Here is a 230,686-nt window from a genome sequence, read left to right as displayed (position 1 = left end):
AATCCACCCAATGCGATAGCAAGTGAGTGATCATTTTTGTCCATCGGAATGCCTACGCTCTCGGCAAATTGAACCCCTTTTTCCACACCGATTTGGTTCAGCAACCATACAGGCGGAATATTTTCAGACTTCGTAATGGCGTCGAGCATGCTGATGGTCGACGAGTAACCATGCAAGTTTTTCGGACTGTATCCGTTAAAACTCTGGCGTTCGTTACTCAAAGGGGTATCCATCGTAAACTTACCGGATTCAAGAGCTGGCGCATAGGCTACAATCGGCTTAAAGGCCGATCCTGGCTGTCTGCGGCTCTGTGTCGCACGATTGAAGGTTCCCTTTTTGTAATCCCGTCCGGGTGCCATCGCGGCAATTCCACCTGTCTGGTTGTTAATAATGACCATCGAGGCTTGAACAGGCTGATCGTCAGGACTTTTTTCGAACATGTCATCATCTGCCATCGCCTGATCCAGCGCATTTTGAGCCTGGGCATCCATTGTCGTATGAATCTTATAACCACCAATAATCAAATCATTGCCGCTAACTCCTGGCAGTGCATCCTCTGCCTCATCCATGACGTATTCCATAAAATTTTGATACTTTTGAACTTTTTCCGGTTGTTTATAATTGTAATTTACAGCCTTGGCCTCTTCCATCTCTTGCTTTCCAATCATTCCCTGCTCAAACATCAGCTGGAGTACCACTGCACGCCGTGCCTTCGAGTTCTCCGGATTACTTATTGGATTATACTTGGATGGCCCTTTCGGAATAGCTGCCAGTGTAGCGACCTGCCACAACTTTAAGTCATTTAAATTTGTCACTCCAAAATAGCCTTCCGACGCTGCCTTAATTCCAGAATACGAGCGTCCAAACCAAATCCGGTTCAGGTAGAGTGTAATAATTTCATCTTTAGTCAAATTCCGCTCCAGCGCCATTGCGATGGATACCTCTGTCGCTTTACGGAAAAAGGTTTTGTCACGTGTCAAAAACAAGTTTTTGGCCAGCTGCTGAGTCAGCGTACTGCCGCCCTCCACTGCCGAACGGGCCACGATATCCTTAACGGCTGCCCGGCCGATAGACCAAATATCAACCCCTTGATGCTCCATAAAACGCTTATCCTCGGTTGCGATAAATGCTTTTTTGAGCAGGTCTGGTATTTCTTCACTTTTAACAGGATCGCTTTTTTGCACAGACAACTCACCCATGAGCACACCGTTGCGGTCATAAACCTTCGATGTCTCGTTCACTGTAATTTTGTCTTTGTTGGCTTTGTAAATTTTTTCGCCATTGACCATGACAAATAAATATCCACTAAGTGCACAGAATATGGCTAAGGCCGCTGTAATAAATAGCGTCCACCCTACTCGCTTACCTGTTATTTTCTTTTTCTTGCCCTTCGGCTTCTCTTTAGATGTGTTTCTATTGCGATTGCCGGATCTGGACAATGAATCGTTTGGCATTCCCCTTACTCCCTTTCGCGAATAATCATATGATACCTAACATAAGCCTAAAGCTTGCTGTCGGCAGCATGAAAGTAAACGGAATGAAAAGAACAACCCTGATCAGGTTGCTCCCGGTCACATTCCTATACAGTTAGACGAGACGGACGCCTGAAAAGTTTCATGAACCCGGGCGACCGTCAAGCCGTAATCAGTTATCGCTAGCGTTATCCTGTTGCTGTACAAGCGATACATTGCGTTGCGGTGTAAAGGTGGAGATGGCATGCTTGTAAATCAGCTGTTGCTTTCCATCCGAGTCGATAACAATCGTAAAATTGTCAAATGCTTTAATCGTCCCTCGCACCTGAAATCCATTGATGAGGTATACCGTTACAGGTATAGAATCCTTGCGCAATTGATTCAGAAACGTATCTTGGATATTAATGGACTTGTTCATTTTAGCCGTACCCCCAATAATCATTTGGATTGTTTTGAAGTATATTCAAGGTCTGTCCGGAACTTTCCTGCTATAATTTCGTGTATTCGGGCTGCATGAGCAGAAAAATTTCCGAAATCAGTGACATCTACCCACTGGATATCCTTCATATGGCGAAACCACGAGAGCTGTCGCTTCGCAAAATGACGCGTATCCCGTTTTAGCCAAGTCACCGCCTCTTCCAAAGACACCTCTCCCCGCAGGTAGGAGGATATCTCTTTATAGCCTAGACCTTGCATGGAGATGGCATCGCTTCGCACTCCCCGTTCCATTAAGGAGGTTACCTCAGCAACAAGCCCTTGATCGAGCATCCCGTCAATTCGGTCTTCAATACGTTTATATAGCATTTGCCTATCCATTGTCAAACCTACGATGCAGAGTTGGTAGGGAGATTCCTTTTTTTGACTGGCAAGTTGAGAGCTAAGTGTCGTTCCGCTAACATGGTAAATTTCCAGTGCACGAACGACACGACGACGATCATTAGGATGCAGACGAAGTGCACTTTCAGGATCAACCGCCTGTAGACGCGCATGAAGCGCATCAGCTCCAAACTGTTCAGCATAGTCAAGCTGTTCCTGACGAAAAGCTTCGTCAGCCCCCACCTCGGAAAACTGGTATTCATAGCAGACTGATTCTACATATAAACCTGTTCCGCCTACGATAAACGGTAGCTTTCCTCTAGATTGAATATCAGGTATGAGACGACGACAGTCTTCCTGAAATCGGGCTACTGAATATGGGTATTCAGGCTCATGAATATCAATTAAATGGTGCTTGATTCCTTCCATTTCCTGTTCGGAAATTTTGGCAGTTCCAACGTCCATATGACGGTATACCTGCATGGAATCCCCGGAAATAATTTCCGCGTCAAATTGTCGTGCCATCTCGATGCTTAGTTTCGTCTTGCCAACCGCAGTCGGGCCAACAAGAACAAGTAGTTTAGGCTTAGCTGCCACTGTCAATATCAATCACTCCGTACACTGTTTTCGTTGTGCCCCGCTGCTCTACACGGAAGCCGAGGCGGGCAAATTCCCCGCTACCCCGTTTTTCTTTTAATACAATTGTTTTTCGTGCAATCCGTTTGGCATGAACAATACTTTCCTCATTCAACGCGTCTGGATTAGCCAACCCTCTCAATGGACCGATTGCGCTGGAATCGAGCAATGGATCACGGAACATAGGGTCAAAATAAATAATATCTATACTGCGATCAGGCAAACTACGCAAATAGTCCAAATGATGACCAAAACGAACGTCAATGTTGGAAAAGGCCTGATCTACTTCAGCGTTGCCGGAACGGTAATGCCTCATTCCATCCTTGATTAAAGCATAGACGGGAAAAGAACTCTCCACAGCCGTGACTTGTCCAGAGCTTCCCGTTCCAATTGAAAATAGAAGAGAATCCGTACCAAGTCCTGCGGTGCAATCCAGCACAGTATCACCCGGGACGAGCCGGGCAGCCGTCAACATTGGGTCAGGTTCACCCTTTAATACCCGTTTGGCGCGAATGAAGCCCATACTCGGGTGAAAAACCATCGGTGATTGTTCTGGACTAATCAGCCTCACTCCGCCCTGCACCAGAACCAACGCTTGACGGACTCTGTGAGCTGCGATTAGCTTAGCTACCGATATGCCACGACGAGGGGCATACAGCACCCCTAACTCGGCTGCGAGCAGCTTCGCTCGCTCCACAACCTCAGCCGAGGGGGAATCCCCTGTCGTGACCAGTAATTCGACTTGCTTCTCCCGTAGGACCGACTGCTCTTCTTCTTCACGTTTTTCCCGATCCTGCAACATATATATACTCCCTTACATTACTCTTTTAAACAGCTTCTCTAAATCATATGTGGAAAAGGAAACCACAATAGGTCGTCCATGAGGGCAAGTATATGGTTGTTTGCACGCTGCCAAACGCTCTAGCAGTACGATAGCCTGTTGGTCAGTCAGCTTCTGGTTTGCCTTAATCGAAGCCCGGCAGGAGCACATGATTGAGGCTGCTTCCCGCAGCTTAGCAAGATCAATGGCTCTTTCCTCCAGCACCCATCCGGCCATTTCCTCAATGACATCCGCTTCTTCCCCTTGGGGAAGCCAGTACGGGTAAGAGCTGACACGGAAGGTTTGACCGCCAAAATGCTCCAAATACACCCCCGCCTGCTCAAACCAGTGCAGCCTTGTTTTCAACTTTTCTGTCTCGGAAGGCGTAAAATCCAGTGTAATTGGCAGTAGCAACTCCTGCGATACTGACTCGGGATTACCGAATTTTTCATAATAAAATTCATAATTGACTCGTTCATGTGCGGCATGTTGATCAATTAAATACAAGCCCTGGTCGTTCTGTGCAATCAGATATGTCCCGTGGTGCTGACCGATTAAATTCAGTTCAGGAAAAGTGGGCAACTCTGGAACTTCTCCCGACACCGCTGCCAATTGCTCTGCATTTAGACGTTGCTGGCGAGGCTTCTGATCCGCGAAATGACGGGAATCCGTAGCTTGTTCTGCAATCGGTGGCACAGAAGATGGGTAAGCAGCAGAAGCAGCCGTTTCCTGTATCCCCCCGCTGTATAAAGAAGATGTGCCTATTGCGGCATTACCTCCTTCGGACGACTGTACAGGCGCCTCATCAAGGAGCGGAACGTCCCCTCTAACTTCACTCCCGTTGTTTTCTTCCACAAAATCTGCATCCAGTTCATCATCAGTAATACTTTTACCTGAAAGTTTGTTTGCCCGTCCAATGGCTGAGAGGCTATCCCTGCTCGGACGTTGCTCACGCTCCTGGCTACCTCTGTTATTCTCTTCGTTTCTGTTCAAGTAATTGGATTGGCCCGGTACCTGGTTCTCCGACGAGGTCACGGAAAGTGGCAGTGCTCCCCCCCGGTCTTTGCCGGAAGGAGCATCCCCTTCCGCACCATTTCCCTTCGAGAAGTGAAACTGCTCCTGCACAAACGAGCCACTGTCCTTGCCACCGATCTCGCGCTTGACTGCCTTCGGAATCAGCACTTGCTGCCCTAAAACAGCTTTTACCGAATCTTCAACCAGCTGAAACAGTTCAGCTTCTTTGCTGAACCTTACCTCCAGCTTGGCGGGATGAACGTTAACATCCACCAAAGAAGGATGCATTTCCAGTTGGATCACAGCCAGCGGAAAACGATTGATCGGCAACAAGGTATGATACGCCTTGAGCAACGCCTGATTAAGCCCGTAGCTTCGCACAAAACGTCCATTCACTACCGTCGAGATCGCATTTCGATTTGATCTCGTCCACTCTGGACGGCTGACATAGCCGCTAATTTGGTAATCGAGGCTCTCTCCTTCCAGCAGCAGCATGGATTTCGCCGCAGAAGTTCCGTAAATAGCGGCAATCACCTGCAGCAAATCACCATTACCCAGCGTTTGCAACAATGTATTGCCATTATGCCGCAATGTGAAGGCAACTTCCGGGTGCGAAAGCGCCATTCGGTACAATACATCCGAAATGTGTCCCAGCTCGGTCTGGATTGTTTTCATATATTTCAGCCGTGCAGGTGTATTATAAAACAGCTCCCGTACGGTAAAATCCGTCCCTTGTCTACTAGCGGCATCCTCGTGAAGCACCAGCTTACCGCCCTCAATCACCAATTTACGGGCACGCCCGTCATCTCCGGCTGCTGTAAGCAGCTCTACTTTCGATACAGCCGCTATACTTGGCAAGGCCTCTCCCCGGAAGCCGAGACTTGTGATCTGAAACAGGTCGCGACCATGTCCAATTTTGCTTGTCGCGTGCCGATAGAATGCCGTTTCCACGTCTTCAGGCTCAATGCCACTTCCATTATCCGTCACCCGAATACTTTGCAGACCGCCCTCTTCTACCCATACGTCCACCCGCGTACCGCCTGCATCAATCGCATTTTCCACCAGCTCCTTCACGACGGAGGCTGGACGTTCCACGACCTCACCGGCAGCAATCTGGTTCGCAATATGTTCATCCAGTACCCGAATTTTAGACATCCTTTTAACCTCCTCCTGACTTCAAAGTGTGATGAAAAATAAGAATAATGTCACCTATTTTAACTACAGGCCATTGGCCTTGTTTTTAAGATCATTTAATAGCTGCATTGCCTGTAAGGGAGTCATATTCATGACATCAGCGTTTTTCACCTTACGCAAAATTTGGCGCACAATCGGATTAGCCTCAACGGTCTCTGCATGTGGCTTGGAGGAGGCAAGCTCCTGCTCTCCGAAAATGGACAGCTGTACCACTTCAGTTGCTCCTTGCTCCAACGTGCTGGAAGCTTCCACAGTCTGAAGAGTATCTTCTTTTACCAAGGTGGCCTGCTGTGATAAAGACTGAGCTGATGATGCATTTTCTCTGCTTTCTCGCAATGTCTGGCCTGAATTATATTCGGTCAAAGAAGAAATATCTTCCGTCCCTGAAACTGTACGAAGATCAGTCCCTTCCTTCCCTCCTACTACTATCTCGGTACCTGCCGTTACTTGAGCCGCTGCCTGTTCAAAACCATTCAGCAGTCCATTCGCTCGCTCAATAATGTTATTGGGCAAGCCTGCAAGCCGAGCACAATAAATCCCATAGCTACTGCTAGCCGCTCCTGGTATGAGCTTACGCAGGAAATTCACCTTGTCGCCGCTTTCCTGCACGGCCATAGAGTAATTTCGCAGCGAAGACAGTCCTTGCTCCAAATGCGCCAGCTCATGGAAATGCGTGGATACCAGCGCCTTACAGCCGATCGTGTCATGGACAAATTCGATGACTGCCTGTGCAATTGCCATCCCTTCACTGGTGGACGTACCTCGTCCCAGTTCATCAATAATGATCAAGCTTCGCGGAGTTGCCTTGTCCGTCATTACTTGGATATCTGCCATTTCGACCATAAACGTACTCTGCCCGCCGATGAGATCATCCGCCGCGCCGATCCGTGTGAAAATGCGATCCAGCATCGGCACCTTGGCACGTGCAGCAGGGACAAAGCAGCCAATTTGAGCCATAATTGCAATAAGCGCGACCTGACGCATATACGTACTTTTCCCAGCCATATTCGGCCCGGTGATAAGTAGAATATGCGCATCCGCTTCCTCCAACACCGTGCTGTTGGCAATAAAACCGCCATCTTTCATTACAGCTTCCACCACGGGATGGCGCCCCTGCTCCACTACGAAATCATATCCTGTAGTCAGCTCAGGTTTCACGAATCCCCGTTCCGCACTAACCGATGCCAGCGACTGATACACGTCAATTTCAGCCACTTGCTCTGCCAGCTTTTGCAAACGGGGAATTTCAGCGTTCAGTTTACTGCGAAGCTCGGAGAAAAGCGTGTACTCCAGATCAACCATTTTATCCTCGGCTTCCAGAATTAGAGATTCCTTTTCCTTCAACTCCGGTGTAATATACCGTTCCGCATTTGCCAACGTCTGTTTGCGTTCATATCGACCTTCTGGTAATGAAGACAAATTGGATTTGGTCACCTCGATATAATAACCAAATACTTTGTTGTATCCAATTTTAAGTGACCGAATGCCGGTTGCTGCACGTTCCTTGGCCTCTAGCTCAGCGATCCAACGTTTACCGTTCACACTCGCCTCGCGCAGTTCGTCCAGACGCTGATGGTAGCCTTCCTTAATAAGGCCTCCATCCCTTACGGAAATTGGCGGTTCATCTGCCACCGCTTCCTCAATCAACGCACACAGGTCTGTACAGCTATCCAGCGTTTGTGCAATCCGTCTCAGCGTCTTCGAAGGAGATTCAGCGCACAGCTCGCGTAAAGAAGGAATTTGGGCCAGCGACAGCTTGAGAGCGATCAGATCACGTGCATTAGCACTACCAAAGGCGATCCGCCCAACTAGACGCTCCAGATCGTAAATCTCTTTAAGCTGAGCACGTACATCTTCTCGGAAAATAAACTGGTGGTATAGCTTGTCCACCGCCTCCAAGCGTTCCTCAATAAGACTGCTACTCAACAGTGGCTTGTCAATCCAACGACGCAACAGACGCGCTCCCATGGAAGTCTCTGTGCGATCCAACAGCCACAGCAGCGAGCCTTTCTTGGAGCGTTCCCGTACCGTCTCCACCAGTTCCAGATTCCTGCGGGTAAATGGATCCAGAATCATAAAATGGTTTGGCTCATATACCGAGATTTGGGTCAATTGGCCTAACGATCTTTTTTGCGTTTCATTCAAATAGGAAATCAGGCGCGATACGCACCGTCTGCGTTCCTCCGTAAGCCTTGCCCACGTGGCTTCCCCAAATTGATCCCGAACCAAATCATCCTTGGATTTGTCCCAGGCCGTATACACAACACGCCGTCCAACGGGGGACATACGGGATGTCACAAAATCCAGCAGATGACCATCTCCCAACATTTCGGAAGGCTCATAAATGTTAATTTCATCTAGTAGCCATTCTTTCGAATCAGGCACAGAGGTCACATACAATTCACCTGTTGACAAGTCGCACGCCGCAAGCGCCAGCATCCCGTCCGTCTCTGTGACACATACCATGTAGTTGTTGGATTTGTCACCCAGCACCTTGCCTTCCATTACCGTTCCCGGGGTCACAACGCGGACAATATCCCGCCGCACCATCCCCTTCGTAGCTGAGGCTTCCTCCATTTGCTCACAGATGGCCACCTTATAACCCTTCTCAATGAGGCGCTGTATGTAATTTTCAGCTGAATGATAAGGCACGCCGCACATCGGAATTTTTTCCGTGGCGCCACCCTCACGACCCGTAAGTGTAATTTCCAGCTCCTTGGATGCAAGAATTGCATCATCGAAAAACATCTCGTAAAAATCTCCCAGACGGAAAAACAAAAATGCATCTTTAGCCTGCTCTTTTATGGATAAATACTGCTCAATCATCGGTGTATATTTGGACATACCGTTTACTAACCCCCACACTTTGTTCCGATTAAACTTATAATTATCTCTCATTATATCAAAAATGACAGTCGATAACATGAAACCATTCCGGGTGTCGACACTTGATTTTACGTAAGCTTCCAATACGGGCGCAAATCCCGTGATTCATCCCAATGCTTCCCCTTGCGGAGGCTGTCCAGCAATGGCGCTATATAAGCCTCATATTGCGAGTATATTTCCAGTGAAACCATATCCAAAATAAGAGGTTCCATATACCCCTTAAGCACAGATTGATTTCCTTCATAAAAAGCTCTGTGAGCCTCCTCCTCACCCAGCGGTCTACGTTGCAAACGCGGATATTGAGAAGCAATGAGAAACGCCATTCCAATCACACCTTTCGCCAGCTGTGGCGAGATAAGAAAACTGGGCAGTGTACGATATTCAAAGCCTCCATACGACTGACGGCGAAAATCACCCAAATTGCCATAATACGGTCTGCGCCGGGCCGCACGCTTGTCTTCTAATAGCGCCAAAGGCAGTGCCATATAGTTATCCAGTGCCCGGAGCAAGGCACCGTTTAGCGAAACCCCGCTAAAATGCAGATGTCCGCCCAGCGGAAAACCTGGTTGCGGCATCCCCCCTGCCTGCCAGATGAGTGTGCGGTCGGCAATGCGCCGGGCTGCTGTTGCAAAAGCTTGACGCAGATGCTTCAGCAGACGGGCCGGATCTCCACTCGGCGCAGGACGAAGCTCAGCGACTGGATACAGTGTTCGTCCTCGACGAGTAACAGCATCGCAGCCGGCTATGCCGAGACGACCCAAATATCTTGAGGCCGGAACGACCCGTCCCTCTGGCATACGAACCAGCACAAATTCAGGGTCCATTCCGATGAGTAGTCGATCTCTCCCCCGTTGCGCTGAAAGATTCTCCCCCTCAATATCCCCTTCGCGCGCAGCAATTTCATATAGCGTGGCCAAACGTCTATCGTTCAGCCATGGCTGTGCCGAGACTTCGCGCACCTGACAGCTGCGCTCCCCCAACGGCGTCAGTACCACCTCACCACTGTCCAAACCCAGTGTGTACAACGCACGTACAGCCAGCCGCTCCATCCGGACATAGAGCGGTGAATGTTGATCCAGTTCAGACAGATCGTATGCGCGGACTTTGGAAGGGCCTTCGATGGCACGTCTACGAATTTCCAACACTCGCAGTTGATGGATTTGCACCGCGTAGCCTATCGCAAAATCTGCTATACTGCTACCCATCCACTGCACCGCTATGCCTGAACGCTCCAGTCTACGCTTTTTTTCATCATTTGGCATCTGTCTGAAGCGTATGAGCGCCTGTCCCGGCTGCTGCATCATATTCCCCCCTACGGACTACGTACGGATTTCAACCCAATTTCAACCCACAACAAAAAAGGAGGGCCTTTGCCCCCTGCGCAGAATCAGCCGGCGCAAAGAGTAAAGCGGCCCTCTTTTTGGTTACTTCTGTCAGAGCTCGTCGTCAATGAGGTCGGGGTCGAGCTCCTCATAGTCCCCCTCTTCCGCTCCAAAATCAAAGTCTTTTTCAAAATCATCGCTGCTACCATTCGGGAATACTTCTACAACAATCTTCGTTTCCGCCACCAGCTCCACCGCAAATTCCCGCTCGACCCGGATCATTACGCTGCCACCTCCAGAAGACACACTGGCCTCGACGCAACTCGGCTCCTGTGTAGCTTCGGCGGATACTTCCACTGTAGACGCCCGGTGCTTCGGATCAAGATACGAGAGCGGCACATTTTCTACGTACGACACCGTTTCCTTGGCCACATCGGTCTGCGAGTTTTTATCGTATGAGTACCAAATATTGATATCATACGTCCCGACGACCTCAATGCCGTCCCCCGCCGCCACAGCTTCATACTGGTGGTTAATAATCCATGCCCCTAAAATGCTCGTTGGATTATTCGGCGGAGTTACGGTATGGGTTACGGTAGAGAATCTGCGACCTTTACCACAGATCGCTTTGGTAATAATCTCTCTACGATTTTTATGACTTAATGCCATTCTTGAACCTCCTCCATACAATCAATCATTCCATACATATGTATGCAGGTTGTGGGCGAATGTTGAGTGAATAGGCGAAAAGGAAAAAATATTATTTGTATAAGCATATGCCGCGATGGCTTGAACTCATGCACGCCAATGTGTTACATGCTGCTCAACGATCTGTAAAAATTCGCTAAGAGCCGGGGATTTCCACTTTTTCGTGTGATAAGCGACCTGTGTAGCCACCTGCTGTTCACTGTCATCCCAGGCTAAACGCGCCATTTTACCTTCTCTCAGCTCATTTTGTACCGTTACCAGCGGAAGCAGCGCAATACCCAATCCAGCCATGACACACTGCTTGATGGCTTCAATACTCCAAAATTCCAGGCTAGGGTCTGAAAAAATTCCGTGTTTATTCAAATACTGCTCAAAAAGGATACGGTACGTACATCCTGCCTCCGTATGCAAAATGGTTTCATCCTTCAAGTCGGCAGGCTCTACCCGGGTATAGGTAACCAGCGAATGCTTAAGTGGAGCAACCAAGGCCATCGGCTCATGAATAAGCGTGGTGACATTCAGTTCTCTATCCTCCGTCTCAGGCTGAAGCAAAAAAGCCAAATCCAGCTCACCGGAACGGATCAAATCGCGTAATTCCCAGCATTCGCCGGGTTTAAGGACAATTTTAACCTTCGGATACCGTTCTCTGTACTCACGGATCAGACTTGGTAGACGAAAAGCGGCCAGAGACTCTGGTGCTCCTATTTTCAGCGTGCCTGCCAATTCCGTTTCTGAACGAAGCGCATCCTTAGCCATAGCATGCATCTTGGAAATTTCCTGCGCATAGGGCAGCAGACGTCGTCCGGCATCCGTCAGCATGATTTTTTTGCCAATGCGATCAAAAAGCGGCGTACCCAACTCCGTCTCTAGCGCTTGAATTTGAGCAGTGATACTCGACTGTGCATAATCCAGTATACGCGCTGCTCGCGTAAAACTGCCTGCCTCAACTACATTTAAAAAGGTAAACAAATGCCGCGATTCCATATTCCACTCCTTCAATCGGTTTTTTCGATGCAAGCAATCGTTATATTCCGTTTTTCCGATAGATTGATTATCTGATAAGCTGGAGAAAATAACAAGAGAAAGAAGGCTTTTCTGCATGACAAATGAAAGTAAACTTCAATCCACCATTGGTCTTCCACAGGCCATTGCTCTCTATATCGGAGCTGTACTGGGTTCGGGGATATTGATTGTGCCTGGTCTTGCAGCCCAAATGGCGGGGCCGGCATCGCTGCTGGCATGGGGTTTTATGACCCTGCTCATCTTGCCAATGGCACTTTCCATGGGTCTTCTATCCGCCAAATTTCCGAATGCGGGAGGGGTATCGCATTTTGTCACGTTGGCCTTTTCACCACGTGCCGGTGCTTATATCGGGTGGTTTTTTCTCATGTCGGTTCCAATTGGGGCACCTGTTGCCGCACTCACCGGAGCCGGCTATATGACCGCAGCCATGGGCTGGGGAGAGGAAAGCCGCATGATGTTAGCCGCTGCTATGCTGGCGGTGGGCCTGATCATCAACTGGATCGGCATGAAGGTCGCGGGACGTATTCAGATCGCAGTCGTCATTGCTATCGTTGCCGTCCTTATATTCGCCATTGCCGCAGCACTTCCTCAGATGAAAACAGTCCACTTCACCCCGTTTGTTCCACATGGCTGGCTCTCTGTCGGTCAAGCGGCCGCGATTTTGTTTTGGTGCTTTATCGGTTGGGAGGCCGTGTCCCATATGTCAGAGGAATTCACCAATCCCCAGCGGGCGGCCGTTAGAGGTGTGACCATTGCAGCCGTCATTGTCGGTTTACTTTATTTCTTAACTGCGCTGGCTACTGTGGGCACACAAAGTTACCTTGCAGGGGATTCGGATGCTTCGCTCGTATGGGTGATTAGTCGAGCTATCGGGCCATGGGGCGCGATAATTGCAGGCTTGACGGGTATCTTTATTTGTACCGCTACTATTATTGCTTATGTTGGTGCCGCTTCACGTGTCGCTTATGCTTTATCCCGGCAAGGACAGGCCTTTCGCTGGATGGGCATGTTATCGCAACGTTTCCATACCCCTATCGGAGGCATTGCTTTTCTTAGCGTCTGCTTCGTGATCATTATGGTGTTGTACGGTAGTGGCGCTGTTTCACTCACTAACCTGATCCAGTTCCCGAACGCAACCTTTATTCTGACTTATCTAGGAGGTTGTGCAGCAGGAATTAAGCTTCTGCGTGGTAGTCGCTGGGGCGTTTCCATTAGTTGGATATCGTTCATCTCTACGGCGATCGTTTTCCCCTTTGTCGGATGGGCTATGCTGTACCCTTGCCTGATCACCGCTGTCTTATGGATCACAGACCGAATTCGGCACAAACGGACTTTGAATCATTCGGCTTCTACCATTACTGAACAAGAAAAGGCTACTGTCCGTCATGGATAGTAGCCGCTCAAGGCCTTTACTCTAATTTTTCACTGGAGTAGGGGCCTTGTCCTTTTTCGCAATTTTCAAATACTGATGAAGCTCATGTGTAAGCTGCAATAATGCCGAGCGAATCTCAAATTCCTCCCGAGTTGCGGGAAGCTCCATTGCTTTAAATTCTTCACGAACCTGCTCTAGCAGCTTCTCGGTCTGTCCCGTATAATGTCCAGCCAAAACGTCATTGCTAAGCTGGTCGAACAGCTCGGCCAGAAGCTTAGCCTGCGGCATATGCTGATACATTTGTGCGATCAACTGCATCATGTTTTGGATCGAATCCAGCTGTTCTTTTCGCATATAAAAATACACATTCCAGCCCTCTTGGGGACGAAGCATCTGATTTTCCAAGGAACGCCCCGCCTCAGTAACCCCTTTGGCTATCACGCTGTTCGCTTCAATAACTTCCTTGCCATCCCATATGTATGCTGGACTACGCAGCGTATTGGCCATATTTCTGAATATAACAGAAAATGTCCGATCCACCTCCTGCCGAATTTGTTGCATTGTATTATCAGAACCCGGCATATAGGCTAAATTGACAATCATCGCGGAACCCAGTCCAATCACTAGCAGAGCTAGCTGGGTCAGCAGTACCTCCATATCAATCACGCCGCCGCTAAATACGCGAAAAACCACGACCGAACCAGTGACGATCCCTTCTTTAAAGCCCACCCGTACAATGACTGGAAACGCCGTTAAAATATATAATGCCAGTACCCAATCATGGAATCCGAATACCACAAACAAAACACAAGCAAAAAGAAGCCCCACGACGGATGCAAAAAATCTCGCCGAAATGGTACGGAGACTTCTCTTGCGTGTGACATCCACCCCCAAAATCGCTAAAAGCCCTGCTGAGGTGGCTCCATGAATGCCAAAACCCTCCGCAATAAGTACGGCCATTAATGCGGCAATAGCCGTTTTAATCGTACGAAAGCCCATGAAAAAATTCTGTCCTCTCTAGATGAAATCTGTTTCAGCATTTTGCATAATTCGAAATTTATGCATAATGCTCATTTTCATAAATTTTAAGTATTTTCATTTTTCATGGTACTTTATTTTCACGTTTTACACAAATGTTCAGAAATTTTATTATTACCGATGAGGACGACCCGAAAGCAGGCGATGCTCCACATACACGACCGCCTGATACATCAGTGTAGCTACGACAGCAATGATCAACAAACTGGACATAACCAGCGTGAAATTGAATACCTGAAAACCATAGATAATCAAATAGCCTAAGCCGTTTTTAGCCACCAGAAATTCACCAACAATCACGCCAACCCATGCCATACCGACATTCACTTTCAGCGTAGAGACGATTGCAGGAAAGGATGCAGGTAAAATCACCTTTTGAAACGTATCACGGCGTGATCCGCCAAACGTGCGAACCACTTTGATCAGATTCGAATCGACTTCCTGAAAGCTGTTGTATACGACTAGTGTCGTAATGATGACCGTAATGGAGAGGGTTGTCATTAGGATAGCAGTAAATCCCGCCCCAAACATGACGATAAAAATTGGACCTAGCGCCACCTTAGGCATACTGTTGAACACGACCATATAGGGATCAAGCACCCTCGACAAAAATGGTGACCACCAAATAAGTACAGCCAGCAACGTACCTAACAGTGTACCGAGTAAAAACCCCGCCATCGTCTCTCCCACGGTGACACCTACATGTCCCCATAATTCACCACTGACCGCATCCTTACCGATCTGGATGAAAATTTTGCTCGGATAGCTGAACAGTAGTACATCAATCCACTTCAAACGGCCTGCAATTTCCCATAACACAAACATAAGCAGTAAAATAGCTGTCTGTACACCTGTCACTAACCAACGTTGCGAACGCCTGCTGCGTAAATACGCCTGATGTAGTCCTTGAATCCAACGTTGATCAAGCTGATCCGCTTCGTCCTTCATACGTTAACTCACTCCTTTGCTCCCGAAGCCTCCAGTTCACCCCATATTTCATGAAAAAGCTCATTAAAACCCGGCTGCTCGCGTGCATAAAAAGGCTGAGCTTCTCGGATGCAATCCGGAATCTCGAAGGTACGTCGGATATGACCCGGATTTCGACCCATCACTATAATCCGGTCACTGACCGCAATAGCCTCGGCCAAATCATGTGTGACTAAAATAGCCGTCTTCCTCCGCTCGCGCAAGGTTTCCGCAATCAGATCTTCCAGCTGTAGCTTGGTTTGATAATCCAGCGCGGAGAACGGCTCATCCAGCAGCAGCAGTCCCGGATTGGTCGCCAGCGTCCGTACCAGCGCCACGCGCTGGCGCATTCCCCCAGACAACTGGGATGGATGCAGATGCTCCTTCCCTCCCAGACCCATGCCTTCCAGTAACAGCCGTGTCCGCTCACGCGCAGCTTCATCTACTCTGTTGCCTAGTTCCAGACCCAACAATGCGTTATCCATTATCGTCCGCCACGGGAACAGATAATCCTGCTGCAACATGTAACCGACCTCTGGACTCGGACCACTTACCGGCTGACCTTGCAACATAACTTGGCCTGCCGCTGGACGCAATAGCCCCGCGATCATGGACAGGATCGTCGTTTTGCCGCAGCCGCTTGGACCAACCAAGCTGACAAACTCCCCTGTCTCTACGGAAAAATCAATATTCTCAACCGCCAGCGAAGCTTCACGATCCGTTACATAGACATGCGTCACTTGCTCCAGTCTCACCATCGGGATGATCGCGTCCGAAGTTAGGCCACTCCGTTCTTCCATCATGACGAACCTCCAGCGTCAATACCTGCATCCGTAGCTTCAGTTGGGCTCTTTTTCACAGGCGGCTCTGTATTCCCGGTAGAGTTTGACGAAATCGCTTGTTGTGCAAAGCTTGAGTTCACTAGCTTATCTAGTGCAACCGGACTTTTAAGCTCGCCTGCCGAGGTCATGACATCCTGTAAGTTCTTCCATTCCCTTTCCTCAATCACCGGGTTCAAAGCATAGGTACTCTGTTCCTTGTAACGCTTGATACTACTCGTCAAAACAGCTAAATCTGTATCTTTAAAAAAGGGCGTGATTGCTTCGGCAATCTGTTCAGGTGAATGCGTAGCAATCCACTGTTGTGCCCGATATACAGCATTTGTAAATTTTTGTGCAGCCTCGCTATTTGTGTTCAGGTAGCTTTGCTTAGCCATATATACCGTATACGGCAACTCGCCGCTCTCCACACCGATAGAGGCAACAACCCGCCCACGACCTTCCTTTTCAAAAATAGATGCCTGTGGCTCAAACAGCTGCACATAATCCCCTGTACCAGAGCCGAAAGCAGAGGCAACATTAGCAAAATCAATATTTTGAATCAGCTTCAGATCCTTATCAGGATCAATGCCATGTTTGCGAAGCGTAAATTCAAGTGACATTTGCGGCATTCCACCCTTGCGTTGCCCCAAAAAAATTTGTCCTTTCAGCTTTTCCCATTCAAAGCTATCCTGCGTTTGACGGGCAAACAAAAAGGTTCCATCCTTCTGTGTCAGTTGGGCAAAATTAATGATAGGGTCCTCTGCTCCTTGCTGATACACATAAATAGATGTTTCCGCGCCGATCAGCGCGATATCCGCCTGATTGGACAACAACGCCGTCATCGCCTTGTCACCCCCGGGAATCGTTGCCAATTGGACATCTAGTCCCTCCTGAGCAAACATTCCCTGGCTCAAGGCTACATACTGCGGCGCATAAAAGACCGTACGGGCTACCTCGCCCAGTCTGATCTCAATCGTCTGCTCCCCTCCTTTGGGGGCGCATCCACTGAGCAACAGTAATCCGAGTAGTGCCGCAGCCACCACAGCTTTGAAACGAGCGCCGTATTTCATCCTTGTTCCCTCCCCCACCTTTTTACATCGGTTGACTTCATATATTGTTATGCGGCTGTCGATATAATCGTTAATCTCATACAAAAACCCCGCGTTCGCCCAAGGAACGCGGGGTAGATGCATATATGATTACTTTAGAGTTTCTAAATCACAGCTTGTATATGGAGGTATACTTCTCTTCCAGATAGTCGGCGAGATAATCCGGGTTCAGCTCCTCGCCCGAAATGGCTACAATTAACTCGGACGGCGTCCGGCTCTTGCCGTAACGATAAATCCGTTCGGTCAGCCATTGCTTGATCGGCTCAAGCTCTCCAGCAGCAATTAATTCATCCAGATTTGGCAGCTCTTTGCGTAATGTTGCCAAAATTTGCGCTGCATACATATTGCCAAGCGAGTAGGAGGCAAAATAACCAAAATCACCACCGGACCAGTGAACGTCTTGAAGTACGCCCAGTCCGTCATTCGGTGGAACAAGCCCCAAGTATTCCTTATATTTCGCATTCCACACCTCGGGGAGACGCTTCACATCCAGCTTTTCATTAAACAGCATTTTTTCAATTTCATAACGGATAATGATATGTAAATTATATGTTAGCTCATCCGCTTCAATACGAATCAGTGAATTTTCCACACGGTTGACTGCCGGGTAGAATTGCTCTGCCGTAACCTTCGCCAAACGATCAGGAAAATGCTTTTGCAAATCATTGTAATACCGATCCCAGAAAGCACGACTGCGTCCGATTTTATTTTCCCACAAGCGGGACTGGGATTCATGAATCCCCATAGAAGTTCCTCCGGACAGTAGTGATCCTGCCAACTCAGGAGCAATATTTTGTTCGTACAGCGCATGACCTCCTTCATGCAACGAACTGAAAATAGCACTGGTTACATCATCTTGCAGATAATGAGTTGTTATACGCACATCACCTGGATTTAATCCTGTTGCGAAAGGATGTACACTCTCATCCAAACGACCTGCGTCAAAGTCATACCCCATCTGTCCTAAAATGAACAGGCTGAACTTCTCCTGCTGCTTCACATCAAACACACCATCTAAAAAGCTCTTATCCGGCTGGTTCGATGAAGCCTGAATTTTAGACAATAGTGGCACAAGGCGCTTTTTGAGACGATCAAACACAGCATCCAGCTTTTCAACCGTCATCCCCGGCTCATATTGATCCAAAAGCGTGTCATACTCTGTATCCTTAACGCCCCAGTAGCCGATAAATTCACGCTTCATATCTACGATTTTAGACAAGTAGGGTTCAAATCCGGCAAAATCGCTATGTTCCTTTGCGTCCTCCCACTTGCTCTCTGCCTGCGCTGCAAGAATGCTATACTCCCGGTATCGGTCTGCCGGAACCGAACGATTCAGGTCATAATTTTTACGGCATTCCTCCACCAATCTGCGATCATTGTCCTCCAGTTGCTCCAGCTTGTCTTTTGCGGCAAAAAATTGCAGCAATTGTCCCATTTCATCCGAGATCATCAGCTTGAACATTTCAGTGGACAGCATACCCAACGTCTCCGACCGAATATCAACGCCCTTGCGCGGAGCGCCCGTCCGTAAATCCCAGTGCAGCAGACCTACTGCTTCGCCATAACTACTGATTTTGTGTGCAAGTTCCTTTAAAGCATTCAATTGATCCAACGTCTGTTGCGCCATAATTAAGGTCACCTCTTTAACTTAAAATGGTTAAAAATTTACAATACCTATACTTGATGATACTTATATTAAAAAGTATAATCAACACACAACATGTACGACCAGCTCCTAAGACCTAAAACAAACGTTGGACTGTACATATCAAACTTTATTAGAATCTGGAGGGAACAATCGTGGATCACATCAAAGAAATTTTAGAGTACAATCGTGTTTTCGTAGAAAACAAAGAATACGAGGCCTATAGAACGGGCAAGTTCCCCAATAAAAAAATGGTCATTATCACCTGTATGGATACACGGCTAACGGAATTACTCCCAAAAGCTATGAACCTGCGTAACGGTGATGTGAAAATCATCAAAAATGCGGGTGCGATTATTTCACAGCCCTTTGGAAGCGTAATGCGCAGTGTGCTAGTCGCCCTGTATGAGCTGGGAGCAGACGAAGTCGTCGTCGTAGGCCATTATGAATGCGGCATGGCTGCATTAAATGCAGACCACATGGTCAATGAAATGCTCGATCGCGGAATTTCTCAGGAAGTGCTGAACACATTAGAAAATTCAGGCATTAAGCTAAATAAATGGTTAAAAGGATTTGACAACATTGAAGAAGGGGTAAGAACTACCGTGAAGCTTATTAAAAATCACCCGCTTCTCCCCCCTAATGCCCCCGTTCACGGCATGGTTATTCATCCAGATACAGGAGCGTTAACACTTGTCGTTGACGGGAATGAACAGTAAATAGGATACGCTTTGGCAGAAGGTTACCAGGGTAGTTTAAGCTCGTAAGTGCGAGCTTAAACTACCCTTTCTTATGAAAAAAAGCGCATATACGTGGAGAATGACAGGAGCCAATTTTGGCTAACCTGTGAACGACCTGTCTGAAAGTTGTCAAACCATACAGTTTCAGTGTACACTTTTCATGAAGCTGCAGAATACCTGCCGCAGTGCTGTTACAACCGTTACTATGATGGATGAAGGAGATAAGATCTATGAATTTACTATCGTATGGTCTGTTGGGGCTTCTCGCAAGAGAGGAATCCTCCGGCTATGATCTGATGTTGCGTATCCAGCCTTTTTGGCAGGCCAAGCACAGTCAGATCTATCCACTACTGGCCCGTATGGAGAGCAAAGAACTGCTAGCCTCCCGATGGATTCAGCAGTCCGACAAGCCTGATAAGAAAATGTATACTATTACCGACAAGGGAATCCATATGCTTCAGCAATGGTCCCAGGAAGCGTTAGCTGCTCCGGTTACACGGGATGAATTAAGTCTTCGACTGTTCTGTCTTTGGTTGACGGACAAAAGTAGTGCCAATCGTATGCTGGAGGAACGCAAACGTCATTTTATTCAGAAAATCCAGCATCTTGAGGATATTCTGAACGACATTCCCGCAGAGAATTTACATTTTGGCAGTAAGAACTTTGGTGACTATATTTTAGTACAAAAAGGACTTTTGAATGCTAAAGCAGGTCTGGAATGGTGCCAAATGGTTTTGCGCATGCTGCTTGCCGGTGATGTCAGTACGGATACTAATCCGTTTTTACTTAAGCCGCAAAGCTGAATGCTTTTACCAATCCATGCATAGAATTTATAGGACGTTATTATTTAATTTTTAAAAATTAAAATTCTTTGAAACCCTTTTCCATGCCATTCGTATTACTGGTAAGCGGTTGTTTGACCTATAAAAAAATTTACTAAGGGGGATATATTTACATGAAAAAAACATTCACTTTGAAAAATATGATGATGCTGATGATGGCTTTTACCCTACTCATTGCTATGATCGCACCATCTACAGCTGATGCAAGGCGAGGCGGCGGGTTTAAATCCGGGCCTAAATCATACCAATCTACACCAAGCAAGGCAAATGACAGCAGTGGCGTCAATAAGTCAGATAGCGGAACCAAGTCAGGAGCAACTGCTGGGAATACAAACAGAACTGGTGGATTCCTTGGCGGTGGCGGCGGATTCCTGAAAGGTATGATGCTGGGCGGTTTGGCAGGTATGCTCTTCGGCGGATTGTTCGGCAACATGGGCGCATTGGGTAGCTTGCTTGGTCTGGCCGTTAACGTTCTCGCCATTTACGTCCTGATCATGGCCGGAGTAGGTATCTACCGTGCTATTAAAAATCGTCGCAGACCAGATGATTCCCGCGGAGGACGTTACTAAGCTATGATTTTGAGTATGGATGAGATTGTCAACGCTATTTGCTTGCATATGGCTGAACGCAAAGGTGTCCAGCCCACTGATGTAACAGTAGAATTAAGCTGGGAAGAGGATACAGGTTATTCAGCAGAAGTCCATGTACAGGGCCGTAGTCAATATCTGGTGGAAGCCAATATGATTGAAGCAATTCTGAGATACCTGTATTCCGAATACAATATTCGTGCCTATCGCGAACAAATCAGATTGGATCTGGATGAAGAAATTACTGCAATTGTCCAAACTTGATTATTTCGCATAAGAAGAACCGACCTTTGCTTGATGGCAAGGGTCGGTTTTTTTGCTCGTTTTTCTAATAGATCATTAGGGTTGCTATAGCATTACATTTAGACGCGGACGTACCTTGTTATATGGATTCATTTGCTCTATGAATAGCCTGTCTGCTAAATGATGGAGCCGGAGATAGCTGTACCTGCGGCACCCTTTCGAGTAAGCCACTACCGTACATTTCCCGAAACGGCTGCTCCTCCATATGAATATAGCCGATATAGCAGCCGCATTCTTTCATACGGCACGGACGTTTGCCACTCAGACCCTCAAGACCATCCCTGTATAAGTGTCCTAGCACCCTTCGATCCTGATAGCAGTGTTTTACTCTTCCGTCACCCTGGACATAAAATACATCTTCACCAGCGCGACATGCCCGCCCCTTACTGCTATAATCCTTTAAATTCCATTGAAAATAGGGGTCTATCGCAGTTAAATCAGTAACCTCAGCATCTGTATAATAATGTGGACGATCCTTGTAGGCGTTGATCCACAAATAAACATCCCTTGGAAGTTGCGATCGCAAGGAACGAATAGCCGGAAATGCCTGTCTTAACCCGACGGTACCGACACTATAGGAAATGCCAAGTTCATATAGCTTCATAGCCTGCGATATAAAAAATTGCTCTTTCGTCTCTCCAGGGTGATATGTAGCCCACAGCGCAGCAGTCTCCGGGTTCAGTTCTTGCGTCCAATCCAGCTTAGTCGATAGATTCGTCTGTACCGCCACTTTTTCCACATGCGCCATGTGGGAAAACTCAATCATGGTCTTGCGATACCAGGAATGAATCAAGGCTTCTCCATACGGATTAAAAAAAATAGAGAGACGATGCCCCAGAGCGCCCTGTTCTCGTACCCAATCGGCAAAACGTTCCAACTGGGCCCGATCCTTGTTCAACGTTTCCCGACTATCAACGTTTTTACTGAACGGACAGTATGGGCAGGCATAGTTGCACGAGGTCAACGAACCACGATAATATAAGGTCGCTCTCATGCGCCTACATATCCTTCCATGCGCTCACGTACTGATGTGGAGATCATCCAGTCCCCAATCGCATCGGAATAGGCCATCCCTTCCTCTGTAAGTCGCAGCCTACCCTCCTCGACGACAGCCATACCGGATTCCAGCAGCAATGACATTCCCGTAAAATCGTCCGACAGGGATACATCGAAGCGCTCTGCATAGGCTGATAGCTCCAAACCTTCCCGATGAAGAAGCGCCTTTAAGATAAAGCGTCGCTTACTCTCATCCACATTTAAAATAAAGCCGTAGTCAGCCAGATCATGACGTTCCGCAGCAACATAATCTTCGATAATACTACGCGTAGCTGCTGCACTAACACCGTACCGGCTGGCATAGTGAACATTACGTGTATAGGATCGCGCACCACACCCCAGACCAGCCATACCTTCCTCCTGACAACTGTAGGGCAAAAGCTCTTTGCTGGATAAACCATCATTTTTTGCAAAACGGCGCATGGAATATTGTACATATCCTGCCTGTTTGAGCCGTTCGCGCGCCACTTCATACAAGCTAAGACGAATATCATGATCCAGCCCGGTATAGCCTGGCTTTAAAATCGTATTTTCTCGAATATATAGCGGATAAAGAAAAATCTCTCCTGGCGAGTAAGACAGTGCTTCCTCTAAAGAATACAGCCAGGTTTCCACCGTTTGACCAGGCAGGCCATAGATCAGATCCACGTTCAGCAAAGGAAAGTTGTATTCCACCAGCCGCTCAAGTGCTTCTCTAACAAGTTTGGGCTTCTGAGGTCGGTAAATGGCGGCACTTTCTGATTCCACAAAGCTCTGAATTCCCATGCTGACACGATCTGTCCCGCGGCGCTTGAGCACCTCCAACCTGTCCTCAGTCACAGTATCGGGAGAGGTTTCCACCGAAATAGAAGCTCGTTTAGGGTCCAGTCCCATTATATTTTCCGCAATGTCAAACAAACGCTCCACCAAAGGAGCCTCCAGTAAGGTCGGTGTACCGCCGCCGATCGCAAAACGCGAAAAAGGCCGACGGCCCATAATGGGTGCCCATTGCTTGGCTTGTCTTTCTAGCGCATCCACATACTCCTTATGTACATCCAGACGCTTGTCCGGCAAAGTGAAGAGGTTACAAAATCCACAGCGAGCCGCGCAAAATGGAATATGCATATACAAAAAATAGCTTTCTAACTCCTCCTTCTCCCACAGCTCCTGCAAAGAGAGCGGTGTATCAAACGAACGATAGGCCGTTTTATGCGGGTAAGAGTACAGATAGGAGCGGTAGGGAGCTTCACGGATCGTGCGTGCCCATTCAGCAGGAGTTTCAGGCCACTGAAACCTAGACGGTGCTAAGTTTGTGTCTATCTCCGGGGCTGCCGCACCCGTTGGATGTGAGTGATTCAGATTCATGGCTTTCATTTCTGCTCCTTCCTCGGGCTGGATTGATTTGTTGATATTTTACCAGTGCAATCTATATTTCTATTTGCTCTATAATATAAATTCGCGGTAAGGCACATTCCAGACTACCTCATGCGCCAGACGATGTCCTTCATAGCCGTCTTCCCCATAAGCTGTACCATGATCGGAAAAAACCATGCAAAACGTCTTGCCTCGACGTCGTAAAGCATCAAACAAACGTCCAAGCTCACCATCCACATACCGCAAGGCTGCCCGTTGAGACTCCACTGAATCTTTAGCAGAGCCTTGCACAAAATAATGATTAGGCCCATGGATCGCTGATACATTCAGAAACAAAAACAAGCGCTGCGACGGGTATGTATTCCCCAACAGTTTCAGAGCATGATTCACCTGATGCTCCGTCGAACGGGGGTTGGTAACGCCAAAGTTCATACGCCAGTAGCTTTCTTGGAAATACCCTGGCAGCACCTTAGCAAGCTTATTTTTCTTCGTGAAAAAAATAACGCCGCCGATACAGATGGTCCGATAACCTTCACCCTCTAGCCCGGACACAATATCCGGGGCATCGAACAGCCAGGTATGTGGATGCGTACGTAGTCCCGTATCCTTTGTGTGAAACAGACGGATATGTGAAGTCTTATCCGTATTCGCTGGAGTCGGCAAAAATCCGCCAAAAAAAGCATGATGTGCAGCATAGGTAAAGCTACCCGGTGTATGGCGCTTTTCCCACGATCCGGAGCCGCACAAATTCGGACAGTTCTCTTCCTCCAGCTTTGCTACATCATAACGCAGAGTATCAAGCGTAATCATGACAATATCATGAGAGCCGACAATTTGGTTCATATCAGTCATATCTGTCTTTCCTTTCTGTACTCACGCTCCTATTAGCGAGGTGCTGCATTTCCCATTCATACGGATTCCAACCCTGATGCTCAACCCGGTACAGCAAATCACCGAACGGATTAACATCCAACACATAGGGATGACCGCCATGAGCCGGAACCAGCACATCCAGTCCAGCAACCATGGAGGCTGGAAAAACACTCATAGCGGCTTTCGCCGTAAGCTGGACCGATTCCACCGTATTCTGTGGTAATCCGGCTTCCTTCAGCGAGAGCCGCTCATTACGCAAATGCAAATTCGTAATGGGGCTGTGGCTCAAACGTAAAACCGCATGGCAAGCTTCTGATCCGCACACGAGTTGGCGCACATCATAAACCCGCCCGTTCAGAGTCGCTTTGGGAATCCAGCGTTCCACATGTACCCCTTCCAGGCATAGCCAGTTAAGGATAGCATGAATGTCCTGCTTATCCGTATAACGACGCAATCGTCCGGCATTATAATACACGCGCTGTCCGTGTATGATTTCCGTTCCAATCGTGGTCACCGCCAGTTCCGCGTGTGTATGGGGATGTACCTGATAGGCCATGACACCAGAAGCACCAGACCCACAAAATATTTTCACAAATACGCGGTGAAACCCGCTCTCCTTCATTGCCGTGTGCAGATCGACAACATCACGAAATGCACCACCTGAAGATGCAAGTACTGGCGGGACCCTTATGTCTGCCTTGCCTAAATCGGCGCTACAACGCCGTTTATCGAACATCACGGCCACTTCCGCCGGATCGTTCATCCAGTGCGACGAGGGCCAGAGCATAGCCACTTCATCCCGCAGCCAGGCCAGCAGACGGCAATAACCCCGGAACCATTGTGCCGGGTGCCAAATACGACCGTGCTGCTCCTGCAGACGTCGCCCTTCTGCCGCCGATATACCTGTGCCTTGTGTCCATTCGGGCCATGGCAACAGAGAATCGTCTCCCTCACCATCCAAGGCGCCCAGAGCAATCAACTCACGCTCTACCTCAAAGCTTTCGCCCGGTGCATCCAGCCGAAGCAGTGGACCACTGTCCATCTGCCCCGCCAGTAACTGATCAATGCTCTCTTGCACAAAGGAACTGCCATTCACGCTATCATGCGTAGCTCGCGCAGCTATTCGAGCCATCAGCTCGCTCAGACCTTGTTTCTGCCGAATAGCTTCCAGCACATTCTTATAAGAAACCTCCAGAGCGGGTGGAAGCATTAATCTGCTTCGCGCCTCCTGCAGCCCGGTAGTTCGACGATTCCCCGGATTACCGAACAAAATAAACGGCTCGCTGACATTACAGTCTGACATCCTAACCATAGAGCCGCCTCACTTTAGATCATTTTAATTTTGAAAACAGTCCGTTTTAGAAGTCCATTTGTACAAATTACTCAGTCAGTGATGGATAACGCCAATCATCTTCCTTATCCGCTTCTTGTTGATCTGCCACGTTCACAGATAGACCCGAGCTTTTCCAACGCTGCATCATTTCACTAGACATATAATGATAGCTCAAATCCAGATGCTTCAGCCCTTTTATACTTTCACTAGCCAGCAGCGCTTCGGCACCTTTATCAGACAACGTACCTTGTGAGAGATCCAGCACTTCCAGTTGTCCAATCACAGGAGCATTAGCTGCTGCAATTGCAATTTCATCCTGTATTTCACTATCTTTCAGTCCCAAGTATGTAAGTTTGGGAAAAGGATTGCTATTCAAAAACGGCAAAACATCTTTCAGGTTACCGTCAAAACCATAGTTATCGACACCCAAATACAGTTCCAGCTTGCGCAGTTCAGGCAGTTCTGCATTGTGTATTTGCTGAAGAACGCTCACAGGCAGGCCGCCACAAATAATAACCAATTCCTGAAGGTGGTTATGACGAAGTGGTTCCAGACTCAGGTCCTGGCTTCCTTTGATATGAAAGGACTCCAACGCTGGAAACGCTTCTAATAACGGGGATAGATTCGTCTGGTTAATCCATGAAACCTCACACTCATCATATTCCATATCACCAATAAACAGCTTGCGTAACTTAGGGAAATGATCTTTAAGCTTCACTAACACTGGGATGAAATCATCTGGTGAGCTCTCATAGGCTCCGCCCCAATCTCCAATGATCAGATCCGTAACTTCCGCGCTCTCCGGCTTGGCTGCCAGTTCCTCAAGCAATTTAGCCATCGTTTGGCCATTCTCATAAGCTTCAAAATCCACTACCAATTTTACTTCCATCTTACAATTCCTCCGATCACTTATCTGAGAATGTAATAAATCTTGAAAACTATCTATTTCCAATTTAGTCTATCCTATTCTACCAATGTTCGTCAAAAATAGTCCTATATCGACATCAATCCTATGTAAAATGTGCTCAATGAAATCAAAACAAGACAGACCGCTAAGCGGACTGTCTTGCGCATATGTCTGTAATAAACTTCTACTATTATATAGTAGTAATTCTAGAACCAAATTATTGGCTAATTGTAATCGGTGAGTTATCGGACAGCAATGCCAGATTATTCACGATCACATTCTCCTCATTGCTCAAGCCACTGGTAACGAGTGTTTGTGAACCTGCCGTCTGAACAGTCTTCACTTCCTTACGTTTCGCATGGTCTCCGTTTACAACATATACATATTCTTTACCTTGATCCTTTTGCACTGCCGCAGTAGGAACCACAATGCCTTCTTGCGCATTGGCAGCGACAAAGCTGATATCAGCCAACATGCCGGATTTCAGTTTCGTGTCTGGATTCGCAACTGAGATTTTTACAGGATAGCCTTTTCCACTTGCATCCAACGGGCTTACATTTTTAACTGTACCTGTTGTTACAATGTTGGAAGCTGCAACACGAACCTGTACCTTGTCACCTACTTTTACATTGTTGATCTGTTCCGCTGGAACATAGATTAATGTATTGACCGTACTCAGATTCGCAATGACCAGCGCAGGGGACTGAGTGGATACCATTTCGCCCACTTCTGCATTTTTCGTACCCACAATACCATTGATCGGTGATGTAACAACGGTGTCATCCAATGCATCCTGAGCAATGTTCACATTCAGCTGAGCCTGCTTAAGAGATTGTTGGCTGGACTCGATAACCGCAGTATTTTGAGATACTTTGAGCTGATTTTGCGCATTACTGTAACCGCTATTGGCATTACTGTAGCTATTTTTTGCTGAATCATAGCTGTTGCGAGCTGTAGTTAGGGCCTTCTGCGCAGCAACCAACTGATCTTGCGCATTAGCCTGCGCATTTTGTGCATTATTGTAAGCCGCTTCCGCATTCACGACTGCTGTTTTGGCTTGTTCTAATTGTGCTTGGGTGCTCGCACCTGCATCAAATAGACTTTGTGTACGTGTCACATTTTTCTGTGCATCTGCCAAAGCTTGCTGCGTTTGTTTCACCGTATTGGCTGCTGAGGAGACACCATGTGTTGCTTGCTCTACGGCTGTAGTGGCTTGATTAATAGCCCCCTGTGCCTGATTGATTGCGCTTTGGGATTGAATCACGCCGCTCTTGGACTGCACTAAGCCCGAGTTTGCTTGAACCATCGTAGATTCGTGGGATGCTTGAGCGGTGCTTACTCCAGCTGCTGCCGCAGCTGCTGCGGCGCGGGCTTTCGCAACATTATTCCGCATGTCCTTATCATCAAGCTTGAACAGTACTTGACCCTTTTTAACCTCGGAGCCAATATCCACAGGCAGTTCAACCACTTTACCGCCCACTTTAGGCACGATGTTCACCGTCTCCGAAGGTGTTACCGTTCCTGTATAAATATTTCCCTGTCCGATAATTCCCTGCTGTGCTTGGCTGATTTTAACCGGAACGACCATATCCTGAGCCGCCCCGCTATTACTGGAGCAGCCTGCCAGCACTGCGCCGCCGAGCACTAAAGCCGCTAATGTACTTTCTACTCTCAATATTTTCATGATAATTCCCTTTCTTTCTGTCCGTGGAAATAATGTAAGCCATCCAGTCGTATTTTATAGTTCTTTGGTTATGCTTCCGGCTGTGTCTTTGCTTTCTTCCTCTGAATAAACAAAAAGATTAGTGGAATCGTGCAAAACAGCGGTATGGATGAAATGAGGAACGTATCCCCAATCCCTCTTGATGTTGCATCTAGTGTGATTAAACTACTTACGGATGACACCCATGAGCTGCCGAGCGTCGCTTGAAGCGCATGAGCCGAGTCTGGTGTAATGGACTCCGAAATTTGCTGGGCATGAGCAGCCGAACGGCTTTGCATAATGGCGGTTAACACCGCAATCGCCATAGATGCGGCAACGGTACGTACCAGATTGGACGCTGTAGACGCATTGGCTACCTTGCTTGGATGAACGGCATTCATGCCGACCGTGGACAATGGCATCATACAAATACCAATTCCCAGACCCCGTAATGCCATTACGGTTTCCAACCAGGCATGCGAAGTATCTGGCGTAAGCTGGTGAAGATGATAGGTCATAAAGCTGGTTAGCGTCAGGCCCACAAGTCCCAAAGGAACAATGCCGAACTTATCGAATAGCTTCCCGGCAATAGGCATCATAGCCGCCATGGCAATGGCCTGTGGAATGAGGATAATACCGGTATCAATCGGTGACACACGCTGGATATTTTGCAAAAACAACGGTGTTAGGAACGTTCCTCCGTACATCCCCATCATGACCAGACTGGAAGCAATAACACTAATCGTATATTTTGAATTCTTGAATAATGAGATTTCAATTACCGCATTATCCTTGCCGCTTTCTACATAGATCAGAAAAACAAGTGCCCAGAAAGCAACAAACAGCAAGGATACAATTCCAAAAGAAGTCCAGCCATCACGCTGTCCGTTTGTCAGTGCGTACAAAAGTGTTCCGGCACAAGTTGCCGCCAGCAAAAAGCCCGGTAGATCAAACGGCTTCGGCTCTACTTTAGGTGGTTCTTTGATTAGAAGAATAACCATTAAAATTGCAAATAAAGCAACTGGCACACTGACAATAAACAAGAACCGCCAGTTAAACCACTCAATTAAATATCCGCTGAGCGTAGGCCCTACAGCCGGCGCTGCCATTGCGGCGATCCCCCATATACCAAGGGACATACCGATTTGTTCACGCGGCATAATTTTGTAAATAATCGTCATACTCAGCGGCATAATAACACCACCGCCCAGACCAGCCAGCACCCGTGCTGCGATCAGGGAAGAATCACTCCATGCAAAAATACATATTCCCGTTCCCAGCGAAAATACGCTGAGCGCAAGAATCAAAAACTTTTTGTATCCGAGGCGCTGCTCCATATATCCGGTAATCGGTACGATTACACCAGATGCAAGCGTGTAACCTGTAATAACCCACTGAATACGTGTCGTCGTAGATCCTAAATCTGTCGTCAATCTAGGAATGGCGACATTGATCAGACTGTTGTTCAGAATGGCGACAAAGGCGCCTAAAACGATAGCGAAAAAGGCAAGCCAGCGTTCTTTGGAAGAATCTGTCGAAGGAGCAGCAGCAATATCATTGGCAGCCACATGGACCCCTCCTTTTTAAGGTGTATGAATTTTTACTTCCACGTTCGTTCCAGGAATAAGCTTCAGATCCTTCGGCTTGTTCACAGCAATCTCTACAGGCACACGCTGAGTCACCTTGTTAAAGTTACCACTTGTGTTCACTGCAGGAACGAGTGAGAACACGGCGTTGGAGGCTTCGCCCACTTTACGAACTTTACCCTGAATCACCTGATCACCTGCTGCATCAAGCGTAATATCCACAAGCTGTCCTGGTTTAATACGGTTAATATCAGTTTCTTCAATATTCGTAGATACGTACAAGCTGTTCATATCCACCATAGTTGCAACAGCACTACCCGGCGATCCGATTTCATGCTCTTTCGAATAAATCTTAATGACGGTTCCGTTGATCGGCGCGCGCAGTACGGACTTGCTGATCATGCTCGCATCTAACCCCGATACATCCTGCTCGGCAATCGGTTCATTACGCTGAACAACATCTCCTTCTTCCACATCAATGTGGCTTATTTCTCCGGAGATTTGCGGCATTACCTTATATTGATCGGCTTGAATGCGCGCATCGTCACTTTTAACAAAGTGTGTTGCTTGATACCAATAATAGTAGCCAATAGCTCCACCGCTCAGAACGAGCAGTACAATGAGGATTGGCAATACAGTTTTCTTACTCACTTCTTCCACCCCTGTTGTCCAAAAAATTTTTATTATTCAACGCTAATATTTTAAAATTGAAATATTAGGCCATTAAACCAAATGTAGAACGTAAATAAACGCATAGCAACATGCCATGCAAAAGACAGGGCTTATTTTATGTACATAGGATAAGTAGATCCATGGTCCACAAACCGTCTTCTTTATATTTAAATATTTTCATATAATTATTGTACATTGAAATATTATAGATATATTTATCTATTCAGGCAACATAAATTTTCAGTTTTTTCATAATTTTTTTCACAAAAAAGAACCTTGTTTCCAAGGCTCTTTCACGAAAAGGAATAGTTTACATTTAAAGGGTTACATAATAATACTAAGAGAAAGGCGTAGACCCAACTGACCGTTCTTTGCAGTTTTTCGCCTCCTGCCCTTCCTTCTTGTTCTTATTCGTTCTGTTCCCCTGAGAACCTTGCTGTCCCATGCAACCCCCACAACGGCAGTGTTCTGTCGTCCCGTGTACATCCTCTCTGGAATCTCGCAATAGCCGCACGTAATCCAGAGATTGCTGTAAAGAAGCAGGCCCCGGAATGAAGCGGACCTTCTTGCCTTCTAGCAGACAGTATACCTCAATAAGCTGAGGAAGAGCTCCAAATGCATAATAACAAAATACATTCGTCAAATGTTGAAATGTACTAATAACGTTAGGGTTATAGTCCACGATATACTTTTGAATCAGCAAGGAATCCGCTTCTGCTGATAGTTGCCAAGCAGCCTGAATAATAAGCGAAATATTGACCTCTAATTCAGGCACAGACGTACAAAATTGTTCATACAGCATCACCGGCAGCAACAAATCATTATTTAAGGCACAAATTTTTGACAACTCACCGGAAACTTTATTTTTGACATCCCAGTAATGGAACAACGATTCAAAACTGTTTGACTGCTTGGGCCACCATTTCTCCAGCACATACTGGACAGGGACTTCCCGCCGCACCTCTACTTCCATTCCAAAGTATTCGTTCAGCGCATGCCCTATTGCATATTGAACCCGTTGCCGCCAATTCCAACCCTCACGCCCTCGTTTTCCCTGTGATTGACGGATTGGCTGTGGAGTTCTCCACATCTCCTCAAGCTGATAGTCGTGCAGAAGAGGAAAACCGCTTAAGCTATCGCTATTGCGCATACCTATCCCTCTCTCTCATCTCAGGACACTCCAATACCAGCCTGTGCAAATTGTCTTCCGTAAGCTCGACAATTCTCCTTCTCATCATCCAATGGATTAAATTCAATCTTCAGACTCTCCTGAATGACAGATGCGCCGCGTTCTTTGACTTTTTCCTCTACCAAGTCAACTGCGCCACAGAATTGCGTATAAGATGTATCTCCACTGCCAAATACAGCAGTCTTTTTACCGGACAGATCAAGCTCGTCTAGTTCCTCGTAAAAATCCAAAAATTCATCAGGAAGCTCACCATCTCCCCATGTATATACACCCAACAGGAACCCGTCATATGCGAGCAGTTCTTGCGCGCTGCAATCATACGAAGCCTTCAACTCCGCCTCATGTCCTGCCTGACGGACTCCCTCGGCGATCAATTCCGCGATTTCCTCTGTATTACCGGTCAAACTGGCATAAGCAATCATGATTTTACCCAAGTTCATCCCTCACCTTTATTTGAAATATGGGATGCTTTCACTCCCTGTTACTCAAATAATATTTGATAATGATTCTCATTGTCAAATATTAATTTCAAAAACTAGCTTTAATCTTGGGGAAATATACGCAAAACAGCCGCATTACATGCGGCTGTTGGCTGATAAAATCTATGGATAAACAATTTATTAGTTACAACATAGGACAATACTGTATGATGCCCTTCGCCGACATGATTCCACGCTTAGACAGATGCTTCGAACGAAGGCTCCGACTACCACGAAACGCTGGCTACGGCAGTTTAGGCATTTTGTGTTTAATTAAGTAGACTTCAGCTGTGTTGATAGAAAAAATATTATGTACGTACAATCCAATCCGTTTTTCATTATTATGACAAAAAACGGATGGTTGTACGTACAAGTGGGATTGATTTCATTTTAATATGGAAGCGCTATAATTACAAGTACATCCTAGAAAAAATATTTTGGGCCATTTGGCTACTTACTTATTTATGTAATCATTCGATTGTTGCTGAGGTTTGTTGTACAATAGACTCCATATGGGGATTTCTGTGCAGCTTGCTGCCTGAATCCTGAATTGACTGCTGAAGGATGGATTGTACATGTATGTAGCACAAGAATGGAAAGACTATGAAGTAATGGATACAGGCGATGGTGAAAAACTGGAACGTTGGGGTGATATTGTCCTGCGTCGTCCCGATCCGCAAATCATATGGCCTTTGGCCCAGGAAACAGCCGAATGGCGTAATGTTCATGGACATTACCACCGTAGTTCCTCCGGTGGCGGCAACTGGGATATGAAAAAAACTATCCCCGAGCGCTGGACAATTAGCTATGGACCGCTTAAATTCCACATTAAACCCACCAGCTTCAAGCATACCGGTCTTTTTCCGGAGCAAGCAGCGAACTGGAGCTGGATGATGGATAAAATCAAAGGCGCAGGCAGACCGATTTCCGTACTGAACCTGTTTGCATACACGGGAGGAGCCACTACTGCCGCAGCGTATGCCGGAGCCAGTGTAGTTCACGTGGATGCCGCCAAAGGCATGGTACAGTGGGCAAAGGAAAACGTTCAATTGTCCGGTCTGGCTGACCGTCCCGTACGCTTCATTACGGACGACGTATTCAAGTTCGTGCAACGAGAACAACGTCGGGGCAACCGTTATGATGCCATTATTATGGACCCTCCTTCTTACGGACGCGGACCTAACGGAGAAACCTGGAAACTCGAAGAAAGCTTGTATCCGTTTCTCGAATCCTGCATGAGCATCATTTCGGATCAACCGTTGTTCATGCTGATCAACTCCTATACTACAGGTATTTCGCCTACTGTATTACGCAACATGCTGAGCATGACAATGCAACAAAAGTACGGCGGCCAAATTAGCGCTGGCGAAATCGGATTGCCGATCACACGCTCGGGATTGAATTTGCCTTGTGGTATTCTGGGACGCTGGGAGGCTTAATTCCTCTTATGACTCAAGATAAACTTACCCGGCATGGGCATGTACAGCCGAACATTCCTGTCCTATATGAGGACAATCATGTTTTGGCGGTTGTAAAGCCTGTCAATGTTCCGACGCAAGAGGATGCCAGCGGTGATCCTGATCTGTTGTCTTTACTCAAGGAAGATCTAAAAATCAGACACAATAAGCCTGGTAACGTCTTTTTGGGTTTAGTTCACAGACTGGATCGACCTGTAGGTGGAGCCATGATTTTTGCTAAGACGTCCAAAGCTGCTTCTCGCTTATCAGAATCGGTGCGAAGTCGCCATTTTCACAAACTGTATACAGCAGTTCTGAATGGCATTCCTACGGCTCCACAAGGCCGTCTAACCCATCACCTGCTAAAGGATAGCCGTACCAACACTGTTCAAACTGTTCGGCCTGGCACAGCTGGTGCCAAGGAAGCCATTTTGGAGTACCGCGTGATCGGACAAGCAGATGGACTCAGTCTTGTGCAGATTAAGTTGCACACCGGACGCTCACACCAGATTCGTGTGCAGATGCAGGCGATCGGCTGCCCTCTCTACGGGGACCAAAAATATGGCGGTAATCTAAGCCGTCCCGGTCAACAGCTGGCGCTCTGGTCCTTACTCGCTAGAGCACCGCATCCGATCAGCAAGGAGGATATGAGCTTCCACTCGTTACCTCCCGTCCAATTTCCATGGAATGAGTGGCCCATGTCGCTTTATGAGAACATGATAACGTCTGAAAATTGAGCAGGCAAGCTCTGCTCTATTTGGATTTCGACATCTTCAACTCCATTTGCACAAAGAACCCGCATCGCATGTAAACAAACATGCATTGCGGGTTCTTTTTTGCAGAAAATTAAATTAATGCGTTATCCCATCCTTATGACGAGGAAGCCACGGACTGTCCCTTCTTGCTGTTTACCAGCTGTTGACGGGGGAGAACGTTTTGTGCATTCGTATTTTTGATAAAAAACGCTAAAATCAGAGCGGCCACACTCAACACTGTTGCAATGATAAAAGCCGAGTTAATCCCATAAATCGTAGCTTGGTTGCCTGCAGCCAGCATCCCCGCTTTATCCGTCACGGTTAGTCCTTCAGATGTAACAATCGTTGTCAAACGGTTGCTGCTTTGTGTTGACATCACTGTCACCAGAATTGCCGTTCCAATCGAGCCGGAAATCATACGCAGCGTGTTACTCATTGCTGTACCATGTGCATTCAATCGTTGCGGAAGCTGATTCAACCCGGCTGTTTGGATCGGCATCATCAGCAACGACATCCCGAACATCCGCACCGTATAATTAATTAACAGTGTCATATAGGTGGTTGTTTCGGTCAACCGCGTAAATTCCCAAGTCGTTATAACCATAATCAGCAAGCCAATTACAGACAACCAGCGTGCTCCAATTCGGTCAAAAATAGCCCCCGTTACAGGAGACATGAGCCCCATTAGAATCGCTCCTGGTAACATTAGCATACCGGACTGGAGCGGTGTAAAACCCCGAATATTTTGCAAATAAATCGGAAGCAATATCATACCGGCGTACAAAGCCATCGTCACAATCACATTAATGATTGTCGTCAAGCTGTACACATCGTATTTAAAGATACGGAACTCCAGCATAGGCTCATCTGCCTTCAGTTGGCGAACAATAAACAAAATAAGCGCAATTGTCCCAACGATAAGCGTAGACAGGACCGGAATACTTCCCCAACCTGATGTTCCTGCATCACTAAAGCCGTATAACAGTCCACCGAAACCGAGCGTAGACAAAATGATGCCGGGAATGTCCAGCTTTGGCTTGGATTGCTCCGTTACATTTTTCAGAAAAATAAATCCGATCACAATCGAAATTACTGAAATCGGCAGGATGATCCAGAACAATACCCGCCAGTCATAATGCTGTACTATATAACCGGATAAGGTTGGCCCAATGGCTGGAGCAAAACCCATCGCAATCCCTAGGGTTCCCATCGCCCGGCCACGACGTTCTATTGGGTAGATGTTCAAGATAACAACCATCATTAAGGGCATCATGATACCTGCTCCCGCGGCCTGAATAAGCCGACCGATCAGCAATGTGCTGAAGCTTGGCGCTATAGCACATAACAGCGTGCCTATTGAAAAAATAGTCATCGCGCTAATAAACAATTTACGAGTGGAAAAACGGGCAATCAAGAACGCGGTCACCGGGATCAATACCCCATTCACGAGCATAAAGCCCGTGCTGAGCCACTGAGCTATATTGGCATCTATATTCAGATCACTCATCATTTTCGGTAAAGCCACACTGATCAACGTCTGATTTAATATCGCTACAATCGCGCCAATCAACAGAGCGGCCACAATGGGTGCTCTGCGTACATTACCTGGTAGTGTCATTTGAGGACTGCTCAAGTTGATTCATTCCCTTCGGTGTTAATTTCATGATCATTTGTTTATGGATATCCAGGACCATCTCTAGCTGCTCCTTCGGGATGTCCAGAATGGGCAAGACGCGCTCCATCCACATGGCGTCTACTTTTTGCATGATATCTTTTCCTTCCGACGTAAGCGTCAGCACTAAGGATCTACGGTCATGTTCATGCCGTCCGCGAGCAATATATCCCGCCTTGGTCAAGCGGTCAACCACCCCACTCATAGAGCTGCTTCCCACATGTGCTATGTCTGCCAGCTCAGATAGCCCGATGTTGGGGCGTTTATTCAGAATTGCCAAAGCCATATGCTGAATGGCCGTCAGATCCAAATGCTGCTCCTCATTCCAGAAGGCATAAAATATCGTTTTGTTAACCTCTCTTACCGATTGTATAATCCGGTACACCTCAAGTCTGTCTTCCTCTCTGTCACTCACTGAAACCATCCTTTAATCCCCAATTCACAATCCATATACATAAACAAGCAACTATTTATACGCGAATTGTTATTTATTTATAACTATTATTTTATCATCTCTTATGTAAATGTCAACATTCACCCAAATATCACCTATACTTCAACACAAAAAAGGCGCGGTATGAATACCACGATAGGTATTTACATCCGCGCACTCCTATTTGCCTTAAAATGATAATCTGCTGCGTACAGCTACTTTCATGTAGCCACCATTCTAGTTATTCTGCTAGCTCTATTGGTTCCTTTACTCCCTCAGTCTCACTTGCCGATACTGAAGTCTTCGCCTTCGTTGTAATTTTCCCCAACAAATAAACCAGCAAATTTTGATTGTGCTGAGAAATTCGGTTTAGTGCAGAACCCAGAAAATCATCCCGTATTCGTAATCCACGCTCTACTTCTTCTCTCCCTTGATCCGAAATGACAATCCATACAATTCTACGGTCTTTTACGTCTCTGAAACGGGTGACCAGTCGATTCCGTTCCATCCGATCCAGCAGCATCGTAACCGCGGCTGGTGTGGTGGCGAGATATGGAATTAGTTGAGACGGCTTCATACGGCCGTATTCGTTCAAAACCTCCAGCACCGTAAGTTGAGCTTCGGTTAGTGATGGAGCCAGTTGCTGCTCCATATGAACCTTATAATCCTTAGCCATTCTGGACCAGATTTTCGCAAATTCGGTCGTTTGCATTTTGCCTCACTCCTTTAAATAACAGGGTCAGTAAAAGCATCAAAGTTACCGTATGGGCCACCGTCCGGATTGTATTTCATCACATTAAATTTTCGCCATTTAGCCCCGGTTTCCTGCCGTTTTTGGAGCATCAAATGAAAAGGGGAAGGAAGTCTCATCTGGGTTTTGAAGGCTGGTCAGGGTTCGACACCATGACGGCAAAAAGGTCCTCATTCGTGCCGGAATGGCACGAGAGGACCTCTCTTTTTCGAGCTAATAAGCGCTTGACTTTCCTATTATTCTATGGACTGAGAAGCTTGTAGCTCACTACGCAGCAGCACATTCACAATTTCGTCCTTCTTCTCCGCTGGAGCCAGCAGCTTGCCTGTATCCTTTCGGTCGGTCAAAGGAGCCTTTTCCGAAAGGAAGGACATCGTTTGTCCTTCTGCTGTGATTGCAAATAATTGAACAGCTTCACGGCAATAGAAGGCAGCCACGATTCGAGTTCCATTCGAACGTACTCGTTTGCCTTCCTTGAACTCAAAGGTGGTGATACCTTTGCCGCCTCTTCCCTGTGTAGGATAGTCCAACAGAAGCGTACGCTTACCATAACCAGACTCGGTCAGCACCAACACTTCTCCTTCATCCTCTTCTACCCATAACGCCGCGATAATTTCATCGCCTTCCGCTAGCTGTATACCTTTGACACCAGCCGAGACGCGGCCCATCGCATTAACCTCTTGCTCCTTGAAGCGTATACTCATACCCGCGCGGGTAATCAGCATAATATCCCGGGTACCTTCGCTTAACGTTACCGATAACACCTCATCGTCCCCTGCTACTTTGCAAGCGGCTACGGCACTAGAACGTTTTGTAGCATATTCTTTCAATTCTGTACGCTTTACTTGGCCCTTCTTTGTTACAAATACCAGGCTTTTGCCGATTTCCTCGATGTTTTTAAGCGGAATAACACTTACGATACGATCTTCCTTCGATAACGGAATGACGTTGACAATTGGTGTGCCCGGCTCTTTCCACTTATACTCTGGCACCTGATGTACAGGCAGTAAAAAATATTGTCCGCGCTGGGTGAAGACGAGCAATACATCCAGCGTATTCACATCAAGCAATTGGGTAACGTAATCCCCTTCTTTAACACCGGAACTTGAACGTTCCCCGCCTGAACGAGTAAATGACAACATACTTGTACGTTTCACATAGCCATCTTTCGAGAGTGTCAGCAGCACATCCTCTGCTCCCACCATGACCTCCAGGTTCACCTTAATCTCTTCTACCTCGCCCTGAATATCAGAACGACGGTCAATGCCGTACTTTTCGCGAATTTCCAAAAGTTCCTTGCGAATCAGGCTGATCAGCTTGCGATCACTTTCCAGAATAGAACGATATTGCGCGATTTTTTTCTGGATGTCACCCAGTTCTTTTTCAAGCGTGGTGATTTCCAGATTAGTGAGACGGTACAACTGCAAGGTCAAAATAGAATCTGCCTGCCGTTCGCTAAAACCAAACATCCATTGCAAATTATTTTGCGCGTCCTGGCGATTTTTGGAAGCTTTAATGGCTGCGATGACTTCATCCAGAATGTTCAGCGCCTTGACCAAACCTTCCAGCACATGGGCACGATCCTCTGCCTTTTCCAGTTCATACTGGATACGGTGAGTGACAACTTCGCGTTGATGGGCGATATACGCTTCCAAAATGGACTTTAGTCCAAGCTGATGTGGCGCTTTGTTCACAATGGCTACCATGTTGAAGTTATATGCCACCTGTAGGTCGGTTTTTTTCAGCAAATAAGCTAAAATCCCTTCCGCATCGGCTTCCTTCTTCAGCTCCACAACAATGCGCAAACCATTTCGTCCGCTTTCGTCACGAACCTCGGCAATCCCTTCCACCTTTTTCTCCAGACGGATATTTTCCATGGCCGTTACGAGCCTTGATTTGACGATCTGATACGGAATCTCGGTAATGACCAGCTGCTGCTTGCCTCCGCGCAAAGACTGAATTTCCGTTTTGGAACGAATATAAATACGTCCTTTTCCCGTGCGATAAGCGTCCTTGATGCCTTCGCCACCCATAATGAGTCCGCCCGTCGGGAAATCAGGGCCTTTAATAAAGGTCATAATCTCTTCCAGCTCAATCTCGGGCTTTTCCATCACTGCAATGCTGGCATCAATAACTTCGCGTAAACTATGTGTAGGAATCTCTGTCGCAAATCCCGCCGAGATCCCACTGGAACCGTTCACCAACAAATTTGGATAACGAGACGGCAACACAACGGGCTCTTTGGCCGAGTTATCAAAATTGTCCTTGAACAAAACCGTACGCTTTTCAATATCGCGCAGCATTTCCATTGCGATTGGAGACAAGCGAGCCTCCGTATAACGCATAGCTGCCGCTGGATCATCATCCTGGGAGCCCCAGTTACCGTGACCATCCACAAGCACGTGACTCATTTTCCAAGGCTGCGCCATCCGTACCATGCCGTCGTAAATCGACGAGTCACCGTGGGGATGGTAATTACCCATAACGTCCCCAACGGTTTTGGCCGATTTACGATATGCTTTATCCGGCGTATTGCCCGAATCGTACATTGCATAAAGAATACGACGTTGTACGGGTTTTAATCCGTCCCGTACATCGGGTATCGCCCGATCCTGAATAATATATTTGGAATATCGGCCAAAGCGGTCACCGACCACTTCCTCCAGAAAAGCTGGCAAAAACTGCTCCGATAAGCTCATGTATACACCTCTTTTGATAGCACTACTCTACGTATTCCGTGAAATCTACGTTTTCCACGATCCAGCGCTTGCGCGGATCCACCTTATCACCCATCAAAGTGGACACCCTGCGTTCAGCCTTGGCTGCATCCTCTATCTGAACGCGTAACAAGGTGCGTGAATCGGGATTCATCGTTGTTTCCCATAACTGATCAGGGTTCATTTCCCCAAGTCCTTTATAGCGCTGAAGCTCAAAATTTCGTCCAAATTCTTTTAAATAATTATCGAGCTGCTCGTCAGTCCAAGCATAACGCACCGTTTCGAGCTTACCCGACTTTCGAGTTATTTTATACAATGGCGGTTGAGCAATAAATATGCGTCCTGCATCAATAAGCTCTTTCATGTAACGATAAAAGAAAGTCAACAACAGCACTTGAATGTGTGCACCATCTGTATCTGCATCGGTCATAATGATGATTTTGGAATAATTGCTGTCTTCCAGCGAAAACTCTGTTCCTACCCCCGCACCAATAGCTGCTGTAATAGCACGGTACTCATCATTCTTCATAATATCCGCCAGTTTGGATTTTTCTGGATTCATCGGCTTGCCCTTTAGCGGCAATATGGCCTGAATTTTGGAATCCCGTCCCTGCTTGGCTGATCCTCCAGCCGAATCGCCTTCCACAATAAACAACTCATTACGTGTAAAATCCTTGGACTGCGCAGGCGACAGTTTACCATTCAAATTGGAACTTTCACTGCGCTTTTTACCAGAACGCATCTCATCCCGAGCTTTACGTGCAGCTTCACGCGCTCTGGATGCTTGAACTGCCTTCTTGATCAAAGTTTGTGCTATCTGCGGATTTTCTTCCAAAAAACGCTGCATCTGCTCAGATACGATGGCATCCACTGTACTCCGTGCCGAAGCGCTACCCAGCTGATCCTTTGTCTGGCCGACAAATTCAACTTCAGCCATCTTGACACTGATTACAGCCATCATGCCCTCACGTAGATCGTTGCCCTCCAAGTTTTTATCCTTTTCTTTCAACATCACCGTTTTGCGCGCATAGTCGTTCATGACACGAGTGTAAGCGGTTTTGAATCCCGTTTCATGCGTACCTCCGCCACGTGTCGGAATGGAGTTAACGAACGAAGCAATCGTCTCTGTATAACCCGCATTGTACTGGATGGCAATCTCTACTTCAATGTCTTCTTTCTCGGCATTAAAGTGAATAACATCATGCAGCACATCCTTGCCCTCATTCAGAAAAGCAACAAACTGACTTGCGCCACCTTCATAAAAATACTCATCTGACTTTCCGCTGCGTTCGTCTTTAAGTTGAATACGAAGGCCCGAATTTAGAAAAGCAATTTCCTGAAGGCGCTCAGCCAACGTATCGTAGTTAAAATGAATGCCTGCTTGAAAAACACGAATATCCGGTTTAAATGTAATTTTCGAGCCCGTCTTGTTAGTATTGCCCAGCACTTCAAGGCCTGTGGTCGGTTCCCCGACATGCTCCACGCCCTTCTTGTCCTGCCAATATTCAAACCGCTGACGGTGAATCTTGCCGTCCCGGTAAATTTCTACTTCAAGCCATTCCGAAAGAGCGTTCGTTACAGATGCACCTACACCGTGCAGACCCCCGGACTTTTTATATCCCGAACCGCCAAACTTGCCTCCGGCGTGCAAAATGGTGAATACAACCTGAGGCGTAGGAATTCCCGTTTTGTGCATTCCTGTAGGAATACCGCGCCCGTTGTCTGATACCGTAATGGAACCGTCCTTATGCATTGTAATATCAATGCGAGAGCAAAACTTGGCGAGATGTTCATCCACCGCGTTGTCTACAATTTCCCATACCAAATGATGCAGTCCCGAAGAACTGGTGCTCCCGATGTACATGCCCGGCCGTTTGCGAACTGCCACAAGCCCTTCGAGCACTTGAATGTCGTCCGCGCCATATTCTGAAGCTCCGCTTTGTGTGCCGGACACTCCCGCAGACAAGTCGATTTTGTCGACCATTCATGCTCCCCCTTTGTCTAATCGTAACCGTGTTTTGCCTTATTCTTGATGATTTTCACCAAAAATGCAAACAGATGTTTTCTTTTACCTTGTCCATTTTAATTCAATATATCCCGTTTCGTAAAGACGGCGAATGAAACAATCAATGCCGCAGCCCCCCAAATGCCCAGTACAGCTAAAGAAAAGGGTAAGGTCATTCCCTCAATCGGGGCGGGGCTTCCAGATAAATAATCGGTTAATTCGAGGTTAACCATAAATAAATATTTAGCACTCTGCCAAGATGAAGCCATGTTTGTCAAAATAGTGCCCGAAATAAGCGCAGCCATCATGACCACGATACTTGCCGCCGTACTTCGTACCAGGACAGATACCATAAAGGCTAACGAAGCTACCACAAGACTGACAAACCAGATCAATCCGGCTTGCAGCATCAGATAATGCCATTGTGGAATCGCATGTACAGCAGACAAATCCACCGTCGATCCAACAATTTGAAATCCGGTAAATACCGGAACATTAAAACCGCGAAAACCAAAAAACAAGCCTGATATGAGATAGCTAATTATAAATACAGCCAAAATGATGAGCGAGACGAACATGTACAATGTCAACAGCTTGCTCAGCAGTATTTTCCACCGCCTGACTGGGCGAGTTAGCAACATTTTTATCGTGCCTGTCGTCCGTTCTCCAGAAACCAAGTCGGAGGCAATGGCCATAATCAACAGCGGAACGAACAGATTTATGGAATTATCCATAAACTCTCTGGTAAAGGTGACGCCACTCGGCTCATTGGGATTCACATCATTTTCCAAATAATATTGCATCTGCTGCACAAAGACCCGACGATAGGTCTTCCATTCCTCGGGAACCCGGTCACTTCCCAGCGAGTTTTGATTATCGGTAATTGCCTGACGCAGTTCAAGCCGCCAATCATTGCCGAATTTTTCGCGATTGTTTTCTGCCACTTTCATCTGAGCGTACGTAAAAATCGGCACAAGCACAAGTAAAACAAGTAAAATGACATAAAATCGTTTCTTCTTGATAATTTTGAGCGTTTCATTTTGTACGAGCGGTAAAATGTTATTCAAGTATCTCACCTTCCGTCATTTTCAGGAATAGCTGCTCCAGTGTAGGATTGATTTTGGTTACACCTTTAACGGAAATACCGGAAGCCGTCATTTGTGTCACCAGCTCCGCAATATGCTCTTCATCCATTTCTGTAAAAATTGCATCGGCTCCGCTGCCTGCAACAATGCTGTCATCAATTAATTCATCGGCATTCGTAATCATTTGCACATGCGGAGAATTTTGCAATATCGCAAGACCCTTATCACGAGGCTCCAGTTGCCATACGGCCATGTGCGAGTGCGTCTCAACCAGTTCCCGTACTCCACCTACAGCTAGCACCTTTCCTCGACTTATAATTGCCACCCGATCACATAGCAGCTGGATTTCGCTGAGCAAATGGCTGGAAACAAATACAGCCATGCCTTCTGCCGCTAGCAAACGGATAAAAGCTCTCATTTCCTTGATCCCCTTGGGGTCTAACCCGTTCGTCGGTTCATCCAAAATGAGTAATTTCGGTCTACCTAGCAAGGCTTGGGCTATACCAAGGCGCTGGCGCATTCCGAGAGAATACGTACTTACTTTATCATGGATACGGCGATCGAGCCGAACCAGCTCAACGACTTCGCGGATACGCTGCTCGTCTACACCAGGCTGCATACGGGCAAAATGCTCTAAATTCTCCCACCCTGTCAGGTAGCTGTACACCTCTGGATTTTCCACAATAGAACCAATATGCCGTAAAGCCTGCTCAGGGTCACGATTTACATTATGACCACAGACGGTAATCGTCCCTTCCGTAGGCTTAATTAAATCGACCAGCATACGAATAGTCGTCGTTTTTCCAGCCCCATTAGGACCAAGAAATCCGAAAATTTCACCCGCACGAACGTCGAATGTGACATCATGAATGATCATTTTGCGTTTGATACGTTTCTTAACGTGCTGAACAGAGAGAACTGTTTCGGTATTGCTTCTGTCTCTGCCTCCGCTGCCAACCTGATTGGCGGAATGGAAACTGGACAATGCATCCCTTGATGTCGATTTTTCGGTTATTCCAGCCCCGGTCTTGTCAGCAGATTGGATGCTCATTGCTTGTTTCCTCCCTTTTTCACTTCAGCGGGTTGGCTACTTGTAGACTGTTGTTCATTATCCACTTTATCGGCATCCTTCGTGTTTGCAACTGCAAACCCTTGCGCGATACGTTCAGCGATTGCTTGATAGCCCTGTCCGTTTGGATGAAAATGATCGGATGATAAATAGACGGGCAAATTTTGCTGGAATAAATCGAAAGTTGGAACCAGAGTCATATTGCTGTTTTGGTTGGTAATTGCCATGGCAGCCAGATTCCATTCTGTTACTACAAGATTACCGGGAATTTTCATTTCCTGCAGATCACTGAATGGATTATATAATCCGACATAGATAATTTTAGCATTCGGATTGATTTTCCCTACCTTTGTCAGCACTTTTTGCAGACGTTTGGCGGCATCAGGCACAGCTTTACTCAAACCACTAAGTGTAGGCGGCTCTTTACCAGTTTGGGCAGCCTGAGCTCCCTGAAATAAATCATTTCCGCCAATCGAGACAATAATGACGTTAGCCTTTTTCAACACATAAGAAACACCAGGCTCATCCAGCTTGGTCAATAGTCCTTGAGTCGTCAGTCCATTAATCCCCAGATTATTTATGAGCTGAGCCTTATGGCCTTCCTGATTATTTAACAAGCTCACCGACCGACGCACAAAACCACTTCCGGAGTCATCCCCCGTGCCTTTGGCTAGCGAATCTCCAATGGCAGCTACCCGAAACTCTCCCGCCTGATTAGTAGCGGATGGCGCAGTTTGTGTCTGCGATGAACCGGAATGTACAGGTTGAGTGCTAACCATTGGCTCTGGAGCCGTGATACTTTGTACTGCTGTAATAAATCCGTACAATAATAGCAATGTGGCGGCAATGGAAACGGAACCGACAGACCGCCAAATCCATTTTGATGAATTCACTCGTGTTCCCTCCTGATAGCTTAGTGAAATAAACATAAAGCTTCTCATATCATTTTGCAAATAAACCTTTCTGAATAAAAGCGCAATAAATGCTTAGAGTCACATATAATTTCCCATGAACATGCAAAAAAAGGATGGCAAATGACCATCCTTATATTATACTTTCTTGTGCGAACAGTTTATCCTCTCATCTCTAATCAAACGAATCAAACTATTTGCTATCAGGGATAAAACTTTTGATCCATTGTCCAAAACTGCCCGGATTTCGACTTTGAATCAGTACCGTTCCTTCACCGCGAAAGCGGCATACAAGTGCTTCTCCACTCGTTACGCTGGACAACCAGCCTTTAGATGCTTTTTCAATTTTATAATCCATATAATCCGGCCATGCCACCAGATGAGCATTATCAATAATACGCTCCTCTCCTGGCGCGATATAAATGGGATGAATGGCTCCATAAGAGGACAGGAATACCGTACCTCGACCACTGATTTCTACGATAAAAAACCCTTCACCGGAGAATAAACCTTTCATCAGGTTTTGCATTTTGGTACTAACCTCAATGCCTTCCGTACAAGCCAGAAAACCGTCCTTTTGGACCAACAGCCTATACGTGCCATCCAGTTCCACCGCTTGTACATCACCTATACTTGCAGGGGCTAACAACACCTCAGCCGGTCCCCGGGCTGCCCTCAGTTCTTGAAAAAAGAATTTTTCTCCGCTCAGCATTCTGCCTAAACCACGTAACAGTCCACCGTCTACCGTCCCCTTTATATCTACACTGGAAGACATGGAGACCATCGCTCCCATTTCTGCTTTAATCATTTCCCCGGGGTTCAACTGCACCTTGAGCATAGCAAAGGCACCTTCATGCACGATTTCGTAGCTCATTTGTTCACCTGGCTTTCCATAAGTAGTCTGCTACCCATTCAACTTGCTGCTATCATACTATAAATACGTCCCTTATGTCTTTTCTGGTATAAAGCAATGGTTATGCCACTGGAGGATGAAGAGACACCAAAAGACCCGCTGAGCGTGTCAGCGGGTCTCTAGATTAACGTCACGTCACTATCTTTTCGTAGCAGCGACATAACGTTGGGAACGTATTTACTATCATCTTAGTTACGTGTGAACTCTTGTACCCAATATCCATTGTAGTAAGCCACACCGATTTGTGTAAATTCTGCCTTCAAAATATTCTCACGATGTCCCTGGCTGTTCATCCAGGCTTTCATCACTTCTTGTGGTGTTTGTTGTCCCATAGCAATATTCTCACCCGCATACGTATAAGTTACACCGAATTTTTTCATCATATCAAATGGTGAACCATAGGTCGGAGATGTATGGGAAAAGTAATTGTTCGTACTCATATCCTTCGCCTTGACTAAGGCTACTTCTGTAAGCTTCGCATTCGATACGAGGGGCTTAAGACCTTTTTGGCTGCGCTCGTTATTTACAAGCTTTACAACCTCAGCTGCAAATTGGGACTTGCTGAGTTGTGCATCCGTACCTGCAGACTGACCCGCGCCTGAGTTTGTGTTTTGTTTTTGGGTCTGTTGCTTGGTACCCGACTGCGAAGCCTTTTGGCCATCCTGTTTGGTTGTTGTTTGTTTGCCGGATGAAGGATTTGCTGTTTTGTTTTTAGCCTTGTCTTTTTCAGAAACATCCTTAATTACGGTCTTTGTTATCGTAGTCGTCCCGTTAGACATATTGACGGTATATCCGTTATTTTGAAACCATTGTTGCAGTTGGGCAGTCAAATCGTCAGCTGGTGAAGCTGATGCCGGAACGATGAATCCTGCGGATAAAATGGCGCTAAGACTTCCCATCACCAGTGTTTTTTTCAACATATTCTTCATTTCGTCATCTCCTTGTTGTATAAATGCCTTGGTGTGAACGCGTCTGGTTACAACTTTGTAATCTTTACTCTAGCAGTATATCATGTTTTATAGCAGGATCAATGGTATAAAAGTTGGAAAAAAAATAGCCCCGCTCGGAATTGACCCATGCGGAACTAAGTTAAAAGTAGTGAGGCTTTAAGTATTAGATTGTCTTGTTATAGGCTGATTATCTAAGCTTTTTGCTGAAACGGTAGCCTTGCTTTTCAAAGCCGATTCGGTTGTAGAAAGCTCGGGCCTCTACTTGTTTGATGCGGTTATTCGCTCCGGTAATGAATAAATGATAGCATCCTTGCGCACGTCCCCACTCCTCACCACAAGCCACCAAGCGCTTGCCAATGCCCTCGCCGCGATACTCCCCGCTCACGACCAGCATGGTGATTTGTACGGCAGGATCAGGATAAGCCAAGCTTTGAGCCGTATGCATGCCGATTACTCCGACAACACGACCATCCATTTCTGCAACCATCATATTCGCTTGACTGTCCTCCCGCGCTGTTCCCATAACTTCTTTCATTACACCACAAGTCATCGGGTATCCGACTTCTCTTAGTAGTCCAGTTACGGCTTCGCAATCGCCAAGCTCTACGGAACGAATTGTCAGTACTGGAATCATCACATTGTTAGACATGATTTACCTCCACTTTCAGCATATTAGCAGCTTCTTTGGCCGTCTTCCGTGCTGTTTCCACATCTTCTGCAGCGCTAAGCGCTACAGCCATCCGGCGTCCCGGCTTGGTTTCAGGCTTCCCGAACACTCGCACCTGTGTCCGGGGTAGCAATAATGCATCATGCAGACCGCTTATTACAAAATCCCGCGTAGTCACTTCTGCCTTCAAAGTAGCTGAAGCTCCTGGTGTAAGCAGCGTGACGGATGGCACCGGGAATCCGAGAATGGCCCGCACGTGAAGCGCAAATTCCGACAAATCCTGCGTAATCATGGTCACCATTCCTGTATCATGCGGACGGGGGGATACTTCACTGAATATGACGCCATCAGCTGTTAAAAATAGCTCTACGCCAAACAATCCGTAACCACCCAGTTCATCCGTAATCGTACGGGCAATGTCCTCCGCCTCCGAAAGCTGCTTGTCCGTCATGCCATGAGGCTGCCAGGATTCGACATAATCCCCATCTTTCTGAATGTGGCCAATCGGTGGGCAAAAAGTCGTACCCAAAACCGATCTGACGGTCAATAAGGTAATTTCGCTCTCAAACGGGACAAAAGCTTCAACAATGACACGTGTTGTTTTGGCACGCGCGCCTTCCAGCGCCGTATTCCAGCAGGATTCTGCATCTGCAATTGCCCGGCATACAGACTGCCCTTTACCCGACGAACTCATCAAGGGCTTGACCACGCATGGCGTGCCCAGCTCATGAACCGCCGACCGCAACTGCTCAAAGTTATCTGCAAAACGATAGGCAGCAGTCGGAAGCTGTAATTTCTCGGCAGCCAGCCTGCGGATACCTTCCCGGTCCATCGTAAGACGGGCGGCACGGGCCGTTGGTACTACGTGAAATCCTTCTTGCTCTAATTCTTCCAAAGCACCCGTAGCAATAGCTTCGATTTCAGGTACAATTATGTCGGGCTTTTCCTTACGAATTAGTGCCTTCAACGCCTCAGCATCCTGCATATCCAGACAGTGAGAGCGATGGGCCACCTGCATTGCTGGAGCCCGTTCATAGCGATCTACAGCAATACATTCCACGCCAAGCCGCTGAGCTTCAATAATGACTTCTTTTCCCAATTCGCCGCTACCCAGCAGCAGCATCTTCTTAGCCTTGGCAGAAAAAGGAGCACCCCACATCTTGAACTCTTCCCCCTCTGACGAAATTGCTCTGATCTCTTTTCATCTTTATTTTCAGGGTTTAGCTCCAAGAATGCAATAGTGCTCGGCATTAAAATTTACAAAAAACGCGATTTTTTGATCTTTTTTTTACAAAAATCTGAACTGTGCTTCCACCAGCCCCCGATATATTCCATGTTTTTTCATCAATTGTTCATGATTACCACTTTCTTGGATTTCCCCATGATCCAGTACAACGATATGATCAGCATTACGGATGGTGGACAAACGGTGAGCGACCATAAAAGAAGTTCTGCCTTCTAGTAAAACCTGAAGAGCCTCCTGAATTTTCAACTCCGTTTCTGTATCAATACTAGCTGTGGCCTCATCTAGGATAAGAATTCGCGGATTAGCCAGCAAGGCACGAGCAAAGGATAAGAGCTGTCGCTGGCCCATGGACAGCATTCCCCCCCGCTCCTCTACCTCTGTTTCATAGCCAGCTGGCAAGTGAACAATGAATTCATGAGCATTGACCGCCTTCGCAGCCGCTTCAATTTCCTCATCCGTTGCATCCAAACGGCCAAATCGAATATTATCACGGATCGTCCCCGAAAAAATAAATGTATCCTGAAGTACGATGCTAATCTGGCTTCGCAAGCTCTCCACCGTGACATCACGCACATCATGACCGTCAATCGTAAGCCGCCCTGACGTAATGTCATAAAAACGGCTTAGCAGATTAATAATTGTACTTTTACCTGATCCGGTATGACCCACAAGCGCTATAGATTGACCCGCCTCGACAGAAAGATTAATACCTTTAAGCGCCTGACGTCCCTTTTCATACTCAAAAATGACCTTTTCAAATTGGATGTCTCCCCGAATGGGCGGCAAGGCTATTGCTCCCGGTTTGTTTGCAATATTCGGCTGTTCATCCATAAACTCAAAAATTCGTTCTGACGAAGCCATCGCAACCAGTAACTGATTATACATTTGGCCCAGCCGATTAATCGGCTCCCAAAAGTTCCCAACATAGTTAGCAAACGCAACCAGTAGTCCCACCGTAAGTTGGTCTGTCTGAATTAAATGCGCTCCAAACCAAAACAGCACAAGCGTACCAAATCCCCCGGTAATATCAATAAGTGGGCCAAAAACCTGATTCATGGCAGAAGCCTTATCCCACGATTTTTTGCTAGAGCTGTTCATGTCGTCGAAATAAGCCATGTTTTCCTGCTCCTGCGTATACGCTTGTGTCACACGAATGCCCTGAATAGACTCATTCAAATGAGAGTTGATACGCGAGTTCTTCATACGCACTTCTTGCCAAGCGCGACGGATGCGAACGCGCAGCTTGGTCGAGATCAAAAACATGATCGGAACAGTGACAATTACCGCTAAACCGAGCTTCCAGTTAATAAGCAGCAAAATGACAATAATTCCGATAAGCTGTACGCAGTCAATCAGGACATTCACTGCACCGTTCGTAAATAGATCCTGTAGCGAGTTAATGTCGTTCGTCACGCGCACTAATACAGAACCTGCCGGTCTCTTATCAAAAAAGTTAAAAGATAGCTTTTGAATATGCTTGAACAAATCTTCACGCAAATCGTAAATAACCCGTTGACCGATAATATTGGTGAATTTAATGCGGTACGTGCTGGCTGCCCATTGAATTAAATATAACAAGAGCACGGCACCCGTGATGAGCAACAGCAACTTTACGCTGGGCAGTGCAGGCCATGCGGGAGCAATTGCTTTATCAATGGCCAGACTGATCAAATAAGGAACGGTCAGCTTGGTAATGGTGCCGAGAATCATCATGACGAGAAGGATCGGCAAAATCTGACGGGCATAAGGCTTCATGTATGCCAACAAACGTTTGAATTCTGACCAGTTAAACGGTTTGTCAATGACATCATCATCTTGATAGACAAAGCGCTCATTCGTTGGTTTTTTTAACGGTTTGACTTTTTCTGCGGGTATATTCATGGTCTCACCTGCCCTTCGGATACACCGTCTGGAGCCTGAGCTATGTAATCGGCGTATTGAATATGATACACATCCTGATATGGACCTGGAGTAGCAATGAGCTGTTCATGTGTTCCACGCTGAACGATTCGTCCTTCCTCAAGCACCACAATTTCATTAGCATGACGAAGCGAAGAGATTCGATGAGCGATTATGAATGTTGTTCGACCACGCATAACCTCTTGAAAACCGGTCTGTATTTCATGCTCTGTTTCCATATCGACCGCACTGGTAGCATCATCCAGAACCAGAATCTTCGGATTTTTGAGTAGTGCGCGCGCGATAGCGATCCGTTGTTTCTGTCCTCCGGACAGTCCCAATCCACGTTCTCCGACGACAGTGTCATATCCCAGCGGTAGTTCAGTTATGAATTCATGCGCCTGAGCCAGTTTGGAAACACGTATGATGTCATCCATACTGACATGACTTAAACCATATGAAATATTGTTGCGTATAGAGGACGAAAACAAAAACGTCTCCTGAAACACGGAAGAAATTTGAGCACGCAAATCGCGAATCTTTAAGTGACGTATATCCTTGCCATCCAACTTGATACTTCCTGCATTCACATTATAAGCACGCATGAGTAATTGAATAATGGTAGACTTCCCTGACCCCGTTCCTCCTAAAATTCCAATGACTGATCCTGGCGGTGCGTCTAAATTGATGTCAACAACAGCAGGAAGCTTATTTCCGTAAGCAAAGGTAACATGTTCAAACGTAACATGTCCTTCCACCTGATCGGCATCGAGTGTAAGTGCTCCGGCTTCATCGGTTACATCTATGGACTGATTTAGCAGTTCCAAGACCCTTTCACCAGAAGCTTTGGACTGCGTATAGTTATTGATATGAAAGCCAATGCTCCAGATGGGGCCGATAATATACCAAATTAAGCTAAAGAAAGCGACGAGCTGCCCCAAGGTCATTGACTTCTGAATAACCAGATACCCCCCCATACCCAACAGAAGGACCACACTGACAGAAGCAATCAGTTCCATAGCGGGGAAAAACCGACTCCATAAGGAAGCAGCCTGAATTTGATTACTCTTGTACTGCTCATTACGTACTGAAAATTTCTCAACTTCATAGGATTCGCGGGCAAAAGATTTGACGGTTCGCACACCTGTTATATTTTCTTGGACCGCTGTCGTCAAGGCGCTAAGGGCAATCCGCATTTCCTGAAAGGTGGGATGAATCCGGGATTCAAACTTGAATGTGACGAAGAGCAGCAATGGCATGCTGATCATCGTAATGAGGGTGAGCTGCCAGTTAATATACAGCATCATCATAGAGCCGAATACGACCATCAGTAGCACATTGAGGAGTTGGGCAAAACCAAACCCAATAAAGTTACGAATTGCCTCCAAATCACCAGTCAGTCGGGACATGAGATCACCCGTTTTGGCAGTGTCATAATATCTGAAGGACAGAAATTGCAGCTTTTCGTAACAAGCATTGCGGAGTCGGTACGCCAGATAGTTACCTAGCCGTCCACCAAAAAAACCATGTAAAAATTGCATGAACCCTTTGATGATGACTACTCCCAGCACAGTCAGAGCCAGCGCCGGTACTTTCCCGAAGTCACCGGGGATGATAGCGTTATCAATTAGTCTTTGGAGCAGGTTCGGATACACCAGTCCCAGAGCCGTCGCTATCGCAAGGCATAAAATAGAAAGAAACAGATAGTGTCTCCTCTCGCGAAAAAAAACTTGCAGTTGCCTGAGCACTTCCATGTCAATGTCCCTCCATTAGTTGCACGACGTTGTTATATGGCTTAGTGAAGTTTACCATTCGCGTTCCAAGGCGGCAAAGAGGATAACGAGCCGTATTCAGGCAGGTTATCAATTGGTGGGTGATTAGACAAATTAAATCGCTTTCTTATTATTGAATATGGCTATTTACTCAGTATTGCTTTCTTTTTGGAGCATGCATAAAACACCGGGTTGTCCCACAACCCGGTGTCCTGAACTTAAATAAATGGTGTACTTATTTATCTTTACTCCAAAGCCGCAATCTTGCCAGCAAGCTCTTCCCAAACCTGTGGCTGCTCACCGCCCATAAGCGCATGTTCCATGCCACGAGTCGTCTCCAGCATTTGCTCTCGAAGCTGAGCTTTCTGCCACATTTGCTCCTCCTGCATCAGCGTAACGTAAAAAGAAGACATTCGTTCTCGTTGCTGCTCCACAGCTTCCCCGATTCGCTCGCGTAATATCGGCTCCAGTTTGGTTTGTAGATTCGCTCGACCAGTTCCTTCAAAGAATAGCTTTGGATTTTTAAAGCTATTCCAATAATCTTTCCAATGAATAGACTCCTGCAGGGAAATTTCATTCAGCTCGGGAACAGCCCATTTTCTGGATTCAGGAATTGTGCAATCTAGTCCTTGCAAATGATGGTTCATGTGTTCTACGCATTGTTGTATAGCCTTGTGCACCAAAATTTTTCCCGTTTTTTCCAGCCGGAGTGTGGTTGCCAGTAATTCCTGAGACAGCTCCAGTTCGATTAAACGCATCAGCTCACGACCACAAGATGCAAAAGCCGAACGAAGATCACCTACTCCTTCACGCAGAACAGATGGATGAAACGCCTCTGCCATAAATTCTCCAGTCCGATAGGACAGCCTTTGACGTACATGATACAGCAATTCATCGGTTTCGCCCGATAACACAGATGCGCCATTGCTGTCAGTCAGGTCTAGGAGCGTATGCTCCAATTCCCCACGGACGCGAGTTAATCGCTCTAATCGAATCTCACGTTCTTCCACGCTATACCGTGCATCAGCTACATGTTGCTCTATGCGGTTCCGCAGCCGGCCCAGTTCCTGCATAGCAGAAGCAATGGACAAACCTGCCAGCTCTTCGGCTGCGAATGCCGAGAAGTCATCTTCAAATGCATCAAAACGTGAAGCTGAACGCAGCGAAGCCTCTCCCTGTTCGGCAGCTTCCAACGCCAGCATACTGGAAAGCGGATAAATACGTGGTTTTCGGATTCCATTCGCCTGTAGTTGTTCCTGTACATGCCGGGTAACAGAATGAAGTTCTTCTTCAGAAGAAGCTAGATCTGATGCATTCACAATAAAAAACGTCTGATCGAGCGCCAAGGTCTCTTTAACTCGACCTAGTTGGTTCAGGAACTGCCGGTCGCCTTGCGCAAAAGCATGGTTATAATAGGTGACAAATACAAGAGCGTCCGCATGCTTCATATAGTTGAAGGTCACGCCTGTGTGCCGTGCATTCACAGAATCCGCTCCAGGCGTATCCACTAGCACGATGCCCTGACGGGTCAGAGCGCAATCATAATAAAGGTCGATATGCTCCACAAAGCATGATTTGTGCTCAGACGCAACAAAATCCCGATACTGCTCTAAATCCACCTGAAGCTGTTGTCCCAGCAAGCTTTCAGCTTCTTCCCATCCGGCTGCGGCAGCCTTTAAAAAACTATAATGAGGCCTACCCGCAGGATGGATGCCTTTCGGAGATAAAGCATGAACGACTTCTTGCCAGCCCGCTGCCGCTGGTTCCCCCAATCCTAATAACCGAAATGAGTATTTAAGATCTTCCCGCAACGCGTCCACTGATTTCATATGGACGTCAGCCGTGGCATGGCGCTCAGCACTTGCAGGCGCCATTATGCGGTTAATCGCCGCTGTCGTCGGATGCGGCGATACGGGTAACACAGCTTCACCCAGCAAAGCGTTGGCGAAGCTAGATTTCCCAGCGCTGAACGCTCCGAACAGCGCCAGCGTAAACTGCCCACCCTCCAGCGCAGCGGCACGGGCATGTAAATCCCGTACCGCCGCTTGCATGGCAGGGTACGGGCTTACCAGGGCAGCGGCGGCCTTCAATCGGGCCGCTGCTGCATCCAGCCGCGTGCGGCGGCCTCCGGCGGCAGGCTGCGCCGATGCGTTCCGCGAGCCAGCAATGGCGGGCCGTGCAACGCCCGTTGGTGCCGCAGCTGGCGAGGCAGCGTCGGTATCGGACGCAGGTGCAGGCGCGTCCGCACGGGGCAACCCGCTTGGCGCGGAAGCCTGAGGCAGCAAGCTGCGCAGCAGGCTGGCGTGCGAAGCCGAGGCTTGCACGCGGGTGCTGTAGCGGCTCGCCGCGTCCGCCTGCGCCAACAGCGCAGTGCGTGCATCCGCGAGAGCCGCGCGGCGGGTTTCGGCTCGCACTGCAAGCTGGGCCAGCAGCTGGTCTACCAGCGTTAGCGCCTTACGGCGGCAATCGGTGGTCACAGCAGCGCGTAGATCCTTGCAATAGTTCAACGTATACTCCGGCGACAACGCATTTTCCTTCACCGTCTGCTCTACCAGTTGCCGGTCCGTCACAGGACGGATGTCATCCAGCTCCTGCTCCATTGCAGGGGACCACAAACCCTGACCGTCACCCCAAGACCTCAGTAGCTCCCGCACATGAGGAAGCAATTGTCCCTCTACCTGATCAGTCAGCATTCCTGTCAGCCGTTCCAAACGGCGTTCCTTTTCTCGCTCTGTTTTTCCTCCAGCAAACCATAGCCCTGTTTTGAAGCCCGGCTTGCGGCTCTCTAAGTATTCGCCTGCGGCTTCACGTAGCTCCGCTGGCGTCAAATGTGCGTGTTCCAGTAGATGATCCAGCTCTTGACGCAGTCGTTTACGCTCCTGCTCCGGAAGCATCTTCCAGTGTTCATCTTCTTGCTGCAAGGTTTTCTGCTCTATATCCAGGCGCAAAATGGCTTCTTCTCCACCTGCTTCTTTTAGCAGTGTGTTCAGTTCCTCTTCTTCAGCTGCCTGCACAGTCTCCACATGTTGCTCTACCAAATGGTGCATAGAGGACACTAAACTGTATGCCAAAAGCTCTGTTTTTCGCTCCAGCAATTTCGGAATCAGGTGCGTCAACTGTTTCCACTGGTTCCATGGATGATTCTGCTCCTTCAAGGAAGTAAAAAGGATATCCGTATAATGAACCTGCCAGGCATGGAAGCTCGTCTCCACCTCTTTACGATAACGTGTAAATGAAAGCTCTCGCTCCCGGTGTTTATCGATTTGATTGATGATCAAATATAACGGCTTGCCCCAATCCGACAAACTTTTGGCAAAGGACAAATTATTTTCAGATTGGACATGGTTGTAATCCATCACATAAAAAACAATATCTGCCCAATGTAAAGCAGAATGTGTCGCCAGCGCGTGTCCGTGGTCTGTGGAATCTACGCCTGGTGTATCCAGCAACACTCCTCCGCTTGATAATATCGGAACATCTTCCCACACTTGAACCGATTCATAGGCTCCACCATTTTTACAATACTCAGCAAGCTCGGAGAGGGATGCTTCCATGATTTCCGACTCTGGATTTTCCGCTGATTTGGCTGTATGAATGAGCGCTCTCGGACGCCCATAACGGATGGACACTACATTAGCGCTCGTAGGCACAGGTCCAGATGGCAGCACGGTTTTACCACACAGGCTGTTAATCAAGCTCGATTTACCCGCTGAAAAATGTCCACAAAAGGCAATGGTCAGCTCCTGCGCATATGCTTTTTCCAGCAGATCACCTATCGCCTTTGCTCCCGCTTCGTCCCCGGCTTTACGCAATGTATTCTGTATCTGTTCTATCGTATCCAACCACTTTCCCGCATCGCCTGTAATCGTTTGCATCATAAGCTACGGTTCCACTCCTTATCACTTGTCTGCACCAAATAGCTATATTGTAGCATTCCTAAGCCGTTGTGAGAATCATCACATCAAAAAAACTAAACAGCGCTCCCCGCCAGTACCTGGCTTTAGGGAACGCTGTTTTCGTACATATTAATAACAATAAGTTCATTTTATTCTGTCCAAAACGGATCATTAGGAATAAGTAATTAGGCAACCGAATGCATTTCATCAAAGCCCTTAAAAAGCACCGACGAAGCAAGATATGTATACAACGGGTGAGCCTGCTCATCACGTACATTCACCTTTTGGAACATGGGGAACGCGATACCATAATTCAGGGTACAAAATGTATGCACACTTTTTTGGAATAGGCTCTAGCCATATCAGTATGGTCTGCAAGGTTCGTGTATATATGCGCCTTCGGGCTGGTTAAACCAGCCGAGCCGCCTACACCGGAACATGCAACGCATGTCGTCCGCTAATTGAACTTAATTGGCTGCAGTCTCAAGCACTGGCAGCAAAATTTCAAATACTTGACCATGCTGTAAAATCGTAATCCCACGGGATTTGTCCTTCATTACGACTACTTCTGGCTTTTGTGACATACGCTCCAGATAATGTTCAGGTACATCACCGGAATGACTAACCGTGATTCCCTCAAGCTCGCGCTCTTCGTTTTCAGCAAATTCTGTTGTTACAATTTGCTCGAAAATATCAGAGAACGCTTCAAAATTGTCTGTATATACCGAAATGCACTTCATACTCTTCATCCTTTTCTACACATAAATGGTTAAACCCTTTGTTACCTCTGTGGGTCTTTAAGCTCTACGTTCCTTATCTTTTCTGATAAGAGACGTTTTCATACGTTTCTTGCCTTCCCTGCACACATCAAGCAACGGACATACCTGACATTGAGGATTTTGAGCTTTGCAATGGTAGCGTCCGAAAAAAATAAGCCTGTGGTGGGTCAAAGACCATTCATCCCTAGGTACCCTCTTCATCAGCTTTTTTTCCACCTCAAGCACTGAATCATCCCACCCTGCAAAGCCGAGCCGTTTGGAAATACGCTCTACATGCGTATCTACCGCAATAGCTGGTACATTAAAAGCAGTAGATACTACGACGTTAGCCGTCTTGCGGCCGACACCGGGTAGCTTGACCAGTTGATCGTGCTCCGATGGGATCTCTCCTCCGTACTGGTCTATTAAAATACGACAGAGGTTATGAATATGCTTGGCCTTGTTTCGGTACAAGCCGATTCTGCGAATATCCTGCTCTAGTTCCTCAAGAGGAACAGCCAAATAATCCTCAGGTGACTTGTATTTTTGAAACAGGTCTGCCGTTACTTTATTGACCATTTGATCGGAGCATTGAGCAGACAATAACACGGCGATCGTTAATTCAAAAGCATTGTCATGGTTCAACTCACAATGGGCATCCGGAAACATCGTACCGATGGTGTCCAATATATGACGTGCGGTTGCTGCATTCACGGAAATCCTACCTCCTACCAAAAAAAACGTCTTGATACGGGATAGCCCGCATCAAGACGGTCACTCTAAATAATCATCCGGAAAGAAACGAATACTATTTGTGCATGACTGCCTGCATAGGCGAGAAATACACTCCTATATTATCATTATCTGTCACAGATTGCACGTGAAAAGTGTGTAAATCCTCAAGAAATTTTCATACCGTCTGATCGGTTAGCGACTCATGGGATGATCCAAATCTACATGTCCCATTAAGGACTCCAGAGATTGCCCATCTACGAGCAAATCCAGCGTTTTGACTTCCTTGAATTGGAACATCGTTTTCTTCAAGGCATCGATAGCCAATTCCTCGCCGCCAGCTCCCAATCGAGCCTCGTCCGGCAGGGAAATATCAAAAGTCAATGCACCGTTATCCAATTTGATCTTATGCACAGAAATTTTCTCGGACCACAACGGGATTAGAGCAGAATCCCCACTCTTTTGCAGAGCTTCAAACGCTTTTTGCAATTTTTCCAGCTCGCTTGGATAGGTAATTTCCTTTTGCTGTTCTTTCAAGCCGTTCTCTTGAGTATCCGTATAGTACACCGTAATCTGCTGTGTTTGTCGATCTCCTGAATTTTCCGTGTCCGTCTTGGTCTTTGTAGGCTCTGTTGACGGAGATGCAGGTGTTTGACTCGCCCCGTTATTTTCAGCAGATTGAGCCGATGGATCAGGGGCAGTCTGTTCAGGTGTACTATTTTGTGCATTAGAAGTTTGTGTTTCCTGAGATGGAGTCGCAGGAGCCGATGTTTGCTTAGAGGCACACCCTGCACCTGCAATGGCAAACAGTGTCAGCAGACCTGCAATTACGATTTTCTTGTTCATATGTCCCCCTCCTTGCTTGACGTTGACAAGCGATTTGTTGAAGATTTATTTTACGCCGAGATACTCTGTGATTCCATCTGCAATCCCTTGAGCTACCCGATTTTGAAAATCTTCATCAAACAGTGTGGCTTCCTCTTTTGCATTACTCAGATATCCTACTTCAAGCAATACGGCTGGCATAGTCGTTTCCCGAATTACATGGAAATTGCCATAACGAATGCCTCGGTCTGTCAGACCCGTCGCAGGAGCAAAGTACTTATGCATAACGTTAGCGAACGCTTTGCTTGCACTACGCTGGTAATACGTCTCTGTACCGTTAGAAGCTGAGCTACCGCTGCTGTTAGCATGAATGGACACGAACACGTTAGCATTAAGGTTTTCAGCTACTTTTACGCGCTGTTTAAGCTCCAAGAATGTATCATCACTGCGTGTCAGCACAACCTCAAGATTGGGGTTCTGCTTTAATATGCTTTCTACTTTCAGAGCCATAGCCAGGTTGAAGGTCTTTTCATAATTTTTTCTCGAAACACCAACTGCACCTGAATCTTTTGCTCCATGACCAGCATCAATAACAACGACCTTTTTACCATTGCTGTTAGTTGGTGATGTCTGCGTGTCATCCGGCTGTGAGCCATCTGGTAACGTTGCGTCTGGCGTGGTATTCACTGAATCCTTGGAAGCCAAATCGACGATAACACGATTCGATCCATCATTATATGCGGTATAATTCATGGCATGTTTTAAATCAATAACAACGCGCACCGTTGAAGGTTCCTTTTGAAACAAAGCATACCGGATACCGGACACATCCGCTTCATTCTCAATGTCCAACGAACCATTTAAGTTGCTATCCAGCTTTTGCTGGTCTCCAAAATTGTCAGCAAACGCAGTCGCTGGCAAATCCACCACTACCCGATCAGGGCCTGTCATCGTAAACGCTTTCGGCTTGACGGCACTGGCTGTTGTGATAGTTAAACGATTTTGGCTGAAACTGACTCCCTGCACCTGTGTAACACCTGAGTTCGCATTATTGGTTGGTGCAGTAACACTTCCAGTACCTGTACTGTTATTTCCAGACTTGGGAGGTGTAAATTCCCCGTTTCCAGACCCGCTACTGCGGGTATATAATTTTACGGACTTGGAGCTGCTGTCCCATTTTACGTCCAGTCCCATTTGCTCGCCGATAAAACGAAGCGGTACAAGGGCATAATTGGAACGCAGCAGAGGCGAAGCATCCAGACTAATGTCGCTTCCGTTGACAGTCGCCCTCTTACTTCCGATTATCATTCGGATCGAGGTACTGTCTTTCTCAATCGTTATGGTTCGCGCCTGCTGCTTCCATGTCACGTCATATCCCAAATTTTCAGAAATTACGCGTAGCGGGACCATTGTACTTCCGCCAATTACTTGTGCCTTAGCACCACTAGGGACACTTAACTGTTGATCGTCGAGATAGATTTGTGTTCCACTCGAAGCCGCATGTCCATAACCCGGAACCGCCCACATGAAGACAAATAATAACAATAAAAAACCAAATTTCTTCATTCGTCACCCTTCCATTCATAATTTTTTTGCCACATGCTCCGGTGCGGCGACCTGATATACGCGCTTATGTAATATCAGACAACCTTTTAGACGTTATCTCACACCAAAAGTTGCGAATATATTCCATCATAACAGAAATATACGTGCCAAAGAACTATTTTTGTCGAATTCTGACTAAAAATATAGATCATTCGCTTTCCGTCAAAAGTCACAGCCAAAAAAACTAAAAAAGCTACTTTTCACCCCCATGAATTTTCATTAAAAGGTGGAAAGTAGCTTTTATTGTAAACATCCTTAGTTAAGTGATTCAGTTGCTCCTGAGCCTGTTCCGAGATACTCCTTCAACCCATCGACAATACCTTCAGCGATCTTCTCCTGTGTTTCTTCTGTGAACATGGCTGCTTCATTTGATAGATTACTAAGGTAGCCACATTCCAGCAATACAGCGGGCATTTGTGATTTTCTCGTCACCACATGGTTTGCCACCTTAATGCCGTTATCCTTGAACTCGGTTGCCGCTACAAGATGCTTGTGCATGATCGTGGCCAGGCTCAAACTTTCCTGACGTGCATAATAGGTTTCAGAGCCATTGGCTTTTCCGTTATTAGAAGCTAGCATACTATTACCATGAATGGATACAAACACGCTTGCCTGTTGACTATTAGCGAGTTGTGGTCGTTCATCCAGCGTGGGATACGTATCTCCATTGCGAGTCAATACGATTTGAATGTCAGGATCATTTTGCAGAAGCTGCTCGATCTTTAAGGCTACCGCCAATGTAAATTCCTTTTCATGTCGCCCAGTCACACTACCTGCTCCAGGGTCCTTGCCACCATGTCCGGGATCAATGACGACGATTCGTCGTCCTTCGACATTCGTTGGTGTTACCGCTACTGGATTCACACTATGCTCACGCAATTGAAGGGTGATATCGCCTAGGCCATTGGTTGAAAGATCGTAATCACGTGCTTGATTTAAAGCAATGACAATGCGTACGCCCCCATTTTGTCCATCTGTGGGAGCAAATCTAATTTCCTGCACATCCTCACTGTCACTATTCGTCAACGCCCGCGTGCCATCGGTGCGAATCGGGAACGGTTGAAGAAAATCAGTCGCCAGTGAAGCCCGGGGTAAATCTACAACAATACGATCATTCCCCGTCATTTTGGATACTTTAGGGGTAACATCTTTGTTCAGAGAAATCTTTAACATTTCATTCTCAAAAGTAATATTTTGTACAAGCAACGCATTTGCTGTGGTCTGTTCTGTATTTTGCTGCTTGGTTGGTGAAGATGGGGCTTCAGTATGCTTGTCTGCTTCAACTGGATTTATTGTCGTCGCGCTTGCTGAAGACGTTTTATTGGTGCTTGTTGTACTCTGTGTTGACGTTTGCGATGATGGTTGGGATTGAGACTGTTTATTCGCTTGTTGAGTTACAGTCTTTTGAATGAGATTTACGGATTTACTTTTATTATTCCAATCCACTTTTAGCCCCATTTGCTCCCCAACAAAACGCAATGGAACCATGGTCGAGCTCCCCCGAAGCACAGGAGGTGCATCCAGACTAACTATTTTTCCATTCACATCAGCCGATGTACGGCCTACATACATAGACATATCGGTACTATTTTTTTGAATTGAGATTTTATAGGATTGTGGTTCCCACTTGAATTGATATCCAAGCTGCTCCCCAACCACCCTTAGCGGTACCATGATTTTTCCATTGACCATTTCAGGCTTGGCATCTGCAGGCGCTTCCACCCTTTTGCCATCTAAAAACAAATCTGCTCCAGCCGCATTCACATGAGGGGAGGACGGCCACAACCAAATCAAGATAGCCGCTAGTATCACCCAACCATATTTCTTCATCCTCATTCCCCTAACTTAGATATGTATTTTTTGGTATGTCTCACAGACACAGTCCTTCAAACCAATTTACATTTACAATACCATGCTGAGTCGAACCGTCAACCCCTTATTTTCCAATTTATTTTTTGAGCATAATAAAAGCCCGCAGGCAAAAGAATTGCCAGTACGGGCTTTCTGTCTAACAAATGAGCTAGCTATATGACTACGTATCGAAACTGAACTGGGGATTAACCTTATGCACCTTGTTTCGCAGCACGTTTTTGTTCATACGCCAGAATTTCAGATTCATGCTGGAGTGTCAGGCCAATATCGTCCAAGCCTTGTAGCAAGAATTGACGGCGATGTTCATCCAGATCGAATTCAATTTTCAGACCATAGTCGTCAATGATTGTTTTTTCATTCAGGTCGATGTTTAATTGGTAGTTATCATGCTTGGCCGTGCGCTGAAACAATTCCTCTACTTGCTCTTCAGACAGCTTGATCGGCAATATACCGTTTTTGAAACAGTTATTATAGAAGATATCCGCATAAGACGGCGCAATTACGCAACGAAACCCATAGTCCATAATCGCCCACGGCGCATGCTCACGTGAGGAGCCGCAGCCAAAGTTAGCGCGAGAGATCAGCACAGACGCTCCTGCATAACGAGGCTTGTTGGGTTCAAATTCAGGATTGATATTGCCCGCTTCATCAAACCGCCACTCGTAGAACAGAAACTGTCCAAAGCCCGTACGTTCAATTCGTTTCAGAAACTGCTTAGGAATGATAGCATCTGTGTCCACGTTCACCCGATCCACAGGGGCTACAATTCCTTTTAATGTTGTGAAAGCTTCCATCGTAATTCCTCCTCTGTATCCTAGCGGACTACTTCTTCCTGCTTGAATTTCCAATCCCGTACATCAACAAAATGTCCATGAATCGCCGCAGCGGCTGCCATTGCTGGAGATACCAGATGAGTACGTCCTCCGCGTCCCTGACGACCTTCAAAGTTACGATTAGAAGTGGAAGCACAACGCTGTCCCGGTTGCAGTACGTCTGGATTCATCGCAAGACACATACTGCATCCCGCTTCACGCCACTCAAATCCTGCTTCTTTAAAAATGACGTCCAGTCCTTCTTCTTCAGCCTGAATTTTCACACGACCCGAACCTGGTACGACGATGGCCGTTACTTTTTCAGAAACCTTGTAACCTTTGGCAACCTCAGCGGCTGCACGCAAATCTTCAATTCGCCCGTTGGTGCAGGAGCCGATAAACACATAATCAATCGCAATATCCGTGATCGGAGTACCTGGCTTCAAATCCATATATTCAAGCGCTTTTTCAGCCGCTTTACGTTCGTTTTCGGTTGGCAGTTCTGCCGGAATCGGTACGGTTGAGGAAATATCTGTACCCATGCCCGGGCTGGTGCCCCAGGTTACTTGCGGAATCAAAGCATCTACGTCAAACTCCAGCACGACATCAAACTCAGCACCTTCATCTGTAACAAGCTCTTTCCACTCAGCAACCGCTTGCTCAAAAGCAGCTCCTTGTGCTACATGTTGACGTCCACGCAAGTAATTGAAGGTGGTTTCGTCCGGTGCAATCATTCCTGCTCTGGCTCCGCCTTCAATGGACATGTTACACACAGTCATGCGCTCTTCCATGCTCAATTCGCGGATAGATTCACCTGTGTACTCAATAACATAGCCTGTAGCGAAATCTGTACCGTATTTGGCGATGACACCCAAAATCATGTCTTTTGCTGTCACACCAGGTTTGCGGCGGCCTACAAAGCGAACTTCCATCGTTTTGGCTTTGGCTTGCTGGAGACATTGTGTTGCCATTACGTGCTCTACCTCACTGGTTCCGATACCAAAAGCGAGCGCTCCGAACGCCCCGTGTGTGGAGGTATGGCTATCACCACAAACAATCGTTTTGCCCGGATGAGTCAGACCAAGTTCAGGCCCCATAACGTGAACGACACCTTGATCCACCGTATCCAGATCATACAGTGTGACACCGAAATCACGGCAATTTTGAGTTAATGTATCAATCTGCTGCTTGGAAATCGGGTCCGTAATGTTGTAACGGTCCTTAGTCGGTACGTTATGATCCATCGTTGCAAACGTAAGCTCTGGACGACGCACCTGACGTCCGCTAAGACGTAATCCCTCAAACGCCTGCGGCGATGTTACCTCATGTACGAGGTGAAGATCAATGTACAAAATACTCGGCTTTCCCGCTTCCTGATAGATGACATGGTTATCCCAAATTTTCTCGAACATGGTCTTTTTACTCATCATTATTCACCCCTGTGTTTTTCGAACCTAGTGGAGAGAAGCTAACGGCTCTCTCTTGAATGTCAACAATATACCACGGGATGTTTGATTGGTCTAAGATATGATATCTATAGAAGTGATAGGTTAAGGCTATAAGGATGGATAAGGTAGATATAGCCGGTTCTTTGCACTGATTTCTCTATCAGCTCTTAATTAGTAAAAACACTCGACTAAAATTCGAAGATTAAAAAAAGGGGTATACAAACGGATGAATACAATGAACTCTGTCGCCTTTTCTAAGGTACTGCCAGTTATTACATTAAGGATTTGTTTGAATATTCATACTGCGAAAGCTGAGTCAATTATATATCCTCAGATAACGTTGACAATATAAGGAATAAACTTGTACAATTAGGAAAATATTTCATTTAGATTCCATTCTTCGTTCAGGGCTTACTGCTGCTTATTATTTGTCAAAGAACAATATCAAGTACACGATTGTAACAAAAAAGGGTGCACCCGAACAAAGACTCCTTTCTTTCAGCAGCAAATACACGTGTTCCCTCAGAGAATGAAATTAATCATATTATTAATCTTACTATTAATAAATGTGGAGCAGATCGATCCGTAATTGAAGCGCTATATAGGAATTCCAACATAATTATAAATTTCTTCGAAGAATTGGGTATTTCTTATGAGAAAACATCCTTTGGTATCATGCCTGAATGTTTGATTAAATCACATGGGGGAAAGAAATTAATCAATTGTTTGTTACAACATATTGAACAACCGATGTGTAATAAAATTTTGATTCATTTGGAAAAGTACGATCAAGGAATTATCGCAATATTTTATGACACACAGTCAGATCAATTTATCAGAATATATACTAATTATTTGGTATTAGCTACGGGAGGATATGCAGGACAATTCTGTTTCAATGATAATTCGCCGGGTTCAACTGGTGAAACGCTAATCTTAGCTAAAAAAATAGATGCAAGATTAAAGGGAATGTCTACAGTAATGTGTCATCCTTGGTCTATATATAACGGAAGGCAAATTTTATTGGGCGGGGTTGTGTCTTTGAGTCAAGGGAAAATAATAGATGAGGATGGAGTTCAATTATTAAAAGATAAGTATATTTGTGATGCAATTGCTCAAGATGATTACCACGAAATGATTGATGAGATTTTAAAATTCCAACTAGAATGCATCAAACAAAAAAAGGATATGTACTTAGATATGAGCCATGCTGATGAAAATGTATTAAATGAAAAATTCAAAAAATATGGATTTAGTCCTAAGGTAGTTAAAAATAAAAGAATCAAAATTACACCAACGATGCACTATTCTTCAGGAGGAATCGAAATCAATGCTACTGCTGAGGCTATAAACTTAAATCGTGTTTTTGCTACTGGAGAAGCTCAATTTAATGGTGATCTTGGTATAGGAAGAATCCCTGGGCAAGCATTCGCATCGGGGATCGTTTTTGGCAAATTAATTGCTGACAAAATAGCTAATGAAGGTGTTTTCAATACTCAATATCAAACTTCATTTAAAGATCCAACTGAAACGATGCAGCTGTATTCGAAAGAAAATAATGACTTTCCGATCGAAGAGTTTCAAAAAAAGTTGTCAACTCTAATGATGGATTTGATCGCTCCCAATTCACCCGTGTTTTCTCTATCATTCCATAAAAAAAATACAAGAAAGTCAAAATATAATATTAAGTAGAGCAAGAGGATCAGGAAAACGATACGAGGATATTTTAACATTGTTTTTTGGATATTTTGTTGCAATGGAAATTATAGAAGATCTTGAAGCAAAGTCAGGTTTGTTGATTAACCAAAAATAGGATAAAAAGAGTCGCCTTTTCGGCTAATGGTAAGCACAAACCAACCATTCCAAAAGAGGCGACCCTGCCCTTATTTCAGCCGCTTCAACGTGGATTAGGCGTTGTTAAGGGGTTATTACTTTACCTTCGCCTGGAAAGCTGCTGAGGTTCCTTTTGTGTGTCTAAAACGTTGTTTCACTAACTTCTTTAAGGTCGGGAACGGGCCGAACGGCGAACCTTATAGGTTATAGGTTCCTCAGGAACTAATGTGGCTATGCTTAAGAAATTAAATCCCCCGGTGGAGCTTAAGAATCTTTATAAATGAATTAATTTCAAGATGATTACCAGCAAAATGAACAGTGCCAAGACAGCAGCTATCGATGTCCAAACTCTTCCGGTGATTCCCTCGTAGTCTCTTTTCATTTCCCCCACACGTAACGCCTCCTTTGTTTTAGGTACTCCTACTCCATAGGCTATGCGAGGTCTTGATTAAAGGAAGGGCTTCTTAACAAAAAAAGCTCAGCCGACCCATTAAGGTCAGCTGAGCTTTTTGATTTATTTAGTGTATTCACTTATTTCAAACGTAAGGATACGATCAAACAGCATATAATCTTTACGGCTGCTGAATGGACCTTTATTGTTATCGTGCTTGTTAATGGCGTATGAAGCCGATCCAGAACCAGCCTGCTTGCTCTCATACCATGAGATAAAGTCATTGACCTCTTGCATGCTCAAATCAAATTCCTTCTCTAAGCCAGTTGTCATGGTGACTACCAGAATTGCACGATCCCCGTTTGGAGTTGGTTCCTCTGTTCCTGGATTAGGAGTGGAGCTCGATAGCTTAGACATCATCTCTAATTCGCTAAGAGCTAGATACTGACTTCCATTATTGGCTGTAATATTAATTCTATAATCCTTGTATGAATTAGAATTAGAGAAAGTGAATTTTTTGGGAGTGCTATTTACCCATCCAGTGATATTTGACTGAGTGTCTAGCACGTTCCAAGTAATCCCATCATTTGAGCCTTCGAAAGTCCAATTTTTAGGGGCACGGTCAGTTGCCGTTGTCTGTGGATATATAACATATTGCTCAATAACTTCGGGTTTAGGAAAGTCATATCTTAGCCAAGCAGCAGTTGTACTTGATGTCCACGCACTAGCAATAGTAGCAAATTCCTTGTTAAATGCCTCATATGCGTATGAATATTCATTACTTGCGCTTGCTACTCCAGATGGCAAAATGTTAGTTGTCATATGTGGAACTAGATTTTCTGAATACTCTGCTTCGGCTGCAAAAACATTGGATAAGGGAAGAGATAAAAGAACTAAAAATAAAATTGTTATACATGCTTTCTTCATTAAATAATCCTCCAATAGGTTTAATAGAACTAAGAATAATTTAATTGAGGAATTGTGTCTAAACATAAACTTGCTTATCTATAAATATAATCTAAATATTTGCATATTTATTTTTTTAATGGGTATAAAAAAAGACTCTATCGGCTGATAACCAGTAGCGTCTCTCATCCTTATTTCACAATAAAACTCACCTTTGTACCATCATTATACTTATTTAATTAATGACTTACCCAAGATCCTGCTCCCCTGTTGTCACTAAGGGTTATGTATCGGATATCAGCACCTGCGCCACCTTCAGCGCACATCGCCATCGGTCACTCGTCGCGGTCAAATCACTTTTTTGTAGGAACATCTTTTAAAGACTCTTGCGAGTTTCTTCAGCTCCGTCCTGGTCAATAGTACATACGTCAGAATGGCCGACTGCTATAGCATCTTTGATGTGTGCTCCCATTTCTAGATAGCACGAACTCGGAAACTCCAGTGTATACTCAGCTACTGCTTATTGGCTTGCTACCGATGGTCTATTAATATGTGGAATAATTATAAGTTTGAATTTTGTAACGGATGCATCCTGCTAATAATTCGCATGTGGAGTCGGTATAACTAATAGAGATAGAATCGAGCCTATACCCATTTAGGAAGTTCAAGTCCTTATAACCTACTTCTGTAGCTGCATAGTCTTCCCAATCATTTGCCCAAGTTTTAAATTGATTGTTTCTTACATAATTAATGACATGCTCTGTGTAAGCTTGTGCAGTTACAACACCTTTTGGAATTAGCTAGGTCACTACTTGCATTTGCAAGCCTGTTCCTGTGAAAAAAAGAACAAAAAAAATCAGAACACCTACTGCACACAATAACTTTCTCATGACTTTCATAGCAGCAACTCCTCCTGTATTGTATCAAAGAAAGTTAAGCACTAATACACGCTTATTATATTCTTCATTACATGAAAAAGCTGTCGCATTAAGGTGCCGCATTTTATGTATTACGTACATCTATAATCCAGCCGAGCCCATCTTTACATCTACTCTAAATTCAAACTGCTCGATAATAAAGAAATTCCCACAAACCAATTAAGAGACTAATTCCCTTGCTATCTTGAACGACGCATCATCCCCCCCACCCAATAACGTCGTTTATCTAGGACAAGTTAGATGTCTCCTGGCTGTGAACCAGCTACTCCCCATGTTTCCCCATTAACTTTATAATCGCTGCCTCTCCACTGAAGTATGTAGTCTCCAGAACGCAAACCGTCACTGAAACCTTGGTCAGTAGATTTCCAAGTCACTGTGTCGTGAGGAGCAATTACTACACCTTCAATATATAGTTTGTTTGAACCGCTGTGAGTTAAACTTACCTTTACAGGATGATCAGAATGATTCTTCATACGAAGTTTAACATGACCCATCCTTTAGGGACATTAAAGGATTCTCCTACAGTTGCGCTTCCACCCGATCTATGAGAAATTATGGTGTTTTCGCTAGTTGTACTTGCTGAAGCTGAAGCAACCCCTACCGTAGTTGCTATAGCTAAAGATAAAATCGAGAAAAGAAATATTCTTTTCTTCATAATTTCCCCTCCTATTTTTTGATTTGGTCTACCTGAAAGAGACTTCCGACTACAATCTGGTATTTCCTTTCATATCTACTTTAAATTCAAACTACTTACGAAAGAAATAAGATCCGTTAATCTTGATGGCTTCCGGGGTAATCTTCTCCACTGCGCCACCGTAGTCCACAATATCTATCTAATCCTCACCCAACGACTGAACGACATATACTCTTACCTGGCTTAATGCAGCTACAAACAGTCCTATATCCGACTTTTACACTGTATATGTATAGTTTATGCTGATCACATCAAGATAGTTATTCGGTGAATTCTGTGGTAATTCCTGCACTGAAAAAAGCTCTGCTAACCTCATGGTCAGCAGAGCTTTTCTTTTGCTTTAGAATCCCCCTATTTGTACAAGGGTCTGAATAAGCTGTTCATGATTGTGAGCGGGTACAGTTATAAAAAACAAAAAGCTACTCGCAACGATTAACAATGCCATTTTTTTCAACATTACTTAACCACACCTTTTCAATTAGATTGGAGAACTCTGTTTTGATTTCAGGAGTCGCATGGACTTGAAAACGCATAAACAGACCAATACAATTTATAAAATTTGTTTCATTAGTTATTATATGTGACTTTGCCATTGCATACATCAAGTATTTAAAGCCATCACTGTATTTCACCCGATGTAAATAATAATGAGCCATTTCGTAAGCAAACCATGCGAAATAGTCTGGTATTACTTGTTGGGTATATATATCAGATGATGTTGGGAGTTGAGCAAAAGAATTAATATTCGTTTCAAAACGTGAAAGGACATCATCCACATCTATTTCATATCGGTTAGCCGCTATCATAACGTTCAACAGCTTTGAGAGTTTCTCATTTTCGTTAGCGGTTGATGTTGCCGCTATATATTCAACATAGTCTGGCAGCACGCTAACATCTCCAGACAGGAGTTTATTGACGTACGTGTTACCTTCTGCCCACTGACTGAACAAGTTTACCCAGTGTTGAGTATCTTCATCAGTCTCTTTGACCCAATCTAAATTCGCATAGGCGTATGTATATAGTAGAGCTTGTTGATAATCGCCTTGGGCTTCACAAACACTAGCACACAACAAATCGGCGTAAGCAATGTATCCAAATAACGGATTTCTGGTTTCCTTTTCATGCTCCCTGTTCTTTCGATTCTTCTGCTGATGCTTTATGGAATATTGTACTTTAGCTTTCCCTCTCATTTGCCTTGCCATTTCCTCAACCTTGTCCCACTTACGCAAAGACCTGTACACGTTCGCCAAATCCTTCAATGCGTCAAGTTGGTCCATTTCATCCAGACGTTCAATGTAAGGCTCAAACAACGTAGCTGCCTTGAGATTGCGGCTTTGATCGTCACCAACCTGAATCGTGAACATTCGATACTGACAGATCGCCAATCGTTCAGAATGTTGGTACTTCTCCGTTTCAGCTACCCCCTCATAGAACAGCAACGCAGCATCATGTCGTCCCTGTGCTAATAGCACTTCTGCCATATCAAATAGTTTAGGCGAATAGAGTAGGTTGTCCATAATGGTTCCTACCACTCGACGGATCGCATCCAGCTTGTCCAATTCCGCACAACGATACAAAAATGGCTCTATTCGTCTCATATTCGGGGGGGTGTCGATGATGTAGTTTTCTATAAATAGGTCGTAAAAGTAGCCTTCTGGTAAACCCATAGCCTCGGTAATGCGATCTATCTGGTTAACAGACATAGATTTATTGCCTGACACTATGCTACTTACTATCCCCCTATTCATGCCCGCTATATGCCCAAACTCCATCATGCTCAAACCTTCTTGTTTTAGATATTGTTCCAATTCTGCTCTAATCGTGGGTGTAACTTTCATAGATAAACCACCCTCCATACAGAAGTACCAATATTTATATATTATTGCATTCTATTGTTGTCCATAATTTAACAGTTGTCAATAATTTTTATTTATTTGCATCGAATGTCGAAGTATATAAAATAAGCAGTTCCAAAGAGTCACTCTGCATTGAAGTCAAATAACCCCGCCACTGTTACCGGTGAGACTTATGTTAATGGAAATATAATCCTTCAAAAAGCAGACACTTACATTGATCTGACTGTACAAAAGTACGGAGGGTTACTTGCTGAGTGGGACTACAAAAATCCGCTGAATTATCAGAGGCTTTTCATACTTGTATCTTAAATTCATTTGCTGCTATAACGCTACGAGTTTTAAAGGGAAATATTGTTCGGTGAATATAAAGTTGTAGACGGACAATACGTCATTAAGCTAACGGGCAGTTTAACTTGATTGGTGATATTATGCTACTCTATAAATAAGCAAATAATTTAATCAAGAGGTGTAATAATGCGGTTTCATGAATTTTATATCGGACAAGTATTTAAAACCAAGTCTTTAAAATTAACTAAAGAGGATATTACCAGATTTGCAAGGGAGTTTGACCCGCAATATATGCATTTAGATGAAGAGAAAGCATTACAAGGCAGGTTTAATGGAATTATCGCTTCAGGAATTCAAACATTAGCTGTTTCTTTTAAGCTTTGGGTTGAAACAGGCAGTTACGGTGATGAGGTTATTGCTGGAACTGCTATGAATAATATTAAATTTATTAAACCAGTATATTCAGGCGACGAATTGTACACCATTGTTGAAGTGATTGGAGTAAAAGAGAAAAGGAATGGGACAGGACTCGTTACTGTATTGCTGTCGACTTTCAACAACAAAGAGGAGCAAGTTTTTGAAGGCGATTTATCCGTTCTGGTTAAACAGTAAAGTTTCATAAAAAATCAATTACAGATTTGAAGAGGTCCATGCATTTTAGCACGGACCTCTTCTCTTTATTCTAACGTGGCTTGACTTGCGGCTTCATGTTCAGCCACACGTTGCAGTAATTCCTTCTAAGCCTTCATTTGGCGACCTTGACGTTGCCCTTCTCCAACTGAATTTCGCATAGATTCTACATCTTGAACCCGTACTTTACCACCATTTTAAATAACATATCCATGCCTTCTGGTGTTCGACTAGCATTTCCGTCCAATGTAATAATAAATTGATATTGCAAATCATATAAATGAATAATTTACTATAAATCTCTGAGATTCGCACTGTGCTATTTCAGTATAGAGGGCTTTGAGAATGCCATTTACTAATCTCAGCCCATAGTATGTCATTCAATTGCTTTTGTATTGGAGCTGTACAAACAACACGACGGAATGAGAAGCATCATACAAACCATAGAGGTATAGCTACTTCAAGAGCGGTCTAATCCATGTAAATTTTTGGTTCAGTGTAATGAATTTCACATCTTTCCGGGTCAACCTGTTCTACCATAGAAGGGTGATACGCCGTGCTGGGCAGACCACTTTGGTCGGGACGGTTACGTCTTATTCTAAAACCAGCTACACAGGCTGCCTGGCATGCGCGGCAAGTACGCCTTTATTTTGATTCGAAGCGGAGTGTCCAGATGTTGAATACCGAATTGGAATACCGTGAGCGCATCAGGAAGTTGGCCGTATGTATTGTCAAGCACTACCGTGGAAAAGGACCGGACAACGTCAAGGTTTCACTGGATTCGCCGCTCCGGATTACGGTAGAAATTCGAGGTACATTGTCTAATTTGTCCGAAATTCTCGTTCATGAAGGGGCCGAGGACAAGGTCAGGGAATATTGGAACGTCCTTCGTCCCTATCTGGAAAAGGAGTTTATGAACGAAGCCGAAAAAACACTCGGCAGTCCCTTCACTTATACTTGGGAGGTCTGCCCCTCCGTCCATGGAGACGGACACATTATCATTACTCTAGAACTACAACACATACACCGGTTGGATTAGCGGGAAGGAGCTTGTCTCCTCGCTCGCGGATAAGCCAGTACAGGATGCAGCGTAAAGCGGCATTTTTGTATTGGCTTTTTTTATGTTACGAGTTTCATCTATTTCATATAAAAGAGGTGCTGCACTTATGGCAGACAAGGTATTGACCGTATGTCCCTACTGTGGGAGCGGTTGTCAGCTTCATTTGCTGGTGGAAAAAGGACAGGTAATTGGCGCAGAGCCGGCTGGTGGTCGTACGAATGAAGGAACGTTGTGTCTGAAAGGACACTATGGATGGGATTTTTTGAATGACCCGCAAATTCTGACTGCACGCTTGCGCAAGCCCATGATTCGCAAAAATGGAGTTATGGAGGAAGTGGAGTGGAAGGAAGCCATTCAATATACTGCCGAACGGCTGTCAGCAATTAAGGAAAAATACGGACCCGACTCCATTATGGGAACGGGCTCCGCACGCGGTCCGGGAAATGAAGCCAATTATGTCATGCAAAAGTTCATGCGGGCGGTCATTGGCACGAACAATATTGACCATTGCGCTCGTGTATGCCACGGCCCTTCTGTGGCAGGTTTGACTTACTCGCTCGGTGATGGAGCTATGTCCAACTCTATTCCTGAAATTGAACACTCTGATCTCATTTTCGTGTTTGGATATAATGCACCCGAAACACATCCGATCGTCGCAAGACGCATTGTAGCTGCCAAGCAAAGAGGCGCCAAAATTATTGTATGCGATCCGCGAATGACCGAAACAGCTCGTATTTCGAATATGTGGCTACCCTTAAAGGGCGGTTCAAACATGGCTTTGGTGAACGCTTTTGGTCATGTACTTGTGCATGAAGGACTGTACGACAAACGATATGTGGAAGCAAACACAGAAGGCTTTGCCGAATACGTAGACAGCATTAAAAAATATACTCCCGAATATGCGGAAGGCATTACGGGGGTCAAGGCGGCCGATATCCGGGCGGCTATGAGGGAATATGCAAAGGCCCCTACCGCTACAATTTTGTACGGAATGGGCGTATGTCAATTTTCACAGGCCGTTGATGTGGTAAAGGGGCTCGCTTCCCTTGCATTGTTGACCGGAAATCTGGGCAAGCCGAATGTGGGTATCGGACCAGTACGGGGACAAAACAATGTACAGGGTTCCTGCGACATGGGTGCTTTGCCGAATGTGTATCCCGGCTATCAGGATGTAACAGACAACACAGTCCGCAAAAAGTTTGAAAAAGCATGGGGTGTTGAGCTGCCGCGTAAAAAAGGCTATCCACTTACAGAGGTACCGCACCTCATCCTGAAGGAGAACAAGCTGAAAGCTTATTACATTTTCGGAGAGGACCCTGTACAAAGTGATCCGAACGCCGCCGAGTTGCGTGAAGCCCTAGACCAATTGGAATTTGTCGTGGTTCAGGATATTTTCATGAACAAAACAGCGCTGCACGCCGATGTCATCCTCCCTTCTACTGCCTGGGGCGAGCATGACGGTGTATATTCTTCGGCAGATCGGGGCTTTCAGCGCATCCGTAAAGCCGTTGAGCCACAGGGTGATGTTAAGCCAGACTGGGCCATTATTAGCGAGGTTGCTACCGCCATGGGCTATCCTATGTCTTATGCAAACACAGAGGAAATTTGGGATGAAATGCGCAGCCTCAGCCCATTATTCGCGGGTGCCAGCTACCAAAAGATGGAGCAGCAAGGCGGAGTTCAATGGCCTTGCCCTACCGAGGATCATCCAGGTACACCGTATTTGTATAAAGGAAATCAATTTTCGACACCTAGTGGCAAAGGCAGATTATTCGCCTGCGAATGGCGTCCGCCACAAGAACAACCGGATGCAAAATACCCGCTTGTCTTGTCCACAGTCCGTGAGGTAGGTCACTATTCCGTGCGTACCATGACTGGCAATTGCCGCGCGCTGCGCCAGTTGTCTGATGAGCCTGGCTTTATTCAGATTAGCCCGGAAGACGGAGCAGATCTGAATATTCTGGATGGCGAAATTGTTGCCATATCCTCTCGCCGGGGACGCATCATGGCACGGGCACAAATCAGTGACCGTGTGCAACAAGGTGCGACCTACATGACCTATCACTGGTGGGTTGGAGCATGCAACGAGCTGACCGCTGATTTTCTCGATCCGGTATCCAAAACCCCGGAATTAAAATACTGTGCCATCCGTCTGGAACGGATCGCCGACCAAGCGCAGGCCGAACGTGATGTACATGAATCGTACCAACGGATTCGCAGACAGATGAACGTCCAGGAAGCTGTTTTGGCTGATAAGGTGACGAGATGAGCGGCACAGGGAATATGATGCACCGCCTGACAGATAACCGGTCAGCTTCGACGAGTAGAATGGGAGCAGCCAGTAGAACAAGCGCTGTTGCTTCTTCTTTTGTAGTCGCAGACGCCGGACAGTGCATCGGTTGCAAAGCCTGTGAACTGGCGTGCTTCGCCGTTCACAGTCAGGCTAACGGCATAGGAGCTTCGGTCGGAACCGTCAGCGTACCTGTTGTACCCAAGGTGTATGTTGTACGTACAGGGGATATGTATGTGCCGGTGCAATGCCGGCATTGCGAAAATGCCCCCTGCGCGCATGCCTGTCCGGTGCAAGCCATTCGTCAGGAGGACGGCGTCGTCATGATTGATGAGGAACGATGTATCGGCTGTACCTCCTGTGTTTTGGCCTGCCCCTTCGGGGCAATTGAGGTGTCTCCGGTCTACCGGGCAGGACACGTTGTAACGCAGTCCGGCCTGACTCACCGTGCAAATCGAGTCGCCCTTCCCCGCACCGCGGCAAGCAAATGCGATCTGTGCGCGGAAACAGAGAACGGACAGCCTGCATGTGTAGAGGCCTGCCCGAATCATGTCCTACGGCTGGCCAAAGGTATATCCGACTCACCTCCAGAGCCTCGGCGGGAAGTCTTTTTCCCACGCCTATAAGGTCAAAATCAGCCGCAGAAAGGTAGAAAAACATGTCAACCACAATAGACAAGATCTCTTCACCTCCTTGTATGAAGACGACTGATTGCACAGACCCTGTCATTCATATTGACCCTACGCTCTGCACGGGATGCAGACGTTGTGCTGGGGTTTGTCCAGTAGATGCCATAGAGGGACTGCCCGGAGAACCGCAAACCGTAAATGCAGACCGATGTGTTATTTGCGGTCAATGTGTACAAATATGTAGCGTATACGCATCTGACTGGGCAGGTTCATCTCCACAGGAAGGCGCCGCTAGACGGCTGGAACGTATACATGAACGCGATATGCCTGCCGACATCAGAGAGCCGCTATTCGCTGCCTATTATAGCTACAACTTGAATAAGGTAACCGATATGATGACCAAACCTGGACAGTTTCGGATCGTCCAATGTGCTCCAGCCATTCGTGTTTCACTCGCGGAGGAATTCGGAATGCCGTTCGGCACTTTGACGCCTGGGAAAATGGCTGCTGCTTTGCGCCGCCTTGGCTTCGACCGGGTATACGACACCAACTTTGGAGCTGACGTGACCATCATGGAGGAAGGCACTGAATTAATTCGTCGCGTGACCGAAGGCGGTCCCTTACCCATGTTCACATCCTGCTGTCCAGCATGGGTCCGATTTGCAGAAATAGAATATCCCGATCTGCTAGACCATCTATCCAGCTGCAAATCTCCGATGCAAATGTTAGGAGCGCTAATCAAATCTTATGGCGCACAACTGGACGAGGTGGAACCTGCGAATATATACAGCGTTGCCATCATGCCTTGTACCTGTAAACAATTTGAGTGCGATCGTCCCGAAATGGAATCTGACGGTTTCCGTGATGTGGATGAGGTACTGACCACGCGTGAACTTGCATACTGGATCAAGCAGCGCGGAATTGATTTTGCGAACCTGCCTGATGAAGAATTCGATTCACCGTTAGGACAATATTCAGGTGCAGGCTCCATTTTTGGAGTCACCGGAGGAGTCATGGAAGCTGCCATCCGTACAGGTTACGAGCTGCTGACGAATGAAAAACTGCCGAAACTCCAGCTCGATTTTGTACGTGGTGAGGAAGGCATTCGAGTAGCTGAGGTTCAGGTAGGCAAGCTGCAGCTCAAGGTAGCGGTCGTCGCCGGGCTACAACATGCCTATCAGCTACTGGATCGTGTCCAGGCGGGCGAATGTGATTATCATTTTATTGAGGTGATGGGCTGCCCTGCTGGATGTATCAGCGGAGGGGGACAACCCAAGCTCATGTTAGAAAAGCAACGAATTGAAGCTTATCGGGCACGTAAATCTTCCATCTATGGACATGATGCTGCACACCAGGTACGAAAATCGCATGAGAACCCTCACATCATCAAACTTTATGATGAATTTCTAGGTGAGCCGCTGGGTCATGTGTCGCATCATCTGCTGCACACGACCTTCCAACAACGGGGGCCTGGCAAGCAAAGCCGCAGTAGCACTATTTCCACCAAAGGGGATACGGGTTACTCCATTCATTAATACGTTAAGTTATTTTTATGCTATATACATTATATTTGTCGTTAGTTAGAGAGGAGTCGAATTGTATGAACCGTTTTGTTTTAGCTGATCCCGATCAGTGTATCGGCTGTCGTACCTGTGAAATCGCATGTGTCATCGCACATTCAGCGGAGAACCCTTTTATCTCGCCGGATGATGAGTTTCATTTTCACCCTCGTCTGAAGGTTATCAAATCATTTGGAGTCACTGCACCCGTTCAGTGTCGTCACTGTGAGGATGCCCCATGCGCCAACGCTTGTCCGAACGGCTCCATTACGAATGCAGATGGCTGCATTCTCATTAATAGTGAAAGCTGCATTGGCTGTAAAACCTGCATGATCGCCTGCCCTTACGGCGCGATTACCATGGTACCCGAGTATCGAAACGGGCAGCCTGTGGTTCAGGACGGATTGTATACCAATATGTCAGGACGTTTGCAACCCAAAGAACGCATGATTGCCAGCAAATGTGATTTGTGCGAAGGTGTGGACGGTGGCCCGGCCTGCATTGGTAAATGTCCAACACAAGCCCTCAAGCTGGTCGAACCAGATCTGGTTCACGCCCGTGTTGAGGAAAAACGCGCTGCAAGTGCACGTCAGCTACTGCATATGACACGCATTCCGGCAACGGGTCTATGACCGAAGGTTTCCCTCTGCCTACAAATACGCGAACCGAGCGGGATGCGCTAGGAGAGATGGAAATTCCCGCAGATGCCTTTTACGGTATTCACACTGCACGCGCGATGAACAATTTTGCGGTTAGTGGCAGGCCCGTGAACCAAAACTTGATCCACGCTCTTGTGTTGGTAAAAAAAGTAGCCGCTCAAGTAAATGGTGAGCAGAAACGAATTCCTGCCCAACGGGCCTCTGCCATTGTAAATGCCTGCAACGAAATACTCGCCGGGAGGCATCAACATATGTTTACCGTGGATGCCATGCAAGGCGGCGCAGGCACCAGTACCCATATGAATGTAAATGAGGTCATTGCTAATTTGGCCATCGTACAGCTAGGAGGCAGACCAGGGCAGTATGTGATTTTACATCCGCTGGATGATGTGAACTGCTGCCAGTCTACGAATGATGTCTATCCGACAGCGCTACGAATTGCAGCGATACGGCTGCTTCGGCCTTTATGTGACACGATGTCTTCATTACAGGATGCTTTACAGCACAAAGAAACAGAATATGCCGACTTGCTCAAGCTAGGCCGCACTCAGCTAATGGATGCCCTGCCCATGATGGCCGGGCAGGGCTTTGGTGCCTACGCAAAGGCTATAGCGCGCGACCGCTGGCGTCTCTATAAAGCTGAAGAGCGGCTGCGGGAAATCCCTATTGGGGGCACGGCGATTGGCACAGGTATGAACGCGCCCCGCGCATACAGCTATCGGATGGTCGAAAAGCTGGCGGATGAGACTGGCTTTGGACTGAGTCGCAGCGACCACCCGATGGACCCGATTCAAAATATGGATGTCTTTGTGGAGGTGTCCGGTCTACTCAAATCAGCCGCCGTGAATCTGTACAAAATATCTGGCGATTTTCGCCTACTGGCCTCTGGTCCTTTCGGTGGTATTGGCGAATACACGCTGCCTCCAGTTCAGGCGGGATCCTCTATTATGCCTGGTAAGGTCAATCCGGTAATAGCTGAAATGGCAGGACTCACAGCCATGCGTGTGATAGCCGAAGATGCGGCTATCACTATGGCCGCTGCCTCCGGTCAGTTGGAGCTAAACGCATTCCTGCCGCTGATTGCCGAATCGCTGCTGGAATCGCTACATATTCTGAACAACGCGGTTCGACTATTCGAGGAGCGATGTGTGCGCGGCCTGATCGTGCGTGAGGAACGCTGTACTACAAATCTGCGTAACTCAGCCGTGATGGCTTCTGCGCTGGTCGCGGAGCTTGGCTATGATGAAGCTGCCTCTATTGCATCTGCAGCCATTGTGCAAGGTCGCGCACCAGAGGATATTGTAGAAGATCGCGGCCTACTGACCCGTTCGCGGATTGACCAATTATGCCATCCCTATACAGTAACCAAGCCCGGAATTCCGGGACAGGAAGAAGGAACTCACCATGGGAATGAATGATACCCCTCGTAGCAATCGACCACATATCGTCCTGCTCGGTCGCCGCAACGCAGGCAAATCCAGCATTCTGAACACCCTGACTGGTCAGCCCGTCGCTGTGGTATCTCCTGTAGGAGGAACGACCACGGACCCCGTTTTCAAACCAATGGAGCTGCTCCCAGCGGGTCCCATTGTTCTGGTGGATACCGCCGGACTGGACGATGAGGGTGAGATCGGGGAGCTGCGCCGCAACAAAACGCTCGAAATACTTAATAGTACAGACTTGGCCTTGCTCGTTATCGACGCCACCGTTGGTGTCGGACCATTCGAGCATGAGCTACTCGAAAAGCTCCGCACCAAAATTATTCCTGTTATTGGGGTATTGAATAAGATAGATACCCTGACTGAATCAGATAATACCGCTACAAAGCTGGCAACTGAACTGGATCTCACCCTGATTCCTTTCAGTGCATCTTTGCTTTGGGGAGACACGGAACTGAAAAAAGCTATTACTAATACGCTCCCTCAAAACGAGGATCGTTTCCGTATCGTCGGTGACCTGTTGTCACCCGGCGATGTTGTTGTGCTGGTCGTTCCCATCGACAAAGCTGCACCAAAAGGCCGATTGATCCTGCCACAGCAGCAAACAATCCGCGATACACTAGAGAGTGATGCCATCGCTGTAGTGACCAAAGAACATGAACTACGATTGACGCTGGAGAGATTGGGACGCAAGCCTCGCTTGGTCATTACCGATTCACAGGTTTTTATGAAAGTAGCGGCCGACACGCCTAAGGATGTGCCTCTTACCTCTTTTTCCATCCTGTTTGCCCGTCATAAAGGCGATCTGGACGAACTGGTACGAGGTGCAAGAGCCATTGATCGCCTCAAGGATGGAGACCGTGTACTCATTGCCGAAGCCTGCACTCACCAATGCCAATCTGACGATATTGGTCGAGTGAAAATTCCCCGCTGGCTCCGCCAAACGATAGGCAAACGTCTCATCATCGAGCATGCATCCGGCTCCAGCTTCCCTGATGATTTGAGCGAATATGCACTGGTTATTCATTGCGGTGCATGCATGCTCAATCGGCGTACGATGCTTCATCGAATGTCGGAAACCAAAGCTGCCGGAGTGCCGATTGTGAACTATGGTATTTTCATCGCTTATGTACAGGGGGTCTTTCCCCGTGCTATTGAATGCTTCCCATCTGCTATGCTGGCATGGGAGCAAGCTGTAGAAGCCGGCAGTTATTCCTAAAAGGCCTCATCTCATCATTAATATTTTTTTCCAGACACACAAAAGCAGCCGCGCTGATTTCAACGCGGCTGCTTTTTATTTTCAAGTTCTATTATAAATCATGAGAATTTTCATAGCGTGAAATGATATTACGAATAATATAAATTGCTAAAAATACAAATCGCGCTCGCCTGCTTCCAGTCGTTCCAGTCTGTCAAGCGTCAAACGGCGTGTCGATTCACGTGGTATACGCTCCAGATTTTCTCGCAGAGCGGCAGCTCCCAGTTCACGTGCCTCCTCATCCCCATAATCCAGCAGATATTCTTGAAAGGTAAGCAGCGAATTCGGCTGGCACACATTATGAATTTGTCCTGATTTGGCAAGCTCCATGAAACGATCTCCTGTTCGCCCCTCACGGTAGCAAGCTGTGCAGTAGCTCGGCATATATCCGCCACGGCACAAACTTTTAATAATTTCCGATGGTGAGCGATGATCCCCCACCTCAAATTGAGGCTTATCATCAGTTTCCTGTTTTGCATATGCCCCTACGCCTGTAGCTGAACCTGCACTAATCTGCGACACGCCTAGACCAATGACGCGGTCTCTATATTCCGGCTCCTCGCGAGTGGACAGGATCATACCAGCATAAGGGACAGCCAGTCGAAGAACGGATACAATTTTCATAAAATCCTCATCGTTGACCAGGTACGGATATCGCTCCAGATCTACATTTTCAGCCGGACGTAATCGTGGAACTGAAACCGTATGAGGGCCACAGCCAAAGGCTTCTTCCAAGTGTTCGGCATGTTTCAGCATCGCTACGGTCTCATAGCGGAAATCATACAAGCCGTACAACACACCGATCCCCACATCATCTATACCCGCACGCATGGCTCTGTCCATTGCGGTGGTGTGCCAATCAAAGTCCCGCTTTGGTCCCTGCAGGTGGAATTTACGATAGCTTTCCCGATGATACGTTTCCTGAAATAAAATATACGTACCAATGCCCACCTCTGCCAGCTTCCGATAGTCCTCCTCGGTTGTGGATGCAATATTCACATTGATCCGCCGAATGCTGCCGTTATCTACCTTGACCTCATAGATCTGGCGCAGACAATCGACGATATAGTCAATGGGACAATGGACTGGGTCTTCCCCCGCTTCCAGCACGAGCCGCTTGTGTCCCAGTTCTTGAAGCACTCTAACCTCCTCCACCAATTCCTCCGGTGTCAGACGGCTACGAGTAAAGCTGTCATTGGTATGTTTATAACCACAATATTCGCAGTTATTCACGCAGTGGTTGCTTACATATAAAGGGGCGAACAGCACAATCCGGTTGCCATAAATTTGTTCTTTGACTGCTCTCGAAGATTTGAACATCTCTTCCAATAATTCAGGATCATCCACATGCAAAAGAGCCGCCGCTTCACTCGCACTCAATCCCCGGCAGGCTCTCCCCTTTTCTAAAATTTCTAAAATACGGTGTCGATCTGTTGCCTCTTGTTTCCCCTGCTCCACTGCTGCCATAATCTCTGCTTCATTAATAAAATCCGCCGACACTTTCTCCCGTACTCCACTCACGTATACCCATCTCCTTATTTATGGTTACTGCAATGTTTCCGTTATGGCCTCACAAAGTTTCCTGTCTCATAAGCTGTCGTTGCACCCTCAAACTATCGCCGCGCCCCATATCGACTTCAAATCCCGCTCCGCGAATCCGCAGCTCCAGGCAATGTCGACATTGGGCAGACTCATCGCCCAAACATATTTTATTCTCATAAATCGCATACTTAGGTCTCACCGCCAGTGGCGACAAATTGGGCATCACCACATTTGCTCCCGCCTGAAGCGCCTTCTCCCTGCCTTGGGGATGAATCGTTCCCATTGCCGTGGACGCCGGAATAAGTGCATCTGGAACGACCAATCGGGATAACGAAATAATATCGAGTGCCTTTTCCATGCTCCCCTGACTGGCATCCCGAAGCGGCGTGTTGCTATGCGGTAAAAAGGGACCAATCCCGATCATATCTGGTGACAGGCTGTGTAGATAGACCAAATCGTCTGCTAATTCACTATTCGTTTGTCCTGGTAACCCCACCATACATCCGGCCCCGATCTGAAAACCGATTCGTTGCAAAGCCAGCAGACGGCTTCGCCTGCTTTCCATCGTCATCGTCGGATGCAGCTTGGCGTACAAATGGGGGGAAGCTGTCTCATGCCGCAGTAAAAAACGGTCCGCGCCCGCCTCGTATAATTGCTCATAAGTTTCATCATCCCGCTCACCGATGGACAGTGTAACCGCCACATCCGCAAAACGGCTTTTAATTTCCCGAATCAATTTCGTCAGCCGGGCTGCTGTAAACCAGTAATCTTCCCCACTTTGCAGCACAAAGGTCCGATAACCGAGTTCATACCCCTCCGCACAACAGGCCAGAATTTCTTCTGGCTGCAAACGGTAACGATCTGCCTGTTTATTCGAAGCGCGCAGCCCACAGTACATGCAGTCCTGACGACATATACTGGAGAATTCAATTAATCCCCGTAAAAAAACACCTTTGCCATAGCGCTCCAATTTGGTGCGAGCTGCCAGGTGTCTCAGTTGAGCCCGCAGCGTCGGCTCATCATCCAGACGTGTCAGCAGCTCCATCATTTCCGTATGCGTCCATTCCTTGCCGTCAGCTAGACGCAGTAATAATTCGTCCGTGACTCATCCCTTCTTCCCTCGTCCATCCGGACTTCACATCATCAGCGGCTTGTACCGTACATGTATTATTCTAGCAATATCGGAGAGGTTGTAACGTGATTAGTTTCACAGAAAATCCCATTTTATAAAAACCTCCTCCAACTTTTGCCCCAAAAAATACACATTTATATCAACACACAAAAAAGCTGTCTCTTCCTCTAATGGAAGAAACAGCCCTTGTCGATGGTTCTGCTTACTACTGAATCAAATCAATCGCCTGCTGGGGTACAAAATAATCAACGCCGTTAAATACAACTACACCGTTGAGCGTGGTATTTTTACCATTCAGCGTAGCGACATTTTTGTATACCGGAAGCTCCAGCTTGTTACTGCCTTTGGTCACTGTAATAACTTTCGTGTCCGCAGTAAACTTGGCTCCTTTAGCTTCAAAAGCGGCTTTTGCAGGAACAAAAAGCTGCTTGCTGACCGTATCCAAATCCAGTCCGAGTACACGTGTCATATATTTATTCACATCTGTATTGTCGATTACTCCGGATGGACGGTCTCCATTCGGCGCGTACGTGTACAACACGACATCGCCTCCTGTATGTCCACCTGTAGTCCAGCCAATATTCGCACGTTTGCTAATGATCGGTCCAACAGCATAGTTCATGCTGCCTTCTTTGGCATCTTTAATGGTTTTTACTTCTTCGTCTGTCAAATCAGTGATGCCAAAATATGTGGAAAGCACCTCTTTAATATTGCTGCGATCTGCATTCAGCTTGGCTTCCAAGCCTTCACCCGTCAGCTTCGCTTTTTTCAGTGGGTCTATAAAAGAAGCTAAAGGCGTTTTGTCATAATTGCTTGTTGTATCGCTGCTACCAATCGTCAATCCACCGTTTCCGTGGTCTGTCACTGCTACGACGACTGTATTTTGGTTTTGTTTGGCGTAATCCACAGCAACTTTCACTGCATCGTCAAATGAAAGCACGTCACTGATAATTCCGGTTGGATCATTTGCATGGGCGGCCCAATCCACTTTACTGCCTTCTACCATTAAGAAGAAGCCTTTATCGTTTTTGGACAACACATCAATTGCTTTCGATGTCATTTCCGCCAGACTAGGTTCCTTGGATGCATCGCGATCCAGGTTATACGCAAGGGCTTCGGGAGAAAAGCTGCCCCAGAGCTTGCTGGAGGTCGAATTTTTCAACCCTTCAGGTGTCGTGACAAAGTTATAACCCTGGTCTTTAATTTGGGCTACCAAATCCTGGCCATCTTTACGCCCTGCTGCCTCCAAAAACTTGCCGCCTCCACCTAACACTACGTCAACCCCGTTGTAGGCTTGCTGCATGCTGAGTGCATCATAATTTTTACGATCAGGATAATGTGCGGTAAAATCAGCTGGTGTCGCATGCATAATCTCGGAAGTCGCAATAATTCCGGTCGATTTCCCTGCCAGCTTGGAAGCCTCAAGAATGGAAGCTACAGGCTTTTTGGCGTCACCCGCTGCAATGGGTTGTTGTCCAGGCATTGTCGCTTCATCAGGAAGGACACCTACATACCCAGTATGTGATTTATGTCCTGTGGCAAAAGCAGTACCCGCTGGAGCAGAATCGGCAATTGGAGCATCCGCAGAATGCGTACGCACCATGCCGCTTGCCATGCTGTCTAACGTTAAGGAGGATCCTTTGTACCATCTAGCCAGTGCAGTGGCGTCATTAGCCATACCGTCTGGAATCAAAATAATTACGTTTTTAATCGACGTGTCTTTTTCGACTGCCATCGCCGTCCCACTGCTTACTGCTAGCATCATAGTCGCTACGAGTGCGGCCACCGATTTTTTCGTATGTATCCCCCAACATTTTAGCATTCATTTTCCTCCCAGACACTTTTTTGTACAACCAGAACTAAGATTAATCACGTTTTATCAGGAGAATGTTAAATGAATTGCTTATCTGTATTAAAAGACTCCATTTGTGAAAAAACGCTTCATCTATATAAAACTTGTGACACATGAGAATCGTTAAGATTGGGAATTTCATTATATTATTGTATAATCAATCTATGATGTAATAGGTAAAGCTTATAAGATAAGGGGCGCAAAATTCGATGGAATTCAGACAGCTTCAGTACACCCTGCAAATTGCAGCGGAAAAAAACTTCTCACGCGCAGCAGAAAAACTGCATATTGCTCAGCCCTCGTTGAGCCAACAATTGTCCAAACTGGAAAAAGAACTTGGGGTACTTTTATTTCAACGCAACACCAGCACGGTGGAATTAACACATGCAGGAGCAAGTTTTGTAGAAAAGGCAAAAAAAATAGTTGATGCAGTCGAGCAACTCCGGCAGGAAATGGACGATATTTCTCAACTGCGAAAAGGGAAGGTTGTGGTTGGCAGTATGCCTATCACAGGTTCTCATTTGCTGCCGCATGTGCTGCCTGTATTCAAGAAGGCTCATCCGGACATTGAAATCGTGTTAGTCGAGGATTCATCCATGAATCTGGAGAAAAAAACTGCCAGTGGGGATACAGATCTCAGCCTGCTATCTCTTCCATTAGTTGAACCTACACTTTCCTATGTGCCCATCGGTGAAGAGTGGATTGATCTTGCCGTTCCACCGGGTCACCCCCTAGCCCTGCGTAAAAATGGTGACCATCCGCAGCCTGTGCATATGGAAGAACTGAAAGATGAGCCTTTTGTCGTGCTGAAAAAAGGGCAAGGCTTTCGCAAGCTGACGATGGATTTGTGTCATCAAGCAGGCTTTGAACCCAATGTGGTATTTGAAAGCACTAATATGGAGACGCTCCAATCGCTCGTAGCGACAGGTATGGGAGTGACACTCGTCCCCCGTTTTATCGCCCGGGCCGCCAGCAGCGAGTTTGTTCCAGCATTATTGCCACTCGCCGAACCTACCCCTAGCCGTACCCTAGCCATTGCCTACCGAAACGGACGTTATTTGTCTAAAGCTGCCGAAGCCTTTATTGATACCTTCCGAGAAACGGTCGAGCAACTTTCTCAAAAGTAGCTTCGAATGTGAAAAGGACCGTCTTCCTCCCTAGCCAAAGCCAGAGAAGAAGGCGGTCCCGGGGCTTCGCCCCTATACTTTCAATACTTCATTTACTTTACGGGTTCGATTACACTGTTGCGATGTTGCTTCCATCTGTCTTTAACGAACCACATTTCATGTTCATTTGAATTTCATGTCAGCCTCGCCTGATTACTTTACGCTTGCTCGGAAACTCCACTTTATCCATCCCGCATCACTTCTTTCCTTAAGGTCTCTAGCCTTGGTCTCCCAAGAGTGTCCTACCTCAGTTCCAATGTGCTGTGTGATCCCAAAGTGCCTGTCCTCGCCTTTTTGTGATCAGGGTCTCCCTAAATCTGGTGGACTTTTATCCTGATCATAGCCCATTTCATAATTGTTTCCGACAACCTGTCTATTTAAGCCTCTCGGCCGTGACAGGCCATCCCTATTCGCCAGTTCGGATCTACTTTGGTTATCCATCGTTATCAACCTCCTGGTGTCGGGATACTATTATAATACACCTATGGACTGTATCTGAAACAGGTATCGGAAAACTTTTTTATTATCGAGAAGAACCAAATGCTTGCTGTAATTCGGCTTCACTCACTTGTGTTTTAAAGACCCATTTCGAAGGATCTTGACGTGAATAAATGACCTCTATAATACTTCCCTGCTGCAGTTTGGATAGTTGGGAAGAAAAAACATCCTTTTGCGTGGTTACATTAAATGTATCGCCGTTGTTTTTCGTTACACTCAGCCTAAACTGAAGCTTAATTTTATTAGGTCCTGCTTCCCCCATGGGTGTGACATCCAGCACCTTCGCATATGCCTGCTCACCGGTTTTGGCAATTTCCATTAGCTCAGGCGATACGCCCTGCTTGACCATTTGCTCATTCATTAACGCTTGTAAATCCGTCTGCGACACCTGCCCTTTCAGGTCAAGTCCTACTTTCATTTTGTCTTTCTCCGATACGACCAACGGAATGATTGAGCCTGGCTGAAATTGAGCCATGGAAGTCAACGGAATAATCGTCGTCAAAGCAGTATCATATTTGTCTTCTCCATGTTTGGTTACGGTCAACCCGAGCTTTACCTGCGGCTGATTGTTTACATAAGTCCCTGTTAGCTGAACACTTGTAATAATCCCAACCCCAGGAACACCCTTCTTGACCTTACCGCCTCCAAAAAACACACCTAAAATGCCAGGTAGAAAAATAAGCGCAAAGCCTATATAAATTAACGGCCTATACCACGGGGCATCCATAATCACAAATGGATCATTCCATAAATAGTTAGCCAAAAATGGTGAGAAGCCTACACCAAACACCAAAAGCACCCCGATCATACTCAAAAATCCTTTCATCCTCCAAAACCCCTTTTTCAATCATCTGTTCAAACGATCTACTCATTTACGCTGTCACCAGACCCATATAAATCAGTTCCGATGAATTTACCGGATTGCTCCCCAGACCCACCGTATCTCCAGATCTGTTCCCGATGCTCTTCGGGTACTAAACCTTTCATAAATAATCCGGACAAACCTTTATTCATCAGTTGATCTGCTTGTTCTATCGCATCCTGCTGTTTTTTCTTCTTACCGAAAAAGTTCATCATGTGGTGCACCTCGTATTTTGTATTGTCGTACCTTATGAATTCAGTATAGAAGACGGTATCTGACATCACAATACGTTTTGGCGCATACAAAAAAACCGGAAAAACAGGAGCTTTAACCTGTATTTTGTCGGTTTATTTTTGAACTTTGGCACGGTTTGCACAAAATTTTGCACTCTTCCGAGCATTTTTTTCGAACGATCCATGCGATAGTTTTGTGAAAAGCGAATGATTTCAAGTTATTTTTTTCGTAAAAGATAGACCAATTTGCGATAATAAGCCGATGATTCTTTATAACAACGACTGTCCTCAGACACAACAGCCAGCGTTTCATATAAATGTTCAAGCCGCGCTGGATGCTGGAGAGCTTCAAAATAAGGCAAGCATTGCAATGCATGCGTCCAAAACCCGTCCTGATTCCCTTGCGCAAGCGCAAGCTGGCTTTCATAAAAATCAAGCCCCATTTGCTGATCTGTTGTCAGATTGGTTTGGCGAAGCTGATCCAAATGCTGTGACAGCAGCCCCCAGTTTTTCCGGGTAAATGCGATTTCACAACGATATATCAGCGTAACGGGCAGCATCATCTGCTGCATTTCCTCCCGCTCCCGGCTCACCAGCGCTTCAAAACGTGCTACTTCCTCCAAAGCCTTATCCAGCTCGCCAATCGATGTTAGCATAATAATCCGGTTGTTCAGGATGGTTGTGAGCATATCTGGTGCATTTTCCAAATAGACCAAATTGGCCTCAGCCATAGATAACGTTAACAGTGCTTCCTGTACAGAACCCATGGCAAAACAATATCCGCTGTAAGCCACATACAGGCCCGTCAAACGGTGAAAAAGCCGATCATCATATACCCTGCGCATCGTCTGCTCGAATACCTGCTTCGCCTGATCAAATTGCTTGACCTGAATACAGGCCTCCATCATAATGTTTTGCGCATTCAGCCAGTTTTCCGTCCCCTCTTCCACCAGACGGCTTAGCTGCGTAACGTTATTCAGCACCTCATAATAATGATTTTTAGAGCGGAAATACTGGATTTTATAAAACAAAATTGCTTTTTTTAGCGGTACGGGCAGCTCCACCTCATCCGAACGGCCAAACTTCTCCAAATAAAAATTCAAGTAGGTCTGATGTAAATATTCATAGGCCGTTGGGTCATTTAATTGCTGGTAATATACGGCCTTCATCAAATAAGTCGTCATTTCCACCACAAGCGAATCATTGCGATCCTCCAGCTGATCCACATAGCTTTCCGTAGCAGGATTAGCCAGCTTGGACAGCTCTGTGAAAATCTTATCCGCTGTAGCCAGCGTCTCGTCATCCTCTGCCGCTGCACGCAACAGGTAGGATGGGTTTACACCTAAACGCCCAGCAATTTGCTCTGCCAAATCCTCTGCCAACGGGTAACGGTCAGCCAATATATTCGCAAAATGTGCAGGTGTCACCAGCCCGTCTACCAGCTCTTTACGGGACATTTTTTTCTTTTTACACAAAAATTCAATGCGTTCCTTAAGCATGAGTATTCCTTTCTACACTGATTATCGGTCATACAGTGAGGGACGCCGATCTTCAAACACCGGAATACGACCGCGCACGTCCTGCACCAAGACAGACTCAATCGTTCCTGTGAGAATCTCCTCCTGCTCTCCGCCCTCGGCAATGATTTCTCCCCATGGATCAATTATGAGCGAATGCCCGAAGAAATCAGTTTCTCCGCTACGACCTACCCGGTTACAAGCAATGACATACATCTGATTTTCTATAGCACGTGCGGTCAGCAAGGTACGCCAGTGATGAAGCCGGGGATGAGGCCATTCTGCGGGTACGATCAGCAAATTTGCGCCCGACAGGGCCAAACTGCGGGCTAGTTCAGGAAACCGGATATCATAGCAGATCGACGCACCTGCCTGAATCCCGCCATCCAGTGCGAATAAAACCTTTTCTTCGCCAGGCTGCAAATATTTTTCTTCATCCATAAGTCGGAATAGATGAATTTTGGAATACGAAGCAACCTCTCTGCCTGTTCGGTCAAAAACGAGCATCGTATTATACACATGACCGTCGCTTTTTTTCTCTGCGATCGACCCAGCTACTACGTTCACTTCATGGGTGGCAGCGAATGCTGCTATCCATGCCCGAGTCTCCATCCCTTCCTTGTCCGCCAGCTCATGAATGCGATCTAAGGCATAGCCTGTGTTCCACATTTCCGGCAGGACAATCAGATCCGGCTTCAGTTCGACTTTCATCGCTTGTTCCATTAAAGCTCGGATATGACTGCGGTTTTCCGGGGGATTTCCTATCTCTATATGAGCTTGTATGAGTGCAACACTGAACGGCTGAGCTTCCTGATACGTCAAAATCCTTCATCCTCCTTGTGAGCCAGAGCTTCCCGTGACCCATTGTCCGGTATTTTCTCCCATCATAGCCCGATCAGTCTGGATTACGCAACCATTCAAGCTTAATTCCCTCTATACAACTCGGTAAAATCGTGATAGATTATTTCTTAAACTATTCCAAAAGGTCGTGTGAATTGATGACTCATTTTTCTATTCCCTCCGCTGACGTCATGAAACAGTTACCCACTCAATTTTTTGCCACACTTGTACAAAATGTAAACCGTGAAATCGCGGCGGGGCATGATGTCATTAATCTCGGACAGGGGAACCCCGACACTCCCACTCCTTCTCATATTGTAAAAGCTTTGCAGGAATCAGCGGATAATCCGCTGTATCATAAATATTCGCCATTTCGCGGTTACAGCTTTCTCAAGGAAGCCGTTGCCCAGCGCTATCAGGAGGATTACGGTGTGACGCTCAACCCTGAAACCGAGGTCGCCATCCTGTTTGGCGGAAAAACGGGTTTGGTTCAGCTGCCGCAAGTCTTACTCAATCCCGGCGATGTGTGTCTCGTCCCTGATCCCGGCTACCCGGACTACTGGTCTGGTGTAGCCTTGGCTAAAGCGGAAATGTCTTTTCTCCCATTAAAAGAAGAGAACCGTTTTCTGCCCGATTATGAAGCCATTTCCGAGGAAGACCGCCGACGCGCCAAGTTAATGTTCCTTAACTATCCGAATAATCCAACCTCGGCAACGGCTCCACTTTCCTTTTACGAGGATACGGTTGAATTCGCGCAACGTAACGGTATTGTAGTTGCCAGTGATTTCGCCTATGGCGCTATTGGATTTGATGGCGAACGTCCGGTAAGCTTCCTCCAGGCTGAGGGTGCTAAAGACGTGGGGATTGAGTTCTATACCTTATCCAAAACGTACAATATGGCGGGCTGGCGTGTTGGTTTCGCGCTCGGTAATGCCGAAATCATCTCGATGATTAATCTGCTGCAGGATCATATTTATGTAAGCTTGTTTGGCGGCATTCAGGCAGCGGCGGCGACAGCCTTGACGGCCTCGCAGAACTGCGTAGGCGAGCTGGTAGCCCGCTATGAATCACGCCGTAACGCTTTTTATGATGCACTTGGGCAAATTGGCTGGAAGGCGACGCGCCCAAGCGGCTCCTTTTTCAGTTGGCTGCCTGTGCCGCAGGGCTATACTTCGGCTTCTTTTGCCGATCTGCTGTTGCGGGAAGCCAAGGTGGCTGTCGCTCCAGGGATCGGCTTCGGGAGCGGCGGCGAAGGATATGTGCGAGCGGGACTGCTGAGCTCAGAAGCTCGACTGACCGAGGCGGCTGATCGAATTGGCAAGCTAAACCTGTTTGGTTAAGCCGTATTTTCCAGCTACAACTTCTTTGCCAAACCTGGTCTTTTCGTGGTATTCTGTATCCAATATCATTTAGCGCGTTGAAGGGACTATTAAGAGAGACTCGGTCCTGTTCAGAGAGTAAATTCCGATAGGCTGCAAGAATTTACCTGGACTCTCTCCCAACTCCTATCCCCGAGCGCCCTGCGCAATCAGGCGGTCCCTGCCGTTAACAGGTTTCAAGTGGGATGATCATGAATCATCAATGAAGGTGGTACCGCGGAAGCACAAACTTTCGTCCTTTGCATACAAAGGATGGAAGTTTTTTTGCATTAAAAAGAGTAAAATTAAGGAAGTGGACGTCTTGTCAACACGAATCGTCATTAAAATCGGAAGCAGCTCTCTAACTGGAGTGGAAGGTGGCTTGAATCGGGAAGCCATCGCATATTTTGCCCGGGAAATCAGCTTGCTTCGTGAAAAAGGTCATGAAGTGCTGCTGGTTACATCAGGTGCAGTAGCCGCCGGATTCAGAGAGATTGGGTACCCGTTTCGCCCTAAGCTACTGCATGAAAAGCAGGCGGCAGCGGCTGTTGGCCAAGCACTTCTCATGCAGGCCTATGAGCAGGCTTTTAAAGATTTTGACCTAGTGATCGCGCAGGTTCTACTGACCCGTAGTGACTTTTTGAGCCGCAAACGGATGAATAATGCCGGAATGACCGTAGAAGAATTGCTGCGCCAGCAGGTTATCCCGATCTTTAACGAAAATGATACTGTATCGATTGACGAATTGAAATTCGGCGATAACGATATGCTGTCCGCGCTGGTTGCCAATCTGGCCAAAGCTCAGCATCTGATTATCATTACGGACACCGATGGCGTATATACGGCAGATCCGCGCAAGCATCCGAATGCCGTACGTTTTGAACGTATCGAAGAAATCACAGAGGAGATTTATGCATTAGCTGGAGGTTCTGGATCGTCTGTAGGTACTGGCGGCATGCGATCCAAGATCGAAGCTGCCAAAGTCGCTACACGCGGCGGTGTACCTGTATATGTGGGACGCGTAAGCGCGAATGGTGATCTAGACGCAGCCGTCGAAGGACACGGACCGGGAACTTATTTTGACACCCACCTCTCTTCACTTCCGATGAAAAAACAGTGGCTTGGATTTATGTCCACCCCTCTGGGCGCGGTGCATGTAGACGAAGGGGCTGAGGAAGCGTTGGTTCACGGAGGACACAGTCTACTTCCGGTTGGCGTACGACGTGTCGAGGGCAGCTTTCATGCCGGAGATGTCGTTGAGGTGCTCGGACCGGAAAATAAAGTGTTAGGACGCGGCATCGTCAATTATGACGATGAACAGCTCCGAATTGTACAAGGATTACCTAGCGGCGAGGTTGTGGGCAAAATTGGTCCCATTCACCGGCTTGAGGTGATCCACAGGGATGAATGGATTACATTATGTATGTAGGGAGGCCGTAACATGAGTGATTTAACGACTAACACAGCTGCAACCGAGGAGAATCAGTTTAGCGAAGTACGAACCAAAGCGAATCTTGCCAAAAAAAGTGCCGGGGTCATGAACCGACTGACTACAGCACAAAAAAACGAAGCATTGCTTGCTATGGCTGAAGCTCTAGTAAACCATACTGAAGAGCTGATTGCAGCAAACCATAATGACCTGAAACGTGGACGGGAACAGGGAACATCGGAATCGCTGCTCGACCGCCTCAAGCTGACCGAGGACCGAATCGGAGCTATTGCCGAAGGATTACGCCAAATTGTGGCACTGCCTGACCCGGTCGGCGACACCCTTGAGCAAATTGAACGTCCAAACGGTCTGCGAATTGAGAAGATACGTGTGCCGCTGGGTGTCATCGGCATCATATATGAAGCGCGTCCAAATGTAACCGTGGATGCCGCGGGCCTGTGCTTGAAAACAGGCAATCCGGTTGTGCTACGCGGTGGTTCGGCCGCCCTCTTCTCCAACCGCAAGATTATCGAAGTACTCCAGCAGGCACTAGACGCAACAGCTGTGCCACGCGAGGCGCTTCAACTTATTGAAGATTCAGACCGTGCCTCGGTCAACGAAATGCTCACCTTGAACGGCTTGCTGGATGTAATTATTCCACGCGGCGGACGTTCACTCATTCAAAATGTTGTTCAGAACGCTACCGTACCTGTCATCGAAACTGGGGCTGGCGTATGCCATACCTTCTTGGACGCTACAGCAAATGCAGCAATGGCCGAAGCGATTACACTGAATGCCAAGGTACAAAGACCGTCCGTGTGTAACTCAATGGAAACATTGCTCGTACACTCGGATTATGCAAAAGCACACTTAAAAGGATTGGCAGAACGCTTTCGTGATGCGGGGGTTGAGCTACGCGGCTGTGCACGCACACGAGAATTGGCTCCTTGGGCTGTTCCTGCTACAGAAGAGGATTATGGCACCGAGTATAATGATTACATTATGAACGTAAAGGTCGTGGACAATCTGGACGAAGTACTGGAGCATATTACCCGTTACGGTACGAAGCATTCAGAGTGTATTGTCACCGAGGACAAAGCCCATGTCGAGCGTTTTCTGCAAGAAGTGGACGCGGCAGCCGTGTACCACAATGCATCCACTCGCTTCACGGATGGCTTCGAGTTTGGGTTTGGTGCCGAGATCGGAATCAGTACACAAAAATTACATGCCCGCGGCCCAATGGGATTGCCTGCCTTGACTTCAACCAAATATCGCGTGTACGGTACTGGACAAATCAGGGAATAATAACTTAAATCAATCTGTATCCTTGGAGGTTATGAATCTATGTGTGAATCACAAACAAAGGTTTTAATTAATGAGCAAATTACATTTTTCGGGGCAGGATCAATGGCAGAGGCTATTATTCGCGGAATGACGGCTCGTTCTGTCGTCAAACCTAGTGGTATTACCGTCATCAACCGCAGTAATCAGGCTCGCCTTGAGGAACTTCAAAAGCAATATGGAGTCTTGTTCCAAACCGAGGATGCCGCCAAAACCGAGCTTCTGCGTCGTTCTCCGGTCATTGTGCTTGCCATGAAGCCCAAGGATGCTGCACAAGCACTTGGACAGCTCGGCCCACTTCTGTCTGATGAGCAGCTGATCATTTCGGTAATCGCCGGATTGTCTATTCGTACGATGCAAACGTTGCTGGGTCGCAAGCAGCCGATCGCACGGACGATGCCCAATACATCCAGCTCAATTGGGCTGGGAGCCACAGGTATTAGCTTTTCCAAGGAGATCAGCGAGATCCAGCGTAAAAACGTGCTTACAATGTTCGAATCTGTAGGTACGGTAACGGTTATAGAAGAAGAGAAAATGGATGTTTTGACCGGGATATCTGGAAGCGGCCCTGCGTATGTCTACTACCTGATGGAAGCCATGATTGCCGGGGGAATCCGTGGTGGCTTGACCCCTGAGCAAGCGCACGAATTAACGGTGCAAACCGCGCTTGGAGCGGCACGCATGGTGCAGCAAACCGGAGAGGAGCCTTCTGCCCTTCGCCACAAAATCATGTCTCCTAATGGCTCTACGGTAGCTGCATTGGAAACGCTGGACAAAGGTGACTTCTACGAAACGGTGATTGCGGCGGTGCAACGTTGTGCCGAACGATCCCGCGAGATGGGAGCTGTACTCAAGGAGGGAATTGAATGAGCTATTGCTTGGCGACCTACCGGATATACGATGACAAAGCCGATTTTAACCAAAAGGCCCAATCTATTGCCATCGGCATGACGGTGGGCAGCTGGACTGAGCTCCCGCAAGCCAAACGGGACGCGATGCAAAAGCATCTTGGCTCGGTTCATTCTGTGGATATTCACGATGGAGGTCCCGGTGAACGGTACGCCGACCTGACCATCGCTTACCCGGATGTCAACTTCAGCCGGGATATTCCCGCACTGCTGGTCACGGTCTTCGGCAAAATTTCGATGGACGGCCGAATTAAGCTAACGAAGCTGGGTTTCTCGGAAGCATTTCGCTCTGCTTTTCCAGGACCGAAATTCGGTATCAGCGGCTTGCGCGAGCAGCTCGGCGTGCATGATCGCCCCCTGCTCATGAGCATTTTCAAATCTGTAATTGGCCTCAATTTGGACGAACTTCGTGAACAGTTTACCCGGCAGGCTCTCGGTGGTGTTGATCTGATCAAGGACGACGAGATCTTGTTTGAAAACGCGCTGACGCCGATTGAAAAACGTGTCGAAGCCTGCATCAAAGCCGCCGAAGCGGCTGAGCGTGAAACCGGTAAAAAGCTGCTGTATGCCGCTAATTTAACGGGGTCGACCTCGCAGCTTAAGACGCAAGCTCTCAAGGCCATTGATGCAGGTACCAACGCGTTACTGTTTAACGTGTTGGCCTACGGTTACGATGTGCTGCATGAACTTAGCAGCGATCCCGCCGTCTCGGTGCCGATTGCAGCCCATCCTTCGTTGGCGGGTGCTGCTTATCCATCGCCTCATTATGGTATATCGGCGTCCGTCCTGCTCGGTCAGCTTATGCGGCTGGCTGGCGCTGACCTCGTGCTCTTCCCTTCTCCCTACGGCTCAGTGACGATGCCGCGTGAGGAAAACATGGCGATCCGCGATGAGCTGATCACCCCTGATCTACCGCTGAAGGCCAGCATGCCTGTCCCTTCCGCAGGGATTCACCCGGGCCTCGTGCCGCTCATTGTACGTGACTTTGGTACCGACGTCGTGGTCAACGCTGGGGGCGGGGTTCACGGTCATCCGCTGGGTACAGAAGCTGGTGGGCGCGCCTTTGTGCAGGCGATTGAAGCGGTACAGCAAAATGTCCCGCTGGCAGAATACGCCCGTACTCACCCCGAGCTGCAATCTGCGCTCGACACATGGGGAGGCGAACGATGAGCACAGCAAAGAAGCCCGTCATTTTTTGCGATTTTGACGGGACAATTACGAACAGCGACAATATTGTCGCCATTATGAAGCACTTTCAGCCTACAGGCTGTGAGCCCATCATGCATCAAATCGTAAATGGGCATACATCCATTCGTGAAGGCGTAGGTGCGATGTTCGCCTTGATGCCTTCGGAGCAAAAGGACGAAATTATCTCATATGTACTTGGACAAGCTGGTATACGCGAGGGCTTTGCACGCTTTTTGGACTATGTACGAGAGCAGCAGATTCAATTTTTCGTCACCAGTGGCGGCATTGATTTTTTTATTGATCCATTGCTAAAACCCTTCGATATTCCACACGACCACGTCTATTGCAACGGAGCGGATTTTTCCGGGGATCGCATCCAGATTACGTGGCCGCATCCATGTGAGGAACCGTGTACAAATGATTGTGGCATGTGTAAAACGACTGTGATTCGTCAATATCCTTCCGAACAATACGAACGGATTTTGATCGGCGACAGCCTGACCGATTTTGAAGGAGCTAAAATTGCCGATCTTGTGTACTCCCGTTCGCATCTGACTTTAAAGTGTCAAGAGCTTGGCGTACCACATGTACCCTTTGAAACATTTGATGACATTATCGAGGATTTAAAGCAAAAACAGGAGCAAGGAGTGCTGTAAATGAGTTTTAACTTGGCAGACATTTCATTGGAAGAAAAACGCCGCGCACTGGAAGAACTCGCTGATGTCAAAGAACTATTCGCATCTCGCAACTGGTTCCCAGGCACGAGCGGCAATTTGTCGATCCGAATCGGTGACTTTCATCCCGAACAATTTTATTTTGCAGTCACCGCCAGCGGCAAGGATAAAACCAAGCGTACTCCGGAAGATTTTCTGTTCGTAGACCAGTACGGAAAAGCGGCAGAAGCGACAAACCTCAAGCCAAGCGCAGAGACGCTTATACATTGCGAAATTTACCGCCTGACAGGCTGCGGAGCCGTTTTTCATGTGCATACCGTGTTTAACAATCTGATTTCCGAATATTACGGTGAGCAAGGCGCTGTACCTATCCAAGGTATTGAGCTGATCAAGGCTTTTAACATTTGGGAAGAAAATGCTGCGATTGATATTCCTGTGCTGCCTAATTACGCAGATATTGCCTCGATTGCCAAGCTGGTGCCCGGTGTGCTGAATGATCAGGTGCCTGGAATTTTATTGCGTAACCACGGCATTTATGCGTGGGGCCGTGATGTATTTGAGGCCAAAAAGCATTTGGAGGCGTTTGAATTTTTGTTTGAAACGACGTATCGCTCCCTGCTGCTGAAAACTTTGAAGTAAATAAACTCATAAATATCAAAGATGCGTATCCTTATTTGTAAAAGTGGTTATTGAATAATCGAGAACGGAGCCTAAGCGATAGCACAGGAGCGTTCTCTTTTTTATAATTAGGGTATTCTATTCTACTAGCCACATAAAATCTTAGGCATGCTGTAAAAAAACGCCCCCTATTGGGGACGCTCCAGCGTGAATTGCTCTCCTAGCTTCGCATAGTTGTTCCCAGCCAACCGACTTACTGGACGCAACTCCTTAGCAATCACATACGTATTTTGATACGCTTCCTCGGACAAATGATACTCCACTACGCGTCCGATTAACAGATCACAGGCAGGTGAGTCCTCCTTGCCTCCCAGCGGTATAACTTGTTCCAGAATACATTCCATGCGTATTTTCGCTTCTGCCACACCGGGAACTTCGATTTTTGTACTTTTGACCGGGGTAAGGCCTGCCAGTGCAACCTCACTCTCCTGCGGCAACAGACGGGAAGCCGTCACATTCACTGCTCCCACATTGTCCTCGTCTGTGATATGTACGACAAATGCCTTGTGCTCCATCGCATTACGTGCTGTATCTTTGGGTACTCCATCAACACGTTGTACGGATACAGACAGCAGTGGCGGTTCAGAGGCTACGATGGAAAAATAACTGAACGGCGCACCATTCAGCACCCCTTCGCTGCTCAAAGTCGTTACAAAGGCTACCGGCCTTGGGATAATACTTCCAGTCAACAGCTTATAATTTTCACGCCCTGTAAGCGTATCAGGATTCAACGAAATCATTTTTCTCCCTCATTTCCGATCACAATCGCTATTCGACTGCACATCATCAAGTTTCGCCTGATAAGCAAATACACCATTAGCTAGCGACATGGATGACATCTCAGGCTTCCCTTTCAGTATCGCGTGAATGATACGAAATGTAAAGTTGGAGCCGGAAGATCTCCCTATTTTTCAATTATATTTCCTCGGCTATCGCGCACAGTAACCGTAATTCCCTCAGGTACAGCAATCGTAACATCAAGCTGCTGCTGAGTCTGCATAAACCGTGTCGGAATTTGGCCCAGTAATACATACAAGGTATCGCCGATTTGCTTGGTCTGATATAAATCTTGTCCTTTTATTTCGTCCTCTTTACCTGTGTATACATAACTTCCAAACACATGCACCTCCGGTGAGGTGGTTGCGTCAATTTTGACCGCATAAGGATCTTCTCCCTGTACAATCACCTTGGTCACTCCGGCAGGCAGTTTTTCATGCCAGTCTGGGAGAACCCTTGTTTCCTGAACCGAACTCATTATTTCTCTGACTTGCGGGGTGATCCCCAATGAACTGACCAAGGCAAATCCGATACAGCAAAAAACCAATACCGCCGTAATAAACATACTGAATAAATCATAACGAATGCGCTCACGCGTCCCTTTCCAAGCAGTATACATTAAAATTTCCAATCCCAGTAAAATAAAAACGATTGGCCACCAGGTCAACGCCTGATCTAGTATGCCAGCTCCCCAAAACTTGGAGGCAAACGTTACGCCCCCCAGCAGGACAAGGAAAAGTCCCATTGACAGTCTTCCAACTTTCCACACCCCTGCCGGAGCGTTTGACGCTTTAAAGGAACTATTTTTGTTAGATGATGTACCCAATATACCTGTGGGGCCTCCTCCATCGCTATGAGGATGATGGGCTCCCTTTAAGGGAGCCTCACTCTTTGAAAACTCAGTATCCATTCTATTGCTTCTCCTTTACTCGTTTAGATTTGGAATTCCCGATCATCATCCAAATACCACCGCCAATCAACAATAAGGATACGATAATCGTCCGTAGATACATATCAACCAAATTATAAATCTCTCCATTCGGAAACAGACGATCCAGAGTAGGAACTAGTACGTTGATTAAGATGTAATAGGCACCCAGCAGCAGTAGCCCCAAGCCTACCCAGCGGTGATATTGAGCAAACATACCGATCACAGGCTTGTCAATCAGCGGCTCCCGTCCATAACGGCTTACTTGCTGCAATGCATCAAAAAAACTGTAAAACCAGACCACCGGAATCAGGAACAAAAAGAGTGAAAGATGCAGTACGTCCAGTACATAGATGCCTCCTAAAAACAGAAGCATGAGCTGGAGACCACGCTTTTGCAAACCTATATACATATGTCCGGCACCGGGAAATACCGATAAAATGGTAGCCAGCATTTTACTTCGGCGTCCCTCGACTCTTCCATGCTCCAGTTCCTCAAACAAAGTCCGGTCCTGAAGAATTTCTCCAGCTTGTTTGCGATGTACATGCTGCACCGCATCAAACATGCAATACAGCCAAATGATCGGCAACACGCCCCCAAAGGCCAAAAATCCGGATTCGTTAGTGATGCTAGTAATAAAGATAAGAATCGCACCAAAGCCAAAGAAGGACAGTAAAAAAGACAAACCACGCTGCATCATCCCTAGATGAAGGTGTCCCAGTCCCGGGATAAATGACAGCAAAATCGTAAAAAAGCGTTCATTGTCCGATCCTTTTTGAAAAGCAGGCGCCCCTGCCATACCATAGTGTCCTTGTTGGTAATGGTTATAGCCCGGGCCATATCCCATTCCTGCTCCCGGTACATCCGTATCTGCGTGTGTTGCCCCCTCCGGTACCTCCCCTGTTAAACTAGCCTGTCCATAAGGTCCATTTTGCGAGTAAAAATCATATGGATTGGGCCCTGCATGAGGGGGGTATGGAGCAGCGACTGCACGAGGATCATAACGCAACAAGCTAATAATGATATGCAACGTGCTGAGTCCCCAAAAAAGGGCGGCAACAAACATACTGGCCAATAAAGGCATTTCGTCACTTGATACCACTGAAAAAAATAATCCTCCCGCCAGACATCCGAAAAACAAAATGGTGTACACAAACGCATTGGCTTTTCTGGTCCAGTAATAGTGTCCCACACCGGGAATGATGTTCAATAGAAATGCCAAAAGCTTGCTTCTTTCTGTATAAGGCATCGCTACACTTCCTTTCTATTTATGGGATTTTGATAAAGTTCCCATTTGAAGGTTGTTATTTTTGAGTTTTTTCGTCTCACCCTTTATCCGATGATTTAGGGCTTTAATTTATCGAGCCAGGTTGTGGTAGCTCGCATGACCTCTTCACTGTAAGAAACGCGTTCTTTTGGAGGAATTGGCTTCCCGTCTGTTTGCGGCATCATTTTGTCAAAGGCTCCACTGGACAACAAGATCAACGTTAGGCTTGCGGCGACAACATAGTGAAACACAGGTTTTTCAAACCAGCCGCGTTTTTTAAACATAACTTGACTCGGTTCAGCTTCTATCTCGGGAAGAACGGCCATTACCTGATCTGTGAAGCGCTCCGTATCCATCCAGGCAGAATAATCCTTTAAAGTTGACTCCAGTTGCTCCAGTGCAACAAGATATAACATCAGCGCCTGTTCGTCTTCCAGCAGGAGCTTTTCCAGCCGGGCAGATTCTTCTATCGTGCAAGTTCCTGCAATGTAAGCATGCCAGTCATTCGATTTCCCTTCAATCCACGGTTTATCCTGTTGGTCAGTCATTGCCATTCCTCCTCCTTCCAGTGATTTCGAATCCATAGCCGCGCCCGATAGAGTCTGGACTCTACTGTTTTTAAAGCTACCTGCGTCTCTTCTGCAATTTGATCGTAAGTTTTGCCCTGCATATAATAGGCTTGAATAATATCCCGATGTTGCTGAGGCAACTGGGCAATTTTTTGCGATAGTTCTACAGTTTGCTCCTCGCGGATGAGACGGGCCAGCACATCCTCATCCCGGGAAGGGAGCTGTACAAGGGATTGTGCCACGTCTATAAGCTCTGCGGGTCGTCTGTCCTGTTTGCGCTTAATATCCAGCGCTTTGTGGAGCGCAATTCGGCTCAGCCACGTTTTAAATCCTTCGTTCCGGTACTGGGGGAGAGACTTGTACACCTGAACGAACGCCTCCTGCGCGGCATCTTCGGCTTCCTTGCTGTCATGCAGTACCGAATAGGCGATATGAAATACATGCTTGCTGTACAGCTCTACGATCTCACGGAACGCCTGCCGGTCACCGGACCGTATTCGTTCAATGATTCTCTCTATATCAATGACGCTCTCCCCCTTCCCAATACTATAGACGCTAGGAAATTTCCTTCCCCTGCATATTTCGAAAAAAATATTTAAAAAAGGACACACCCTCCTGACGGAATGGTGTGTCCTCTATCATTAAAGCCTATTTAGACCGATATATCAATTGCGTCCGCCACCACGGAATCGCTGGGCATATTCTTTGGCATCCTGTGCATTACGAACACGGTTTCGGCTCCACTCCAGCAAAATACGGTCTATATACCGGAAATGTACCTTCCCTGCAAATACCGCTTCCTTCAAAGCCAGCAAAATCAGTTCCTCGGGATACCGATCCTGATCCACCCAGCTGGTGATCGTCTCGTATTCCATCGGTGACAATGGTCGCCCGAATTCTTTCTCAAAAATCGTGAACAAATTCCGTTCTTCTGTAAGTGGGGATTCTGATATTCCATTCAGTAAATCCGGCTTTCCGGCAAACAAAATGTCATCTTCATCGTGCTGCTCATTACGCTCGGCGATCATACATTCTGCCAACTTACGATACAGCCCCGTCAAATTGTAACGTTCGAATTGTACGGATGAGCTGCGGTCTTCTACGGAATCGATTCTCAAAAATCCTTCTTTCATGAGCTTACTGAAATAGAGTGCGATTTCGTTCGCAGTGCATCCGATACGTGCCTGCAATTGTTCCCATGTCGGAAATTCATTACGCTCCGCTTGTTTAAAGGCAAGCAACTGCATCAGTAACAGCATTTCACCATCTGTCAGCCGAAGTGTCCGATAATGCTTGAGCAGGGCGTAGGGAATCTGGACCATTCCGGCTTCCATAGCAAAGGCTACTCCCTCCGCCCATTCTGCCGCTGATGTCTTGTCGAATGATCCGGTCATCGGTTACGGATACAAACGATACAGCATACGTGGGAACGGAATCGTTTCACGTACATGATCGAGTCCACAAATCCATGCTACTGTACGCTCTAGGCCCAGTCCAAAGCCGGAATGCGGAACGGTACCATAGGTACGCAGATCCATATACCATTGGTAGGCTTCACGAGCCAAGTTATGCTCGTTAAAACGTTCTTCCATCAATGCTGGATCATCAATCCGTTGGGAACCCCCGATAATTTCGCCATAGCCTTCAGGAGCGATCATATCGGCACACAGAACAACCTCTGGACGGGTCGGGTCTGGTTTCATATAGAATGCCTTAATGTGAGTCGGCCAATGTGTAATGAACACAGGCTTGTTATATCTTTCAGCAATCGCCGTTTCATGAGGAGCACCAAAGTCTTCCCCCCATGGGATATCGAAACCTTCACCTTGAAGGAAGGCAATCGCCTCATCATACGTAATACGTGGGAATTCGCCTTGAATTTGCTCCAGCTTCGAAACATCGCGTCCGATTGTTTCAAGCTCCTTCGCACAATTTTTCAGAACAGATTGCACGATATGACTTACAAACTGCTCCTGAACGCGCAAAGATTCTTCATGATCCACAAAAGCCATCTCAGGCTCGATCATCCAGAACTCAATCAGGTGACGACGTGTTTTGGACTTTTCCGCACGGAAAGTTGGACCAAAGGAATATACTTTGCCCAGCGCCATTGCCGCGGCTTCCATATACAACTGTCCGCTTTGTGTCAAATACGCATCTTCGTCAAAATATTTAATGTGGAACAATTCTGTTGTGCCTTCTGCAGAGGAAGGAGTCAAAATTGGTGGGTCCACCTTCGTAAAGCCGTTGCCATTAAAGAATTCCTGTACAGCACGGATAATTTCCGCCCGTACGATCAGAACAGCACGTTGCTTGGCGGAACGCAGCCACAAATGACGATGATCCATCAAGAAATCTACACCGTGTTCTTTCGGTGTAATCGGGTAGTTTTCGGTCAAATGAATAATTTCAATGCCTGTAACCGTTAATTCAAAGCCCGATTGGCTACGCGGTTCTTCACGTACTACTCCAGTAACGTAAAGGGAGCTCTCTTGAGTCAAGGATTTGGCGTCATTCCAAATTTCCTCGGACACTTCGCTTTTCACGATAACCCCTTGAATATACCCGCTACCATCGCGCAGTTGCAGGAACTGAATTTTACCACTAGATCGTTTATTGTTTACCCAAGCGCCGATTGTAACCGTTTCCCCTACATGGCGGCCCACTTGGGCAATCGTACTTTTATTCGTCATGACCGTCTCTCTCCTCTTAACCGAAAATCAAACAGCCCTTCCCCCTGGGTCAGGCTGTTTGCTCTCGCTGTTTAGTGCATGCGGAACTCAAACAATAGTCCGCATGCATAAAGTTTACACTTTCGAATCGAACTACTGAACCAGACGGAACGTGTCGCGGGCAATAACCAGTTCTTCGTTCGTCGGAATGATCAGTACTTCTACCTTTGAATTTGCAGTTGTAATCCGGCGAGGCTCGCCAGAACGAATAGCATTCAACGATTCATCCAGCTCGATACCGAGGAATGTCAATTGCTCCAACACTCTCTTACGCAGAACGATGGAGTTCTCGCCTACACCTGCTGTAAATGCAATTACGTCTACCCCGTTCATTGCGGCAGCATACGATCCAATGTATTTGCGCAGACGGTATTCATACATTTCGAATGCCAATGTAGAATTAGCTTCGCCTTTTTCCATACCTTCTGTGATTTCACGCATGTCACTGCTGATACCGGAGATAGCCAAAAGTCCACTATGCTTGTTCAACATGGAATTGACTTCATTGACAGTCAATTCTTCTTTGTTCATGACATAAGGTACGATTGCTGGGTCCAAATCACCACTACGAGTACCCATCATAAGGCCTTCCAGTGGAGTCATACCCATGGAAGTATCAACAGACAAACCGCCTTGAACTGCTGTTACACTACCACCATTACCGATATGACAAGTGATAATCTTCAGGTCTTCCAATGGACGATCAAGGAATTTGGCGGCTTCCTTACTTACAAAATCATGGGAAGTGCCATGGGCACCGTAACGACGAACCTTATACTTATTGTACAACACTCTTGGAATGGCGTACATATAAGCTTTTTCAGGCATGGTTTGATGGAACGAGGTATCAAATACCACAACCTGCGGTACATCTGGCATATTCAATTCAGCCGCTTTAATCCCCATCATGGAAGCAGGGTTATGCAGTGGCGCCAAGTCAAACAAGCGACGGATTTCACTCTTCGCTTCAGGCGTTACAACTGCTGACTGTTTGAAGATTTCGCCTCCATGAACCACACGGTGGCCCACAGCCTGAATTTCACTAGTACTGGAGATTACACCATGTTCAGCATCTGTGAGTGCGTTCAGCACTTTACGGATGGCTGTAGTATGTTCCAAAATTTCGCTAACTTCGGTGTATTCTTCTTTATTGGTTGGCTTATGCGTAAGAATGGAAGAATCCATACCGATGCGCTCTACCAATCCTTTTGCCAGAACGGACTCGTCCGTCATATCATACAATTGGTATTTCAGGGAAGAACTCCCTGCATTGATTACGAGAATTTTCATATCCGGTCACCATCCTTGTCGTACTTAAAGAAGCCTTCGCCCGATTTTACGCCCAGATTACCTGCACGCACCATTTTCTTCAGTACGATGGACGGACGATATTTCAATTCGCCGAATTCACGGAACATACGCTCCAGAGCAGCCAAAACGGAATCCAGACCAAAGCGGTCAGCCATTTCCAAAGGACCGCTTTGGAAGTTATAGCCGATTCGCATAGCGTCGTCGATATCATCAGCGGAAGCTACGCCCTCTTGAAGTACATGAGCCGCTTCGTTAATCAACAGACAGATTATCCGGCTTGTTACGAATCCAGGAGATTCATAAATCATGACTCCTTTTTTCTCCACTATTTCTTCCACGAACATTTTAGTGTGTTCAAATGTATCGTCCGAAGTTTTCAAACCACGAATAATTTCTACAAGATCAATACGGGATACTGGATAAATAAAGTGCATACCAATAACACGCTCAGGATACTTGGTCGAGCTGGCAAGCTCGGTCAGGCTCAGCGTGGATGTATTACTTGCAAGAATAATATTGCTTGGACATACATGGTCTAACTCTTGGAACACTGCTTTCTTCTCGTCCAGATTCTCTGTAATCGTCTCAATGACCATATCGCAGCTGCCGAGCTCCGCCAAATGGATTACTTTTTGAATACGGGATAAGATCAATTTTTTCTCAGCTTGAGTAATTGCCCACTTTTCCAGTTGTTTGTCCAGACTCGTTTCAATCATATTGTAGGCGTAGTCTAGTTTCTCTGGTGTCTGCTCTACCAGCAGCACATCGATTCCTTTGGACGCGAGCATTTCAGAAATCCCCTGTCCCATGGTGCCGCCGCCGATGACGCCGATTTTTTTAAATTGCATGATTCTTTACTCCACCCTTTCCTGGTCACTCTCATATATTGTATCCTTCTTTGTCGAAAAATACATGTTTATGTCCCAATAGATAATAATATCTTAGCACGGACTAAAAGTAAAAAAAAATAACCAGCATAAAAAATTATGCTGGTAATAAAGCATTTTCACTAAATTGACATCTAAATTGGTCTCCAGACAGAGTTTCTTCCTTCATCAGGATGTCAAGTGAGTTGTCGAACACAGGACGATGCTTTTCCAGCAGCTCCAAAGTTCGGGTATGCAGGTCAGCCATAATCTCGCCATTTTCCCGCATGAGTTCTTCTTTGGTTACCATTTCCATGTTAATAATGCCAAGTGAAGTCAAACCGGAAGTCATCATTGTATGGACGATGTTCAGCGCCTGCTCAAAATCATTACTTGAACCGGTACTGCGACCGCCGTAGTACATTTCTTCCGCCGTAGCCCCTGCGAGCGAGATCATAATTTGCTCCTCCAGGAACTGCTTGGTGTATAAATAATGCTCTTGCTGCGGATTGTGGCGCACATAGCCAAGCGCTTTTCCGCGTGGGCTAAGTGCTACCTGGCTTACGCTACCGGGACGAACAATTTCGGCCATAATAGCATGTCCTAGTTCATGAATCGCTACACGTTTTTTCTCTTCCAACGTCGATTCCCGGTCTGTCTTTTCACCCATCATCACTTTATCAATTGCCATCGACAGATGCTTCTGCGCAATCATTTTCTGATCCTGTCTCATCGCATAGATTGCCGCTTCATTCATCACGCTCTCCAGCTGTGCGCCGGAAAACCCGTAAGATTCCTCAGCAATTTTGTCCAGATTCGCATCTTCCTGAATCGGTTTGTTTTTGGCATGAATTTTAAGAATATGAAGACGGCCCTTCTTATCAGGCAAATCCACTTGAATATGACGGTCAAAACGCCCTGGACGTGTTAAGGCACTGTCCAGCATTTCTTTACGGTTTGTTGCTGCAATGATCAAAATCCGCGGTGTATCTGCGGAATAAATACCATCCATTTCTGTCAGTAACTGATTCAAAGTCTGATCATATTCTCGTTGCTGTCCACCCTCACGTTTACCACCAATTACATCGATTTCGTCAATAAAAATAATTGCATTTTCCTTCTTTTCCTTGGCTGCACGAGTACGCGCCTCCCGAAACAACTCACGGACACGACCTGCTCCAACACCAACGTACATTTCAACAAATTCACTACCTGAGGCTGCAACAAATACAGAATTAGTGTAGTGTGCCGCTGCCTTCGCCATCAGCGTTTTTCCTGTTCCCGGAGGACCTGTGAGCAAAACGCCTTTTAATGGACGGATACCAAACTTGGAAATTTCATCATGTCGATTCAAAAAATCCAGGGCCTCGCGCAACTCCTGCTTAGCGCTTTCCTGCCCGCCGATTTCCTCAAAAGTCAGCTTGTCCGGACCATTTTTTTTACGTTTACGCTCTTGCCCAGCACCTACGGCCAAGCCACCACGCGCATGCATAAGCATTAACAAGCCGCTGAGCATCACGCCAGCAACTAGAAGAGGGATAATATTCACCCCAATAAAAACGAGAAATATAATGGTCACCGGCACAATGCCGATTAATGTTTCCTTGATCCATCTAGGCATTAGGCCATACCCCCATTTGCTGAGATTGACGTGGCAAAACGATAAACTTGGTCGCTTTACCTTCGCTGAGTCGGATATAGACATTGTTCGAATCCATGTCGGTATCAGCTTTGATACCTGTCTTTTTCTTTTTCATCTGCTCAACTGTAGATGAAATTTGAGTATACTTTTTATTTTCCATCGCTTCGGCTACAGGAAACATAGCCTCAGACCACCATTGATTCAGTGCTGAATTGGAACGATCTGCAATATCCAGCTTAATGGTACGGCTGCCAATGATGGATTGTCCTTTTTGCTTAACCACATCGACTAATCCGGCCACATCCGCCTGCGGTTTGAGATCTAGTTTCAATACAACCTGATCCTGTTTAATATCTATTTGAGCGCTTGTCACGCCTGGATATTGAGAAACCAGTTTTTCCAGAGGACTTTGCATTGTAACCTGACGGTAAATGAACCATCCCCCAAATAGCAGCAAAGCTGCCAAAACTGCCGCCACAACGATAGGAACTGCACGCAATTTCAAACAACATCCTCCTCTCAAAATGTAAAACCCAGAAGAAACGGGACGAATGTCAACAAACAACCAAATTGCATGATCTTACAGCGATCAGCAATTCTTTTTTCTATCATTTTTGTCTATCACTTATAAAATATAGTATATCATAACGTATATCTAATATCGAAGGCAATGTGTGGAGGAGTTGTGATGAGGCAAAATCTTGGTTATGGTGGAGGCGAGACGCTGCGTGTAGGATTTGATCTTACGATCGCTGTTGCCACCAGATTTTTCTCGATTATATTCTTACGGAGAAAATCCGGCGGCAAAGGAGAACGCTCCGCTTCTCCAGATTCAAATCCTCCACTCCGTACTGCCCGCCATAAAGATGAATTCGCCCTAGGAGAGAAGATGGATAGGTAAAGATGCTTCACTGGCTTTCAGTCCATTTTACGGCATAGCAAGACTAAAAGACGTAAATACGAATTTCATCGCATTTACGTCTTTTTCTTGAGCTTTCAATTATTTACTAGTCATTCATTCCACATCTGCTAATCCTCAACCAGCTCAGTTATTGGGCAAAGTATATTTCACACCCGTCGCTACCCCATCTGAGAAACGATAAAAGGTGTAGTAATGATGACTTCCATCATCGTAAAACAACTGCCACACATATTCGCCATTGAACACACTCGGCTGAAGCCTTACAATTTTTGCACCTGGAAGTTGCTGCTGAATTATTGCCGTCATTTTTTGCTCATCGACTCCGTTCTTCAGCAACTCGGTGTGAACACCGCTATTATCTGCGGCAGGTACGTTAGGTTGTCCCTCCACTTTTTGAAAAGGAACCCACACCATTATATTTTCATTCTGTGCATTTTTCCCTTGAACCACCCAATATACCTGATCCCACACAGACTTCCATGTTTGAGTCGTGCTAACCAGACCACCTGATTGCTTGGCCTTAATGATAGCGGCATTTTCCTCAGCCACCTGGTCTTGAGTAACATAGGAATAATACCAGAAAATGCTGACCAGGATCAGTATCACGGCCAAAATGGCGACCGCTATCCACTTTTTTTTATTTTTCAAACCCGTGCTTCCTCTCTAAGGGGATGTGACACCTGAATTAGCGCGACAGCAGCCCTTCAAAGGCGGCTTGTGCCTCATGTTTGATACGTTCCTCGTCCATAGTCAGGCATTCGCCGTTTTTCACAACCTGACGACCGTCTACCCATACGTGAACCACGTCTTTGGCGCTTGCTGAGTATACCGCATGGGAAATAAGATCTGTACGGGGCAAGAAATGTGCCTGATTCAGATCCAGCGCGATAAAGTCAGCCTTGTTGCCTGCTGCCAACGCTCCTACTTCTTTTAAACCAATTGACTTTGCACCGTATTCTGTTGCCAGACGCAGCGCTTCACTCGCAGGAACTGCCGTAGGGTCACCAGATACACCCTTGTGAATAAGTGCTGCCAGACGCATTTCCTCGAACATATCCAGGTTATTATTACTGGCAGGACCATCCGTTCCGAGAGAAACGGTAACCCCTGCACGCAGCAATTCAGGCACTCTTGCCACACCACTTGCCAGCTTCAAGTTGCTACCTGGGTTGTGCGAAACCGCTACACCACGTTCAGCCAGTAAAGCTATTTCTTCGTCGTTCAAATGAACGCCATGGGCAACGAGCGAAGGACGGGAGAAAAAGCCAAGCTTATCCAAGTGTGCAACTGGACGCAAACCGTAGTCGCGTACGTTTTGCTCCACTTCGGCGATCGTCTCAGACATGTGCGTATGCAGCGGCAAATCCAGATCATGCGCAGCTTGTACAAATTTTTCAATAAACGCAGGTGGACAGGTGTATGGCGCATGCGGTGACATCATCGTTGTAATACGCCCGTCTGCTTTACCATGCCAGTTACGCGCAAAGGTCACGGCCTCAGCCAGCTTGATTCGCTGTTCTTCCTCCGAACATAGTCCAATTGCTCCACGCATCAGACTTGCACGAATACCTGACTCTTCAGCTACACGAGCCACCTCATCCATATGATCGTACATGTCCAGGAAGGTCGTTGTTCCACCTTTCAGCATTTCCAGCACTGACAACGACGTACCCCAGTACACGTCCGTAGATGTAAACTTGGCTTCCATAGGCCACATTTTTTCCTGAAGCCATACTTGAAGTGCCAAGTCATCTCCATGCCCACGCAGCAGAGACATCGCCGCATGACCATGAGTATTAATCAGACCAGGTAAAAACAATAGCCCCTTACCATCGATCGCTTTCGTCTCTTCCTCACCCGAAGGCAAAGTCTCGCCAATGTAAGTAATGCGGCTATCTTCCACAATCATAAAGCCATGGATTACCCCAGCTTCTGATCCATTTACGGCAAAAGAGCCGTTTTTAATCATCCATTTATTCACTGTCATATTGTGTTTCTTCCTTTCCGTCCTCCAAATAATAAGCGAGGCTAAGCAAATCAGTTGTAAAGTCTGTGGCATGAATCCGAATGTTGGCCGGTGCCTTGAGAGTAGTCGGTGCAAAGTTCAGGATCGCTCCAATTCCGCTCTCAATAAGCCTGTCAGCCACGTGCTGTGCTTCAAAATCAGGTACGGTAATAATCCCGATTCGAATGTTTTTTTCTTTCACAGTCGCTTCCAGTTCATCCATCGGTTGCACGACCAATGTATTGATCTTGGTCCCTACCTTATCCGGAAACGCATCAAATACCGCTACAATCTTCATATTGTCTTTTAAATAAGCGTTATAATTCGAAAGGGCTTGACCCAGATTACCCGCTCCGACCAATACTACATTAATTTGCTGATCGATTTTCAGGATATGGCGTATTTTCTCAATTAGATAAGAAACATCATAACCTATACCCTTCCGACCAAAATCTCCAAAATAGGCGAGATCTTTACGGATTTGGGCCGGGTTCAAATCTAGCCTCTGTCCCAACTCTTGAGAAGAGACCGTAGCCACCTCCCGTTTGTGAAGTGCATTCAGATAACGTAAATATACGGGTAACCTCCGTACGACAGCCTCTGAAATTTTATCTGATTTCATACTTGCTCCCCCTAATTGTAACGAACATACTTAGTGTCCGTCCGTTATGCCTCGGTCTCCGGGGCAGATTGGAGCCATTCGGCGATGCGGGGCACCATTTGCTCCGATGGCATATGCTCCATTTTTGGTCCCGGTAACGAGTACAAAAAGTGCTTTCCGTAATAGGATTCGATCACACGCGTATCGTAAACGATAACGACCCCGTGGTCGCTCGCTGTACGAACCAACCGACCAAATCCCTGTTTGAAGCGAATGACCGCTTGTGGTACAGACAGCTTCATAAATGGATTCTTCTTCTGCTGCTGGAGCAGCTCGCTTTTTGCCTCCAGCAACGGGTGATTCGGCGGTTGAAACGGCAAGCGAACAATGGCCAGACAAGTCAGAGCCTTCCCCGGAATATCGACGCCTTCCCAGAAGCTGCTGGTTCCCAGCAATACAGAAGCTTTGGCTTCCTGAAAACGGCGGGTTAGCTTGCTGCGACTCCCACTGTCCACACCTTGTCCCAGCACAGTAATTTCGCTGGATGCTAAGGCCTCTTTGAGCGGCTCATACACTTGCCGGAGCATCCGATAGGAAGTAAACAGAACGAGCATTCTCCCCCGCGTCGCCTGAGCAGTCGCTCCTAGAGAGCTAACGAGCATATCTACAAAGTGTGCATCTCCTACACTGCCCTTCACGCTTGGGAAATCCCGTGGAATGACCAGCAACACCTGATCCCTGTAATTAAAGGGTGACGGGAGCTGCGAAGTCATCAGCCGCTCTTGATCTGCGGCCTCCTGCAAGCCGAGCTGATCGATCATGTACTGAAACGACTTATCTACCGATAAGGTAGCAGACGTCAGAATAATGCTTCTTTTTTTGTCAAAAAACATTTCTTTCAACTGGCGGCTCACATCGACGGGCACCGCATAAAATTGTAATGATTTACTGCGGAATTGCCCACTCGCTTCGAGCCAGTATACGGTTGTTTCATCATCGAGTCGCATAAAAAAGCGCAAATTTTCTCGAATCCCCGCCAGATCCTTGAGCAGACCCGTGATATCTGTAATAAGGCTATCCGCCGCATAATCGTCATGTTCTTCCTTGACGTCCAGCATCAGCTTGTCGCCCTTGCGCAAAATTTCACTCATCGTTACATACAGCTGATTTTCCAAAGCCCCCGCCTGATCCCACTTTGCAGGCTTGGCTGAAGGTTTGAGACGGGAAGAAAACTGTCCTGTTTCACCCGGTGTCGCATCGCTTCGCTCTGGCAACATGCCAAACAGCTTGTCGCTTAGCAGGTCCCAAGTTTCCTTAACCTCTAACACGAGCGGATACATCTGATCGATGGTTGAGGCCCAATCCGTCGACTTCTCGTGCCCCGATTTCGCCAACTGTTGACGAAGTGAAGGCAGTTGTCCATTCTTGCTGTCTTTGAACAGTCGCGTCAGTGTATGCACGAGTGTGAAATATTTCATATGCATACCTAGGTGCTTACCAGCTACTTCCTCCAGATGATGGGCTTCATCAATCACCAGATGTTCATAGCTCGGCAACAACTGGTGGCTAGCTTTGACGTCAGTGAACAACTTAGAGTGATTCGTAATAACAACATCCGCTATCCCTGCTTCATGGCGTGCACGATGATAATAGCATTTGCGGAACCATGGGCAAGAACGACCAAGACAGGACTCTGAATCACTCGCCACCGTTTCCCAGAAATCTCCACCACGGTTGCTCAGATTCAGTTCTTCATCATCACCGGTTTCTGTTAGCGTCAACCAGACGATCATCTGAGCAGCTGTAATTAAATCTTCCTTCGGTGTCGCGAAGTCTCTTCTGTTTATTTTATGTTCAAACTTACGCAGACACAAATAATGTCCCCGACCCTTGAAAATAGCAGCCCGGAACGGAAACGGAATCACCTTGGTCAGCATCGGAATGTCGCGCTCGCGTAATTGCTCCTGCAGGTTGATCGTATGTGTACTTACCATAACTCGCTGTCCTTTTTTCACACTGTGATACAGCGATGGGAGCAAATAACCGAGGGACTTCCCTGTTCCTGTACCTGCTTCGATCAGTAGATGCTTGTCTTCACTCAGTGCCTGATTTACACCCTCAATCATCTGTATCTGCGCCTCGCGCTCCTCATATTGGCTCAAGGATGAACGCAAATTGTCCCGCACATCATCCATGTACTCCTCAAAGGAAACACCTGACAGTGGATTCGGGTCATCTTCTCTACGCGGAGCAGCTAGCTCCGTCCAATCTTCCACTTTTAGCGCAAGCTGACGAAAAAACTGATGTCCCTCCAAATCCTGAATAGGATCAAGCTCTTTCTCTTCACGCACCCCATCAAGAAACCATCCAAGGTCACTGTCTTCCTCTGCAAACAAATCGCTAAGCCGCTGTATCGTTATCAGAGGTAATGCTTGAAGCTCACCCAGACACTTTAAAAACACCTCAGCCGTAGCCAACGCGTCGCTGTCTGCTTGGTGAGGGCGATCATGCGCCAGCCCGAACTCAGAAGACACAAAACCCAACTGATACGAAGATAGCGATGGAAACATAATTTTCAGAAAATCCATTGTATCCAAGATTCTTCCGCTAAACGGCAAATATCCGCACCGATCCAGAGCGTTTTGCAAAAAATTAAAATCAAACGCCACATTATGACCGACCAGTACAACATCGTCCAGCATAGGCACGAGCTCCATCATCATTTCTTCAAGTGCAGGAGCATCCTTGACGTCATCGTCTGTAATTCCGGTCAATCCGGTGATAAAAGGGGGAATAGATCTGCCAGGGTTTACATAAGAGCCATAAACACGGGAAATGCTGTTATCATGATCTATAATTGCAAGTCCGACTTGAATGATGTCATCCGCGGACTGGGTGCCTGTCGTTTCAAAATCCAATACCGCAAATTTCATTCGGGCTAATCCTTTCTTATGACACTTACAAAAATAATAACTCTGTATATTAGCATAGCAGAAGATCGCCTGTTTGGAAATTAAGACAGCCAAAAAAGACGATGCACACGCCGCCTGAGAGGTGGGCATGCATCGTCTTGCTCGGTGTCTGACAACTACATCCAGGTCATCATGGAGCTGTCGTATCGAAGCTTTTCGGTACCGGACAGACAGGCTTCCATATTGTGCAGCGGCTCGGGTAACGCAGGATCGAACTGATGTGCGAGAGCAAAACATTTTTGCGCCTCCTCTACGTCAGCCTGCTTTGCCAACAGACAGCCTAGCGCATTATAGATGACCGCCTTCAGTCCTGCCTGTTCAGTCAGGTCCAGCACCTTCTGAAAATGGCATACAGCCTCTGCTGGATCATCTAGTTGAAAATAGGCCATTCCCATATACATGCGACTCTGCCAGCTGTTCGGAAAATGCTGTAGTACCTGCTCAAATTGTTGGATCGCCTCAGGGTACATGAGTAATCGATAATACCCTTGCCCCCGATTAAAAGCTGGCAGCTCTTTTTCAGGCAGCTCCGTGTCAGACATATCGGTCTCCGCGGAAAACCCGGCCGCACGCAGGCAAACCATTTTTTCCTCAAAGGCCAGCCACTCATCCATAATTCCGTCACTCATTCTCCGCAGCAGACTCCAGTGCTGTAGCAGCTCCTGCCTGCGGGAGCCCTGGGCTGATGGGTAATGCTTCACGATATCATCTAACATGCTGTTCATTTCTGCGAATACATGCTGGAACATGTGCATCCCGCCCTTATGAAAGATGGATTATACACTCACATTTTTCGCTTAAAAGACGGGTTTCATCCGCACTCCCATTCATTACATGATCGTCGCGTGTACTTCTTTGTTCATCGTTTGGGCTGGTTTATTATGTTCATCAACAAATACCACTGTTGGTTTGTATGTTTTGGCCTCTTCATTCGACATGGAAGCATAGGAAATAATAATGACTGTATCACCAGGCTGCACCAAACGGGCTGCCGCACCATTGAGACAAATCACGCCGCTCCCACGCGGTCCGGGGATAACATAGGTTTCCAGTCGAGCTCCATTGTTATTGTTTACAATTTGAACCTTTTCATTCTCCAACAAATCCGATGTCTCCATGAGATCTTCATCTATAGTGATACTCCCCACATAGTTCAGGTTAGCCTCCGTAACCGTAGCACGGTGAATTTTGGATTTCATCATGGTTCTAAACATGGGAAAGCACCTCCGCCTTCTGTATTCTTATATTGTCAATCAGTCTGGTATTGCCAAATTTCACAGCCAGCGCTACGATGACGTCTTCCTGAACATCACATAGCCGCTGCTCGGGAAGAAGGGGCTCCAGACCGGGAAAAGTTAATATTTCAATGTAATCAATGTCTGCTAAAGGAGAGGAAGTAATGGTGGACTCCACCAATTGATGTAGCTGACGAATCGTAATTGTGTTTGTTACTATATCTTCGCTCACTTCTTGCACCTTACGCAGTGACTGAGACAGCACCAACGCCTGCTGGCGCTGTTCTGCACTTAAATACACATTACGAGAGCTGAGAGCCAAACCATCCGCCTCTCTGACGATGGGACAAGGTACGATAGTCACGTTCATATTGAGATCAGTCACCATCTGCTGGAGCACAGCAACCTGCTGCGCGTCCTTCATTCCAAAGAAAGCCAAATCAGGACCTATCATGTTAAAAAGCTTGGCTACCACCGTAGTCACACCATCAAAATGGCCGGGACGGGAAGCACCGCACAAACGATCTGTCAAAGCGGATACACGAATTTTGGTTTGGGTTGGTTGTGGATACATTTCTGCTACAGTTGGCAAAAAAACAATATCCACGCCTTCGCGCCGCGCTACCTCCAAATCACGAGCTTCATCGCGAGGATAGCTGTCTAGATCTTCATTCGGTCCAAATTGAATCGGATTTACGAAAATGCTAAGCACCACCGTATCCGCCATTTCACGCGCCTTGTGCATTAAGCTCGCATGCCCTTCATGCAGGTATCCCATTGTTGGTACAAAGCCGACTTTATGTTGCTGTAAAGAGGTAGAACCGTGTACCTTTTTTGTTCCGCTTGTCCCAAGCTGCCGACGTTCAGCAATAATCTTGCGCAGCTGAGCCACTTCTCTTACGATGATCATGATCGTGATTCCACCTTTTCCTTAGCTTGTTCCTGTGTCTGTCCTTTTGCTTTACCATACAGGGATTCCACAACGCGGTCATCCGCGCTAAACACATGCTCCGCGGCCGGAAATGCCCGCCCTTTCACATCACTCACATACTGCTCAATGCTGCTGCGGATCAAGCCGCCTACATCGGCATAGGTTTTAACAAAGCGTTTGCTGAAATAAGGCGATGCGTACTGAATCAGATCGTGATAAACAAGTACCTGACCGTCACATCCACGTCCAGCACCAATTCCAATGGTTGGAATGGAAAGCTCTTTAGAAATCGCTGTTGCCACTTCCTCAGTTACCAATTCCAGTACAACACCAAAAGCACCAGCCTGCTCCAGCGCCTTGGCGTCCGCCATTAACCGGCGTGCGTCCGCTTCGTCCTTACCTTGAATGCGATAGCCGCCAATTTGATTAACCGATTGCGGAGTAAGCCCGATATGTCCCAATACAGGCACACCTGCCTGAACAGTTGCTTTTACAACATCGGCAATTTCAGCTCCGCCCTCCAATTTAACAGCATGCACATGCCCTTCCTGCATCAGACGGCGGATGCCCTGAAGACTTTCTGATACGCTGCTGTGATATGTCATAAAAGGCATGTCCGCTACGATAAATGTATGTTCCGCGCCTCTTGCGACTGCCCGGGAATGGTACACGATATCATCCAAGGTTACAGGGATGGTTGAATCGTAACCAAGAACTACGTTACCCAGCGAGTCACCTACGAGAATCATGTCAATTCCCGCCTCCTCGGCTATTTTAGCCGATGGATAATCATAGGCGGTCAGCATACTGAGCGGAATGCCCTCTTGCTTCATTTTTTTCATTTTCACAATATTCAGTGCTTGTTTTCCTGCCATTACGAATGGCTCCCTTCCATCTTTTTTTTGGCACAAAAAATAACCTTTTATGAACGCCTGTACATCTGCGTCATCAAAAGGTCCGAACAGCCAAAAAAGACACTCATTTTGAGATCGTCCCTTCTGTCTCGGTCCTGTTCGGCTCAGAGCAGAATCCAACGTAACCTTCAAATGAAGTTATGATGGTCTTACAAACTTGCTAAAGTAGAGCATGTGCCCCTGGAGTGCAGCTCGGACCGTCCGATGCCGCCTCCTGCACAGTATAACAAAAAACATCAGCTTTTTCACGTGAAGTTTTGCACAGGGAATAGAACGATTTCGATCGTTTTCATAGCTAGGGTCGCTTCTACAATTGTATATCCCCTGAAATGACCTGAATTCGCTCTCCCTGATCCGTTTCTACCACGAGTGCCCCGGAAGGGTCCAAGCCAACAGCTGTACCTTCTACAGTTATCCCTTGTCCGGTATGTGCCCGTACGCTACGGTTCATAGTCACGGACAAAGCCTCCCACAGCATGGCTATAGGCTGGAACCCCTGCTCAGCATACAACTTACTTAGCTGTTCCATCTCTTCCAGAACTGAGGCGATCAGCACAGTACGGTCAATTTCACGCCCTGCTTCTATTTTCAAGGACGTTCCCACCTGCGATAACTCTTCCGGGTAATCTTCTTTATTCAAATTCACATCAATGCCAATCCCTGCAATACAGTAGCGAACCCGTTGATCCTCTGTTGCAGATTCCAGCAGAATACCGGATAATTTGCGACCATGAATCAGCAGATCGTTTGGCCATTTGATACCAGCCTTCACACCCGTCAGCCGACGAATGGCCCTACACACTGCTACACCTGTCAGAAGCGTTAGCTGAGGGGTAAAAGCCAAGGGCTGGGTAGGACGCAACACAATGCTCATCCAGACTCCTTTGCCACGAGGGGAATACCACTTCCGTCCCAAACGTCCCCGACCTGCCGTTTGTTCCTCGGCAATCACTACTGTCCCCTCTGGCGCTCCCTCTTCTGCCAAACGCATGGCATCCTGCTGAGTAGATACCGTCGAATTCAGTACAACGATACGCTGCCCAAACGATTGAGTATTTAACATATTGGCCAATTTGGAGACTTCCAGCCGATCCGGTCGGGATATCAACCGATAACCCCGACGCGAGGAGGCATCAATGTTGTAGCCTAACTCACGCAGTTTGTTGATCTGCTTCCATACTGCTGTTCGGCTAACCGACAGGCGTCGGCTGATTTCCTCCCCTGATAGGTAATCGGATGTACCTTCCTCCAGTATGCCTAACAATCTTTCATGATTATTCACTACTCATCACCCGTTTCGCTTCCTGAAGCAATGTTTCTGTTTCATTCGGAATATCTCCGCAGGCAACAGCTTGTAAAAGCTGTTCCATCATCTGACCCAGCCAAGGTCCGCCTGGTCGATTCATCGCTTGAACCAGTTCATTTCCTGTAATATTTAAATCTTTGATACGAACGACTACAGCCTGCTTTGTCCACGAGCTTGCCAGTTCGGCTGTTCTCGCCACATGCTTTTCTACCCACGGCGGTAATCCGCGGAATGAAGCAGGCAGTGTCTTGTAAAGATCAAGCCAGTCTGAAGCTGTATCCTTTCCCAGTCTAATTAGCAGTCGAATCCAGCTACGATGCAGCACCTCATCGTTGATAATGTCAGACTCCTCCGGAACGAAGTCGCCAGCTATGACACTAGTACTGTAGATTAATTCGGTCTCCCATTCCAGCAGATGAACCAGCCGAAGTCGTACCGCGTTGGAAAAGGTCCAAGCTCTTAGTAGCTCGTCCGCTGCCTCTGAGGTAAGTCTACAAGACATTAAGAGCAGGCCCCACCGCAGTTCTTCTTGCAGTTGAACGATCCCCTTGAGCGCCCATGCTTCACATTGTTCCCAAGGAACCGGAACCTTCGTACAACCGAGCAATCCGCTACGGCTCAGCATCTCCAACCCACGTAAAGGGTCAGGGCCCGCTAGCATCTTTTCCAGCTCGACCCGCACACGTTCCATGGCTATGTAACGAAGTCTCTCTTTGCGCCGAATCATGCCTTTCCAGGTGTTGTAAGCAACACGGAACCGAAACACAGAGGCAAAACGGATGCAACGCAGCATTCGTAACCCGTCCTCTTCAAAACGTTCCTCGGCTCGGCCTACACAACGAACGAGAGCGGCTCGTAAATCGGCTTCTCCCCCAAACGGGTCCACCCGCTCTCCGTGTTCTGCCATCGCAATCGCATTCATAGTAAAATCCCGTCGCATCAGATCCTCACGGATATCCTTCACGAAGGCAACTTCCGTTGGACGGCGGTGATCGGCATAACCACTTTCCGTTCGAAAAGTGGTTACCTCGAACGCATGGCCACCCTGCATGACTGTAACCGTCCCATGCTGAATTCCTGTCGGAATGACGTGAGGGAATAGCGCTATGACCTGTTCAGGCTCAGCCGAAGTAGTCAAATCCATATCATGAATGGCTCTTCCTAATAGCTCATCCCGCACACAGCCACCGACCCAGTAGGCTTCGTGGCCTGCTGCTGTTAGTGTATGTATGACCTCTCTGCCATGAAATGCCATCTCTTGGTCAGCATATTGCCAAGTATTTGTATTCATAGGGTTTCCCCCTTTGCAAGTATTCAATATAAAAAACGGACGCGAGTCCGCCCTCTTAAACGCTGATCGGTTTAAGATCCGGCACCTCGCGTCCCAACACACGGTAATATATCTCTTCATATTGACGGGTAATCAGCTCATCACAAAAAACGGTACGGGCGCGGGTCAGACACGCTTCACGGAAACGTTCCGCCATCGCTTCATCGGACAACAGCTCTACTGCATAATCAGCCATTGCCTCAGTATTACCGATTTCAGCAAGATACCCCGTACTTCCATGCACAACGAGTTCAGGTACTCCCCCTGCCTGAGAACCGATTGTCGGCACTCCACAGGCCATTGCTTCCAGTGCAACCAGACCAAAACTTTCTTTTTCCGAGGGAAGCAGCAGCACATCCGCCATAGAAATCACTTCTGCGATCTGATCCTGCTTACCTAAAAAGAAGACCTTATCTTGCAGACCTAAATTCTCGATTTTGCAACGGATTTTTGGAAGATCCGGTCCTTCTCCCACCAGCAGCAGCTTCGCAGGTACTTTACGTTGCACTTTTTCAAATATATCCAGCACATCTCCCACTCTTTTGACAGGACGGAAATTGGAAATATGCATCATTATTTTTTCATGCGGTTGGGCAAAATCTCTTCTAAGCGCCGCGGCATCTCGTGGATAATATACCCGTTTATCTACAAAATTGTAGGTTAAATCAATAGGTCGTGTAATTTCCAACGCATCTATCGTCTCCCGAATCAAATCCTTGGAAACCGCCGTCACAGCGTCACTTTTGTTAATAGCCAGCCGAATCAGGTCCTTCAACGACTCATCCTGTGCCAACACTGTAATGTCCGTACCGTGCAAGGTGGTTACCACCTTCAGATGATCACCCACCATTTCCTTCGCCAAGTATGCGCATACTGCATGTGGTACCGCATAATGAACATGGAGTACATCCAAATTCTTCATTTGTGCGACTTGGGCCATTTTGGTCGCCAGTGACAAATCATAGGGGGGATATCTAAACACGTAATAATCGTTAACTTCAACCTCATGATAAAAAATATTTTTCTGAAACGCCCCGCCTAATCTGAACGGAATGCTATTGGCAATAAAATGGACCTCATGCCCTTTTTCTGCCAGCAACTTACCTAACTCAGTAGCCACTACGCCGGAGCCACCCAACGACGGGTAACAGGTAATTCCAATTTTCAATTTGTCATTCAAGCTAAGCTGCCTCCTTCCGCTCATCAGTGATAACTTTCCTGCCGATTTATTTTAACATTCTGCAAAATGCTCAAGTATAGAATTCTTATGTGAATAGCTTAACCAGATATGGCGTTTTGGACGCAAAGCCTTCTGCATACGAAATCAGTTTGCGCTGACCCAACAACGAGTCGCGAGCTTTTACGCGCTCCACATATCCCTGATTTAATGGTGTGGATACTGTATCCTTTCCAGGCGCTGCCTGAAATTGCGAAGCATAACTCAACAAAGACCGTTCTTTGGCTTCATAATACTCGGTGATATCCACAATCAAATCCGTTCTGCCAATATCATTAATAAAATAAAAATATAATTGCTCTACCTGTACCGCAGGATTTTCTGGCATAAAACGTCGCAACTTGGCGTTAAATACCGCTTCCTCCACTAACTTGCTGCACATGACATGGTCTGGATGCCGATCCTCCCAATAAGGAGCAAATACGACTTTCGGTGCATGGCGCCGTATTTCTGCTGTAACTGCAGCTACATGTTCTGGAGTTACATATAATCCACGATCCGGCAGACCTAGATTCGTCCGCACGGCAAGTCCGAGTACTTTTGCGGCGTGTTCTGCCTCTGCCATACGAGTATCCACATCACCATTGGATGACATTTCAGCCCGCGTCAAATCGCACACACCCACCTTTAAACCAGCGGCTGTATGCTTGGCAATCGTGCCTCCCATTCCTATTTCTGCATCGTCGGCATGGGCTCCGAAAATCAAGATGTCCAGTGTCATTTTATATCACCCTGCTGGTCAATCCCCGGTTTATATTTATGTACCAGCTCACGCCAAGCAAAATCGCCACGGTCTAGCGCCTTAACCAGTATTTCAGCAGTTGCAACGTTGGTTGCCAGAGGAATCCCTTGTACATCACATAGACGTAACAGGGCGCTAATATCCGGCTCATGTGGTTGTGCCATAAGCGGATCACGCAAGAATATAATCAAGTCCATGTCATTTTGTGCAACCATAGCCCCGATTTGCTGATCTCCTCCAAGCGGCCCGGACATGAAACGGTGAATTTGAAGCTTGGTTTGCTCCATAATGCGCAGACCTGTTGTACCTGTTGAAAATAACTGGTGATCTGTAAAAACATGCTCATAGGCCGTTATGAAATTTACCATTTCATCCTTTTTTCGGTCATGCGCTATAAATGCAATCTTTAACATTCAAAGTTCCTCCTGCCTCATTCTATAATTTCATTCGTCAAATCATTCGCGTATTCTTAATCGATGTAATGCTCAAATCCATATACAAGCCCTGGCTGCTCCATGACCTTCTGAATACCGATTTTAACACCCGGCATATAGCCCGCCCGTTCATAAGAATCCTGACGAATCTTCAGAGATTGTCCAAACCCTCCGAATATCACTTCTTGCTGTGCGAACACACCGGGAAGACGGACACTGTGGACACGGAACCCTTGATAGTAACCCCCCCGTGATCCTTCTAACGTTTCTTCCTCTTCCGGGTTACCCTGTCGTAGCTCTTCACGCTGTTCGGCGATCAGCTCCGCGGTCTTAATGGCTGTGCCCGATGGCGCGTCCAATTTTTGGTCACCATGATATTCGATGATTTCCAGATGTGGGAAGTATTTCGCTGCCTGAGCCGCAAACCGCATCATCAAAATGACTCCAATCGAAAAATTTGGCGCGATCAAACCGCCAATCTGCTGCTCACGACACTGCTTGTCCAGTTCATCAATCTGTTCGGGGGTAAACCCTGTCGTTCCGATAACCGGACGAACTCCATGCTTAATAGCAAGCGCTGTATGTGCGTACGCAAAACGCGGCCCCGTAAAATCGACCATGACATCCGCTCGACTATCCAGTAATGCCTGCTCCACATCCTCCACAATAGCGATACCCGCTTCCGGTAGTCCGACGAGAAGGCCGGCATCACTGCCGGCATGTGTTCTGTTCACTGCGGCCACAAGCTGTAGTTCCTCATCCTGAAGAACCAATTTGACAACTTCACGGCCCATACGCCCTGCTGCTCCTACAACAGCCACTTTTATTGGTTCTGACATATCCCTACAACTCCTTATGCATCCATTTGTGCTAGATCTGTTCATTCATCTGCTGGCATAACTTCTTCATGAGGTTGGCAAGCTGCACATTGTGAGGAAACAGTGCAGCCGCCTCACGAGCAGCCTGCACAGCCAGCTTATACTCATTCAATTCGTCATAAATCAATGCGAGCAGCAAAAAAGCATCCCCACATAACGGATCGAGGGCTATTGCTCGTTCCAGTAGCAAAATCGCATCCTGACGCACCTGTGGCGTAACTCTGTCGACATCCAGCATTTTTCTGGCCTTCTCCGTATGCTGCCTGGCTTCCTGTGCATGCAGATGGAGAACATATTCATCCTGCTGTGGAGCGAGACGAACCGCATGCTCTGCATAGGCGAGAGCCTGCTCCAAACGACCACTGCGAGCATAGGTAACCGAGCACCGGAAATAATGCTCCGCATGATCAGGCTGGGCTGAAATTGCTTTTTCAAACCATTCCACGGCCTGCTCAAAATCGTTCTGCAAAATGCACTGATAAGCTTTCTGAACGTATTCCTCCGCCTTCATGACACTGCACCTCCGGGTAACCGGTTTGGTACAGCATATGTACAAAACGCCTAATCGGTGTCCTTTTTGGTCCAGCGATTCGCGTCACGCGTGTTAAATTTTTGCATGACCTTATCATGAGCCTCGGTCAAATTTATACCTAGTGAGTTCGCAAAGCAAACTGTGATGAACAAAATGTCCCCGAGCTCCAGCTCAATGGAATTGTCCGCCTCATCCGTTTTTTTCGGTTTCTCGCCAAAGGAGTGATTGACTTCCCTCGCCAGTTCTCCGACTTCCTCAGACATCCGGGCCAACATCGCCAAAGGGCTAAAATACCCTTCCTTAAATTGAGATATATACTGGTCTACCTCACGTTGAATTACATCTAATGATTTTTCCATGAAACACGCAATCCCCCCATGTGCAGGTTTATTCATATGTTATCGTAAAGCACATTTTAAAACAAATTTTTTTAATTCAGGATTTTGCAAAATCCTCAATTGTGTACTTATGATCCCAACTTACAGTCATCAGTCTTTTAAAGATAGCGTAAAAAGGTATACTACATATAAGGAGCTGCGATTTAGCAAAATCAGCATGAAGTCGTTCTTCCTTAAACTGCTACTGCGAGGGATCATATGAAGATATCCAAGTCCATGGAACAGCTTAAACTGATTTTACCCATTGTGCTCGGGACCGCCATCTATGCATTCGGTCTGCTTTATTTTATAATACCCAGTAAACTGATGGAAGGTGGTATTACAGGTATCACCCTGCTGCTCAATTATGCTTTTTCGATTTCACCCTCTCTCTCCACATTGCTGCTGAACATTCCTTTATTTTTAATTGGGTGGAAAATGCTTGGGGGCAAGCAAATTCTATATACAGGGGTAGGTATCGGGTCGCTCACTTTTTTTCTGTGGTTGTATGAAAAAATGATTCATTTCGGATGGATGGGAACATTTCAAACTGAACACGATTTTATACTTTCTTCATTATATGCGGGGGTTACGCTTGGGGCCGGATTAGGTATTGTGTTCCGCTTTGGCGGCACCACGGGCGGCTCGGATATAATCGCTCGTATTCTAAACCGGAAGTTTGGCTGGAGTATGGGAAGGATTTTGCTGGTCATTGATATCGTCATTATCGGTGCTTCACTACTTTACATACCAAAAGAAAAAATTCTATATACATTAGTCGCCGTGTTCATCGCGTCCAAAATTATTGATTTTATACAAGAAGGGGCCTATTCTGCCAAAGCCTTTATGATTATCAGCGACCACACGATGGACATTGCGGATATTATTATTAGGGACATGGATCGTGGAGTTACTATTATTCCGGCTGTAGGTGCATTTTCCAAGCAGGCCAAGCATGTTGCCTATTGTGTCGTGCCTCGTCAGGAAATACGACGTTTGCACCAAATTGTTAAATCGGTTGATCCACGGGCGTTTATTATCATACAGGATGTGCATGATGTACATGGAGAGGGGTTCAAAGAGGAATAGCCCGGAAAACCGGGCGATGGGCTAACCTATATGGATGGCTCAGAAGCCAACGACGCGAATATTCGAATTTTGCATCGTTATCCAGAGAAACCAGCTCGATATTTACGATAACCTGCATAGGCCAGCGCCAGCAGAACAATCATGCCGATTGCCAATTCTGCCCGGCGCTCACTTTCACGCGGGATAAATGGCGCAAGGGCAGTGGCGTCTTTTTCACGTCCAAACAAGGCATTAAACGTCGGATTTCCCTGATCCAACGCCCCTCTAATCGCTGAGGCATCTGCATTTTGCTGATCCCCCAATCCTTTGACGTAGGAAATCCATGAATCAGCCCGGACAACTTCACTTGTTCTGCCATGAATCAATGCTGCTGTACGGATCGTCTCATAGTGGTCCTCCAGCACCGCGGCTCCAACTTTGAAACCCTTCATGTTGCCTTTAGCAAACTGGCTGTTCAAGCCACTAACATCTTCTTTTAAAATCTTATAATACTGCTGCCATAAGGGCTGACGCGGATGTGCAAGCGCATCTGTCGCAAGTCGTAAATTGGCCGCAGCCTTCACCCATTCATCCGGTGATGCTTGGACGGACTGTGTAGCTTGCTGCACCTCAAGGATGCTGCCGGACAAAGCATGAATGGCCTCTACAGATAACGCTGCCTGCACCTGTCCAGTGCCAAACCATCGACTCACTTCGGCTACATCCGCGCGCGCTTTTTCAATGTTCCCGTCCATCACATCTCGGTACAGTATCGCAGCTGCATGATCCAGTTCCTCAATCTCTTTTGTATTTCCTACGGGTTTTGACTGATCACGCGCTTCTGCCACACCTGGAGGGACGCAGACGGACAGCAGCAGGACCATAGATAAAACAACACTCGAAACAATACGTATCATAATTTGAAACGCCTGACCCCTAATCATGGGACATCCCTCCTCACCTTACTGTATGGCAAGGTTACCGAGACTAGAACTTGCTTTAGGACAAATGGTATCCCCCTCAAAATCTGCAACCACAATCGTGTCATATTGAGGTATATACATAAATTTATCTTTAAAAAACGAGATGCCATAGAATAAGACCAGCCATTCACTACTTTCCGCAGCAAAAAGTGAATACGGATTTAATCTAGCACTTTTATTTTTCAGTAACTTTAAATCCGACTGCTCTTCCAGGTTCAATTTCTCAACTTTAATGTCCAAGTTGTTTATGATTACTTCCCGGTTCAATTGATATTCTTGTGCTGAAACAAACCCGAATTTAGGGTAAAAATTCTTCACACTATCATTGCGAACAAATACATAGCATCACAGTTGCCCTGCCGTACGTAAGGGATATATTTATCATTCCAAAAGCCCAATTGATACCAAGCTTCAAAATCAAAACCAAAACTTTGTTTAGCTAAATGATTAAAGCTCTTTCTTATTTTATGATCATCACGGTTCCTTTTTTAAATATATATTCTTTTTGGTTTATAACAATGTTCATCTCTATTTCTCCACTTCTACTCCCATTCGATTGCGCGCAAACATGGCAAGCCATGCCGCTATAATACTGACAAGGGTCAGCATATAGGTAAAAGCACGCACTTGTGGTACATCATCCGTTAGCGTCTTCGGAAGATACGGATATATACCAAATGTATAATCCATCGTATCATTTAACAATGTCCAGAGTACGGCTAGGCATAAAGCAGTCCATTTGCAGGTAAAAAAACGCACGAACAGCAGTGCTTCGACCGCCATTGCCGTGTGAGATGCCACCAGCATCCAATCCTGCCATATCATATGCCCCCCCTGCGCAACTCCCCAAAAAATAATAGCTGAAGCCCAGATGCCATATTTTACACTCGTGACAACAGCCAATGCCTCGATGATCTGGCGAATGGCCTTCAAGCTCTTGAGACGCGGAGAATAGAGCAAAAATGCTATAGAGATCGTAAAAAACAGACTCGCCGTCGGACTATCAGGCACAAATACAATCTGCCACATTGGGTGATAATTTAGTGTATATTCCAACTGCCCCCCATACCATATGTACCCATACACCGTTCCCACCAGATTACACCAGAATAGCAGCCACAAAAAAGGCCGGCACGTCAAGAACGACCGGCTCCACAAATAAGATAACGACACGTCCTTCATCCTCCGTTCATACGACAGTTGCCTTGTACAGGTCCCATCCTACAAAGACTATATCATATCCAAGCGTATCAAAAAAACCTGACCGCCGCTACAGTCAGGTTTGATGATTATAATCTTGAACTAAAGATTCGCCTGAAATCCAACTCAGAATTCCTAAGATTGTTCTAACTCATTGCTTTCAGCTCATCCGTAAGATGACGAAAAGCTACTTCATCTCCGGAGGCTAGCGCCTCATCAATATCCTTGTAGAGTTTTTCACTCCGGTGTTTACGTAATGCCTCGTCCAAAACCATTTCAGCAGACAGGCCCAACATTACTTCATAAGTAACCTTCATTTTATCCATAGGATGCACCTCCAACATGAGTTTAAGAGATCCTATATTCTTTTCCTTTCGCCACATAGCTGAGTGCCGTTCGTGACATCCGCTGCAAATCTGCATCTGTCAATTCGCGCACCACTTTGGCAGGTGTACCGAGAGAAAGAGTATAGGGTGGTATTTTGGTATTTTCCGTAACGACCGACCCTGCTCCTATTAAAGCATATTCACCAAGCTCCGCTCCGTTGAGTACAATGGCCCCCATACCGATTAAAGTGCCTTTGCCTACCGTACAACCGTGGATTATTGCAGCATGACCTACCGAAATATCATCCGCCAGCAACAGGGGCTGATCCGTGTTCACATGTCCCACGACACCGTCCTGAATATTGCAGCGTTCACCGATGATGATAGGCGCCATATCTCCGCGCAGTACGGCATTAAACCATACAGAGGAATCTTGACCGATCGTTACTTTTCCGACAATTTTTGCTCCTTCTGCCATATAGACAGATGAATGGAGCTGTGGCATGTTTCCGTTATAGTGAATCAGCATCAACTTCACCCTCTCATTTGGGTGAAATTCTATCAACATGTGTGCTGCTTGTCAATGGAGCCGTATACCCGAGTCGTTCCGCCCAATGCGGCACTCTCCCGCCAACTTCAGCCCCCAGGCCGTCATCTGTACAGATGGTCCCGTCAAATGTTCACCCTGACGAAGCATACCCAAGTGAAGCATCATTCGTATAATCCTCTGATCAAAGACCGAACGGGGAGTATCATAGTAAAACGGTCGAATCAGTGGGCCGATATGTACAAAAAGCGACTCTGAGGACGTCCAGGGCCTGGCACATTCTCCAATCCAGTAGACTAGAGACAGCAAATTAGGAACGGCTCCTTTATACAATCTTAACCAAAACCTGAATAGCTGTATCATTTCTTCCTCAATTGTATGCTCCTGATGCGCTTCTCCCTTGGCCGTCAGCACAACTTGGTCCCCTTTCTCCTCAATGTACTTGGAGTGACGGGCATAATCATAAAGTAGTGCCATTCGGTCTGGATAAAACTTAAAAGAGGAGCCATACCCGAAACGCCATCCTCCCTTACCCAAAAGCGGCTCCGCAATGTGCAAATGTTCCATCAGCTGCTGCTGATTGCGACGATACCAAGCTCCCTCGGGATTTAGCGGAACCTCATGCTGCCCCATGTATTGAAGGAAAAGCCGTAAATCCTCTGCCAGCAGATGCCCTTCATCCCGGTACGACGACGGTTCGCTTACCCGGGTCATTCCGTTTTGGAAGTCATGTACCATAACACGTCGAAAGCGCTCCTTCATATCCAACGGAATTTGGAACAAATACCTCGTATTGTGCGTCGAACCGTTGAACAACCAGCCACTAGAACGCAGACGGGTCACAATATCCCTTGGCCGCTCACCAGGATTCTCGTCCTCCTCAACAGACTGTTTGGCTATTGCAATCAATTCCTCCATGCTGAAATACGGTCGGTCATCGAACAGCAGCGCGTTCAAAAACCTTACCTCTGACAACCTCAGCTCCTTGACCTGCGTCTCAAAAAAACTACTGCTTCCGAGCTTCGTCAAAATCCCCTGGATCAACTCATGTTTGGAATTAGGTTTACAGTCACAATCGTAATACACCGCGATTCTGTTCAAATGCACAATATCCGCAAATGTCAGCATATCCGCCAGATTCATTGTTCCATCGCCTCGTCACTGGACTGTCATCCGGAATTGATTCTTACCTGTTGTACCCACAGCTTTGACGGATTGTTCAGACTCTAAACCTCTTTTTTTGCAAAGCTATAATTAAAAAATAAAAAAAGACCACGACTCCTACAATGAGTAGAAGCCTTGGTCTTTCACTAACTTTTGGAGTTACAGTCACTTTTCTCTTGCAAATGCTTCGTGCAATTATACAAAAGTGGTGCCCAATCCCTATCCTCACGCTGGAGTACACTAAGTGACAAATTGCCGATTCGTTCCGTGAATTTTTCCTGATACAGAGCCTTATACAAATTAGCCAAAAAACCGCCGTGGGAAACGACCAGCAGATTCTTGTCCCGATTTTCCGTCCAAATGGCCTCCATAAAAGCTAGCCCACGAAGCTGAAGATCCGCATCGCTTTCCTGCCCTAGATCCAGCAGATGCCAGTCGACTCCCCACTTCTCTTCACGCTCGGCCTGTGTCATGCCCTCGACCTGACCATAAGCACGTTCTCTTAGTCGATCATCAGGCTCTAAAAACGGGAGATGCAGAGCAGAAGCAATAATCTCCCCGGTCTCTTTCGCTCTGGAGAGACTACTTGTAATAAGCCCGTCCCAATGATAAGGATCTTCCTTTAATCGTTCTGCCAGCAAGCGTGCCTGTCGGCGCCCTTCCTCATTCAACGGAATATCACTGTGGCCCTGGATTTTCCCTACCGCATTCCAATCTGTCAATCCATGTCTGATCAAGCCAATAAGCATCGTGTCGTTTCCTCCGCTGTTTTGTTATTCAGTCATTGTTATGAATTCATATTGGACCAGCTGTCCTGCTAATTTCTGACCCTTCTCGCCCGATGGATCCAGCCCAGAGAAAATAAAGCAAGCGCAAGTGCCAATACAGACAACAGCATCCAGTATTGCGGATAAGTAGGAACAATGCTAGCAACCAGCGGGTCCATAATGCCACTATTCACATCTTTAATGTGGTAATGATATTGTGGAGATGTACTTGTAGTTTCCAACAGGCCTGTCGGTAAAATGCCAGTGTCCATGACAGGAGCTGCTTGAGGGGGATTTTCCTGAGAGGAGCTTCCATTCCAGTTCAAAAACAAAAAGCTGCACAAAAATACGGCCAAGAAGCCGGCGATCCATACAGACATATACTTACGGGCTGCTGGGTTCACACGTGCACGACGATGCTCGCCCGGAACAAGCCACGGTGATTCTTCATAAATTCGATCCATGACCCTGCGATTCATCGCCTCTAGCTTATCATCTGTTATTTCAAAAGAGATGTCACGAATAGCGGATCGATTTTCTTTTGACAAATTCCAATCATTTTCTTCCGAACCATGCTCCCACCCGGCAGACGAGCTTTTGGCCCGTCTGCGCTCCGAGTCTTGTTTCGATACATTTTTGCCTGTAGCGAACAAATCCTCAGTGTCCCTGGATTTCATTGGCTGCTCATCCCTTCGTTTTCCTCATAGAGAGGCTCAAAAAAATAAGGCTCCAACTGCGTCTTCACACTGGATCTTGCCCGGAAAAGCAATGACTTCACTGCACTGACCGTCTGTCCTAAAATAGTCGCAATCTCCTGATAATCCAATTGCTCATATTCACGCAATATCAGTGCAGATCGCTGCTTCTCAGGCAATCTATTGATCGCTTCACGAACCATTTCTACCTTCTCGCCGCGAAGGACAGCCTGCTCCGGAATTACATCCGATGGAGCTACCGGTACATAACCGCTCTCTTCCAATGGAACCTGACCGCTACGGTGCTTGCGAAGCTCACTTAGCACCGTATTGCGTGCAATCGTATATAACCAAGTGGAGAACGATGCGTCTACCTCGCGAAAGGAGTGCAGGCTCCGATACGCTTTATAAAACGTCTCTGAGCACAAGTCCTCAGCAATCATTTCCAGGTTCGAACTTTTCAGCATATGATAAACAAAAGCTAAAATTTTACGTTGGTGCCGCCTCATTAATTCTGAATAAACCTCAACATTACCTTGTTTGATTTCCTGAATCATCTGGGAATCTGTCATCATCCGAGTGAGACCCTCCTCGCCCATACATGTGCTGTTTTCCCGTTCGATTCTGTCTATATATACCGAACAGGTCAAAAAAAGTTGCGCCCTCTGCGCAAATGGATGAAACAGCATCATGGAACATTTGTTATTTTCTTACCCTATGTAGTGCCAACATTAACGGTGCTATCCCCAACAATATTCAACATCCAAAATGGACTTACCCATTGTACCACAAAATGTCCGTCAGTAAAAAAGTCCAAAATCCCAACGATTTCTATCAATGCCTCCCTAACGCTGGCACCTGATTCATTTATACAGCTTTTCAGGGGATTTTAGATTTTTTCAAGATTAAATGACAAACCCATTGAAAGTGTTCTATTCAAATGCATCAATAAGGATAAATACACAAAAAGAAAACGTTTTAAAAAAATATTGACAAAATGAAAACGTATACATATAATAAAAGTACAGTATGGTTTCTCTCCACTCCTATCCTACTCAGCTACTTCACTAAAAGTAGCTACCACCCGGGGCTTTACCCGGGTGGTCTTTTTTTGTTCAAAAACAGGAGCTTTAAAAAAAGCGGACGAAGAAACCTTCGTCCGCTCTAAATCTTTTCTACTACTTCACTCCCAGAAAGTGTGTGTTGCTTTATAGGCGGAGCGGTCTCCTTACACAACACACACTTTCCTTTCTAAACCACCACTTTGTATCCCATCGAATCCAGCAGAGTCTTGGCACGCTCCCAATCCTGCTCTTGACGGAAGGAAAGCCGCATGATGCCTGGGACATCCTCCCGGCTTTCAATGATTTGCATATTGCTCAGATTAATGCTGTGATTACCGAGTTCCATAGCAATTCGCCCGATAATCCCTGGGGTATCCGGTACATCAATATACAGATCAAACGTGGAGACGATGACTCCTTTGCGACGCTCTGGCAGTTCACTGCGGAAGTGCCCAGCTGTCAAAAACTCGTCAGCGATTCCCTCACCGTCTTGTATTCTCAGTAAATGGGTAAAACGCTCAATCTGTCCGTTCCATTCTTCCAACAGACCTAGTAAAACTTCACGATTGCTCAGTAAGATATCCCGCCACACAATCGGATCACTAGAGGCTATCCGTGTAATATCACGGAACCCACCGGCAGCCAATGTACGGTACAACGGATTTTCATCATTGTGCTTTCGCACCTGATTCACCAGCGCCGCTGCAATAATATGCGGAAGATGGCTAATCGCACCGACAATGTCATCGTGCATATCAGGTTGGACACGCACAACATGAGCACTAGTATATTTTAACAAACGTTCCAGTGAACTGTATGCTTCTTCAGGCACACCCTCTGCCGGGGAAAGCACATAATATGCGTTTTCAAACAGCAACGCGGAAGCAGCCTTTACACCGGAACGCTCTGAGCCGGCCATCGGATGACCACCGATAAAGTAAGCGTTGCGCAAAGAAATTTCTGATGCTTTTTTGGCAATTGCCGATTTCGTGCTGCCTACATCAGTGATAATACAACCCGCTTTAAGCGGTAGCTTGCTTAACAGTTCGAGATAATGCTCCAGTAAGCCCACAGGTACGCATAAAAAAATAAAATCGGCATCCGCTGCCGCTTCTTCAACCGAGAGAGTCGCGGTGTCCACGACACCACGGCTTAACATCGGTTCCATCAGTTCAGGGAGATGAGCATGGCCGACAACAGTAATATCCGGCTTCCCTTTAAAACAAAGTGCGAGGGACCCACCAATCAGTCCCACGCCGAAAATGGCAATCTTCATCAATTATCAAATCCCATCTGCGGAAATTATAGGCGTACTTTCGCCGCTTCCGCCCCCAGGACCTGTTCCAGCGCACGAATAAACAACTCATTTTGCGGCTGTGATCCAACCGACACCCTAATATATGTCGGATATTTGTGATGACCTGCGCGAATAATCACACCTTTACGAAGCAACTCCTGGAATACCTCACCAGATGGACGACGTACATCCAGCATAATAAAATTACCATGTGCCGGGAAAGACTCCAGTCCCAGACGCTTCAGCTCATTTTGCAAATAAACTCTGCCCTCTGCATTACGATCCCGGCATTCTTGAACAAATTCCTGATCTTCCAAGGCAGCAATGGCCGCAGCCTGTGCTACCCGTGATGTATTAAACGGTTCACGAACCTGATTTATCAAGCGAATGATTGACTCGGCTCCCATACCATAACCAATGCGCAGCGAAGCAAGCCCATAGATTTTGGAGAAGGTGCGTAATACAACCAGGTTTTCATACGCTGGCAACAAACCAATGCCGTCGGGATACGAGCGATCCGTCACAAACTCGGCGTAGGCTTCATCCAGTACAACCATTATATGCTTTGGTACTTGGTCCAAAAAAGCAATCAGCTCTGCTTCGGGTACAATCGTGCCCGTCGGGTTATTTGGATTACAGATCCAAATAATTTTTGTACGGTCATTGATGTGGGACAGCATAGCATCCAGATCATGTACACCGTCACGCAAAGGCACCTCAACTGCAACCGCTCCCTCAATTTCCACGTTACTTTTGTATACGGAAAATGTCTGATCGGCCATAATGCTTTCTTCCCCGGGAAGGAGGAAAGCACGCGTAATCAACGCAATAATTTCGTCAGATCCGCAGCCATAGATAAACTGTTCCTCTTTTAAACCCGTCCGTTTAGCTAGTGCCTGTGTCAAAGCTACTGCACTTCCGTCAGGATACACACTAATGTTAGCAAACTCCTGCTGAATGGCCTGCAACACTTTGGGAGAGCTACCATACGGATTCTCGTTCGAGGCGAGCTTGATGACTTCATCGAGTCCCAGCTCACGTTTTACGTCTTCAATCGGTTTACCGGGCTGATATACTGGCAAATGTACAATATGCGGTTTAGGTTGCATGCCCCTACCTCCTCTATCCAATCAGAACATATTTATTACTTTCTATTTTGACAGCCATTACTGCTTTAATTGTGCCACAAAATTATGAATTTGCAAAAGACCTTCTTGCCTGCGCGCAGAATCATTCAGCAATGGAATGGCCTCTTCCACCTGACGTACAATAGCACTGCCGACCACAACTCCATCGCAAATGTTTGAAAACCGGGCTACCTGCTCTTGAGTAGAGATCCCAAAGCCGACCGCTACCGGAATATCCGTATGCCGTTTGACCTGCGCGATAAAGCCCTCTATACCTTCAAAAAAGGAGGCTCTTTCCCCGGTTACACCCAGCGAGGATACACAGTATACAAATCCTCGGGCCTGACGGACAATTCGCTCGATCCGCTGTTCAGAAGTTGGAGCCACCAGAGGAATCAGATGCACACCCACCTCTGCTGCCCGTCCTCCCAGCTCCTCCGCTTCCTCAAGCGGAAGGTCTGGAATAATCAGACCGCTGATACCGTGCTCCTGCAAGCCTGCGAAGAAAGTATCCATACCCATCTGTAATACAGGGTTATAATACGTGAACAGAATAAAAGGCAGGCTTGAACCTGCCGCCCTAGCCAGAGAAGCTGTCTCCATGCACGTGCGGATGGAAATTTGCCGTTTCAGTGCACGCTCAGACGCGCGCTGAATTACAGGACCGTCAGCCAGCGGGTCGGAATAGGGTACACCCAGTTCCAATATGTCAGCTCCGGCCGACTCTAACTGCCGAATGATCTCTATTGTAGTATCCACATCCGGGTCGCCTACCGTCAGAAAAGGAATTAATGCCGTTTTGCCTTCATTTTTAAGGCGACCAAACGCCTGATCAATTAAATTCATGACGGATTTCCTCCCAAATACTTGATAATGGAGTCCACATCTTTATCCCCGCGTCCAGACAAACAAATAACGATAATATCATCTGCCGTCAACGTAGGTGCCAGCTTGACGACCTGTGCAACTGCATGTGCCGACTCTAATGCAGGAAGTATTCCTTCGGTACGGCAGAGAAGCTGAAGCGCATCCAGCGCTTCCTGATCGGTAATCGGAACATACTTGGCCCGCTCAATATCTTTCAGGTATGAATGCTCCGGTCCAACACCTGGATAATCCAGTCCAGCCGAGATGGAATGCGCAGGCTGCACTTGTCCGTACTCATCCTGAAGCAGATAGCTCATAGAGCCTTGGAAGACCCCTTGTGTTCCCTTGGTCATCGTAGCTGCATGGAATTCCGTTTCGACACCTTTTCCAGCGGCCTCCACGCCAATCAAAGCGACACCCTGATCCTCAATAAAAGGATAAAACATGCCGATGGCATTGCTTCCGCCACCGATCGCTGCCACGATGACATCCGGAAGTCTGCCTTCCTTCTCTAGGATCTGGCGACGTGTTTCATCACCAATCACACGTTGGAAGTCCCGCACCATCATCGGATAAGGATGCGGGCCGACAGCTGAACCCAAAATATAGAACGTATCATGGACATGGCTGACCCAGTAACGCAAAGCTTCATTCCCGGCATCCTTAAGTGTACGTGTACCCGATGTCACCGGAATGACCTCTGCACCCAAAAGCTGCATCCGAAAGACGTTCAGCTGCTGGCGCACAGTATCCTCTTCGCCCATAAACACCTTGCATTCCAATCCGAGCAACGCAGCCACAGTCGCTGTCGCGACACCATGCTGTCCTGCGCCTGTCTCAGCAATGACCTTCTGTTTACCCATACGCTTCGCCAACAATCCCTGAGCTAATGCATTATTGATTTTGTGGGCACCGGTATGATTTAAATCTTCGCGCTTCAAGTAAATTTTAGCCCCACCCAAATGCTGGCTCAGACGCTCCGCATGATAAAGCGGCGTTTCCCGACCAGAATAGTCCTTTAGGAGCCCGTTCAACTCTGCTTTAAACTCGGGATCATCCGCGTACTTACGGTAGGATTCCTCCAATTCAATCAGTGCGTTCATCAACGTTTCCGGTACAAAACGTCCTCCAAATGTTCCGAAACGTCCGTTGTTATCAGGTAATTGTGTCATGCCTGCTTCACCCTTTCTACGAATGCTGTGATTTTTGCAATGTCCTTGACTCCGTTCGTCTCTACACCGCTGGATACATCCAGCCCATCGGGATGATACTCATGAACTAGCTTTTCCGCATTATCGGCAGTCAGCCCGCCGGCTACAAACAAAGGTATTCCATGTTGATGGGTCCAAGCCTGATAGGCAGGAATTCGATCCCACGCAAACGTTTTTCCGGAGCCGCCACCATACAGGGGATCGTATGTATCCAGCAGTAAAGCGTCAATTGTCCCGACATAGGCATCCAATTCGTCCGCCGAGCGTTCTATCTGTCCTTGACTGTCCACAGACCATGCCTTGAATACCTGTATACCAAAATGCTCCCTGATCTCCCGACAGCGCTGCGGACTCTCCTGTCCATGCAGCTGCATGACATCCAAGGGTGCTTTCTCCATCACATCATTTAACAGTGCATCACCAGGGTTCACAAATACACCCACGCTGCGCGGTCTGCTGCCTGAGGTCCATTCATCCAATACGCGAAGCAGCTCTCCAGCCTGTACGCCGTCAATCCGGCGCTTGCTGTCGGCAAACACAAAACCTATATAATCGACCGGTAAGTTTACCATAGATTTTAGCACTTCAACGCTTTGAAGTCCACAAATTTTTACGCCCGTTTTGTTCATGCTTTAACCCCGTCCATCAATTCGGCTACAGCCTGTCCTACATCTTCCTTGCGCATCAGATGCTCCCCCACCAGGATACCGTGTGCACCTACCGAATGCAGATACTTAACATCTTCCGGTCCCGCAATTCCGCTCTCACTGATGAACGTAATCCCTTTAGGAATTAGTGAGATCAGCTCCTCTGTCGTCTGGAGACGAGTCTCGAATGTCCGCAGATTTCGGTTATTTACACCAATCAAGGTTGCTGTCCCCAGCTCCAGCACCGCTTTAAGCTCCTCACTGTCATGCACCTCTACCAATGCGTCCAGCCCGAGGTCCTTGGCGATCTGTAAAAAGGACCCTAATACACGCGGTTCCAGGATAGCGGCAATCAACAGCACCGCATCCGCTCCCAGCAGACGAGCTTCATATATTTGCCGTTCATCAATGATAAAATCCTTTCGCAGCAACGGAATCTTCACTTGATCGCGAATTTGCTGTAAATATTCAGGGCTCCCCTGAAAATACGTCACATCTGTCAGTACAGAAATGCAATCCGCTCCTGCTCTCTCATATGCACGTGCAATGTCCACAGGATGGAAATCCGGTCGAATCAACCCTTTGGATGGGGAAGCCTTCTTCACCTCAGCAATCAGTCCGAGCGGACGGTTGCGTCCGCTCGCGATCGCATTTTCGAATCCTCTCGTCGCAGGTAAATCAGCAATTAATCGTTCAGCTTCACTTATTTGAAAATGCTTCTTAAGCTGCTCCACTTCTTGTCGCTTCGTCACCACGATTTTATCAAGATACATATTGATATTCCCCCGTTGCCTGTATTAATTGATCCAGCTTGGAAAGTGCCAGTCCCGAGTCAATGGCTTCTGCCGCTCGTGCTACTCCGTCCGTCAAGGTGCCTGCTGCCCCTGATACATAAATGCACGCTCCTGCATTCGCTAGCACAACATCCCGATAAGCTCCATGCTCTCCGTTCAAAATTCGTCGTATGATATCTGCGTTAACCTGTGCGTCGCCACCCAACACCTGATCGAGAGAATGCGTCTGCAAGCCCAGATCCGACGGATGAAGCTCGAACGTGTGAACCTTGCCGTCCTTCAGCTCGGATACTCGTGTCGCAGCTGAAATACTAATTTCATCTAGCCCATCCAGACTACTGACAACCATGGCCCGTTTGGAGCCGAGCTGGTTCAATACCTCGGCAATGACTTCCGTTTTGCTGGCGTCATAAATGCCCAACAGCTGCCGATCCGCACCAGCCGGATTCGTCAAAGGACCAAGCATATTGAATACCGTCCGCACACCCAGCTCGCGGCGCGGCGCGGCGGCATGCTTCATAGACGGATGATACAGCTGTGCGAATAAAAAGCAGATGCCGATTCGGTCCAGACATGACCTAGCCTGATCACTCGTCAAATGAATGTTGACTCCCAATGCCTCCAGGACATCAGCGCTCCCGGCACGGCCACTTGCAGAACGATTGCCATGCTTTGCTACCCGTACTGACACCGAAGCTGCGATGATCGCGGATATCGTGGAAATATTAAACTTGTGAATACCCGAACCTCCAGTGCCACATGTGTCCAGCAAACGACCACTGCCTTCTTCAGCTTGCACTGGACTAGCGTAGCTACGCATAGCCTCGGCAAAACCAGTGATTTCATCTACCGTTTCCCCTTTGAGGCGAAGAGCCGTCAGCAGCCCGCCAATTTGCGCCTGTGTAGCACTTCCACTCATAATCTGTTCCATTACGCTACGGGCCTCCGTACGCGAAAGATGCTGTCCCTCCATGATCCGGCTTAACCCCACTTGCATCATGTCATGTCGTTCCATTGTCGTCTCCTCCTCAAAATCAGATTTTTGTGTGTTACGGAGTGTACAAATAATCTTGGTTGATGACGCTGTTATAGGGCTGTGTAGTTGCCGGGAACATCACTTCTGCCGTGCGGATTGCCTTCAGCAATGCCTTTGCTTTGTTTACCGTCTCCTGATACTCGCTTTCCGGAACCGAGTCCCACACAATTCCAGCGCCTGCCTGGACATAGGCCCGGTTCTTTTTAAACACAATCGTGCGAATCGTAATGCAAGCGTCCATATTGCCCGAGAAGCCCAAATATCCAATCGCCCCTGCATAGGGTCCGCGTGCTTCCCGCTCCAGCTCGGCAATAATCTCCATGGCCCGTAGCTTCGGAGCCCCCGATACAGTGCCAGCTGGCAGACAAGACAGGAAGGCATCGAAGAAATCTTTGTCCTCACGTAGCTCACCCGACACATTGGAAACAATGTGCATGACATGGGAATAGCGTTCAATCTCCATAAACGTATCGCATTTGACTGTGCCAAACTGTGATACACGGCCCAGATCATTTCTTCCCAAATCGACCAGCATCAGATGTTCTGCACGCTCTTTTTCATCGTTTAGCAGTTCTTCAGCAAGTGCCGAATCTTCTGTCTCCGTTACGCCACGCGGTCTCGTGCCTGCAATAGGACGGGTTTCTACCCGGCCGTTTTCCACCTTGACGAGTGCCTCAGGCGAAGTGCCTACGATGATCTCGTCATCCATTTTCAAATAATACATATATGGCGACGGGTTCATCGTGCGCAGCACGCGGTATACCTGTAATGGTGAGGCCTCTGTATCAATGTGAAAACGCTGGGATAGTACAACCTGAAAAATATCACCGGAGCGGATATACTCCTTCGCCTGCTCTACGTTTGATATAAACTGTTCCTTCGTCACATTGGATTGGATCTCACCTAGTTCCACGTCATCAGGAATGGAAGCCGATCCTAATCGCTCAGGCGGGGTCTGCTTGCGCAGATACTGCGCCGTTTCCTCCAACCTGCGTTCCACATCAGCATAAGCAGCACGAATGTCCTCATCGCGGAACCCTTCACCTACATGAACATTGCCGACCAGCAAAATTTGCTGTTTCACATGATCAAAGACAATTACTTGATCGCAGAACATAAAACGAATATCATCCATATTCAAATCATCTACCGAATGCTCTGGCAGCTTTTCATAGTATTGAAGCAAGTCATATCCGAAAAATCCGATAGCCCCGCCTGTAAATGGAGGCATTTCTTTCAGTTTCGGACTACGGTATTTACGAAGCAATGCTTTGAGCGCTTCAATCGGCTTGTCGTTTAATATTTGCCGTTTACCGTGTTGTTCCAATATTAAACGTCCTTTTTTACCCGAGACCATTAGGAACGGGTCTGTACCGATGAATGAATGTCGCGCCCACTGTTCGCCTCCCTCTACACTCTCTAGCAGAAAGGCACGGTCCCGCTCGGCATACCGACGGAAAATCCGAATCGGCGTCTCCATATCAGCCAGCACTTTTTTGTACACAGGAATCAGGTTAAATTCACTCGCCATCGTTATCACTTGCTCCACATGCGGCGTTAACATGAGATCACTTCCTTTCCAAATTGGCGCAGAACCAAAGGAGAGAATATAAAAAAGCCTCTACCGGTAAGGTAGAGGCTGTCAGTTATTGAAATTATAAGAATGCTCCATATGTAAAATGACTACAGCAAATAGATAAGTATACACTCATCCCTTTTGTCTAACCGCGCAGGTTGCCTCAAATAAGCTTCTCTGTAGAAGAATATCTCTTCATAGACAAAAGCTTACCCGCTACCGCCGATCTCTGTAATAATCTCATATGGAATTGGCTAAGGCTGCACTCTTCTCATCTCAACTCTGTCTCTGGCTAACTCTACTCTACTTAACTCTGCTACACACACTATATCTCATGGGATGTTACTTTGGCAACCATCAACTTTAAAAACGGGCACTTATTTCCCTTGGGAAGCCAGATCCGGTCTTAATGCCTGTGCTCCGTTCAAATATACATGTTTAATTTCCCGCTGGGATTTATCGGTGTTCACCTGTACCATCAAACGGATGCACTTGGGTAAACTGCCTGCCACAGGAATTTCTAATGCACACATGAGCGGAACCATATCCCAGCCATCAAGCTGACGAATGGCCTTGGCTGGAAAGGCAGTATCCAGGTCATGGGTCACCGTAATCCATACGTTACTAATATCCTCCGGCTGAATTTCATTGTAGGATACAATTTCCTCCAGTAGTTGGCATGTTGCTTCCAAAATTTCGTTTTCTTCATTATTCACTACGGTCGTCGCGCCACGAATTCCCCGATTGTACATCGTTACGCCCCCTCTTTTAACTGTTCAATAACTTGTCGGATGTAAGAGACGGAAATATCCTTCACAACCTCCACGTGCCCGATGCTACGTGGGACGACAAAAGTAATGCTGCCTTCTTTGAACTTTTTGTCATGCATCATTGCGTCCAGCAGCCGATCTGTATCGAGATGTGACGGAAGGGAGGTCGGTAGCCGTAGCGAAGACAACATATCCTTCGTTTCATCTACCAAAGAAGAATCTGCACCCAGCTTCACACCCAGAAGTGCGGAGCCGACCATACCAATAGAAATGGCTTCCCCGTGTAAAAATTCACCATATCCCGCAATGGCTTCAATCGCATGACCAATCGTATGACCTAGGTTTAGAATAGCGCGTAAATCATTTTCTCGTTCATCGCGTGACACCACTTCGGCTTTTACGGAACATCCCTTTTCCAGACCGTACTCCAGAGCTGTCGCATCCAGCGCAAGTAAATCAGTCGCATGGTCACGGCACCACTGGGCGAAATCAGCATCCCAGATCAAGCCATGCTTGATCATTTCAGCAAGCCCCGCAGATACCTCACGAGGAGGTAATGTTGACAACGTATCTACGTCATACAGCACGAGTTCCGGTTGATGAAACGCTCCTATCATATTTTTCGCCAAAGGATGATTGATGCCAACCTTACCGCCCACGCTACTGTCATGGGCAAGGATCGTAGTGGGGATCTGTACAAACTTGACACCTCTCATATAAGAAGCCGCCACAAATCCAGCCAAATCGCCCACCACACCACCACCAAGTGCAATAACGGCTGAATTGCGATCCAAGCCGCCCTCAATGGCTGCTGTTATGACCTGCTCAAATACAGCAAGCGACTTGGAGGTTTCACCTGGCTTAACGACAAAGGACACCGTCTTGTAGCCAGATGCCTGAAGATTGCTCTCCAATGTTGCCAAGTAGAATCCCGCTACATTTTCGTCAGAAACAATCAACAACGGGCTTTTTTGCGCAATTCCTCGTTCCTTCAACAACTCTCCGGCTCGATGTAACAGCCCTCGTCCGATATGAATAGGATAAGAACGTTCGCCAAGCTGTACCGTCAGCGTACTCATCTTAGTACCGCCCCAGTTGTTCTTCGTAGGATGCAATATTCGCGCGAATCTCTTCAATCGAATCCCCACCGAATTTTTCTAGCAAAGCTTTCGCAATCTCCCAAGCTACGACATGCTCCATGACTACGCTTGCCGCTGGCACTGCACATGCATCCGAACGCTCAACCTGTGCAGTGAACGCTTCCTTTGTATCAATGTCGACGCTTTGCAGAGGCTTGTAGAGTGTAGGGATCGGCTTCATTACGCCACGAACCACAACTGGCATTCCATTCGTCATGCCACCCTCAAAACCACCCAAACGATTGGTACGACGGTGATATCCACGTTCCTCATCATATAGGATCTCGTCATGCACCTGTGAACCGCGCAATTCACCTGCTTCAAAGCCAATGCCGATTTCCACGCCTTTAAATGCATTAATCGACATGACGCCTTGTGCGATACGTGCATCCAGCTTCCGATCATACTGTACATGGCTGCCCAGACCAATCGGAACACCTTCTACAATACATTCCACTACCCCACCGACTGAATCACCTTCTTGCTTGATCAGATCAATGTATGCTTCCATTTTCTTTTCGGTTTCTGGATCGGTAACTCTAACCGAAGAGGCTTCTGTCACGGCAATCAGCTCATCAATCGGCAAATCACAGTAAGGAGCTTCGATCTCCCCAATGCGGATGACCTGACCTGCCACCTTGATTCCGAACTCAGCCAGCAATTGACGGGCCAAACCGCCGCATGCCACACGAATTGCTGTTTCGCGTGCACTGGAGCGTTCCAGCACGTTACGAAGATCCTTCAGGTTATATTTCATTCCGCCATTCAAATCCGCATGACCCGGACGTGGTCGGTGAACCCGACGCTTTTCTTCATCACTGCCTTCAATAGGCTCAATATTCATAATGTTCTGCCAGTGCTTCCAATCGTTATTTTCCACAACCAGCGCAATCGGTGCACCTGTGGTATAGCCGTGACGTACGCCTCCGGCAATCTTCGCCGTATCTTTTTCAATCTGCATACGCCGACCCCGTCCATACCCTTTCTGACGACGGTGCAGCTGAAAATTCAATTCCTCAAAATCCAATTTTAAATTGCTTGGCATACCCTCTACAATGGCAGTTAGCTGGGGACCATGCGTTTCCCCCGCGGTTAAATAACGTAAACTCATGACGCGTTCCCCCTTTAAACTGTTAAACTGTGCATCGCTAAAATCTTTAACTGTGCTTCATTATAGTATACGCACCTTTCTTTGACAAGAAAAGCCACGTGTATGCAGATAAACAAAAACACGCCTCTTAGCCAAAGGGGCTAAAGGACGTGCTTTGCTGATAAGCCAACCATCAATTACTCAAAGATATAAATAAGTTCCTACAAAACTTTGGATGATATATGCAGGCTATGCTTTTTTGCGATAAAAAAAGGTTTCCGTCGATTCCAGACCATATTGGTTAGGAGAAAAGATTTGCTCTGTGCTACCGACAAATAACACACCGCCGGGACGAAGACTGGCTGCAAACTTTTGATACAACGTATGTTTGGCCTCTTCTGTAAAATAAATCATTACATTTCGGCAGATAATGAGATCATAGCCATCCTCAAACCGATCCAGCAGCAAGTTTTGCTTTTGAAATTTCACAGCTTGTTTCAAACGGTCATCAATTCGATACATCGCACCATCTGGCTTGAAATATTTGCTAGCTACCTGCTCAGGTACATCCTTGAGCGAACGCTCCAAATATTTACCTTCCTTGGCTTTTGCCAATGCACCATCATCAATGTCGGAAGCTGTAATGGAGCAATTCCCCAAAATACCTTTACCGTCGAGAACCATAGCCAAGCTATAAGGCTCTTCACCAGTCGAGCAGGCCGCACTCCACAGCTTAAGCTTCTGCTTCCCCACAAGCAGTTGTGGCAAGATTGTATCCCGCAGTACTTCCCACCGATTGGGATTTCGCCAAAATTCCGAAACATTGATCGTCATCCGATCCAGAAATTCATAGAATAGAGGTTTTTCCTTCATCATGGCATCATAAAAAGAAACAAAACTGGGAAACCCGTTTTTGTTGCGAAGCGTAGTTAACCGCCTTTTCATCTGTGCTTCTTTGTATTGTGCAAGATCAATACCTGTGCTGTCCTTGATTTTGCGGATAAACGCTGTGTAATCGGGGTCCGTCTGACCCAGTTCCATATCCGTCATGCTACCATCCTTCTTCATACGTAATTAAACTTACACCCAGGTCGCCACACTTTTTTCATACCGAACGGATTCTTCCGGCAGGAAAAAATTTGCAATCTCGCGCTCTGCGCTCTCCGGTGAATCTGAACCATGAATGAGGTTAAACGGTGTATGTGCTGCAAAATCTCCACGAATTGTGCCCGGAAGTGCTTCGGTTACTTGCGTTTTACCAATCAACAAGCGGGAAAGCGTAACGATGTTATCCCCTTCCCATACCATAGCAAACACAGGGCCTGATGTAATAAAACCTACAAGCTCTTCAAAAAAAGGCTTGCCCACATGCTCTGCATAATGCCGTTCTGCCTGTTCTCTTGATACTTGCACAAGCTTGCCAGCCGCCATTTTGAAGCCTTTGTCTTCCAGACGACTGATGATACGTCCAATCAGTCCACGTTGTACACCATCCGGTTTAACCATCAAAAAAGTACGATCCATCAGCTCACTCCCAATCCAATCTAATGTATTTATACAGTACTAAACTGTATTGTAACAGAAAGCTTGGAAACGGTTAAAGTATTTTGTCACAGCAAACCCAAAACACAACTTTAGTAGGAGCGGCGTGTTACAAAATGAGCAATATCGCGTAGCGTCTTTTTTGTTTTGACATCTGGTAGTAAGTCCAGCGCGTTTAGCGCTTTATTAATATATCGGTCGGCGAGAATTTCAGCTTTAGCGATTCCTTCACTTTTTTTGATCATATCCACCGCTTTGCGTGCATCTCCTTGCCCATCTCCATCCTGAATGCGGCGGATTTCAGCCAGTAGATCGGCACGCAACTCAGGCTGTTCGAGCGCATAAATCACCGGAAGCGTAATATTCCCCTGTCTCATATCGCTGCCCGGCGGCTTGCCAATCTTTTTTTCCGTGCCACACAGATCGAGCAGATCATCCTGAATTTGAAAAGCCATACCTACGTTATAGCCGTAGCTGTACAGCAGGGAATTGATACTTTCCCGTGCCCCTGCAGCCATAGCTCCCAACTGGCAACTAACCGCAATCAATAATGCCGTTTTGCGCCGTATGCGAAGCAAATAATTACGCACACTCTGATCCACATTAAAAAAATCACGAATTTGTTCCATTTCACCAATGGACATCTGCACTAGCGCTTTAGACAGTACCCGGTGAATGTCGGGATTCGGCAGTCCAGCAGCAATAGACAGCGCACGTGCATATATGTAGTCTCCGGTGTACATAGCCACCCGATTGTCCCATTTGGACTTCACGGTGGGTTGACCGCGTCTCATTTCCGCATCGTCAATCACATCGTCGTGAACGAGAGAGGCAGAATGAATCAGTTCCAGAGGTACCGCTATACGCTTGAGCTTGTCCAGATCATATTCTCCAAACTTGCCTCCCAGCAATACAAATACGGGACGCAAACGCTTGCCCCCTGCTTTAAGCAGATGAAGCGACGTATCATTAATCAACGGCTCCGTACTGTCGATACTGCGATACAACTCTTCTTCTATAAAGTTCATATCCTTCTTTAATAAACCGAACAAATCCAATCGTTTCATTCTTTCACCCGTGTCAGCGTATTGTCACTCCAGAGAAGCGGCTTTACTCGTCGGTCAAGCAGCCCCAGTTCATGCGCATACTGAAAATAAAGCTCTAAACCTTGTTGTTGCTTCTCTCCAAAATCATAACACAGATTAGTAAAGTAGCGCTCCCAATAATCTCTCAGACCTCCAATTTCCTCGCATGCTTCAGAAATAACAGGCGTCAGGTCCGACAGACTACGCTGCTTGCTTGCGCGGAACGCACTTGCAATTTCAGCCACCGCCGCGGGATTTTGAGCAGCAACAGCACGTCGTACTGCCCATACAGCAAAAGTCATACTATAGCCCGTCCAGCGCTTCCACTCTTCTCCGAGGTCCGTAACATACAGACCTTCGCTTCGCCAAGATGCCTTAATCGCGTGATCTCCAATCAGTAGCCCTGCATCTGCCTGTTCCAGCATCAAGTCAAGATCCGGTTCACAGTCAAAATAGGAAGGCTGACCTTCCCATGCCTTTTGCATCAAAATTTTCAACAAATTCACGGATGTAGCAGACGTATTCGTTAGTGCGATGGTTCCGTTTTTGATTTCGTCCAGCGGCTTGCGTGAAAATAGTAGAATGGATTGCACAGGACCATCTGCACTGACGGATAAATCCGGCAACAATAGCATTTCCTCAGCACCCGATGCATACGCAAAGGAGGACATCGCACTGATATCCAAACTCCCATTCAGCATACCTCGATTCAATTCAGCCGGAACTTTAGAAACCATCTCCGCCGAATGGAGAAGCTTAGAAGGATTAAAAAAATGAAAAATAGGCCAAGCGTTTGTATATTTAATTTTTCCGATTGTGATTGTCTTGGTGTCCGGTGTCGGCATCGGAATCCCCCCATCTCGTAAACAGTTGATGTTCTATACGCAAGCTGTCCAATACTTTGCCTACGAGGAACAGCACAATATCATCCAGCGTTTTCGGATGAAAGTAAAAAGCCGGCATAGCCGGAATCATTTTGACGCCGAGTCTCGCAAGCTTAAGCATGTTTTCCAAATGAATGGCATGTAGAGGCGTCTCACGAGGCACAAGGATCAGCGGACGACCTTCCTTCATCATCACGTCCGCTGCCCTTGCCATGAGATTATCGGACGAACCGTGTGCTACTGCTGACAACGTCCCCATCGAGCATGGCATGATAATCATCGCATCCACCAAATAAGAGCCGCTTGCGATCGAAGCTCCAATATCTGTGAACGGATGGTATACAAGAGAACCGGGACGGCCTCCGAATTGTTCATTCAAAGCCCCTTCCCGGTCAGTCACATTCCAGCCCAACTCCTCTTTCAATACCCGCCAGCCAGCATTGGAAACGATCAGGTGAACTGTGTATTGCAAGTCCAGCAGAGTCTCTACCAGTCGCACACCATAAATGCTTCCGCTCGCGCCTGTAATGCCAATAACGATTCGTTTGCCTTGATGTCCGCTCACCTGATTATTCATTAGTATTGACGCACCACCAAATCAATCAGTGTAAAGGCAAATACGACAGTGCTAAGTACACCGTTCATAGTAAAGAATGCCGTCTGCAAACGACTCAAATCTTTTGGAGATACAATATAGTGTTCATAAAATAAAATGATATACGAAATAATCATGCCCGCCAGATACCACCAGCTTAAATCTGCAATAAAGAACAGTACAATAAATCCGATCGCCGTAATGACGTGGAATGCCCGAGCGATGTTCAACGCACCTGCTACGCCAAAACGGGCAGGAATAGAATAAACTCCTTCGTTTTGGTCAAAATCTATATCCTGACAAGCATAAATTACATCAAATCCCGCCGTCCAAAATGCAATCGTGAGATATAGTACGATAGCGGTCAAATCTATTTGTCCCGTTACTGCAACCCACGCGCCTAGTGGCGCCAAACCAATGGTCAGACCAAGTACAATATGGCAAAGCCAAGTGAAACGCTTGGTGTAAGAGTAAAAAACAAGCATAAAAAAGGCCAGCGGAAACAGCTTGAACGCCAGCGGACTTAACTTGAATGATGCCCAGAATAACAACACCAAACTGACGATAATAAAAATCACCACTTCGCTCGATTTGAGCAACCCCGCCGGGATAGCGCGTCCTGCTGTGCGCGGATTTTTCCCGTCAATCACCCGGTCAATCATACGATTGAAGCCAAAAGCCGCGCTACGTGCGCCAACCATAGCTAGCAGGATCCAGCCGATCTGCGGCCAGGAGGGAAGGTTGCCTGTCACGATAACAGACCCCAATACAGCCCCCATGAATGCAAATGGGAGCGCAAATAACGTATGTTCAATTTTAATCATTTCCAAAAAAATAGCGATTTTCTTAAACATGCTGACTCTCCTTGATTCCAATGTGCAATGCCGCAATGCCTCCGGTGAGTGAATGAGCCTGAACATCCTTCAATCCGACTTCACGGAAGATGTCAGCCAACTCATCCCTTCCTGGAAAAAGCGCCAACGAATCAGGGAGCCATTTATACTGCTCATAACGTTTGGCGAACAATTTGCCGAGCATGGGCAAGATGTGTTGAAAATATGTGTAGTAAATTCCCTTGAACGGCTGCCAAGTAGGTTTGGACAATTCCAGACATACGACCTGCCCGCCAGGTTTGACGACTCGTTGCATCTCCTGTAACACATGGCGCAGATCAGGCACGTTGCGCAGACCGAAACCAATCGTCGCATAATCAAATGAATTATCTTCAAAAGGTAGTTCCATCGCGTTGCCCTGAACAAGCTTAATTTGCTTTTCACGGGATTCTGATGTAATCTTACGCTCGCCAACATTGAGCATGTTCTGACTAAAATCCAGTCCTACGATGTGACCACTTTCACTTGCACGCGCCATCGCAAGCGTCCAGTCACATGTGCCACAGCAAAGATCGATTGCCGTATCGCCGCGCTGCATGTTCATTTTTTTCATCGTAAATTTCCGCCAAGCCTTGTGTCTGCGAAAGCTCAGTATATCGTTCATCAAATCGTATTTACCTGCTATGCTTTCAAACACGCCATGAACGAATTGCTCTTTCGGCTTGGTGTCGCTTGATCCCATCACGTTCACCTAACCTTCCCTCACAACTGGGTGCGGACTATTTAGCAGCTTCAGGAAAGGCTCAAGCATGCGTTCAAATTCCTCGATCCCCGTATTTTGATCATCTGACAGAATCTGCCGGATGTGTGTAACAGCCGTGCGAAGCTTGTCCAGTATCGCATCCTCGGCTTTGTATTTCAGAACCAGCTTACGCCATGCTTCAGTGTCAGTACCACTCTCTGAAAGCAATGCCTGCTCGCTCCGGTCCCCGTTACCATAAATATGCCAGAACATATATCCAAAACGGGACTTGTCCGGTTCTGTCCGCTTGCCCCATTCCTCCACCAAGGTATCACAGAGGGCAAATTTGTTGAGAAGCTGCTTCCAAATTTCCTGATCCTGTTCTGCTACAAGTGAAGTGAATGATAAAAAAAGCTCCTTTTTAAAACGAACCATCTGAGTTAAATACTGAGTTGCATCCAATCGGAATTGCTTCATTCCCCAGTACAGACTCATTTTCCCTGCGTTCACTTCACATACAGCATCACTCAGCTTCGAAATGGCCGTGATGCGGCCTGCCAGTGCAAGCAGCTGATAAAAACGACTGCTAAAATAGTCCCCAGCTAACACTTTCAGCTGTCTGGAACGCATCTCCTCCGGGCTCCGTATACCGGATAGAGTATCAATCATATCATGCGTATCCAGCCCCATCTGCACAAGTGAGGTTACCAATGCGTACAGTTCGTCCTCACTGGCATGCAGCTCCTGCGCATTCCGGTTCAAAAACACAAACATCAAACGGGTACGGCTGTCAGGAAAAGCCGGCATTTCCGTATGTTGTTGAATCATGTCGTATTCCACATATTTCCTTGCTAATTGGGGTACGCGATACGGTTTCATCCTAAGCCTCCGAGACATGACTTTCTGCTATACTCAAATAATTGCAATGCCTTATATTATATCACAATTTAAAATGATTCGCGACTAAAGTACTGTAGGTCCACCGGCAGAAACATCTAATCTGTATATACACCGTTAAACCTGTTTTGCCACATGGGCGTTACTGTAATGCGGAAACGGGATTTCAATTCCTCTGGCAATTCCGCGCCTTCCCGGCTTCTCAGCTGTTCCAATGCCTCGTTCGTCCACTCGTTCCGGCGTATATCGGATGCAAGCAGCAAATGACGTTCTCCTGACCATTCGTCCTGCGTCACCACCCGAAGCAGCAATTGCCGTACATTCGTCGTTCCGTAAAAGCTAAAAGCGGCAAGCTCCGCCATGTTTTGATAAATCTCTAGTGGGGCAGTTTCTTCCTTGGACAGCTTGACATCCAGGGTCAGGACTGAATGTTCCCAGCTTGCGCTTGCAATCGGTGTGGTCAACGGTAGCTCATTCAGCGTATCCACCAGATTGTCATCCGACAGCAGCACCCGTTGCTGAGGCGAAATCGTCGCCTGTGTCTCACGAACTGCTGCGGTTCCTGAGTCCAGCACCTGTAAGGACGGCAGCAACACAGCTGCTGCGATGGTTATAAGAATGGAGCCACCGAATACAATCCAAGGTTTCATCAGAGCCTCCCCTGACCTCTACCTCATAATGTGGGTTTGCTACAGTAAAGGTCCTCACTCTCATTCTACAACAAAAAAAAGCAGGCTATGCCTGCATTTTAATCCTCCGTATCTACTACCCCGTGCTTGGTCATCACAACGGCTTTGCCGCGAATTTTAATAGCAGAAGTATGATCCGTAAATTGGACGATCAGTACCTCGCCCTTGTCCAATTTTTCTGAATGATGCAAGCGTGTATCCTGACCTCTGGTCAGACCAAAAACCTGACATCCGTTGCTTTTTGCTTTAATTACGACGTACTCACTGCTACCCGTCACGTTATCTTCCATGTCCTTTTCCTCCCTGAGAGCCAAAGCTATACTTTTTATGATGGAGATTCAAGCTTGTTTTGTCAACTACATGCTTCCCACGCTACCTGCAACAATTAGCGTGTCCCGAGCCATACTATCCGTGCAGTCCCATCCATTAAAGAAAGGAACGGATCTGATGAAAAACTATCTTCCCGCCAATCTCAGTCCTGCCCAAATCGAACGGCTTCAACAGCTAGAGCATGAATTTGCCGAGCTAACGGGTAAACCCCTGGTGCTGATCGCTTATGCCTCGCGAAACGCCAGAACAGCTTCCTCTACTTCAGTCCATAGCACCTCTACCACGAAGTAAACAGGACAAAAAGAAAAGGCCGTGAATCAAATTCACGGTCTTTTCAGCGCATTGGGAATATGTAAGAAATCTTATTTAATTCCGTCTTTGAGCGCTTTACCCGGTTTAAATGCCGGAATTTTGCTCGCAGGGATTTCGATTTCTTCTCCTGTTTGCGGGTTACGTCCTTTACGTGCGGAACGTTCACGAACCTCAAAGTTCCCGAAACCTACCAGTTGCACTTTATCTCCGCTTTGCAGCGCTCCAGAGATCGCCTCAAATACTGCATCGATTGCTTTGGTTACGTCCTTTTTGGACAATTCAGTGCTTTCAGAAACCTGATTGATCAAATCCGTTTTATTCATAATATTCACCTCCCAATTCAAGTGTAGTCCAGCATTAAGGTTATCGGTGTTATGACCGATATGAAGTCGCCTGTATAAAATAACCCGGGCGGCATACTGCCTTCCATAATGTTATCATCTGTTTCCGTTTCGTCGTTAAATATACATAGAATATACCTAACCTCCGCAATATAGGCCGAAACTGGCGTTTTATGGCACCCTTCTTGCGTGGAACAAGGTTTATAGTAATACAGTCCACAGACAATTTCAAGTACGACGACGGTTTAACACGTAAAAAGTAACGGCCAGCGCAAGCACCAGCACTACTCCCTTGACAATATCATGGGCAAAATATTGCACATTCATCATCGTTAGTCCATTAACCAACACGCCGATCAATACCGCACCAATAAATGTACCAATGACATTGGGTTTACCAGCACCAAAGACCGAAAAACCGACGAATACTGCAGCTACCGCCTCCATGAGTAAAGGGGAACCCGCGTCAATTTGGCCTGAGCCTACTCGCGAGGCATACAAAATACCGGCAATCGCCGCAAATACGCCTGAAGCAACATAGGCCAGAGTACGGACTTTTTTTACCCGTATGCCCGACAGACGAGCAGCTTCCATATTCCCACCCGTTACATACATTTGACGCCCATGCTTTGTATAGGTCAAGAAAACATGCACCGCTGCCACTGCCAGCAACAGTAAAATAACCGAAATCGGGATACCCAACCATTTACCTTGCCCCAGCAAAAGAAATGTAGGGGATATCTCCCCGGGCGCCTTGCTGCCATCGGGAAACTGCATATGATTGTATATGGTGTAGCCCTGGGCGTACGTTTTGTGAATCCCGCTTACAATATACATGATTGCAAGGGTTGCGAGCAAATCAGGAATACGCAGTTTAATGATCAATAATGAATTTAACAGTCCTACCAAAGCGCCGACAACCAGAGACACAATAATGACCACCGCAACAGGCTGCTCATACCAGACCATCAAAGAAGCTGAAACGACCGTTGTCAAAGATACTGTAGCTCCCACCGACAGGTCAAAACCGTCCACAATAAGTGACAACGTCACACCAATGGCAACGAAAGTCACAATGGTAATTGATCCAAGAATGTCCATTAAATTATCATACGTCCAGAAATAAGGTAATGTAGATGAAAAAAACGCCAACACACCTATAATGACAACTACGGCACCGTAACGAAATGAGACGTTTAACCATTTTTCCTTCATGAATGCACCTCTTCACCGCCGCTAGCATACAACAGAAGCTGTTCCTGTTCCACTTCGCCCCGCGCAAATTCCTTTATAATTTTGCCATCATACATCACTGCAATACGATCACCAATGCCAATCCCTTCAGCAAATTCACAGGTTAGATAAATGATCGCTTTTCCTTGCTCCGCCAACTCGCCAATGATACGGAAAATATCACTTTTTGCCCCTATATCCACACCCTTGGTTGGCTCGTCAAAAACAAATACATCCGCTCCGGAATGCAGCCATTTCCCAATCGCAACCTTTTGCTGATTCCCGCCACTTAAATATTTAACATTCTGACGGAGCGATGGCGTCTTAATACCGAGAGAGGCGACAATCCCATTACCGTTATTTCGTTCTTTACGCCGACTGATGAAACCAAGGACACTCAGCTTCCCCAATAGCGGAAGGCTAAGGTTTCTTTCCACACTCTCCTCAATTAGCACCCCCTGCTTACGTCGCTCCTCGGGTATGGACACAATTCCTCGAGCTACCGCATCCGCCGGCTCTCTCAATCGAATGGAGCGACCTTTAAAGGTCAGCTCTCCCTTATCCGGCTTGTCTGCTCCTGTAAGAAGTCGTGACAGCTCCGTCTTGCCTGCACCAACCAAACCCACAATAGAGAGAATTTCACCACGTCGGGCCTGTAAATCAACGCCGTGCACTCGTAATCCTTTGTGTAGCCCTTTTGCTTCCAATATCGTTTCACCAATCGGTACCTCTGTTTTTGGGAATTCCTCTTCAAATGTTTTTCCAAGCATATGCGTAACGATTTCGCCTACACTTAAATCAGAAGCAGGTCCCGTGAACACGCGCTCGCCATCACGCATCACCGTAACACGGTCACTGTGTTCGATAACCTCTGGCAATCGGTGTGTGATGAGGATACATGCAACTCCCTCATCCTTGAGTGTATGGATTGTGCGGAACAAACGTCGCGTTTCTTCCTCGCTGAGCGGCGCCGTAGGCTCATCAAAAATGATGGTATTTGCTTGCTGTGTCAAAATGCGTGCGATAAGCACAAGCTGTTTTTCTGCCAACGTCAATTCAGACACATATCGTCGTACGTCAATATCTACCTCCAGACGTGCTAATGCCTCACGCGCTCGTCTTCGCATAGACCCCGGTGCAGCCCACCATCGACCATCAAGTGCAGACAAATCGTCCATTACAATATTTTCAGCGACAGTTAACTGAGGTACAAGCGCTGAATCGACCTCTTGATACACACAGTGAATTCCCGCTCTTTTAGCCTCCCACGGTGAACTAATGTTCAGTTCCTTGCCATCAACTACGATAACTCCCTGATCGGATAGATATGCACCGGACAAAATCTTCATCAATGTGCTTTTCCCTGCCCCGTTGGCGCCCAGCAGAGCGTGAATTTCGCCACCCTGCACCTTAAAATCCACGGCTCGCAGCGCATCTACACCAGCAAACTGTTTGCTGATTTTTTTCATTTCCAATGTATATACTTGTGAACTCATGGTGCCCCCTCACGCCTGCTTATGATAAAAGCGCGCCGAAGCGCGCCTTTTGCATGATGCAAACATTTTATTTGGACGTTTCATATTCCTTCATCCAATCCTTATAGCCCTGCTCGCTTTGGCCCCATCCCTTCACATATTGGGACAGTTCGGATGTGGAAATTTGCTTATCTGGTAGCGCTTCGCGTTGCACATATACAGCCTTCAGTACGACTTTCTCCTCCGGATTATCCCCATGCAGCTTCTGATATGCATAGCGCACTTGTACGCGCCCGATATCTGTTGGATCTACAGCTGCCGAGGCCACCCAAGGATTTTTCGGGTCCTGGATCATTTGCAAGTCCTCGTCGCTCATGTCAATGCCGTAGACTTTAATTTCCGTACGTCCCGCTTGTTGGATGGCACGGGCTGCACCTTTGGCAAATTCATCCCAAGCCGCCCAGACAGCTGTAATTTCGCCCTTAGGATATTGCTTTAATACAGCTTCCATTTTGGCTTGCGTATCCAATGCAGGATTCTGAGCCGAACCAAAAGTCGCAATTTCTTTAATATCCGGATTGGATTTCAAAAATGCACCATAAGCAACCTGACGACGTTCCATCGGTGCAAATCCGGCAACCCATACTTTCACAATGTTGCCTTTGCCACCGATATCCTTTTTCATTTGCTCCAGCGTCAGCTCAGCCATGCTTTGATCATCCTGTGAGAGCACTACCGCACCCGGGACATTGACCGCAGCATCGAACACGATAACCGGAATATTGCGGGAAATTGCTTTTTTCAGCCCTGTCTCCAGCAATGCATCACCGTGATCAGTCAAAATGACATCAAACTGCTGGTTAATCGCACTATCAAGCAGAGAAGCCATTTTAGCCTTATCGTTATCTGCCACAAACTTAGTCAGCGTACCGCCAAATTTCTTAACTTCCTCTTCCACGCCTTGAACATACTGTTGCGAAAATGTGCCCGTGTTAAACTCCATGATCAACGCAACCCGTTTACCCTTTAGATTTAAATTGTCCGTTTTTCCGTTTGTTGTATTCGATCCCGCAGTGCTTGTCCCTTGAGTGCCGCTCTCTGTTTTCGGCACGCCACATGCAGTGACCAGCAAAACCAGCACCAGTAGCATGATAGCCCCTAGCCCTAGCTTTTTGTTTCTTTGGAGCTCTTTTTGGATATCCATGATTTCATTTCCCCCTCGTTCAATCCACAAAATGATTCAAATTTGATACTTAATATATCGTTTTAAACCAAGTATGTAAATAGGTTTTATGAAATATAGAAAAATTTCCGGTTTTATAGGCCAAAACACAACAAACAACCGTCCCCCGATTGAATACCGGAAAACGGTTGCTGCTTAAATTTGAAATCAAGGCGGAGCCTAGTCCGAAGATACAATTCTGTTTGTTTATTTTAAATATGAGGACCTTACATCTAACTTATTTGGAGCACTGCTTTACCGGAGAACTTCCGCTCTATCAGTTGTTGGGCAATGGTTCCAATTTCCTTCCACGATGCCTTCACTTGTGAAACTCATTAATCGGATTGTTACATTTGAACCTAAATCCCGCTAGGAGAAACGAAAAGCTCAATAAAAACAGAGGTAGTCTAGGACTTTATTTTCTCGTCCATGACTACCCCTGTCTGGTTTTAGAAGTCAGTCTAATATTTTGTTTTTGCGAACCATAGAGAGCCAATTGCTCTCCACGGTATTTCTCTTAAAGATTTTTTGGTATGGCTTAGCCTTAAAGAATAATAGCAATGAGACCGCCGGAGCCTTCGTTAATGATACGACCCAGCGTTTCCTGCAGCTTATAGCGTGCATTGTCCGGCATCATGGCGATTTTACCCTGAATGCCTTCCCGTACAATGGAATGCAGCGAACGTCCGAAAATGTCTGACTCCCAAATTTTGATTGGGTCATTCTCAAAATCCTGCATCAGGTAGCGCATAAGCTCCTCACTTTGCTTCTCTGTTCCGATAATCGGAGCAAATTCCGATTCCACATCGACACGGATCATGTGTATGGAAGGTGCTGTTGCCTTGAGCCGCACACCAAATCTTGTACCCTGACGAATCAACTGCGGATCGTCTAGTGCCATCTCGGACAATGACGGCGCGGCAATGCCATATCCCGTTGTCTTGACCATTTCCAGCGCCTCGGCGAAGCGGTCGTACTCCCGTTTGGCATGGGCAAAATCCTGCATCATTTGTAGCAAATGATCCTTGCCGCGAATCTCTACCCCGACGACTTCGACCAAAATCTGGTCATACAGCTCATCGGGAGCATACAGATCAATTTCAGCTACGCCCTGCCCCATATTCATCCCGCTCAACCCGGCCCTGTCGATGAATTCATATTCCATAAACTGGCCAACCACTCGATCTACATCACGCAGGCGTCGAATATCTTTAACCGTATCGCGAACGGAATTTTCATAATTGCTACGCAGCCAGTGCTCTTCGTTCAGTACCATGACCCAGCTCGGCAGGTTCACATTCACCTCGTGCACCGGAAATTCATACAATACTTCACGAAGTACGCCTGTAACATCATCTTCCGTCATAGTCGCCGCGCTAAGTGTCATGACTGGTATATCGTACTTGGCAGCCAGCTCACTGCGAAGCTGGAGTGTTTCATCACTGCGCGGATGCGTGGAGTTGATAACCAAAACAAATGGTTTGCCAACTTCCTTCAACTCCTCAATGACGCGTTCCTCCGACTCTACATAAGAGCTGCGCGGGATTTCCGCAATCGTGCCGTCTGTAGTGACTACCACACCGAGCGTCGAATGCTCCTGAATAACCTTGCGCGTACCAATTTCTGCCGCTTCCTGAAAAGGAATGGGTTCTTCGAACCATGGTGTGGAGATCATTCTCGGACCATTTTCATCCTCGTAACCTTTTGCTCCTTCTACTGCATATCCTACACAGTCAACCAGACGTACATTCACGTCCAGTCCTTCCGTTACTTTGATCTGGACGGCATTATTCGGTACGAATTTAGGCTCCGTCGTCATGATCGTCTTTCCTGCCGCACTTTGCGGCAACTCGTCTACGGCGCGGGCACGGTCCGCCTCACTTGTAATGTTTGGCAGAACAATCGTCTCCATAAACCGCTTGATAAACGTTGATTTTCCTGTTCGGACTGCGCCGACGACCCCAAGATAAATGTCTCCTCCGGTGCGTTCGGCAATGTCTTTAAAAATGTCCACTTTCTCCAATGAAATCCCCTCCTCAAAAGTCTCCGAAGGAAAAATGCTTAAAGAGCATCCGCTTCGTGTTCAACCAACTGCTTGATCCCAGATGCGGCAGAACAGCCTTTAAAATGCCCGGAAGTCGTCCGCCGCCGAGATTCAGGAGACTGATGGAATCGGCGAAACGGCGTAAACTCGTACATGCATTTGGACTGATACCATCATATGTATCCCCTCCGTAAAATATGTTTAGTTTTTTGAAAAATAGATTACGACAGAGCGATCATTGCAGAAACGATATTTTACGTTTGGGTCCACTCATCTAATATATGCGGGGCAAGGCTCTCCCATGACTTTGTCGCTAGACTAAATAAAAAAAGGATGTTTCTCCTGACTGTTTCGAGTCGTCGGAAACCATCCTTTTTTTATTCTCCTGATATAATCGGCATTACCACAGTTCATCATCCATCGCCTGACGCTCCAGTTGCCGCCTGATAGCCGCCTTGAGCTTATCCTCCGGTATGGTTACCTCCATATCGCCTTGGACACGGACCTGGCAGGATAAGCGTATTCCTTCATCCAGTAAAGGTCCCAGCTTCCGCTGCTCTGCATCGCTGGGTTGACCTGCGAATTCAGCCCATTCCGGTGATATTTGTACCTTACACATCAGACAGGCTGCTTTTCCGTCACAACGAGTGGGAATATATACACCCGCTTTACGAGCAGCCTGAAGCAATGACGTACCCTGACCGACCTGTACGCGCCTGCCTGACGGCTTGAACGTAATCTGCACATTCATGAACGGTCCTCCAGTCGTCTTTCTCCTAACACACACAGCTTATACTTCATTGCCCATCTGGATGACAGAGTGTAACTCTGGCCAAGGCAGAAGTTCCGCAAGCTTGTCCAATTGCTCCTCATTCCAAATATTACTGACTAGTAGCTGCTTCAGTACAATTATATGACGTCGCGGGTCGCGCTGCATAACATCTGCAATCGCTTTATATCGGTCGGGTCGATTTCGCAATATATTGAATAAAAGTTCATGACTGAGCGGCATCAGACGCAGTGAAGCTCTCCCCAGCTCAAGCTGAACCCCAGCCGACCAAAGTAGTCGCTCAATCTCTAAGCGGTATAACGCTCCGCCACATAATACCTCAAATCCTCCCACCAACTCGACTGGAAATCCCTCCAGATCATAGTGGCTCAGCAATGAAACGTAAGAGCCGCTACGGTCAACCTGCTGTCGATCTATACTCATACCCAGGGGGTGCGCATGAAGCTGCTTTGCGGCATGAATATCCGCATAAATATCAATGTCCCGAGGCAGGCGATCCAATTCAACTTCTTGCACAAGTAGTGAACAGCTTCCGCCCAGCATCCACGGAACCGACACTGTTGACCAGCTCTCAGCCAAGCTACTCAGCGCAACTGCCAGATTGTGAGGAAGCCTGTCTACTAACACTGATGATATTGCCTCCTTCAACATCGTTTCCTCCTTTGCTGTCTTTCCTTCCGTTTCCTGATGGGCATCATTATAACATGTTCGACAGGGCAGTTCGATATTTTGTGCACTGAAAAAGAGGTTAGCTGCTCCAAAATATAAAAAAAACCGCGAACCTTCCCGGTTCACGGTGAATAATACTAACCGACGTGCGGCCAGCGGTCTATTTTTTCATCATCATTTTCATCAACGCTTCCATATTGGAAGGATTCATTCCGCTCTTTTTGACGGCACCAACGATATCCCTTACTGTATCTTCCGACACCGGAATGTTGGCCATCGCAGACACCTGCTTGATAAGCTGACGCAGTTGCGCTTCGCTTTGAAGCGTGTCCGCCTTTACCGTACCTGCCAGCTTTTTCACTGCATTTTCGGATATGTTTTTGCCGCCTTTTTTGTTAATGGCCTTCAATGCATCTTTCGGAAAGTTTTTATTCACAATCTCCCCTCCTCCGCCATTGCTCAACTCAGTCTATGAGTGGCGGAGACAAAAGGTGATTAAGCGTACATAAGACATGCCTAACGCCTAACTAAAAAAGGCTATCTCATTATAGAAAAAATCTACCATGAGACAGCCTTTATATTAATAAAGCTCATCCTAGCCCTTAAGAATGCCATTGCTCCCAAGTTTGAAGCGGCATGACTTCCATCTCGGTCTTAGGATCGCGCCCCATCAGCGCCTCAACGGCCTTACGGACGTCACGTCCTTCAAACAGTACTCCATACAGTACCTCTGTAATAGGCATCTGAACACCTAATTTTTGAGAGATGGCGTATGCCGCTTTTGTCGTTCGAATACCTTCTACGACCATGCCCATAGATTCCAGCACAGCATCAAGCTGTTGGCCCTGTCCCAATAGTGACCCTGCACGCCAGTTGCGACTGTGACGACTCGTTGCAGTGACCACTAGATCGCCAATACCAGCCAGGCCGGCAAAGGTTAATGGGTTAGCGCCCATCTCAACTCCGGCACGGGTAATTTCAGCCAATCCACGGGTCAATAAAGCCGCTTTGGCATTATCACCGAAACCAAGTCCGTCTGACATTCCCGCACCCAATGCGATAATGTTTTTTAGCGCCCCGGACAGTTCCACACCGAGCAAATCGCGGTTTGTATAGACACGGAAATAGGAGTTCATGAACAGCCCCTGTGCGGCCTGTGCAGCCTTCTCATTGGAGGAAGCTACAACGACCGTTGTAGGACACTTCCTCACCACTTCTTCCGCATGACTCGGACCAGACAGCACGACAATATCGCCCTCCGCGACTTCCAGTTCTTCCGAGATCACCGTGGACATACGTTTAAGCGTTTCTGTTTCAAAACCTTTAATGGCATGCACTACCAGCATATCCTTGCTAAAATGAGCTTTCAGACTACGTGCTACCTGACGAGCAGCAGCAGAAGGAGATACGATTATCACTGCTTTAGCACCAGATACCGCAGTCTGCATGTCAGTTGTAGCTGAAATGCGATCAGACAAAATGGAGCCCGGTAAATAATGCTCATTCGTATGCTTCTCATTGATTTCAGCTGCTTGCTGCTCGTTTCTCGTCCAGACAGAGACATCGTTGTTATTGGCCGCAAGAACGGAAGCCAGGGCTGTTCCCCAACTTCCCGCGACCAGCACAGCTATTTTCTCAGACAAGACGATCTCCTCCTTTGGAGCCAAGCTTATTCTCATTCCCCCGTACCAGCTTGACTATGTTGGTACGGTGTCTCCACACAGCGAACAGACAAATGATTAGAGCCGTCCAAAATAGCGGCCATTCATAACCAAGCACGAGTAATATCCAGGGGGTCAAAATGACAAAAATAAGCGATCCCAAGGATACGTAACGCGTCATTACGATTGCAAGTATCGCAATGATTCCGGCATATAGTGCGGGCAGTAAGGCAAGCGATGCCAATACACCAATAGCAGTCGCAATACCTTTTCCTCCACGGAAGTGAAAATATATCGGCCAGTTATGGCCCGCAATCGCTGCAATGCCGCACAAACCCGAAACCCAGGATGATTCTCCACCTAACCAGTGCCCTATTAGCACTGCAATAACCCCTTTAAGTACGTCCAGCAGCAGTACCAGAATAGCTGGGCCTTTTCCTAGCACACGCAGCGTATTCGTCGCACCGGCATTGCCGCTTCCATGCTGGCGAATGTCGATTCCTTTTAATTTTCCATACAGCAAACTAAAGCTGACAGAGCCAAGCAAGTAACTGAGTACGATGGCAACGATTTGTAAAATCAACCTATTCGCTCCTAACTTTCGTCAGACTTGCGCCGTGTAAAGATACGAATTGGAGTTCCTTCAAAATTGAAGGCGGCGCGAATTTTGTTCTCCAGATAACGCTCATACGAGAAGTGCATTATTTCTGGATCGTTTACGAATACAACCATCGTAGGCGGCTTAACAGCAACCTGGGTCACATAGTTAATGCGCAGACGACGTCCCTTGTCTGTTGGTGGAGGATTGATGGCAACCGCATCGGAAATTACATCATTCAGCAAATGTGTCTGAATACGCAACACATGCTGTTGTGCCACATGCTGTACAACAGGAAGCAGCTTTTGCAGGCGTTGCTTCGTTTTTGCAGACAAGAACACAATCGGAGCATATGTCATAAACAGAAAGTGATCGCGAATTTTCGTTTCAAACTGGTGCATCGTTTTATCGTCCTTGTCCACGACATCCCATTTGTTAACGACAAACAGCGATGCTTTACCCGCTTCATAGGCATAGCCAGCAATGTGCTTATCCTGCTCAATAATGCCTTCCTCGCCGTTAATAACGACCAGTACAACATCTGCACGCTCAATGGCACGCATGGCACGCATTACACTATATTTTTCGGTCGTTTCATATACCTTGCCACGTTTACGCATACCCGCCGTATCAATCAGCACATACTTTTGACCGTCTTTTTCAAAAGGTGTATCAATTGCATCACGCGTCGTACCTGCAATGTCACTCACGATAACCCGTTCTTCTCCCAAAATGGCGTTAACCAGTGAAGATTTACCTACATTCGGGCGGCCGATCAAGGCAACACGAATAACGTCTTCATCATAGTGATCTTCTTCCAGCTCAGGCAAATTGGACGTAATGGCATCTAGCAGGTCACCTATCCCTGTGCCATGACTGCCAGAAACAGGGATTGGATCACCAAATCCATAAGAATAAAACTCATAAATCAGATCGGCGCGACTGAGGTTGTCCACCTTGTTGACAGCTACGATGATCGGTTTACCCGAACGATATAACATTTGAGCTACCTCTTCATCTGACTGTGTAATTCCTGCTTTCGCATCACTCATGAATACAATTACATCTGCTTCTTCTATTGCAAGTTCGGCCTGCATACGGATGGATTTTAAAATGACATCCTCACCATCAATCTCAATGCCGCCGGTATCAATAATACTGAAGGATTTACCATTCCACTCCGATATACCGTATATACGGTCACGAGTGATTCCGGGTTTATCTTCCACGATGGACAAACGATCCCCGATAATCCGATTAAAAATAGTGGACTTACCCACATTCGGACGACCAACGATAGCCACAACGGGTCTTGCCATAAATTCACTCCTCCTGTCAATTCTTCCGCTATCATCATAGCAAAAAACATACCTATTAGCGATATGGTCACGTAACAACAATCGGCGAACCCTCTGGGTCCGCCGATGGTGTACGTTATGCTTATTATAAAATGTATTGATTTAAACTCATTTGAATTTGTTCAGCTTATCGCCAAAACGCTCGCCGAGCGTAATGCTCAGACCGGAATTATTAAGGGAAACGTTAGGATTATTCAGTTCCTCACGTGGTGCACGAGATGCACGTGGTGCTCTTTCTGCTTTAGGAGCAGCTTCAGGAGCTTCCTCAGTTTCTTTAATGCTCAGGCTAACACGTTTTTCGGAAGGATTCATTTCAAGAATTTTAACTTTCACTTCTTGTCCTTCTTCCAGAACTTCTTGTGGAGTTCCAATGTGTTTGTGGGAAATTTGGGAAATATGAACCAAACCTTCCACGCCAGGAGCGATTTCGACGAATGCACCGAAGTTAACCAGACGTTTTACAACACCTGTTACGATGTCATTGTTGTTGAATTGTCCAGCAGCCGATTCCCAAGGACCAGGCTGTGCAGCTTTCATACTCAGGCTGATTTTTCCTTTTTCAGGATCTACTTTCAAGACTTTCACTTTCACTTGATCTCCTTCAGAAACTGCATCAGAAGGCTTATCGACATGAGTCCAAGCAATTTCAGATACGTGAACCAGACCGTCCACGCCGCCAACATCTACGAAAGCACCGAACTGAGTAAGACGTTGAACCGTACCTACGATTTCTTGGCCTTCTTTCAGCTCAGCCATTACTTTAAGCTTATTGGCTTCGAATTCTGCTTCCAGAACGTCTTTTTGAGAAAGGATCACTTTGTTATTTTCACGATCCAGTTCTTTTACAACAACACGCAATGTGCGGCCTTTGTAATCACTGAAATCTTCAACGAAGTGGCGTTCTACCATGGATGCAGGGATGAATCCGCGCAGACCCACGTCTACCACGATGCCGCCTTTAACGACATCATTCACAACAACTTCAAATACTTCTTTGCTTTCGAACAGTTGCTCCAACTTTTCCCAAGCATTTTCACTGTCGATTGCACGTTTGGACAGAACAAGTTTTTCCTTGCCATCGTCAATGCTGATAATTCTAGCTTCAACCTCTTGGCCTACTTGTACTGCTTCTTCTGCGTTATCCAAACCAGAAGACAACTCGCGAATTGGAATAACTCCATCGTATTTATATCCAATGCTTACTACCGCTTGGTTATCTTCCAATTTCACGATTGTACCCTTAACGGTGTCACCTTTTTTCAGGGAGACGATTTGATCGAGCTCGTCTTGATTTGCCGCTTCAGCAGCTTCTTGATTTTTAATTTCTTCCGACATGTCAATACCCTCCTCAATTCAAAAAAAACCATTTATTTAAACCTGCGCATGGCAGAGTTCAAAACATACATAAACTTTTGTTCTAGTTTTCCGAGCTTAGACACAATTCATGCAAGCCTTTCAGTTATTCGTAGGCTTACCCGTTTCCTTCATCGTGCGAATACGAGACATAATTGCTTCTGTTGCAAGTTCAAGCGGATCTCCTTCGATATCGGCACCCTTTTGGTAAGCGTCCAAATTGACAGGTTTACCGTATAACACTTTCGTTTTACGGAAAAGCTTGTAATCACCAATAATGGCGACCGGAACGGCAGCCGCTCCACTGCGTAGCGCAAAGCTTGCAGCACCCTTTTTACCGATTCCCCCAGCTCCTCTGGAACCTTCGGGAAAGATTCCCATAACCTTACCATCACGCAAAATGTTCAATGCCAGCTTAATGGATTCCTTACTTACACCACCACGTTTGACTGGAAAAGCTCCCAGTTTCCCAATTAGTGGACCCAGTACAGGAACATTAAACAGCTCGGCTTTTGCCATAAAGTGAACCTTTCGCTTCAGCAAAATACCGACTGTAGGAGGGTCAAGATTACTAATATGATTAGAACACAACAGCACTCCGCCCTCGGCAGGAACATTTTCCCTGCCTACCGCCTCAAGTCTAAACAGAACGCGGTAAATAAGACGCAAAATACTGGCGCATACAGTATATATCATTGGCTGATCTCTCCATCCTTCTCCGTTAAGCAATAAGATACGATCGTATCAACGACATCCTGAATGCCCATATGGGTTGTATCGAGCACGATGGCGTCCTCACTGCAACGAAGCGGGGATACCTCCCTCTCCTCGTCAAGCTTGTCACGTGCCGCAATGTCACGTTCTAGCTGCTCCAGAGTGATATCATCAGTTTCGCTCAGTTCTTTAAAACGGCGAGAGGCACGTTCCTGAACACTTGCGGTCATGAACACCTTGACTTCCGCATCGGGAAGTACAGTTGTTCCAATATCACGACCATCCATAACGACACCCTTGCGCGCAGCCATTTCACGCTGGTTTTCAGTCAAACGTGTACGTAAACCGGCAATACTTGAATACTGTGACACGTTGCTAGTCACTTCCATCGAACGGATCACAGTGGTTACATCTTCCCCGTTACAATAAACCTTTTGGCCTGTGGGGTCCGGTACTAATTCAATCACCAGCTCAGGTACATGTTGAAGCACTTTTTGTACATTTTCTGCAGGTATTTCCTTACGCATCATGTACCACGTTGCTGCTCGGTACATGGCGCCGGTATCTACATATACATAAGAAAGTGCTTTCGCCACCAAGCGGGCCACTGTACTTTTCCCTGCACCAGCAGGTCCATCAATGGCTACATTTATTTTGTTACTTGAAGATACATGTTGCCTTGCCAACAGGGAATTCCTCCTAACCTAACCTCAAGAAAAAAGCAGGCATTGCCTGCGACGTGAAAATTATACCACACATTTATAGGCGATGCAAAATAAGCGACAGGTTTACTAAAAAAGAAAAATTTCGGATGATTAAGATTTCCCCCGGAATTCCAGCTGTCTTTCAAAGCAATATTTAATCAGTTTTTGGCGCTCCTGATCAGCGATTTCCTCATATTTCAGCATAATGAGTTTGCGACCGTTTTCCATCTGCTGAATGCGCACAATTTCAGATTGGAACGGAACATGCTCCTGAGTACCGTTTTTATATGGAACTAAAATCCAGCAAGACAATGATTCTCCTTCTTCAAGATGATGAGTTCCCTGGGTGTGAAAAGAAACACCCCCGCCTCCTACATCATGTGTCTCTGCTACAAATCTGGACTCGTTCGCACTATGCTTTACTGCAATTTCCAAGTTGGCCTTAACCCGAAGAAAGTTGCGGCGCTGAATTTTGCTGATGCTGTCTGGAGCAGGTTTGTGGATACGAACCATCCGGAGGATATCCTCTTTAAAACCCGTAACGTGGGTATTAAAATAATTTTTAATCCCACCCTCGCTCATAAAAAATATAGACAGTTCTTCCCCTAGAAACAATTTTTTCAAATGCCCACTTGTTTGTGACATAGGAATTTCAATTAAAAAGTTCTGTGACTCCTCTTCTGCAATACGAGACTTAAATTCAAAAATCTCGTCCTTATGGTCAGTACCAGCCACTTGTATGTATAACACATCATTAATTTTGGGAAACAAATGATCCACCATCCTTGTCCATTAAAAGCTCTAATTAAGGTATATAATACCACGACTTTATGCCTATATTAAGCATTTTATTTGTTCGATCTATGACTAAAGCACAAAAAACCTCCTTCATGAAGGAGGTTCAGAGTGACTATTGATTCATTTTCATGTAATCAACTACGCATTACTTGCAGTAACCTGAGGTTCATCTGAATCTTTAACCTCTTCAATCGTTTCTTCCATCCCCGTATTGGCATTAATATATATCCGGTAAACGGAACCATTGATTTTACCACCAAATTCATAACACAGAACTTCATTCGAAAGTTCATTTTCAATTAAGGCTTTACGGTGGTAAGTTTCACGAAACTCAGGATTCAATTTTGCTCGTGCTGCATTCAAATTCAATTTCGCTTGCGGAATACGGCGGAGATGACTATGCTCATACACATAATCACTGGATTGAAAACCGATCACTTGTCCGTTATCAAGGCCTGATCTGACTGTGATTTTTTCTGGATAGATAATCACGTCCCCTTGTTGGCTCGCAAATGTAATATTAGCTAAATTCCCGCTCTCATCATACGCAACTGGCTTCATTCCTTTGTAACCTTTTTGTTCAAGGTATTCACTAGCATAGCGAATCGCTTCATTACGTGTTGCTTTTTTAGGGCCTACTGCTCTCATGTCATGATAAGAAATAAGCTTGCCGCCTTTTTTCGTAAAATCCATACTGGCTACGGGTTGCTTCTTATTTAGCAGGGTAGCTGTATAAGATGCCCATTCCGTTCCTTTACCGTTTTCGTTCACACGGATCTGACTTTCCGGTTTTCCTGTAAATTCAGCGGCATTTCGTTTAATTTGTTCTGCATTCACTGCCGGGAGACTCAATTTTTTCACAGAGCGTTTATCATAGATGCTGGCTACAGACGGTCCCCAATCCAGCTCCTTGTAGTTTTCCACCTTTTTGTCCACGGTTTTAAAGCCATCAATAATGGTATTGTCCTTCGGCCCAGTTTGCGAACCTGCCGCCATATCTACATCCATCCATCGCAAATTTTTGCTAAGGACCTTTTGCTGCACTTCCTGCATGTTTTTCGAAATTTCTTTGGAATTGTTATATAACGTTTTCAGGTTCGAAATTTCTTTCTCATTTAATGGCTCGTGATCCAGATCACGAACAGCGGTCTGATACGAAAATGCAGATAGATGTGACAGCAAATCCTTGGCATGATTAAAAGGCATTACATTGAGAGGCAACTGATTAACCTCATTTTGGGCCTCACTTGCAATCCTCCACACGTTCATCAAACATTTGCGGTGCATCGAGTGTGAAGTATTATGGACAGCAACCGCGTTACCGAGTTGAGAATGCAGCTGATCCATATGAAACGACAAATCGTGAAACGCACGCTGGTATTGATTTTCCGCTTTCATCGACATGTTATTTGCCTGAAGAGACACCTCTTTTCTCATCTGGCTTTGCTGGTAACCCCACACAAATGCTCCTATCATCATCAGGGTAACCACCGGGAACAATACGGCACTAAGTCGCTTATACATATTGGGAGTCTCCTTTCTTCAAGTACACTACCGATAGTGTGACAAGAAGAATGCTCTCTTATGCATGGTTTTCCATGACTTCAACAATAAACTCACAGTTATCGCAAATGCAGCGTTTAAAGCCGGTCTGAATCTGTCCTTGCTCTATACGTCCTCTCAGCACAAAACGTTCCCCACATCTTTTACAATGAATTCTTACTTTTATACGCAAAAAAAAGACACCTCTTTCTCTAACAGGTTTGTCAGATCAGTGTGTCCCATTTCGTTACATATTAACCTTTTCTTCCCGTTTTAACAAACGAAAAGGAGAACGGTTATTAGCTCGACTGATCTTTGCCATTCCTCCATACCATAGAAATGCCATAAGTGGAATGATAAACCAGATCCAGTCATGCGAAAATTTCGTTAAAATCAAATCGTATACTCCGTGCCAGAACCATGGAAGCACCAATGACAGCAGCAACATGTATTTGCTTCTTAAGCCCTCTGAAAACTTGGCCTTCCCCATGTAGTAGCCCATCATTACACCAAACATCGCATGACCGGATACCGGTAGCAATGATCTCATCAGCATCATGCTAATAGAAGCATGGCCCGCCCAGGCATATAACAGATTTTCAACCGTTGCAAATCCGAGTGAGACTGCGGCCGCATACAAAATACCATCATAAGGCTCGTCGAACTCGGTATGATTATAGATGATGTGATACAACAGAAACCATTTAAAAAACTCTTCCACTCCGGCTGAAATGCCGAACACCTGGATTAACGTGTGATCCCCTAGCCAAAGCAGCAGCCCGCGTTGAAAAATCATGACAGGAAGAACCACCAAAAAGCCGAGCAAAAACACTTTAATAACCATGTGCAGTGGCTCCGAATCATACCTGTCCTTCAAGTAAAAATACATCAATAAGGCGAGACCCGGCGCTGTGGCTGCCGCTAAAACCGAAAACAGAAGCACCGATCATCCCTCCATAAAAATGAGTCGGCCCTGCTTTAAGCGCAGAGCCGACAAATTCACTTCGATATCACTTTCGATAAAACGAATCAAGAACGGCTGTCAAAATGAGTGCAGATGACAGCAACTGCCTGCTCAGGAATGACCAGCTTGCCGTACTCTTCCAACATAGCTGGTGTAACGGATGAGCCTTCTCCAAATTCAGCAAGAACCGCGATTAAAGCCGCAAGCTTGGACTCCTCTACTTCTTCTGGTTCCAAGTGCAGAATCCATTTTCCTCTATAATGATACAGCTTACCTGCTTCCGTAGTGTTGCTACGAAGCATATGAGCCGCTTCTATGAGTACTTCGAAATCGCTAAACGCGTAAACGATGGAATCGCTATGCTCCAGCGTGACTTCCATTTCGTAGACTTCCTCTGGAAGCTCCTCATCGGGACCCGAACCATACTGTTGATGGTCGTATTTTCCCCGGGTGACGATAACAACCATTCCTTGAGCAGGAAGCGCAAAGACTTCGACAGCTAACGGTCCCGTGGCGTCGAAGCCCAGTTCGCTGTATGCCTGATCCATCATTTCGGTAAACAGCTCATGAACTCTTGGAATTTCTTGCCACATATCGTCTTTTTGAATACCGCGTTCGCTCAAATCGTCAAAGGTAAGGAAAATCCGTATCTTGTCCTGACTTAATCTTTCTATTTTCATACTGGACCCTCCTCCTGGCAGCCGAGTGTTATTAACAGATTATGATGCAATTATGATGCCTGTGATGAAAATGGTTCTATGTAATCATGTTATCATTTTATAATCGTAAATGCACGCAATAAAAAGATAAAAAAAAGAATCATTTGAACGGCTTTTACAAAAAAGCCGCAAAATGATTCGGAATAAAGGTTTCTGGGTTACAATCCCGGTACGGCTGTATGAGTTTCTTTCAAAATTTGCTCGACCTCACGTTTAACATCGGGACTTGTGCTGATGAAGTCTTTAATCAACTTCATATTTTCTTCTTTGCTCTTGGCAGTATGGGCGTTATGAGCGGTTTTATCTGTTTGTGAATGATGGTCTTGATCCTTACGGGTGTCTTCTTTATTGAGCGTTATCTCGCCCATTCCGGGGAATGCCGCGTCCATCATTTTAGTACGAGCTTTCTGCACTAAATTGCCGCCTTTTTTTCCACCCATGTCCATAGATAAGCCCAACATGTTGCGGTTGCGGGAGATCAAAGAGCTTGCGACAGCGCCCAAGACGATTCCCAGGAAAAATGAAGATGTTTTCACAATTAGAACCTCCCTTTGTGGTAGAATCAAGCATAGTGTTCGTCAGTAGTGACAAACTCATACGGTATAAAATACAGGAAGGTGAGATGAAATAATGGGTACAAAAACAGCAGCCATTTTGTTCACCGCATGTCTGCTGCTTAGTGCTTGCACTGCAACCAAGCTGGAATCTGCAGCAACAAGCAACCAGCAGGATTCGGTAGCGTCTGACTCAAGTAACAGCGCCAAAGATCAGAGCAGCGTCTCTTCCCCAAAAAGCAGCAGTAAGCAAGCAGGCAGTGATGATCATAAATCAGCGGGTAAAACCAATGCACAAAATGATAAAACCAGCGAAAGCAACGAAACAGGAGCTGCGACATCTGCAACTACCAATAACAAAATGTATCACTTGAACAAAGCCTACAATGTAATCCCTAACCAACAAGGTACCGAAAAAAAAGTCGTGTTACTGACCTTTGATGATGGTCCTAAGGAAGCAGCCATGATCAACAAAATCATAGATGTACTGGACAAACACAAAGCAAAAGCGATTTTCTTCGTAAACGGTTACCGTGTAAAAGAACATCCTGAGTTGCTTAAGCTTATCCATGACCGTGGACAGCCCATCGGCAACCATAGCTGGGATCACATCGTGCTGAAGAATAAATCTGAGCCTGAGGTCAAAAAACAGATTGAATCGGTACAAAAAGTTGTTAAGGACATTACAGGACAAGCCCCCGTATTCTTCCGCCCCCCTCATGGTGCCGGCGGAGACGTAGGTCGCAAGGTCGCTAAGGAAAACGGTCTCCTATACATGACATGGTCCGTCGGTTCTCTAGACTGGACAATGAAAAAGAATCAGCCTAATAAAACGGAGGCACTTCTCAAAAACGTAACAGAACAACTTCATCCAGGCAGCAATATCCTGATGCACGAACTGCCATGGACAGCTGAGGCGCTGGACAGTCTATTGACGCGCCTTGAGCAAAAGGGTTACCAATTTGTCGATCCGCAAGGGATTGAGGTTCCTGCCAGCTAGTAGACACTTGCGTATACTCCGGATTAACTATAGATGATGCAAAAAAGGCCTCCATTCTCCGTTATTCATGCGGAGATGGAGGCCTTTTCACCGTATCATTACGCGCCTTGACCTAAGCACAGACGTCCATAATAACTTTATATTACCAAAGCATTTCACTGATGGGTGGTGCACCCTTGACGCCCCACCACAGTAATGCTACAGTAATCAGCACAAAAAGAGTGCTCAAAAAATTTAAAAACCACTTGCTCACCCGAATACGGCGGGACGGAAACATTTCTGCCCGCGTTCGGTACTCACTGGCAGGAGTGTCACCCTCCATCGTCACAGCAACTTCTGGTGCAGCGGCAACGTGAGCCAATTCTGGCACGGGCCGTGAAGCACGGGAGCGAACTGGTTTAGATTTTGACCTGTCCTCCTCTTTGCCTTTGCGACCATTTCGACGGCTGCCATAGGTCTGCACTCTGCTAAGTTCCTGATTCATTCTTCATACCTCCGAAAACGTAACGCTAAACCAGATATAAGGTCAATCACAAAATGACAAATGATCGGTGCCCACAGACTACCGGTCTGCACATATATGTAGCCCAATCCATAACTGCTAAGAAAAACCCAGCCAGTGGGAATCCAATGCCGTAAATATCGGATATGAATCACCGCAAACAAAATGCTTGTCCAATAAGGACCAAAGCTGTACTGAATCGCACCTCTGAACAAGAGTTCCTCACAGATAGAGACGATAGCTGCTATGCAAATAATATGCCAAACCGGACGATTTTGAAACAGCATTTGGTTAATACCACCGTCATCCATAGCATCCTCAGGCATAATCCGGGATAACAACAGATCCACAAGTAACATAGCGGCGGCCAATCCCAATCCCCACCATAAGACGTGCAGAGTGTTCGGCAATGCAAATAGTTCTAACACATTTCTTTTCTGAAAAAATATCCAGATTGCGCCAATCAGCAGGGTCAGCCCCTGAGTTAGATACAAATTGTAAAGCAGCAAGCGGTCGTTCAATTCATGAATTTGCGCTCTTTTCCATTTCACTTTAAGCTTTTTCATAGTTAGTTAGTCCTCTGCATAGTCTTCTTTAGCATCATAGCCAAAAAGTCGGGCGGATTCAAGAAGACTTAAATCTTAATCTTCCGCATTCTGTAGCTATATATCTAGCCGGCTATCCACACATGTCGCATGTCCTATTGACATGCCCATGTAAGCCATGATACATTATGAAAAAATTATTAGCGACAACAACAATGATGGAGAAAAGGTATTGATTTCGTCCTCAGAGAACCGGTGCTTGGGTGGAAGCCGGTGACGAAGTAACTACTTTCAGCGCTCCTGAGTTATTGCACCGAGGTCTGGGGAATATTTCCCGGCATTAGATGCAATCGGCAGAAAACCGTTATCCTTTCGGTCATTTTATGACCGCTGAAGGCAGTCCATTGCGAAATGGCTGCGAATTAGGGTGGTACCACGATAACTCTCGTCCCTTACTATGGAGATAGTATGTGATTCGGGAGTTTTTTTGATGCCCGAAAACCGCAAAGCGTCTCCGCATAAGACTTTCGGTCGTTAGTTTAGTGCATAATGCTATACTATCCCTTTTCTGCGTCAATGCGTTATCACACTAGTATTTCACACCGCTCTCCTGTACTTTTAGAAGCATTTCAAGTTTTTTCATGTTCTTTATGGAATGTATTTCAGTTTGAAGTACATCCTGTCCATAAAAGAAGTTAACTTTGAGGAGGAAACCAAATGTTTAAAGTGTTAGTATCCGATCCGATCAGTGACCTGGGCATCCAGCAACTGATGGATGCAGACGATGTCACGGTGGACAAGAACACAGGTCTCAGCGAGGATGAATTGGTTCAAATTATTGGTGACTATGACGCATTACTCGTTCGAAGCCAAACTCGGGTAACCGAACGCATCATGACGGCAGGTAAGAACCTCAAGGTTGTAGGGCGAGCTGGGGTCGGAGTGGACAACATCGACCTCGAAGCAGCAACACAACGCGGGATTATCGTTATTAACGCTCCTGACGGCAACACGATTACGACATGTGAGCACACTTTTGCGATGATGATGGCTCTAGCACGTCATATTCCACAGGCATATGCCAAAACCATTGGCGGTACATGGGATCGTAAAACATTCCTCGGTGTCGAACTGCGTAACAAAACACTTGGAGTCCTCGGCATGGGACGTATCGGCAGTGAGGTGGCTAAACGTGCTAAAGCATTTGGCATGAGCATCCTCGGATATGATCCATTTCTAACGGAAGAACGCGCTGAGAAGCTGGGCATTAAGCTGGCGAGCGTGGACGAAATTATCCGCAACGCAGATTTTATGACCGTACACACACCATTAACACCGGAAACGAAACATATGATTGCTCGTCCACAGTTTGAAGTGATGAAAAAAGGAATGCGCATCATCAACTGTGCCCGGGGCGGAGTTATCGATGAAATGGCTCTTGTTGAAGCCATTGATGAAGGTATCGTTGCCGGTGCAGCCTTTGACGTATTCGAGTCAGAGCCGCCAGCACAGGATCACCCATTCCTGAGTCATCCGAAAATTATCGTCACACCACATCTGGGTGCCTCGACTGTCGAAGCTCAGGAGAATGTAGCTATCGATGTGTCCGAGCAAGTGCTGCATATTTTGCGTGATGAGCCTTTTAAAAATGCGGTCAACATGCCTCCAGTACCATCCAACGTCATGACGCAATTGCAGCCATATTTCTCGCTTGGAGAGAAGCTGGGCAGCTTTGCCGCTCAGATCACGAATCAGGCTGTACGTGAAATTCAGGTAGATTACGCTGGTGATTTGTCCTCTGTGGATACACAGCCGCTGACACGTTATATTTTGAAAGGTGTACTTAGCCGTCATCTGGGCAGCGATGTGAACATTGTAAACTCTGTACATCTGGCCAAAACACGTGACATCCATCTTGTCGTATCTCAGGCGCCCGCCACCAAGGGTTTTACCAACCTGATTACCGTTACACTCAAAACGCAGAGCGGCGAAGAGCAACGTGTATCTGGCACCCTGCTGGCAGGCTATGGCGAACGTATTGTTCGGTTGAACCAGTTCCCGGTAGATGTGGCACCGGAAGCTCATTTCCTGCTCATCTCCCACAATGATAAACCAGGCATTATCGGTCGTGTCGGCACCTTGCTTGGGGAGAACGGCGTCAATATCGCATCCATGCAAGTAGGGCGTAAAATTGTCGGCGGTGAAGCCATCATGATTCTGACCGTCGATAAAGCCGTGCCAAAAGACGTGCTGATTCAACTCGTTGGTTTGCCAGAACTAAATACTGCCCAAGAAGTAGTGCTAAATTAGTTCCAGACATATTGAGAAGTCCATGGTTTTATAATAAAGAGAGGCGCCTGGCTACCCAGGCGTCTTTTTCTCTTATACCGTTATCTGTCATGAGAGCAATCATCATGCATGAAACAGGATGTTCCACGTTGAACAAGATAAATGTTGATTTTTCAACAAAAAGCACCCTCTTCCGAGGATGCCTGCAAACCGGGGTATATCAGCTGGGGCTTATAAGCCTGTTACAGACCCAGCTTTGTTTTGTTGGAGATCGGCAGCAAAATAGTAAATTCCGTCCCTTCCCCCAATACGCTGGAAGCAGAGACAGAGCCTCCGTGAGCCTCTACAATGTTCTTGACAATAGCAAGCCCCAAACCAGTCCCTTTATCCTCACCACGTACTCTGGCCTTATCTGCCTTGTAGAAGCGGTCGAAAATATAAGGTAGATCCTCGCTGGCAATGCCTACACCTTCATCCTTAATCCGAATACGGATTAACTCATGCCGTTCTCCCAAAATTCGATCCGCCGCAATAGTAACCTTTTTCCCGCCGGGTGTATGTCTGAATGCATTATCCAGCAAGTTGGTCAATACCTGCTCTAGTCGGTCTTCATCTGCCTCAGGCAGCAGCAAACGTTGGCCTTGCTCATGGTAATCGAGTGTCAGTCCCTGTTCCTTTGAACGTACCGTAAATTTACGGTGAACACGCTCGATCAGCTCATTCACATTCACTTCCTGTCGGTGCATGTCTGTATGACCAGCCTCCATTCGGGCCAGATCAAGCAGATCCTTGACTAACCTTCCCATGCGTAATGATTCATCATGGATGACCTGTACCAGCTCCTCGGATTCTTCAGGTGAACCCGCCATACCATCCAGCAACGCCTCACTGTAGCCCTGCATCATAGATAAAGGTGTACGGATTTCATGAGATACGTTGGCCACAAAATCGCTCCGCATCTTCTCAAGCTTCACTTCTTCCGTAATATCTCTAAGCACAGCTACTGCACCGCGGATTGCATTATCCGTATAGAGAGGCGCCATCTGCACCGACCAGGAGCCCTTCTTGACATGGATATAGTCTCCGACATCCTCCCCCCTGTCCATAACGGTATGGAACAGAGACTGCAAAGGCTCAGGTACAGAAGCTCCAAACTCCTCCAGATCACGCTCCTGCCACTCCAGCTTTTTCCAGATATCCAATAGACTTTGTGCCGGCGGATTCGTCAAGATAATTTGTCCGCTTCTGTCGAAGGTGATTACTGCATCAGACATGCTTCGCAGTACGCTGGATAAATGGTTTTTCTCCTCATTCAGACTGCGGATCGTTGCTTCCAGTTCCGTAGACATATGATTAAAAGTTTTCGCCAGTTCTCCAATTTCATCACTGGTCACCAGCGAAAGCCGAGTATCATACCTTCCCTCACGAATCGCATTCGCCGCCTGAATCAACAGCTGCATAGGCTGTGTGATTTTAGTAAAAAGGAATAGGGCAAAAAAGGTCGTCAATAAAAATCCGACAATACATGTATAGGTGAACAAATGCTTAATTTCCGTCGATTCATACGCCGCAAAATTTCTGTTGATGTACGGCAATAAAAAAAGCCCTAGAAAAATAAGTACAGAACCTACAAGACAAATGATGGTGATCCACAGCTTGCCTACCAGCGATCTCCAGAAGTTCACGTTATTTTGGAACCTCCAGCTTATAACCTACGCCCCACACGGTCGTAATCATAGCCGCTGCCTCTGGCGATACCTTATTCAGCTTTTCACGAAGCCGTTTCACATGCGTATCCACAGTGCGCAGATCACCAAAAAATTCGTAATTCCAAACGTCTTTCAGCAGTTCTTCGCGCGAGAAGACTTTATCTGGCGACACCGCCAAATAGTGCAACAGCTCGTACTCTTTAGGCGTGAGACTGATTTCAATCCCACCCGCAGTTACCCGGTGCGCATCATGTTCAATGATAAGATTCGGAAAAACAATACTATTGCTTGGTACCGCCTCTTTCGTTAAAAAGGCAGTTTCCGACGAACGGCGTAAAATCGCCTTCACCCGGTAAATGACTTCTCGCGGGCTAAAGGGCTTAACCACATAATCATCTGCTCCAACTTCAAAACCTTGTACACGGTTCACTTCCTCGCCTTTGGCAGTCAGCATAATCACAGGTGTAGCTTTAGTCTGACGCAGCCGTGTACACACCTCAATTCCATCCATCCCCGGAAGCATCACATCGAGCAAAATAATGCTGTAATCGCTTGCAGTCGCTTTTTGGAGGGCAATCTCACCATCCTCAGCTTCGTCAATTGCATATCCTTCTTTTTCCAGATACATCCGCAGAAGGCGGCGAATGCGTTCTTCATCATCTACAATTAATATGCGGTTGCTTTGTTCTGACATATTCCCAGCCCCTTCGCTAAAAAACCATTCTCTCTATTTTACTATTTTCCCGTGCTTGGTCAAACTTTACTCTCATCCAACAGTCTCTTTACACCAAAAAGGCCGGGGTTATGACCCCCGTCCTGTCCGTTTCTTTTTCGTGTTGTCTGATTTGGCAAGTTGAATGAGACGGTTGATTTCGTCCTTGGTTAGGGGTCTGGTCAGACCGCGCTTCAAGTTTTGTAGCAAAAGATCCCCGAAGGCAATCCGCTTGAGTCTGATGACCGGGTGTGAAATGGCCTCAAACATCCGTCTTACCTGGCGATTTCTGCCTTCATAAATGGTAATCTGGATCACAGACTCCTTACCATTCGGATCTACATCTTTATATTCTACCTCGGCTGGTGCAGTAATGCCATCTTCCAGCACGATTCCTTTTTTCAGCTTGTCCAGCTCAGTACCATGCGGAACACCTTTGACTGTTGCCACATATGTCTTGGGCACATGATGCTTGGGATGGGTGAGCAGATTGGCGAACTCGCCATCATTGGTAAGCAACAGCAGTCCTTCGGTGTCGTAATCAAGACGTCCTACCGGATATACGCGTTCCTTAACACCTTTCAGATAGTCTGACACGATTTTACGGCCTTCCGGATCGGAAGCACTCGTAATGACTCCTTTAGGTTTGTTCATCATCAGATAGATTTTTTTCTCGGTTTTGATCGGGCGTCCCTTTACCGTAATCATATCTTGATCAGGGTCTGCCTTCGTTCCCAATTCAGTTACGACAACCCCGTTCACTTCCACGCTGCCCGCCTGAATAAGCTCCTCACATTTACGTCTGGAAGCTACACCAGCTTGGGCCAATATTTTCTGCAATCTTTCCATGTTCGCTAATTCACCTCATGCTAATGATACCCATCCATGAGCAAAATCACAACCCCCGTTCAAAAAACGATGCAGAAATTAAAATACAAGCAGGCAAATGGCAATGGCTGCCACAAAACCAACCACATCTGAAAATAGTCCTACCTTCAAAGCATACCGTCCATTGCGGATACCTACCGCACCAAAATATACAGTTAGCACATAAAGCGTCGTGTCTGTGCTGCCCTGAATCGTTGAAGCGATCCGACCGATCATGGAATCTGGACCATAAGTCCGAATTAGATCCGTCGTGAACGCAAGTGAACCGGTGCCCGTCAATGGACGAAGCAAGCCTAAAGGCAATACCTCGCCTGGTACACCCCAGTGTTTAATCCATGGGGTTACCCAGGAGATCAAATAGTCCAAAGCGCCGGATGCCCGAAAAATGCTAATCGCTACCATCATGCCTACGAGATGAGGAATAATGCTGATGGCGGTAGAAAAGCCGTCTTTGGCTCCATCCACAAAAGAATCGTAGACAGGTACCTTTTTAGCATATGCATATAAAGGAATAAAAGCGAGAATAATCGGAATGGCCCAAGTCGATACGAGATTTATAAAATTAAGCATGCCTCCCTCATCCTTTCCAAGTGGTGTCCCTGCCCTTGGCAGCCGTGATTCCCGTTCCCGGAACGGCAGGTGAAGATACGGGCAACGTAGTTGAAGAGGCAGCAGATGTTGGTGCTGATGAGGTGAGTGGTGCCAAGGATGTCTGGGACGGCGGAATCGCTGGAGGACGGCGGCGCAATTCTCGACTACGGTACCAACGGTCCGCCGCAATTGCGGCAAAGGTGGCTATTGCGGTCGCTACCAGTGTCGTACCGACGATTTCTGCCGGATGTGCGGAATGAAAATTAAGCCGTATCGCGATCAACGTCGTAGGAATAAGCGTAATACTGGCTGTATTCAGGGCGAGCAGCGTACACATGGCTGGTGTGGCGGTTTGCTTATCTGGATTGAGCGTCTGCAACTCTTGCATAGCCTTGATTCCCATCGGTGTGGCTGCATTCCCCAGACCCAGCAAATTAGCGCTCATATTGGACAAAATGTAACCCATAGCGGGATGATTACGCGGAACATCAGGGAAGAGAAAGGCAACCAAAGGAGAAAGCAACTTGGATATTTTCTGTAAGAGCCCGCCATCTTCAGCCAGCCTCATCATGCCCATCCAAAACACCAGCACACTTATCAGTCCAAAGCACACTGTAACCCCCGTAGTTGCCCCGTCAAAAGCTGCTTTCGTCACCACCTCAATATTTCCCTGCGCGGCAGCAAATACAAATCCAATACAAATCAAAGCCACCCATATGAGATGAATCATGGCTGATTCCTCCTTTTCCCAATGATGTGACACGTGCAGCTCTATTTTCTGCTTGCCCTAGGCTCCAAACAAATTTTTTAGAATTTCGTTCCATCTGCTCGTCCAACCTCGTTGCTGAGTATTGTTCGCAGGATCTTGTGCAGTTGGAGCCTCTTGCTGTGGCTGTACGTTACTTTGAGCAGGCAGCTTACTCCCTTTTTCATACACAGGAACGGAACCAATAAGTTTACCATCCAATAGGAATTCAACCCGTCCTCGTAAGCCAAAAGATACGTCCGCTCTGTCTGTAGAGGCGGAATTTTTATACAACACTAGTCTTTTGTGCAACTGTGTCTTCTCACTATCATGTAAAGGATATGCAAAGCTTGTACCTGTTAATAGTGGGTAACCATCGATAGGTTGCTGCTTGTCCGTAATCGGAATGAGCGGATAATATCGGAATCCGTAATCAAGCATACGGGCATGATCGTTCCAATCGTCCCCGTCATTCAAGGTAACGGCAGCAAGCTGGCGGCCGTCCCGTGTGGCCGAGCTGACCAGACAGCGAAACGCTTTTTTGGTAAAGCCTGTTTTCACACCGTCAGCTCCCTCATACAGCCGCAGCATTTTGTTTTTGTTGTGCCATGAGTAGTCCCAAGAATCGTTGGGATTCGGTGCTTTTTTCAGTTCTGTTTTTACGATACGGGCAAAAGTTGGATTATGCAGCGCATAAGCAGTAAGTCGGGCCATATCATTGGCTGAGGAATAATGTCCCTCGGCATCCAGCCCGTGCGGATTAGCAAAATGTGTGTGGCTTAGCCCAAGCTGAACCGCCTTGTCATTCATCAAATGGACAAATCCCTCTTCGGTCCCCCCCACATGCTCAGCAATGGCAGAAGCGGCATCATTACCAGAACGGAGCATTAAGCCGTACAGCATATTTTCCAGCGACATTTGTTCACCCATTTGCAGAAAAAGCGAGGACCCTTCTTTGGCATACGCGGTAGGACTCACCTTTACCCGGTCCTGCAAGCGTCCATGTTCAATGGCCACGATTGCAGTCATAATTTTGGTCAGGCTGGCAATACGTAGCTCCCGGTCACCCTCGGTAGAATAAATGATTCTTCCTGATGTGACATCAATTAAAGAAGCAGCCTGTGCATGGGTTCCTAATGCGGGCGGCGCTGCTTCTGTTTTTATCGCTCCTCGAACGGGCTGTGGACTCAGCAACGTAAGCGGCAATGACAAAATAAGCAGAAGCACCAGCGGCAAAACAAATGCGCGTGCCTTATTCAAGAAATGGCTGTGGTCCGCGTGAATGTGTTGCTTTTTTTTAAACATTGGGATTCCTCCGGTTTTGAGCAAGTCTTGTACCATTCTATGTCCAAGCTGTTCAAAGTATGTCCACCTTTATAACAGAAAATTCCTTTACGGGACAGCCATTAGCTGCTCTCTTTTTGCTTTCTTTCCGCATAAACCAAGCAATTTGCCCTCCCGAGTACATATATATTAGTTACCAAAGTTAAATAGGGATCGGGGGTTACATCATGCTGCGTCTCCAGTTTGAAATGGTTTTAAGATCGCAGATTGTAGAGTCCGCAGAAGCATTGCATCGAAGTGGTGTATCCTTTGCCACTTTTGCTACCGCACGTTGCAACCAGCAATTTTGGGATTTAACGGAAAAAGGTGGTTTTCAGATCAAAGCAGGTGTCACTCCGGCACAGGGGATCAGAGACATTTTTTTAAACGGTCAACAATACGCTTTTGAATGTGCAACAGCTATGGTTATTGTGCTGTACAAAGGAGTGCTGGATTCCATTCTGGAAAGTGAGTTTAATCGGGTTTTTGCAGATATGCTGCTGTATGACTGGCACTATGACAGCGACCTCAGACTCATACAGGAGCAAGGAAGTCATAAAGCGGCTCCTGGCGATATTTTGTATTTCAACAATCCGGATGTGTCGTCTGAAACATTGGAATGGAAAGGAGAAAATGTCGTTAAGCTGAAGGAAGACTTGTTTTATGGACATGGGATTGGCATCTGGCCGGCGAAGGGTATTATCGATTCCCTGAATCAACATCGTCGACCGGATGCCACGGTATCTGCTTATTTGACGAATGAAGTGATCTATCCGGACTTCATCTACCTATCGCAGTATGCTGCCGAAGGAAATCGAAAAAATGAAATATCGCTGCACACTTTGTATCACCAGGAATACAGTCACCATATACATGCTGTCATTGGGGGAAGGCAGTATATTCGGGGATAGGGCCAAGTACAAGCAGAAAAGAAGGTATTCCTTAGCCTATACTCGGCTTTGGGATACCTTCCTGAGAGAACGCTTTTAATTTCAATAACTTTTACAAGTAAGCCGGGCCAGAATGACTGTGATCCGTAGCAACATCTACAGGTACCTGTGGGGGTGGAGTCTGCAAGTTGCCGCCTGCGTTCTGGAAGATAGACTGAACCTTATCAATCAGGTATGGCGTGGAGTCAATGAGCTTCTCAATCAGATGCGTTTGATTGTCCAATGGAACGATTTGTGCTCCCTGTTTGCCAACAACCAGAAAAGCAATGGGATGAATAGATACACCACCACCGCTACCGCCACCAAAAGGATGACCTTCCTTCCCGCTATGATTACTCGACGCCGAGGAAGTATGAAGTGCCTCTTCGTCTACGTTAAAATCACTTCCACCGGCAGCGAAACCAAATCCTACCTTACTGATTGGCAAAATAACGGAACCATCGGGTGTTTCCACCGCGTCTCCCACGATCGTATTCACGTCTACCATGGCTTTGATGTTTTCCATTGCGGTTTGCATGAGCCCTTGAATCGGGTGATCTGACATGATTAATTCCTCCTCTACTTATCTCAAGCTTAGACTGCCTTTTCTTTCGCTATTGTGCGCAGGGGTTCAAGGAAATATGTATGTCATTCGATTCGGTTATGCCTTAATCTGAAGGACACTGAAATCCCAAAGTTCAGAAAGATTGAGTTTCATCACACTTCATTGTTTATCTTTCATTGTTAGCTTGAAGATCTTCATTTTTTTTGAAAAAAACCCGCTTCCATGCCTCGGGTCCACCCGGAACGCGCCATATGCGGTAAGATAAGATGAGCATGGAGAAAATTAAATAGCCGAGCGATACGTTTGCTTCACAGTTCAAAGTAGTGGTAAAACGCAAGCGATCCACCCAATACGGCACAACATACAGCTTAGGGGTACAATCCATGCGCACAAAGCTGGAAGCAAAACCGATCAAGGTCGTTTTTAATCCCCACAAAATACCGGTTGAGGTAGCTGTATAAGCCGCGTCAGCAAGACTAATGTTGGTGGACCACTCCATTTTGGACATCGTCACATGTGCCAAAGTATGTCGCAACCATCGATTGAAGGATTTCGTTCCCTTGAGCAAAACCCGTATATCATATATAAATTGCTTGATTTTTTCTGTATCAATATTACCGCTATCCACGGAAGCATCCGTTTTATGTATGTTTTTGTTGCGATCAAGCCGATAGAGAAGCCCTTTTTTTAAACCTGTTATGAGAATGGCCGGAATATCGTAATTTATTTTAATCATCCCGTATAGAAATCTGATCTCTAGATGCGCCCGATCATCATTGTCATGTTTGGCAATATCCAGCTTTAATCGAATACGAGAGAGCAGAATAGCCAGCACAAGTAATATAACGACGATGATGGCGATACTGATCCATTTCCACACTGGCGAGTCCTCCCTACCTTTTTGCTATAGATATCATGGCAAAAATAGTATGACCGTTCGCCGGAAAATCATGCATCTTAAAATACCAACAGCCAGCCCCCAACTACTTGAGGACTGGCTGTCTATTTGAAATTTTATATAAGTGAGCCGCAAGATCCGGATGAACTCTATTGGGATTCAAGATCCAGATCGTTGGCTGCAGGCTGGCTGCTCTCCAGACGCTCGAACAATAATTGAGTCTCTTCCTCCAAATTGTCCGAATCTTCGAACAACTCCGGTTGTGGTAGATCTGCCAAAGAGCCCAGACCGAAATAATCCAAAAATGATTTCGTCGTTCCGTACAATATTGGCCGTCCGATGGCTTCAGCTCGACCTTTCTCTTCAATGAGCTCCTTGTTGACCAGTGTATGTATGGCCCGCTCGGATTTGACACCCCGAATCTCTTCGATTTCAACTCTTGTAATGGGCTGGCGGTAGGCCACAATGGCCAGCGTCTCCAAAGCAGCTTGAGACAGTGAGGCACGTGCCGGAGAGTATGCGAGCTTTTCAAAGTAAGGTGCATGTTCGGATAAAGTTGCAAGCTGATAATGACCGGCAATACGGACAAGTTGCAGGCCTCTTCCCCCCTGCTCCATGTCCTGCTTCATATCTTCCAGGCACTGTTCAACCAGCTCTTGCTGCTGCTCTACAATGTCGGCGATCTGCTTGGTGGACAATCCTTCCTCTCCTGCGAGAAACAGCAGTCCCTCAATAATTGATTTCAGCTTCAGATAATCCATTAACCCGTAAATCCCCTCTCCACTCCATTACAATATCATCGAAAAGCTTCTCCTGATAACAGAAAATTTGTTTCATTTTCATCAGTTCAAGGATAGCCAAAAAGGTCACAACCACTTCATGCCGATACATATCCTCATGCATCAGCTTGGAGAACAGCAGCCGTCCTCCATTCCCCACCATCTCTAAAGCTCCGATAACTTGCCGTATACGGTCCTTGACTGAAATTTCGTCCCGATGAACACGGGTTACCGTCGTACGTCGTTCTGCTTTACGCAAAGCACGCTGAAAGGCCGCGACCAAATCGCTTGCATGCAGCCCATGTACCGGATTTGCGGGTTCAGTGGGCAGGAATGCGCTCAGATCTTCTGGCTCCTTGCCATAAATTAGACTCCGCTCCCACTCACGTTCACTTAGATGGCGAGCAATCCCTTTATATTTACGATACTCCACCAGCTTGCGGACCAGTTCCTCACGTGGATCATAATCCTCTTCCTCATAAAAATCCAAATCGTCATATTCCATCACAGGTGGCTTGGGAAGCAACAATTTACTCTTAATGGATAAGAGCGTCGCCGCCATCACCAGAAACTCGCTCGTAATGTCCAGTTCCAGCTCCTGCATACTGTGCAAAAAAGCCATATACTGATCAGTAATATCGCTAATCGGGATATCCTGAATGTCGATCTCGGCTTTATCAATCAGATGCAACAGTAGATCCAGCGGACCCTCGAATGTTTCCAGCTTGTAGTTTACGACTGTCAATGTGCTTCCCCCTGCCTTACTCCAATCATCATTCAACAATACCTTTCCCTATAGCACTTAAGCTCTACGTTATCAATCCCTCTTTCTGTAGTATATACGTCATCGCCTTGCTTAACAATCCAATCCCTTTTTCACCTTGCAGTTTATAGCGTTCTATTCAGCTATTCCTATAATTAAAATTGCTTGCCGAGATTGGCCATTTCAATCGCAGCCAATGCAGAATCCCAACCTTTATTACCAGCCTTCGTACCTGCTCGTTCAATAGCCTGTTCAATGTTTTCTGTCGTCACTACACCAAAAATAACGGGTACTCCCGTTTTCAGGCTGCTCGCTGCCACACCCTTGGCCACTTCATTGCAGACGATATCATAATGTGAAGTAGAACCACGGATGACGGTACCCAGCGTAATTACGGCATCATATTTGCCGCTTGCAGCCATTTTTTGTGCTATCAGTGAAATTTCAAATGCACCCGGAACCCAAGCTACATCAATTTCATCTTCCTGTGCACCATGTCGTTGAAGTGCGTCAATTGCGCCGCTTAACAACTTGCTCGTAATAAACTCATTAAATCTGCCTACCACAATACCATATTTTAAACCGTTCGATACGAGATTACCTTCTAGAAAACGTGCCATGTTTAATCAACCTCTCTTAGTTTAATTATTTAGGGACTTCGGACAATACTTCAGATTTACTTGGAACCAAGATGTATTTTTACAATGACAAACGACGACGGTAGTCCACCAAATGCTGAATACTGATCAGCTTCAATTGATGTCGCTTGGCGACCACTGCCAGATCAGCCAGGCGGGCCATTGAGCCATCTTCCTTTATAATTTCGCAAATGACCCCAGCAGGCTTGAAGCCACTGAGTCGGGCCAGATCAACAGCAGCTTCAGTGTGACCAGCACGCTGCAAGACACCACCATCGCGAGCAATCAGCGGGAACATGTGACCAGGCTTGCGGAAATCACTTCCTGTGACTGCTTCGTCTGCCAAGGCGCGTACAGTCAAGGAGCGCTCGGCCGCTGAAATACCCGTTGTTGTCTCCATATGATCTACCGATACCGTAAAGGCAGTACCGTGGAAATCTGTATTTTGCTCTACCATAGGATGCAATTCCAAGGCCTCGGCTCTTTGTCGTGTGATTGGCACACAAACCAACCCGCGACCTTCTGTAATCATGAAATTAATGACCTCAGGCGACGCTTTTTCAGCCAAAGCGATAAAATCGCCTTCGTTTTCGCGCTGTTCATCATCCACTACAATAACGACTTTACCGTTTTTTAAGTCCTCCAACGCTTCTTCGATGGAATCCAAATGAATCTCTTCGTCATGTTCCAACTCGCCAAGCTCTATGACGTTTGCCATTGCACTTGTTTGGCTACCTCTATCCATAACACTTTCCTCCTTATGTCTTGTGCCACGAATGCTCCTAAACAGGTTTACCATTCAATATCAGGCAAAGCCGTGTTTCGCCAAATAGTCCAAACTGAGAGGAGCTTCTTCTTCTACTCTCTCCGCCTCCGCTGCACCTCTGTAATTTAAAAGCTGTTCTACATATTTGCCCAAAATATCGCATTCGATATTGACGGTATCCCCCTCACGTTTGGCTTGTAAGGCCGTTTCGGATAAGGTGTGGGGAATAATGGATACGGCAAAGGTATCTCCCGTACGCTGTGCGACTGTGAGGCTGATACCATCAATTGTGATTGACCCTTTGAGAAGAATATATTTAAATAATGTTTGATTTTTAGGCTCAACTTCGAACACAACTGCATTCTGGTCTGATGTCACCCCTCGAATCGTTCCCGTCCCGTCCACATGTCCTTGTACAATGTGTCCTCCGAACCTTCCACTCGCCGCCATCGCTCGCTCCAGATTGACTCGGCTGCCGGATCTCAACTCTTTCAGATTACTGCTGCGAAAGGTTTCCGGCATCACATCAACCTTAAAGTCTTTCGAACCAATCCGTATCGCCGTCAGGCAAACACCATTCACCGAGACACTGTCTCCTATTTTCAAATCGCCCAACACCACGGAACCCGAAATCCCCAGCACCATCGCTTCACCGCTTTTGGAAATAGTTTGAATGCGACCCACTTCCTCGACCAATCCGGTAAACATGCCTTCACTCCTTTCCACTACATTTCAGTTTATCCCTAATTCATCAGCTATAAGCGCAAAAAACCCCCAATTCGGATTCAATCCGTCATGGGGGTGATGAGAGTCACATTTGTAGTATACAAGCGCAGTTCATATGCATCTTAAGACGACATGAAATCATAGGTTTGCCAATAGAAAGCATGACTGAGGATACAACCAAATACGCTCAGAACACCCATCAAAAAGAAAGCTTAAGCAAGCTATCGCCCGATGCTGTCCTACAACGAAATAAGCCGTACGCACAATTGGGTATGCTAAAAATCGGCACATGTCACGTCATGCACATGCGCTTCGTATCCTTCTCCCATCCAGACTATACTGTCGGTCCCGGATTTGCACCAGGTCCACCTTCTGCCGATCATTCAGCATCCGGGTCACGGACTAAGCCATGCTGTTTCTCACAAAAACGATCCACAAACATGTCATCACCGCCGGTGGGGAATTTCGCCCCGCCCCGAAGGATCTTGCTCTTATTTAATTGAATTAACATTAAACTTGTTACGTATATTAGCACCGACTTCTAAAAAAAGCAAGTTATCTAATAGAAGCTCCTGCTTTGGTTTTGACATATTGGCTGGAGAGTTCTTCAAACCAGGTTTTATCATTCATATGAAGCGCCAAATCAATCAAATCGGCCAGTTCCTCGACTCCCAACTCTGTTGCATGATCAAAGGTAATTACGGCTGAAGCAACAGGTCCCCGTCCTTCCTCAGAACATGCTTCATAATCCAGTCGCACATCAACATGTCCGTCAATAAACTCGCATTTCAGAAAATAAATAATTTCGCACATTAAAATGGGGCGTACCTGTGTTTCTAACACGCAATCCATCACCTTGGCAGAATAATGCTGGTTCGTCAGCGTGAATTTGTGTTCTGTCGCTGCCAACGAAGCCCGTCCAAAATCATCCGTAAACTTTAGCTCCACTGGCTTGATGTTCATAACCTTAGGGATCTGCTTCTTTATAATTTCGATTATTTCAACTGTATTCAGCTTAATCATTACCTGCACCTCATTGCATCTTAAAATTCAGAAGAAAACTTTTTAACGTGCCTCTTATAGGCCTACACTCCTATATCGGAAATCATTACCTGTTTTTTTATGCTTCAACCCATAAACGACAAAAAAGATTCTTTGCGCAATAAGCGCAAAGAATCTTGATCGAACCACTAAAGTAACAGCGGCTAACAATGTTAATCGATGATTATGCAAAAAACGGAATTATAGCTCCGAAATTTCATGTTTCTTTTTCAGGATAGTCCAGCGACGCTCAATCTCCTGCTCAAAGGTAGCCAGCGTAGCCTCCTCCTTGAGAAGATGCTTCGTTTTACCCATTAGTTTTAACCATTCTGCAGCTGGAATCCGTTTTCCCTTGTCTTCCGGATTATACGTAATCGTCGTACTGCCTTGCTCTATTTCGTACAAAGGAAAGAAACAAGACTCAACTGCAGCGCCCACAATGCTGGTGCCCAGTCTGTCTTCGGATTTCCAATTCAACGGGCAGGCGCACAGGATCTTACCATAGGCCGTACCCACGTTGTTCGCATACCATTGAGCCTTGGCTGCTTTGCGCAGCATATCCTGCGGATGACTTTCAGCTGCTGTAAAAGCATACGGAATGTTACAAGCAGCCATGATTTGCACGGTATCCTTGTGATGTCCTTGCTTTCCTTTTTGCATTTTCCCTACACCTGACGTACTAGTCATGTGACCAACCGGAGTGGAGTATGATTGCTGTGAACCTGTATTCATGTACCCTTCGTTATCATATTCCAGCATGATCAGCTTATGATTACGCAGAGCCGCACCAATCGCAGAACCCATACCTATATCCATCCCACCGTCACCACTGATCATGATAAAAGTCGGATCGTCCGACATTTCAATTTCATTACGGCGCTTCATTTCCATATAAGCTTCCAGCGCTCCTGAAAGTGTAGCGGCCCCGTTTTGAAAAAGATTGTGGATCATCGGTTGTTTGTGTGATGTATATGGATACCCTGTCGTCGTCACATATACGCAGCCTGTCTGGAACAACACGACAATATCCCCTTCAATACCTTTGAAAAACAGTTCCAGCGCAGACAATGCCCCACATCCTGGGCAAGCCCCGTGACCTGGTGTAAGACGGCGTGGTTTGGTTGTCAACGACCGCAGGGGTGGTACCTTAACTTTGAGCTTCCCGGTCGCCTCGTCCGGCGTAACCTGAATCAGGCCCGTACGGTATGCATTGCCACGTGGCGGCTGCATAACTTGCGGCATCACCTTGTCCGGTGAACCCGGATTAATTCCGTAATAATCAAAGGGCTTCTCCGCTCGTCCTGCTTCTGCCGCCTCAATCGCAAGCTGGAAGAACGCCTCAGCATCTTCCGCATAAAAATCCTTGCCACCCAAGCCAAAGATACGGCTCAACACGAGTGTCCGATTCAGCGGGTCCTCCTGCAAGGCCGCCTTAATCTCATGCGTTAAATTACCGCCGTCTGCCCCATACGAGTCTGCACGTTCACCTACCAGCAGCGCCTTGACATCGCGCAATGCTTCCCGCAGTTGTGCGGCTGGGAACGGTCGGATGATATTCGGACGTATCACACCGGCTTTAATCCCGCGCGCACGGAGTTGATCCGCCACATCCTTGGCCGATTCAGCCGCCGAATTCAACAGGAATACCGCGACCTCAGCATCCTCCATTTGATACAGATCTAAAATCGGGTATTCCCGACCGGATAAAGCGGCATATTCTGCTGCTACCTGCTCATATACTCCTTCTGACAGCTTCAGTGCTTCGGACAGCTGAACATGATTATTCGTCAGGTCATCACCGTTCATATGCGCACCTACGGTAACAGGATGATCAAAATCAGTAATATTCGGATAATTTAAGTTCGGGTTAGGACCTACAAAACCGCGCACGGTCTCAGCATCTGCAAAATATTGCACTTTACGTTTTTGATGGGACGTATAAAAACCGTCATATGCAACCATTACAGGCAGCCGAACATCGCTATGCTCTGCGATTTTTAGTGCCATGATGTTCATATCATACACAGCCTGTGGTGTACTTGCCGTCAAAATGACCCAGCCTGTATTCAAACCATAGTACAGATCCGAATGATCCCCGCGAATATCCAGGGGACCACTGACAGCTCGTGTCACCAGATTCATAACCATTGGAAAACGGGTACCTGACTGAACAGGTAACTGCTCCAGCATGTACAGGAAACCTTGCGAACTAGTGGCGTTCACAACCCTCGCTCCCGCTGCGGCAGCTCCATAACAAATCCCTGCCGATCCGTGTTCTCCGTCTGCTGCAACCAGCTTAATATTATGCTGACCTCTCGTTCTCATCTGATCCAGATACTGCGCTACCTCGGTAGATGGAGTAATCGGGAAATATCCCATCATATGATAATTAATCTGCGCAGCCGCCGTAGCTGCCATTTCATTACCGGATTCGAACGTTGTCACTTGCGCGGCGCCTGTCTGTTTGAGTTCTTCCTCCAGTTTTGCCATTACGCACGCCCTCCTTCATATGCCGGAAATTGGTGGGCAACTCGATTCTGTTCCGCCCATCCCCATTGTTCGCGACGCGAGCTTAATGCCCCCGATGGGCAAATATCTACACATTTCAGACATCCTTTGCAATACTGGTAATCAATCCCTTGCAAAAATGGCATCATTCTTCCGCGTTTGTCAGCTTGCTCTTCCCATACAAAACAGTAATCCGGGCAAATCGAATCACACTTGGCACAATGGGTACATTTATCAGCTTCATAGTCAGGCACATACCCCTGACGTGAACCACTAACATCTCTCGTCATGCTGTTTCCCTGAGTCGCAATAACGCCCCCCAGTAGTTGGGTTTCGTATCCCAGCAATGGCTGCGGACGTTCAAAAACCCGATCCTCTGCGCCATCAGTAACTGGATATACGTGCAGTTCCATTTCCTCATAACCACGGTTAAACGTACGCAGATTAGGTTCCACTAACAGCGGATTTTTCTTTTCAAAGGTACTGCGTATAACCGATCTCATCGCTTCCGGGTCCAGGAAATCACAGACACGGAACAAGGCACCGAGCATGGACGTATTTAGTTTGGTTCGCTCTTCCAGTGCGATGCCCATCGCATCCACCACCGCAAGTGTACCGGATATCAGTCCCAAATCAGCCCGTATTTCTTCTGCTGGACGCGTGGAATTAACCACTACAATCCCATCCGCTGGCAGTCCGCTGATTACATTTACCGTTTTGTATAACGTTTCATGGAAAATGCCTACCACATGCGGTTGCTCAATCGGACTGTGATCCCGAATATCGACCTCCGGCTCACAGAAGCGGACGAAGCTTTTAACCGGAGTTCCCTTTTTTTCCGAACCGTAGGACGAAAAATTTGAAGCATTCAGCCCCAGACCAAGCACCCCGGTTTCGGCCAACATTTTGCCAGCCAGATTAGCGCCGAGTCCACCAATGGATTCCAGCCGGATTTCAAAAAATCCGAGTCGATTTGTGCGCGTTAAAATAGACAATGTGATAAGCCCCCTTCTTTTCCAATCCTTACTGAGTTTGAATACTCATATAAAATAAATGGAAAATGCATTCTTATGGAAAGGCTATCACAACACTTACTTTTCGAATGTGATCTTACGCACTGTAATGCCTACGTGATTGCGAAAATCAATAAACCGTCAAACAAAAGACAACAAAAGCCGCCCTGTCCAAAGACAGAACGGCTTAGGTGCAACGCTATTTGAGAAAGATCATGTAATTAACGGTAAAATTACACGTCAAATACTTTAACCTCTTTCATTTTGTCGCCTTGTTTTACAGCATCAATGAATTCCATACCTTTGGTTACTTTACCAAATACAGTATGTACTCCATCTAAATGTGGTTGTGGAGCGTAGCAGATAAAGAATTGGCTGCCACCTGTGTTGCGACCTGCATGAGCCATGGACAGAACGCCTTTGGCATGCTTTGTTGTATTCGTAGCTGTTTCACAGTCAATCGTGTAACCAGGACCGCCTGTACCGTTACCGATTGGACAACCACCTTGAGCAACAAAGCCCGGAATGACACGGTGGAAGCTCAAACCGTTGTAGTAACCGCTGTTTGCCAGCTTTTCAAAGTTAGCAACGGTGTTTGGAGCTTCTTCTGGGAAAAAGTCAATTTCGACGATACCGCCGTTTTCAAGATCTATTCTACCTTTTTTCATTGTTTGTATCTCCTTTTCAACCTGTTTTGAGAACTAAATAACATCAAGTTCCAGTTTACTATGAATTGCCGCGCTTAGCAAAGTCTTGTCCAAAAAAAAGAGCCATTGCCCCCGGTGTATTATTACCGACTCAATGGCCTGCTTGATCTTACAATTCTAAAATCAGGACGAAACGGTAATCTTGGCGTTGGGCTGAACCACCGTACTAGCTTGATCACGAATCAAGCGCTGTGGCACAACATCGTTACGTACGATATCTTCGTAGGTTTCCCGACGCACTACCAACTCGGCCTCACCGTTGTTGACAAATACAACTGCTGGTCGACGTATTCGGTTATAATTACTCGCCATGGAGTAATTGTAGGCTCCGGTTGAGGCAACAGCGAGCAAATCGCCGCTATTTATACGAGGCAGCTCTACATCCCAAATAAGCATATCGCCACTTTCACAGCATTTGCCCGCAATGGACACCGTCTCTTCGTTCGTATCCTGCGCTCGATTAGCCAGCATCGCTTCATACTTCGCCTGATACAGTGCAGGGCGTGGATTATCTGTCATCCCGCCATCTACCGAGACATATTTGCGTACCTGCGGGATATCCTTGATGCTTCCTACCGTATATAAGGTCGTGCCTGAATCGCCTACAATACTGCGTCCTGGCTCAATCCAAATTTCTGGAAGTTCATCGTAAAGTCCTGAAAAATAAGTTTTCACCGCTTCGCCGATAGCCTGTACATAGGTGGATACTTTCAGTGGAGTGTCCTCTTCTGTGTAGCGAATGCCAAATCCCCCACCCAGATTAATCACTTTGAAAGAAAACTGAAGCTGTTCCTTAATTTCTCTGGAAAAAGCTGCAACCCGTTCAGCAGCCATTTGGAAGCCATTCACTTCGAATATTTGCGAACCGATATGAGAATGTACCCCCAGCAGGTTAAGATGATCCAGCTTGATAGCCTGTTCCACTGCTTGGCGTGCTGTACCGTTACCAATGTCAAAGCCAAATTTCGAATCTTCTTGACCTGTGGCCATATATTCATGCGTATGCGCCTCAACCCCTGGTGTAACCCGCAGTAAGATATTCACCTGCTGTTCTTTCTCGGAGGCAAGGGCCTGCAACAAATGCAACTCCATTTCGCTATCGACGACGAAGCAGCCAATTTGCGCATCTAACGCCATTTCAATTTCTTCTGGTGTTTTGTTATTGCCGTGGAAATGGATTCGCTCTGCCGGGAACCCTGCTTGTAGCGCAGTAAACAATTCTCCACTGGAAACTACGTCAAGCGACATCCCTTCTTCAGCAGCTAAAGCGCACATCGCCATAACACAAAACGCTTTGCTTGCATAAGCAACTTGAAACTTCAATCCGGTTTCACGAAAAGCTTCTATGAATTCCCGGCAGCGCCGGCGGACTAACTGTTCGTCAACAATATATAGCGGCGTGCCAAAACGCTCTTTCAAAAGCGTTGTATCACAACCGCCGATCTCCAAATGTCCATTGCTGTTAATTTTACTGCTTCCATGCAAATACATGTTCTGGCGCCTCTCTTTCTGGAACAAGCTAGTCATATTCCATCGAATGTTTACACCAGTATAGCAAAAAAAACATCAAGAACAATGGATTTTTATGCAGATCATTTATATTAATGCTCCTGTCCATTGCCTGAGTTCGAATCTGTGTCGGCATCCGTATGGGGCATACGCGTATTGTCCCTCGTTTTGTTAGATGACGGGCGGTTAGGTGCATCTAGTACAGGCATACGGAACAAGATGGAAGCTAACGCTTTGGCATTAAAAGGAATGAACGGCCACAAATACGAAGAATTATATGACCGATGCAGCGTCAGCATCAAAATGATCAGTGTCGTACCCACGACAAAGCCCGGTACGTGAAAAATTGCAACAGCAACCAGCAGGAATAGTCGAATCAGTCTATTCGCCAGCCCCAGCTCGTAGCTCGGTGTTGCGAACATTCCTATCGCAGCGACAGCCATATACAGCACGACCTCATTCACGAAAAGTCCCGTCTGAACCGCTATATCACCGACCAGAATCGCTGCGATCAAGCCCATAGCGGACGCCAGTGGTGTCGGAGTATGCACAGCCGCCATTCGCATAAGATCGACCCCTAGTTCTACAATGATAAACTGGGCAATCAGCGGAAGATGTGCTTCCTTTTGAGGACCAATAAAATCGAGAAAAGCTGGTTTTAATTCGGGATTGATAACCATTAGCAGCCACATGGGAAGCAGAAACATCGAGGCAAATATGCCTAAAAAACGTACCCAGCGCAAATAGCTTCCCATAAAAGCGGTTTGCCGATTCTCTTCTGCATGCTGACACAAGTCAAAAAAAGTGGTAGGCAAGATCATCACGCTGGGTGAGGTATCGACGAAAATAACGAGCCTTCCTTCCATAATATGCGAAGCCACGACATCTGGTCGCTCCGAATATCGTACTAATGGATATGGATTCCAACCTTTATTGATAATCGTCTCCTCTAATTGCTTATCAGCCAGAGGAATACCATCCAAATTAACATTTTTAATTTTGTCTCGTACAGTATCAACCATCACCTTATCCACAATATCGTCAATGTAGCCCAAACATACGTCTGTTCGGGTTCGACGTCCGACCTGCATAGCCTCAAATTTAAGTCCTGGGTCCCGCAAACGTCGGCGCACCAAACCTACATTTGTAAGCATTGTTTCAGTAAACCCGTCACGGGCACCGCGCACAACCCGCTCCAAAGAAGGTTCCTCCGGACTACGCACCGGATAATTACGAGTATCCAGAATAAGGGAAAAACGTTCGCCTTCCATGAAAAAGGCACTCATCCCTGTCAGCACCTTGTTAATGACGACAGACATCTTATCTGTCTTCTCCACCTGAATATGTGGAATAAAATTTTCGAAATACGCTTGTAGTCCATCCGAAGAGAGATTATCCGGCGTCAGATAGGTGAGCCGCTTTAGCACTTCAAGCATGATCTGATCCTTCGCAAAGGTATTTAGGAACAGATATCCGGTATGACGCCCACCCAGTGTCATTTCCCTGAATACAACATCAAAGGTCTCCCCCAAACCTAATACTGTTTCAAGTGTATTCTTATTATCCTTCATCCTCGGCGATATATCATCTTCGGCCTGCCAGTAGCGAACGGACTCCTCTACGTTATCAGACCGCTCACTCTCTTTTTTGTGTTTAAAACGTGCAGATTCCTGCGCCTGCTTTTCCTGCCATGGACTCAACTCTTCTCCGTCAGTATGATATTCCTTTCCGATTCCCCCGTCTTCTTGATGTTGCTCTTGACCCGCTCTGTGATCCATATTCCTTGCCCCCTTCGCTTTCGTTGTTAACGGTTGTATACAAACCAGTCAAATAAGGAACCCGTCACCTTCCCAAGCACCATTGCCATTAATAGGCCGAGCATATACACGGTCATGTGGAGTCGCTTGGCGAGTATAGGCAGGAGATTCAATACCTCCGTTAAAGCCGCGGCGAGCAAGCCAATAAACACTCCGCAAAATAACCCAGGTATCCATGTAAATATGCCCGGTAGTGGCAAGCAAATGTTCCAAAAATCGACCACAGTTCCCAGTACCGAACCTACAATCATTGCCTTTTCGTATGCACGTGATTTTTTATACGTACGGGTGAGTTGTGCTAATCGCGGCATGATATCCAGCACAATAAAAAAAGCAATTACACCGCTACCCACCGCAAGGCCCCCAGCAATACCTAAAATAATCTGAAGTGCAGCCTGTACAAATATCATGGTTTCTTATCCTTTGTCTGCAGACGGGCCATCTTTTCATATTCCTCTGCCACAACATACTGATCCACATTTTCCTGGTACAGATACATCTCCACCTCCAGCGGCGTCGGCTCCTCGTTCCAATTTTTCTTGAACAAGTGATTAAAAAATACGATCATGCCAAAGCCGATGCCGATCGAGTAAGCAATTTGAAACAGGTACGGATGCTCATCCTTACGTCCCGTAATCATCTCTACAATCCGAACCTGTACCTCCATCATGCTAACGTCGGCATGAAAATTCATAATTGTCAGCGCAGAGCCAAAAAACAGAAGCACCCATACCAAAACAAACAGTATTTTGGACGGCTTACGGGGTTTCTCCACGAGTTCCACAAGTACATGTGGCTTCCCGAGAGATTCAACTACGACCCCCGGAATATGATCTCTAATTTTTGCTATGATCTGCAGCATGTCTATCAGTATCAGATTACCGTCCTGGTGCTGCGGCCGCTTGAGAACAAGCTCAAGCAGATCCTTTTCCCATTCAGGATTAGTCAGCAGATGGGCTACATCACCCAAATGTAAATCCTGCCCTTGTATCATGCGGACACGGCTGCGGAGCCGCAAGTAGACAATAGGAGCTACTGTAGGAGCCGGACTATGAGTCATCCGATCCCCTCCTTATCCTCGTAATTATCGATTAGTATGGAACGAAGCAAGGAAACCTATTCTGTGTATTGTCCTTTATCCCACGCAAAAAAGAGTACCCCTGGCCATTAAAATGGCTTTGGAATACCCTTTAGAAATACGTCAGCATAAGGATTTCACTAAGATCCTGGCTGTTATTATTGGGCAATCTGATCGCGGATCAGTTGTAAAATCTTTTTTTCCAGCCGTGATACCTGTACCTGAGAAATACCAAGCCGACTTGCAACCTCTGATTGAGTCTGATCCCGGTAATAGCGCAAGTACACAATCAACCGCTCCCGCTCAGATAGTCCGCCAATGGCCTCATTGAGTGCCAGCTTGTCGAACCATCTTTCCTGTGATTCGTCAGCAATCTGATCCATAAGTGTAATCGGATCACCGTCATTTTCGAACACCGTTTCGTGAATGGAGGTAGGCGGCTTATTAGCCTCCTGCGCAAAAACAACATCCTCCGGTGTCACTCCCAGCTCATCAGCAACTTCCTTGACTGTAGGCAGACGGTTGAGCCGTTTGGATAGCTCGTCTTTCATTTTGCGGACCTTATTGGCCGTTTCCTTCAAGGAACGGCTAACTTTGAGTGTACCGTCATCACGCAGGAACCGTTGAATCTCACCGATAATCATTGGTACTGCATATGTTGAAAATTTGACTTCGTAGCTGAGATCGAATTTATCCACCGATTTTAACAAGCCGATGCAACCAATTTGAAAAAGATCGTCAGGTTCATACCCCCGGTTCATAAAGCGCTGCACGACAGACCAGACGAGCCGGATATTACTATTGACCAGTGTCTCACGAGCCTCATTATCACCGGATTGACTCAGTGCAATAAGCCGCTTGACTTCCGCATCCTCCAAATAGCTGTGCGAAGTTTTTTTTCCTCCTGCTTCCATAGGATCAACTCCTAATTATATAAAGCTTTCTTGGATTCAATCCTTTTCTTCATCCGGACCGACGTGCCTCCGCCCGGCTCACTGACTGCTTCAAACTCATCCATGAAATTTTCCATAATCGTAAAGCCCATGCCGGAGCGTTCCAATTCAGGTTTGGACGTATATAGAGGTTGCTTGGCAAGTTCCAGATCCTCAATTCCTCGGCCTGCGTCCTCAACAACCAACGTAATCACGTCCGCTTCAATCCCGACTTTGATCGTTACGACACCTGACGGATCGCTGTCATAACCGTGAATTATACTGTTTGTCACTGCTTCAGACACCACGGTTTTCAAATCGCTTAGCTCATCCATTGTGGGATCAAGCCTGGAAATAAATGCCGCGACAGCCACACGAGCAAATGCCTCATTCTCCGATTTGGCAGCAAACTGCAAGCTCATGAAATTGTTACCCGTGCCTTCTCTCATGACACTACCTCCAGTTCCGTGAGCGCATTTCCCTCGTTGTCATATATGGGCATGATTTTGAACAGCCCTGACATATCCAGCAGTCGGTGTACTGGCGGATTGACATCACAGACTGCCATTTTTCCGCCCTTTTGCTTGATCAGTTTGTACCGCCCCAAGATAACGCCAAGGCCGGAGCTATCCATAAACTGAAGATTCTTCAGGCTGAGCACAATATGCTCGCATTGCCGGCGCTGAATCGCCTCATCCATTTGCATACGGACCATGTCCGACGTATGGTGATCAAGCTCACCAGACAGCCTTACAATCAGTACCCCCCGGTGATGCTCCATTTCAATTTGCAGGTTCATGCTTACTCACTCTCCTCCCGGTCTTGGACAAGGATTTCTACGTAGCCGCAGACGATTCCTGCCCTCCGACAAAACTAGAAGAAAACCCCGTAAAATCTACAAAGAAAATAGGTTCGACATGGTACGTTTAAACAATTTCCACCATCCGGCCTTTTCGATAGCCACAGGCGAAGTGATATTAAACTCCTTAAGACGTTGTCCATCCTGGTAGACGAACAGCTTACCGACTGGGTCACCAGCCCGGACAGGAGCTTTGAGGCTTGGGGCCAGTTGCAATTCATGACGCAACGTTTGTTTGTTGCCACCTTTTTTCACCAACACACTGTAAGAACGGTCAGCCTGAATTTTCAGCTCTGGCAATACGCCTTTTTCAACTTTTACGCTGCCCAGCAATTCACCCGGCTTGTATATAGATTTCATTGTATATTGAGAAAATGCATAGTCGAACATGGAAGATACTTCATTGTTGCGTATCTTCGTATTTGGCTCCCCGAGCACAACAGCTACGACACGCAAGCCATCACGCTTCGCAGTAGCGGAAAGACAGAACTTTGCTTCTGCCGTATAGCCTGTTTTCAGCCCGTCTGCTCCAGTATAGAAACGGACAAGTTTATTCGTATTCACCAGCCAAAAGGGTTTGACTGAGGATTTGCGCAAATAGTCCTGATAGGCTCCCGTATATTTCGTAATTTGCGGGTATTTCAACAACTCCCGGCTCATAACCGCAATATCATGCGCAGAAGAATAGTGATTTTCTACGGGTAAACCGTTGCAATTGGCAAAATGCGTATCCTTGAGCCCGAGTTGCTTCACCTTGGCGTTCATCATCTCAACAAATGCCTGCTCAGACCCTGCAATTTTCTCAGCCATTGCCACAGAGGCGTCGTTGCCGGAAGCCATTGCAATTCCCTTCAGCATCTCATCGACCGTCATTTCTTCTCCCGGCTCCAAGAAAATTTGCGAGCCCCCCATTGAAGACGCATATTCGCTGGCTCGAACTTTATCGGTCAGCTTGAGCTTGCCATCCTGAATGGCCTCCATTGTCAGCAACATCGTCATAATCTTGGTGATGCTCGCTGGAGGAAGCTTTTCACGACTGTTTTTTTCATAGATGACTGTGCCCGTATCTGCATCCATCAGGATCGCCGAGAGAGCCTCGGGAGCTAGCTCAGCCGCTGATCCCTTTTTGGTTTTGCTTTCAGGTATGCTTTCTTCGGCCCAACCGCCGACAGGGACGGCAGTCAAGGCTACCAGGCAAGCCAGGATGAACGCCACCACTTTTTTCTTCACAATCGGTTCCCTCCTCAACATATTGGCGTAAAGCACCGGAGCCCATTTACTTAACCCTCCGGCCTATTCGCGTGCTGCTAACCATTGTCGTCAGAATGAAAGAAAAATATTCCATATGGATAAAAACATCAAATAGCACCAAGCTGAGTCAGCATGGTGCGCATTTTCCAATATATAAAATGACAGAACAGCTATCGTCTATGAAATAATTGTTTAAATTCGGCTAACGGTGAGATATGTGATTCCTCCACCCGGTAGAATATCCATTGTATTTTGACTAAACACCCGTATATCAATAAAAGAATTCGCTTCCAGTCTAAGTTCCATTGCTCCATTCAATGCACTATAGTTCAGTCCGCCAATTACCCTATCATCGAGATAAGCATAGGCTGAACTCCCGGCTACTTGTTCATCATTCAGATGAAGTGCCAGCCGTGTGCGGTTGCCGTCCACTTGGGGATCGGTCGAAATGTAGACTTGTATTCTGTATTTCCCAGCTCGCTTGGCTCGCCATCGGCTATTCACCGCATCGAATTCGATCAGCTCATCATGGTTGATTTGATTGAACTTCACCTTCTGCCAGCTACCTGCGGGGAGATTTTGCCTCGATCCCAGGTAGGCTTTAACAAAGGTTTCGTCCAAATGCTCAATCCCGTTGTTCGAGTATTTCTCGACCAGCAGCAAAGCCTGCCCTGTCCCATTATTCTCGTCATAACGATTATTGCTATAGCTAAAATCCAAATGTGAGCGAAGTGTCACCTGCTGTGTGGAAGAGCTACCAGAGAAAGAAATAAGCTGCTTTAGATTACGAGGATACCCTCCCACCTCGTCCACCAAAACTTTTTTGCCAATGACCACATCCACAAAATAGTTACATACGGATTGGGTGTCATCGAATTTGTCCGCTATCGCTAAAATGGAGTCACGCAAGGCCACATTTTTTGTTTCTTTGGTAGCACCAATTTGAATAAAAGAAGGCACTGTCATCTTATGCTCTCTGCTTAGTCCCTCAAACCAGCAGCCTATAAATTCAGCGTTCATAAAATCATTAATTAGAATGGGAATATCATTGGAACTTCCATCCTTAATGTGCTGGCTAGCTAAAAATCTGGCCCCGTTGGAGCTATTCAGATCCAATGCCGTATCGTTCCCCAATGTAAAAAGCGCTATGCTAGTAAACTGTGAACTTCTATTCTGCAAGTGAATCCCTGTTTTATTGTAATTAATCTCCGTGCATTTAAATAAATTCACATCACTTTCGTAGCCCCAAAAAGCCGTTTCAAAATGCTCAATTAGGACGTTATCCAGGGCAACTCCGCCGCCCTTCCAATCCTGAATACCCAAAGTACCTTTGCCATAATATCCTCGCTTCACTGACTGCGAAAACGGATTATTTAATGTGGCTCTGTCAGCCCCCTCGTACCGGATCGATAAGTCATGAAACTGCACATTTTGAAATCCGCTAAACGATGGTAGACTTTCATCTCCAATTTGAAAACAAGGACCCGTACCATAATATTCAATCGACGTAACACCTTTGCCTTGTCGGTATCTGCCCTTATGAATGCCAAAAATGCGCACACCCTGCTTGCGAATCTGTAGGGTAGAGGTTATTTTGTATCGTCCACTGGGGATGTGAAGAATGGAATAATCGGGGGTCTTATTAATCAATTCCTGTAAAGCTGCCGTGTCATCCTGAATACCATCACCAGCAGCTCCAAACCAACTTACGTTTACACTGCGTTCAATGAATTCTTTTTCAATGGTTTTAAAATTTTCATTTAATTGCTGCGGTGTTAAGTCTTTGCCTGTACCACTCAAATTCAACTTCAAACGGTCTGTAAAATGATCCGCCACCCGAACACCCCCATGTTTAAAAACGTAAAAAGTTCCTTTTTAACCAAGCCGAAGAATTCTTCATTTTCTTAGCATGGACTGAGTATATGCACAATAGGGCTTGCTCTAGGCTTGAGAAAAATGAAAATAAATATTTTATTATTATTGTACAAGAAGATACGTTTTGTATATTATAGATACATAATGTATCTAGGCGGTGAAATCGTGAAACATGTACTTACAGTAGCTGGTTTACTGGCTTTTTCGATTCCTTATGCTTGTCAGGGTTTGTCCCCCAGAGTTATCACGATTTCCCTGCTTATCCTGTTGTTCAGCTATACCATGCTACTACCTTCACTCAAGTCATTGATCGCAACCTTAGCCGACAATCCATTGCTTACTTTACTCATGCTGTACATCGCTGCCTCCTGTTTATGGGCTGAACAAGAGCAGACCTCTTCCTTGCTGATGGTTCTCAAATTTCTTGCCTTCTCTACCTTTGGACTCTATTTGGTCACCCATTATACAACACAGGGCTGCATTCGCCTCTTAGTCGTTACGTTAAGTATTTTGAGCATACTCAATCTACTCGCCGTTTTGCTCGTTCCCTCCTTTGCTATTCATGGCGGCGTAGAACATACTGGGCTATGGAAGGGCATCTCTGGTCATAAAAATACACTTGGAACTCTCTCTCTGTTAAGTTTTGTTTCACATGTTATTTACTTTTTCAGGGGTAAACATAAAGTTTTGCATATTGGCTTCATCTTACTCAATGCCTTATTGCTCATCGAGTGCCAATCTACCACCTCTTTGGTACTGACATCTTCGCTCTTCGTATTTATATTGTTTATATTGCTATTCAAGAGAATCCGAAGCATTGCATTACGCGGTTTCTTCATTAGCTGTTCCTGCTTGTTCGTTCTTTTGGGTTTGGTATTCATCTTTACTTATGGAGATGCGATTGCGTCGGAATTTGGAAAAACAACGACCTTAACTGGAAGAACGGAAATCTGGCAGGGGATTGGTGGTGCTATTCAGAGCCATTACTGGTTCGGACATGGTTACGGCTCCTACTGGGCAGCCCGGCCCAGTATCTATGCGAACGGAATTCGATTTGATCTGACAAGCAGCCATAGCGGTTTCCGAGATCTATGGATCGATGTGGGCCTTACAGGACTACTGGCAACAATTACAATCGCCATAACCACTTTATTTAAATTCAGAATTGGTAAAGCAGATATGTATACATGGTTGACGGCAGCGGTTTTTTTCTTGTTTATCATATTGAACAATATAACGGACAGTCGTTTCCTGAACTCGCTATCCATTTACTGGATTATTTTCATGGTTATTGTGATTAAGGTGCAAGAACGACATAAACTGGCTGTAGCAGAAAAAACGAATTCAACTGCATTGAGCACACAGTCTCTTTATTAGGAGATCATCCTCAGCTCAACCGCTGTATGTGAAAAAGAACCCCGTAGCCACGCCAACAAGAGGCGTTCGGATACGGGGTTCTTGGGGTATATGTCCACCGCTTCGGTTGAACATGATCCCAATCTACATTTGTGGAATAATCGCTAGCACAAGTTTTAAAAATTGCTCACGTACTTTCTCTGCCGTCTCCATCACTTCACCATGGGACAAAGGCTGGTCCAGAATGCCTGCGGCCATATTCGTGATACAGGAGAAGCCCAGTACCTCAATACCTGCATGACGGGCTACAATAACCTCAGATACGGTCGACATACCCACCGCATCTGCACCCAGTGTACGCAGCATAACGATTTCAGCAGGCGTTTCATAGTTAGGCCCCAGCAATCCAGCATATACACCTTCTTGCAGACTGAAGCCCTGTTGGTTAGCCGTTTGCTTGGCAATTTCACGCAAGCGGCGGCTGTACGCCTCCGACATGTCTGGAAAACGAACACCCAGACCAGCATCGTTCGGTCCGATCAATGGATTTTGTCCTGTCAGATTAAGATGATCCGAGATGACCATCAGATCTCCTGCTTCGTAGGAAGTGTTTACACCACCTGCTGCATTCGTCACCAGCAGACTTTGAATCCCCAATTGCTTCATCACCCGAACTGGGAAAGCCGTCAGCTGCGGGCCATAGCCCTCATACATATGAAAGCGCCCTTTCATCATGACGACAGCGCGACCTTCAATCGTGCCTAACAGTAATTCTCCCTCGTGACCTTCTACCGTCGATACAGGAAAATGGGGAATATCCTGATAAGGAATACTAATTCCATCCTGAATTAAATCGGCCAGAATACCGAGACCTGATCCCAGAATAAGACCAATCTCTGGACGAATCCCGCTCTTGGCAAGGATATAATCTGCTGCTTCCTGAATCGTAGCTTGGTTGGTTGTTGACATTAATATCTCTCCTGACTTGTACAATCGTAAAGTTATAGTCATTATCACATTTTCTATGAAAGCAAAGTATCGTTACGTTCGATCTTTGCTTTCATGAGAAGTGCGGTTACCGCCGTGCGGGTGATGCTTCTCATATACTTCCTTCATATTCCGTCTGGCCGTCTGCGCATATACCTGCGTCGTTGACAGGTCAGCATGACCCAGCATTTCCTGTACAGAGCGTAAGTCTGCTCCGCCCTCCAGCATATGTACCGCAAAGGAATGCCGCAGCGTGTGGGGCGTGATATCCTCGCTTATGCCTGCTTCCTGACCGTACTTCTTAATCATTTTCCAGAAGCCCTGTCTACTGAGACGCTGTCCAGATACGTTCAGGAACATGGCTTCCTGCTCTACCTGAGCTTCTTCACCCTGCCCGGATTTCAGCAATAATAGACGCTGCTCGTCCATGTAGGCTTGTGCCCACTGTGATGCCTCACGGCTGATCGGTACAACACGCTCCTTGCCTGCCTCGCCGCCACAGTGCACAAAGCGCAGATCGGTGCGCACATCACGCACGTTTAGGGCAATCAGCTCCGATACGCGAATGCCCGTCGCATATAGCAGCTCCAGCATCGCCTTGTCTCGCACCCCTTGCGGGGCAGTCACATCCGGTGCGGCCAGCAAACGCTCTATCTCATCCTGCGTTAGCACCGAGGGCTTCTTTTTAGTCGCTTTAGGCAGCTCCAGCAGAACGGACGGATCATGGATCGTAATTCCCTCCCGAATAAGAAAATGAAAAAAGGAGCGAATGGAGGCGACGCTACGTGATATCGTCGCCGCAGCTTTTCCCTGTTCCTTCAAACGGCCCAAATACAGTACCAGATGTGACCGTTGGACGTTATCCGGCTGCTCAATTCCACAGCTTTCTGCGAACTCGACAAACTGCTGTACGTCTCGTTGATACGCTTCCAAAGTGCTGCGCGACAAACCCTTTTCCTCTTCCATATATTGAGCGAAAGGTTGAATGTACATTTTCATGAGTTCCAAAAGTCTCCTTGTTCTGCATACAGCGGTTCAGTCTCAGCGTCTGCTTCTTCGTGTGCTGCCTTCATTTCATAAGCTCATCAAGACCGATTACTTAGACTATTCACCATACCAGTAAAAGAAACGTAAACGTTCCAACACTGCTATTCGATGCTCGGACCCTTCATTTACTTTTTGTCCGCCAAATACCTTAACTGCATGTCCTTCCGGTATTCGGTAATGATCTACAGGTGTTATCCAATCTGTAAACAGCCTGAGGCTAAAAAAGAACATACATGCCAGCACTCCGAACAAGATTACCAAACGCAGCCATTTTAGTCCTCTCCGCAACGATAGTACCATGTAAATCAGCCGCCTTTTCCCCAGAATATAGTCCCTATTAGGACTCTCTATGGAAGGGTATGACAAGCTATTCCTTTTTATACCGCTTAATCCCGAACAACAGATTCCGAACCAAAAAAGCTCTCCCGAACGCATCTTCGTCGGTGAGAGCTTGGGTAGTCAGCTTTTAGTCCTGAGATTTGTTTTTTCTGGATTTGCCCAAAGTTTTCTGAGCGGTCGTATCGTTCTTCGCCTTACAACGATAACAAATACCGTGGAAGTCCAAACGATGATCCACTACGGTAAAATTATATTCCCGTTCCAGGCGCTCCTCCAATGGTCCAAGCCAATCTTCCAGTATTTCATCTACACTGCCACACTGCACACATATCAAATGGTGATGGTGATGTTTGGTTGTATCGCCGCGCAAATCATAACGCGCAACGCCATCACCAAAATTAATTTTCTCCACGACATGCAGTTCACTTAGCAGTTCTAGGGTACGGTATACGGTTGCCAGACCGATTTCGGGAGCTTTCTCTTTGACGAGCATAAATACATCTTCCGCACTCAGATGATCATCTTCGTTCTCAAGTAAAACTCTGACGGTGGCTTCCCGCTGAGGCGTTAGTTTGTAGCCCTGGGATTGCAGCTGCTGCTTAATTTTTTCGATCCGTGCTTCCATGTGTCTCCCTCCCCCTGCAAAGCTACTGCCTACTGCACTTTTTTCACTCCTATTATTATAGGGGGTCTATACAAATAAAGTCAAACATTTTGAAACGGATCAAGATGACACGGAAGCTGTCAGCATAGGAGTGACCCATTGCATCATAACCGGGGTGATCCAAGTTTCAAAGGACGCGCTACCAATAAGAAGCACCATCATCACAGCAGTCAATCCTGCGTAAGACAGCAACGGACGCAGCATTCCGTCTGACGGCCGGGTAGCGAGTATTTTGGTTTTGATCATATGGATGGAAAAAGTCATCGCAGCCACGCTGCAGACGAGCAGTACCGGAATCACGAGCAGGTTATGGGGAGCAACTGAAACCAAAGAAAATAGCAGTCCTTTCCATGAATATTGCCCCACCATATAACCTACTGAAAATCCGATTAGCACACCCTTGAGGAAATTCAATACAAGAATGCCCGGCAGACCAATAACCGAAAGGCCACACACCCAAATTAGGCCGACCCATTTCAGATGTAAAGATACGCTATCCCAAAAGGTCGAGGCCGCCTGCGAATCAGCGAAGCCCTGTTCGTTTTGATTGACCGTTATAAAAAAATCCTTCAGGTAACGGGACAAATCCTGTAACTGCTCCAGCGAGAGTGCGTTTACCATAAGTGCGCCAAAGACGACTCCCACCAGAAACAGCACAGCCAAGAAAACATAATACGGCGTCTGATCCTTTAACGTATGACGAAACCATTGCATCGGCGTCCTGCCCCTTTCATCTGCTTGTTTGTCCAAAAAACAACCGTAATCCGACGGCTGATGGCTAGAAATGGGGCAGCTTTCGCTGCAGATCAAACATCACGAATGATGTGCCAAGCCAGCGGCATAGATAATTTATGGTTATGAACAAGCAGACGCTGATATGCCTTTAGAGGGACAAGACTTTACTAGGACTTAGCTATTTTGCCGTATGTCCCACCACCACCGGATACAAGCGACAGTCGCCCCTCGCGTGAAAGCACAATTTGCTCTGCCAGCACTTTTCCGACGACTGCTGCTAACTCCTCCTGTGTAACCTCATGTAAAATATTCATTTCTGTTCCAAATGCAGCCAAGAGCTGGTTCAGCTTGGCTTTGCCCAGACCTGGAATAAACTCCAGTGGAATCTGGTAAATGTACGGCGGACGATGGGACGGAATCATGGGTTGCTCACGGTCGGCAATGCTCCATATACGATCCAACACACCTCGCACAAGCTTGGTATGACCACAGTCAGGACAACGTTCATCCGCCATCTGTTGCTCGTCAATAATCGTACCGCAGCTTTGACAGTAAGAACGATGGTATTTGCCCAGTTTCGGATTTAATCCGTAGTTGGCACGCACCCGTCGTCCTTCCCGCCGCTCCAAAGCCATTCTGAATTCATCAAAACACGGCTTTGCCAGTGATAATTTATTGTATTCTCGTCCGATTTTCCCAAGTGAATGGGCATCTGAATTAGTGAGAAAGCTGAAGCGATCCAGTTCCGAAATCAAACCGGCCATAGATGAATCTGCGCTCAGCCCCAGCTCCACCCCACTGATGAGCTCCATATCCAGCAGTTCCTCCATACGAGCCGCTGAACTGCCGTATATGCCCTTATGAGGAGTAAAGACGTGAGCAGGCACCATAATGCCTCCACGTCCGTAAATTTGCTGCTGCAACTCGCGTGGCGGTGCATAGATTCGTTGTGAGCTGAGATTAACATTTTTCATATGCCGGGCCAGCCATTGGGTAAAATCCTCCATCGCCGCCAGATCTGGAAAATAGGCCAGTACGTGCGCCTCAGGACGACCTTCAGCACGTATTTCCAGCTCCGTGCCAAGGAGAATGACCGTATCCCGGTATGCGATACCTCCGCCGCTGATTTCCTTCATTTCCCCCGTATGTAAATAGGTACGAATATCCTCCTGTACATTAGGTGCATGGCAGTCAATGATACCGATCAGCCCAATTCCTTTGCGACCGGAGGCTTCCTTAGCTATGTTGGCAAAGGTCAGATCGCGACTGCCACTAATTTTGACCGGATTTCCCTTCTCTGTTCTGCCAATATGAATATGCAAGTCTGCAAAGTAGTCGTTAAGTTCTAATATATTTTCATCCATCCGCTTAGAAGCTCCCTGTATGTTGGCAGAGTTGCCATGCATAGACGGCCAAAATCGTTTTGGCATCACTAATCCGTCCTTCACGAATGAGCGTCTGTGCTTCTTCCAGCGTCACCTCAAACAGCTCCAGAAATTCATCCTCATCCGGTTCCATCTCACCTAACTCCAGCTCTTCGGCCACATACAGATGAATGATTTCATCCGCAAAGCCAGGAGAGGTATAAAAGGAGTGCAACAGCTTCAGCGACTTGGCAGTATAACCTGTCTCTTCTCTCAGCTCCCGCCCCGCTGCTTCCATCGGGTCTTCACCCCGCTCTAGCTTACCTGCAGGAATTTCTACCTCACAGCGCCCCATCGCCTGTCTGTACTGGTCCACGACCAGCATTTTCCCTTCATGTAGAGCCAAAACAGCCACTGCACCTGGATGCTTTACAATCTCACGCTTTCCAGTGGAGCCGTCGGGAAGCTCTACCGTATCTACCTGTAATGTAATGACCTTTCCCTCAAAGATAGGCTGTGTGGACACGGTCTTTTCCTCCAGCGCAGGATTGGAATAAGGCTTGCGATGTGCATCGTTTGTTGGATTGTTCAATTGTCCGTTCGTTTGCTCGTTCATCGGTAAGTTTCCTCCTTCATATCTATCTTTCTTTATTAATTATCACCAAAGTTAGTCTAACTTGTCCACTTTGTACATATGCTGGTGGTAGAATAACAAACTTCCTGTCCTGAGGAGATGCAGAAATGAAAAGCTACCGTACTGAAAGCACCCTCCATATCGTTGGTAAAGCCTGGCAGATTCAAGCACTCTTGCGTCAATGGCAAAAGGCACATGGCCCTACAGCCACCATCGCTTCGCTAGCTGTTCCAAAAAAGGTTCAGGTCTAAAGACGAAGGAACGCTGTTCCTGTCTTTAACCTGAACCTTTTTTCAGTATGTTGCAAGTGTATAATACAAATTTATTTTGTGGTTTCTTGAATCAGAGCTACGACAACTTCAGCAACCTTCACCAGGTCATCGGCCTTAATCTTTTCCTCTGTTGTATGGATGTTCTGGTAGCCCACAGCCAAATTCACCGTTGGAATTCCAAGCCCGTTGAATACATTAGCATCTGAGCCACCACCGGAATGGAAAGTTGGCGTTGCCAGTCCCAGTCTTTGAATCGCACGCTGAGCAACCTGTACAACTTCATCATGCTCCGTAAAGCTGAATGCCGGATAGATGACTTCACTGCGGAACTCTCCCTGTGCACCAAATTCACGTGTGGTGGTTTCCAGTGCTTCACGCATATGCTGGATTTGATGATTAACCTTTTCTTGCACAATACTACGAGCCTCTGCACGGATCAATACAAAATCGCATACCACATTTGTCGCGCCGCCGCCCTCGAAACTGCCGATGTTAGCGGTCGTTTCCTTATCAATCCGTCCTAGTTTCATTTTAGAAATTGCTTTAGAAGCGACCTGAATGGCACTAATGCCATCTTCGGGATTTACCCCCGCATGAGCGGACTTCCCAGTTATCTTCATTTCAATACGTGCCTGCGTTGGGGCAGCTATACAAATAGAGCCGACCTCACCATTTGAATCCAAAGCATATCCGAAATCAGAATCTAGCACTTCCGGCTTCATCGCCCGTGCACCCATCAATCCAGATTCCTCGCCAGCCGTAATCACGAATTGGATTTGACCATGGGGAATATTCTGCTCGCGCACGACACGAATCGCCTCGAACAAAGCAGCAATTCCCGCCTTGTCGTCAGACCCCAGAATCGTTGAACCGTCACTACGAATCCAGCCATCCTCACCCAACTGTGGCTTAATGCCTTTACCCGGAGTAACGGTATCCATGTGACAGGTAAAAAACAATTTGGGTGCTTGCTCCACACCTTCCGCTTTCCAGGTGACGATCAGATTGCCTGAACCATGTCCGGTTCTTTCACGAGAATCGTCTTCCATTACTTCCAGCCCGAGTGCATTAAACTTTTCTTTTAGAACACGTGATATTTCCTGCTCATTTTTCGTTTCGCTATCCACCTGTACGAGTTCCATAAATTCCTGTACAATTCGGTCTTTTACTACTTTTACTGTCATTAAACTTTCCTCTCTTTCCCGATTACGCTACAATACGGATAGATGTTCTTATCTATGACTTAAACCTATCCTAAAGGAGTTACACATGTCGAACAAAAAATGGGTTCGTTTTTTCGTCTACATTATGCTCGCAGCTATGATTGGTTCTACGCTGTTCATGGTAATTGAGCCGTTTATTATGCCACTATAATAACTATACCGCTCAAGGTATCCTGCTGCTCTAAGGCACTATTGAAGCCTTGAGTGGACGAGCTGTTACGTAAAGCAAACAGGCGGGCTTCCGTGTAGATACACAAGCCCGCCTTACTTTATTGGAAAGAATGCGTTTGCCATTGCGCAACAAATGAAAATTGCTGTTCAAAGTACGGTACAATTTCCTTCGCAATCTGCTCCACCGATATAGGCTTCTGTATGCAGTCCTCCAATGATGTCACACCGTATTCCTGAATTCCGCACGGGACAATACCCTCAAAGCCCTCATGCTGTATCCCTGATTTGATGTTAAAGGCAAAGCCATGGCTGGTTACGAAGCCCCGACGGTGCTTACACTTGTTGAATTTAACGCCAATGGCCGCAATTTTAAGATTCCCGATCCATACCCCCGTATATTCAGGCTTACGGCTTCCCTCAACTCCATAAGATGCCAACAACCGGATGATCACTTCTTCCAGACTTCGAAGGTATCCGTGCAGATTCAACGCCTCCCGGTTGCCGAGCATAAGTAGAGGATATCCGACAAGCTGCCCCGGCCCATGATATGTAATGTCTCCCCCACGGTCAATCTGAAAGACGCTGATTCCCTGCTCCTTCAGTTGCTCTGGTGTGAGGAGCAAATGTTCAGGATGCCGCTGAGAACCAATCGTATAGGTCGGCGGATGCTGGAGAAGCATAAGCGTTTCTCTTGCCTCTCCCGCATCCAGCTTTCCCACAATCTCCTTCTGGACATCCCATGCATGGGCATATTCCATCCTATTCGTATAGGTTACATCAAGCGGTCGTCTGTTCACGGCCTGTCACTTCCTCTCCGTGCATTTCCCCCACTGTTCGGATGATTAGTACAGCTTCGTATCTAAAGTGTAGCCTTCTAGATTTTCTTTAACCCGTTGCAAGAATCGTCCGCAAATCACTCCGTCCAAAATGCGATGATCCAGCGACAAGCACAAATTAGCCATCGAGCGAACCGCAATCATATCATCAATAACCACGGGTCTTTTGACAATGGATTCAAAGGTAAGAATTGCAGCCTGCGGATAGTTAATCACCGGATAAGATAAAATTGAACCAAAGGAGCCTGTGTTGTTTACAGTGAACGTTCCGCCTTGCATGTCGTCCAGTTTGAGCGTGCCTTCCCGGGTTTTACGTGCCAAATCGTCAATTTCACGAGCTAATCCAGCAATATTTTTCTGATCCGCTTTTTTAATAACAGGGGTAAGAACGGAGTCCTCCGTACCTACGGCTAGCGAAATATTGATGTCTCTTTTGACGATAATTTTGTCCACTGCCCAGACCGAATTCATAATCGGATATTCCTTGATTGCATTCACGACTGCTTTCATGAGGAAAGCCAGATACGTAATATTAATTCCTTCTTTTTGCTTAAATTCATTTTTGATCTTGTTGCGGAGCATCACCAGGTTGGTCACATCCACCTCAATCGTCGTCCAAGCATGTGGAATTTCGGAAACGCTTTGTCGCATATTGCGAGCAATTGCACTGCGAATGGGTGTAACATCAATAAAATACTCGGATCTGTTATTGTTGCCACCCTCAACTTCGATCACAGGAGCTTTTGGAGCCTCCGTCAAATGAATCCCACTGTTACGAACCGGAATAGCAGGGTCCATATTTTGAATCGGTGCACTGTGCTGAGTGGCAGACTGCTGTCTTCCTGCAAAAGGAGAGCCTTGTCCTGATGCCGTCGCAGTCGGCTGTCCAGATACTCCAGTGGGGGCAGAACCGCCCTGCTGCACAAAATTCAGCACGTCTTTGCGGGTAATTCTTCCCCCCATGCCCGTGCCTGGTACTTGGCTTAAGTCCACATTATGCTCAGCAGCCAGGGTTTGCACCGCTGGGGAAAAACGTCCTCTCATGGACTGATCCGATCCAGCACTCTGCTGAGATTGTGTTTGTACGGTACTTTGAGATGCTGGTGCAACAGGTGTCGCCCCTGATACCGCCGCAGGTGCAGCCGACTTCGTCTGGATACGGCAAATTAACTCGCCTACCGCTACTGTCTGACCTTCCTCTGCCAACAAATCACCCATAATGCCGTCCAATGTGGATGGGATTTCTGCATTCACTTTATCTGTAATAACCTCGCAAATCGGCTCGAATTGCTCTACCGTTTCACCAGGTTGTTTGAGCCATTTGGCAATTGTCGCCGATACGAGCGATTCTGCCAATTGTGGCATGGTCACGTCGTTCCATTGTGTTTGGTCTGACATTTTTTCAACTCCTTAACATCATAGGAGGGCGCGTTACCGCTACCCCCGCTATACTTTTGGAATGCTTTCGTCCAATCTGCCCTATAATTAATACATTGCAAGACGGCGCATAGCTTCCTTAACCTTATCCTTGTTTAACATATAAAACTTCTCCATCGGTGGGCTGATCGGCATGGCTGGTACATCAGGAGCACATAGACGCTCAATCGGCGCATCCAGCTCGAACAGACACTCCTCATTAATAATAGCCGATACCTCGGCACCGATGCCGCCCGTTTTGTTGTCCTCATGCACGATTAATACCTTACCTGTATGTCGTGCAGCCTCAACAATGGCTTCGCGGTCCAGCGGTTGGAGTGTGCGCAAATCCACAACATGTGCGGTAATGCCCTCTTCCTTCTCCAATTCCTCAGCAGCCTGCATGACAAAATGCAAAGGCTGGCTATAACCGATGACCGTAATATCGTCACCCTCACGTAATAGATTAGCCTTGCCAATCGGAACGATATAATCATCCTCAGGCACTTCACCCTTGATCAGCTTGTAGGATTTTTTATTTTCAAAAAACAGCACTGGATCAGGGTCACGAATGGCTGCTTTCAGCAATCCTTTTGCGTCATAAGGGGTAAATGGAGCAACAATTTTCAAACCCGGCGTACCAAAAAAGATCGACTCTGGACACTGAGAGTGATATAAACCACCAAAGATCCCACCACCGATTGGCGCGCGGATTACCACAGGACAGTTCCAATCGTTGTTAGAGCGGTAGCGGATTTTAGCTGCTTCACTAATAATCTGATTCGTCGCCGGAAGCATGAAGTCCGAATATTGCATTTCGGCAATCGGCTTCATTCCGTACATGGCCGCACCAATCGCAACCCCGGCAATAGCCGACTCAGCCAATGGCGTATCCATAACACGTTGCTCACCGAATTGGTCCATAAGCCCCTTTGTCGTTGTAAAGACGCCGCCCTTCACCCCGACATCCTCACCTAATACAAAAACCGTTTCATCCTGCTCCATCTCTTCTTTCATGGCAAGACGAATCGCATCAATATATTCCATAATCGCCATCGTTACCGGCCCTCCCCATCGCTATCTGCATACACATGCAGCAGCGTATCTTCGGGCTTTGGAAAAGGCGCTTTATCTGCATATTCAATCGCTTCCTTGACTTCGAGCAGCAGCTCAGCCGACAGATCCGCATCCTTGGCCTCATCCCAAATGCCGCATTCGATCAAGTAGCTTTTCATACGGGCTACGCCATCCTTGGCCCAGTTCTCATCCACTTCCTCCTTGGTCCGGTAAGCCAGATCATTATCCGAGGTGGAGTGAGGAGACAGACGGTACATCATGGCTTCGATCAGCGTAGGACCTTCACCGCGGACAGCACGTTCCCGTGCTTCCTTCACCGCCGCATATACGGCCAATGCATCATTACCATCGACTCGAATCCCTGGAAATCCGTAGCCCAAAGCACGGTCGCTTACCTTGCCTGCCAACTGTTTATGAATCGGAACCGATATCGCATATTGATTGTTCTCGCACATAATGATGACTGGCAGCTTTTGTACACCAGCAAAGTTACAGCCTTCGTGAAAATCTCCCTGATTGCTGGAGCCTTCCCCAAACGTAACAAACGATACAAAATCCTTTTTCTGCATTTTGGCAGCCAAAGCTACACCTACTGCATGTGGAACCTGTGTCGTTACTGGGCTGGAGCCTGTCACAATACGCAGCCGTTTACTACCAAAATGTCCTGGCATCTGGCGACCACCGCTATTGGGATCATCTGCCTTGGCAAATGCCGACAGCATAAGTTCGCGCGGCGTCATTCCTACCGCAAGCACGAATCCATAATCCCGATAATAGGGAAGAAAATAGTCCTTTTCCCGGTCAAGGCCGAAAGCTGCACCTACTTGTGCCGCCTCCTGTCCAATGCCAGAAACGTGGAAATTAATTTTCCCTGCCCGTTGCAGGAGCATGTTGCGCTCGTCAAATCTTCTTGCGAGCAACATATATCTGTACATATCAATAACTTGTCCGTGAGTAAGTCCCAGCTGTTCATGTCTGAAGCCAGCGTCTACAGCGCCTTTAGAACTCATTGAGGCACCTCCTTAAGTGTCAAACATCCTACTTCCAGTACCTAGTACCATCTTGTCTTAAAACCTGGTACTAAACTCTGGCTAACCCCATTATAATCCTTTTCTCCCCAAAAAGAAAAGCACCGATTTATTTGAAACGTCTATATGCCTATCGCCTGTCCATCAACAGCCAACATCGCTTCTCCCAAAATCTCCGACAACGTCGGATGCGGATGAATAAGCTGTCCGACTTCCCACGGCGTGGCATCCAGCAGTTGCGCAAGAGCCGCCTCGCTGATCAGGTCCGTCACATGCGTACCGATCATATGTACACCGAGAATATCATTAGTCTTCTCGTCGGCCACTACTTTGACGAAGCCGTCCCGACTGCCGTATACTAGTGATTTTCCAATAGCTTGAAAAGGGAACTTCCCTACCTTCACCTGATGTCCACGCTCACGGGCTTCTTGCTCCGTTAAGCCGACGCTCGCCGCTTCAGGACGTGTATAAATACACCGCGGAATCAGATGGTTAGGTACACTGTGAAAATCTTCGCCCGCCAGATGATGAACCGCCTGCAAACCTTCATGGCTCGCTGCATGCGCCAGTTGTAAGCCGCCGATGCAATCCCCAATGGCGTAAATATGTGGTTCATTCGTCTGCAAATGTTCATTAACCGAGATAAAGCCACGCTCTACGCGGATATCCGTATTTTCCAGCCCGATATTTTCCACATTTGCCTGACGCCCTACAGAAATGAGCAGTTTGGAAGCGCTGAGGGTTTCTGTTTCTTCCCCTTTTTGCACATCAATCTGTACGCCTTCCTCATCTTTGCCATATGTTTTAGCCAGCACTTGTGAACCCGTCAGCACCTTGACACCACGCTTGGTTAACAAGCGCTGCATTTCACGCGAAACGTCTTCGTCTTCCGTGGGAATAAGTCGATTCGCGGCTTCAACCACCGTAACCTCCACGCCAAAATCATTTAGCATAGAAGCCCACTCCACGCCAATAACACCACCGCCCACGATAATCAGAGATGCTGGTAGCTCCTCCATCGTTAACGCTTCGTCACTGCTCAGAATAAATTCGCCATCTGGCTCTAGTCCGGACAGCACACGCGGGCGTGATCCCGTTGCAATAATGAGATGTGCAGGAACAATCGTTTCCATCTCACCATCTTCTAGTTCCACAGCAACTGCCCCGCTTTTTGGAGAAAATATAGACGGCCCAATCACGCGTCCCTTACCGCTCAGTATCGTAATTTTATTTTTACGCATCAAAAATTGAACGCCCTGATGCAGCTGTTCCACAACGGCTTCCTTACGCTCCTGAACCTTGGGAAATACAAGCTGTGCTCCCGATGTCTCGATACCGTATTGTGCACTTTCTTTAATCGTGGCATATACTTCCGCACTGCGTAGCAAAGCCTTACTCGGAATGCAACCACGGTGCAGACAGGTTCCGCCAAGCTTGTCCTTTTCGATGATAACCACTTCTTTGCCTAGCTGGGCGGCACGAATGGCTGCTACATACCCCCCGGTTCCTCCACCCAAAATAGCGACATCACAATGTATAGTCATGTTTCTCCTCCATTAACAATTGATTATATATAGCCTATTGTACTCTCTTTATTTCACTGTACAAAATATAGCGTTTAGGCATAGGCTACAAAAAAGCTAACCATTTACCCCAGTAATCTTTCCATATCATTCATACAGCGCATCTCGTAATTTGGTAGACATCCTTGGACTTTGTGCTGATTTGGCTCGCAGCGCCTTGCGAAATGATTCATTTTGCTTGCGCAGAAAGTTCAGCTCTGTCTCCAGCTCAGTGATGAGTTCTAGAGCTTGCGGGCTGATCAGCCCTTGCTCCAGTAATGCTCCTTTTTTGGCACTATAATCCGTATTTTTTTCGTCCATGCCTTTCACTCTTCCCTTCATTCCACTACGCTTCACCATATCATGCCCGCGGCGGCAGAGCAATGACGACCACATTTACGTTTTAGGAATAGACATACAAAAACATGTCGAAAATCAATATATTTTCTCTAGTCTGTATACGGCTGGTTATGGTAATCTATAATGGCGTTTTCTTTCGGAGAAGAAGATTTACAGTGTTATGTACATGTTACAGAGAGGGGAATTCGCTTTGCCTACAGGACGAATTACGATTATTACAGGCCCCATGTTCAGTGAAAAATCCGGCGAATTGATTCGCCGCTGTCAAAAACTAATCCAATACGGGCATCGTAAAGTGGTAGCTTACAAACCCGCTGAAGATAACCGCTATGCCGAGGACGAAATAGTAAGCCGGATCGGATATCGGCTGCCCGCTATCTCTATCCCAAGAAAACTTACAGATGAGCTCGTTCAGCGTATTTTGCAAGAAACAAAAGATGCCGACGTGGTTGCCTTTGATGAAGTCCAGTTTTTCAGTCGTCATATTATGTCGCTCGTACAAGAGCTAGCTTATTGCGGCAAGCATGTAATTGCCGATGGGCTGAATCTGGATTATCGAGGCAAGGAGTTCGGCTATGTCGGTGGTCTGCTCGCCATGGCGGATGACATCGAGAAGCTGACTTCCTTTTGCGCTGTATGCGGTAGCTCGGAAGCAGTATTTACGCAACGTATGGTAAATGGTAAACCTTCCACTGTGGGACCTATTGTGATGATCGGCGACTCTGAGGCTTATGAGCCTCGTTGTCGAAATTGCTTTATACCTCCTCATAAAGTGAACTGCGATTAGTGGACAGATAGCTCGACAAGCTGCAATATGCCTACGTGAGTACCAGTGACTTTTTTCTTGCATTTTTTTGGAACGAATCGAACCATTGCCCCGTATATCCGGTTAAGCTGTACAAGTTTTTAGTTTTCGTTTGTATATCATGACCATGAGATTATCTGGGGGGGACGGAATAATGAGTTTTTTTAACAAAATCTTAGCAAGCGCAGGAATCGGTTCAGCTAAAGTCGATACGCTGGTGGATCAAGCCGTATATGTGCCTGGGGAAGAACTTAGTGGTATCATGCGCATCAAAGGCGGCAAAATTGATCAGGAAATCGGCAAAATTGACATTGAGCTCAAGACTGAATATATCGTAGAGCACGATGATAAAAAAACTACCAGCACCTGCTGCATTGCACGGATCAAGGTATCTGACGGCTTTCATCTAGAGCAAGGACAGGAACTTGAAATTCCTTTTTCCTTCAGATTGCCGTTGGAAACTCCTGTTACTCACGCCAAACAGCCCGTCTGGCTGGAAACAGCATTAGATATTGGCATGGCTTTGGACCCAACCGATCGTGATTCACTAAAAATCGAGCCACATCCCTATATGAATACAGTCTTTGAGGCGGTTCACCTGTTGGGCTTCCGATTCCGCTCCTCCACCTGCGAACGTCACCCTAAGCTGGGACGCGGTGTTCCGTACGTACAGGAATTTGAATTTACGCCCGGATCAGAATATGCACGTGATATTGAGGAGCTAGAGCTGGTTATGCAGTTGGAACCTGAGGGTGTGCATGTGCTCGTAGAAGTAGACCGCAGGGGCAGAGGATTATCTGGTTGGCTTGAGACTGCATTTGATATGGATGAGCGTCATGCCTGGTTGAGCTTAAGCCGGGAAGAGCTATCCTATGGACCAGATCACATAGCAGATGCGCTAGAAGAATTGATTGACAGGCAAATTAGATAACACTGTAAAACACAAACAAAAAACTCCTAACCAATTTACTTACATACGGTTGGGAGTTTTTGTTAATTATAAGAATTCTTATATGATGGTCCTCAATCGTCTGTATAAACTAAAGTGGCAACATATCCTGTCTTTCCGCCTTATGCTTACACTCTTTGCATACCCCATACAGCGATCCATTGTCATCCGCATAGAAGGTTAATTTGTCTTCTTTTTTACAAAAGGAGCATTTTTGCTTGCCTGTGCCCTGGATAGAGTCAGACAGTCCAAACCCAGTTTGGGCCTGAATACCTGCTGCTTTTGCATTCTTGCGTGGACTGGAAGACACTTTAGACTTAGATTCATTACCGGTGCGGGATTGTCGAGCGGACTTACGAGGACGAAATTCAACGACATTACTGCCCCGCTGTTCATTCACTTGTTTGTTGCTGCTGCGACTACGCCTTGCTTTAACAATCCAACCCAACGCCACCAACAACACGCCGAAGAACACCCAAGTCAGACTATTCCACATGCTCTCATCCCCGCCTTTGCTTTAGAATTAATTGGGTTAATACCACTAGCCCGTTCAATGCGATGACTTAGCCTATAGCTTTATTCATTGAAATATACCCGTTATACAGCCTCTGTGCTGTTCATCCGATTGTCTACCCATATAAAAATCGTACCCTCCATTGCAACATCCGACCCGCCTCTAAGCAAGAAACTGAGCACATTAGGTAAATCATCTTTTCCTGAGGAGTACATTGACCCGTTTTACAAATTGTACATCATCCTTATGAAAAACGATAATATCCCCTCTATGAAGATCGTTCTCCTTATCATAATGCTTATCTACTGCCCAATGGTGAGAATAAAAATGGACCAGATGGCTACATTACTCCCCTTGATAATAAAAATCAATGAATCTTTTCGTCAACGGATTAAACTTATCAAAGCGTTTGCGATGCGGTAAAAAGCCTGACTTATGTACTTGTTCTGCTAGTGTTTCTACATGTTCGAATCGCTTGAAAAAGGGCAACGCGAAAGTGTAGATATCTTCAATAATCTCTTGGATCACCCGTTCTCTTTCAGCTTCTGTGGACACAAGGTAATCCCTGTTTCCCGTATATTTCTTGGTGAGAGCAATCAACTCACTGTGAAAACAAGCCCCCGTACTATACTTCTTTTTTATTCTTTTGGATTCTACGATAATATAAACTTTTAATGCACCATATTTAGTCGCACCAAAACTAATTTCAAATATAAATTCCTTGGTTTCTTTTTTCAAAACTTTTCTGCTTTTCAGATATTTAAAATCACTCAAAAATGGTGTAGCTATGATTTTGTCTATCGCTAACTGACGTAGGTCACTTGCTTTAAGTTCAGTCTTATTATCCATGATGTCACTCCAACCCAAAGAATTTCCCACCATTATATCATATCGGTCCAATTACAGGCTCCTCATATCTCCACCCTTTAATCACAATATATTAATAAAAACAAAGAAAAAAGCCGCTCACAATAGAGCAGCTAGTTCCTCTGAAACATAAAAAGCAGTATACGAATTATACTTTGAATTTACCAATTTGCCCTTGCAGGTCCTCTGCCATCGTAGACAGGTTTCTTGCAGATGAAGCAATTTCCTCCATGGACGCCAGCTGTTCCTGAGTTGCGGCAGATACGTGTTGTGTCCCTGCTGCGGCTTCCTCAGCAATCGCTGAAATTTGTCTGACAAAACTAACAATCTCATCAGTACTTGCAGACATTTGTTCTGATCCGGCAGAAACCTCTTCAATTTCACTGGCCACTTTATTTACAGTTTCCTGAATTAGTTCAAAGGATGCGCCTGCATTTTGTACAACTTCACGACCTGTCATGACATCCTTCCCGTTGGACGCTACCGCCTCAATAGCATGGGTAGTATCCTTTTGAATCAATCCCACTAGCTCCGTAATTTGTTGAGCTGAATGAGCCGATTGTTCAGCCAACTTGCGAACTTCGCCTGCAACTACAGCAAATCCGCGACCATGTTCTCCTGCACGGGCCGCTTCAATCGCAGCGTTCAAGGCAAGAAGGTTGGTCTGACTAGAAATATTGGTGATAACATCAATGATCTTGCCAATTTCGTCTGAGCGCTCTCCCAATCCAGCCATGAGATCTGCCAATCCATTCATCGAATCATTCACGGCATTCATCTGCGTAACTGCCTGTTGAATCATCTGGTTACCTTCAGCCGATTTATGGGCCGCATCTTGCGCAGATGCGAATACATTTTGCGCGCGGATGGCGATTTGCTCAACACCGATAGACATTTCCTCAATAGCTTGGGACGATTTCGTCACCATATCTACCTGGTCTCCTGTTCCAGTAGCTACTTCTTGCACCGTTTCGGTTATTTGTGCAGAAGCTTGGCTATTTTGCTCTGCGCTGGCCGTCAATTCTTCTGAGGAAGTGGTTACCAACTCAGTCGTCTTACTCACAGATTGAATCAGTTCGCGAAGGTTCTCAACCATGACATTAAAGGAATGTGCCAACGTACTGATCTCGTCCTTGCCCTTCACAATGATAGCTTCACTTGTAAGATCACCCGATGCGATACTTTCAGCAGCACGGCTGATTCGCAAGATAGGTTTAGAAATAATTTGGGCTATGATGATTGCCATGATCAATGCTAATATAACGGCTGCAACGCTCAAAACGATGACCAGTTGTCTACCTGAAATAAAGTTGTCAACAGCTTCTTTCGTAGTCTGTTTAGATCCATCTGCATTCAGTTTAATGAGCTGACTGATCATATCGTTTGAACTATACCATAACTTATAGGACTCTTGATGAAGGATACTTGATTGAGTGTAATCATTAGCTTTCCCCGCTTCAATCATTTCTGGCAACTTATTCAAATACTCCGTATAATTTTTGGAGAATTCTTCATACATTTCACGTTCTTTAGGGGTAGCAATTAATTTTTCGTATGTTTTTCGGCCGTCCTCAACCTTTTTTAAAACCTTATCATATTCGGCCTGAACCTTCTCCATTTCCTCTGGGTCACGTTCTACAATAATGTTTAATGAAATCCGCTCTACATCAGATATATCACCATTTAGCGTTCCCAGGATGGTCACACTTGGCATCCAATGGCTATCAATTGCCATCGAAGTGCCACCTAAATTTTTCATTTTTGAGATAGATGTTGTACTAATCACGATCAGCAGGATTATTACCGCAAGAAAACCCAATATCAATTTTGTTCGGATGTTAAATTTCATATATTCGCTCCTCAGTTCTCTTTATATTAGATACTATATCGACAAGAAACGACACATTGTTTATATCAAATATAAAGAGAATTTCAGAACTGTTTACAAAAGGGAAATTTTTCCTTGTGATGGTTAGTGCAACTGATTCAGTTTTATTTTATAAACAGTGTGAAGGGTATTATGACTCATAATTCCCATTGGTTCTGCCATTTAGCGAGGGAGATGCTGAAAATCTTTATTCACTCATTCCATCAAACTTTTAAAAAAAGGATACCCAAAAACGGGTATCCTTTTATGTTTTACTTCCTAGCAATCACCATAAATCGTTCTGAATTTGTCCTTATTCCTATTTCGGTTTGATTAGCAAAAATGAATTGTTGGAGTATTTGAAAATCAATTTCTTTTTCTCCGAAGTTAGGAATAATTGGTGTGTGTTTCAAGAGAAATATTAAGTCTGCAGGAGTCTGATAATATTCATTTGCATTGAATTCAAATGACTGTATATCGTTAAAGCCGGCATCACTTAATTCGGTAATATATTTAGCTTTTAACGAGTCTTTCTTAGCACCCCATGCCTGTCCTCTTCCAAACGCTTCTTTAATATTTAATTTGTCGTTTTCGCTTACTTGCTGTGTCAGGAATATTCCACCCTTTGCTAACACCTTTGCTATTTCTTTTGCATAAAAACATGAATGTCGAGAAGAGATTACATTAAAGAAGTTCTCAGGAAAATTTAGATTATCAGCATCCATCTGGAGAAAGCGAACATTTGCTATGTCTGATTCAGCAGAATTCTTGGTTGCTGTTTCAATCATTCCGGTAGAATGGTCAATCCCAACTAGAAGTAATGCAGATTCTGCTATTGATAAAATTGCTTCCCCGCCGCCAGTACCGATGTCAAGCAATATGTCCGACTTCTTGCATGTCTTCGCTACTTCATTGTAGAAGTCCCATTTTACTCCTTTGGAGATACATTTCACATTGCTGAAATCCCACCCGTTGATTTTTCCAACCTTATCATAAAACTCTTTATACTCTATTGAATTCATTTTTCTTCCACCTTCCAATTAAGGATAAAAACTACGGGTTAGCAGACCGATATCATTCAGAATTTTAGTTTTTGTAGTCAAAAGGATAGACCTCCCCCCCTTGACGGCTGGTACGCGTTTTTTCCAGCCCGTAAACTAAATACTTCGAACAATACGGAATGACATCCGATTCACCTCATTTGAAAGATTGTTTTAATTATATTTCTTATAGAGCTTGTCGATCAAGCAATAGTTCAATAATAATTCCAACTCTCTCCCTTGGTAGAACGACGACTGATAGCAATGAAATGACGATAATTGAAGAAAACTTTAAATTGTCCAGTTGAAATTGAAAATCGTTCATAAAAAATACCGCCCCTTATTGGTTCTTGGAAGAATCAATAAAAAGGCGGTATTAGTTGTCTACTATTCAGAAGTTTATCGGTAATCTGGGCGGCTGTTTTGGAGATTAGTAGCCATCCCTGCAATTATCATTGACAAACGCCAAAACACAAAAATCCGTTGCTCCGTCAATCATTCTGACCCTTTCAGGACACCTTGTTCTCAATTCTCAGCTTATCTGCCACCATCGCTATGAACTCTGAATTGGTTGGTTTGGACTTACTGATATTAATGGTGTAACCGAACAGGTGTGAGATGCTGTCGATATTTCCACGGGTCCATGCTACCTCGATAGCATGACGAATGGCGCGTTCTACGCGAGATGCCGTCGTTTTGAACTTTTCGGCGATTGCCGGATATAATGTTTTAGTGATGGCTCCCAAAATTTCGATATTATTGTACACCATCGTAATGGCTTCGCGTAAATATTGATAGCCCTTGATGTGAGCTGGTACACCAATTTCATGTATGATGGCCGTGATACTGGCATCCAGGTTTTTCGTCTTACCCATAGGTACAACGTTGGACCGCATGGATGAAATGGTCACCGGACTGCTGCTAACTAACTGCGGCCCCACTAATTGGCGAACACGGTTCGCCAGCACTTCCATGTCAAACGGCTTCAAAATATAATAAGATGCCCCGAGCTGTACGGCCCTCTGTGTAATATTTTCTTGACCGAATGCAGTCAGCATAATGATTTTCGGCTGTGGAGTCAGGTTCATTTCTCTTAAACGCTCCAATACACCGAGACCATCCAGATGAGGCATAATAATATCTAAAATAAGTACATCAGGTATGTTGCGGGATTCTGCGATGCGTTGGAGCACTTCTTCGCCGTTATAGGCGATTCCTGTAACTTCCATATCCTCCTGATCGGAAATATATTCAGCAAGCAAATTCGTAAATTCCCGGTTGTCATCAGCCAACAATACCTCAATTTTTTGCAATGTACTTCCTCCTCATTGAGTGATATTCCATTGTGATATCTGTTTACAGTATATAAATATTTCTTGTCGGAGTATATGATTTCGACATCGAATTATGAATTCCTTCTGTCGAAAATTATTTTTATTTATTTTTTTTATAGTTTCTATTATAATTGATTCTTTATCTTGCATTTATGAGTTATTCCCCTGCTTTTCGACAAAAAAATCTTAAGGCCACTAGCTCGCCTTAAGATTAGAAGATGATTTCAAGCTTACGTTATTCTGCATGATTCCTGCATCACGCAGCATCCATTCAATAAAACAACCGTAACCTGATTTAGGATCATTCACAAATACATGTGTCACAGCCCCGATAAGCTTACCATTTTGGATGATCGGACTACCGCTCATTCCTTGCACGATTCCGCCGGTCTTATCCAGCAGCTTTGGATCTACAATGCGAATCACAAGTCCTTTGGTTGCTGGTTTGTCCTGCTGAGAAATGTGTACAATTTCCGCCTGAAACCGCTGAATTTGTTGACCTTCCAGTACAGTCAAAATTTCTGCTGGTCCTTCCTTTACTTCATTCGCAAAAGCCACTGGAATAGGAGTCGAATACAATCCATATTGAGGCTCATCTGACATTTTCCCGAAAATTCCGAAATTCGTATTTCGTTCAATATTTCCTAATACCCGATGATCTTTGAGAAAATGAGCGCGTTTTTCTCCCGGTTCCCCACTTTGGCTTTTCGCAATTGACGTCACATTGGACTGCACAATCTCTCCGCTCCCCACGACAATGGGGGTTTGGGTATTCATATCGGTAATTACGTGGCCCAAGGCCCCGTATACACCCTGGTCGGGTGCGTAAAACGTTAATGTACCTACACCTGCAGCCGAGTCCCTAATATACAACCCAAGCCGCCACGCTTTATCATCTTGATCATATGCTGGTGTTAACTTGGTGGAAATGGTCTGCTCCCCTCGACAAAGCGTGATGTCGAGCGGTTTTTTGTTCTTACCTGCTTCGTCTACTGCCTCAGCAACCCTTGCCAGGCTATTGAGTGGTTTGCCGTTCATGTGTGTAATCCGATCCCCTAGGCGAATCCCCGCTGTTTCACCAGGTGACACCTTACGATCATTACTTTCCTGAATAATATGGTGACCAACGACAAGCACTCCTGAAGATTTTACTTTGACCCCAATTGTCTGCCCTCCCGGGTATACTTTTAAATCGGGAACTACACTTTCTTGGGTTGTCCTCATGCTTTTAGAGCCGAACAAATCCAAAGAAGCTTGTGGAGGCAGCGCAGCTTGCACATGCTGAGCGTTACCGAGAGAACACATAAGAAAAACAAGCAAAAGACCGAGCAATTTGATCCTGGAGTAAAAATTCAATGGCTGTCACGCTCCCTTTGCTTCTTTCGCTTGACGAGTAAAGGTGGTCGCCAATTGCGTACCTATAAGGTAACCTTGCCCCCAGGCTTTTATAACTGTTAAACATTACGCCAGCCGCTCTTTTCAGGCTTTCTTTCCTTCCGCCAAATTCAGCATTTCCTGTGCGTGATGCAATGTTTTTTCGGTAATTTCCACGCCACCCAGCATCCGTGCCAATTCCTTGACACGCCCGTCCTCCGTAAGTCCCTCAATTTGAGTCATGGTCCGTCCATCATGAACATTTTTCTCAATAAGGTACTGATGATCTGCCATACATGCCACCTGTGGCAAATGAGTAATGGAAAAGACCTGACAAACGGAAGATAATCGATATAGCTTCTCGGCAATGGATTGAGCTGCACGACCACTCACCCCGGTATCCACCTCGTCAAAAATGAGTACTGGAATTTGATCATGACGCGCAAAAATACTTTTCATCGCCAACATGATACGTGATAGCTCACCGCCTGAAGCGATCTTACCAAGTGGACGTAATGGCTCACCTGGATTGGGGGAAATAAGAAATTCAGCATTATCAATGCCCTGCTTGGTAGGTCTTACCTTCAGACCTTTATACTCATATCCGCGTGGATCTTCAATTGGATCAATGCGCACCTTGAGTGACGTTCTTTCCATCTGCAGATCTTTTAACTCCTGCTCCACTTGCTCTGCAAGCTCTTCAGCACAAATTTCACGTGCTTCTGTAAGCTCTTCCGAAATCTCAAGCAAATCGGAAAGCAAATCATCCCGTTTTGCAATGAGCTGCTCCAGCCGCTCATCTTTATTTTCCAGCAGATCGGTTTCCTGCTCAATACGGCTATAGTATTCCAAAATCTGCTCTATACTATCACCATATTTTCGCTGTAATCCGGTAATTTGATTCAAACGTTGCTCCACTTCATGCAGCTTGCCTGGATTAAATTCAATATCCTCACGATAAGAACGTAACTGGAATGCTGCGTCCTCCAACTGGTAAAAAGCAGACTGAATCTGCTCCGCAATGGGCTGAAGGCTTTTGCTGTCATAGCTTTGGACATCGTTTAATCTGGACAACACGTTATTGATCGTATCCAGACCACCTCTGCCGCTTAGCAGTTCGTATGCTCCTGATATCCCATCCATCATTTTCTCACTATGGGATAGCTTGACCCGTTCCTCTGCCAATAATTCATCTTCTCCCAATTTCAACTCCGCCGCAGCGATCTCTTCTAATTGAAATCGGTACATATCCAAAAGCTGATAAGCCTTTTGACTTGAGCTTTGCAGTTCTCTTACTTCTTTTTCCGCTTTGACAAAAGCATTGTAACGCTCCCGATAAAGCGTTTTGACCGGACCGATGACCGAGTCACCGAACGTATCCAGCAGCGCCAGATGGCGATCTGCACGTAGTAGGCTTTGATGCTCATGTTGCCCGTGGATATTAACGAGTTGCTCACCTACCTCACGCAGCATCGTTAAATTAACCATCTGGCCGTTAATTCGCGAAGAGCTTTTCCCCTGAACCGTAAGTTCGCGACGAATCAGCAAATGCTCCTCCGCATTAGCCTTAATCCCTTGTTCCTCAAGTGTATTCCAAACTGGATGTTTTACCGGCAGTTCAAATAAGGCTTCCATCTCTGCTTTATCACAACCGTAACGCACTAAATCAGCAGAGCCCCTACCGCCTGCAATCAGCCCAAGCGCATCGATAATAATGGATTTACCAGCACCTGTTTCCCCGCTCAACACATGAAACCCTTTATAAAAATGAACATCAACGGCCTCTACAACCGCCAAATTCCGTATAGACAAAGTGACCAGCATCGTTCTTTCACCTCTATGATGTACAAATTAAAACGCCTAATATGCGTAGCCATTATAATTAGGAAATGTAGCCCATAAGACGATTCACGATAGCTTCGCTGTTTTCCTCCGATCGGCAAATAATCAAAATGGTATCATCCCCGCTAATCGTCCCCATAATCTCGGACCATTCAATATTGTCCAATAAAGCAGCAATCGAGTTGGCTGTTCCCGGCAGGCATTTCATCACAATCAGATTGGTTGTGTAGTCAATATGCAAAAAGTTATCAACCAACGTACGTTTCAGTTTCTGGGCCGGATTGTAACGCTGATCTGAAGGCATCGAGTATTTATATCTGCCATCGTCCATTGGAACCTTGATGAGCAGCAACTCCTTGATATCACGCGATACGGTCGCCTGCGTGACCTGAAAACCAGCCTTACGCAATGCTTCAACCAGATCATCCTGCGTCTCAATCTCATGTTGTGAAATAATTTCCCTAATTTTAATATGTCGTTGACCCTTCATATAATCCTCCTATGGATTAACCTTCATATTCCTCTTCTTCGAGGTCTTCCACTAATGTAATAAGGCGAATACTTCGCTCGTCCGTATCAACGTACAATACACCCGCGCAACCCGGATAGAGCAATAAATACGGCATGAGCTTGTCCCTTAAATCAGGACCACTCCACTCCATTGGTTTCTTGCGGCGTGACGTTTTGACCATATATGTCGAACCGTTTCGTACAGCCACGTAGTCTATAAACAAACGGCTATACACGGTATGTCCATTCACTTTAAAAGCAAGCGGTATTTTCATCTTCCCGCCCACTACTTCATATCCTGCTTCTTCGAGTAGGTCTGTGGCAGGCCCTTCGTCCAAGTCCTCGTTAATCGGTATCGTCTTTAGCACAAGCGGCCCTGGCTCCTTCAACCAGGCACGTAGGCTATATAAAGCCCATATCCCTAATATCACCCCGATCACAGCGATGATAACCGTATCATATCTTGTGTCCATGGACCGATCACCTCATGGACATATTCTAGGACAAGAAGTAAAATCCCTTTTCCTTTGTACATCTCATTATAGGCGAACGTGAGTTCTATAATCAATCCCTCACACCAAAAAGAGGTTCCCTTGAGTTCACAGAACTCATGGAGAACCCCTGAATGTTACTTACGCGATGGACCATTATTAAAAGTCTGACCTGCTTCCTGAACGGTACGTTCAATCAGTGGTCTGAAATCCATCTTCTCCAGCTGCGATTCTGCGGCTGGCAGCCCATCCAAACGCCAATGCGCTAAAAATTCAATATTGCCTTCTCCACCTGTAATAGGCGAATAAGCCAAACCTTGCAGCGTAAGTCCAAGCTCATGCGCAAACATCAGAATGGTCTGCAGTACTTCTTTATGCGTAGCAGGATCACGGACCACACCGGATTTTCCGACCTTTTCGCGTCCAGCTTCAAATTGCGGCTTGATGAGAGCTACAATATCAGCAGGTTGATGCAACAAGGCAAGCAACGGGGGCAAAATAATTCGTAATGAAATAAACGAAACGTCAATACTTGCGAAATTCGGCACTGAACCATTCAAATCCGCGGGTGTCATATATCTGAAATTCGTTTTCTCCATTACGCATACTCGTTCATCATTACGAAGGGACCAATCGAGCTGATTATAACCCACATCAATGGCGTATACGTATTCAGCTCCATGCTGAAGCGCACAATCCGTAAAACCTCCAGTGGACGAGCCAATATCCAGCATTGTCCTGCCCTTCATATCCAGCTCAAATTGACGGATGGCCTTCTCCAGCTTCAATCCTCCACGGCTTACATACGGATGCACCGAACCCTTAACTTTAAGCTCACTGGCACGTGGTACCTTCATCCCCGCCTTCTCAATCCGTTCGCTGTCCGCCAGCACTAGACCAGCCATAATCGCAGCTTTAGCTTTTTCACGGCTTTCAAAAAAGCCTTGTTCTACAAGTAATACATCAATGCGTTCCTTCGGAACAGACATGTTAATCTCCCTTTAGGCAGCCAGGCTGCTCTTGTCATACTTTTTATAAACGTCATGGTCTTCACTTCAAGTTACCCTATACGGATTGTCCCATGCCATATGCCGGCTCAGCAGCCCATTTACGCAGCTTTAAGCATACATCTTCAATGGTAAGACCTACTTCAGCACGCTGCTCTTTGATGGAGCCATGCTCCACGAACAGATCGGGAATCCCCATTAGGCGCACCTGTGCCTCTTGTATTTCGGCTTTAGCGTAAAATTCCAGTACAGCGCTACCCAAGCTTCCTGCTTCAGAAGCTTCTTCCAATACGATCAGCTTCGTATGCTGACGAGCCAGCTCACGCAACATATCCTCGTCCAAAGGCTTCAGGAAACGGGCATTCACGACGCCCACTTGCAAACCTTCCCGTTTCATCGCCTCCGCAGCCTCTGTCGCCACCTGGAGCATCGGTCCTGATGCGATTACAGCAAATCCCTCGCCTTTACGCAGGAGCTCCCAACTGCCGATGGGAATAGCCTGTAATTCTTTATCCATCGGCACGCCAACCACATTAACACGCGGGTAACGATAAGCAATTGGACCATCTTCATAGTCGAGCGCTGTTTTCATCATATGACGTAGCTCGTTCTCATCCTTTGGCATCATAAGCACAAGATTGGGGATATGACGCAAGAATGCCACATCAAACACGCCATGATGAGTTTCCCCGTCAGCCCCAACAAAACCTGCACGGTCAATCGCGAACATTACGTTCGCATTATGACGACAGATATCATGTACAATCTGGTCATAAGCACGCTGCATAAAAGTGGAATACACCGCAAACACCGGCTTCATCCCTTCCATTGCCAACGCAGCACACATGGTAGCTGCATGCTGTTCAGCAATGCCGACGTCAATCATACGGCTAGGAAACTCTTTACTAAACGGTACCAGTCCTGATCCACCAGGCATAGCAGGCGTGACCGCAACGATGCGCTCATCCTGCTCAGCCAGCTCAATCAACGTTCGACCGAAAATTTCCGTATACATCGGATTACCTACAGCTTTGAGTACCTGACCCGATTCAATTTTGTAGGGACTGATTCCATGCCATTTGTGTGAATCTGCTTCCGCAGGTTTATAGCCCTTGCCCTTGGTGGTTACGACATGCACCAATACAGGGCCAGTGACATTATCAGCCTGCTG

222 protein-coding genes, 1 pseudogene, 1 riboswitch and 1 other annotated feature (2 of these 225 cut by a window edge) are annotated in these 230,686 nt (G+C 46.5%); of the genes and pseudogenes, 35 read left to right on the top strand and 188 right to left on the bottom strand.

The window, feature by feature from the left end:
- The 9 genes from C1T21_RS15080 to C1T21_RS15040 all read right to left on the bottom strand — a co-directional run.
- Window positions 1-1,454 carry the 5' portion of a PBP1A family penicillin-binding protein gene (locus C1T21_RS15080; protein WP_103048817.1) on the bottom strand. 1,207 nt of this gene lie to the left of the window's left edge, so only the first 1,454 of its 2,661 coding nucleotides appear in the window; its start codon is at window positions 1,452-1,454; its stop codon lies off the left edge, out of view.
- A gap of 190 nt (window positions 1,455-1,644) precedes the next feature.
- On the bottom strand, window positions 1,645-1,890 hold the full coding sequence (hfq, locus tag C1T21_RS15075) for an RNA chaperone Hfq (RefSeq protein WP_023989043.1): 246 nt from the start codon (window positions 1,888-1,890) through the stop codon (window positions 1,645-1,647).
- A gap of 20 nt (window positions 1,891-1,910) precedes the next feature.
- A complete protein-coding gene (gene miaA / locus C1T21_RS15070; RefSeq protein WP_103048816.1) occupies window positions 1,911-2,891 on the bottom strand; it encodes a tRNA (adenosine(37)-N6)-dimethylallyltransferase MiaA in 981 nt (326 codons plus the stop codon).
- Window positions 2,875-3,726, bottom strand: coding sequence for a class I SAM-dependent methyltransferase (locus C1T21_RS15065; protein ID WP_103048815.1), 852 nt, complete (start codon window positions 3,724-3,726; stop codon window positions 2,875-2,877). The genes miaA and C1T21_RS15065 overlap by 17 nt, the downstream gene beginning before the upstream one ends.
- A 12-nt stretch (window positions 3,727-3,738) precedes the next feature.
- Window positions 3,739-5,913, bottom strand: coding sequence for a DNA mismatch repair endonuclease MutL (mutL, locus tag C1T21_RS15060; protein ID WP_103048814.1), 2,175 nt, complete (start codon window positions 5,911-5,913; stop codon window positions 3,739-3,741).
- A 63-nt stretch (window positions 5,914-5,976) separates the two neighbouring features.
- Window positions 5,977-8,796: a DNA mismatch repair protein MutS gene (gene mutS / locus C1T21_RS15055; RefSeq protein WP_103048813.1), complete on the bottom strand. Its 2,820-nt coding sequence runs from the start codon at window positions 8,794-8,796 to the stop codon at window positions 5,977-5,979.
- Window positions 8,797-8,906: 110 nt separating this feature from the next.
- Window positions 8,907-10,142 carry a putative amidoligase domain-containing protein gene (locus tag C1T21_RS15050; protein ID WP_103048812.1) on the bottom strand — a complete coding sequence of 412 codons (1,236 nt, stop codon included), beginning with the start codon at window positions 10,140-10,142 and terminating at the stop codon, window positions 8,907-8,909.
- A 129-nt stretch (window positions 10,143-10,271) separates the two neighbouring features.
- Window positions 10,272-10,829 (bottom strand): outer spore coat protein CotE, encoded by a 558-nt coding sequence (locus tag C1T21_RS15045; RefSeq protein ID WP_061831597.1) that lies wholly within the window; start codon window positions 10,827-10,829, stop codon window positions 10,272-10,274.
- A gap of 126 nt (window positions 10,830-10,955) precedes the next feature.
- A complete protein-coding gene (locus C1T21_RS15040) occupies window positions 10,956-11,852 on the bottom strand; it encodes a LysR family transcriptional regulator (protein WP_028540705.1) in 897 nt (298 codons plus the stop codon).
- Between the two features lie 115 nt (window positions 11,853-11,967).
- Between C1T21_RS15040 and C1T21_RS15035 the strand changes: the two genes are divergently transcribed.
- Entirely contained in the window at window positions 11,968-13,284 is a 1,317-nt protein-coding gene (locus C1T21_RS15035) for an amino acid permease (protein ID WP_103048811.1), read from the top strand.
- A 21-nt stretch (window positions 13,285-13,305) separates the two neighbouring features.
- Here C1T21_RS15035 and C1T21_RS15030 read toward each other — a convergent pair whose 3' ends face one another.
- From C1T21_RS15030 to C1T21_RS15010, 5 genes are all read right to left on the bottom strand, one after another.
- The gene (locus C1T21_RS15030; RefSeq protein WP_023989050.1) at window positions 13,306-14,262 is read right to left on the bottom strand and encodes an aromatic acid exporter family protein; all 957 of its coding nucleotides are present in this window, start codon (window positions 14,260-14,262) and stop codon (window positions 13,306-13,308) included.
- Between the two features lie 153 nt (window positions 14,263-14,415).
- Window positions 14,416-15,249 carry an ABC transporter permease gene (locus C1T21_RS15025; protein ID WP_103048810.1) on the bottom strand — a complete coding sequence of 278 codons (834 nt, stop codon included), beginning with the start codon at window positions 15,247-15,249 and terminating at the stop codon, window positions 14,416-14,418.
- Window positions 15,250-15,257: 8 nt separating this feature from the next.
- Window positions 15,258-16,070 (bottom strand): ABC transporter ATP-binding protein, encoded by an 813-nt coding sequence (locus C1T21_RS15020; protein WP_103048809.1) that lies wholly within the window; start codon window positions 16,068-16,070, stop codon window positions 15,258-15,260.
- A complete protein-coding gene (locus C1T21_RS15015) occupies window positions 16,067-17,158 on the bottom strand; it encodes an ABC transporter substrate-binding protein (protein WP_103048808.1) in 1,092 nt (363 codons plus the stop codon). Before C1T21_RS15015 ends, C1T21_RS15020 begins: the two co-directional genes overlap by 4 nt.
- 148 nt (window positions 17,159-17,306) lie before the next feature.
- Window positions 17,307-18,824 carry a carboxypeptidase M32 gene (locus C1T21_RS15010; protein ID WP_103048807.1) on the bottom strand — a complete coding sequence of 506 codons (1,518 nt, stop codon included), beginning with the start codon at window positions 18,822-18,824 and terminating at the stop codon, window positions 17,307-17,309.
- A gap of 173 nt (window positions 18,825-18,997) precedes the next feature.
- Here C1T21_RS15010 and C1T21_RS15005 point away from each other — a divergent pair, with 173 nt between their 5' ends.
- From C1T21_RS15005 to C1T21_RS14990, 4 genes are all read left to right on the top strand, one after another.
- Window positions 18,998-19,561, top strand: coding sequence for a beta-class carbonic anhydrase (locus C1T21_RS15005; RefSeq protein WP_061831592.1), 564 nt, complete (start codon window positions 18,998-19,000; stop codon window positions 19,559-19,561).
- 251 nt (window positions 19,562-19,812) lie between these two features.
- The gene (locus C1T21_RS15000) at window positions 19,813-20,385 is read left to right on the top strand and encodes a PadR family transcriptional regulator (RefSeq protein ID WP_061831591.1); all 573 of its coding nucleotides are present in this window, start codon (window positions 19,813-19,815) and stop codon (window positions 20,383-20,385) included.
- A 152-nt stretch (window positions 20,386-20,537) separates the two neighbouring features.
- Window positions 20,538-20,993, top strand: a complete 456-nt coding sequence (locus tag C1T21_RS14995; RefSeq protein WP_061831590.1) for a hypothetical protein — start codon at window positions 20,538-20,540, stop codon at window positions 20,991-20,993.
- A 3-nt stretch (window positions 20,994-20,996) separates the two neighbouring features.
- The gene (locus C1T21_RS14990; protein ID WP_013310599.1) at window positions 20,997-21,275 is read left to right on the top strand and encodes a YxcD family protein; all 279 of its coding nucleotides are present in this window, start codon (window positions 20,997-20,999) and stop codon (window positions 21,273-21,275) included.
- A gap of 118 nt (window positions 21,276-21,393) precedes the next feature.
- Here the strand turns inward: C1T21_RS14990 and C1T21_RS14985 are convergent, their stop codons facing one another.
- From C1T21_RS14985 to C1T21_RS14940, 10 genes are all read right to left on the bottom strand, one after another.
- Window positions 21,394-22,308, bottom strand: a complete 915-nt coding sequence (locus tag C1T21_RS14985; protein WP_103048806.1) for an STM4011 family radical SAM protein — start codon at window positions 22,306-22,308, stop codon at window positions 21,394-21,396.
- Window positions 22,305-23,723 (bottom strand): STM4012 family radical SAM protein, encoded by a 1,419-nt coding sequence (locus C1T21_RS14980; protein WP_103048805.1) that lies wholly within the window; start codon window positions 23,721-23,723, stop codon window positions 22,305-22,307. The genes C1T21_RS14985 and C1T21_RS14980 overlap by 4 nt, the downstream gene beginning before the upstream one ends.
- A gap of 69 nt (window positions 23,724-23,792) precedes the next feature.
- Window positions 23,793-24,575, bottom strand: coding sequence for an STM4013/SEN3800 family hydrolase (locus C1T21_RS14975; protein ID WP_103048804.1), 783 nt, complete (start codon window positions 24,573-24,575; stop codon window positions 23,793-23,795).
- A complete protein-coding gene (locus C1T21_RS14970) occupies window positions 24,568-25,908 on the bottom strand; it encodes an STM4014 family protein (RefSeq protein WP_103048803.1) in 1,341 nt (446 codons plus the stop codon). Before C1T21_RS14970 ends, C1T21_RS14975 begins: the two co-directional genes overlap by 8 nt.
- A gap of 67 nt (window positions 25,909-25,975) precedes the next feature.
- Complete coding sequence (locus C1T21_RS14965; protein ID WP_103048802.1) at window positions 25,976-26,818, bottom strand: STM4015 family protein; 843 nt, start codon at window positions 26,816-26,818, stop codon at window positions 25,976-25,978.
- Between the two features lie 235 nt (window positions 26,819-27,053).
- Window positions 27,054-28,520, bottom strand: a complete 1,467-nt coding sequence (locus C1T21_RS14960; RefSeq protein ID WP_103048801.1) for an efflux RND transporter periplasmic adaptor subunit — start codon at window positions 28,518-28,520, stop codon at window positions 27,054-27,056.
- 68 nt (window positions 28,521-28,588) lie between these two features.
- The gene (locus C1T21_RS14955) at window positions 28,589-30,106 is read right to left on the bottom strand and encodes a DHA2 family efflux MFS transporter permease subunit (protein WP_025722037.1); all 1,518 of its coding nucleotides are present in this window, start codon (window positions 30,104-30,106) and stop codon (window positions 28,589-28,591) included.
- A 15-nt stretch (window positions 30,107-30,121) separates the two neighbouring features.
- Window positions 30,122-30,775: an HlyD family secretion protein gene (locus C1T21_RS14950; protein ID WP_103048800.1), complete on the bottom strand. Its 654-nt coding sequence runs from the start codon at window positions 30,773-30,775 to the stop codon at window positions 30,122-30,124.
- Between the two features lie 358 nt (window positions 30,776-31,133).
- Window positions 31,134-31,946: a hypothetical protein gene (locus tag C1T21_RS14945; protein ID WP_103048799.1), complete on the bottom strand. Its 813-nt coding sequence runs from the start codon at window positions 31,944-31,946 to the stop codon at window positions 31,134-31,136.
- 20 nt (window positions 31,947-31,966) lie between these two features.
- Window positions 31,967-32,425: a flavodoxin gene (locus C1T21_RS14940; protein WP_103048798.1), complete on the bottom strand. Its 459-nt coding sequence runs from the start codon at window positions 32,423-32,425 to the stop codon at window positions 31,967-31,969.
- 614 nt (window positions 32,426-33,039) lie between these two features.
- Here C1T21_RS14940 and C1T21_RS14935 point away from each other — a divergent pair.
- Window positions 33,040-33,903, top strand: a complete 864-nt coding sequence (locus C1T21_RS14935; protein ID WP_103048797.1) for a class I SAM-dependent methyltransferase — start codon at window positions 33,040-33,042, stop codon at window positions 33,901-33,903.
- Between the two features lie 8 nt (window positions 33,904-33,911).
- Complete coding sequence (locus tag C1T21_RS14930; protein ID WP_103048796.1) at window positions 33,912-34,658, top strand: RluA family pseudouridine synthase; 747 nt, start codon at window positions 33,912-33,914, stop codon at window positions 34,656-34,658.
- 133 nt (window positions 34,659-34,791) lie between these two features.
- On the opposite strand, the gene C1T21_RS14925 is transcribed toward C1T21_RS14930, so the two are convergent.
- The 23 genes from C1T21_RS14925 to leuC form a co-directional block, all read right to left on the bottom strand.
- On the bottom strand, window positions 34,792-36,294 hold the full coding sequence (locus C1T21_RS14925) for a DHA2 family efflux MFS transporter permease subunit (RefSeq protein ID WP_103048795.1): 1,503 nt from the start codon (window positions 36,292-36,294) through the stop codon (window positions 34,792-34,794).
- The gene (locus tag C1T21_RS14920; protein WP_103048844.1) at window positions 36,278-36,763 is read right to left on the bottom strand and encodes a MarR family winged helix-turn-helix transcriptional regulator; all 486 of its coding nucleotides are present in this window, start codon (window positions 36,761-36,763) and stop codon (window positions 36,278-36,280) included. Before C1T21_RS14920 ends, C1T21_RS14925 begins: the two co-directional genes overlap by 17 nt.
- A 259-nt stretch (window positions 36,764-37,022) precedes the next feature.
- Window positions 37,023-37,493: a MarR family winged helix-turn-helix transcriptional regulator gene (locus C1T21_RS14915; RefSeq protein ID WP_103048794.1), complete on the bottom strand. Its 471-nt coding sequence runs from the start codon at window positions 37,491-37,493 to the stop codon at window positions 37,023-37,025.
- A 275-nt stretch (window positions 37,494-37,768) separates the two neighbouring features.
- Window positions 37,769-40,231 (bottom strand): DNA gyrase subunit A, encoded by a 2,463-nt coding sequence (gene gyrA, locus C1T21_RS14910; RefSeq protein WP_103048793.1) that lies wholly within the window; start codon window positions 40,229-40,231, stop codon window positions 37,769-37,771.
- 22 nt (window positions 40,232-40,253) lie between these two features.
- Entirely contained in the window at window positions 40,254-42,233 is a 1,980-nt protein-coding gene (gene parE / locus C1T21_RS14905; protein WP_013310617.1) for a DNA topoisomerase IV subunit B, read from the bottom strand.
- A 98-nt stretch (window positions 42,234-42,331) separates the two neighbouring features.
- On the bottom strand, window positions 42,332-43,321 hold the full coding sequence (locus C1T21_RS14900; RefSeq protein WP_013310618.1) for an ABC transporter permease: 990 nt from the start codon (window positions 43,319-43,321) through the stop codon (window positions 42,332-42,334).
- The gene (locus C1T21_RS14895; RefSeq protein WP_103048792.1) at window positions 43,314-44,390 is read right to left on the bottom strand and encodes an ABC transporter ATP-binding protein; all 1,077 of its coding nucleotides are present in this window, start codon (window positions 44,388-44,390) and stop codon (window positions 43,314-43,316) included. Before C1T21_RS14895 ends, C1T21_RS14900 begins: the two co-directional genes overlap by 8 nt.
- Window positions 44,387-45,337: a GDSL-type esterase/lipase family protein gene (locus tag C1T21_RS14890; protein ID WP_103048791.1), complete on the bottom strand. Its 951-nt coding sequence runs from the start codon at window positions 45,335-45,337 to the stop codon at window positions 44,387-44,389. The genes C1T21_RS14895 and C1T21_RS14890 overlap by 4 nt, the downstream gene beginning before the upstream one ends.
- 175 nt (window positions 45,338-45,512) lie before the next feature.
- Window positions 45,513-46,193 (bottom strand): TIGR00266 family protein, encoded by a 681-nt coding sequence (locus C1T21_RS14885; RefSeq protein ID WP_076159244.1) that lies wholly within the window; start codon window positions 46,191-46,193, stop codon window positions 45,513-45,515.
- 227 nt (window positions 46,194-46,420) lie between these two features.
- Window positions 46,421-47,161 carry a CAP domain-containing protein gene (locus tag C1T21_RS14880; RefSeq protein ID WP_103048790.1) on the bottom strand — a complete coding sequence of 247 codons (741 nt, stop codon included), beginning with the start codon at window positions 47,159-47,161 and terminating at the stop codon, window positions 46,421-46,423.
- Window positions 47,162-47,369: 208 nt separating this feature from the next.
- Entirely contained in the window at window positions 47,370-47,831 is a 462-nt protein-coding gene (locus tag C1T21_RS14875; protein ID WP_061831569.1) for a GNAT family N-acetyltransferase, read from the bottom strand.
- Entirely contained in the window at window positions 47,824-49,008 is a 1,185-nt protein-coding gene (gene purT, locus C1T21_RS14870) for a formate-dependent phosphoribosylglycinamide formyltransferase (protein WP_103048789.1), read from the bottom strand. Before purT ends, C1T21_RS14875 begins: the two co-directional genes overlap by 8 nt.
- Window positions 49,009-49,137: 129 nt before the next feature.
- A complete protein-coding gene (locus tag C1T21_RS14865) occupies window positions 49,138-50,976 on the bottom strand; it encodes an ABC transporter ATP-binding protein (RefSeq protein WP_061831567.1) in 1,839 nt (612 codons plus the stop codon).
- Window positions 50,973-52,748, bottom strand: a complete 1,776-nt coding sequence (locus C1T21_RS14860; protein WP_029518158.1) for an ABC transporter ATP-binding protein — start codon at window positions 52,746-52,748, stop codon at window positions 50,973-50,975. Before C1T21_RS14860 ends, C1T21_RS14865 begins: the two co-directional genes overlap by 4 nt.
- Before the next feature lie 263 nt (window positions 52,749-53,011).
- The gene (locus C1T21_RS14855) at window positions 53,012-56,644 is read right to left on the bottom strand and encodes a dynamin family protein (protein ID WP_103048788.1); all 3,633 of its coding nucleotides are present in this window, start codon (window positions 56,642-56,644) and stop codon (window positions 53,012-53,014) included.
- Between the two features lie 203 nt (window positions 56,645-56,847).
- Window positions 56,848-56,997, bottom strand: coding sequence for a hypothetical protein (locus C1T21_RS14850; RefSeq protein ID WP_223821911.1), 150 nt, complete (start codon window positions 56,995-56,997; stop codon window positions 56,848-56,850).
- A gap of 132 nt (window positions 56,998-57,129) precedes the next feature.
- Window positions 57,130-57,402 (bottom strand): hypothetical protein, encoded by a 273-nt coding sequence (locus C1T21_RS14845; RefSeq protein ID WP_013310628.1) that lies wholly within the window; start codon window positions 57,400-57,402, stop codon window positions 57,130-57,132.
- A gap of 57 nt (window positions 57,403-57,459) precedes the next feature.
- Window positions 57,460-58,134, bottom strand: a complete 675-nt coding sequence (nth, locus tag C1T21_RS14840; protein ID WP_023989081.1) for an endonuclease III — start codon at window positions 58,132-58,134, stop codon at window positions 57,460-57,462.
- A 213-nt stretch (window positions 58,135-58,347) separates the two neighbouring features.
- Window positions 58,348-58,998 carry a GerMN domain-containing protein gene (locus tag C1T21_RS14835; RefSeq protein WP_103048787.1) on the bottom strand — a complete coding sequence of 217 codons (651 nt, stop codon included), beginning with the start codon at window positions 58,996-58,998 and terminating at the stop codon, window positions 58,348-58,350.
- Window positions 58,999-59,043: 45 nt separating this feature from the next.
- Window positions 59,044-60,543, bottom strand: a complete 1,500-nt coding sequence (locus C1T21_RS14830; RefSeq protein WP_103048786.1) for an N-acetylmuramoyl-L-alanine amidase family protein — start codon at window positions 60,541-60,543, stop codon at window positions 59,044-59,046.
- 294 nt (window positions 60,544-60,837) lie between these two features.
- Window positions 60,838-62,412, bottom strand: a complete 1,575-nt coding sequence (locus tag C1T21_RS14825) for an N-acetylmuramoyl-L-alanine amidase (RefSeq protein WP_103048785.1) — start codon at window positions 62,410-62,412, stop codon at window positions 60,838-60,840.
- 233 nt (window positions 62,413-62,645) lie between these two features.
- Window positions 62,646-63,248: a 3-isopropylmalate dehydratase small subunit gene (leuD, locus tag C1T21_RS14820; RefSeq protein WP_103048784.1), complete on the bottom strand. Its 603-nt coding sequence runs from the start codon at window positions 63,246-63,248 to the stop codon at window positions 62,646-62,648.
- 20 nt (window positions 63,249-63,268) lie between these two features.
- Window positions 63,269-64,693, bottom strand: a complete 1,425-nt coding sequence (leuC, locus tag C1T21_RS14815; RefSeq protein ID WP_103048783.1) for a 3-isopropylmalate dehydratase large subunit — start codon at window positions 64,691-64,693, stop codon at window positions 63,269-63,271.
- Between the two features lie 492 nt (window positions 64,694-65,185).
- Here leuC and C1T21_RS14810 point away from each other — a divergent pair, with 492 nt between their 5' ends.
- Window positions 65,186-66,406: an FAD-binding protein gene (locus C1T21_RS14810; RefSeq protein WP_258012462.1), complete on the top strand. Its 1,221-nt coding sequence runs from the start codon at window positions 65,186-65,188 to the stop codon at window positions 66,404-66,406.
- 655 nt (window positions 66,407-67,061) lie between these two features.
- On the opposite strand, the gene C1T21_RS14805 is transcribed toward C1T21_RS14810, so the two are convergent.
- The 4 genes and pseudogenes from C1T21_RS14805 to C1T21_RS14790 all read right to left on the bottom strand — a co-directional run bounded on the left by C1T21_RS14805 (window position 67,062) and on the right by C1T21_RS14790 (window position 71,314).
- Complete coding sequence (locus C1T21_RS14805; protein WP_103048782.1) at window positions 67,062-67,865, bottom strand: discoidin domain-containing protein; 804 nt, start codon at window positions 67,863-67,865, stop codon at window positions 67,062-67,064.
- Window positions 67,866-68,083: 218 nt separating this feature from the next.
- Window positions 68,084-68,349: pseudogene (locus C1T21_RS28025) on the bottom strand (NucA/NucB deoxyribonuclease domain-containing protein); the annotation flags it as partial.
- A 902-nt stretch (window positions 68,350-69,251) separates the two neighbouring features.
- The gene (locus C1T21_RS28020) at window positions 69,252-69,437 is read right to left on the bottom strand and encodes a hypothetical protein (protein ID WP_258012461.1); all 186 of its coding nucleotides are present in this window, start codon (window positions 69,435-69,437) and stop codon (window positions 69,252-69,254) included.
- 458 nt (window positions 69,438-69,895) lie between these two features.
- A complete protein-coding gene (locus C1T21_RS14790; protein WP_103048781.1) occupies window positions 69,896-71,314 on the bottom strand; it encodes a helix-turn-helix transcriptional regulator in 1,419 nt (472 codons plus the stop codon).
- Between the two features lie 492 nt (window positions 71,315-71,806).
- On the opposite strand from C1T21_RS14790, the gene C1T21_RS14785 reads away from it, so the two are divergent.
- The 8 genes from C1T21_RS14785 to hydF all read left to right on the top strand — a co-directional run bounded on the left by C1T21_RS14785 (window position 71,807) and on the right by hydF (window position 81,105).
- A complete protein-coding gene (locus C1T21_RS14785) occupies window positions 71,807-72,232 on the top strand; it encodes a MaoC family dehydratase (RefSeq protein WP_103048780.1) in 426 nt (141 codons plus the stop codon).
- 574 nt (window positions 72,233-72,806) lie between these two features.
- A complete protein-coding gene (locus C1T21_RS14780; RefSeq protein ID WP_258012460.1) occupies window positions 72,807-73,289 on the top strand; it encodes a DUF2294 domain-containing protein in 483 nt (160 codons plus the stop codon).
- Between the two features lie 127 nt (window positions 73,290-73,416).
- Entirely contained in the window at window positions 73,417-75,579 is a 2,163-nt protein-coding gene (gene fdhF / locus C1T21_RS14775; RefSeq protein WP_103048779.1) for a formate dehydrogenase subunit alpha, read from the top strand.
- On the top strand, window positions 75,576-76,226 hold the full coding sequence (locus tag C1T21_RS14770; protein WP_103048778.1) for a 4Fe-4S dicluster domain-containing protein: 651 nt from the start codon (window positions 75,576-75,578) through the stop codon (window positions 76,224-76,226). Before fdhF ends, C1T21_RS14770 begins: the two co-directional genes overlap by 4 nt.
- Before the next feature lie 32 nt (window positions 76,227-76,258).
- A complete protein-coding gene (locus C1T21_RS14765; protein ID WP_258012459.1) occupies window positions 76,259-77,764 on the top strand; it encodes a [FeFe] hydrogenase, group A in 1,506 nt (501 codons plus the stop codon).
- 65 nt (window positions 77,765-77,829) lie between these two features.
- Complete coding sequence (locus tag C1T21_RS14760; RefSeq protein WP_013310648.1) at window positions 77,830-78,420, top strand: 4Fe-4S dicluster domain-containing protein; 591 nt, start codon at window positions 77,830-77,832, stop codon at window positions 78,418-78,420.
- Window positions 78,417-79,865 carry an aspartate ammonia-lyase gene (locus C1T21_RS14755; protein ID WP_103048777.1) on the top strand — a complete coding sequence of 483 codons (1,449 nt, stop codon included), beginning with the start codon at window positions 78,417-78,419 and terminating at the stop codon, window positions 79,863-79,865. Before C1T21_RS14760 ends, C1T21_RS14755 begins: the two co-directional genes overlap by 4 nt.
- Window positions 79,852-81,105, top strand: coding sequence for a [FeFe] hydrogenase H-cluster maturation GTPase HydF (gene hydF, locus C1T21_RS14750; protein WP_103048776.1), 1,254 nt, complete (start codon window positions 79,852-79,854; stop codon window positions 81,103-81,105). The genes C1T21_RS14755 and hydF overlap by 14 nt, the downstream gene beginning before the upstream one ends.
- Window positions 81,106-81,252: 147 nt before the next feature.
- On the opposite strand, the gene hydG is transcribed toward hydF, so the two are convergent.
- The 3 genes from hydG to C1T21_RS14735 all read right to left on the bottom strand — a co-directional run bounded on the left by hydG (window position 81,253) and on the right by C1T21_RS14735 (window position 85,640).
- A complete protein-coding gene (hydG, locus tag C1T21_RS14745) occupies window positions 81,253-82,665 on the bottom strand; it encodes a [FeFe] hydrogenase H-cluster radical SAM maturase HydG (protein WP_013310651.1) in 1,413 nt (470 codons plus the stop codon).
- A 49-nt stretch (window positions 82,666-82,714) separates the two neighbouring features.
- Window positions 82,715-83,773 carry a [FeFe] hydrogenase H-cluster radical SAM maturase HydE gene (gene hydE, locus C1T21_RS14740; protein WP_223822128.1) on the bottom strand — a complete coding sequence of 353 codons (1,059 nt, stop codon included), beginning with the start codon at window positions 83,771-83,773 and terminating at the stop codon, window positions 82,715-82,717.
- Window positions 83,774-84,023: 250 nt separating this feature from the next.
- Window positions 84,024-85,640, bottom strand: coding sequence for an alkaline phosphatase (locus C1T21_RS14735; RefSeq protein ID WP_103048775.1), 1,617 nt, complete (start codon window positions 85,638-85,640; stop codon window positions 84,024-84,026).
- 239 nt (window positions 85,641-85,879) lie between these two features.
- Between C1T21_RS14735 and C1T21_RS14730 the strand changes: the two genes are divergently transcribed.
- Entirely contained in the window at window positions 85,880-86,797 is a 918-nt protein-coding gene (locus C1T21_RS14730; protein ID WP_025723122.1) for a LysR family transcriptional regulator, read from the top strand.
- Between the two features lie 339 nt (window positions 86,798-87,136).
- Here the strand turns inward: C1T21_RS14730 and C1T21_RS27350 are convergent, their stop codons facing one another.
- The 5 genes from C1T21_RS27350 to C1T21_RS14710 all read right to left on the bottom strand — a co-directional run bounded on the left by C1T21_RS27350 (window position 87,137) and on the right by C1T21_RS14710 (window position 90,768).
- The gene (locus C1T21_RS27350; RefSeq protein ID WP_023989112.1) at window positions 87,137-87,277 is read right to left on the bottom strand and encodes a hypothetical protein; all 141 of its coding nucleotides are present in this window, start codon (window positions 87,275-87,277) and stop codon (window positions 87,137-87,139) included.
- A gap of 82 nt (window positions 87,278-87,359) precedes the next feature.
- Window positions 87,360-88,160: a hypothetical protein gene (locus C1T21_RS14725; protein ID WP_103048774.1), complete on the bottom strand. Its 801-nt coding sequence runs from the start codon at window positions 88,158-88,160 to the stop codon at window positions 87,360-87,362.
- A 38-nt stretch (window positions 88,161-88,198) separates the two neighbouring features.
- On the bottom strand, window positions 88,199-88,411 hold the full coding sequence (locus tag C1T21_RS14720; protein WP_258012458.1) for a hypothetical protein: 213 nt from the start codon (window positions 88,409-88,411) through the stop codon (window positions 88,199-88,201).
- 236 nt (window positions 88,412-88,647) lie between these two features.
- Window positions 88,648-89,928, bottom strand: a complete 1,281-nt coding sequence (locus tag C1T21_RS14715) for a helix-turn-helix domain-containing protein (protein ID WP_103048773.1) — start codon at window positions 89,926-89,928, stop codon at window positions 88,648-88,650.
- A 21-nt stretch (window positions 89,929-89,949) separates the two neighbouring features.
- A complete protein-coding gene (locus C1T21_RS14710; RefSeq protein WP_103048772.1) occupies window positions 89,950-90,768 on the bottom strand; it encodes a carbon-nitrogen family hydrolase in 819 nt (272 codons plus the stop codon).
- A 176-nt stretch (window positions 90,769-90,944) separates the two neighbouring features.
- Here C1T21_RS14710 and C1T21_RS14705 point away from each other — a divergent pair, with 176 nt between their 5' ends.
- The 7 genes from C1T21_RS14705 (at window position 90,945) to C1T21_RS14675 (ending at window position 98,323) form a co-directional block, all read left to right on the top strand.
- Window positions 90,945-92,126: a pyridoxal phosphate-dependent aminotransferase gene (locus tag C1T21_RS14705; RefSeq protein WP_025723117.1), complete on the top strand. Its 1,182-nt coding sequence runs from the start codon at window positions 90,945-90,947 to the stop codon at window positions 92,124-92,126.
- A gap of 241 nt (window positions 92,127-92,367) precedes the next feature.
- A complete protein-coding gene (proB, locus tag C1T21_RS14700; protein WP_103048771.1) occupies window positions 92,368-93,573 on the top strand; it encodes a glutamate 5-kinase in 1,206 nt (401 codons plus the stop codon).
- A gap of 12 nt (window positions 93,574-93,585) precedes the next feature.
- Window positions 93,586-94,878, top strand: a complete 1,293-nt coding sequence (locus C1T21_RS14695) for a glutamate-5-semialdehyde dehydrogenase (RefSeq protein WP_103048770.1) — start codon at window positions 93,586-93,588, stop codon at window positions 94,876-94,878.
- A gap of 39 nt (window positions 94,879-94,917) precedes the next feature.
- On the top strand, window positions 94,918-95,784 hold the full coding sequence (proC, locus tag C1T21_RS14690) for a pyrroline-5-carboxylate reductase (RefSeq protein ID WP_103048769.1): 867 nt from the start codon (window positions 94,918-94,920) through the stop codon (window positions 95,782-95,784).
- Window positions 95,781-96,992, top strand: coding sequence for a 2,3-diketo-5-methylthiopentyl-1-phosphate enolase (locus C1T21_RS14685; protein WP_103048768.1), 1,212 nt, complete (start codon window positions 95,781-95,783; stop codon window positions 96,990-96,992). The genes proC and C1T21_RS14685 overlap by 4 nt, the downstream gene beginning before the upstream one ends.
- Complete coding sequence (locus tag C1T21_RS14680) at window positions 96,989-97,666, top strand: 2-hydroxy-3-keto-5-methylthiopentenyl-1-phosphate phosphatase (RefSeq protein ID WP_023989121.1); 678 nt, start codon at window positions 96,989-96,991, stop codon at window positions 97,664-97,666. The genes C1T21_RS14685 and C1T21_RS14680 overlap by 4 nt, the downstream gene beginning before the upstream one ends.
- Window positions 97,667-98,323: a methylthioribulose 1-phosphate dehydratase gene (locus tag C1T21_RS14675; RefSeq protein ID WP_071558560.1), complete on the top strand. Its 657-nt coding sequence runs from the start codon at window positions 97,667-97,669 to the stop codon at window positions 98,321-98,323.
- A gap of 167 nt (window positions 98,324-98,490) precedes the next feature.
- Here C1T21_RS14675 and C1T21_RS14670 read toward each other — a convergent pair whose 3' ends face one another.
- The 11 genes from C1T21_RS14670 to C1T21_RS14620 all read right to left on the bottom strand — a co-directional run bounded on the left by C1T21_RS14670 (window position 98,491) and on the right by C1T21_RS14620 (window position 108,959).
- Complete coding sequence (locus C1T21_RS14670; protein ID WP_103048767.1) at window positions 98,491-99,102, bottom strand: flavin reductase family protein; 612 nt, start codon at window positions 99,100-99,102, stop codon at window positions 98,491-98,493.
- 164 nt (window positions 99,103-99,266) lie between these two features.
- Window positions 99,267-100,049 carry a hypothetical protein gene (locus C1T21_RS14665; protein WP_103048766.1) on the bottom strand — a complete coding sequence of 261 codons (783 nt, stop codon included), beginning with the start codon at window positions 100,047-100,049 and terminating at the stop codon, window positions 99,267-99,269.
- 1 nt (window position 100,050) lies between these two features.
- Window positions 100,051-101,316 carry a multi-tm2 domain protein gene (locus tag C1T21_RS14660; RefSeq protein ID WP_103048765.1) on the bottom strand — a complete coding sequence of 422 codons (1,266 nt, stop codon included), beginning with the start codon at window positions 101,314-101,316 and terminating at the stop codon, window positions 100,051-100,053.
- 95 nt (window positions 101,317-101,411) lie between these two features.
- Window positions 101,412-101,882, bottom strand: coding sequence for a hypothetical protein (locus C1T21_RS14655; RefSeq protein WP_103048764.1), 471 nt, complete (start codon window positions 101,880-101,882; stop codon window positions 101,412-101,414).
- Entirely contained in the window at window positions 101,879-102,514 is a 636-nt protein-coding gene (locus tag C1T21_RS14650; protein ID WP_103048763.1) for an RNA polymerase sigma factor, read from the bottom strand. Before C1T21_RS14650 ends, C1T21_RS14655 begins: the two co-directional genes overlap by 4 nt.
- Window positions 102,515-102,568: 54 nt before the next feature.
- Window positions 102,569-103,297 (bottom strand): DnaD domain-containing protein, encoded by a 729-nt coding sequence (locus C1T21_RS14645; protein WP_103048762.1) that lies wholly within the window; start codon window positions 103,295-103,297, stop codon window positions 102,569-102,571.
- Between the two features lie 3 nt (window positions 103,298-103,300).
- On the bottom strand, window positions 103,301-104,596 hold the full coding sequence (gene asnS, locus C1T21_RS14640; RefSeq protein WP_103048761.1) for an asparagine--tRNA ligase: 1,296 nt from the start codon (window positions 104,594-104,596) through the stop codon (window positions 103,301-103,303).
- Between the two features lie 132 nt (window positions 104,597-104,728).
- A complete protein-coding gene (locus C1T21_RS14635) occupies window positions 104,729-105,925 on the bottom strand; it encodes an acetate/propionate family kinase (RefSeq protein ID WP_103048760.1) in 1,197 nt (398 codons plus the stop codon).
- Window positions 105,922-106,794: a 3-hydroxyacyl-CoA dehydrogenase family protein gene (locus tag C1T21_RS14630; protein ID WP_013310676.1), complete on the bottom strand. Its 873-nt coding sequence runs from the start codon at window positions 106,792-106,794 to the stop codon at window positions 105,922-105,924. Before C1T21_RS14630 ends, C1T21_RS14635 begins: the two co-directional genes overlap by 4 nt.
- 136 nt (window positions 106,795-106,930) lie before the next feature.
- The gene (locus tag C1T21_RS14625; RefSeq protein WP_069289810.1) at window positions 106,931-108,433 is read right to left on the bottom strand and encodes an AAA family ATPase; all 1,503 of its coding nucleotides are present in this window, start codon (window positions 108,431-108,433) and stop codon (window positions 106,931-106,933) included.
- On the bottom strand, window positions 108,426-108,959 hold the full coding sequence (locus C1T21_RS14620) for a hypothetical protein (protein WP_103048759.1): 534 nt from the start codon (window positions 108,957-108,959) through the stop codon (window positions 108,426-108,428). Before C1T21_RS14620 ends, C1T21_RS14625 begins: the two co-directional genes overlap by 8 nt.
- A gap of 183 nt (window positions 108,960-109,142) precedes the next feature.
- Between C1T21_RS14620 and C1T21_RS14615 the strand changes: the two genes are divergently transcribed.
- Window positions 109,143-109,355: a hypothetical protein gene (locus tag C1T21_RS14615; protein WP_103048758.1), complete on the top strand. Its 213-nt coding sequence runs from the start codon at window positions 109,143-109,145 to the stop codon at window positions 109,353-109,355.
- Between the two features lie 144 nt (window positions 109,356-109,499).
- Here C1T21_RS14615 and C1T21_RS14610 read toward each other — a convergent pair whose 3' ends face one another.
- The 16 genes from C1T21_RS14610 to C1T21_RS14535 form a co-directional block, all read right to left on the bottom strand.
- Entirely contained in the window at window positions 109,500-110,024 is a 525-nt protein-coding gene (locus C1T21_RS14610; protein ID WP_025723102.1) for a cell wall elongation regulator TseB-like domain-containing protein, read from the bottom strand.
- Window positions 110,025-110,061: 37 nt separating this feature from the next.
- Complete coding sequence (locus C1T21_RS14605; protein WP_103048757.1) at window positions 110,062-111,363, bottom strand: amidohydrolase; 1,302 nt, start codon at window positions 111,361-111,363, stop codon at window positions 110,062-110,064.
- Window positions 111,350-112,003 (bottom strand): redox-sensing transcriptional repressor Rex, encoded by a 654-nt coding sequence (locus tag C1T21_RS14600; protein WP_013310684.1) that lies wholly within the window; start codon window positions 112,001-112,003, stop codon window positions 111,350-111,352. Before C1T21_RS14600 ends, C1T21_RS14605 begins: the two co-directional genes overlap by 14 nt.
- Before the next feature lie 44 nt (window positions 112,004-112,047).
- Window positions 112,048-114,915: an ATP-dependent DNA helicase DinG gene (gene dinG, locus C1T21_RS14595; RefSeq protein ID WP_061829187.1), complete on the bottom strand. Its 2,868-nt coding sequence runs from the start codon at window positions 114,913-114,915 to the stop codon at window positions 112,048-112,050.
- A 155-nt stretch (window positions 114,916-115,070) separates the two neighbouring features.
- Window positions 115,071-115,703 (bottom strand): tetratricopeptide repeat protein, encoded by a 633-nt coding sequence (locus tag C1T21_RS14590; protein WP_061829188.1) that lies wholly within the window; start codon window positions 115,701-115,703, stop codon window positions 115,071-115,073.
- Between the two features lie 81 nt (window positions 115,704-115,784).
- Window positions 115,785-116,168 (bottom strand): aspartate 1-decarboxylase, encoded by a 384-nt coding sequence (gene panD, locus C1T21_RS14585; RefSeq protein WP_013371641.1) that lies wholly within the window; start codon window positions 116,166-116,168, stop codon window positions 115,785-115,787.
- A complete protein-coding gene (gene panC / locus C1T21_RS14580) occupies window positions 116,161-117,099 on the bottom strand; it encodes a pantoate--beta-alanine ligase (RefSeq protein WP_103048756.1) in 939 nt (312 codons plus the stop codon). The genes panD and panC overlap by 8 nt, the downstream gene beginning before the upstream one ends.
- Window positions 117,096-117,995, bottom strand: coding sequence for a 3-methyl-2-oxobutanoate hydroxymethyltransferase (gene panB / locus C1T21_RS14575; RefSeq protein WP_023989139.1), 900 nt, complete (start codon window positions 117,993-117,995; stop codon window positions 117,096-117,098). The genes panC and panB overlap by 4 nt, the downstream gene beginning before the upstream one ends.
- A 346-nt stretch (window positions 117,996-118,341) precedes the next feature.
- Window positions 118,342-119,316, bottom strand: a complete 975-nt coding sequence (locus C1T21_RS14570; RefSeq protein WP_103048755.1) for a biotin--[acetyl-CoA-carboxylase] ligase — start codon at window positions 119,314-119,316, stop codon at window positions 118,342-118,344.
- Complete coding sequence (locus tag C1T21_RS14565) at window positions 119,309-120,631, bottom strand: CCA tRNA nucleotidyltransferase (RefSeq protein WP_103048754.1); 1,323 nt, start codon at window positions 120,629-120,631, stop codon at window positions 119,309-119,311. Before C1T21_RS14565 ends, C1T21_RS14570 begins: the two co-directional genes overlap by 8 nt.
- A gap of 55 nt (window positions 120,632-120,686) precedes the next feature.
- Complete coding sequence (bshA, locus tag C1T21_RS14560; RefSeq protein ID WP_061829193.1) at window positions 120,687-121,850, bottom strand: N-acetyl-alpha-D-glucosaminyl L-malate synthase BshA; 1,164 nt, start codon at window positions 121,848-121,850, stop codon at window positions 120,687-120,689.
- A gap of 85 nt (window positions 121,851-121,935) precedes the next feature.
- Window positions 121,936-122,628, bottom strand: coding sequence for a bacillithiol biosynthesis deacetylase BshB1 (gene bshB1 / locus C1T21_RS14555; protein WP_103048753.1), 693 nt, complete (start codon window positions 122,626-122,628; stop codon window positions 121,936-121,938).
- Window positions 122,625-123,062 (bottom strand): methylglyoxal synthase, encoded by a 438-nt coding sequence (gene mgsA, locus C1T21_RS14550; RefSeq protein ID WP_013310694.1) that lies wholly within the window; start codon window positions 123,060-123,062, stop codon window positions 122,625-122,627. The genes bshB1 and mgsA overlap by 4 nt, the downstream gene beginning before the upstream one ends.
- A 56-nt stretch (window positions 123,063-123,118) precedes the next feature.
- On the bottom strand, window positions 123,119-123,922 hold the full coding sequence (dapB, locus tag C1T21_RS14545) for a 4-hydroxy-tetrahydrodipicolinate reductase (protein WP_039271105.1): 804 nt from the start codon (window positions 123,920-123,922) through the stop codon (window positions 123,119-123,121).
- Window positions 123,923-123,953: 31 nt separating this feature from the next.
- A complete protein-coding gene (locus C1T21_RS14540; protein ID WP_103048752.1) occupies window positions 123,954-124,472 on the bottom strand; it encodes a tetratricopeptide repeat protein in 519 nt (172 codons plus the stop codon).
- 50 nt (window positions 124,473-124,522) lie between these two features.
- On the bottom strand, window positions 124,523-124,852 hold the full coding sequence (locus C1T21_RS14535; protein ID WP_103048751.1) for a nucleotide pyrophosphohydrolase: 330 nt from the start codon (window positions 124,850-124,852) through the stop codon (window positions 124,523-124,525).
- A 237-nt stretch (window positions 124,853-125,089) separates the two neighbouring features.
- On the opposite strand from C1T21_RS14535, the gene C1T21_RS14530 reads away from it, so the two are divergent.
- Complete coding sequence (locus tag C1T21_RS14530) at window positions 125,090-125,959, top strand: YitT family protein (protein WP_069289817.1); 870 nt, start codon at window positions 125,090-125,092, stop codon at window positions 125,957-125,959.
- Between the two features lie 77 nt (window positions 125,960-126,036).
- On the opposite strand, the gene C1T21_RS14525 is transcribed toward C1T21_RS14530, so the two are convergent.
- From C1T21_RS14525 to mtrB, 30 genes are all read right to left on the bottom strand, one after another.
- Complete coding sequence (locus C1T21_RS14525; protein ID WP_103048750.1) at window positions 126,037-126,882, bottom strand: sporulation protein YpjB; 846 nt, start codon at window positions 126,880-126,882, stop codon at window positions 126,037-126,039.
- Window positions 126,883-126,900: 18 nt separating this feature from the next.
- Complete coding sequence (locus C1T21_RS14520; protein ID WP_103048749.1) at window positions 126,901-127,161, bottom strand: hypothetical protein; 261 nt, start codon at window positions 127,159-127,161, stop codon at window positions 126,901-126,903.
- A 288-nt stretch (window positions 127,162-127,449) separates the two neighbouring features.
- Complete coding sequence (locus C1T21_RS14510) at window positions 127,450-128,094, bottom strand: DUF1405 domain-containing protein (RefSeq protein ID WP_103048748.1); 645 nt, start codon at window positions 128,092-128,094, stop codon at window positions 127,450-127,452.
- A gap of 173 nt (window positions 128,095-128,267) precedes the next feature.
- Window positions 128,268-128,447 carry an IDEAL domain-containing protein gene (locus tag C1T21_RS14505; RefSeq protein ID WP_013371655.1) on the bottom strand — a complete coding sequence of 60 codons (180 nt, stop codon included), beginning with the start codon at window positions 128,445-128,447 and terminating at the stop codon, window positions 128,268-128,270.
- A 22-nt stretch (window positions 128,448-128,469) separates the two neighbouring features.
- Window positions 128,470-128,976, bottom strand: a complete 507-nt coding sequence (locus C1T21_RS14500) for a gamma carbonic anhydrase family protein (protein WP_023989153.1) — start codon at window positions 128,974-128,976, stop codon at window positions 128,470-128,472.
- A gap of 51 nt (window positions 128,977-129,027) precedes the next feature.
- Entirely contained in the window at window positions 129,028-130,137 is a 1,110-nt protein-coding gene (locus C1T21_RS14495) for a hypothetical protein (RefSeq protein ID WP_103048747.1), read from the bottom strand.
- A 167-nt stretch (window positions 130,138-130,304) separates the two neighbouring features.
- A complete protein-coding gene (locus tag C1T21_RS14490; RefSeq protein WP_103048746.1) occupies window positions 130,305-130,907 on the bottom strand; it encodes a histidine phosphatase family protein in 603 nt (200 codons plus the stop codon).
- A 68-nt stretch (window positions 130,908-130,975) separates the two neighbouring features.
- A complete protein-coding gene (locus C1T21_RS14485; protein ID WP_103048745.1) occupies window positions 130,976-131,602 on the bottom strand; it encodes an anti-sigma factor in 627 nt (208 codons plus the stop codon).
- Window positions 131,599-132,195 carry an RNA polymerase sigma factor gene (locus tag C1T21_RS14480; RefSeq protein ID WP_172828252.1) on the bottom strand — a complete coding sequence of 199 codons (597 nt, stop codon included), beginning with the start codon at window positions 132,193-132,195 and terminating at the stop codon, window positions 131,599-131,601. Before C1T21_RS14480 ends, C1T21_RS14485 begins: the two co-directional genes overlap by 4 nt.
- A gap of 676 nt (window positions 132,196-132,871) precedes the next feature.
- The gene (locus C1T21_RS14475) at window positions 132,872-133,960 is read right to left on the bottom strand and encodes a prephenate dehydrogenase (protein WP_103048744.1); all 1,089 of its coding nucleotides are present in this window, start codon (window positions 133,958-133,960) and stop codon (window positions 132,872-132,874) included.
- A 26-nt stretch (window positions 133,961-133,986) separates the two neighbouring features.
- The gene (gene hisC / locus C1T21_RS14470) at window positions 133,987-135,090 is read right to left on the bottom strand and encodes a histidinol-phosphate transaminase (RefSeq protein WP_103048743.1); all 1,104 of its coding nucleotides are present in this window, start codon (window positions 135,088-135,090) and stop codon (window positions 133,987-133,989) included.
- Window positions 135,091-135,147: 57 nt separating this feature from the next.
- On the bottom strand, window positions 135,148-135,954 hold the full coding sequence (trpA, locus tag C1T21_RS14465) for a tryptophan synthase subunit alpha (protein ID WP_025723082.1): 807 nt from the start codon (window positions 135,952-135,954) through the stop codon (window positions 135,148-135,150).
- On the bottom strand, window positions 135,951-137,147 hold the full coding sequence (trpB, locus tag C1T21_RS14460) for a tryptophan synthase subunit beta (protein ID WP_013310713.1): 1,197 nt from the start codon (window positions 137,145-137,147) through the stop codon (window positions 135,951-135,953). Before trpB ends, trpA begins: the two co-directional genes overlap by 4 nt.
- The gene (locus C1T21_RS14455; RefSeq protein ID WP_103048742.1) at window positions 137,144-137,815 is read right to left on the bottom strand and encodes a phosphoribosylanthranilate isomerase; all 672 of its coding nucleotides are present in this window, start codon (window positions 137,813-137,815) and stop codon (window positions 137,144-137,146) included. Before C1T21_RS14455 ends, trpB begins: the two co-directional genes overlap by 4 nt.
- Window positions 137,812-138,606 (bottom strand): indole-3-glycerol phosphate synthase TrpC, encoded by a 795-nt coding sequence (trpC, locus tag C1T21_RS14450; RefSeq protein WP_103048741.1) that lies wholly within the window; start codon window positions 138,604-138,606, stop codon window positions 137,812-137,814. Before trpC ends, C1T21_RS14455 begins: the two co-directional genes overlap by 4 nt.
- On the bottom strand, window positions 138,596-139,642 hold the full coding sequence (gene trpD / locus C1T21_RS14445) for an anthranilate phosphoribosyltransferase (RefSeq protein WP_103048740.1): 1,047 nt from the start codon (window positions 139,640-139,642) through the stop codon (window positions 138,596-138,598). The genes trpC and trpD overlap by 11 nt, the downstream gene beginning before the upstream one ends.
- A 34-nt stretch (window positions 139,643-139,676) precedes the next feature.
- Complete coding sequence (gene trpE, locus C1T21_RS14440; RefSeq protein ID WP_103048739.1) at window positions 139,677-141,227, bottom strand: anthranilate synthase component I; 1,551 nt, start codon at window positions 141,225-141,227, stop codon at window positions 139,677-139,679.
- A gap of 389 nt (window positions 141,228-141,616) precedes the next feature.
- Window positions 141,617-141,991 (bottom strand): chorismate mutase, encoded by a 375-nt coding sequence (aroH, locus tag C1T21_RS14435; RefSeq protein ID WP_013310718.1) that lies wholly within the window; start codon window positions 141,989-141,991, stop codon window positions 141,617-141,619.
- 2 nt (window positions 141,992-141,993) lie between these two features.
- On the bottom strand, window positions 141,994-143,088 hold the full coding sequence (gene aroB, locus C1T21_RS14430; protein WP_103048738.1) for a 3-dehydroquinate synthase: 1,095 nt from the start codon (window positions 143,086-143,088) through the stop codon (window positions 141,994-141,996).
- Window position 143,089: 1 nt separating this feature from the next.
- Complete coding sequence (aroC, locus tag C1T21_RS14425) at window positions 143,090-144,259, bottom strand: chorismate synthase (protein WP_103048737.1); 1,170 nt, start codon at window positions 144,257-144,259, stop codon at window positions 143,090-143,092.
- A gap of 228 nt (window positions 144,260-144,487) precedes the next feature.
- Window positions 144,488-145,288: a CheR family methyltransferase gene (locus tag C1T21_RS14420; protein ID WP_023989169.1), complete on the bottom strand. Its 801-nt coding sequence runs from the start codon at window positions 145,286-145,288 to the stop codon at window positions 144,488-144,490.
- Between the two features lie 30 nt (window positions 145,289-145,318).
- Window positions 145,319-145,762, bottom strand: coding sequence for a nucleoside-diphosphate kinase (ndk, locus tag C1T21_RS14415; protein WP_061829211.1), 444 nt, complete (start codon window positions 145,760-145,762; stop codon window positions 145,319-145,321).
- 110 nt (window positions 145,763-145,872) lie between these two features.
- Complete coding sequence (locus C1T21_RS14410) at window positions 145,873-146,847, bottom strand: polyprenyl synthetase family protein (RefSeq protein ID WP_061829212.1); 975 nt, start codon at window positions 146,845-146,847, stop codon at window positions 145,873-145,875.
- A complete protein-coding gene (locus C1T21_RS14405) occupies window positions 146,844-147,710 on the bottom strand; it encodes a menaquinone biosynthetic enzyme MqnA/MqnD family protein (protein WP_103048736.1) in 867 nt (288 codons plus the stop codon). The genes C1T21_RS14410 and C1T21_RS14405 overlap by 4 nt, the downstream gene beginning before the upstream one ends.
- Window positions 147,667-148,326: a UbiX family flavin prenyltransferase gene (locus C1T21_RS14400; RefSeq protein WP_061829214.1), complete on the bottom strand. Its 660-nt coding sequence runs from the start codon at window positions 148,324-148,326 to the stop codon at window positions 147,667-147,669. The genes C1T21_RS14405 and C1T21_RS14400 overlap by 44 nt, the downstream gene beginning before the upstream one ends.
- The gene (locus tag C1T21_RS14395) at window positions 148,326-149,198 is read right to left on the bottom strand and encodes a UbiA-like polyprenyltransferase (protein ID WP_028540635.1); all 873 of its coding nucleotides are present in this window, start codon (window positions 149,196-149,198) and stop codon (window positions 148,326-148,328) included. Before C1T21_RS14395 ends, C1T21_RS14400 begins: the two co-directional genes overlap by 1 nt.
- Window positions 149,191-149,919 carry a demethylmenaquinone methyltransferase gene (locus C1T21_RS14390; protein ID WP_103048735.1) on the bottom strand — a complete coding sequence of 243 codons (729 nt, stop codon included), beginning with the start codon at window positions 149,917-149,919 and terminating at the stop codon, window positions 149,191-149,193. The genes C1T21_RS14395 and C1T21_RS14390 overlap by 8 nt, the downstream gene beginning before the upstream one ends.
- A 9-nt stretch (window positions 149,920-149,928) precedes the next feature.
- Complete coding sequence (locus tag C1T21_RS14385; RefSeq protein ID WP_103048734.1) at window positions 149,929-150,798, bottom strand: heptaprenyl diphosphate synthase component 1; 870 nt, start codon at window positions 150,796-150,798, stop codon at window positions 149,929-149,931.
- Window positions 150,799-150,914: 116 nt separating this feature from the next.
- Window positions 150,915-151,466, bottom strand: coding sequence for a hypothetical protein (locus C1T21_RS14380; protein WP_061829217.1), 552 nt, complete (start codon window positions 151,464-151,466; stop codon window positions 150,915-150,917).
- Between the two features lie 98 nt (window positions 151,467-151,564).
- Window positions 151,565-151,795, bottom strand: coding sequence for a trp RNA-binding attenuation protein MtrB (mtrB, locus tag C1T21_RS14375; protein WP_013310730.1), 231 nt, complete (start codon window positions 151,793-151,795; stop codon window positions 151,565-151,567).
- A gap of 157 nt (window positions 151,796-151,952) precedes the next feature.
- On the opposite strand from mtrB, the gene C1T21_RS27035 reads away from it, so the two are divergent.
- Window positions 151,953-152,126, top strand: a complete 174-nt coding sequence (locus C1T21_RS27035; protein WP_180984590.1) for a hypothetical protein — start codon at window positions 151,953-151,955, stop codon at window positions 152,124-152,126.
- 71 nt (window positions 152,127-152,197) lie between these two features.
- Here C1T21_RS27035 and C1T21_RS14370 read toward each other — a convergent pair whose 3' ends face one another.
- The 19 genes from C1T21_RS14370 to C1T21_RS14280 all read right to left on the bottom strand — a co-directional run bounded on the left by C1T21_RS14370 (window position 152,198) and on the right by C1T21_RS14280 (window position 170,868).
- Window positions 152,198-152,470, bottom strand: a complete 273-nt coding sequence (locus tag C1T21_RS14370; protein WP_013310732.1) for an HU family DNA-binding protein — start codon at window positions 152,468-152,470, stop codon at window positions 152,198-152,200.
- Window positions 152,471-152,716: 246 nt separating this feature from the next.
- The gene (locus C1T21_RS14365) at window positions 152,717-153,703 is read right to left on the bottom strand and encodes an ABC transporter permease (protein WP_103048733.1); all 987 of its coding nucleotides are present in this window, start codon (window positions 153,701-153,703) and stop codon (window positions 152,717-152,719) included.
- The gene (locus C1T21_RS14360) at window positions 153,700-155,217 is read right to left on the bottom strand and encodes a sugar ABC transporter ATP-binding protein (protein WP_103048732.1); all 1,518 of its coding nucleotides are present in this window, start codon (window positions 155,215-155,217) and stop codon (window positions 153,700-153,702) included. Before C1T21_RS14360 ends, C1T21_RS14365 begins: the two co-directional genes overlap by 4 nt.
- 67 nt (window positions 155,218-155,284) lie before the next feature.
- The gene (locus C1T21_RS14355) at window positions 155,285-156,400 is read right to left on the bottom strand and encodes a sugar ABC transporter substrate-binding protein (RefSeq protein WP_103048731.1); all 1,116 of its coding nucleotides are present in this window, start codon (window positions 156,398-156,400) and stop codon (window positions 155,285-155,287) included.
- A 562-nt stretch (window positions 156,401-156,962) separates the two neighbouring features.
- Window positions 156,963-158,441, bottom strand: coding sequence for a stage IV sporulation protein A (gene spoIVA / locus C1T21_RS14350; protein WP_023989182.1), 1,479 nt, complete (start codon window positions 158,439-158,441; stop codon window positions 156,963-156,965).
- Window positions 158,442-158,862: 421 nt separating this feature from the next.
- Window positions 158,863-159,213 (bottom strand): 2Fe-2S iron-sulfur cluster-binding protein, encoded by a 351-nt coding sequence (locus C1T21_RS14345; RefSeq protein WP_103048730.1) that lies wholly within the window; start codon window positions 159,211-159,213, stop codon window positions 158,863-158,865.
- A gap of 39 nt (window positions 159,214-159,252) precedes the next feature.
- Entirely contained in the window at window positions 159,253-159,903 is a 651-nt protein-coding gene (locus C1T21_RS14340; RefSeq protein WP_103048729.1) for a hypothetical protein, read from the bottom strand.
- A 178-nt stretch (window positions 159,904-160,081) separates the two neighbouring features.
- Entirely contained in the window at window positions 160,082-160,357 is a 276-nt protein-coding gene (locus C1T21_RS14335) for a stage VI sporulation protein F (RefSeq protein ID WP_013310741.1), read from the bottom strand.
- Window positions 160,358-160,523: 166 nt separating this feature from the next.
- Window positions 160,524-161,564 (bottom strand): NAD(P)H-dependent glycerol-3-phosphate dehydrogenase, encoded by a 1,041-nt coding sequence (locus C1T21_RS14330; protein WP_103048728.1) that lies wholly within the window; start codon window positions 161,562-161,564, stop codon window positions 160,524-160,526.
- Window positions 161,557-162,165: a glycerol-3-phosphate 1-O-acyltransferase PlsY gene (gene plsY / locus C1T21_RS14325; RefSeq protein ID WP_103048727.1), complete on the bottom strand. Its 609-nt coding sequence runs from the start codon at window positions 162,163-162,165 to the stop codon at window positions 161,557-161,559. Before plsY ends, C1T21_RS14330 begins: the two co-directional genes overlap by 8 nt.
- Before the next feature lie 11 nt (window positions 162,166-162,176).
- Window positions 162,177-163,499, bottom strand: coding sequence for a ribosome biogenesis GTPase Der (gene der / locus C1T21_RS14320; protein ID WP_103048726.1), 1,323 nt, complete (start codon window positions 163,497-163,499; stop codon window positions 162,177-162,179).
- 147 nt (window positions 163,500-163,646) lie between these two features.
- A complete protein-coding gene (gene rpsA, locus C1T21_RS14315; RefSeq protein ID WP_013371699.1) occupies window positions 163,647-164,873 on the bottom strand; it encodes a 30S ribosomal protein S1 in 1,227 nt (408 codons plus the stop codon).
- 120 nt (window positions 164,874-164,993) lie between these two features.
- Window positions 164,994-165,587, bottom strand: coding sequence for a lysophospholipid acyltransferase family protein (locus C1T21_RS14310; RefSeq protein WP_013310746.1), 594 nt, complete (start codon window positions 165,585-165,587; stop codon window positions 164,994-164,996).
- Window positions 165,584-166,291, bottom strand: coding sequence for a (d)CMP kinase (gene cmk / locus C1T21_RS14305; RefSeq protein ID WP_103048725.1), 708 nt, complete (start codon window positions 166,289-166,291; stop codon window positions 165,584-165,586). Before cmk ends, C1T21_RS14310 begins: the two co-directional genes overlap by 4 nt.
- A gap of 129 nt (window positions 166,292-166,420) precedes the next feature.
- On the bottom strand, window positions 166,421-167,080 hold the full coding sequence (locus tag C1T21_RS14300) for a flagellar brake protein (protein WP_103048724.1): 660 nt from the start codon (window positions 167,078-167,080) through the stop codon (window positions 166,421-166,423).
- Between the two features lie 165 nt (window positions 167,081-167,245).
- The gene (gene ypeB, locus C1T21_RS14295; RefSeq protein WP_103048723.1) at window positions 167,246-168,631 is read right to left on the bottom strand and encodes a germination protein YpeB; all 1,386 of its coding nucleotides are present in this window, start codon (window positions 168,629-168,631) and stop codon (window positions 167,246-167,248) included.
- 265 nt (window positions 168,632-168,896) lie between these two features.
- Window positions 168,897-169,592, bottom strand: a complete 696-nt coding sequence (prsW, locus tag C1T21_RS14290; RefSeq protein ID WP_039271035.1) for a glutamic-type intramembrane protease PrsW — start codon at window positions 169,590-169,592, stop codon at window positions 168,897-168,899.
- An 86-nt stretch (window positions 169,593-169,678) separates the two neighbouring features.
- Window positions 169,679-170,293: a genetic competence negative regulator gene (locus C1T21_RS14285; protein WP_013310751.1), complete on the bottom strand. Its 615-nt coding sequence runs from the start codon at window positions 170,291-170,293 to the stop codon at window positions 169,679-169,681.
- A gap of 197 nt (window positions 170,294-170,490) precedes the next feature.
- A complete protein-coding gene (locus C1T21_RS14280) occupies window positions 170,491-170,868 on the bottom strand; it encodes a hypothetical protein (RefSeq protein WP_103048722.1) in 378 nt (125 codons plus the stop codon).
- Window positions 170,869-170,962: 94 nt separating this feature from the next.
- Here C1T21_RS14280 and C1T21_RS14275 point away from each other — a divergent pair, with 94 nt between their 5' ends.
- On the top strand, window positions 170,963-171,886 hold the full coding sequence (locus C1T21_RS14275) for a polysaccharide deacetylase family protein (RefSeq protein ID WP_103048721.1): 924 nt from the start codon (window positions 170,963-170,965) through the stop codon (window positions 171,884-171,886).
- Between the two features lie 142 nt (window positions 171,887-172,028).
- Here the strand turns inward: C1T21_RS14275 and C1T21_RS14270 are convergent, their stop codons facing one another.
- Both C1T21_RS14270 and C1T21_RS14265 read right to left on the bottom strand, forming a co-directional pair.
- Window positions 172,029-172,370 carry a hypothetical protein gene (locus C1T21_RS14270; RefSeq protein ID WP_103048720.1) on the bottom strand — a complete coding sequence of 114 codons (342 nt, stop codon included), beginning with the start codon at window positions 172,368-172,370 and terminating at the stop codon, window positions 172,029-172,031.
- Window positions 172,367-172,954, bottom strand: coding sequence for a type II CAAX endopeptidase family protein (locus C1T21_RS14265; protein WP_061829230.1), 588 nt, complete (start codon window positions 172,952-172,954; stop codon window positions 172,367-172,369). The genes C1T21_RS14270 and C1T21_RS14265 overlap by 4 nt, the downstream gene beginning before the upstream one ends.
- Before the next feature lie 185 nt (window positions 172,955-173,139).
- Window positions 173,140-173,389, top strand: a binding site (T-box leader).
- A gap of 261 nt (window positions 173,390-173,650) precedes the next feature.
- Here C1T21_RS14265 and serA point away from each other — a divergent pair.
- Complete coding sequence (serA, locus tag C1T21_RS14260) at window positions 173,651-175,243, top strand: phosphoglycerate dehydrogenase (RefSeq protein WP_039271025.1); 1,593 nt, start codon at window positions 173,651-173,653, stop codon at window positions 175,241-175,243.
- 221 nt (window positions 175,244-175,464) lie between these two features.
- Here serA and C1T21_RS14255 read toward each other — a convergent pair whose 3' ends face one another.
- From C1T21_RS14255 to C1T21_RS14230, 6 genes are all read right to left on the bottom strand, one after another.
- Window positions 175,465-176,907: an ATP-binding protein gene (locus tag C1T21_RS14255; RefSeq protein WP_103048719.1), complete on the bottom strand. Its 1,443-nt coding sequence runs from the start codon at window positions 176,905-176,907 to the stop codon at window positions 175,465-175,467.
- A 1-nt stretch (window position 176,908) separates the two neighbouring features.
- Window positions 176,909-177,625, bottom strand: a complete 717-nt coding sequence (locus C1T21_RS14250) for a response regulator transcription factor (RefSeq protein WP_029517311.1) — start codon at window positions 177,623-177,625, stop codon at window positions 176,909-176,911.
- A 108-nt stretch (window positions 177,626-177,733) separates the two neighbouring features.
- The gene (locus C1T21_RS14245; protein WP_023989197.1) at window positions 177,734-178,492 is read right to left on the bottom strand and encodes a pseudouridine synthase; all 759 of its coding nucleotides are present in this window, start codon (window positions 178,490-178,492) and stop codon (window positions 177,734-177,736) included.
- A 78-nt stretch (window positions 178,493-178,570) separates the two neighbouring features.
- On the bottom strand, window positions 178,571-179,101 hold the full coding sequence (locus C1T21_RS14240) for a spore maturation protein (RefSeq protein WP_103048718.1): 531 nt from the start codon (window positions 179,099-179,101) through the stop codon (window positions 178,571-178,573).
- A 7-nt stretch (window positions 179,102-179,108) separates the two neighbouring features.
- Window positions 179,109-179,852: a nucleoside recognition domain-containing protein gene (locus tag C1T21_RS14235; protein ID WP_103048717.1), complete on the bottom strand. Its 744-nt coding sequence runs from the start codon at window positions 179,850-179,852 to the stop codon at window positions 179,109-179,111.
- Between the two features lie 57 nt (window positions 179,853-179,909).
- On the bottom strand, window positions 179,910-181,172 hold the full coding sequence (locus C1T21_RS14230; protein ID WP_103048716.1) for a D-alanyl-D-alanine carboxypeptidase family protein: 1,263 nt from the start codon (window positions 181,170-181,172) through the stop codon (window positions 179,910-179,912).
- A gap of 206 nt (window positions 181,173-181,378) precedes the next feature.
- On the opposite strand from C1T21_RS14230, the gene C1T21_RS14225 reads away from it, so the two are divergent.
- Window positions 181,379-182,101 (top strand): protein-glutamine gamma-glutamyltransferase, encoded by a 723-nt coding sequence (locus C1T21_RS14225; protein WP_103048715.1) that lies wholly within the window; start codon window positions 181,379-181,381, stop codon window positions 182,099-182,101.
- Between the two features lie 91 nt (window positions 182,102-182,192).
- Here the strand turns inward: C1T21_RS14225 and ytfJ are convergent, their stop codons facing one another.
- The 20 genes from ytfJ to C1T21_RS14125 all read right to left on the bottom strand — a co-directional run bounded on the left by ytfJ (window position 182,193) and on the right by C1T21_RS14125 (window position 201,805).
- A complete protein-coding gene (gene ytfJ / locus C1T21_RS14220; RefSeq protein ID WP_103048714.1) occupies window positions 182,193-182,684 on the bottom strand; it encodes a GerW family sporulation protein in 492 nt (163 codons plus the stop codon).
- 166 nt (window positions 182,685-182,850) lie between these two features.
- Window positions 182,851-183,564 (bottom strand): DUF2953 domain-containing protein, encoded by a 714-nt coding sequence (locus C1T21_RS14215; RefSeq protein WP_103048713.1) that lies wholly within the window; start codon window positions 183,562-183,564, stop codon window positions 182,851-182,853.
- A 167-nt stretch (window positions 183,565-183,731) separates the two neighbouring features.
- A complete protein-coding gene (gene scpB / locus C1T21_RS14210; protein ID WP_013310766.1) occupies window positions 183,732-184,343 on the bottom strand; it encodes an SMC-Scp complex subunit ScpB in 612 nt (203 codons plus the stop codon).
- Window positions 184,312-185,106: a segregation and condensation protein A gene (locus C1T21_RS14205; RefSeq protein WP_103048712.1), complete on the bottom strand. Its 795-nt coding sequence runs from the start codon at window positions 185,104-185,106 to the stop codon at window positions 184,312-184,314. The genes scpB and C1T21_RS14205 overlap by 32 nt, the downstream gene beginning before the upstream one ends.
- Window positions 185,107-185,279: 173 nt before the next feature.
- Complete coding sequence (gene ribH / locus C1T21_RS14200; protein ID WP_023989205.1) at window positions 185,280-185,744, bottom strand: 6,7-dimethyl-8-ribityllumazine synthase; 465 nt, start codon at window positions 185,742-185,744, stop codon at window positions 185,280-185,282.
- A 79-nt stretch (window positions 185,745-185,823) separates the two neighbouring features.
- Window positions 185,824-186,507 (bottom strand): 3,4-dihydroxy-2-butanone-4-phosphate synthase, encoded by a 684-nt coding sequence (ribB, locus tag C1T21_RS14195; RefSeq protein ID WP_103048711.1) that lies wholly within the window; start codon window positions 186,505-186,507, stop codon window positions 185,824-185,826.
- Between the two features lie 60 nt (window positions 186,508-186,567).
- Complete coding sequence (gene ribE / locus C1T21_RS14190; RefSeq protein ID WP_103048710.1) at window positions 186,568-187,236, bottom strand: riboflavin synthase; 669 nt, start codon at window positions 187,234-187,236, stop codon at window positions 186,568-186,570.
- A gap of 331 nt (window positions 187,237-187,567) precedes the next feature.
- Window positions 187,568-187,741, bottom strand: a riboswitch (FMN riboswitch).
- A gap of 68 nt (window positions 187,742-187,809) precedes the next feature.
- Window positions 187,810-188,277: an IDEAL domain-containing protein gene (locus C1T21_RS14185; protein WP_013310772.1), complete on the bottom strand. Its 468-nt coding sequence runs from the start codon at window positions 188,275-188,277 to the stop codon at window positions 187,810-187,812.
- 219 nt (window positions 188,278-188,496) lie between these two features.
- Window positions 188,497-190,785, bottom strand: a complete 2,289-nt coding sequence (locus tag C1T21_RS14180) for a thiamine pyrophosphate-dependent enzyme (protein ID WP_103048709.1) — start codon at window positions 190,783-190,785, stop codon at window positions 188,497-188,499.
- Complete coding sequence (locus C1T21_RS14175; protein ID WP_103048708.1) at window positions 190,785-191,798, bottom strand: 2-oxoacid:acceptor oxidoreductase family protein; 1,014 nt, start codon at window positions 191,796-191,798, stop codon at window positions 190,785-190,787. Before C1T21_RS14175 ends, C1T21_RS14180 begins: the two co-directional genes overlap by 1 nt.
- Window positions 191,799-192,049: 251 nt before the next feature.
- Window positions 192,050-192,484 (bottom strand): peptidylprolyl isomerase, encoded by a 435-nt coding sequence (locus C1T21_RS14170; protein ID WP_013310775.1) that lies wholly within the window; start codon window positions 192,482-192,484, stop codon window positions 192,050-192,052.
- A 162-nt stretch (window positions 192,485-192,646) separates the two neighbouring features.
- Window positions 192,647-194,014 (bottom strand): diaminopimelate decarboxylase, encoded by a 1,368-nt coding sequence (gene lysA / locus C1T21_RS14165; RefSeq protein ID WP_103048707.1) that lies wholly within the window; start codon window positions 194,012-194,014, stop codon window positions 192,647-192,649.
- Between the two features lie 110 nt (window positions 194,015-194,124).
- Complete coding sequence (locus tag C1T21_RS14160; protein ID WP_103048706.1) at window positions 194,125-195,810, bottom strand: spore germination protein; 1,686 nt, start codon at window positions 195,808-195,810, stop codon at window positions 194,125-194,127.
- Between the two features lie 26 nt (window positions 195,811-195,836).
- Complete coding sequence (locus C1T21_RS14155; protein WP_023989211.1) at window positions 195,837-196,259, bottom strand: stage V sporulation protein AB; 423 nt, start codon at window positions 196,257-196,259, stop codon at window positions 195,837-195,839.
- Window positions 196,256-196,909: a stage V sporulation protein AA gene (locus C1T21_RS14150; RefSeq protein ID WP_025723046.1), complete on the bottom strand. Its 654-nt coding sequence runs from the start codon at window positions 196,907-196,909 to the stop codon at window positions 196,256-196,258. The genes C1T21_RS14155 and C1T21_RS14150 overlap by 4 nt, the downstream gene beginning before the upstream one ends.
- A 176-nt stretch (window positions 196,910-197,085) precedes the next feature.
- Window positions 197,086-197,841, bottom strand: coding sequence for an RNA polymerase sporulation sigma factor SigF (gene sigF / locus C1T21_RS14145; RefSeq protein ID WP_023989213.1), 756 nt, complete (start codon window positions 197,839-197,841; stop codon window positions 197,086-197,088).
- A gap of 11 nt (window positions 197,842-197,852) precedes the next feature.
- Window positions 197,853-198,308 (bottom strand): anti-sigma F factor, encoded by a 456-nt coding sequence (gene spoIIAB / locus C1T21_RS14140; RefSeq protein WP_013310781.1) that lies wholly within the window; start codon window positions 198,306-198,308, stop codon window positions 197,853-197,855.
- The gene (gene spoIIAA, locus C1T21_RS14135) at window positions 198,305-198,658 is read right to left on the bottom strand and encodes an anti-sigma F factor antagonist (protein WP_013310782.1); all 354 of its coding nucleotides are present in this window, start codon (window positions 198,656-198,658) and stop codon (window positions 198,305-198,307) included. Before spoIIAA ends, spoIIAB begins: the two co-directional genes overlap by 4 nt.
- A gap of 96 nt (window positions 198,659-198,754) precedes the next feature.
- On the bottom strand, window positions 198,755-199,948 hold the full coding sequence (locus C1T21_RS14130; protein WP_103048705.1) for a D-alanyl-D-alanine carboxypeptidase family protein: 1,194 nt from the start codon (window positions 199,946-199,948) through the stop codon (window positions 198,755-198,757).
- 213 nt (window positions 199,949-200,161) lie between these two features.
- Window positions 200,162-201,805 (bottom strand): glycosyl hydrolase family 28-related protein, encoded by a 1,644-nt coding sequence (locus tag C1T21_RS14125; protein ID WP_103048704.1) that lies wholly within the window; start codon window positions 201,803-201,805, stop codon window positions 200,162-200,164.
- A gap of 204 nt (window positions 201,806-202,009) precedes the next feature.
- Between C1T21_RS14125 and C1T21_RS14120 the strand changes: the two genes are divergently transcribed.
- Window positions 202,010-203,221, top strand: a complete 1,212-nt coding sequence (locus C1T21_RS14120; protein WP_103048841.1) for an O-antigen ligase family protein — start codon at window positions 202,010-202,012, stop codon at window positions 203,219-203,221.
- Window positions 203,222-203,344: 123 nt separating this feature from the next.
- Here the strand turns inward: C1T21_RS14120 and C1T21_RS14115 are convergent, their stop codons facing one another.
- The 7 genes from C1T21_RS14115 to C1T21_RS14085 form a co-directional block, all read right to left on the bottom strand.
- Entirely contained in the window at window positions 203,345-204,169 is an 825-nt protein-coding gene (locus C1T21_RS14115) for a purine-nucleoside phosphorylase (protein ID WP_103048703.1), read from the bottom strand.
- A 72-nt stretch (window positions 204,170-204,241) separates the two neighbouring features.
- Window positions 204,242-205,186 carry a site-specific tyrosine recombinase XerD gene (gene xerD / locus C1T21_RS14110; RefSeq protein WP_103048702.1) on the bottom strand — a complete coding sequence of 315 codons (945 nt, stop codon included), beginning with the start codon at window positions 205,184-205,186 and terminating at the stop codon, window positions 204,242-204,244.
- Between the two features lie 105 nt (window positions 205,187-205,291).
- On the bottom strand, window positions 205,292-205,534 hold the full coding sequence (locus C1T21_RS14105; RefSeq protein WP_043882230.1) for a YqzK family protein: 243 nt from the start codon (window positions 205,532-205,534) through the stop codon (window positions 205,292-205,294).
- Between the two features lie 166 nt (window positions 205,535-205,700).
- A complete protein-coding gene (gene fur / locus C1T21_RS14100; RefSeq protein ID WP_103048701.1) occupies window positions 205,701-206,198 on the bottom strand; it encodes a ferric iron uptake transcriptional regulator in 498 nt (165 codons plus the stop codon).
- A 99-nt stretch (window positions 206,199-206,297) separates the two neighbouring features.
- Window positions 206,298-206,951, bottom strand: a complete 654-nt coding sequence (spoIIM, locus tag C1T21_RS14095; RefSeq protein ID WP_103048700.1) for a stage II sporulation protein M — start codon at window positions 206,949-206,951, stop codon at window positions 206,298-206,300.
- Between the two features lie 188 nt (window positions 206,952-207,139).
- A complete protein-coding gene (locus C1T21_RS14090; protein WP_103048699.1) occupies window positions 207,140-208,336 on the bottom strand; it encodes an endonuclease Q family protein in 1,197 nt (398 codons plus the stop codon).
- Between the two features lie 4 nt (window positions 208,337-208,340).
- Complete coding sequence (locus tag C1T21_RS14085) at window positions 208,341-208,952, bottom strand: NUDIX domain-containing protein (RefSeq protein WP_103048698.1); 612 nt, start codon at window positions 208,950-208,952, stop codon at window positions 208,341-208,343.
- 125 nt (window positions 208,953-209,077) lie between these two features.
- On the opposite strand from C1T21_RS14085, the gene mciZ reads away from it, so the two are divergent.
- Window positions 209,078-209,221 carry a Z-ring formation inhibitor MciZ gene (gene mciZ, locus C1T21_RS14080; RefSeq protein WP_103048697.1) on the top strand — a complete coding sequence of 48 codons (144 nt, stop codon included), beginning with the start codon at window positions 209,078-209,080 and terminating at the stop codon, window positions 209,219-209,221.
- Between the two features lie 71 nt (window positions 209,222-209,292).
- Here mciZ and C1T21_RS14075 read toward each other — a convergent pair whose 3' ends face one another.
- Window positions 209,293-210,426, bottom strand: coding sequence for a tripeptidase T (locus C1T21_RS14075; RefSeq protein ID WP_039270980.1), 1,134 nt, complete (start codon window positions 210,424-210,426; stop codon window positions 209,293-209,295).
- An 85-nt stretch (window positions 210,427-210,511) separates the two neighbouring features.
- Between C1T21_RS14075 and prli42 the strand changes: the two genes are divergently transcribed.
- On the top strand, window positions 210,512-210,616 hold the full coding sequence (gene prli42, locus C1T21_RS14070) for a stressosome-associated protein Prli42 (protein ID WP_023989226.1): 105 nt from the start codon (window positions 210,512-210,514) through the stop codon (window positions 210,614-210,616).
- Window positions 210,617-210,734: 118 nt separating this feature from the next.
- Here prli42 and lipB read toward each other — a convergent pair whose 3' ends face one another.
- The 6 genes from lipB to C1T21_RS14040 all read right to left on the bottom strand — a co-directional run bounded on the left by lipB (window position 210,735) and on the right by C1T21_RS14040 (window position 216,897).
- Window positions 210,735-211,433, bottom strand: a complete 699-nt coding sequence (gene lipB / locus C1T21_RS14065) for a lipoyl(octanoyl) transferase LipB (RefSeq protein ID WP_039270978.1) — start codon at window positions 211,431-211,433, stop codon at window positions 210,735-210,737.
- Between the two features lie 45 nt (window positions 211,434-211,478).
- Window positions 211,479-212,870 carry a dihydrolipoamide acetyltransferase family protein gene (locus C1T21_RS14060; RefSeq protein WP_103048696.1) on the bottom strand — a complete coding sequence of 464 codons (1,392 nt, stop codon included), beginning with the start codon at window positions 212,868-212,870 and terminating at the stop codon, window positions 211,479-211,481.
- Between the two features lie 87 nt (window positions 212,871-212,957).
- Window positions 212,958-213,944: an alpha-ketoacid dehydrogenase subunit beta gene (locus tag C1T21_RS14055; protein WP_039270974.1), complete on the bottom strand. Its 987-nt coding sequence runs from the start codon at window positions 213,942-213,944 to the stop codon at window positions 212,958-212,960.
- Between the two features lie 2 nt (window positions 213,945-213,946).
- On the bottom strand, window positions 213,947-214,975 hold the full coding sequence (locus C1T21_RS14050) for a thiamine pyrophosphate-dependent dehydrogenase E1 component subunit alpha (RefSeq protein ID WP_025723034.1): 1,029 nt from the start codon (window positions 214,973-214,975) through the stop codon (window positions 213,947-213,949).
- A gap of 140 nt (window positions 214,976-215,115) precedes the next feature.
- Window positions 215,116-216,537 carry a dihydrolipoyl dehydrogenase gene (gene lpdA, locus C1T21_RS14045; RefSeq protein ID WP_103048695.1) on the bottom strand — a complete coding sequence of 474 codons (1,422 nt, stop codon included), beginning with the start codon at window positions 216,535-216,537 and terminating at the stop codon, window positions 215,116-215,118.
- A gap of 126 nt (window positions 216,538-216,663) precedes the next feature.
- Window positions 216,664-216,897 carry a hypothetical protein gene (locus C1T21_RS14040; protein WP_013310799.1) on the bottom strand — a complete coding sequence of 78 codons (234 nt, stop codon included), beginning with the start codon at window positions 216,895-216,897 and terminating at the stop codon, window positions 216,664-216,666.
- A gap of 208 nt (window positions 216,898-217,105) precedes the next feature.
- Between C1T21_RS14040 and C1T21_RS14035 the strand changes: the two genes are divergently transcribed.
- Complete coding sequence (locus tag C1T21_RS14035) at window positions 217,106-217,702, top strand: thymidine kinase (protein ID WP_023989232.1); 597 nt, start codon at window positions 217,106-217,108, stop codon at window positions 217,700-217,702.
- Between the two features lie 172 nt (window positions 217,703-217,874).
- Complete coding sequence (locus C1T21_RS14030) at window positions 217,875-218,651, top strand: sporulation protein (RefSeq protein ID WP_103048694.1); 777 nt, start codon at window positions 217,875-217,877, stop codon at window positions 218,649-218,651.
- Window positions 218,652-218,760: 109 nt separating this feature from the next.
- Here the strand turns inward: C1T21_RS14030 and C1T21_RS14025 are convergent, their stop codons facing one another.
- The 11 genes from C1T21_RS14025 to dxs all read right to left on the bottom strand — a co-directional run.
- On the bottom strand, window positions 218,761-219,165 hold the full coding sequence (locus C1T21_RS14025) for a hypothetical protein (RefSeq protein ID WP_103048693.1): 405 nt from the start codon (window positions 219,163-219,165) through the stop codon (window positions 218,761-218,763).
- A gap of 363 nt (window positions 219,166-219,528) precedes the next feature.
- Window positions 219,529-220,032, bottom strand: a complete 504-nt coding sequence (locus C1T21_RS14020) for a hypothetical protein (protein ID WP_103048840.1) — start codon at window positions 220,030-220,032, stop codon at window positions 219,529-219,531.
- A gap of 166 nt (window positions 220,033-220,198) precedes the next feature.
- Window positions 220,199-221,899, bottom strand: coding sequence for a methyl-accepting chemotaxis protein (locus tag C1T21_RS14015; RefSeq protein ID WP_103048692.1), 1,701 nt, complete (start codon window positions 221,897-221,899; stop codon window positions 220,199-220,201).
- 290 nt (window positions 221,900-222,189) lie between these two features.
- Entirely contained in the window at window positions 222,190-222,939 is a 750-nt protein-coding gene (locus C1T21_RS14010; RefSeq protein ID WP_103048691.1) for a class I SAM-dependent methyltransferase, read from the bottom strand.
- Between the two features lie 527 nt (window positions 222,940-223,466).
- Window positions 223,467-224,270, bottom strand: a complete 804-nt coding sequence (gene spo0A / locus C1T21_RS14005; RefSeq protein WP_023989239.1) for a sporulation transcription factor Spo0A — start codon at window positions 224,268-224,270, stop codon at window positions 223,467-223,469.
- Between the two features lie 216 nt (window positions 224,271-224,486).
- Complete coding sequence (spoIVB, locus tag C1T21_RS14000; RefSeq protein WP_103048690.1) at window positions 224,487-225,647, bottom strand: SpoIVB peptidase; 1,161 nt, start codon at window positions 225,645-225,647, stop codon at window positions 224,487-224,489.
- 123 nt (window positions 225,648-225,770) lie between these two features.
- Window positions 225,771-227,489, bottom strand: coding sequence for a DNA repair protein RecN (gene recN, locus C1T21_RS13995; protein ID WP_103048689.1), 1,719 nt, complete (start codon window positions 227,487-227,489; stop codon window positions 225,771-225,773).
- Between the two features lie 58 nt (window positions 227,490-227,547).
- Window positions 227,548-227,997 carry a transcriptional regulator AhrC/ArgR gene (gene ahrC / locus C1T21_RS13990; RefSeq protein WP_013310809.1) on the bottom strand — a complete coding sequence of 150 codons (450 nt, stop codon included), beginning with the start codon at window positions 227,995-227,997 and terminating at the stop codon, window positions 227,548-227,550.
- A 16-nt stretch (window positions 227,998-228,013) separates the two neighbouring features.
- Window positions 228,014-228,490: a hypothetical protein gene (locus C1T21_RS13985; protein ID WP_103048688.1), complete on the bottom strand. Its 477-nt coding sequence runs from the start codon at window positions 228,488-228,490 to the stop codon at window positions 228,014-228,016.
- Between the two features lie 155 nt (window positions 228,491-228,645).
- The gene (locus tag C1T21_RS13980; RefSeq protein WP_023989243.1) at window positions 228,646-229,497 is read right to left on the bottom strand and encodes a TlyA family RNA methyltransferase; all 852 of its coding nucleotides are present in this window, start codon (window positions 229,495-229,497) and stop codon (window positions 228,646-228,648) included.
- Between the two features lie 76 nt (window positions 229,498-229,573).
- Window positions 229,574-230,686, bottom strand: partial view of a 1-deoxy-D-xylulose-5-phosphate synthase gene (dxs, locus tag C1T21_RS13975; RefSeq protein WP_039270954.1) — the 3' portion only. 786 nt of this gene lie beyond the right edge of the window; only the last 1,113 of its 1,899 coding nucleotides appear in the window; its start codon lies beyond the right edge, outside the window; it ends in the stop codon at window positions 229,574-229,576.

This window comes from Paenibacillus sp. F4 (assembly GCF_002894905.1).
In the GTDB taxonomy this organism is placed as follows: domain Bacteria; phylum Bacillota; class Bacilli; order Paenibacillales; family Paenibacillaceae; genus Paenibacillus; species Paenibacillus polymyxa_B.
This window is presented reverse-complemented; position numbering and strand designations above follow the sequence as displayed.

Bases quoted from the DNA above. Each gene is read 5' to 3' on its own strand.
- mtrB (WP_013310730.1), bottom strand. From the start codon at position 151,795: ATGGAAGATAACGTGACGGGTAGCAGTGAGTACGTCGTAATTAAAGCA.
- C1T21_RS14015 (WP_103048692.1), bottom strand. From the start codon at position 221,899: ATGAAATTTAACATCCGAACAAAATTGATATTGGGTTTTCTTGCGGTA.
- C1T21_RS14715 (WP_103048773.1), bottom strand. From the start codon at position 89,928: ATGCTTAAGGAACGCATTGAATTTTTGTGTAAAAAGAAAAAAATGTCC.
- C1T21_RS14495 (WP_103048747.1), bottom strand. From the start codon at position 130,137: ATGAATCTGGCGGATATGCTGACATTTGCGGATATTGTGCATTTGAAC.
- C1T21_RS14275 (WP_103048721.1), top strand. From the start codon at position 170,963: ATGGGTACAAAAACAGCAGCCATTTTGTTCACCGCATGTCTGCTGCTT.
- recN (WP_103048689.1), bottom strand. From the start codon at position 227,489: ATGCTGGTCACTTTGTCTATACGGAATTTGGCGGTTGTAGAGGCCGTT.
- C1T21_RS14985 (WP_103048806.1), bottom strand. From the start codon at position 22,308: ATGAGAGCGACCTTATATTATCGTGGTTCGTTGACCTCGTGCAACTAT.
- C1T21_RS14410 (WP_061829212.1), bottom strand. From the start codon at position 146,847: ATGAAACGATTGGATTTGTTCGGTTTATTAAAGAAGGATATGAACTTT.
- C1T21_RS14040 (WP_013310799.1), bottom strand. From the start codon at position 216,897: ATGAAGGGAAGAGTGAAAGGCATGGACGAAAAAAATACGGATTATAGT.
- aroC (WP_103048737.1), bottom strand. From the start codon at position 144,259: ATGAGTTTACGTTATTTAACCGCGGGGGAAACGCATGGTCCCCAGCTA.
- C1T21_RS14155 (WP_023989211.1), bottom strand. From the start codon at position 196,259: ATGATATTTGTACAGGCTGCACTTCAGATTATTTTAGGTATTGCTGGG.
- C1T21_RS14235 (WP_103048717.1), bottom strand. From the start codon at position 179,852: ATGATTCATCTCATATGGGTGGCTTTGATTTGTATTGGATTTGTATTT.
- proB (WP_103048771.1), top strand. From the start codon at position 92,368: ATGAAGGTGGTACCGCGGAAGCACAAACTTTCGTCCTTTGCATACAAA.
- C1T21_RS14705 (WP_025723117.1), top strand. From the start codon at position 90,945: ATGACTCATTTTTCTATTCCCTCCGCTGACGTCATGAAACAGTTACCC.
- C1T21_RS14975 (WP_103048804.1), bottom strand. From the start codon at position 24,575: ATGACTGATATGAACCAAATTGTCGGCTCTCATGATATTGTCATGATT.
- C1T21_RS28020 (WP_258012461.1), bottom strand. From the start codon at position 69,437: ATGAAGAAAAGAATATTTCTTTTCTCGATTTTATCTTTAGCTATAGCA.
- C1T21_RS14770 (WP_103048778.1), top strand. From the start codon at position 75,576: ATGAGCGGCACAGGGAATATGATGCACCGCCTGACAGATAACCGGTCA.
- parE (WP_013310617.1), bottom strand. From the start codon at position 42,233: ATGGTCGACAAAATCGACTTGTCTGCGGGAGTGTCCGGCACACAAAGC.
- C1T21_RS14390 (WP_103048735.1), bottom strand. From the start codon at position 149,919: ATGGGATCAAGCGACACCAAGCCGAAAGAGCAATTCGTTCATGGCGTG.
- leuC (WP_103048783.1), bottom strand. From the start codon at position 64,693: ATGAGTAAAAAGACCATGTTCGAGAAAATTTGGGATAACCATGTCATC.
- C1T21_RS14875 (WP_061831569.1), bottom strand. From the start codon at position 47,831: ATGTCTAACAATGTGATGATTCCAGTACTGACAATTCGTTCCGTAGAG.
- C1T21_RS14980 (WP_103048805.1), bottom strand. From the start codon at position 23,723: ATGAAAGCCATGAATCTGAATCACTCACATCCAACGGGTGCGGCAGCC.
- mciZ (WP_103048697.1), top strand. From the start codon at position 209,078: ATGAAAAGCTACCGTACTGAAAGCACCCTCCATATCGTTGGTAAAGCC.
- ribB (WP_103048711.1), bottom strand. From the start codon at position 186,507: ATGGATAGAGGTAGCCAAACAAGTGCAATGGCAAACGTCATAGAGCTT.
- C1T21_RS14055 (WP_039270974.1), bottom strand. From the start codon at position 213,944: ATGGCGATTATGGAATATATTGATGCGATTCGTCTTGCCATGAAAGAA.
- panD (WP_013371641.1), bottom strand. From the start codon at position 116,168: ATGTTTAGAACCATGATGAAATCCAAAATTCACCGTGCTACGGTTACG.
- sigF (WP_023989213.1), bottom strand. From the start codon at position 197,841: ATGGAAGCAGGAGGAAAAAAAACTTCGCACAGCTATTTGGAGGATGCG.
- C1T21_RS14865 (WP_061831567.1), bottom strand. From the start codon at position 50,976: ATGAATATACCCGCAGAAAAAGTCAAACCGTTAAAAAAACCAACGAAT.
- C1T21_RS14805 (WP_103048782.1), bottom strand. From the start codon at position 67,865: ATGAAGAAAGCATGTATAACAATTTTATTTTTAGTTCTTTTATCTCTT.
- C1T21_RS14395 (WP_028540635.1), bottom strand. From the start codon at position 149,198: ATGTTTAAGAAAATCGCTATTTTTTTGGAAATGATTAAAATTGAACAT.
- C1T21_RS14845 (WP_013310628.1), bottom strand. From the start codon at position 57,402: ATGAAGTGCATTTCGGTATATACAGACAATTTTGAAGCGTTCTCTGAT.
- C1T21_RS14050 (WP_025723034.1), bottom strand. From the start codon at position 214,975: ATGAGTTCTAAAGGCGCTGTAGACGCTGGCTTCAGACATGAACAGCTG.
- C1T21_RS14760 (WP_013310648.1), top strand. From the start codon at position 77,830: ATGAACCGTTTTGTTTTAGCTGATCCCGATCAGTGTATCGGCTGTCGT.
- C1T21_RS14075 (WP_039270980.1), bottom strand. From the start codon at position 210,426: ATGACAGTAAAAGTAGTAAAAGACCGAATTGTACAGGAATTTATGGAA.
- C1T21_RS14830 (WP_103048786.1), bottom strand. From the start codon at position 60,543: ATGAAGAAATTTGGTTTTTTATTGTTATTATTTGTCTTCATGTGGGCG.
- C1T21_RS14970 (WP_103048803.1), bottom strand. From the start codon at position 25,908: ATGGTTAGGATGTCAGACTGTAATGTCAGCGAGCCGTTTATTTTGTTC.
- C1T21_RS14385 (WP_103048734.1), bottom strand. From the start codon at position 150,798: ATGAAACCGTATCGCGTACCCCAATTAGCAAGGAAATATGTGGAATAC.
- C1T21_RS14635 (WP_103048760.1), bottom strand. From the start codon at position 105,925: ATGAAAATTCTCGTAATCAATGCAGGGAGTTCTTCCCTGAAATACCAA.
- prli42 (WP_023989226.1), top strand. From the start codon at position 210,512: ATGTCGAACAAAAAATGGGTTCGTTTTTTCGTCTACATTATGCTCGCA.
- C1T21_RS14755 (WP_103048777.1), top strand. From the start codon at position 78,417: ATGACCGAAGGTTTCCCTCTGCCTACAAATACGCGAACCGAGCGGGAT.
- spoIIAB (WP_013310781.1), bottom strand. From the start codon at position 198,308: ATGAGAGAAGGCACGGGTAACAATTTCATGAGCTTGCAGTTTGCTGCC.
- C1T21_RS14285 (WP_013310751.1), bottom strand. From the start codon at position 170,293: ATGAAAATAGAAAGATTAAGTCAGGACAAGATACGGATTTTCCTTACC.
- C1T21_RS14180 (WP_103048709.1), bottom strand. From the start codon at position 190,785: ATGGCAAAACTGGAGGAAGAACTCAAACAGACAGGCGCCGCGCAAGTG.
- C1T21_RS14505 (WP_013371655.1), bottom strand. From the start codon at position 128,447: ATGGATAAAATGAAGGTTACTTATGAAGTAATGTTGGGCCTGTCTGCT.
- C1T21_RS14785 (WP_103048780.1), top strand. From the start codon at position 71,807: ATGCGGTTTCATGAATTTTATATCGGACAAGTATTTAAAACCAAGTCT.
- C1T21_RS27350 (WP_023989112.1), bottom strand. From the start codon at position 87,277: ATGGATAACCAAAGTAGATCCGAACTGGCGAATAGGGATGGCCTGTCA.
- C1T21_RS14500 (WP_023989153.1), bottom strand. From the start codon at position 128,976: ATGCTGATTCACTATAACGGAAACATGCCACAGCTCCATTCATCTGTC.
- gyrA (WP_103048793.1), bottom strand. From the start codon at position 40,231: ATGAGCTTATCGGAGCAGTTTTTGCCAGCTTTTCTGGAGGAAGTGGTC.
- C1T21_RS14890 (WP_103048791.1), bottom strand. From the start codon at position 45,337: ATGTTTATTTCACTAAGCTATCAGGAGGGAACACGAGTGAATTCATCA.
- panC (WP_103048756.1), bottom strand. From the start codon at position 117,099: ATGATCATCGTAAGAGAAGTGGCTCAGCTGCGCAAGATTATTGCTGAA.
- C1T21_RS14565 (WP_103048754.1), bottom strand. From the start codon at position 120,631: ATGAATACAAATACTTGGCAATATGCTGACCAAGAGATGGCATTTCAT.
- trpB (WP_013310713.1), bottom strand. From the start codon at position 137,147: ATGACACAATTACCTGATAACAACGGACGTTTCGGAACATTTGGAGGA.
- C1T21_RS13980 (WP_023989243.1), bottom strand. From the start codon at position 229,497: ATGTCTGTTCCGAAGGAACGCATTGATGTATTACTTGTAGAACAAGGC.
- ytfJ (WP_103048714.1), bottom strand. From the start codon at position 182,684: ATGTCAGATCACCCGATTCAAGGGCTCATGCAAACCGCAATGGAAAAC.
- C1T21_RS14105 (WP_043882230.1), bottom strand. From the start codon at position 205,534: ATGGTACTATCGTTGCGGAGAGGACTAAAATGGCTGCGTTTGGTAATC.
- C1T21_RS14660 (WP_103048765.1), bottom strand. From the start codon at position 101,316: ATGCCTTATACAGAAAGAAGCAAGCTTTTGGCATTTCTATTGAACATC.
- C1T21_RS14360 (WP_103048732.1), bottom strand. From the start codon at position 155,217: ATGAGTTCACAAGTATATACATTGGAAATGAAAAAAATCAGCAAACAG.
- C1T21_RS14090 (WP_103048699.1), bottom strand. From the start codon at position 208,336: ATGGATGAAAATATATTAGAACTTAACGACTACTTTGCAGACTTGCAT.
- fdhF (WP_103048779.1), top strand. From the start codon at position 73,417: ATGGCAGACAAGGTATTGACCGTATGTCCCTACTGTGGGAGCGGTTGT.
- C1T21_RS14895 (WP_103048792.1), bottom strand. From the start codon at position 44,390: ATGAGCATCCAATCTGCTGACAAGACCGGGGCTGGAATAACCGAAAAA.
- C1T21_RS14160 (WP_103048706.1), bottom strand. From the start codon at position 195,810: ATGGATCACAGAGCGGGTCAAGAGCAACATCAAGAAGACGGGGGAATC.
- C1T21_RS15010 (WP_103048807.1), bottom strand. From the start codon at position 18,824: ATGGCGCAACAGACGTTGGATCAATTGAATGCTTTAAAGGAACTTGCA.
- ahrC (WP_013310809.1), bottom strand. From the start codon at position 227,997: ATGAAGGGTCAACGACATATTAAAATTAGGGAAATTATTTCACAACAT.
- fur (WP_103048701.1), bottom strand. From the start codon at position 206,198: ATGGAAGCACGGATCGAAAAAATTAAGCAGCAGCTGCAATCCCAGGGC.
- C1T21_RS27035 (WP_180984590.1), top strand. From the start codon at position 151,953: ATGAAAAACTATCTTCCCGCCAATCTCAGTCCTGCCCAAATCGAACGG.
- proC (WP_103048769.1), top strand. From the start codon at position 94,918: ATGTGTGAATCACAAACAAAGGTTTTAATTAATGAGCAAATTACATTT.
- C1T21_RS14540 (WP_103048752.1), bottom strand. From the start codon at position 124,472: ATGAAGGCGGAGGAATACGTTCAGAAAGCTTATCAGTGCATTTTGCAG.
- C1T21_RS14615 (WP_103048758.1), top strand. From the start codon at position 109,143: ATGAGGCAAAATCTTGGTTATGGTGGAGGCGAGACGCTGCGTGTAGGA.
- C1T21_RS14625 (WP_069289810.1), bottom strand. From the start codon at position 108,433: ATGCCTAGATGGATCAAGGAAACATTAATCGGCATTGTGCCGGTGACC.
- C1T21_RS14225 (WP_103048715.1), top strand. From the start codon at position 181,379: ATGCTGCGTCTCCAGTTTGAAATGGTTTTAAGATCGCAGATTGTAGAG.
- C1T21_RS14675 (WP_071558560.1), top strand. From the start codon at position 97,667: ATGAGTTTTAACTTGGCAGACATTTCATTGGAAGAAAAACGCCGCGCA.
- C1T21_RS14365 (WP_103048733.1), bottom strand. From the start codon at position 153,703: ATGAAGGAAAAATGGTTAAACGTCTCATTTCGTTACGGTGCCGTAGTT.
- aroB (WP_103048738.1), bottom strand. From the start codon at position 143,088: ATGAGTACGCTGACGGTACAGCTTGGCGAACGTTCTTATCCTATTCAT.
- C1T21_RS14355 (WP_103048731.1), bottom strand. From the start codon at position 156,400: ATGGATATCCAAAAAGAGCTCCAAAGAAACAAAAAGCTAGGGCTAGGG.
- C1T21_RS14060 (WP_103048696.1), bottom strand. From the start codon at position 212,870: ATGTCAGACCAAACACAATGGAACGACGTGACCATGCCACAATTGGCA.
- C1T21_RS14535 (WP_103048751.1), bottom strand. From the start codon at position 124,852: ATGGAAAAATCATTAGATGTAATTCAACGTGAGGTAGACCAGTATATA.
- C1T21_RS15030 (WP_023989050.1), bottom strand. From the start codon at position 14,262: ATGGGCTTTCGTACGATTAAAACGGCTATTGCCGCATTAATGGCCGTA.
- C1T21_RS14490 (WP_103048746.1), bottom strand. From the start codon at position 130,907: ATGCTTATTGGCTTGATCAGACATGGATTGACAGATTGGAATGCGGTA.
- C1T21_RS13985 (WP_103048688.1), bottom strand. From the start codon at position 228,490: ATGGACACAAGATATGATACGGTTATCATCGCTGTGATCGGGGTGATA.
- C1T21_RS14455 (WP_103048742.1), bottom strand. From the start codon at position 137,815: ATGAACAAAACGGGCGTAAAAATTTGTGGACTTCAAAGCGTTGAAGTG.
- C1T21_RS14530 (WP_069289817.1), top strand. From the start codon at position 125,090: ATGAAGATATCCAAGTCCATGGAACAGCTTAAACTGATTTTACCCATT.
- C1T21_RS14310 (WP_013310746.1), bottom strand. From the start codon at position 165,587: ATGATATATACTGTATGCGCCAGTATTTTGCGTCTTATTTACCGCGTT.
- C1T21_RS14940 (WP_103048798.1), bottom strand. From the start codon at position 32,425: ATGAACTTGGGTAAAATCATGATTGCTTATGCCAGTTTGACCGGTAAT.
- C1T21_RS14250 (WP_029517311.1), bottom strand. From the start codon at position 177,625: ATGTCAGAACAAAGCAACCGCATATTAATTGTAGATGATGAAGAACGC.
- mutS (WP_103048813.1), bottom strand. From the start codon at position 8,796: ATGTCCAAATATACACCGATGATTGAGCAGTATTTATCCATAAAAGAG.
- der (WP_103048726.1), bottom strand. From the start codon at position 163,499: ATGGCAAGACCCGTTGTGGCTATCGTTGGTCGTCCGAATGTGGGTAAG.
- C1T21_RS15020 (WP_103048809.1), bottom strand. From the start codon at position 16,070: ATGATGGAAGAACGGAGTGGCCTAACTTCGGACGCGATCATCCCGATG.
- C1T21_RS14370 (WP_013310732.1), bottom strand. From the start codon at position 152,470: ATGAATAAAACGGATTTGATCAATCAGGTTTCTGAAAGCACTGAATTG.
- C1T21_RS14680 (WP_023989121.1), top strand. From the start codon at position 96,989: ATGAGCACAGCAAAGAAGCCCGTCATTTTTTGCGATTTTGACGGGACA.
- trpD (WP_103048740.1), bottom strand. From the start codon at position 139,642: ATGGAACGACATGACATGATGCAAGTGGGGTTAAGCCGGATCATGGAG.
- C1T21_RS14855 (WP_103048788.1), bottom strand. From the start codon at position 56,644: ATGATGCAAACGATTACAGGCGATGCGGGAAAGTGGTTGGATACGATA.
- mutL (WP_103048814.1), bottom strand. From the start codon at position 5,913: ATGTCTAAAATTCGGGTACTGGATGAACATATTGCGAACCAGATTGCT.
- C1T21_RS15015 (WP_103048808.1), bottom strand. From the start codon at position 17,158: ATGAAATACGGCGCTCGTTTCAAAGCTGTGGTGGCTGCGGCACTACTC.
- C1T21_RS14915 (WP_103048794.1), bottom strand. From the start codon at position 37,493: ATGCAAACGACCGAATTTGCGAAAATCTGGTCCAGAATGGCTAAGGAT.
- hfq (WP_023989043.1), bottom strand. From the start codon at position 1,890: ATGAACAAGTCCATTAATATCCAAGATACGTTTCTGAATCAATTGCGC.
- C1T21_RS14420 (WP_023989169.1), bottom strand. From the start codon at position 145,288: ATGACGGATATGGAACTGGGTCAGACGGACCCCGATTACACAGCGTTT.
- C1T21_RS14965 (WP_103048802.1), bottom strand. From the start codon at position 26,818: ATGGAAGTAAAATTGGTAGTGGATTTTGAAGCTTATGAGAATGGCCAA.
- C1T21_RS14935 (WP_103048797.1), top strand. From the start codon at position 33,040: ATGTATGTAGCACAAGAATGGAAAGACTATGAAGTAATGGATACAGGC.
- C1T21_RS14270 (WP_103048720.1), bottom strand. From the start codon at position 172,370: ATGAATCAGGAACTTAGCAGAGTGCAGACCTATGGCAGCCGTCGAAAT.
- C1T21_RS14730 (WP_025723122.1), top strand. From the start codon at position 85,880: ATGGAATTCAGACAGCTTCAGTACACCCTGCAAATTGCAGCGGAAAAA.
- spoIIAA (WP_013310782.1), bottom strand. From the start codon at position 198,658: ATGAACCTGCAAATTGAAATGGAGCATCACCGGGGGGTACTGATTGTA.
- ndk (WP_061829211.1), bottom strand. From the start codon at position 145,762: ATGGATCGTACTTTTTTGATGGTTAAACCGGATGGTGTACAACGTGGA.
- spoIIM (WP_103048700.1), bottom strand. From the start codon at position 206,951: ATGCAATGGTTTCGTCATACGTTAAAGGATCAGACGCCGTATTATGTT.
- rpsA (WP_013371699.1), bottom strand. From the start codon at position 164,873: ATGTCGGAAGAAATTAAAAATCAAGAAGCTGCTGAAGCGGCAAATCAA.
- purT (WP_103048789.1), bottom strand. From the start codon at position 49,008: ATGTGGGGTGCTCCTTTTTCTGCCAAGGCTAAGAAGATGCTGCTGCTG.
- C1T21_RS15045 (WP_061831597.1), bottom strand. From the start codon at position 10,829: ATGGCATTAAGTCATAAAAATCGTAGAGAGATTATTACCAAAGCGATC.
- C1T21_RS14185 (WP_013310772.1), bottom strand. From the start codon at position 188,277: ATGATTAAGCTGAATACAGTTGAAATAATCGAAATTATAAAGAAGCAG.
- xerD (WP_103048702.1), bottom strand. From the start codon at position 205,186: ATGAAAATGTACATTCAACCTTTCGCTCAATATATGGAAGAGGAAAAG.
- C1T21_RS14645 (WP_103048762.1), bottom strand. From the start codon at position 103,297: ATGACCGGATCATTCGACAAGACATCAGCGGCAGAATGGGCGGAGGGA.
- C1T21_RS14085 (WP_103048698.1), bottom strand. From the start codon at position 208,952: ATGAACGAGCAAACGAACGGACAATTGAACAATCCAACAAACGATGCA.
- scpB (WP_013310766.1), bottom strand. From the start codon at position 184,343: ATGGATTATCTGAAGCTGAAATCAATTATTGAGGGACTGCTGTTTCTC.
- panB (WP_023989139.1), bottom strand. From the start codon at position 117,995: ATGGCAGGAAAACAAGCACTGAATATTGTGAAAATGAAAAAAATGAAG.
- hydF (WP_103048776.1), top strand. From the start codon at position 79,852: ATGGGAATGAATGATACCCCTCGTAGCAATCGACCACATATCGTCCTG.
- aroH (WP_013310718.1), bottom strand. From the start codon at position 141,991: ATGTACAATCGGGGAATTCGTGGCGCGACGACCGTAGTGAATAATGAA.
- dinG (WP_061829187.1), bottom strand. From the start codon at position 114,915: ATGAAATTTGCGGTATTGGATTTTGAAACGACAGGCACCCAGTCCGCG.
- C1T21_RS14960 (WP_103048801.1), bottom strand. From the start codon at position 28,520: ATGAAAATATTGAGAGTAGAAAGTACATTAGCGGCTTTAGTGCTCGGC.
- dapB (WP_039271105.1), bottom strand. From the start codon at position 123,922: ATGTCAGAACCAATAAAAGTGGCTGTTGTAGGAGCAGCAGGGCGTATG.
- C1T21_RS14945 (WP_103048799.1), bottom strand. From the start codon at position 31,946: ATGCGCAATAGCGATAGCTTAAGCGGTTTTCCTCTTCTGCACGACTAT.
- C1T21_RS14400 (WP_061829214.1), bottom strand. From the start codon at position 148,326: ATGAATAATCAGGTGAGCGGACATCAAGGCAAACGAATCGTTATTGGC.
- C1T21_RS14835 (WP_103048787.1), bottom strand. From the start codon at position 58,998: ATGAACAAGAAAATCGTAATTGCAGGTCTGCTGACACTGTTTGCCATT.
- trpA (WP_025723082.1), bottom strand. From the start codon at position 135,954: ATGAATTTAATTGATCAGGCGTTTGGTCGCCTTAAAAATGAAGGCAAA.
- C1T21_RS14880 (WP_103048790.1), bottom strand. From the start codon at position 47,161: ATGAAGAATATGTTGAAAAAAACACTGGTGATGGGAAGTCTTAGCGCC.
- C1T21_RS14030 (WP_103048694.1), top strand. From the start codon at position 217,875: ATGAGTTTTTTTAACAAAATCTTAGCAAGCGCAGGAATCGGTTCAGCT.
- asnS (WP_103048761.1), bottom strand. From the start codon at position 104,596: ATGACGAATAAAAGTACGATTGCCCAAGTGGGCCGCCATGTAGGGGAA.
- C1T21_RS14765 (WP_258012459.1), top strand. From the start codon at position 76,259: ATGTCAACCACAATAGACAAGATCTCTTCACCTCCTTGTATGAAGACG.
- lysA (WP_103048707.1), bottom strand. From the start codon at position 194,014: ATGTATTTGCATGGAAGCAGTAAAATTAACAGCAATGGACATTTGGAG.
- C1T21_RS14010 (WP_103048691.1), bottom strand. From the start codon at position 222,939: ATGAATTCAATAGAGTATAAAGAGTTTTATGATAAGGTTGGAAAAATC.
- C1T21_RS14340 (WP_103048729.1), bottom strand. From the start codon at position 159,903: ATGTTGAAGGAGGCAATATCATCAGTGTTAGTAGACAGGCTTCCTCAC.
- C1T21_RS14590 (WP_061829188.1), bottom strand. From the start codon at position 115,703: ATGTTCCAGCATGTATTCGCAGAAATGAACAGCATGTTAGATGATATC.
- C1T21_RS14480 (WP_172828252.1), bottom strand. From the start codon at position 132,195: ATGATGACAGATTCCCAGATGATTCAGGAAATCAAACAAGGTAATGTT.
- C1T21_RS14230 (WP_103048716.1), bottom strand. From the start codon at position 181,172: ATGTTTAAAAAAAAGCAACACATTCACGCGGACCACAGCCATTTCTTG.
- C1T21_RS14020 (WP_103048840.1), bottom strand. From the start codon at position 220,032: ATGGATAATAAGACTGAACTTAAAGCAAGTGACCTACGTCAGTTAGCG.
- leuD (WP_103048784.1), bottom strand. From the start codon at position 63,248: ATGGAAGCTTTCACAACATTAAAAGGAATTGTAGCCCCTGTGGATCGG.
- C1T21_RS15050 (WP_103048812.1), bottom strand. From the start codon at position 10,142: ATGATGCAGCAGCCGGGACAGGCGCTCATACGCTTCAGACAGATGCCA.
- serA (WP_039271025.1), top strand. From the start codon at position 173,651: ATGTTTAAAGTGTTAGTATCCGATCCGATCAGTGACCTGGGCATCCAG.
- C1T21_RS14025 (WP_103048693.1), bottom strand. From the start codon at position 219,165: ATGTGGAATAGTCTGACTTGGGTGTTCTTCGGCGTGTTGTTGGTGGCG.
- hisC (WP_103048743.1), bottom strand. From the start codon at position 135,090: ATGCAACCTAAACCGCATATTGTACATTTGCCAGTATATCAGCCCGGT.
- C1T21_RS14685 (WP_103048768.1), top strand. From the start codon at position 95,781: ATGAGCTATTGCTTGGCGACCTACCGGATATACGATGACAAAGCCGAT.
- ribE (WP_103048710.1), bottom strand. From the start codon at position 187,236: ATGTTTACCGGATTGGTCGAGGAAGTGGGTCGCATTCAAACTATTTCC.
- C1T21_RS14695 (WP_103048770.1), top strand. From the start codon at position 93,586: ATGAGTGATTTAACGACTAACACAGCTGCAACCGAGGAGAATCAGTTT.
- C1T21_RS14245 (WP_023989197.1), bottom strand. From the start codon at position 178,492: ATGGAAAGATTGCAGAAAATATTGGCCCAAGCTGGTGTAGCTTCCAGA.
- C1T21_RS14720 (WP_258012458.1), bottom strand. From the start codon at position 88,411: ATGATGAACTTTTTCGGTAAGAAGAAAAAACAGCAGGATGCGATAGAA.
- C1T21_RS14725 (WP_103048774.1), bottom strand. From the start codon at position 88,160: ATGAAAGGATTTTTGAGTATGATCGGGGTGCTTTTGGTGTTTGGTGTA.
- C1T21_RS14825 (WP_103048785.1), bottom strand. From the start codon at position 62,412: ATGAAGAAATATGGTTGGGTGATACTAGCGGCTATCTTGATTTGGTTG.
- C1T21_RS14605 (WP_103048757.1), bottom strand. From the start codon at position 111,363: ATGACAGTGAATAAATGGATGATTAAAAACGGCTCTTTTGCCGTAAAT.
- C1T21_RS14115 (WP_103048703.1), bottom strand. From the start codon at position 204,169: ATGTCAACAACCAACCAAGCTACGATTCAGGAAGCAGCAGATTATATC.
- C1T21_RS14150 (WP_025723046.1), bottom strand. From the start codon at position 196,909: ATGACTCATAGTCCGGCTCCTACAGTAGCTCCTATTGTCTACTTGCGG.
- lpdA (WP_103048695.1), bottom strand. From the start codon at position 216,537: ATGACTATACATTGTGATGTCGCTATTTTGGGTGGAGGAACCGGGGGG.
- C1T21_RS14380 (WP_061829217.1), bottom strand. From the start codon at position 151,466: ATGAAACCTTGGATTGTATTCGGTGGCTCCATTCTTATAACCATCGCA.
- C1T21_RS15040 (WP_028540705.1), bottom strand. From the start codon at position 11,852: ATGGAATCGCGGCATTTGTTTACCTTTTTAAATGTAGTTGAGGCAGGC.
- C1T21_RS14485 (WP_103048745.1), bottom strand. From the start codon at position 131,602: ATGAAATCCAGGGACACTGAGGATTTGTTCGCTACAGGCAAAAATGTA.
- C1T21_RS14930 (WP_103048796.1), top strand. From the start codon at position 33,912: ATGACTCAAGATAAACTTACCCGGCATGGGCATGTACAGCCGAACATT.
- C1T21_RS14665 (WP_103048766.1), bottom strand. From the start codon at position 100,049: ATGGATACTGAGTTTTCAAAGAGTGAGGCTCCCTTAAAGGGAGCCCAT.
- C1T21_RS14630 (WP_013310676.1), bottom strand. From the start codon at position 106,794: ATGCAATTTAAAAAAATCGGCGTCATCGGCGGCGGCACCATGGGACAG.
- trpE (WP_103048739.1), bottom strand. From the start codon at position 141,227: ATGTTAACGCCGCATGTGGAGCAAGTGATAACGATGGCGAGTGAATTT.
- C1T21_RS14670 (WP_103048767.1), bottom strand. From the start codon at position 99,102: ATGATTTCGTTGAATCCTGATACGCTTACAGGGCGTGAAAATTATAAG.
- C1T21_RS14995 (WP_061831590.1), top strand. From the start codon at position 20,538: ATGAAAAAAACATTCACTTTGAAAAATATGATGATGCTGATGATGGCT.
- ypeB (WP_103048723.1), bottom strand. From the start codon at position 168,631: ATGTATAAGCGACTTAGTGCCGTATTGTTCCCGGTGGTTACCCTGATG.
- C1T21_RS14990 (WP_013310599.1), top strand. From the start codon at position 20,997: ATGATTTTGAGTATGGATGAGATTGTCAACGCTATTTGCTTGCATATG.
- C1T21_RS14655 (WP_103048764.1), bottom strand. From the start codon at position 101,882: ATGACTGACCAACAGGATAAACCGTGGATTGAAGGGAAATCGAATGAC.
- C1T21_RS14600 (WP_013310684.1), bottom strand. From the start codon at position 112,003: ATGAAATCAGATAAAATTTCAGAGGCTGTCGTACGGAGGTTACCCGTA.
- ribH (WP_023989205.1), bottom strand. From the start codon at position 185,744: ATGGCACGTTTTCTAGAAGGTAATCTCGTATCGAACGGTTTAAAATAT.
- C1T21_RS15035 (WP_103048811.1), top strand. From the start codon at position 11,968: ATGACAAATGAAAGTAAACTTCAATCCACCATTGGTCTTCCACAGGCC.
- C1T21_RS14240 (WP_103048718.1), bottom strand. From the start codon at position 179,101: ATGCTTAATTTTATAAATCTCGTATCGACTTGGGCCATTCCGATTATT.
- C1T21_RS14885 (WP_076159244.1), bottom strand. From the start codon at position 46,193: ATGAGCTACGAAATCGTGCATGAAGGTGCCTTTGCTATGCTCAAGGTG.
- C1T21_RS14860 (WP_029518158.1), bottom strand. From the start codon at position 52,748: ATGGAAGTGCTCAGGCAACTGCAAGTTTTTTTTCGCGAGAGGAGACAC.
- C1T21_RS14265 (WP_061829230.1), bottom strand. From the start codon at position 172,954: ATGAAAAAGCTTAAAGTGAAATGGAAAAGAGCGCAAATTCATGAATTG.
- C1T21_RS14790 (WP_103048781.1), bottom strand. From the start codon at position 71,314: ATGAAAGTTACACCCACGATTAGAGCAGAATTGGAACAATATCTAAAA.
- C1T21_RS14475 (WP_103048744.1), bottom strand. From the start codon at position 133,960: ATGAAGATTGCCATTTTCGGCGTGGGACTGATTGGTGGGTCCCTCGCA.
- C1T21_RS14405 (WP_103048736.1), bottom strand. From the start codon at position 147,710: ATGCCGACACCGGACACCAAGACAATCACAATCGGAAAAATTAAATAT.
- C1T21_RS14925 (WP_103048795.1), bottom strand. From the start codon at position 36,294: ATGACACTACCAGGTAATGTACGCAGAGCACCCATTGTGGCCGCTCTG.
- C1T21_RS14735 (WP_103048775.1), bottom strand. From the start codon at position 85,640: ATGCTAAAATGTTGGGGGATACATACGAAAAAATCGGTGGCCGCACTC.
- C1T21_RS15025 (WP_103048810.1), bottom strand. From the start codon at position 15,249: ATGAAGGACGAAGCGGATCAGCTTGATCAACGTTGGATTCAAGGACTA.
- mgsA (WP_013310694.1), bottom strand. From the start codon at position 123,062: ATGTTAAAGATTGCATTTATAGCGCATGACCGAAAAAAGGATGAAATG.
- C1T21_RS14170 (WP_013310775.1), bottom strand. From the start codon at position 192,484: ATGAAAAAAGGTAGAATAGATCTTGAAAACGGCGGTATCGTCGAAATT.
- C1T21_RS15000 (WP_061831591.1), top strand. From the start codon at position 19,813: ATGAATTTACTATCGTATGGTCTGTTGGGGCTTCTCGCAAGAGAGGAA.
- bshB1 (WP_103048753.1), bottom strand. From the start codon at position 122,628: ATGACACTGGACATCTTGATTTTCGGAGCCCATGCCGACGATGCAGAA.
- C1T21_RS15065 (WP_103048815.1), bottom strand. From the start codon at position 3,726: ATGTTGCAGGATCGGGAAAAACGTGAAGAAGAAGAGCAGTCGGTCCTA.
- C1T21_RS14525 (WP_103048750.1), bottom strand. From the start codon at position 126,882: ATGATTAGGGGTCAGGCGTTTCAAATTATGATACGTATTGTTTCGAGT.
- trpC (WP_103048741.1), bottom strand. From the start codon at position 138,606: ATGTATCTTGATAAAATCGTGGTGACGAAGCGACAAGAAGTGGAGCAG.
- C1T21_RS14345 (WP_103048730.1), bottom strand. From the start codon at position 159,213: ATGAATGTGCAGATTACGTTCAAGCCGTCAGGCAGGCGCGTACAGGTC.